Annotated in this window: 164 protein-coding genes, 2 tRNA genes, 1 pseudogene and 1 riboswitch (1 of these 168 only partly in view); of the genes and pseudogenes, 56 read left to right on the top strand and 111 right to left on the bottom strand. The window is 64.2% G+C overall.

Annotated elements, in window-relative coordinates; translation table 11 throughout:
• Window positions 1-154: 154 nt before the first annotated feature.
• Window positions 155-505 (top strand): translation initiation factor Sui1, encoded by a 351-nt coding sequence (locus tag ABWW33_RS17180; protein WP_353402971.1) that lies wholly within the window; start codon window positions 155-157, stop codon window positions 503-505.
• Here the strand turns inward: ABWW33_RS17180 and ABWW33_RS17175 are convergent.
• On the bottom strand, window positions 502-1122 hold the full coding sequence (locus tag ABWW33_RS17175) for a cysteine hydrolase family protein (protein WP_353402970.1): 621 nt from the start codon (window positions 1120-1122) through the stop codon (window positions 502-504). The two genes, ABWW33_RS17180 and ABWW33_RS17175, sit on opposite strands and share 4 nt — an antisense overlap.
• Before the next feature lie 108 nt (window positions 1123-1230).
• Between ABWW33_RS17175 and ABWW33_RS17170 the strand changes: the two genes are divergently transcribed.
• A complete protein-coding gene (locus tag ABWW33_RS17170; RefSeq protein ID WP_353402969.1) occupies window positions 1231-2220 on the top strand; it encodes a GlxA family transcriptional regulator in 990 nt (329 codons plus the stop codon).
• A 12-nt stretch (window positions 2221-2232) separates the two neighbouring features.
• Here ABWW33_RS17170 and ABWW33_RS17165 read toward each other — a convergent pair whose 3' ends face one another.
• Window positions 2233-3483: a DEAD/DEAH box helicase gene (locus tag ABWW33_RS17165; RefSeq protein WP_353402968.1), complete on the bottom strand. Its 1251-nt coding sequence runs from the start codon at window positions 3481-3483 to the stop codon at window positions 2233-2235.
• Window positions 3484-3593: 110 nt separating this feature from the next.
• Between ABWW33_RS17165 and ABWW33_RS17160 the strand changes: the two genes are divergently transcribed.
• Window positions 3594-4583, top strand: a complete 990-nt coding sequence (locus tag ABWW33_RS17160; RefSeq protein WP_353402967.1) for a dipeptidase — start codon at window positions 3594-3596, stop codon at window positions 4581-4583.
• Window positions 4584-4594: 11 nt separating this feature from the next.
• Here ABWW33_RS17160 and ABWW33_RS17155 read toward each other — a convergent pair whose 3' ends face one another.
• Entirely contained in the window at window positions 4595-5206 is a 612-nt protein-coding gene (locus ABWW33_RS17155; protein ID WP_353402966.1) for a TetR/AcrR family transcriptional regulator, read from the bottom strand.
• Window positions 5207-5271: 65 nt separating this feature from the next.
• On the opposite strand from ABWW33_RS17155, the gene ABWW33_RS17150 reads away from it, so the two are divergent.
• Window positions 5272-5838: an isochorismatase family protein gene (locus ABWW33_RS17150; protein WP_176651727.1), complete on the top strand. Its 567-nt coding sequence runs from the start codon at window positions 5272-5274 to the stop codon at window positions 5836-5838.
• Here ABWW33_RS17150 and ABWW33_RS17145 read toward each other — a convergent pair whose 3' ends face one another.
• The gene (locus ABWW33_RS17145) at window positions 5839-7005 is read right to left on the bottom strand and encodes a mandelate racemase/muconate lactonizing enzyme family protein (protein ID WP_353402965.1); all 1167 of its coding nucleotides are present in this window, start codon (window positions 7003-7005) and stop codon (window positions 5839-5841) included.
• Between the two features lie 93 nt (window positions 7006-7098).
• On the opposite strand from ABWW33_RS17145, the gene ABWW33_RS17140 reads away from it, so the two are divergent.
• Window positions 7099-8022: a LysR family transcriptional regulator gene (locus ABWW33_RS17140; RefSeq protein WP_353402964.1), complete on the top strand. Its 924-nt coding sequence runs from the start codon at window positions 7099-7101 to the stop codon at window positions 8020-8022.
• Window positions 8023-8160: 138 nt separating this feature from the next.
• Window positions 8161-9216: pseudogene (locus ABWW33_RS17135) on the top strand (hypothetical protein); the annotation flags it as partial.
• Here the strand turns inward: ABWW33_RS17135 and ABWW33_RS17130 are convergent.
• Window positions 9170-9634 (bottom strand): hypothetical protein, encoded by a 465-nt coding sequence (locus ABWW33_RS17130; RefSeq protein ID WP_353402963.1) that lies wholly within the window; start codon window positions 9632-9634, stop codon window positions 9170-9172. The pseudogene ABWW33_RS17135 and the gene ABWW33_RS17130 overlap by 47 nt on opposite strands.
• Before the next feature lie 78 nt (window positions 9635-9712).
• On the opposite strand from ABWW33_RS17130, the gene ABWW33_RS17125 reads away from it, so the two are divergent.
• Window positions 9713-10084, top strand: coding sequence for a MerR family transcriptional regulator (locus ABWW33_RS17125; protein WP_176651731.1), 372 nt, complete (start codon window positions 9713-9715; stop codon window positions 10082-10084).
• A gap of 12 nt (window positions 10085-10096) precedes the next feature.
• Here the strand turns inward: ABWW33_RS17125 and ABWW33_RS17120 are convergent, their stop codons facing one another.
• Window positions 10097-11935 (bottom strand): DUF4153 domain-containing protein, encoded by a 1839-nt coding sequence (locus ABWW33_RS17120; protein WP_353402962.1) that lies wholly within the window; start codon window positions 11933-11935, stop codon window positions 10097-10099.
• A 142-nt stretch (window positions 11936-12077) separates the two neighbouring features.
• Between ABWW33_RS17120 and dapC the strand changes: the two genes are divergently transcribed.
• From dapC to ABWW33_RS17105, 3 genes are read left to right on the top strand one after another with little or no spacing between them, the layout of a single operon-like run.
• Window positions 12078-13292: a succinyldiaminopimelate transaminase gene (gene dapC, locus ABWW33_RS17115; protein WP_353402979.1), complete on the top strand. Its 1215-nt coding sequence runs from the start codon at window positions 12078-12080 to the stop codon at window positions 13290-13292.
• Window positions 13293-13306: 14 nt separating this feature from the next.
• The gene (gene dapD, locus ABWW33_RS17110) at window positions 13307-14134 is read left to right on the top strand and encodes a 2,3,4,5-tetrahydropyridine-2,6-dicarboxylate N-succinyltransferase (RefSeq protein ID WP_176651732.1); all 828 of its coding nucleotides are present in this window, start codon (window positions 13307-13309) and stop codon (window positions 14132-14134) included.
• Between the two features lie 59 nt (window positions 14135-14193).
• Window positions 14194-15336, top strand: coding sequence for a PilT/PilU family type 4a pilus ATPase (locus ABWW33_RS17105; RefSeq protein WP_176651733.1), 1143 nt, complete (start codon window positions 14194-14196; stop codon window positions 15334-15336).
• Here ABWW33_RS17105 and ABWW33_RS17100 read toward each other — a convergent pair.
• Complete coding sequence (locus ABWW33_RS17100) at window positions 15333-15494, bottom strand: hypothetical protein (protein WP_176651734.1); 162 nt, start codon at window positions 15492-15494, stop codon at window positions 15333-15335. The two genes, ABWW33_RS17105 and ABWW33_RS17100, sit on opposite strands and share 4 nt — an antisense overlap.
• Window positions 15495-15726: 232 nt before the next feature.
• Here ABWW33_RS17100 and ABWW33_RS17095 point away from each other — a divergent pair, with 232 nt between their 5' ends.
• The 4 genes from ABWW33_RS17095 to ABWW33_RS17080 all read left to right on the top strand — a co-directional run bounded on the left by ABWW33_RS17095 (window position 15727) and on the right by ABWW33_RS17080 (window position 20191).
• The gene (locus ABWW33_RS17095) at window positions 15727-16080 is read left to right on the top strand and encodes an arsenate reductase (protein WP_353402961.1); all 354 of its coding nucleotides are present in this window, start codon (window positions 15727-15729) and stop codon (window positions 16078-16080) included.
• Window positions 16081-16083: 3 nt separating this feature from the next.
• Entirely contained in the window at window positions 16084-17217 is a 1134-nt protein-coding gene (gene dapE / locus ABWW33_RS17090; RefSeq protein ID WP_176651736.1) for a succinyl-diaminopimelate desuccinylase, read from the top strand.
• A gap of 61 nt (window positions 17218-17278) precedes the next feature.
• On the top strand, window positions 17279-18166 hold the full coding sequence (prmB, locus tag ABWW33_RS17085) for a 50S ribosomal protein L3 N(5)-glutamine methyltransferase (protein ID WP_176651737.1): 888 nt from the start codon (window positions 17279-17281) through the stop codon (window positions 18164-18166).
• A gap of 51 nt (window positions 18167-18217) precedes the next feature.
• Window positions 18218-20191 carry an ATP-binding cassette domain-containing protein gene (locus ABWW33_RS17080; protein ID WP_353402960.1) on the top strand — a complete coding sequence of 658 codons (1974 nt, stop codon included), beginning with the start codon at window positions 18218-18220 and terminating at the stop codon, window positions 20189-20191.
• Here the strand turns inward: ABWW33_RS17080 and ABWW33_RS17075 are convergent.
• Window positions 20188-20703 (bottom strand): chemotaxis protein CheW, encoded by a 516-nt coding sequence (locus tag ABWW33_RS17075; protein ID WP_353402959.1) that lies wholly within the window; start codon window positions 20701-20703, stop codon window positions 20188-20190. The two genes, ABWW33_RS17080 and ABWW33_RS17075, sit on opposite strands and share 4 nt — an antisense overlap.
• Before the next feature lie 126 nt (window positions 20704-20829).
• Here ABWW33_RS17075 and ABWW33_RS17070 point away from each other — a divergent pair, with 126 nt between their 5' ends.
• Both ABWW33_RS17070 and arfB read left to right on the top strand, forming a co-directional pair.
• Window positions 20830-21909, top strand: coding sequence for a CaiB/BaiF CoA transferase family protein (locus ABWW33_RS17070; RefSeq protein WP_353402958.1), 1080 nt, complete (start codon window positions 20830-20832; stop codon window positions 21907-21909).
• Complete coding sequence (gene arfB, locus ABWW33_RS17065; protein ID WP_176651740.1) at window positions 21906-22295, top strand: alternative ribosome rescue aminoacyl-tRNA hydrolase ArfB; 390 nt, start codon at window positions 21906-21908, stop codon at window positions 22293-22295. Before ABWW33_RS17070 ends, arfB begins: the two co-directional genes overlap by 4 nt.
• Here arfB and ABWW33_RS17060 read toward each other — a convergent pair.
• Window positions 22285-23031 carry a sulfite exporter TauE/SafE family protein gene (locus ABWW33_RS17060; RefSeq protein WP_444551001.1) on the bottom strand — a complete coding sequence of 249 codons (747 nt, stop codon included), beginning with the start codon at window positions 23029-23031 and terminating at the stop codon, window positions 22285-22287. The two genes, arfB and ABWW33_RS17060, sit on opposite strands and share 11 nt — an antisense overlap.
• 83 nt (window positions 23032-23114) lie before the next feature.
• Between ABWW33_RS17060 and ABWW33_RS17055 the strand changes: the two genes are divergently transcribed.
• Entirely contained in the window at window positions 23115-24017 is a 903-nt protein-coding gene (locus ABWW33_RS17055; RefSeq protein ID WP_176651742.1) for a LysR family transcriptional regulator, read from the top strand.
• On the opposite strand, the gene ABWW33_RS17050 is transcribed toward ABWW33_RS17055, so the two are convergent.
• From ABWW33_RS17050 to ABWW33_RS17040, 3 genes are all read right to left on the bottom strand, one after another.
• Entirely contained in the window at window positions 24014-25879 is a 1866-nt protein-coding gene (locus ABWW33_RS17050; RefSeq protein WP_353402956.1) for a flagellar assembly protein A, read from the bottom strand. The two genes, ABWW33_RS17055 and ABWW33_RS17050, sit on opposite strands and share 4 nt — an antisense overlap.
• Before the next feature lie 121 nt (window positions 25880-26000).
• The gene (locus ABWW33_RS17045; protein WP_353402955.1) at window positions 26001-27833 is read right to left on the bottom strand and encodes a flagellar assembly protein A; all 1833 of its coding nucleotides are present in this window, start codon (window positions 27831-27833) and stop codon (window positions 26001-26003) included.
• Window positions 27834-28048: 215 nt separating this feature from the next.
• The gene (locus ABWW33_RS17040) at window positions 28049-28396 is read right to left on the bottom strand and encodes a hypothetical protein (RefSeq protein WP_353402954.1); all 348 of its coding nucleotides are present in this window, start codon (window positions 28394-28396) and stop codon (window positions 28049-28051) included.
• A 299-nt stretch (window positions 28397-28695) separates the two neighbouring features.
• On the opposite strand from ABWW33_RS17040, the gene ompR reads away from it, so the two are divergent.
• The 3 genes from ompR to ABWW33_RS17025 are packed head-to-tail and all read left to right on the top strand — an operon-like array spanning window position 28696 to window position 31490.
• A complete protein-coding gene (ompR, locus tag ABWW33_RS17035) occupies window positions 28696-29397 on the top strand; it encodes an osmolarity response regulator transcription factor OmpR (RefSeq protein WP_353402978.1) in 702 nt (233 codons plus the stop codon).
• A 15-nt stretch (window positions 29398-29412) separates the two neighbouring features.
• On the top strand, window positions 29413-30780 hold the full coding sequence (locus ABWW33_RS17030; protein ID WP_176651745.1) for an ATP-binding protein: 1368 nt from the start codon (window positions 29413-29415) through the stop codon (window positions 30778-30780).
• Entirely contained in the window at window positions 30777-31490 is a 714-nt protein-coding gene (locus ABWW33_RS17025; protein ID WP_353402953.1) for a hypothetical protein, read from the top strand. The genes ABWW33_RS17030 and ABWW33_RS17025 overlap by 4 nt, the downstream gene beginning before the upstream one ends.
• Here ABWW33_RS17025 and ABWW33_RS17020 read toward each other — a convergent pair.
• Window positions 31477-31974, bottom strand: a complete 498-nt coding sequence (locus ABWW33_RS17020; protein WP_176651746.1) for an Imm26 family immunity protein — start codon at window positions 31972-31974, stop codon at window positions 31477-31479. The genes ABWW33_RS17025 and ABWW33_RS17020 overlap by 14 nt on opposite strands.
• 188 nt (window positions 31975-32162) lie before the next feature.
• Window positions 32163-32261, top strand: a riboswitch (TPP riboswitch).
• Between the two features lie 55 nt (window positions 32262-32316).
• Between ABWW33_RS17020 and ABWW33_RS17015 the strand changes: the two genes are divergently transcribed.
• On the top strand, window positions 32317-34452 hold the full coding sequence (locus tag ABWW33_RS17015; RefSeq protein WP_353402952.1) for a TonB-dependent siderophore receptor: 2136 nt from the start codon (window positions 32317-32319) through the stop codon (window positions 34450-34452).
• Here the strand turns inward: ABWW33_RS17015 and ABWW33_RS17010 are convergent.
• The 10 genes from ABWW33_RS17010 to ABWW33_RS16965 form a co-directional block, all read right to left on the bottom strand.
• A complete protein-coding gene (locus ABWW33_RS17010) occupies window positions 34449-35171 on the bottom strand; it encodes a hypothetical protein (RefSeq protein ID WP_353402951.1) in 723 nt (240 codons plus the stop codon). The two genes, ABWW33_RS17015 and ABWW33_RS17010, sit on opposite strands and share 4 nt — an antisense overlap.
• Entirely contained in the window at window positions 35168-35692 is a 525-nt protein-coding gene (locus tag ABWW33_RS17005) for an AAA family ATPase (protein ID WP_353402950.1), read from the bottom strand. Before ABWW33_RS17005 ends, ABWW33_RS17010 begins: the two co-directional genes overlap by 4 nt.
• Complete coding sequence (pnuC, locus tag ABWW33_RS17000; RefSeq protein WP_176651750.1) at window positions 35689-36345, bottom strand: nicotinamide riboside transporter PnuC; 657 nt, start codon at window positions 36343-36345, stop codon at window positions 35689-35691. The genes ABWW33_RS17005 and pnuC overlap by 4 nt, the downstream gene beginning before the upstream one ends.
• Window positions 36345-38486, bottom strand: a complete 2142-nt coding sequence (locus ABWW33_RS16995) for a S46 family peptidase (RefSeq protein ID WP_353402949.1) — start codon at window positions 38484-38486, stop codon at window positions 36345-36347. Before ABWW33_RS16995 ends, pnuC begins: the two co-directional genes overlap by 1 nt.
• A gap of 38 nt (window positions 38487-38524) precedes the next feature.
• A complete protein-coding gene (locus tag ABWW33_RS16990) occupies window positions 38525-40276 on the bottom strand; it encodes a sensor histidine kinase (protein ID WP_353402948.1) in 1752 nt (583 codons plus the stop codon).
• 1 nt (window position 40277) lies between these two features.
• Window positions 40278-42830 (bottom strand): chemotaxis protein CheB, encoded by a 2553-nt coding sequence (locus ABWW33_RS16985; RefSeq protein ID WP_353402947.1) that lies wholly within the window; start codon window positions 42828-42830, stop codon window positions 40278-40280.
• 124 nt (window positions 42831-42954) lie between these two features.
• The gene (locus tag ABWW33_RS16980) at window positions 42955-44391 is read right to left on the bottom strand and encodes an efflux transporter outer membrane subunit (RefSeq protein WP_353402946.1); all 1437 of its coding nucleotides are present in this window, start codon (window positions 44389-44391) and stop codon (window positions 42955-42957) included.
• Window positions 44388-47708: an efflux RND transporter permease subunit gene (locus ABWW33_RS16975; protein WP_353402945.1), complete on the bottom strand. Its 3321-nt coding sequence runs from the start codon at window positions 47706-47708 to the stop codon at window positions 44388-44390. The genes ABWW33_RS16980 and ABWW33_RS16975 overlap by 4 nt, the downstream gene beginning before the upstream one ends.
• The gene (locus tag ABWW33_RS16970) at window positions 47705-50824 is read right to left on the bottom strand and encodes an efflux RND transporter permease subunit (protein WP_353402944.1); all 3120 of its coding nucleotides are present in this window, start codon (window positions 50822-50824) and stop codon (window positions 47705-47707) included. Before ABWW33_RS16970 ends, ABWW33_RS16975 begins: the two co-directional genes overlap by 4 nt.
• Window positions 50821-52161 (bottom strand): efflux RND transporter periplasmic adaptor subunit, encoded by a 1341-nt coding sequence (locus ABWW33_RS16965; protein WP_353402943.1) that lies wholly within the window; start codon window positions 52159-52161, stop codon window positions 50821-50823. Before ABWW33_RS16965 ends, ABWW33_RS16970 begins: the two co-directional genes overlap by 4 nt.
• 250 nt (window positions 52162-52411) lie before the next feature.
• Here ABWW33_RS16965 and ABWW33_RS16960 point away from each other — a divergent pair, with 250 nt between their 5' ends.
• Genes ABWW33_RS16960 through ABWW33_RS16950 form a run of 3 tightly spaced genes read left to right on the top strand, consistent with a single transcriptional unit; the run spans window position 52412 to window position 54942 of the window.
• On the top strand, window positions 52412-52870 hold the full coding sequence (locus ABWW33_RS16960) for a Spy/CpxP family protein refolding chaperone (RefSeq protein WP_176651758.1): 459 nt from the start codon (window positions 52412-52414) through the stop codon (window positions 52868-52870).
• A gap of 30 nt (window positions 52871-52900) precedes the next feature.
• Window positions 52901-53647 (top strand): response regulator, encoded by a 747-nt coding sequence (locus ABWW33_RS16955; RefSeq protein WP_176651759.1) that lies wholly within the window; start codon window positions 52901-52903, stop codon window positions 53645-53647.
• A complete protein-coding gene (locus ABWW33_RS16950; protein WP_353402942.1) occupies window positions 53644-54942 on the top strand; it encodes a sensor histidine kinase in 1299 nt (432 codons plus the stop codon). The genes ABWW33_RS16955 and ABWW33_RS16950 overlap by 4 nt, the downstream gene beginning before the upstream one ends.
• Here ABWW33_RS16950 and ABWW33_RS16945 read toward each other — a convergent pair.
• The 7 genes from ABWW33_RS16945 to ABWW33_RS16915 form a co-directional block, all read right to left on the bottom strand.
• The gene (locus ABWW33_RS16945) at window positions 54899-55447 is read right to left on the bottom strand and encodes a GNAT family N-acetyltransferase (protein WP_353402941.1); all 549 of its coding nucleotides are present in this window, start codon (window positions 55445-55447) and stop codon (window positions 54899-54901) included. The genes ABWW33_RS16950 and ABWW33_RS16945 overlap by 44 nt on opposite strands.
• Window positions 55447-57333 (bottom strand): signal peptide peptidase SppA, encoded by a 1887-nt coding sequence (gene sppA / locus ABWW33_RS16940; protein ID WP_353402940.1) that lies wholly within the window; start codon window positions 57331-57333, stop codon window positions 55447-55449. Before sppA ends, ABWW33_RS16945 begins: the two co-directional genes overlap by 1 nt.
• Window positions 57334-57384: 51 nt before the next feature.
• On the bottom strand, window positions 57385-58836 hold the full coding sequence (locus tag ABWW33_RS16935; protein ID WP_176651762.1) for a sodium:solute symporter: 1452 nt from the start codon (window positions 58834-58836) through the stop codon (window positions 57385-57387).
• A 50-nt stretch (window positions 58837-58886) separates the two neighbouring features.
• The gene (locus ABWW33_RS16930; protein ID WP_176651763.1) at window positions 58887-60098 is read right to left on the bottom strand and encodes an MFS transporter; all 1212 of its coding nucleotides are present in this window, start codon (window positions 60096-60098) and stop codon (window positions 58887-58889) included.
• Between the two features lie 110 nt (window positions 60099-60208).
• Window positions 60209-61666 (bottom strand): NAD-dependent succinate-semialdehyde dehydrogenase, encoded by a 1458-nt coding sequence (locus tag ABWW33_RS16925; RefSeq protein ID WP_353402939.1) that lies wholly within the window; start codon window positions 61664-61666, stop codon window positions 60209-60211.
• Between the two features lie 42 nt (window positions 61667-61708).
• Window positions 61709-62389 (bottom strand): type 1 glutamine amidotransferase domain-containing protein, encoded by a 681-nt coding sequence (locus ABWW33_RS16920; protein ID WP_353402938.1) that lies wholly within the window; start codon window positions 62387-62389, stop codon window positions 61709-61711.
• Window positions 62390-62493: 104 nt separating this feature from the next.
• Entirely contained in the window at window positions 62494-63102 is a 609-nt protein-coding gene (locus ABWW33_RS16915; protein WP_353402937.1) for a TetR/AcrR family transcriptional regulator, read from the bottom strand.
• Between the two features lie 115 nt (window positions 63103-63217).
• On the opposite strand from ABWW33_RS16915, the gene ABWW33_RS16910 reads away from it, so the two are divergent.
• The 3 genes from ABWW33_RS16910 (at window position 63218) to ABWW33_RS16900 (ending at window position 64954) form a co-directional block, all read left to right on the top strand.
• On the top strand, window positions 63218-63433 hold the full coding sequence (locus ABWW33_RS16910; protein ID WP_353402936.1) for a DUF3820 family protein: 216 nt from the start codon (window positions 63218-63220) through the stop codon (window positions 63431-63433).
• Between the two features lie 179 nt (window positions 63434-63612).
• Window positions 63613-64638: a M4 family metallopeptidase gene (locus ABWW33_RS16905; protein ID WP_176651779.1), complete on the top strand. Its 1026-nt coding sequence runs from the start codon at window positions 63613-63615 to the stop codon at window positions 64636-64638.
• A gap of 10 nt (window positions 64639-64648) precedes the next feature.
• Window positions 64649-64954, top strand: a complete 306-nt coding sequence (locus tag ABWW33_RS16900; protein ID WP_353402935.1) for a protealysin inhibitor emfourin — start codon at window positions 64649-64651, stop codon at window positions 64952-64954.
• Here ABWW33_RS16900 and ABWW33_RS16895 read toward each other — a convergent pair.
• The 8 genes from ABWW33_RS16895 to ABWW33_RS16860 all read right to left on the bottom strand — a co-directional run bounded on the left by ABWW33_RS16895 (window position 64951) and on the right by ABWW33_RS16860 (window position 72714).
• On the bottom strand, window positions 64951-65340 hold the full coding sequence (locus ABWW33_RS16895; RefSeq protein WP_353402977.1) for a PPC domain-containing DNA-binding protein: 390 nt from the start codon (window positions 65338-65340) through the stop codon (window positions 64951-64953). The two genes, ABWW33_RS16900 and ABWW33_RS16895, sit on opposite strands and share 4 nt — an antisense overlap.
• Entirely contained in the window at window positions 65340-65705 is a 366-nt protein-coding gene (locus ABWW33_RS16890; RefSeq protein ID WP_176651781.1) for a glutaredoxin, read from the bottom strand. The genes ABWW33_RS16895 and ABWW33_RS16890 overlap by 1 nt, the downstream gene beginning before the upstream one ends.
• 81 nt (window positions 65706-65786) lie before the next feature.
• Window positions 65787-66365 carry a BPSL1445 family SYLF domain-containing lipoprotein gene (locus tag ABWW33_RS16885; protein ID WP_176651782.1) on the bottom strand — a complete coding sequence of 193 codons (579 nt, stop codon included), beginning with the start codon at window positions 66363-66365 and terminating at the stop codon, window positions 65787-65789.
• A 42-nt stretch (window positions 66366-66407) separates the two neighbouring features.
• On the bottom strand, window positions 66408-67181 hold the full coding sequence (locus ABWW33_RS16880; protein ID WP_353402934.1) for a hypothetical protein: 774 nt from the start codon (window positions 67179-67181) through the stop codon (window positions 66408-66410).
• Complete coding sequence (locus tag ABWW33_RS16875) at window positions 67141-68427, bottom strand: hypothetical protein (RefSeq protein ID WP_353402933.1); 1287 nt, start codon at window positions 68425-68427, stop codon at window positions 67141-67143. Before ABWW33_RS16875 ends, ABWW33_RS16880 begins: the two co-directional genes overlap by 41 nt.
• 96 nt (window positions 68428-68523) lie before the next feature.
• Window positions 68524-70689: a putative bifunctional diguanylate cyclase/phosphodiesterase gene (locus ABWW33_RS16870; RefSeq protein ID WP_176651784.1), complete on the bottom strand. Its 2166-nt coding sequence runs from the start codon at window positions 70687-70689 to the stop codon at window positions 68524-68526.
• A complete protein-coding gene (locus ABWW33_RS16865; RefSeq protein WP_353402932.1) occupies window positions 70682-71665 on the bottom strand; it encodes an EAL and HDOD domain-containing protein in 984 nt (327 codons plus the stop codon). The genes ABWW33_RS16870 and ABWW33_RS16865 overlap by 8 nt, the downstream gene beginning before the upstream one ends.
• A 116-nt stretch (window positions 71666-71781) precedes the next feature.
• A complete protein-coding gene (locus tag ABWW33_RS16860; protein WP_353402931.1) occupies window positions 71782-72714 on the bottom strand; it encodes a LysR family transcriptional regulator in 933 nt (310 codons plus the stop codon).
• Between the two features lie 121 nt (window positions 72715-72835).
• On the opposite strand from ABWW33_RS16860, the gene ABWW33_RS16855 reads away from it, so the two are divergent.
• The 4 genes from ABWW33_RS16855 (at window position 72836) to ABWW33_RS16840 (ending at window position 76788) form a co-directional block, all read left to right on the top strand.
• Window positions 72836-73537: a pirin family protein gene (locus tag ABWW33_RS16855; protein WP_353402930.1), complete on the top strand. Its 702-nt coding sequence runs from the start codon at window positions 72836-72838 to the stop codon at window positions 73535-73537.
• 136 nt (window positions 73538-73673) lie between these two features.
• Window positions 73674-74327: a GTP cyclohydrolase II gene (ribA, locus tag ABWW33_RS16850; protein WP_176651788.1), complete on the top strand. Its 654-nt coding sequence runs from the start codon at window positions 73674-73676 to the stop codon at window positions 74325-74327.
• A 20-nt stretch (window positions 74328-74347) separates the two neighbouring features.
• Window positions 74348-75799 (top strand): S1 family peptidase, encoded by a 1452-nt coding sequence (locus ABWW33_RS16845; protein WP_353402929.1) that lies wholly within the window; start codon window positions 74348-74350, stop codon window positions 75797-75799.
• Window positions 75796-76788, top strand: coding sequence for an FHA domain-containing protein (locus ABWW33_RS16840; protein WP_176651790.1), 993 nt, complete (start codon window positions 75796-75798; stop codon window positions 76786-76788). The genes ABWW33_RS16845 and ABWW33_RS16840 overlap by 4 nt, the downstream gene beginning before the upstream one ends.
• A gap of 90 nt (window positions 76789-76878) precedes the next feature.
• On the opposite strand, the gene ABWW33_RS16835 is transcribed toward ABWW33_RS16840, so the two are convergent.
• Both ABWW33_RS16835 and ABWW33_RS16830 read right to left on the bottom strand, forming a co-directional pair.
• A complete protein-coding gene (locus tag ABWW33_RS16835) occupies window positions 76879-77499 on the bottom strand; it encodes an FxDxF family PEP-CTERM protein (protein WP_353402928.1) in 621 nt (206 codons plus the stop codon).
• Between the two features lie 120 nt (window positions 77500-77619).
• A complete protein-coding gene (locus tag ABWW33_RS16830) occupies window positions 77620-78222 on the bottom strand; it encodes a TetR/AcrR family transcriptional regulator (protein ID WP_353402927.1) in 603 nt (200 codons plus the stop codon).
• 100 nt (window positions 78223-78322) lie between these two features.
• Between ABWW33_RS16830 and ABWW33_RS16825 the strand changes: the two genes are divergently transcribed.
• On the top strand, window positions 78323-79561 hold the full coding sequence (locus ABWW33_RS16825) for an MFS transporter (protein ID WP_353402926.1): 1239 nt from the start codon (window positions 78323-78325) through the stop codon (window positions 79559-79561).
• A 15-nt stretch (window positions 79562-79576) separates the two neighbouring features.
• Here ABWW33_RS16825 and ABWW33_RS16820 read toward each other — a convergent pair whose 3' ends face one another.
• A complete protein-coding gene (locus tag ABWW33_RS16820; protein WP_353402925.1) occupies window positions 79577-79879 on the bottom strand; it encodes a hypothetical protein in 303 nt (100 codons plus the stop codon).
• A 42-nt stretch (window positions 79880-79921) separates the two neighbouring features.
• Window positions 79922-80833 carry a LysR family transcriptional regulator gene (locus ABWW33_RS16815; protein ID WP_353402924.1) on the bottom strand — a complete coding sequence of 304 codons (912 nt, stop codon included), beginning with the start codon at window positions 80831-80833 and terminating at the stop codon, window positions 79922-79924.
• Window positions 80834-80945: 112 nt separating this feature from the next.
• Here ABWW33_RS16815 and ABWW33_RS16810 point away from each other — a divergent pair, with 112 nt between their 5' ends.
• A complete protein-coding gene (locus ABWW33_RS16810; RefSeq protein WP_353402923.1) occupies window positions 80946-81815 on the top strand; it encodes an NmrA family NAD(P)-binding protein in 870 nt (289 codons plus the stop codon).
• Window positions 81812-82537 carry an SDR family oxidoreductase gene (locus tag ABWW33_RS16805; protein ID WP_353402922.1) on the top strand — a complete coding sequence of 242 codons (726 nt, stop codon included), beginning with the start codon at window positions 81812-81814 and terminating at the stop codon, window positions 82535-82537. Before ABWW33_RS16810 ends, ABWW33_RS16805 begins: the two co-directional genes overlap by 4 nt.
• Window positions 82538-82578: 41 nt before the next feature.
• Here the strand turns inward: ABWW33_RS16805 and ABWW33_RS16800 are convergent, their stop codons facing one another.
• The 37 genes from ABWW33_RS16800 to ABWW33_RS16620 all read right to left on the bottom strand — a co-directional run bounded on the left by ABWW33_RS16800 (window position 82579) and on the right by ABWW33_RS16620 (window position 120515).
• Window positions 82579-83697 carry a glycosyl hydrolase gene (locus tag ABWW33_RS16800; RefSeq protein WP_353402921.1) on the bottom strand — a complete coding sequence of 373 codons (1119 nt, stop codon included), beginning with the start codon at window positions 83695-83697 and terminating at the stop codon, window positions 82579-82581.
• A 7-nt stretch (window positions 83698-83704) separates the two neighbouring features.
• Window positions 83705-84193, bottom strand: a complete 489-nt coding sequence (gene ispF / locus ABWW33_RS16795; protein ID WP_353402920.1) for a 2-C-methyl-D-erythritol 2,4-cyclodiphosphate synthase — start codon at window positions 84191-84193, stop codon at window positions 83705-83707.
• A gap of 6 nt (window positions 84194-84199) precedes the next feature.
• Window positions 84200-84922, bottom strand: a complete 723-nt coding sequence (gene ispD / locus ABWW33_RS16790; protein ID WP_176651800.1) for a 2-C-methyl-D-erythritol 4-phosphate cytidylyltransferase — start codon at window positions 84920-84922, stop codon at window positions 84200-84202.
• Window positions 84923-84927: 5 nt separating this feature from the next.
• Window positions 84928-85632, bottom strand: a complete 705-nt coding sequence (locus tag ABWW33_RS16785; RefSeq protein ID WP_353402919.1) for a hypothetical protein — start codon at window positions 85630-85632, stop codon at window positions 84928-84930.
• Complete coding sequence (locus ABWW33_RS16780) at window positions 85632-86186, bottom strand: NUDIX domain-containing protein (protein ID WP_353402918.1); 555 nt, start codon at window positions 86184-86186, stop codon at window positions 85632-85634. Before ABWW33_RS16780 ends, ABWW33_RS16785 begins: the two co-directional genes overlap by 1 nt.
• 33 nt (window positions 86187-86219) lie before the next feature.
• Entirely contained in the window at window positions 86220-86525 is a 306-nt protein-coding gene (locus ABWW33_RS16775; protein ID WP_176651802.1) for a DUF2818 family protein, read from the bottom strand.
• A complete protein-coding gene (gene nuoN / locus ABWW33_RS16770) occupies window positions 86525-88030 on the bottom strand; it encodes an NADH-quinone oxidoreductase subunit NuoN (protein WP_176651803.1) in 1506 nt (501 codons plus the stop codon). Before nuoN ends, ABWW33_RS16775 begins: the two co-directional genes overlap by 1 nt.
• 16 nt (window positions 88031-88046) lie before the next feature.
• Entirely contained in the window at window positions 88047-89549 is a 1503-nt protein-coding gene (locus ABWW33_RS16765; RefSeq protein WP_353402917.1) for an NADH-quinone oxidoreductase subunit M, read from the bottom strand.
• A 31-nt stretch (window positions 89550-89580) separates the two neighbouring features.
• The gene (gene nuoL, locus ABWW33_RS16760; protein ID WP_176651805.1) at window positions 89581-91674 is read right to left on the bottom strand and encodes an NADH-quinone oxidoreductase subunit L; all 2094 of its coding nucleotides are present in this window, start codon (window positions 91672-91674) and stop codon (window positions 89581-89583) included.
• 34 nt (window positions 91675-91708) lie between these two features.
• Window positions 91709-92017 carry an NADH-quinone oxidoreductase subunit NuoK gene (gene nuoK / locus ABWW33_RS16755; RefSeq protein WP_008450334.1) on the bottom strand — a complete coding sequence of 103 codons (309 nt, stop codon included), beginning with the start codon at window positions 92015-92017 and terminating at the stop codon, window positions 91709-91711.
• Complete coding sequence (locus ABWW33_RS16750) at window positions 92014-92652, bottom strand: NADH-quinone oxidoreductase subunit J (protein ID WP_176651806.1); 639 nt, start codon at window positions 92650-92652, stop codon at window positions 92014-92016. The genes nuoK and ABWW33_RS16750 overlap by 4 nt, the downstream gene beginning before the upstream one ends.
• A gap of 97 nt (window positions 92653-92749) precedes the next feature.
• Entirely contained in the window at window positions 92750-93238 is a 489-nt protein-coding gene (gene nuoI, locus ABWW33_RS16745; RefSeq protein ID WP_020702142.1) for an NADH-quinone oxidoreductase subunit NuoI, read from the bottom strand.
• A 12-nt stretch (window positions 93239-93250) separates the two neighbouring features.
• Entirely contained in the window at window positions 93251-94336 is a 1086-nt protein-coding gene (nuoH, locus tag ABWW33_RS16740; protein ID WP_176651807.1) for an NADH-quinone oxidoreductase subunit NuoH, read from the bottom strand.
• On the bottom strand, window positions 94336-96657 hold the full coding sequence (gene nuoG / locus ABWW33_RS16735) for an NADH-quinone oxidoreductase subunit NuoG (protein ID WP_353402916.1): 2322 nt from the start codon (window positions 96655-96657) through the stop codon (window positions 94336-94338). The genes nuoH and nuoG overlap by 1 nt, the downstream gene beginning before the upstream one ends.
• Before the next feature lie 22 nt (window positions 96658-96679).
• On the bottom strand, window positions 96680-97975 hold the full coding sequence (nuoF, locus tag ABWW33_RS16730; protein ID WP_176651809.1) for an NADH-quinone oxidoreductase subunit NuoF: 1296 nt from the start codon (window positions 97973-97975) through the stop codon (window positions 96680-96682).
• A complete protein-coding gene (nuoE, locus tag ABWW33_RS16725) occupies window positions 97972-98451 on the bottom strand; it encodes an NADH-quinone oxidoreductase subunit NuoE (RefSeq protein ID WP_176651810.1) in 480 nt (159 codons plus the stop codon). Before nuoE ends, nuoF begins: the two co-directional genes overlap by 4 nt.
• Window positions 98452-98471: 20 nt before the next feature.
• The gene (locus ABWW33_RS16720; protein ID WP_176651811.1) at window positions 98472-99725 is read right to left on the bottom strand and encodes an NADH-quinone oxidoreductase subunit D; all 1254 of its coding nucleotides are present in this window, start codon (window positions 99723-99725) and stop codon (window positions 98472-98474) included.
• Window positions 99726-99728: 3 nt separating this feature from the next.
• Entirely contained in the window at window positions 99729-100319 is a 591-nt protein-coding gene (locus tag ABWW33_RS16715; RefSeq protein ID WP_176651812.1) for an NADH-quinone oxidoreductase subunit C, read from the bottom strand.
• Between the two features lie 18 nt (window positions 100320-100337).
• Window positions 100338-100814: a NuoB/complex I 20 kDa subunit family protein gene (locus tag ABWW33_RS16710; RefSeq protein WP_008450353.1), complete on the bottom strand. Its 477-nt coding sequence runs from the start codon at window positions 100812-100814 to the stop codon at window positions 100338-100340.
• 3 nt (window positions 100815-100817) lie between these two features.
• The gene (locus ABWW33_RS16705; protein WP_116988038.1) at window positions 100818-101177 is read right to left on the bottom strand and encodes an NADH-quinone oxidoreductase subunit A; all 360 of its coding nucleotides are present in this window, start codon (window positions 101175-101177) and stop codon (window positions 100818-100820) included.
• 173 nt (window positions 101178-101350) lie between these two features.
• Window positions 101351-101435, bottom strand: a tRNA-Leu gene (locus ABWW33_RS16700).
• Window positions 101436-101650: 215 nt separating this feature from the next.
• Window positions 101651-102067, bottom strand: a complete 417-nt coding sequence (gene secG, locus ABWW33_RS16695) for a preprotein translocase subunit SecG (protein WP_176651813.1) — start codon at window positions 102065-102067, stop codon at window positions 101651-101653.
• Window positions 102068-102115: 48 nt separating this feature from the next.
• Entirely contained in the window at window positions 102116-102862 is a 747-nt protein-coding gene (tpiA, locus tag ABWW33_RS16690) for a triose-phosphate isomerase (protein WP_353402915.1), read from the bottom strand.
• A gap of 120 nt (window positions 102863-102982) precedes the next feature.
• Complete coding sequence (locus ABWW33_RS16685; protein WP_176651815.1) at window positions 102983-103963, bottom strand: NAD(P)H-quinone oxidoreductase; 981 nt, start codon at window positions 103961-103963, stop codon at window positions 102983-102985.
• Between the two features lie 59 nt (window positions 103964-104022).
• Window positions 104023-106704 carry a nidogen-like domain-containing protein gene (locus tag ABWW33_RS16680; RefSeq protein ID WP_353402914.1) on the bottom strand — a complete coding sequence of 894 codons (2682 nt, stop codon included), beginning with the start codon at window positions 106702-106704 and terminating at the stop codon, window positions 104023-104025.
• A gap of 108 nt (window positions 106705-106812) precedes the next feature.
• Window positions 106813-107421 carry a tetratricopeptide repeat protein gene (locus tag ABWW33_RS16675; RefSeq protein ID WP_176651817.1) on the bottom strand — a complete coding sequence of 203 codons (609 nt, stop codon included), beginning with the start codon at window positions 107419-107421 and terminating at the stop codon, window positions 106813-106815.
• A gap of 33 nt (window positions 107422-107454) precedes the next feature.
• The gene (locus ABWW33_RS16670; protein ID WP_176651818.1) at window positions 107455-108222 is read right to left on the bottom strand and encodes a GIN domain-containing protein; all 768 of its coding nucleotides are present in this window, start codon (window positions 108220-108222) and stop codon (window positions 107455-107457) included.
• 88 nt (window positions 108223-108310) lie between these two features.
• Entirely contained in the window at window positions 108311-108487 is a 177-nt protein-coding gene (locus ABWW33_RS16665; protein WP_176651819.1) for a hypothetical protein, read from the bottom strand.
• 142 nt (window positions 108488-108629) lie between these two features.
• Window positions 108630-110093, bottom strand: coding sequence for an ATP-binding protein (locus ABWW33_RS16660; RefSeq protein ID WP_176651820.1), 1464 nt, complete (start codon window positions 110091-110093; stop codon window positions 108630-108632).
• Window positions 110086-110793 carry a response regulator gene (locus ABWW33_RS16655; protein ID WP_176651821.1) on the bottom strand — a complete coding sequence of 236 codons (708 nt, stop codon included), beginning with the start codon at window positions 110791-110793 and terminating at the stop codon, window positions 110086-110088. The genes ABWW33_RS16660 and ABWW33_RS16655 overlap by 8 nt, the downstream gene beginning before the upstream one ends.
• Window positions 110765-112165, bottom strand: coding sequence for an ABC transporter substrate-binding protein (locus tag ABWW33_RS16650; RefSeq protein WP_353402913.1), 1401 nt, complete (start codon window positions 112163-112165; stop codon window positions 110765-110767). The genes ABWW33_RS16655 and ABWW33_RS16650 overlap by 29 nt, the downstream gene beginning before the upstream one ends.
• 172 nt (window positions 112166-112337) lie before the next feature.
• A complete protein-coding gene (locus tag ABWW33_RS16645; protein ID WP_353402912.1) occupies window positions 112338-114965 on the bottom strand; it encodes a TonB-dependent receptor in 2628 nt (875 codons plus the stop codon).
• A 51-nt stretch (window positions 114966-115016) separates the two neighbouring features.
• Complete coding sequence (locus ABWW33_RS16640) at window positions 115017-116156, bottom strand: ABC transporter ATP-binding protein (RefSeq protein WP_353402911.1); 1140 nt, start codon at window positions 116154-116156, stop codon at window positions 115017-115019.
• A 16-nt stretch (window positions 116157-116172) separates the two neighbouring features.
• On the bottom strand, window positions 116173-117039 hold the full coding sequence (locus ABWW33_RS16635) for a carbohydrate ABC transporter permease (RefSeq protein WP_353402910.1): 867 nt from the start codon (window positions 117037-117039) through the stop codon (window positions 116173-116175).
• 10 nt (window positions 117040-117049) lie between these two features.
• On the bottom strand, window positions 117050-117964 hold the full coding sequence (locus ABWW33_RS16630; protein WP_353402976.1) for a carbohydrate ABC transporter permease: 915 nt from the start codon (window positions 117962-117964) through the stop codon (window positions 117050-117052).
• Between the two features lie 107 nt (window positions 117965-118071).
• On the bottom strand, window positions 118072-119322 hold the full coding sequence (locus ABWW33_RS16625; protein WP_353402909.1) for an ABC transporter substrate-binding protein: 1251 nt from the start codon (window positions 119320-119322) through the stop codon (window positions 118072-118074).
• Window positions 119323-119627: 305 nt separating this feature from the next.
• On the bottom strand, window positions 119628-120515 hold the full coding sequence (locus ABWW33_RS16620; RefSeq protein WP_353402908.1) for a LysR substrate-binding domain-containing protein: 888 nt from the start codon (window positions 120513-120515) through the stop codon (window positions 119628-119630).
• A 77-nt stretch (window positions 120516-120592) separates the two neighbouring features.
• Here ABWW33_RS16620 and ABWW33_RS16615 point away from each other — a divergent pair, with 77 nt between their 5' ends.
• Complete coding sequence (locus tag ABWW33_RS16615; RefSeq protein WP_353402907.1) at window positions 120593-120997, top strand: CidA/LrgA family protein; 405 nt, start codon at window positions 120593-120595, stop codon at window positions 120995-120997.
• A complete protein-coding gene (locus tag ABWW33_RS16610; RefSeq protein ID WP_353402906.1) occupies window positions 120994-121677 on the top strand; it encodes an LrgB family protein in 684 nt (227 codons plus the stop codon). Before ABWW33_RS16615 ends, ABWW33_RS16610 begins: the two co-directional genes overlap by 4 nt.
• Here ABWW33_RS16610 and axe2C read toward each other — a convergent pair.
• From axe2C to ABWW33_RS16585, 5 genes are read right to left on the bottom strand one after another with little or no spacing between them, the layout of a single operon-like run.
• On the bottom strand, window positions 121664-122710 hold the full coding sequence (gene axe2C, locus ABWW33_RS16605; RefSeq protein ID WP_353402905.1) for a bifunctional acetylxylan esterase/glucomannan deacetylase AxeC2: 1047 nt from the start codon (window positions 122708-122710) through the stop codon (window positions 121664-121666). The genes ABWW33_RS16610 and axe2C overlap by 14 nt on opposite strands.
• An 8-nt stretch (window positions 122711-122718) precedes the next feature.
• Window positions 122719-123921 (bottom strand): glycoside hydrolase family 27 protein, encoded by a 1203-nt coding sequence (locus ABWW33_RS16600; RefSeq protein WP_353402904.1) that lies wholly within the window; start codon window positions 123919-123921, stop codon window positions 122719-122721.
• Window positions 123918-125240 carry a glycoside hydrolase 5 family protein gene (locus tag ABWW33_RS16595; protein ID WP_353402903.1) on the bottom strand — a complete coding sequence of 441 codons (1323 nt, stop codon included), beginning with the start codon at window positions 125238-125240 and terminating at the stop codon, window positions 123918-123920. The genes ABWW33_RS16600 and ABWW33_RS16595 overlap by 4 nt, the downstream gene beginning before the upstream one ends.
• 20 nt (window positions 125241-125260) lie before the next feature.
• A complete protein-coding gene (locus ABWW33_RS16590) occupies window positions 125261-127504 on the bottom strand; it encodes a glycoside hydrolase family 3 C-terminal domain-containing protein (protein WP_353402902.1) in 2244 nt (747 codons plus the stop codon).
• A complete protein-coding gene (locus ABWW33_RS16585; RefSeq protein ID WP_353402901.1) occupies window positions 127501-128784 on the bottom strand; it encodes a sugar MFS transporter in 1284 nt (427 codons plus the stop codon). The genes ABWW33_RS16590 and ABWW33_RS16585 overlap by 4 nt, the downstream gene beginning before the upstream one ends.
• 271 nt (window positions 128785-129055) lie before the next feature.
• Here ABWW33_RS16585 and ABWW33_RS16580 point away from each other — a divergent pair, with 271 nt between their 5' ends.
• The 12 genes from ABWW33_RS16580 to ABWW33_RS16525 all read left to right on the top strand — a co-directional run bounded on the left by ABWW33_RS16580 (window position 129056) and on the right by ABWW33_RS16525 (window position 145239).
• Complete coding sequence (locus tag ABWW33_RS16580) at window positions 129056-130084, top strand: LacI family DNA-binding transcriptional regulator (RefSeq protein ID WP_176651834.1); 1029 nt, start codon at window positions 129056-129058, stop codon at window positions 130082-130084.
• 2 nt (window positions 130085-130086) lie between these two features.
• Window positions 130087-131295, top strand: coding sequence for an AGE family epimerase/isomerase (locus ABWW33_RS16575; RefSeq protein WP_353402900.1), 1209 nt, complete (start codon window positions 130087-130089; stop codon window positions 131293-131295).
• A gap of 1 nt (window position 131296) precedes the next feature.
• Window positions 131297-132205: a carbohydrate kinase family protein gene (locus ABWW33_RS16570; RefSeq protein ID WP_353402899.1), complete on the top strand. Its 909-nt coding sequence runs from the start codon at window positions 131297-131299 to the stop codon at window positions 132203-132205.
• Window positions 132206-132276: 71 nt separating this feature from the next.
• A complete protein-coding gene (locus ABWW33_RS16565) occupies window positions 132277-134385 on the top strand; it encodes a TonB-dependent siderophore receptor (RefSeq protein WP_353402898.1) in 2109 nt (702 codons plus the stop codon).
• Between the two features lie 3 nt (window positions 134386-134388).
• Complete coding sequence (locus tag ABWW33_RS16560) at window positions 134389-135936, top strand: histidine-type phosphatase (protein ID WP_353402897.1); 1548 nt, start codon at window positions 134389-134391, stop codon at window positions 135934-135936.
• Between the two features lie 119 nt (window positions 135937-136055).
• Window positions 136056-139127 (top strand): formate dehydrogenase-N subunit alpha, encoded by a 3072-nt coding sequence (gene fdnG, locus ABWW33_RS16555; protein WP_353402896.1) that lies wholly within the window; start codon window positions 136056-136058, stop codon window positions 139125-139127.
• Window positions 139128-139147: 20 nt separating this feature from the next.
• The gene (gene fdxH, locus ABWW33_RS16550; RefSeq protein WP_176651840.1) at window positions 139148-140062 is read left to right on the top strand and encodes a formate dehydrogenase subunit beta; all 915 of its coding nucleotides are present in this window, start codon (window positions 139148-139150) and stop codon (window positions 140060-140062) included.
• Window positions 140059-140709, top strand: coding sequence for a formate dehydrogenase subunit gamma (locus ABWW33_RS16545; protein WP_176651841.1), 651 nt, complete (start codon window positions 140059-140061; stop codon window positions 140707-140709). Before fdxH ends, ABWW33_RS16545 begins: the two co-directional genes overlap by 4 nt.
• Before the next feature lie 71 nt (window positions 140710-140780).
• A complete protein-coding gene (gene fdhE, locus ABWW33_RS16540) occupies window positions 140781-141782 on the top strand; it encodes a formate dehydrogenase accessory protein FdhE (RefSeq protein WP_353402895.1) in 1002 nt (333 codons plus the stop codon).
• The gene (gene selA, locus ABWW33_RS16535) at window positions 141779-143239 is read left to right on the top strand and encodes an L-seryl-tRNA(Sec) selenium transferase (RefSeq protein WP_353402894.1); all 1461 of its coding nucleotides are present in this window, start codon (window positions 141779-141781) and stop codon (window positions 143237-143239) included. The genes fdhE and selA overlap by 4 nt, the downstream gene beginning before the upstream one ends.
• Entirely contained in the window at window positions 143236-145137 is a 1902-nt protein-coding gene (selB, locus tag ABWW33_RS16530) for a selenocysteine-specific translation elongation factor (RefSeq protein WP_353402893.1), read from the top strand. Before selA ends, selB begins: the two co-directional genes overlap by 4 nt.
• Window positions 145138-145143: 6 nt before the next feature.
• Window positions 145144-145239 (top strand) — tRNA-Sec (locus ABWW33_RS16525).
• Between the two features lies 1 nt (window position 145240).
• Here ABWW33_RS16525 and ABWW33_RS16520 read toward each other — a convergent pair.
• From ABWW33_RS16520 to ABWW33_RS16510, 3 genes are all read right to left on the bottom strand, one after another.
• On the bottom strand, window positions 145241-145504 hold the full coding sequence (locus ABWW33_RS16520; protein ID WP_176651845.1) for a HigA family addiction module antitoxin: 264 nt from the start codon (window positions 145502-145504) through the stop codon (window positions 145241-145243).
• Between the two features lie 9 nt (window positions 145505-145513).
• Window positions 145514-145792 carry a type II toxin-antitoxin system RelE/ParE family toxin gene (locus ABWW33_RS16515; RefSeq protein ID WP_353402892.1) on the bottom strand — a complete coding sequence of 93 codons (279 nt, stop codon included), beginning with the start codon at window positions 145790-145792 and terminating at the stop codon, window positions 145514-145516.
• A gap of 80 nt (window positions 145793-145872) precedes the next feature.
• Window positions 145873-146568 (bottom strand): alpha/beta fold hydrolase, encoded by a 696-nt coding sequence (locus ABWW33_RS16510; RefSeq protein ID WP_353402891.1) that lies wholly within the window; start codon window positions 146566-146568, stop codon window positions 145873-145875.
• A gap of 189 nt (window positions 146569-146757) precedes the next feature.
• Between ABWW33_RS16510 and ABWW33_RS16505 the strand changes: the two genes are divergently transcribed.
• Together ABWW33_RS16505 and ABWW33_RS16500 are read left to right on the top strand one after the other, a co-directional pair.
• Window positions 146758-148419, top strand: a complete 1662-nt coding sequence (locus ABWW33_RS16505) for a methyl-accepting chemotaxis protein (protein ID WP_353402890.1) — start codon at window positions 146758-146760, stop codon at window positions 148417-148419.
• Between the two features lie 200 nt (window positions 148420-148619).
• Entirely contained in the window at window positions 148620-150047 is a 1428-nt protein-coding gene (locus ABWW33_RS16500) for a PQQ-dependent sugar dehydrogenase (protein ID WP_353402889.1), read from the top strand.
• 194 nt (window positions 150048-150241) lie between these two features.
• On the opposite strand, the gene pnp is transcribed toward ABWW33_RS16500, so the two are convergent.
• On the bottom strand, window positions 150242-152365 hold the full coding sequence (gene pnp / locus ABWW33_RS16495) for a polyribonucleotide nucleotidyltransferase (protein ID WP_353402888.1): 2124 nt from the start codon (window positions 152363-152365) through the stop codon (window positions 150242-150244).
• Window positions 152366-152571: 206 nt separating this feature from the next.
• Window positions 152572-152841, bottom strand: coding sequence for a 30S ribosomal protein S15 (gene rpsO / locus ABWW33_RS16490; protein ID WP_008450438.1), 270 nt, complete (start codon window positions 152839-152841; stop codon window positions 152572-152574).
• Between the two features lie 186 nt (window positions 152842-153027).
• Between rpsO and ABWW33_RS16485 the strand changes: the two genes are divergently transcribed.
• Both ABWW33_RS16485 and ABWW33_RS16480 read left to right on the top strand, forming a co-directional pair.
• Window positions 153028-153498, top strand: coding sequence for a hypothetical protein (locus tag ABWW33_RS16485; RefSeq protein ID WP_353402887.1), 471 nt, complete (start codon window positions 153028-153030; stop codon window positions 153496-153498).
• A 103-nt stretch (window positions 153499-153601) separates the two neighbouring features.
• Complete coding sequence (locus ABWW33_RS16480) at window positions 153602-154414, top strand: hypothetical protein (protein ID WP_353402886.1); 813 nt, start codon at window positions 153602-153604, stop codon at window positions 154412-154414.
• Window positions 154415-154426: 12 nt separating this feature from the next.
• On the opposite strand, the gene ABWW33_RS16475 is transcribed toward ABWW33_RS16480, so the two are convergent.
• From ABWW33_RS16475 to ABWW33_RS16425, 11 genes are all read right to left on the bottom strand, one after another.
• Entirely contained in the window at window positions 154427-155350 is a 924-nt protein-coding gene (locus tag ABWW33_RS16475; RefSeq protein ID WP_176651853.1) for a sugar kinase, read from the bottom strand.
• Between the two features lie 2 nt (window positions 155351-155352).
• On the bottom strand, window positions 155353-156057 hold the full coding sequence (locus tag ABWW33_RS16470) for an ArsR/SmtB family transcription factor (protein ID WP_176651854.1): 705 nt from the start codon (window positions 156055-156057) through the stop codon (window positions 155353-155355).
• Window positions 156054-156410 (bottom strand): antibiotic biosynthesis monooxygenase family protein, encoded by a 357-nt coding sequence (locus tag ABWW33_RS16465; protein WP_176651855.1) that lies wholly within the window; start codon window positions 156408-156410, stop codon window positions 156054-156056. The genes ABWW33_RS16470 and ABWW33_RS16465 overlap by 4 nt, the downstream gene beginning before the upstream one ends.
• Window positions 156407-157315, bottom strand: coding sequence for an alpha/beta fold hydrolase (locus ABWW33_RS16460; protein WP_353402885.1), 909 nt, complete (start codon window positions 157313-157315; stop codon window positions 156407-156409). The genes ABWW33_RS16465 and ABWW33_RS16460 overlap by 4 nt, the downstream gene beginning before the upstream one ends.
• An 86-nt stretch (window positions 157316-157401) precedes the next feature.
• Window positions 157402-158949: a 2-isopropylmalate synthase gene (locus ABWW33_RS16455; RefSeq protein WP_176651857.1), complete on the bottom strand. Its 1548-nt coding sequence runs from the start codon at window positions 158947-158949 to the stop codon at window positions 157402-157404.
• 28 nt (window positions 158950-158977) lie between these two features.
• Complete coding sequence (gene pssA, locus ABWW33_RS16450; protein WP_176651858.1) at window positions 158978-159850, bottom strand: CDP-diacylglycerol--serine O-phosphatidyltransferase; 873 nt, start codon at window positions 159848-159850, stop codon at window positions 158978-158980.
• Window positions 159851-159917: 67 nt separating this feature from the next.
• A complete protein-coding gene (locus ABWW33_RS16445; protein ID WP_176651859.1) occupies window positions 159918-160682 on the bottom strand; it encodes an SIMPL domain-containing protein in 765 nt (254 codons plus the stop codon).
• 66 nt (window positions 160683-160748) lie between these two features.
• A complete protein-coding gene (locus ABWW33_RS16440; protein WP_353402884.1) occupies window positions 160749-161513 on the bottom strand; it encodes an SIMPL domain-containing protein in 765 nt (254 codons plus the stop codon).
• A gap of 620 nt (window positions 161514-162133) precedes the next feature.
• Complete coding sequence (ilvC, locus tag ABWW33_RS16435; RefSeq protein WP_176651861.1) at window positions 162134-163150, bottom strand: ketol-acid reductoisomerase; 1017 nt, start codon at window positions 163148-163150, stop codon at window positions 162134-162136.
• 31 nt (window positions 163151-163181) lie between these two features.
• The gene (gene ilvN, locus ABWW33_RS16430) at window positions 163182-163673 is read right to left on the bottom strand and encodes an acetolactate synthase small subunit (protein ID WP_176651862.1); all 492 of its coding nucleotides are present in this window, start codon (window positions 163671-163673) and stop codon (window positions 163182-163184) included.
• Between the two features lies 1 nt (window position 163674).
• Window positions 163675-165402 (bottom strand): acetolactate synthase 3 catalytic subunit, encoded by a 1728-nt coding sequence (locus ABWW33_RS16425; RefSeq protein WP_176651863.1) that lies wholly within the window; start codon window positions 165400-165402, stop codon window positions 163675-163677.
• 510 nt (window positions 165403-165912) lie between these two features.
• On the opposite strand from ABWW33_RS16425, the gene ABWW33_RS16420 reads away from it, so the two are divergent.
• From ABWW33_RS16420 to ABWW33_RS16405, 4 genes are read left to right on the top strand one after another with little or no spacing between them, the layout of a single operon-like run.
• The gene (locus tag ABWW33_RS16420) at window positions 165913-166482 is read left to right on the top strand and encodes an RNA polymerase sigma factor (protein WP_176651864.1); all 570 of its coding nucleotides are present in this window, start codon (window positions 165913-165915) and stop codon (window positions 166480-166482) included.
• Window positions 166479-166874: a DUF3619 family protein gene (locus ABWW33_RS16415; RefSeq protein ID WP_353402883.1), complete on the top strand. Its 396-nt coding sequence runs from the start codon at window positions 166479-166481 to the stop codon at window positions 166872-166874. Before ABWW33_RS16420 ends, ABWW33_RS16415 begins: the two co-directional genes overlap by 4 nt.
• Before the next feature lie 47 nt (window positions 166875-166921).
• Complete coding sequence (locus ABWW33_RS16410; RefSeq protein ID WP_353402882.1) at window positions 166922-167677, top strand: DUF3106 domain-containing protein; 756 nt, start codon at window positions 166922-166924, stop codon at window positions 167675-167677.
• Window positions 167667-168194, top strand: a complete 528-nt coding sequence (locus ABWW33_RS16405) for an RDD family protein (protein WP_353402881.1) — start codon at window positions 167667-167669, stop codon at window positions 168192-168194. Before ABWW33_RS16410 ends, ABWW33_RS16405 begins: the two co-directional genes overlap by 11 nt.
• On the opposite strand, the gene ABWW33_RS16400 is transcribed toward ABWW33_RS16405, so the two are convergent.
• The 11 genes in view from ABWW33_RS16400 to iscR are tightly spaced (at most 54 nt apart) and all read right to left on the bottom strand, a layout consistent with a single transcriptional unit that may run on beyond the window.
• The gene (locus tag ABWW33_RS16400) at window positions 168191-168934 is read right to left on the bottom strand and encodes an rRNA pseudouridine synthase (RefSeq protein WP_176651868.1); all 744 of its coding nucleotides are present in this window, start codon (window positions 168932-168934) and stop codon (window positions 168191-168193) included. The genes ABWW33_RS16405 and ABWW33_RS16400 overlap by 4 nt on opposite strands.
• Window positions 168931-169953 (bottom strand): low-specificity L-threonine aldolase, encoded by a 1023-nt coding sequence (gene ltaE, locus ABWW33_RS16395; protein WP_353402880.1) that lies wholly within the window; start codon window positions 169951-169953, stop codon window positions 168931-168933. The genes ABWW33_RS16400 and ltaE overlap by 4 nt, the downstream gene beginning before the upstream one ends.
• A 20-nt stretch (window positions 169954-169973) precedes the next feature.
• Complete coding sequence (locus ABWW33_RS16390) at window positions 169974-170864, bottom strand: class I SAM-dependent methyltransferase (RefSeq protein WP_353402879.1); 891 nt, start codon at window positions 170862-170864, stop codon at window positions 169974-169976.
• Window positions 170851-171045 (bottom strand): Fe-S cluster assembly protein IscX, encoded by a 195-nt coding sequence (iscX, locus tag ABWW33_RS16385; RefSeq protein WP_176651871.1) that lies wholly within the window; start codon window positions 171043-171045, stop codon window positions 170851-170853. The genes ABWW33_RS16390 and iscX overlap by 14 nt, the downstream gene beginning before the upstream one ends.
• A 1-nt stretch (window position 171046) precedes the next feature.
• Window positions 171047-171388, bottom strand: a complete 342-nt coding sequence (gene fdx / locus ABWW33_RS16380; protein ID WP_176651872.1) for an ISC system 2Fe-2S type ferredoxin — start codon at window positions 171386-171388, stop codon at window positions 171047-171049.
• A 23-nt stretch (window positions 171389-171411) separates the two neighbouring features.
• Window positions 171412-173292: a Fe-S protein assembly chaperone HscA gene (gene hscA, locus ABWW33_RS16375; protein WP_353402878.1), complete on the bottom strand. Its 1881-nt coding sequence runs from the start codon at window positions 173290-173292 to the stop codon at window positions 171412-171414.
• A gap of 54 nt (window positions 173293-173346) precedes the next feature.
• Entirely contained in the window at window positions 173347-173862 is a 516-nt protein-coding gene (gene hscB / locus ABWW33_RS16370) for a Fe-S protein assembly co-chaperone HscB (protein WP_176651874.1), read from the bottom strand.
• Between the two features lie 6 nt (window positions 173863-173868).
• The gene (gene iscA, locus ABWW33_RS16365) at window positions 173869-174192 is read right to left on the bottom strand and encodes an iron-sulfur cluster assembly protein IscA (RefSeq protein WP_209715847.1); all 324 of its coding nucleotides are present in this window, start codon (window positions 174190-174192) and stop codon (window positions 173869-173871) included.
• Between the two features lie 48 nt (window positions 174193-174240).
• Window positions 174241-174630: a Fe-S cluster assembly scaffold IscU gene (gene iscU / locus ABWW33_RS16360; protein ID WP_353402877.1), complete on the bottom strand. Its 390-nt coding sequence runs from the start codon at window positions 174628-174630 to the stop codon at window positions 174241-174243.
• A 24-nt stretch (window positions 174631-174654) separates the two neighbouring features.
• The gene (locus ABWW33_RS16355; RefSeq protein WP_176651876.1) at window positions 174655-175911 is read right to left on the bottom strand and encodes an IscS subfamily cysteine desulfurase; all 1257 of its coding nucleotides are present in this window, start codon (window positions 175909-175911) and stop codon (window positions 174655-174657) included.
• Window positions 175912-175939: 28 nt separating this feature from the next.
• A protein-coding gene (gene iscR / locus ABWW33_RS16350; RefSeq protein ID WP_176651877.1) for a Fe-S cluster assembly transcriptional regulator IscR crosses the window boundary here: on the bottom strand, window positions 175940-176264 show its 3' portion. The gene runs 152 nt beyond the window's last position; the window shows 325 of its 477 coding nt (coding positions 153-477); the start codon falls outside the window, past its right edge; the stop codon is at window positions 175940-175942.

Below are 176264 nucleotides of genomic sequence, written 5' to 3'. Positions count from 1 at the left end.
CCTCGAACTCAATGTCTATCGACCCGACCGGAAATTCGATCGGGTCACCAAAGCAAAACCGCAACGCTATCCTGAACGGAGGCTCAGGAAATCCTTAACTTAACGGCATTAAGATCTGACCCCGGATTTGCTTCTGCTAGAATCTCGCCTCACTATGAAAACACGCCTCGTCTATTCCACCGAAACCGGCCGTATGTGCCCTGACTGCGGCCTGCCGGTCGCCGATTGCGGCTGCAAGGCCGCAGCCAGGACCAAGCCTGTCGGCGATGGCGTGGTGAAGGTCTCGCGCGAGTCGAAGGGGCGTGGCGGCAAAACCGTCACGCTGGTGAAAGGCCTGGCGCTCGACGCGACCGCCCTCGCCCTGCTGGGCAAGCAGCTGCGCAGCGCCTGCGGTTCCGGCGGCACCGTCAAGGACGGCGTCGTCGAAATCCAGGGCGACCACTGCGACCTGGTGATGGAAGCCCTGAAGAAACAGGGCCACCAGCCCAAGCGCACGGGCGGCTAGCGGCGGGTCCGCTGGTTCGACAGGTAGATATTGTCGCGCTCGAGCTTGCGGCCATCGCGTACAGCAGACTGCCATTCTTCGGTGCTCGCCACCGCGCCAAAGTTGGAATGGAATACCGTGTTGAAAACGCGGTGAATCTCTTCCGCGCTGACCTTGCCGGCGGCGTTTTCATACGGCAGCGCGCCGGTGGCATCCTGCAGTACCTCCACTTGCAAACCGCGGTGCATCGCTTCGTAGATGGTCGAAGCATTGCAGTTGTGCGTCATGTAGCCGACGATGGTCAACGTGTCGATGGCGTTCGCCGCCAGCCACTCGGCCAGATCGGTCCCGGCAAACACGCTGGCCATCTTTTTGTTGATGCGATGGTCGGCCGCCCGCTGCGCGACCAGCGCGTGCAGTTGCCAGCCATCCGACCCGACAGCAAATATCGGCGAGCTCTCCGGCGCATCGTGCCGCACCACCACCACGGGGATGCCGGCCTCGCGCGCGGCATCCATGGCACGGCCGATATTCGGCAACGAGGTCTCCACCGGCGGATATTCAATCTTCATCTGGCCGGTGAAATACTCATTTTGTACGTCGATGACGATCAGGGCACGGCGTGGGGTTGCGGTCATGGTTTTCTCCTGTGGGATGAAGGCGTAAGCGCCCGGTGATGGATATTGTCCGTCGCCGTGCCGTTATCCAAAAGTGGCCCGAAGGCCACCATGCGATATAATCAGGCCATGTCTACGCGCGCATCTCCCATCCAGAAATACCGCATCGCCGTCATCGCCTTCGACGGCATCAACCCTTTTCATTTGTCGGTACCGTGCCAGGTATTCGGCGCCCAGCGCGCCGACTGCGGCAGCGCCACCTTCGACGTCAAAGTGTGCGCGGAAGATCCAGCAACATCGCTGAGTACCACCGCCGGCTTCGACATCGTCGCCACCCACAGCCTGGCGGCGCTTGGCCGCGCCGACATCGTCATCATGCCGTCCTGGCATGCCGACTGCCGACCTGCGCCACCTACGCTGTTGCAAGCGCTGCGGCGCGCGCATCAGCGCGGAGCGCAAGTGGTGGGGCTCTGCATAGGCGCATTTCCACTCGCCGAAGCCGGCCTGCTCGACGGCCGCACCGCCACCACGCACTGGGCCTGCGCCGACACGATGTCCACCCGCTATCCGGAGGTCAAGGTAGACCGCGAAGTCCTGTATGTCGATGAAGGGAAAGTGGTCACCTCGGCCGGCGTGGCGGCGGGGCTTGATTGCTGCCTGCACCTGCTGCGCCAGCTGTGCGGCGCGGAGATCGCCAACCGCGTGGCCCGGCAGCTGGTGGTCGCGCCGCACCGGCAGGGAGGACAGGCGCAGTTCATTGAACGCCCACTGCCGGTGACCGGCAGCGACGACCGCTTCGCGCAGGTGCTGGGCTGGGTCGGCGAGGATTTGACGCAAAACCACAGCATCGACGCGCTGGCCGAACGCGCGCTGATGAGCCGCCGGAATTTCACCCGCCACTTCCGCAACGCTACCGGCACCTCGTTCAAGCAATGGCTGCTCAATCAGCGGCTGACGCACGCGCAGCATCTGCTGGAGGGCACCGAGGTATCGATCGAGATGGTGGCGCAGCAGGCTGGATTTGGATCGGCGCTGTCGCTGCGACAGCATTTCCGCGCCGCGCTGCGGACCTCGCCGTCGGAGTACCGCAAGCTGTACCGGTCCGCCGCGCCGGGTTGACGGCGCGGCGCCTTATTTTCCGGCTGCCGCCGCTTCGCGCAGCTTGTCCTTCTTGCTCTTGCGCTTGCCCTTGATGCCGCCGTTGACGGTATCGGTGACTGAATTGGCCGGCGCCGGCGGCAGCGTCTCCACCGCTTCAAAGCCGGCGATCTGCTCGCGCGGCAGCAGCATGTCCTGGCGCTTCTCGATCAGGCGGAAATGCTGCTCCGTCTCCGCGCTGACGAAGCTGATCGCCACTCCGCTCTCGCCGGCCCGGCCGGTGCGGCCGATGCGGTGCGTGTAGTCGACCGCCGAACGCGGCAAATCATAATTGACCACCGCCGGCAAACGGGCGATATCGATGCCGCGCGCGGCGATGTCGGTCGACACCAGCACCTGCAGGCGGCTGGCCTTGAAGTCGCCCAGCACCTCGGTGCGCGCCCCCTGGCTGAACTCTCCATGGAAGGCGCCGGCGCGGATGCCGTTGCGGTTCAGCTTATCAGCCACATGCTCGGCCGCATACTTGGTCGCCACGAACACCAGCACCCTGCTCCACTTGTGCTCCTGGATCAGGTGCTTGAGCAGCATGGTCCGGCGCGGCACGTCGACCATGATCGCACGCTGCGCGATGTCCGGCTTGCTGACCGGCTCAGACAGTACCTCGATGCGCGCAGGCTGGTGCAGCATGCCGTCCGCCAGCGCCTGCACCTCCGGCGGGAAGGTCGCCGAGAAGAACAGGTTCTGGCGCTGCTTGGGCAGCAGCTCGAGGATGCGGTTGAGTTCTTCGCTGAAGCCCAGGTCCAGCAGGCGGTCCGCCTCGTCCAGCACCAGTATCGCGGTGCGCGAAATCTTCAGCGCGTTGTGGTCGATCAGGTCCAGCAGCCGTCCCGGCGTGGCGATCACGATATCGGCGCCGCCGCGCAGGGCCATCATCTGCGGATTGATCGACACGCCGCCAAATACGATGGACACCTTGACCTGCATCGGCAGATGGGCCACCAGCTTGCGGATCGACTCGCCCACCTGCGCCGCCAGTTCGCGCGTCGGCACCAGGATCAGGCCGTGCAGCTGGCGCGGGCCGTTGCGGTTGTCCAGCAGCGATTGCAGCAGCGGCAGCGCGAAGGCGGCCGTCTTGCCGGAGCCGGTCTGCGCCGCGCCCAGCACATCCTCTCCGCGCAAAATGGCGGGAATGGCGGCGCTCTGGATGGCGGTCGGCTCCTGGTAACCGATTTCGGTCACGGCGTTGATCAGTGAGGGAGCAAGGCCCAGCGAAGAAAAAGACATGTCGGCCTTAAATAGTATGAATTTGCCGACAGTATAAAGCATGCACCGAACGGGATTTGCCCTGGACAGCCATTCGTGGGAACATAGCTTTTTTGATAAAGAAAAATGACATGATCAATTGGGACGCCCACGCCTGCCTGCCGCAACACCCGCAGGCCGATTTCACGCCGGTCCGGCGCCTGCATGCCGCCGGGGTGAACTACGTTTCGCTCAACGTCGGCGCCGACATGAATCCCATTTCACAGGTGATGTCGGTGATCGCCGGCTACCGCGCCACCATCGAATCGGACCCGGACAGCTATGTGCTGGTCTCCACGGTAGACGACATCATCCAGGCCGCCGCCGATGGCCGCATCGCCATCACTTTCGACCTCGAGGGTTCGATGCCCCTGCTGGACCAGCCTGAAATGGTGGCGCTGTACGCGCAGCTGGGCGTGCGCCAGATCCACTTCGCCTACAACCGCAACAACAGCGTCGCAGGCGGCTGCCACGACGTGCCGCGCGGCCTGACGCCGCTGGGCCACAGCATGGTGGCGGCGGTGAACGATGCCGGCATCCTGATGGACTGTTCGCACACGGGCCGGCTGTGCAGCCTCGAGATCATGGCCGCCTCCACGCAGCCGGTGATCTTCAGCCACGCCAATCCCTACACGCTGGTGGAGCACGGCCGCAACGTCACCGACGAGCAAATCCGCGCCTGCGCCGCCACCGGCGGCGTGGTGTGCGTATCGGGCCTGTCCTGGTTCCTCGGCAAGGAAAATCCCGGCGCCGATGACGTGGCGCGCCATGCCGCCTACATCGCCGACCTGGTCGGCGTATCGCACGCCGGCATCGGCCTCGACATCTGCTTCCAGCAGCCGGCCCTGGACGACACGCCGCCCGGCGACTTCGATCCCGGCCACTGGTGGCCGGCCTCCGCCGGCTATAGCGCGGACCGGCCGCCGACCTTCACGCCGCCGGAAGTCTGGCGCCAGCTGGCCGCCGCGCTGCGCAAGGTGGGCATGACCGACTCCGAGGCGGAGCTGGTCATGGGCCGCAACATGATGCGCGTGGCGCAGCAGGTGTGGAGCCGGCCGCTGGCCCTGCAAAAAGCCGCCTGATGTTGCTGCGGCTATCTGTGCAACCGGAGCTTCAGGTAGCTGGCCAGCGCCAGCTTGAATTCGGCCACCAGTTCCCGCCGTTCGGCGGGGCTGGCCTGTTCGTAAAGAGGATTGAGCCCCTTGACGATCTGCAGCGACACGTTCGCCAGTCGCAGCGCCTCCGCCTCGTCCAGTTCGGGCTTCTTCTCCCTTAACACAGCGCCCAGTTTAGCCCGCAGGCGCTGGCGCGCGCCGGCATCGCGCTGATAGCCCAGTGTGGCGTTCAACAGCGTGAAATAGGCCGGGTGCTCGTCGAAAAAGCCGATCATCAAATCAAAGATGCGATCCACTAGCGCCACGATACTCAATTGCGCCGCATCGGCCACCAGGCCGGTCCAGCGTCGCGACATCTCGTCACCGTAGCGTTCCCGCAGCGCACGCGCCAGTGTCAGCTTGTTCGGAAAATACTGGTACAGCGCACCGATGGACGAGCCGGAACGCTCGGCGATGGCCGTCATGGTGGCGGCGTCGAATCCCGATTCGGCAAAGACGCCGGCCGCAGCATCCAGCATGGCGGCCATGCGCTGCTCGCCGCGCAGTTGCTGCGGCTTGCGCCTTGAGGTTTTTTCAATATCTGAGGGCATCCTCACATTATATCCGAATTCGATTTATAATTATCTGAGGGCATCCTCACATTAGGAGTAATACCATGTTGACCATACACCCATCCAGCACCGCGCTGGTGTTGATCGATCTGCAAAACAGCAACGTCGGCCGCGAACTGGCGCCGCATTCATCTCAGGTAGTCGTGGAAAATAGCGCCAGGCTGGCGGAAGCGCTGCGCGCCAAGGGCGGCACGGTGGTGTACGTGCGGGTGCTGGTGAACGAGCTACTGCGCCTGCCGGCCGATATCTCGGTGGCCCGCGATCCAAACGCCCCGCCATTGCCACCGGAAGCCTCGGAACTGGTGGCGCAGGCCGGCGCGCAACTGGGAGACATCGTGATCGCCAAACGCCAATGGGGTGCGTTTCATGGAACGGATCTGGATCTACAATTGCGCCGCCGTGGCATCCGCACCATCATCATGGGCGGCATCGCCACCAACTTCGGCGTCGAATCGACGGCGCGCGCGGCGTCCGATCAGGGCTATGCGCTGGTGTTCGCGCACGACGCGATGTCCAGCATCAAAGCGGAGATGCACCAATTTTCGGTGCAAGGCATATTCCCCATCCTCGGCCATGTACGCAGTACGGCCGAGGTACTGGCGGCGCTGTGATCAGGCGCTGAGCGCCTTCATTTCGGCGTACAGGTTGGCCTTGCCTTCGAAACCGATGCCGATCAGGTCCGGCATCGTGATATAGCCGTTGTCGACCTTCACGCCGTCCGGGAAGCCGCCGAACGGCTGAAACAGGTCCGGATACGACTCGTTGCCGCCCAGGCCCAGGCCGGCCGCGATATTCAGCGACATCTGGTGGCCGCCATGCGGGATGCAGCGCTTGCGCGACCAGCCATGCTCGTGCAGCATGTCCAGCGTGCGCAGGTACTCGACCAGTCCGTAGCTCAGCGCGCAGTCGAACTGCAGCCAGTCGCGGTCGGCGCGCATGCCGCCGTAGCGGATCAGGTTGCGCGCGTCCTGCATCGAGAACAGGTTCTCGCCAGTGGCCATCGGCTTGTCGTAGTAGTTGCGCAGCGTGGCCTGCAGCTCGAAGTCCAGCGGATCGCCCGCCTCCTCGTACCAGAACAGATCGTACTTCGACAGCGCCTTGGCGTAGGCGATGGCGGTGTCCAGATCGAAACGGCCGTTGGCATCCACCGCCAGCTTCTGGCCGTCGCCCAGCACGCTGAGGATGGAGTCGATGCGGCGCAAATCCTCGTCCAGCGAGGCGCCGCCGATCTTTTTCTTCACCACCGTGTAGCCGCGGTCGATATAGCTGCGCATTTCATCCTTCAGCGCGTCGTGACTCTGGCCGGGATAGTAGTAGCCGCCGGCGGCGTAGACGAAGATTTTCTTGTCCGGCGTGCCGTTGCCGTAGCGGTCCGCCAGCAACTGGAACAGCGGCTTGCCTTCGATCTTGGCCGCCGCATCCCAGATCGCCATGTCGATGGTGCCGATGGCGACCGAGCGTTCGCCATGGCCACCGGGCTTTTCGTTGGTGTACATGCAGTTCCACACCTTGTGCGGATCGAGGTTGGTGCCGGCGTCGTTCATCAGCGAGACCGGATCGGCGTCCAGGATGCGCGGGATGAAGCGTTCGCGCATCAGCATGCCCTGGCCATAGCGGCCGTTCGAGTTGAAACCGTAACCCACCACAGGCTTGCCGTCGCGGATCACGTCCGTGATCACCGCCACCAGGCTTAGCGTCATTTTGCTGAAGTCGATGTAGGCGTTGCGGATAGGGGAACTGATCGGAATGGTCTTTTCGCGAATTTCGACGATTTTCATGCTGCTGTCTCCGGTGGGCTAAGAATGAACCCAAGCTTACTCTTGAAATACAATCGTATAATTCACCGATATTAATTCCTTTATATACTTCAAGTGAATAATGACATCGTCTCCGAATTGTCCTTCTTCGTGCTGCTGGCGAAGCTGGGCAGCCTGGCCGCCACCGCGCGCGAGCTGGGCATCACGCCGCCCGCCGTCACCAAGCGCCTGATGCTGATGGAGCAACGCCTCGGTGTGCGACTGCTGAACCGCACCACGCGGCGCGTCAGCCTGACCAGCGAAGGCGAGACCTATCTGTCGCAGGCGGCGCGCATCCTGGGCGACATCCGCGACATGGAGGAATCGGTATCGAGCAGCCGCGCCGCGCCCAAGGGACTGCTGCGCGTGAACGCCACGCTGGGATTCGGCCGCACGACCATCGCGCCGCTGGTCTCCGCCTTCGCACGGCGCTATCCGGATGTGGAGGTGCAGCTGCAGCTGACCGACCGCGCCATCAACCTGGTGGAAGACGCCTACGATCTCGGCATCCGCTTCGGCGAGCTGCCGGATACGCGGCTGGGCGCGCGCAAGATCATGTCGAACCAGCGCTTCCTGTGCGCCTCGCCGGCCTACCTGAAGCGCCACGGCGTGCCGCGCCTGCCGCAGGATCTGCTGCAGCACCGCTGCATCCTGCACCGCCAGAACAACGACACCCACAGCACGTGGAAGCTGGAGAAAGGCCGCAAGGCCGAAACGGTCAAGGTGCACGGAGGCCTGTCCAGCAACGACGGCGACGTGGTGCTGGGCTGGGCGCTGGACGGCCACGGCATCCTGCTGCGCTCCGAGTGGGACGCGGCCAAGTACCTCGACAGCGGCCGCCTGCAGGTGGTGCTGGGCGACTATACCCTCCCCCCGGCCGACCTGTACGCCTACTATCCGAGCCGCCAGCAACAGCCGGCCCGCGTGCGCGCCTTCATCGACTTCCTGGCGGCGAGCATACCGGCCGACGTCGGCAGCCGGCGCCGCCGCAACTATTGATAGTTGGCCGCACGATAGCCAATTTGATGAGCAAAATTATAAATTTATCTTTAAGATATCATCAATGGCGGCGCACGCTCACCGTCAGGCATTCATCTATCCCGACCGTCATCGACCACCGAACCGACAGGAGATACCGTGCCTCACTCATACCTGCGCTCTTGCGCCGGCTGGCTTCTGGCGTGCACTTCCTGCCTGGCCAGCGCCACCAACGGCTATACCTACGCAGACCTCGGCGCCTGGGGCGGCACCTATTCCGTCGCCACCGGGATCAACAACAATGGCCAGATCGCCGGCTATGCCGCCCGCGCGGAAGACAACACCTACCGCGCCACAATTTGGGACGGCAATAACAAGACCAGCTTTGGCACGCTCGGCGGCGCCTGGAGCCAGGGCTTCGGCTTGAACGACGTCGGCCAGATGGTCGGCTATTCGGCCAATGCTGCCGGCGCGTTCCGTCCGGTGCGATGGGCTGGCGGCACGGCGGTGGACCTGGGCACGCTGGGCGGCAGCGGTGGAGCGGCCTTCGCGATCAACCATACCGGGCTGATGGCCGGCGAGGCCTTGGGTCCCGGCGACAACGCGGTCCATGCCGTGATGTGGACCGCCCATTCCATTACTGACCTGGGTACGCTGGGAGGCAGTACCAGCTACGCCCGCGGCATCAATGACGCCGGCATGATCGTCGGCGCCGCCAGCGACGCCGACGGACAATTGCGCGCCACGTTATGGAACAACGGCTCAGTAGTCAACCTGGACACCCTGGGTGGAAGCTACAGCGTCGCCAACGCGATTAACCAGGCGGGCATCGTTGCCGGCTTTTCCGGATTGCCGGGCACCGACAACAGCCGTGCGGTTGTCTGGGACCACGGAACCGCTACGGTTCTTGGCGCGCTGGGCAATTTCAGCGGCGCCTACGCGCTGAACAACAGCGGCCAGGTCGTCGGCTATTCCAGCACCGCCGGGGACAGCAATATACACGCCACGCTGTGGGACGGCGGTGCGACGATCGACCTGAACGCCTTGCTGCCTTCCCCCCTGGCCGCTGAGGGATGGGTATTGAACTACGCTTACGGCGTCAACGACCAGGGGCAGATCGTCGGCTCGGCCATCAACACCGGGACCGGGATATTGCACGGATTCCTGCTCAGTCCCGTGCCGGAACCGGCAACAACGGCGATGCTGCTGGCAGGTCTGCTGGTGCTGGCGGCATCGCGCCGCAAGAACGTACCGGCAGCCACTGCGCCACGCAAAAAGCCATCTCCGGCACGATAAACAGCCAAAGCAGCGGCGCGCCGGTGACGGTCAGCGTCCAGATCATCCAGGTGGAGAACAGCAGCCGCGCGGCGCCGTCGAATCGGCCAAAGCGCTGCTGCGGATCGGTGATGCGCAGCAGCGCCCACACCAGCACTACGCTGCCCAGCAGGCAGGCGAACAGCACGTGGAACGGCGCGAACGCGGGCAGCGCCGCGCCACCGAGCTGCCGGTTGATGTCGTCCAGCTGGGCGTGGGCGTAGGCGAAACTCCACGGCGTGGCAAACGGCGCCGTCACGACCAGGTCGTAGATGGCGCTGCCGAGGACGATTTTGCGGAAGGTGGTCGCTGCAAGCATGGTGGCTCCTGTGATAAGGTACCGCCATGCTAAAGCCTGGAGTACACTCCAGGGTCAAACGATATTTGGAGCCGGAGCATGCAAATCGGGGAAATCGCCAGCGCCACCGGGCTGAGCCGCGACACTTTGCGCTTTTACGAGAAGCGCGGCCTGCTGCGCGCACGGCGCAGCGCCAACGGCTATCGCGACTATCCGCCCGAGGCGGTGGACTGGCTGCGCTACATCCGCCTGGCGCAGACGCTGGGCTTCAGCCTGGCCGAAATCGAGGCCGACCTGCCGCTGCTGGCAGAGCCGGAATCCTCCGCGCCCCAGCTGCGGGCGGCGCTGGAGCGCAAGCTGGAGGACATTGACCAGCGCATCGAGGGCCTGCACGCGCTGCGCGGCGAACTGGCGCGCCGCCTTGGCGAGAACATGCAGGACTGTCCGCTGCAGGCCGCGCCGGCTGCTTGATGCTGCTTGATGCTACTTGATCGACTCGCAGGCATCCTTCATGGAGAACTTCGGCACAAAAGCCACCCGGCGCCCGCCTATGTCCAATTCCCTCAGGCGCGGCTCGGCGATCTTGAATTCGCCCTGCCTCAACTTGTCCATCAAGGATTTGCAGCTCGGATCGTGAGGCGCCATGGTCGCGATCGCGCCCCATTTGCCATCGGCGCTTTCCGAAAACAGCACGCCGTCGCTATAGGAGGGCTGCAACTCCACCACCAGGATTTCCGGCTTGCCGTCGCCGTCCACGTCGACGATGAACGCGTCGCATTTGCCTTCCTTCCTGGTCAGGCAGTCCGGTTTTTCATTGTCCGCCACGGCATCCCATTTCTGCTCCAGGAAGCTGGCCGGCAATTGCGCCCCGGCCGGCCAGACTTTCAGATTGTCGGCGATCGAGACCGGCGCGGTAAAGCGTTCCGGCTTGCGCCAGCGATCTTTCGGCTCCAGGGCCAGCGCCGCCGCGGCCTCGCGCTGCAGAAGTTCGGCATCCGGCCCGGTGGTGCGCTGCTTCAGCTCTTCCAGCGCGGCCTGGCCATAACGCCCGCCTTCAAACCGCAGGTAGCGGAAATCGAATTCGCCGGCCTTGGTCTTGCCCTTCGCCAGCCGCGCCATCTGGCTGCTGACGGCGATGCGCGCCGGATCGGCAATCGGCGTAAAGAGCGCCAGCAGCACGGCCAGCACCAGGAATGCTGCGATGACATTGACCATGGCGATCGGCTGCAGCCAGGTATCGTACTTATAGGCCGCCCAGGCGTAGCCGACCGCGTAGCACGACGCCACCAGCAGGCAGGCGGCGGCGATCACGCGGTCCGAGGTCCAGCCGTACTGCCCCACGCGCAGGCCCAGCGCGTATATGCCGATCAGCGTGATGGGCAAGATCAGGATCGCCGCCGTGCGCGCGCTCACCCGCAAAGGCAGGGGCACGGTGGCGTCGCCGTTCTGGAACGCCGCGTTGATCAGCGCCACCAGCACTGCGGCTGCGGCCAGCAGCACCGAGGTGGCATGACGGGTCTCCCACAACGCGGTCAGCCCGGTAAAGGGCAGGCTGCAAAGGAAGCCGGCCACCATCAGCACCGCCACCGGCAATATCCACGACATCAGCACCAGCACCAGACTGCGGATGCCGCGCACGATGGCAGGCTTCACGTCGGTGATGTGCATCGCACAGGAGAAGGCCGAGCAAGCCACCGGCACCACGAACCACGATTCCCGCAGCAGCTTGCGCAGGAAATCGAGCTTGACCAGCATGAACAGTTCCGCCCCCATGGACAGCACCATGAACATCGCGCCGACGAAGAACACCGAGAACATCAGCTGGATGCCGAGCTTCCACGCGGTCTCGAAATAGGTGCCGTAGCTCGCCACGCGCCGGCGATCCTGCACGCCGGACAGCACCAGCGCGTGCGCGATGAAGAAGAACACCACGCTGAAAAACACCAGTATCTCGGACGGCGAGTACACCGCCTTGCCGTCCAGGTTGCCGAGGAAGGGACGGGCATACTGCCCGCGCCAAGCGTCGTGCAACGACATCACCAGCAGCACGGCCAGCGCCGCCAACAGCCATGTTCCCGCCTTGCGGGGCGCCAGATGGCCCAGGCTGGAGATCAGCAGCACCGGCAGGATCAGGGCCAGCAGCGTCAACGGCACCATCACGTACGGCGCCGTGGCCGGCCACAGCACGCTCTTGCTGGCGTTGTACAGCCAATAGAGCAGCAGGCCCTGCACCAGGCCGGTCGCCAGCCGCGCGGCCATCACCCGACGGCTCACGCCCGGCGCCAGTTCGTCCTTGTCCACGTCCGATGCTTGCATGGTCATCCTTACTCTATATAGGGTCAATTATCAATCAGGTTACTTTGATAATTTGACATTGTCCACTACCTGCCCTTCCCCGGGCCGAGGCGCTATAATGACAGGCTATACCGTCATTTTTTCCAACGATCCGCCTCCGGTCCGCCACGTGAATCCACATCTCGACAAGCTGCAACCCTATCCGTTCGAAAAACTGCGCCTGTTGTTCGCGCAGGTCACCGCCAGTCCGCGACACAAGGCGATCAGCCTTGGCATGGGCGAACCGAAGCATCCTACGCCGAAATTCATCCAGCAGGCGCTGATCGACAACGTCGACGGCCTGGCCAGCTATCCGACCACCATCGGCTCGGACGCGCTGCGCGGCGCCATCGCCGGCTGGCTGGAACGCCGCTACGGCATCCCCAAGCTGGATCCGGCCACCCAGGTGCTGCCGGTGAACGGCTCGCGCGAGGCCTTGTTCGCGCTGGCCCAGACCGTGATCGACCCGGCGGCCAAGTCGCTGGTGATCAGCCCGAATCCGTTTTACCAGATTTATGAAGGCGCGGCCTATCTGGCCGGCGCCGAGCCGTATTTCGTCAATTCCGACCCAGCCCGCAATTTCGGCTGCGACTACGACAGCATCCCGGCCTCGGTGTGGGAACGCGTATCGCTGCTGTTCCTGTGCTCCCCGGGCAATCCGACCGGCGCCGTGCTGACGCTGACCGACTGGGAGAACCTGTTCGCCCTGTCCGAGCGCTACAACTTCGTCATCGCCGCCGACGAGTGCTACTCCGAGATCTACCACGGCGACCAGGCCCCGCTGGGCGCGATGGAAGCGGCCCACACGCTGGGCCTGTCCACGGTCGACAAGCCTTACGCGCGCCTGGTGGTGTTCAGCAGCCTGTCGAAGCGTTCCAACGTGCCGGGCATGCGCTCGGGTTTTGTGGCCGGCGACGCCGACGTCCTGAAAAAATTCCTGTTGTACCGCACCTATCACGGCGGAGCCATGAGCCCTTCCGTGCAAGCTGCCTCGATCGCGGCCTGGAACGACGAAACCCACGTCGAACAGAACCGCGAAAAATACCGCGCCAAATTCAACGCCATCACGCCGTTGCTGCAAGAGGTGCTGCAAGTGGAACTGCCGGACGCCGGCTTCTACCTGTGGGCCGACGTCAGCCAGACCGGCCTGTCGGACACCGAATTCGCCCAGCGCCTCTACGCCGAATATAATGTCACGGTACTGCCGGGCAGCTATCTGGCGCGCGACGCCCACGGCGCCAATCCGGGCCGCAACCGCATCCGCATGGCGCTGGTCGCCGAGACGGAAGAAGGCCTGGAAGCTGCGCAGCGCATCGTCCAATTCTGCAAGTCCCTTAACAAATAAATAGATCGAACATCATGAGCCAACAACTTCAGAACATCATCGACCAGGCATGGGAAGACCGCGCCAACATCAACCCGGGCAACGGCACCGCCGAACTGCGTGACGCGGTTTCGCACGTGATCGCGGGTCTGGATGCCGGCAGCATCCGCGTGGCCGAAAAAACCAGCGGCGACTGGGTTGTGAACCAGTGGGTCAAGAAAGCCGTGCTGCTGTCGTTCCGCCTGGAGAACAACGTGCAGATGCCTTCCGACGGCACCATGCAGTTCTACGACAAGGTACCGACCAAGTTCGCCAACTACACCGCCGAAGATTTCGCCAAGGGCGGCTTCCGCGTGGTGCCGCCAGCAGTCGCGCGCCGCGGCTCCTTCATCGCCAAAAACGTGGTGCTGATGCCTTCCTACGTCAACATCGGCGCCTACGTCGATGAAGGCGCGATGGTCGATACCTGGGCCACCGTCGGTTCGTGCGCGCAGATCGGCAAGAACGTCCACCTGTCGGGCGGCGTCGGCATCGGCGGCGTGCTGGAACCGATGCAGGCCAATCCGACCATCATCGAAGACAACTGCTTCATCGGCGCCCGTTCGGAGATCGTCGAAGGCGTCATCGTCGAAGAAAACTCGGTGATCTCGATGGGCGTGTACATCGGCCAGTCGACCAAGATCTACGACCGTGCCACCGGCGAAGTAACCTACGGCCGCGTGCCTGCCGGTTCGGTGGTCGTGTCGGGCAACCTGCCTTCGGAAGACGGCAAGTACTCGCTGTACTGCGCGGTCATCGTCAAGCGCGTGGATGCCAAGACCCGCGCCAAGACCGGCATCAACGAACTGCTGCGCGGTATCTAAGCGGCGGGAACCGGGGACTGGCCGCAGTCCCCGTTTTTTTTGATTTTGAGGAGAGTGCCATGGCCATGGATCGCCTGTTCCAGCTGATGAAGGAAAAAAACGCGTCGGACATGTTCTTCGCGGTGAATTCGCCGGTACACATCAAAATCAACGGCAACCTGATCCCCATCAACCAGCAAAAGCTCGAACCGGAAAACATCCACTCGCTGCTGGCGGAAATCGCCTCGCCCGAGCAGATGGAAGAACTGGCCACGACCAATGAGCTGAACATGGGCGTATCGGTGCCGAACATGGGCCGCTTCCGCCTGTCGGCGTTCAAGCAGCGCGGCACCATCTCCGCCGTATTCCGCTTCGTGCCGGCCACCATCCCCGCGCTGACCGACCTGCAGCTGCCGCCGGTGCTGGCGGACCTGATCATGGAAAAGCGCGGCCTGCTGCTGCTGGTCGGCTCGACAGGCTCCGGCAAGTCGACCACCATCGCCTCGATGCTGGACCACCGCAACGAACTGCGCTCCGGCCACATCCTGACGCTGGAAGACCCGATCGAGTATCTGTTCAAGAACAAGAAATCCATCGTCAACCAGCGCGAGATCGGCAGCGATGCCAAGGACTTCTACACCGCGCTGCGCAACTCGATGCGCCAGGCGCCGGACTGCATCCTGATCGGCGAGATCCGCGACAAGGAAACCATGGCCGCCGCGCTGGCCTACGCGCAGTCGGGCCACCTGGTGCTGGCGACCCTGCACGCCAACAACAGCTACAACGCGCTAAACCGTATCATCAGTTTCTATCCGATCGAGAACCGCGCCGCGCTGCTGCAGGATCTGTCGTCGACGGTCAAGGCCATCGTGTCGCAGCGGCTGGTCCGCTCGATCAACGGCGGCACCCGCACGGCTGCGGTGGAAATCATGGTCAACACCCGCTACATCTCGGACCTGATCGAAAAAGGCGAAATCGGCCAGATCAAGGAAGCGATGGAGAAGAGCATGTCGCCCGGCTCGCAATCGTTCGAGCTGGCGTTATTGAAGCTGGTGCAGGACGGCTTGATCAGCCAGGACGAGGCCTTGGCCAACGCCGATTCCGCCACTAACCTGCTGTGGCTCCTCAATAATGGCCCGGACAGCAAGAACGCCCAGGCCGAGCCGGAAACCAAGGCCTCGCCGGACGAAGCCTCGTTCACCGAGTTCACGTTAAATACCTAGCCAGGAATCTCGCGCCGCTCCTCCTCCACTGTTTGTACCAATCCCCAACCCAGCTGCCGACGGATATCGACAGTGGACGGCGGCGGGCAGTGTTGCGCCTGTCGCTCGCCCAGGTAGTTACGGATCTGTTCCTTGGTCGGTTTCTTCTGCAATTCCATCCTGCGGCTCCTGATCATGGTAAATGTCTTGTAAGGCTGCCATCAGTCCCTTGCAAGGATCAAGCCGCCCAATCCATAGTAGGCAATGGAGACGGCAGCCACCAATGCCATTTCGATCAGCAGAGATATCAAATCGACATAGCTGGAGGCCGTTATGGGGCTGCCGGCGGGATTTCGGGACGCAGACATGGTATTCTGTCGGCCTTCCGCCGTCTCATCCGAATTCAAGCACATGACTACCACCCTCTATGGCATCCCGAACTGCGACACCGTCAAAAAGGCCCGCGTCTGGCTGGCCGGCGCGCAGCAGGATTTTGTGTTCCACGATTTTAAAAAACAGGGCCTGACGCGCGAGATCGTCGCCGGCTGGCTCCAGCACCTGTCGCGCGATGTGCTGGTCAATAAAAAAGGCACGACCTGGCGCGCGCTGTCCGACGAGCGCAAGGCTTCCATCGTCGATGACGAATCGGCCATCGCGCTGATGCTGGAAAATCCGTCCGTGATCAAGCGCCCGGTGCTGGACAAGGACGGCGCCTTCGCCGTTTCCTTCTCCGACGCCCAGTACAAACAAATCTTCGACCTCTGAACAATGACTCCTTCCAAGACCCTGGCGCTGACCGAAAAGCTGATCGCCCTCTCCTCTGTCACCCCGGACGATAAAGGCTGCCAGCAGCACCTGATCGATTTGCTGTCGCCGCTGGGCTTCGCCTGCGAAACCATCGAATCGAACGGCGTGACCAACCTGTGGGCGCGCAAAGGCACGACCTCGCCGGTGCTGGTATTCGCCGGCCACACCGACGTGGTGCCTACCGGCCCGGTCGACCAATGGCGCTCGGAGCCTTTCAATCCGACCCACCGCGACGGCAAGCTGTATGGCCGCGGCGCCGCCGACATGAAGACCTCGATCGCCGCCTTCGTCGTCGCCTGCGAAGAGTTCATCGCCGCGCACGCCGACCACAAGGGCTCGATCGCCTTCCTGATCACCAGCGATGAAGAAGGCCCGGCCACCGACGGCACAGTCATCGTCTGCAATATGCTCAAGGAACGCGGCGAAACGCTGGACTACTGCATCGTCGGCGAGCCGACCTCGGACGAAACCCTGGGCGACATGATCAAGAACGGCCGCCGCGGCTCGCTGTCCGGCAAATTGACGATCAAGGGCGTGCAAGGCCACATCGCCTATCCACAGCTGGCCAAGAACCCGATCCACCTGGCCGCGCCCGCGCTGGCCGAGCTGGTGGCCGAACGCTGGGACGAAGGCAACGAGTACTACCTGCCGACTTCCTGGCAGATGTCGAACATTAACGGCGGCACCGGCGCGAACAACGTCATCCCCGGCGAGATGATCATCGACTTCAACTTCCGCTTCTCGACCGCCAGCACCCACGAGGGCTTGAAGAAGCGCGTGCACGCCATCCTGGACAAGCACAACCTGCACTACGACCTGAAATGGGCGCTGAGCGGCCTGCCGTTCCTGACGCCGCGCGGTGCGTTGAGCGATGCGCTGTCGGCCGCGATCAAGTCCGAAACCGGCGTCGATACCGAACTTTCCACCACCGGCGGCACCTCGGATGGGCGCTTTATCGCTCAGATCTGCCCTCAAGTGATAGAATTCGGGCCTCCCAACGCAAGTATCCACAAGATCGACGAGCATATCGAGCTGCGTTTTGTCGATCCGCTGAAGAATATCTATCGCCGAACGCTGGAAAACCTGCTGGCCTAAGCCCGGCGGCGGTCCAGCGGCGCGGCGTGCGCACACCGATTACTGTTTTACCGAGATAGCCATGAACACGACTCCTTTCACCACGCCGCGCGACCTGTTGCGCTACGCCGTCACCCGCTTCAACACCGCCAAGCTGTTCTTCGGCCACGGCAGTGTCGAAGCCTTCGACGAAGCGGCCTACCTGATCCTGCACACGCTCAAGCTGCCGCTGGACCGCCTGGATCCGTTCCTGGACGCCACCCTGCTGCCCGAGGAAGTCGCGTCCATCCTGGCCGTGATCGACCGCCGCACCAACGAACGCGTGCCGGCCGCCTACATCACCAACGAGGCGTGGCTGGGGACTTACAACTTCTACGTCGACGAGCGCACCATCGTGCCGCGCTCCTTCATCGCGGAGCTGATCCCGGAATACTTCGCGCCGTGGGTCAACGAGCCTGAAAACGTCGGCAACATCCTGGAGCTGTGCACGGGTTCCGGCTGCCTGGCCATCATGCTGGCCGACGCCTTCCCCGACGCCCATGTCGACGCGGTCGACCTGTCGGCCGACGCGCTGGAAGTGGCGAAGAAGAACGTCGCCACCTACAAGCTGGAAGACCGTTTGACGCTGATCCAGTCCGACCTGTACGCCAACGTGCCGGACAAGAAGTACGACCTGATCATCACCAACCCGCCGTATGTGAACTCGGCGTCGATGAGCAAGCTGCCGATGGAATACCGCGCCGAGCCTGAAATGGCACTCGACGGCGGCAAGGACGGCATGGACCTGGTGCGCAAGATCGTCGCCGGCGCCGCCGAACGCCTGACCGACGACGGCATCCTGATCGTCGAAATCGGCAACGAGCGCGAATATGCCGAAGCCGCCTTCGGTGAACTGGGCCTGACCTGGCTCACCACCAGCAATGGCGACGACATGGTCTTCCTGCTGACCGCCGACCAGCTGAAGCTGTAACCCCTCTGTAAAGAACAAGAACAAATGATTCGCTTTATTCAAGTAAGCCTGATGCGCGGTATTAAGCCGCTGCTGGAACAGGTCGATGTCACTCTCAACCCCGGCGACAAGATCGGCCTGATCGGCGCCAACGGCGCCGGCAAATCCAGCCTGTTCGCGATGATGCGCGGCGAGCTGCACCCGGACCAGGGCGAGATCGATTTCCCGGCCAAGTGGCGCGTCGCTTACGTAGCGCAGGAAACCCCGCCGCTCGACCGCGCGGCGCTCGACTACGCCATCGACGGCGACGTCACGCTGCGCAAGCTGGAAGCGGAACTGGCGCGCCTGGAAGCGGAGCCCGAATCGTCCGAGAACGGCATCGCCATCGGCGAGATCTACAGCGCGCTGGCCGACGCCGACGCCTACACCGTGCAGTCGCGCGGCGAACAGCTGCTGCTGGGCCTTGGCTTCTCGATCGACCAGATGCAGCAACCCGTCGCCAGCTTCTCCGGCGGCTGGCGCATGCGCCTGAACCTGGCGCAGGCGCTGATGTGCCCTTCCGACCTGCTGCTGCTCGATGAACCGACCAACCACCTGGACCTGGACGCGATCATCTGGCTGGAAGACTGGCTGAAACGCTATGCCGGCACGCTGCTGATCATTTCCCACGATCGCGACTTCCTCGATGAAGTGGTGAACGTGGTGGTGCACATCGACGAGCGCAAGCTGAAACGCTACTCGGGCAACTACTCGTCCTTCGAACGTCAACGCGCGGCGCAGATGATCCTGGCCGCCGGCGCGCTGGAAAAGCAGCAGCGCAAGCGCGCCCACCTGGAATCGTTCGTCAACCGCTTCAAGGCGCAGGCCTCCAAGGCCCGCCAGGCGCAGAGCCGCATGAAGGCGCTGGCCAAGATGGAAGAGCTGGCGCCGCTGCGCGCCGCTGCCGAATTCTCGTTTGAATTCCGCGAGCCGCTCAGCGCTCCTAATCCGCTGCTGGTGATGGAGAACGTCGACGCCGGCTACAAGATCGAAGACGACGCGACCGGCGAAATCACCCACAAGACCATCGTCAACAAAATCAAGTTCTCGCTGCAGATCGGCCAGCGTATCGGCCTGCTGGGCGTGAACGGCGCCGGCAAATCGACGCTGATCAAGACCATCGCCGGCGAACTGTCGCCGCTGACCGGCGACGCCACCATGGGCAAGGGCCTGAACATCGGCTACTTCGCCCAGCACCAGGTGGAGATGCTGCGTCACGACGAATCGCCGCTGTGGCACCTGGCGAAGATCGCCCCGACCGTGCGCGAGCAGGAGCTGCGCAACTTCCTCGGCGGCTTCAACTTCCCCGGCACCATGGTCACCAGCTCGATCGCGCCGTTCTCCGGCGGCGAGAAGGCCCGTCTGGCGCTGGCGTTGATCGTTTGGCAGCGCCCCAACCTGCTGCTGCTCGATGAACCGACCAATCACCTGGACCTGGAAACCCGCGAGGCGCTGACCGAGGCGCTGGCGCAGTTCGAGGGCACGCTGGTCGTCGTGTCCCACGATCGCCACTTGCTGCGCGCCACCACCGACGAGTTCATCATCGTCGCCGACGGCAAGCTGCAGCCGTTCGACGGCGATCTGGATGACTACAAGGATTGGCTGTTCAAGACCAAGCTGGGGAAAGGCACCGACGTGCTGCCGGCTGCGGGCAAGGCCAACAAGACCGATTTCCCGGTGACTTCGCCGGTCGCGCCGCCGACCGTCGCGGCGCCGGTCGCGGTCAGCAAGGACCAGAAGCGCCAGCAGGCGGAAGACCGCCAGCGCCTGGCCACGCTGCGCAAGCCGCTGGAGCAGAAGATCAAGCGCCTGGACGATCAGATCGCCAAGCGCAGCGCGCAGAAAGCCGACGTGGATGCCCAACTGGGCGAGTCTTCCATCTACGAAGCGGCCAACAAGGCCAAGCTGAAGCAGCTGCTGGCCGACCAGTCCTTCTTCACCAAGGACCTGGGCCAGCTGGAAGCGGAATGGCTGGAATTGCAGGAACAGCTGGAAGCACTGGCTTAAGCTGCCTGACGGGCGCCGAATTGCACCTTTCGGATCGACATCAGCTTATCGATGTCGACCACGATCAAACGGCGTCCGTCCACCTCCCCGATGCCGAGCAGGTAATCCACCGCGCCGGCGCCGGGTATCGGCTGGATCTGCCCCAGCGACAGCGAGACGATGTCGGTCACGCCATCCACCACCATCCCCATCACGCAACTGGTCAGCTTGAGGATGATCACGTCCGTCAGCGGATCGTGCTGCGGCGGCCTCGGTCCGAAGGCGATACGCATGTCGACGATCGGCATGATGACGCCGCGCGACACCACCACCCCTTCGACGATCTCGCCTTCCGACGAGAAGCGCTCCAATGCCTTCAACGGCCGCAGCTCCTGCACCTTGCCGAAGTCCAGCGCATAATCGAGACCGCCGAGCCGGAACACCAGATACTGGCCTGGCGCGCACAGGCCGGTGCTGCTGACGGCGTTGGTGGCGAAATCCGCGCTGGCGCATTGGTTTTTCGATGACGGCATGATGATCCTTTCGTCCAGGACGTGCGGTAACAGGCATGTGCCATCCTACCTTCGCCCCCTTTGCCCAGCGTTGACCCTTATCAACAATCACCGGGAGCGCGGTTGCAGGTTTGCTACAATCAGCACATGAACCCTCAACTCCCCCTCAGCGGCATACGCGTGCTTGATCTGACACGGCTGCTGCCCGGTCCCGTCGCCACCATGCACCTTGCGGACATGGGCGCGGAGGTGATCAAGATCGAAGATCCCGGCGCCGGCGACTACGCGCGCGTCATGGGGCCGGTGCGCAACGAGGTGTCGCAGTTCTTCGTCGCCGTCAATCGCGGCAAGCGGATGATGCGGCTGGACCTGAAGGACGGGGCCGATCGCGAGCAGCTGCTGGCGATGGTGGAAACCGCCGACGTGCTGGTCGAGAGCTTCCGCCCCGGCGTGATGGACAAGCTGGGCCTGGGCTGGCGGACACTCAAACAGCGCAACCCGAAGCTGGTGATGTGCGCGATTTCCGGCTACGGCCAGGACGGCCCCTTTGCCCAGCTGGCGGGACACGACATCAACTACATCGGCTATGCCGGCATGCTGGACCAGAACGCCGGCGCGGACGGCGTGCCGGTGCTGCCGAACCTGCAGGTGGGCGATCTGCTGGGCGGCGCGCAGTCGGCGCTGCAGGGCATCCTGGCGGCGCTGGTGGCGGTGAAGATGGGCGGCGCCGGACGCTTCGTCGATGTCTCGATGACCGACGCGGTGCTGGCGCACAACCTGATGCCGCTGGTGGCGGTGAACAATGGCGCCGCGGCGCAACCCGGAAGCGACCTGCTGAGCGGCGGCGTCCCCTGCTACAACGTCTACCGCACCGCCGACGGCCGCTACATGGCCGTTGGCGCGCTGGAGCTGAAATTCTGGCAGGGTTGCTGCGATGTGCTGGGCCGGCCGGATTTGAAAACGCGCCACTGGCAACTGGGCCAGCAGGTCGGCGGCGAGGATGCGATGGCGCTCAAGGATGAATTGTCGGCGATCTTCGCCACCCGCACGCTGGCGCAGTGGACCGAGGCGTTCGCGCCGGCCGATTGCTGCGTGTCGCCGGTGCTGCGCACGGAAGAAGCCTTGCGGCATCCGCTGTTCGCCGCGCGCGGCATGGTGGCGCGCCATCGCCACGAGACCGAGGGCGAATCGTGGGCGCTGGCGCAGCCGGTGAGGTTCCAGCCGTGATCGACGTGAATGAAGTGGAGTTCACCGCGATCCGCGCACAGGGTCCCGGCGGTCAGAACGTCAACAAGGTGTCGAACGCGGTGCACGTGCGCTTCGATATCGCGGCGTCTTCGCTGCCCGAGCATATCAAGGAACGCCTGCTGGCCTTGCGCGACAGCCGTATCACCAAGGATGGCGTGGTGGTGCTGAAGGCGCAGCAGTCGCGCAGCCAGGAAGCCAACAAGGAAGATGCGCTGCGCCGCCTGCAGGAGCTGGTCGACAGCGTGGCCGTGCTGCCAACCGTGCGCCGCGCCACCAGGCCGACCCGCAGCTCGCAGCGCAAGCGGCTCGACGGCAAGACCAAGGACGGCGAGCGCAAACAGCTGCGCGGCAAAGTCAGTTTGTAAAAGTCCGCAGGCACTGATGGGCGCCCAGCGCCAGCAGGCTGACGAAGAAACAGCGGCGGAACAAGGCGGGAGGCATGCGCTCGCGCAACCACTGCCCCAGCAGCATGCCGCCGCCCGCCGGCAGCAGCGCCAGGAGGGAACTGCCCGCCACCGACGCGTGCCACTCGCCGCGGCAAGCCAGCATGACGGCCAGTGCCAGCGTCGAGACGGTGAAGGCCAATCCCATCGCCTGCACCAGCTCATCCTTTTCCAGCGCCAGCGCCTGCAGATACGGCGCCGCCGGCATGACGAACACCCCGGTGACGCCGGCCATCACACCCGTCGCCGCGCCCGCTAGCGGCCCGGCCCACGCTTCCGCGCGCGGCGCCACATGCCAGCGCCAGCCGGTCAAACCCAGCACGCCGTAGCCCACCAGCGCCAGCCCCAGCACCGCCCCGCTCCATGCCTCCGCAGCCGGGACCGCTGTGGCGATCCATGCCGCGGCGGCGGTGCCCGCGCACACCGCCAGCAGCAGGGTCCGCATGCGCAGCCACAACGGATATAGCGCCGGCCCCGCAGCCAGCTGCCAGACATTTGTAATCGACGAAGGCACAATCAGCAGGCCGGCGGCCTCCAGCGGCGACATCTTCAGCGTCAGCAAGGCCACGGCGACCGTCGGCAAGCCCATGCCGGTCACGCCTTTGACCATGCCGGCCAACACAAACACCAGTGCGACAAATATAAGCGAAGTATCCATGCGCACCATTCTGCCCTTGCGCGCGGCGCCTGAAAATCTGGAATATACTCAGTCAGACTTAGGTAAAACCATAGGCTGACATCATGCGCTTCGACCTGACCGACCTGAAGCTGTTCGTCCATATCGCTGAAAGCGGCAGCATCACCGCCGGCGCCCGGCTGGCGCATCTGGCGCTGCCCTCGGCCAGCGCCCGCATACGCGGCATGGAGGAAGCGCTGGCAGTGCCGCTGCTGCGGCGTGGACGGCGCGGCGCCGAACCGACCGAAGCCGGCCGCGCGCTGCTGCACCACGCCCGCGCCATCGCCCGCCAGGTGGACGGCATGCAGGCCGACCTGGCGGAATTCGCGTCGGGCCTGAAGGGCCGCATCCGGCTCCTGTGCAACACCTCGGCGATGACCGAATTCCTGCCGGACGCGCTGGCCGCCTTCCTCGCCGCGCATCCGCAACTCGGCATCGACCTGGAAGAACGCCTCAGCCGCGACATCGTGCAGGCCGTCACCGATGGCGAAGCCGACATCGGCATCGTCAGCGACGCGGTCGACGCCTCGGCGCTGCAAACCTTCGCTTTCCGCGACGATGCGCTGGCGCTGGTGATGGCGCGCAGCCATCCGCTGGCAAAGCAGAACAGGAACCGGCGCAGCATCAACTACGCCGACGCGCTGGCGCACGACTTCATCGGCCTAGCCGGCGACAGCGCCTTCCAGCGCTACGCGGCGGAACAGGCCTCCCGGCTGGGATTGCGCATGCATTGCAAAATCAGGCTGCGCAGCTTCGAGGCGGTATGCCGCATGGCGGCCAGCGGCGTTGGCCTGGCATTGATGCCGGAGACGGCCGCGCGCAGGAACGCCGCCGCCGACAAGCTGCTGGTGTTGAAAGTAAGCGATGATTGGGCAAAGCGCAAACTGCTGGTCTGCGTGCGCGACCTGGCCGCGCTGCCACGCCATGCGCGCGAGCTGGTCTCGGCGCTGCGGCAGGCCACCCCTTAGTCAGTCTCCGGCGCCCACTCGATCGGACCGGTGCTGCCGGAGAAGATCGTCGTCATGCCCGCCGCCGTGGTGCGCACCTTGGCCTTGACCTCCTTGGCGGGCCGGTCGTGCGCCGCCGGGCCTTCCGGCACGAAGGCCATGGTCCGCAGCAGCACGTCGCCGGTCAGCATATGCACCACGCAGCGCGAACCGCGCATCACGGACGTCTTCTGCCGCTGCACCTGGTTGACCTCTTCCTGCGCCTGCTCCTGCTGTACCTGCGCCGCCTTCATCGCCAGCGAAATCTTCGCCACCGCCTTCAGCGAAGGCCCCACGGCCGCCGCCATCTTCTGGAACAGAGGCTCCTGCTCCGGCGTCAGCGTGACCTCGCGCTTGCGCACGCGCGTGGCCAGCGTCAGGTAGTTGCGCACCTCGGTCTGGCCTGTGATCGCGTCGATCTCCGCCTTGCGCAGATTGGCCTCGCGCTCCGCCTGCTGCACCCTGGGCTGCAGCTCGGCGATCTTCTTGTCGAACTTGGACGTATCGGGCACCAGCGTATAGAGCAGCATCTCGTGCTGCTTGCGCGGCCCCGCGCTGGTGATCTCGATCTTGCGCGCGGCGATGGCGCAGCCCTCGGCCACCTTGATGATCACCTCCTCGGCCATGATCTCGCAGTTGCTCGCTTCGCCTATGACCACCCGTGTGCCGGAGATGATGCAGCTTTCCGCGCGCGCCAGCGTCACCTCGCCCCGCTTCGTCTGCAGCACGGCGCCGGAGGCCACGCCCTGCACCCGTATGCCGCCGTCGACGTTGGTGCAGGTGCCGCCCATCAGGTTGCGGCTCAGGACGATATCGCCGCCGCGTGAATTGATGATGCCGAACACGTCGCCGTGAATGGTGATGTTGCCGCCGTCGACGGAGCGCTGCTCCTGCACGTCGCCGAACTCCTCGTACTCGCCAGTCAGCAGCAGGTTGCCGGTGGTGCGCGCGCTCACGCCTTCGCGGCTGATGATCTTGGGGCCGATGGAAATGCGCTTGGTGCCCGGATCCACGCTGAGGAAGCCCTCCACCGCCGACACCAGGAACTCGCCGTCGCGCAGGTTCTCGATCACCGTTCCCTCGCCGGCCACCGAACTCAGTTCGATGTCCCTGGAGACCGGCGGTTCCAGCACGATACCCGACAGCTCGAAGCCGCGCACGCCGGCCGTGCGCGGCACCTTGCGCAACAGCTTGACGTTGGGCCTGACCTGCGGGAAGCGGTTCTGGAAAGCCTGCAGATCGAGCTTGCCGTCCGATTTCTCGCGCGGCGCGTTGCTGCGATGGATGTCCTGCGACACCTCGACGATGGTGGCGTCGCGCCCCGGCGTGGCGTTCAGCCGCCGCGCCACGATGACGCGGGCCACGCGGCCGGTGACGATAACGTCGCGCACCACCGGCGCGTCGATGCCGAAGCGTATGCCCTTGACCCACATGTCGGAAACGAATTCGTCGAAGTTGAGCCGGGCCGGCTGCGACGGCATGTCCGGCACCTCGAAGAACACCGGTTCGAAATAGTATTCGGCCTCGCCGTTGATGATCTTGACGGACTTGTACAGCCCCCGGCGCTGCGGATAGAACGGCTCGATGCTGCTGGCGAAGCGTATCAGCGGCTTGTTGACCACGTGTTCCGGCAGGTCGGGTCCGCAGTTGTACAGCAGCTTGGTGAAGACCGCGTAGTCCAGGTTGGAGAAATAGGCGCTGCTGAGAAAAATCTGGCTCACCGCCGACAGGCAGGATACCGCCGAAGCGCCGGTCTCGAAATACACTCCGTCCGCACGCTTGACGATGGCCGACGGAAGCTCGCCATCAGCAATTTGTTCCAGCGCCGTAGCGTCGTCTGACACAGTAGTCCCCAGGATAATGTACGTCGGCGCATTGCACGCTCATTGCATGAACAAGCAGGCGCGCCTTCACTTTTTTAATGTTAATTCTAGATTAGCATGAACCATGAAACTTGTGCGCGCCTCATTGCGGACGCGCGCTCAAGTGCCAGTCCAGCGAGCCGTCGCTGTCGCAGAACAGCACCTCGCCGCCGTTGGGCGTGCCGCGCAGGCGCTGCTTGATGTCCTTGGGCGGCAGCAGCGCCAGCGAGGCGCTGTCGGCCAGATAAGGCATGGTGCGCACGGTGGTCTCGCCGCTGACCATGTGCAGGCCGCAGCGCGCATGGCCGGACGCCTCCTGCTTCTGTTCGATCACGCGGGCCAGGCGGTCGGTCAACAACTTTTGCTGCGTCTGGCCGGCCTGCAGATCCTCGCGCAGCTTGGCGATGGCCTGCAGCTCGGCCGCAACCGCCGCCGCGATCTTGCGCAGATGCAGTCCCTGTTCCGGCGTCAGCTGCAGTTCCTGGTTGCGCAGCTTGGCCGCCAGCGCCAGGTAGCGGCGCACGTCCGGCACGGCGGCGATGCGGTCGATCTCATCCTGGAAGCCCTGGTTGGCCTGCACAAAAGCGGCGACCCGCTGATCCAGCTCGGCGATCTCCTCGTCGAATTTGCTGACGTCGCGTACCAGCACGTAGACCACCATCTCGGTGCGGCGGCGCGGTCCGGCATTTTCGATTTCGACATTGCGGCCGGCCACCGCGCAGCCCTCGGCCACCTCGATGTGGATCTCGTCGGCGACGATCTCGCAGTTGGAGGCCTCGCCCACCGTCACGCTGGTGCCGGAGATGACGCAGTTCTCGGCGCGGCCGATGACGATCTTGCCGCTGCGGGTGTGGATCACCGAATTGGAGGCGACGCCGGTCACGGTCACGTCGCCGGCCACGTTGTTGACGCTGCCGCTGACCAGGTTCTGGTCCAGCACCACGGTGCCGCCGCGCGAATTGATATGGCCGTAGACGTTGCCGTGCACCGTGATGTCGCTGCCGGTGACTTCCTTCTGCTCCTGTACGTCGCCGTATTCCTCGTAGGCGCCGGCCAGCTGCAGGTTGCCGGTGGTGCGCCCGCTGACGCCTTCCGTGCTGACGATCTTGTCGGTGATGGAGATGCGGCTGGACTTCGGATCGACGCTCAGGAAACCCTCGCGGGTCGACACCAGGTACTCGCCGTCCTCCAGCATCTTGGCCTCGGTGCCGTCGCCGGCGTAGAAGCGCAGTGTCAGGTCCTTGGGCGGCTCCGGCGCGGTGACCTTGCCGGCCAGGTCGAAGCCCGGCTGGCCCGGCACCGGCGGCAGCTTTTTCAGCAGCCGCACATTGGGCTTGATCTGCGGGAAGCGGTTCTGGAAGCTCTGCAGGTCGATGCGGCCGTCGGCCTTGGCCTTGGGCGCGTCGCTGCGGTGCAGGTCGGACGACACCTCGACCACGGTCGCGTCCTGGCCGGCCGCCGGTTCCAGGTCGGTGGCGAAGGTGATGCGGTCGGCCTTGGTGGAGGCGATCGCCGCCGCCACCGCCGCCACCTCGATGCCGAACAGGATGCCCTTGTTCCACATCTCGGCGACAAACTCGTCGACGTCGAGCCGGGTCTGGCGCTCCGGTATCACGGTGCCGTCGGGCAGCACCATCTCGTCCAGGAAAAGCGGCTCGAAATAGTATTCGGCGTAGCCCCGTCCCATCTTGGGATTCTTGTACAGCGGGATGCGCTGCTCGTCGATCGCGCGCATCTCGGCCGCCAGCCGCACCACCTTGGCGTTGCCGAAGTCGGGGCCGACGCCATACAGCGCCTTGATCAGCACCGGATAGTTCAGGCCGACAAAATAATAGTGCGAGTGGAAGACTTCGTTGATGGCCGCCGTCAGCGTCAGCGGCGACAGCGTCAGGTCGATGTAGATGCCGTCCGGCCGGCTCAGCAAACCGACGGGCAAGCCGCGTCCCGGAGCCGGGGACTCCTGTCCAGGTACTGGGACGGCAGGTACCGCATCGTGAGCCACTCTTATCCTCCGGACAACAGGAATGCCAAAAGGCAATTACGTGTAATTAATTAATATTACACGCAGAGTGGCCGAATGGAAGCGAAATTCGTGTCGTGAACGGGGTGAGTGTGAACTTATTGCTACAGATCAATATTGAATCAATAACATTAATGACGCGGCGGGTTGGCGTAGATGTCCTGGCCCACTTCATTGATCTGGCGGCGCAGGTCGCGGCGCTCGTCGGGAGTCAGGCGGCCGACGCGGCGGCTCATCTCCGCATTGCGGCCGGCTTCCTGCATCGCGCGGCGCTGCTCTTCGGCGCGCGCCTCGTAGCTGCGCGGATCGAGCTGGCGCGGGTCGGCCTGGCGCTCGGCCTGCTGGCGAGGTTGTGCCTGCTGCTGTACATGCTCCCGGACCGGGGCATTGCGCTGCTCTTCACGGCGCGGCCCCTCACCGGAATCGGCCTGGGCCAGCGTGGCGCCCAGCAGTCCGCAGCACAACAGCGCGGCGCCCATGGAGGATCGAACGCAAAAAGATGCGCTTGCTGCCGCGTGTATTTTTTTGTGATCGATGCCCATGGCGTTCCTAAAAAGCTGAATCTATGCCCAGAGTGTATGATGCTTTACCTGAGGGGGTAAGACGAATTGGGTAAAGTTTGTAACACTTTGTAATGGGTGGTCACAGACGTTTTCGCAAGACGATTATGACGTTACCATAGCAACATGAATATGACAAATCTGGCAGGCAAATGACTAGCACAACGACAGAATCCGGCAACACCCCGGTGAATCAAAATGGCCACCAGGCCAAGATTATGGTAGTGGACGACGACGTCCGCCTGCGCGACCTGCTGCGCCGCTACCTGACCGAACAGGGCTTCAATGTCTTCACCGCCGAGAGCGCCACGGCGATGAACAAGCTGTGGCTGCGCGAGCGCTACGACCTGCTGGTACTGGACCTGATGCTGCCCGGCGAGGACGGCCTGTCGATCTGCCGCCGCCTGCGCGGCGCCGGCGACCAGACGCCGATCATCATGCTCACCGCCAAGGGCGAGGACGTGGACCGCATCGTCGGCCTGGAAATGGGCGCCGACGACTACCTGCCCAAGCCGTTCAACCCGCGCGAGCTGGTGGCCCGCATCGGCGCCGTGCTGCGCCGCCGCGGTCCGGACGAGATTCCCGGCGCGCCGTCGGAAACCCCGCAATCGTTCGAGTTCGGCCAGTTCGTGCTGGACCTGGGCACGCGCACGCTGAAGAAGAACGGCGAAACCGTGCCGCTGACCACGGGCGAGTTTTCGGTACTGAAAGTATTCGCCCGCCACGCGCGCCAGCCGCTGTCGCGCGAGAAGCTGATGGAACTGGCGCGCGGCCGCGAATACGAAGTGTTCGACCGCAGCCTGGACGTGCAGATCTCGCGCCTGCGCAAGCTGATCGAGCCCGATCCGTCGAGCCCGCTGTACATCCAGACCGTCTGGGGCCTGGGCTATGTGTTCATTCCGGAGGGGCAGCCGCGCTAAGGCGCGGAAGCGCACATGAAGTTTCCATCGAAGTTCCCCTTCACGTTTCGCGTGGCCAGCCTGAAAAGCGGCCTGTTCTGGCGTACCTTCTTCCTGCTGGGGGCGCTGACCACCACCAGCATGACGGCCTGGGTCGGCATGATCAGCGTGGTGCAGCACGAGCCGCAGGTGCAGCAGATCTCCTCGCAGGTGATCTCGGTGGTCACCATCACCCACGCCGCCCTGACCCACTCCGCGCCCGAACTGCGGCGCGAGTTGCTGTTCGACCTGGTGTCGAACGAAGGCATCCGCGTGTTCCCGCTGGAGGAAGACGACAAGGTCGAGCCGCCGCCCGATAACGCGCTGATGCCCGACATCCAGAAGCTGGTCAAGGCCAAGCTGGGCGAGGATACGCGCTTCTCGGCCCAGGTCAACGGCGTGTCCGGTTTCTGGGTCAGCTTCAAGATCGACGACGACGCCTACTGGCTGATGCTCGAGCGCGAACGCATCCGCGGCCTGACCGGCATCCAGTGGCTGGGCTGGGCCAGCGTGGTGTCGGTGGTGTCGCTGCTGGGCGCGGCCTTCATCTCCAGCCTGATCAACCTGCCGCTGCGCCGGCTGACGCAGGCCACGCGCGCCTTCGCCCAGGGCAAGCGCCCCGATCCGCTGCCGGAAAAAGGCCCGCTGGAAATCATGGAGGCCAACCGCAGCTTCAACCAGATGGTCGACCAGCTGCAGCAGGTGGAGTCGGACCGCGCCGTGATCCTGGCCGGCATTTCGCACGACCTGCGCACGCCGCTGGCGCGCATGCAGCTGGAAGTGGAGATGGCCAACCTGTCCAACGACGCGCGCGAGGGCATCCAGTCCGACATCGGCCAGATGGACGCCATCATCGGCCAGTTCCTCGACTATGCCAAGCCGACCGAGGCGTCGAGCTTCACCAACGTCGACATCAGCGAACTGCTGAGCGACACCGCGCGCGAAGCGGAGCGCCTGCCCGACGTGCACATCCGCACCGACATCGCCGCCAACGCCCACGTGATGGGCAATCCCACCGACCTCAAGCGCGTCATCAACAACCTGATCGAAAACGCCCGCCGCTACGGCAGGACGCCCGACGCCGAGTTCACCGAAATCGACATCAAGTGCAGCGTCAAAGGCATGCACACGTCGAAGCGCGTGACCATCGAAGTGCAAGACCACGGCGCCGGCGTGCCGGACGACCAGATCGAGCAGTTGCTCAAGCCCTTCACGCGGCTGGACACGGCGCGCGGCCAGGCCAACGGCGCCGGCCTCGGGCTGGCCATTGTCGACCGCGTGCTGCTGCGCCACGGCGCCGAGCTCCATGTGCGCAACCGCGAAGGCGGCGGCCTGCAGATCCAGATCGTGATGAAGGCGGCATGATGCGTGCAGCTTTATCGATGGCCGCAGCGCTGCTGGTCGTCGCGCAGGCAGGCTCAGCAGCAGCAACAAGCGCAGCCGCGCAGCCGCGCATCGAACAGCGCCAGCCCACCGCCGAGGAGCGCGATTCCTTCGACGACTATTTCCGCGAAAAAACCGCCGCCGAAGCCCAGGGCGCGCAGCCGGTGCTGCCGCTGTTCGCGCCCGCCTTCGACATCGAACGCCAGCGCGGCAAGCCGTGGCAGGTGATCGCCCGCGTCGATTCGGCGCCGCGCCACTCGGCCGTCGACCTGTGCCGGCAGATACGCTCCAGTTTCATCTATGACGCCGGCGCGCCCAAGGGACGGCGCTGGACCGAGTCGGCCCAGCCGCCGGAATGGTATGTGTGGCTGGCGAAACCGGCCACCGCCTGCACCGCCGCCCGCTACACCGTGCTGATGGATAAGACCTTGCCGCCGGCGGACGTGGTGGCGCTGCTGCGCCAGCACCGCGAGTTGCTGCTGCGCGCACGCCTGCTGTTTGCCGGCAACTCGCAATGCGCCCGCCAGCGCGCGCTGACCTTCCGCCTCAGCGCGCTGGAACCGGCGGCGCCGACGCCCGGTGCGCCGGTGATGTTCGGCCTGGTGTTCAGCAGCGACCGCGACACCGTGGCCCGCGTCGCCGTGCGCAAGAGCCGCGGCGAATACACGGCCTGGAACGTCAGCTGCGGTTGACGCTGCGGTTGATCGGATGGTCGGCCGGCTCGAGCAGCTTGGTCAGCAATAACTCCGCCGAACCGTAGCCGTACAGCGAATCCGTTTCCAGCCCTTGTGTATCGTAGGGTACGGACTCCTCGCGTTCCGACCGGCTCGGGTCGGCATCCGAATATGTCACGCGCCAGGCGCGCTTGAGGGCGTCGGCGCGGCGCAGGAACTGCGGCACCGGCCAGCGCGCGGGATCCCAGTCGGGCGCGTCGCCCAGCACGCGCCAGTGGCCGCTGGCCAGCGCCATGTCGCCCACCCGCAATATCTTCACCGCGTCCTGCGGCTGCAGGGTGCCCAGCTCCTCCAGCGTCGGCAGGCGCGTCAGCTTGGGGCCGAACAGATACGCCAGCATAATCTTACTTCCCGGCGACAAACGCGCCACCAGTCCCCAGCCATACCCGCCATCCAGCAGCGGCACCGCAAACCAGCTTCCCTCTTGATACGACTGCCTCATTCCTACCCTTTCACTTGCACGATGCAGTAACGATTCACCAAAATGCACTGACATGATGGCGCCTCCGCTATTGGCTGTGACTGCTTCGTTGGCGCCCTGGGGCGCAAATCGCAAGTGTAGCGGCGCGGCGCGGAATACGTCGCACGCCATCGCTACGGCCGGGGTCGCGCCAGGTTTGTGCTAAACTACCGCTTCGCTAGGGGTCCTGGGACATTGTTTCCGGGTGAGAGATACCCTTCGTACCTGATCTGGATAATGCCAGCGAAGGAAAGCGCAAAGTGGTTCTCCCCTCCTTTGATGGCTCTCTTCCGCGGCCCCAGCCGAACAAGAAGAGAGCAGACAATGTACAACCCAAAATTCGCAGTATCCACCATCGCCCTCGCGGTGTTGCAGGCTTTTCCTGGCGCCGCCATCGCCGAAACCGCCGCCGACCAGCCCATGACGGAAGTGGTGATCACCGCCGCCAAGGCGCAGGCCACGCGCGCCTCCGTCGCCGGCTTCTCCAACGCGCCGCTGCTGGAAACGCCGGCCTCGGTCAGCGTGCTGACCGCCGAGCAGATGCTGGACCTGCAGATCCGCTCCACCACCGACGCCGCCAGATACGACGCCAGCATCAGCGACGCCTACAACGCGGTCGGCTACTCGGAACAGTTCTCGATCCGCGGCTTCAAGCTCGACAACGCCTCCAGCTACCGCAAGGACGGCATGGCCATCCCCGGCGACACCCAGATCCCGCTGGAAAACAAGGAGCGTCTGGAAGTGCTCAAAGGCCTGTCCGGCCTGCAGGCAGGCGTGGCCGCGCCCGGCGGCATCGTCAACTACGTCACCAAGCGCCCGACCGATACGCCGCTGCGCACGGTGGTGCTGGAAGAGCGCGAGCGCGGCACCGTCTATGGCGCCGTCGACCTGGGCGGCCGTTTCGAGGACACCCGCTTCGGCTACCGCATCAACGCCGCCGCCGAGCGCCTGCGCTCCTACATCAAGGGCGCCGACGGCAACCGCAAGTTCGTCTCGGCCGCCTTCGACTGGCGCATCTCGCCGCAGGCGCTGCTGCAGGTCGATGCCGACTACCAGAAAAAATCGCAGACCACCGCTCCCGGCTTCCAGCTGCTGAACAACCTGACCCTGCCCAATATCGAGGCGGACAACATGCTGAACAACCAGCCGTGGAGCCGTCCGGTGGAGACCACCAGCAGCAACGTCGGCGCGCGCTTCGAATACAAGTTCACGCCCGACTGGAGCACCACGCTCAGCGCCAACCAGCACACCTTCAAGCGCGACGACTACACCGCCTTCCCTTACGGCTGCGGCGCCCAGGACCTGTATCCCGGCTTCTGCGGCAACGGCGACTACGACGTCTACAACTACATCAGCCTGGGCGAGAAAAAATCGCCGCTGACGGTGCAGGCGCTGGTCCAGGGACGTTTCGCCACCGGCTCGCTGAAGCATGAGTTCACCGGCGGCGCATCGCTGTTCAAGAACAGCGAAAAATGGGGCGACTACCTGTACGACCTGTCGGGCACCAGCAATATCTACCATCCTGTGGTGGTCGCGCCGGCGCCCGGCACCAGCGGTCCGGTTTCCGAACGCCGCCGCGACAACGAACGGGCCGTGTTCGCACAAGACATCCTGAGCCTGACCGGGCAGCTCAAACTGCACGCGGGCGCGCGCTACGTGCAGGTCAAGCGCGACGAATACGTCGGCACCGACGACAACGGCGTGGTGCTGCCGTACGCGCACACCGACGTCGGCTTCTGGCTGCCGAACGTGGCGCTGGTATACAGCGTGCGTCCCAACGTCTCCGTCTACGCATCGTATGCGCAAGGCCTGGAGCATGGCGGCGTGGCGCCTATCGGCACCGGCAACGAACGCCGCGCGCTCGATCCGGGCAAATCCAGGCAGGTGGAGCTGGGCATCAAGGCCGACATCCGCCAGGACCTGAGCGCCACCGTGGCGTTGTTCCAGATCCGCAAAGGCCTGGAATACACCGACGCGCAGAACTTCTATGTGCGTAACGGCCAGGCGCAGAACCGTGGCCTGGAGGCGGCGTTGAACGGACGAGTGACGCGCGACCTGACGGTGGGCGTATCGGCCACCGCGCTCAACACGCAGCAGCGCGACACCGGCAACGCAGACATGGACGGCAAGCGGGTGACCGACGTCGCCGCCTTCAAGTCGTCCGTGTACGCGGATTATGCCGTACCGCAAGTGGCGGGCCTGAAGCTGGGCGCCAACTGGCAGTACTCGGGCAAGAAGGCGTTCGACGCGGCCAACACGGTGTTCGTGCCGGCCTACCATGTGCTGAACCTGAGCGGTTCGTATGCGACGCGCGTGGCCGGCATGGCCACCACCTTCCGCGCCGGCATCGACAATGCGCTGGACAAGTTCTACTGGCGCGACGTCACGCCGGACCTGGGCGGCTACCTGATGCCGGGTGCATCGCGCACCTTCCGCGTCTCGGCGCAGCTGGACTTCTAGAAAATGAGCTGCGCGCGCATCGAGAAGCTCTTCGCTGCGCGCGCCGAATTCCTGCCGATCAGGTAGGCGAATTCATACTTCAGTTCCTGCTTGCCGATATCCACATGGCCCAGCACCGCCGGTCCCGCGCGGTGCGACTGCTGCCGGTAAGGCAGCCAGTCATTCCATTTCCCCACTTCGCCGAAGGCCTGCACGCCGGGCTGGAACCACGGCTTCCAGTGATGCTTGACCTGCAGCTGGTAAGTCAGCTCCAGCGGATGCTCGCCGCCGCCCTCGACCCGGACGTCGCGCTGGAAGAACAGGTTGGCGTTGAATTGCGTGCGGCCGATTTCCGTCTGCAGCACCGGCCCCGCTTCCAGCGCATAACCGTCGGCGCTGTCGCGTGCCTTGGTGACCTTGGTGTGCAGCGCCAGGTCGAAATCGTACTGGCCTTGCGTCAGCATGAAGTCGTTCTGCCAGGCGGTTTCCGCCCATTTTTTACCGCCGCCGTTGAACTGGAACCACTGCGCGTACAGCTCCGTGTACCAGCGCGACGTCACGCCGTAGCCGAAACCGATTTCCGGCGCTGCGGTGGTAAATCCCTTGTAGTGGGCGTTCCAGTATTTGTAGTCGATGGACGCCTGGCCTTCCACATCGTAGGTGGAAACCAGGTAGTAGCCGGTATCGGCCAGCGCCAGCGGGGACGCCAGCATCAATAACGCCGCCAGCCGCCTTTTCATAAATGTTTTTCCACCCAGGATAAGCGTTGATCGAGTTCACCCGACACCAGCAGATAGGGTATCCCACGCGCGGCCAGTTCGTCCAGCAGCATGCGATAGATGATGGCGGTGACTTCCTCGCTGTCGCGCTGCAGGCCGTCGGCCACCCAGGGAATATCCGGCGAGGCCACCAGCGTCATGGCGTAATCCTGCGGATGGCGGTCCGCCAGCGGCGCCAGCTGGTCGTCGATGCCGCCGAAATAGTGGCGGCTGTAGACCGCCGTCATCAGCGGCGCGGTGTCGCAGAAAAGATATTTGTTGGTTCCGCCACTGGCTGCGGCCGCGTCCTCGCGGTCGCGCTGGGTGGCGGCGATGTGGAACTGGTCGGCGGCCACCGGCACCCTGCCCTCGGTGTCGACAAACTCGCGCAGGTATTCGGGCACCCACAGCGTCTGGTGACGCATGGCCAGCGTCTCGGCCAGCGTCGATTTGCCCGACGACTCGGGGCCGAGTATCGCCACGCGCAGCGGCGGCGCGTTCATTCCAGCGCCATGCGCCGGCCGGCGCCGCCGTCCGCACCCTGGCCGTCTTCGCTCCAGGCGCGCAGGCCGATCACCGCCATGCCGACGAAGACCGCGTACAGCACCGCTGTCAGCATCAGGTGCTTGTGCAGGTATAGCGCCACGTACAGCACGTCGACGATGATCCATACATGCCAGTTCTCGATCTTTTTACGCGACAGCAGCAGCTGTCCGACCAGGCTGCCGGCGGTCAGGAAACCATCGGCGTTCGGCACGTCGGTATCGGTGTACGACTTGAGGAACCACGCCAGCAGCGCGAAGCCCACCAGCCAGCCGGCGGCGGCGCTCCAGCGGCCGCGCGCATTGAGCGCGGTGACGGGCAGCCGGTCATGGCTGTCGTCGCCGTGCAGCCACTGGTACCAGCCATAGAAGGACACCGTGATGAACACCAGTTGCAGGCCCATGTCGCCATACAGGCGCGAGCCGAAAAACACCAGGCCGTAGGTGACCGACGAGATGATGGCGAACAGCCAGCCCCAATGGCTCTGGCGGATGTTCAGCCACACCGTGGCCACCGACAGGATGAAGGAGACCAGTTCCAGCGGAGTCGTGACGAAGCCCGCCAGGTGCCAGGGCGTATTCGCGTAACCTAATAGAACCGATAGCTCGTTCATTATTTTTTTTGCGCCGGGTATTTGATGGTCATCTCCTTGAGCACGTTATCAGCGTGATCCACTTCGCTCATGATCCACAACATATAACGGATATCCATGTGTATGGCGCGGGTGATATCGCGGTCGAAGTACCAGTCCTTGGTGATGGACTCGTAGGTCGAATCGAAATTCAGGCCGATCAACTCGCCGTTCCTGTTCATCACCGCCGAGCCGGAGTTGCCGCCGGTGGTATCGGCGCTGGTCAGGAAATCGACCGGCACGGTACCCAGCACCGGATCCTTGAACTGCCCATAGCGCTTGGCCTTGATCGCATCGAGCAGCTTTTGCGGCGCGTTGAACGGGTCCTTGCCGGTATGCTTCTCGACGATGCCTTCGACCGTGGTGAACGGGCCCTTGGTGATGCCGTCCTTCGGCGAGTACGGCGACACGGTGCCATAGGTCACGCGCAGCGTCGAATTCGCATCAGGATACACCGGTTTGCCCTGCGACTTCTTCCACGCGATCACAGCCTGCATGTATTGCGGGATCACGCGCTCCAGATTGCCGTCCAGTTCCTTGCGGCGCTCCTTCAGCGACTCGGTCACATCGTCCAGCTTGACGGCCAGCTGCAGGAAGGCGTCGTCCGAAGCGGCGATGGCGGCGGCATCCTTGCCCACCCACGCCAGGCGCCTGGCGGTATCGCCCAGTTCCGTCTTGCCGTACATCGCCGGCACCGCGTCAACCGCCGGCAGCAATGCGTCCATGCCGGCTACGTGCATGGACTTCGGCAGCCTGGCGTAGCGCTGCAGCGCGGCCGCGAAGCGCGCCTGGTCGACGCTGCCCACGTAAGACTGCTCCAGACGGTTCAGGCGGGCCTTGATAAAGGTCAGGTCGCGCTGCTGGTAGCCGCTTTCCCGTTCCGCGTCCGGCTTGGCGTTTTCGCGCGCCAGGCGGTACAGCGTGGCGGCGCTTTTCAGCAGGTCGCCGGTGGTGGCCACGCTGTAGCCGAATTCCTCGTCGGCCAGCGCGATGTCGGCGGCGATCGCCGCGTCCAGTTCCGCCAGCAGCGTTTTCGACACGCCCGGCTGCTTCGCATACCACGCGCGGAACTCGGCGTCCTGCACGTCCTTGATGGCGGCGATGTCCTTGCGCGCAAAGCCGTCCAGCAGGCCCTGGGTTTTCTTCATCACGTTGTTCATGCTCTTGTCGACGCTGGCATAGCGCACGGCGGCGGCGGCATTGCCCTTGACCGCGGCGGCGATCACGTCCAGGTCGGCCTGGATCTCGGCCACCTTGGCCGGATAGGCGCTGTCGCGCGCGGCGCGGATTTCCGATGGCAGCTTGTAGCGGCTGGTGCGCCCCGGATAGCCGGCCAGCAGCACCGGATCGCCGTTCTTCAAGCCGGCGGCCGACACCACCAGGAAGTCCTTCGAGTGGTAAGGCACGTTGTCCGGCGACGGGTCGGCCGGACGGCCGTCCTTGCCCACGTAGGCGCGCAGGAAGGAATAGTCGCCGCCCTGGCGTGGCCACTCGTAGTTGTCGATGTCGCCGCCGAAGTTGCCGATCATGTCGGCCGGCGCGTACACCAGGCGCACGTCGCGTATCATCATCTGGCGGATGCGGTAGTACTCCAGGCCGCGATGGAAGGCCGGCACCGAGCAGCGGTAGCTCTTGTCGGCCTCGCATTCGGCGATCAGCGCCTTGACAGCTTTTTCCACCGCGTCGTGGCGCTGCTTGCCGCTCATCGAGGCGGTCACGCCCTTGAGCACGCGGTCGGTGACGTTTTCCACCTTGTCGGTCACGTAGACCAGCGTGTTCGGGCCGCCCGGCAGCTCTTCGGCGCGGGTCCTGGCCAGGTAACCGTCGACGATGTAGTTATGTTCGGGGGTCGAGTTGCGCTGGATCGCGCCGTAGGCGCAGTGGTGGTTGGACACCACCAGCCCGTCGGGCGAGACGAAGGAGGCCGAGCAGCCGGGCAGCGCGACGATGGCGCTCATCGGGTGCTTGGACAGGTCCGCCAGTTTTTCGGCCGGGATCGCGATGCCGACGCGTTTCAGTTCGGATTTCAGTTGCGGCAGCTGGTACGGCTGCCACTGGCCTTCGTCGGCCTGTGCCGCTGCGGCGCTGATCAGCGCCATCGGCAGTACTAGATATTTTAACAAGAGCGCCCCCAGGATAAATGCTGGCGGCAGTATATGCCTTATGCGAGGTCCAAGTCTATTGTCAGCGTACAACCTCCGCCCGGCACGTAGAGGCCCAGGTCCAGGCTCCCGCCCAGCGCGGCCACCCGCTGCGCCATGCCGATCAGGCCGAAGGACTCGCTCTTGCCGCGATGCTGGGGCGCGAGGCCGATACCGTTGTCGGCGATGGTGAGGCGCAGGCGGCCGCCCTGCTCCGCCAGCGCGATGTCGACCCGGCTGGCGCCGGCGTGACGGCGCACATTGCTCAGCGCCTCCTGCAGCGCGCGGAACAGCACGATCTCCATCTCGGGCTTGATGGCGACGAACACCGGCTCGGAGGGAAGCATCAGCGTGCACGCCAGGCCGCTGCGCTTGCGGAACTCGCCGGCCTGCCATTCCAGGGCCGCCTGCAGGCCCAGGTCCAGCACCGCCGGCCGCAGCTCGTTCATGATGCCGCGCACGTTGCGGATGGTGGTGTCGACGTTCTCCAGCACCGCTTCGACGCGGTTGTGCAGCCGCACATGGCGCTCGCCGGTGCGCGCGCTGAGCATCGAGACGTCGATGCGCAGCGCCATCAGGTTCTGTCCCAGCTCGTCATGGATGTCGCGGGCGATGCGCGTGCGCTCGTCTTCCTTGACCGTTTCCAGATGCTCGGCCAGCTTGCGCAGCTGCTCGCGCGATTCCTGCAGGTCGGCCTCGGCGCGCTTGCGCTCCGCCACCTCCTGCGTCAGGCGCAGGTTGGCCTCGGTCAGCGCGGCGGTCCGCTCGACCACGCGCGCATCGAGTTCGCGCGACAATTGCAGCAGCGCCGCCTCCGCCTGCTGGCGCGCGGTGATATCCGAGAACACGCCGATGAACGCATTGATGCCGCCATGCTCGTCGCGTATCACCGTCAGCGACATGTGCGCCACGTACGGCGTGCCGTCGCGCCGCTGGTTGTACACCTCGCCCTGCCATTTTCCGTAGGCGCGAAGGCAGCGCATCGCCTCCGCATGGTAGCCGGCCGCATGGGCGCCCGGGCGCCCGAGGAAGCGTGGATTGCGGCCCAGCACCTCCTCCACCGGGTAGCCGGTCAGGGCGGTGAAGGCGGGATTGACGGAGACGATGTTGTTGTCGGCGTCGCACACCAGCACGCCCTCGCCTATGCTGTCGAGCACCTGGAAGGCGCGCCTCCGCGCCGCCTCGCGCCGGTCGGCCGTGCCCATGTCGGTCAGGATCACCCGGCACCTGCGGGCCTCGGCATCGAGGTTGGCTTCGATGTGGACCTGGCGCGGCTCGGCCGGCGCGCCTGTGACAGCGCCGGCATGGCGGTCGAACAGCGGCACCTCCAGCACCGCGCGCGCGCCATGCTCGAACAACTGCCGCAGGAACAGCCGCAAGGCCGCCTGCGCTTCCGGCGCGACGAATTGTTCGAAGCGCTTGCCCGGCAATTCCTCGCGCGGGCAAGCCAGCAGCTCGCTGGCCGCATGGTTGGCACGCAGCACGCGGCCCTCGACATCGAGCGACAGGTAGCCGGCCGGCGCCTGGTCGTACAGCATGGCGTAGCGGTCGCGTCCCGCTTCGGCCTGGTCGCGCTCGGCCTGCAGTTCGAGCAGCGCAGTGTTCTGCATGTCCAGCTCGATCTGGCTGACCTGCAGTTCATGCCAGCGCCTCAGCTCATCGCTGTCGGCGTCCGCCGACGTCAGCTGGGCGGTCGGCAGCGCCGATACCGTCAGCTCGGCGATGCGCCGCAGCTGGACCGGATCGAGTTCGGGACGCGGTCGCCTTGGCATGCTAGTCCTCGCCCTTTTGCATCGACCGCAGCTGCGCCTCCAGCTGTTTCGATTCGGTGATGTTGATGAAGGTGACCACCACGCCGTCGATGACATTCTCCACCGTCCGGTAGGGCATGATGCGCACGGTGTACCAGCCGCCGTTGCGGGTCGGGATCTGGCGCTCGCGGAACACCAGCGTGCGCAGCACCTCCCGCGCGTCCGCCTCCAGGTCCGGGTACTGCAGGTCGTTGACGATGTCGCTCAACGGGCGGTTTACATCGCCGGGGATCAGCTTGTAGATCTGGGTGCTCTGGTCGGTGAAGCGGCGGATGCGCAGCGCGCTGTCGAGGAAGATGGTGGCGACGTCGGTGCTGTTGAGCAGATTCTTCATGTCGCCGTTGACCAGCGACAGGTCGTCGACCTTCGATTGCAGCTCGGCGTTGACGGTGTACAGCTCCTCGTTCAGCGACTGCATCTCCTCCTTGGAGGTGGTCAGTTCCTCGTTGGTCGACTGCAGCTCCTCGTTGGTCGACTGCAGTTCCTCGTTGGCGGACTTGAGTTCTTCGCGCGAGGCCTGCATCTCGTCGCGCACCGCCTGGATCTCCAGCCGCGCCTGCGCCAGCTGCTGCTCCAGCTCCAGCACCTGCGGATTGCTGGAGCGCGGACGGCGCTTCGCCGGCGGCAGCGGCACGGTGGCAAGGGTCAGCAGCACGGTGCCGGCCAGGGAGCCGCCTTCCGTCATGGACTCGGCGGTCAGGTCCACCGCCTGCGAGGGCTTGCCCTTCTCGTCGCGCTGGATCAGACCGCGCACCGCGATCATGTCGCTGGACTGCGAGGCCCGCTTCAGCAGGTCGGCCAGCTCGTGCCGCAGGCTGTCGCGCGCCATCGCGTGGATGTTCCAGTTGGCCTTGCCGGCGGCCGGCTCCAGATAGGCGCCGGTGCGGCCGTGGATGTACAGGATGTCGCCATTCACGTTGAGCAGCACGGCGGCCGGCGCATGCTTCTTGAGCAGCATCTGCTCGACCTGGGTTTGAAGATTACCGTTCATGGAAGGATCACTGGGTTCGCTGGCTGGAGGAATCGACACGCTGCTGACGCGCGTAGGAAAATAATTGGCGACACGATGAATCGAGGCGTCGAGCCGCCGGTAGATGCGGCCCGCGCCGCTGGTCGGCGCGAACAACTCGTTGAAATGGCCGGGAGTATCGGCGCTGCCCAGCATCAGCAGCCCACCGGTCTTCAAGGCGTAATGGAACAGCGGTATCAACTGTTCCTGCAGCTTGGCCGTGAAATAGATCAGCAGGTTGCGGCAGCACAGTATATCGAGCTTGGTGAACGGCGGGTCGGAAATGATGTTCTGGCGCGCGAAGATGATGGTGTTGCGCACGTCCTTGCGGACGCGGTAGCCGCCCTTCTCGGCCGGCATGAAGTAGCGCTGCAGCAGCGCCGGGCCGACGTGCTCCTCGATGCCGGCGCCGAACACCCCCTGGCGTGCCCGCTCGATGGCGTCGTCGTCGAGATCCGTGGCGAAGATCTGCAGCGTGTACTGCGCCGCCGGGCGCAGCTGCTCCAACACCTCGTTGAAGGCGATCGCCAGCGAATACGCCTCCTCTCCGGTCGAGCAGGCAGGCACCCAGGCCTTGAAGGCGGCGCCGTTCGGATGATCCGCCAGCAGTTGAGGCAATGCCGTCGCCATCAGGTAGTCCCACACCTTGGGATCGCGGAAGAAGTTGGTGACGCCGATCAGCAGCTCCTTGAACAGCAGCTCGACCTCGATCGGGTTGTTGTGCATGAAGCCGACATATTCGGGCAGCGAGGCGCACTGGCACAGCTTCATGCGGCGGTCGATGCGGCGCAAGACGGTACTGAGCTTGTAGTCGGAAAAATTGGCGCCGGTCTGCTGGAGCAACAACTGGAACAGCTGTTGCAGCGCGTCGCGCTGCGCGGTGGCCTGGGCCGGCAGGCCCGCGTTCTGCGTGTCGCGCCAGGAAACCACATGCAGCGCCATGTCTGTCGGCAGGGCCACGACATCGACCACGCCGGCTGCGATGGCGTTGGCAGGCATCGGATCGAAGCGCGCCGACGACGGCAGCTGGGCCAGCGTCAGCCCGCCGGCATCGCGGATCGCGGCCAGGCCCAGCGTGCCGTCCGAGCCCATGCCGGAAAAAACGATGCCGACCGCCTTCTCGCCGCAGCGCGCCGCCAGCGCCAGGAAGAAGTTATCGATCGGCAGGCGGTGACCGCGATCGCCCGCCGGCGGCAGCACGGCGAAACGCTCGCCGTCGAACCCCAGATCGCGGTTGGGCGGGATCACGTAGACGTGATTGGCTTCGACCGCCATGCCGTCTTCGACTTCGCATACCTTCATGCGGGTGACACGCTGCAGCAACTCGGGCAGCATGCCTTTGTGGAGCGGATCGAGGTGCTGCACGACGACATAGGCACAAGCGCTGGCCGGCGGCACGCTGGCGAGGAATTCGCAGATCGGATCGAGCCCGCCGGCGGACGCGCCGACGCCGACGACCGCGATCGTCTCATCGGCAGCAGCAATGGGGGCGGCTTGTTTTGTCATCGTGGCGCGGCAACCTACCGGAGCGACCCCGCACTGGCGACCAGGCGTTTCGGGAAAGTAGTCTTTGTTTACATCTTGCCAGAAGATTATACAAAGGTCACGCCCAAAAACCAAGCGTACTCGGCTATTCGCCCGCAGCGCGCCAGCCACCGCCCAGCGACTGGATCAGCGCAACCGCCGTGGTCTGCCGGTCGGCCTGTGCCTGTACCAGCGCGCGGCGCGCGGCCAGCGCGGTGTTTTGCGCCGTCACCACGTCGCTGTAGCTGACCTGGCCGGCGCGGTAGCGGTTGAGCATCTGCGCCTCGACCTGGTCGGACGCCTCGGAGGCCAGCTTGCGCAGGTCCTGCTGCTGGGCCAGCGCGCGGGTGGCGGCCAGCTGGTTTTCGACGTCGGCAAACGCCGCCAGCACGGTCTGGCGGTACTGGGCGATGGTGGCGTCGCGCTGCGCCACGGCGCCGCTGACGCGGGCCTTGGTGGCGCCGGCGTCGAACAGTGTCTGCGCGGCCGACAAGCCCAGCGACCACAGGTTGTTGGAGGCGTTGAACAAGCCGCCGGTCGAGCTGGAACCGTAGCCGAAGGAGCCGGTCAGGTTCAGGCTGGGGAAGTAGGCGCTGCGGGCGACGCCGATTTGCTCGTTGGCGGCGGCCACGCGGCGCTCGGCCGAGGCGATGTCCGGACGGCGCTGCAGCAGCGTCGACGGCACGCCGGTCGGCACGTCGGGCACCACCACTTTCCACGGCGCCGGCGGCAGGCTGAAATCGCTGGCGGCCTTGCCCAGCAGGACGGCGATCGCGTGTTCCAGCGTGGCGCGCTGGCGGACCAGCGTCACCTGGTCGATGCGGGCGTTGGCCAGCTGGGTTTGCGCCTGCAGCAGGTCCGACTTGGCGGCGATGCCGGCGTCGAAGCGGTTCTGCGTGATCTGCAGCACGCGCTCGTAGCCTTCGGTGGTGGCGTCCAGCAGCGCCTTCTGGGCGTCGGTCTGGCGCAGCGAGAAGTAATTGGTGGCCAGCTCGCCCTGCGCCGACAGGCGCGCGGCGGCCAGGTCGGCGGCGCTGGCCTGCAGGCCGGCCTTGGCGCCGCTGGCGCCGGCGCGCAGCTTGCCCCAGACATCCGGCTCCCAGCTGCCGCCGATGTTGGCGCGGTAGGCGTTGCCGGTCGGCGTGTTGCCGCCACCGCCGGAGCGGTTGGCGCTGGCGTTCAGGTCGAAGGTCGGGAACAGCGCGGCGCGCTGCTGCTCGACCAGCGCGCGTGCTTGCGCGTAGTTGGCGACGGCGGCGGCGACGTTCTGGTTCGACACTTCGATGCTGTCGGCCATCTGGTTCAGCAGCGGATCGCCGAACAGCTGCCACCAGGGACCGCGTTCCAGCGTGTCGGCCGGCGCGGCGGCGGTCCAGCCGGCGGCGGCCTTCTCGGCGTCGGTGGCGGTTTCCTTGTAGGCCGCCGGCTGCGGCGTGGACGGCAGCTGGTAGGCCGGGCCGACCGCGCAGCCGCTGGCCAACAGCGCGGCCAGCACGGACAGCGCGATCGGTTGATAACGTGGGGATGGTGCGTATTTGCTCATGGTGTGCTCGGCGATTCGCTGTGAATGCGGCTTAAATGTTGTTCGGACGGGCTGCGGCGGCGCAGCTTGTCCATCAGGATGTAGACCACCGGCGTGGTCAGCAGGGTCAATACCTGGCTGGCGATCAGGCCGCCGATGATGGCGACGCCCAGCGGCTGGCGCAACTCCGAGCCTTCGCCGAAGCCGATCGCCAGCGGCAGCGCACCCAGCGCCGCGGCCAGTGTCGTCATCAGGATCGGGCGGAAGCGCAGCAGGCAGGCCTCGCGCACCGCCTCGACGGGAGACAAGCCACGCGAGCGTTCCGCCTCCAGCGCGAAGTCGATGATCAGGATGGCGTTCTTCTTGACGATACCGATCAGCAGGAAGATGCCGATCAGCGAAATGGTGGAGAACTCCATCTTGAAGATCAGCAGCGCCAGCACCGCGCCCACGCCCGCAGACGGCAGCGTGGTCAGCACCGTCACCGGATGCACCAGGCTTTCATACAGGATGCCGAGCACGATGTAGATCACGACGATGGCGGCCAGGATCAGCAGCGGCAGCGACTTGTTGCTGTCCTGCGCGGCCTTGGCCGAGCCCTGGAAGCTGCCGCGCACATTGTTCGGCATGCCGATTTGCGCTTCGGCCTCCTTGATCTGCTGGGCCGCGTCGGACAGGCTCTTGCCCTCCTGCAGATTGAAGGCGATGGTGGTCGCCAGTTCGCCGTCCTGGTGGTTGATCGAGGTCGGCGCCGAGCTTTCTGCGAACGACGCCAACGTCGACAAGGGCACCATCGTCGTGGCCTGGGTGCTCAGCGCCGAACCGGACGACGCATCCCTGACCGCCGGCGCGGCGACGTTGGCCGGCGTGGCGTTGGCGGTGTTGGTGCTCGTGCCGCTGGTCGTGCCGGTGGTGCTGCCGGTCGTACCGGTGGTGCCGGTGGCCGCCACAGTCACCGCCACCGGGGCGCCGTTGGGATTGCTGGCGCTAGGAGCAGGCAGGCCTTTCGACGGCACGTACACGTCCTTCAGCGCTTCCGGGCTCTTGGCGAACTCGCGCGGCACTTCCATGATGACGTGATACTGGTTCAGCTCATCGTAGATGGTGGCGACCTGGCGCTGGCCAAAGCTGTCGTACAAGGCGTTGTCGACGTCGCGCGCCGACAGGCCCAGGCGCGAGGCGCTGCTCTTGTCGATGGTGACGAAGGTTTCGACGCCGTTGTCCGCCTGGTCGGTATCGACGTCGGTCATCGCGGGCTGCCCCTTCATCGCCTCGGCCAGACGGCTGGCCCACTTCTTCAAGTCGGCCTGGTTGTCGCTCTTCAGCGTGTACTGATAGTTGGAATTGGCCTGGCGGCCGCCGGCCCGCAAATCCTGCACGGGACTGAGGAACAGGCTCACGCCGGTCACCCTGGCCAGCTTGGGCCGCAGGCGCGCGATCACGGCCTGCCCCGCCACCGTGCGCTGGTTGGCCGGCTTCAGGTTGATGAACATGAAACCACCGCCGGCGCGGCGGCCGCCGGTAAAGCCGACCACCGTGGCCACGTCCGGATCGTCCTTGATGATATTGACCAGCTGGCGCAACTTGCCTTGCATGGCCTGGAACGAGATACTCTGGTCGGCGCGGATGCCGCCGTTGATCTGGCCCGTATCCTGCTGCGGGAAGCCGCCCTTCGGTATCGCCGCGAACAGGTAGAAGTTCAGGCCGATCACGAACACAAGGCTCAGCATCACCAGCCACACGCTCGACAGCGCCCAGTCCAGGCTATGTTCGTAAGTCTTCAGCACCATGTCGAAGCCGCGCTCGAAGAAGCGGGCAATGCGGCCCGGCGGCTTGGCATGGGTGTGGCCCGGCGTCAGCAGCCAGGCGCACATCATCGGCGTGGTGGTCAGCGAGACCACCAGCGAAATCATCACCGCGGCCGACAGCGTGACGGCGAATTCCTTGAACAGCGCGCCGAACTGGCCGCCCATGAACAGCAGCGGAATGAACACGGCGATCAGCGACAGGCTGATCGACAGCACGGTGAAGCCCACCTCGCGCGCGCCCAGCAGCGCCGCCTCGAAGCGGTCCATGCCGGCCTCGATGTGGCGGGTGGTATTTTCCAGCACCACAATCGCATCGTCGACGACGAAGCCGGTGGCCACCGTCAGCGCCATCAGCGACAGGTTGTTCAGGCTGAAACCCAGCAGATACATGGCGCCAAAAGTACCCAGCAGCGACACCACGGTCGCCACCGCCGGCACGATGGTGGCGCGCACGCTGCGCAGGAAGGCGCTTACCACCAGCACCACCAGCAGGATGGAGATGATCAGCGTGATCTCGATTTCGTGCAGCGAGGAGCGGATCGAATTGGTGCTGTCGCTGGCGACGTCGATCTTGATGTCGGACGGCAGTTGCGCCTGCAGCTGCGGCAGCTGCGCGCGCACGCTGTTGACGGTTTCGATGACGTTGGCGCCGGCCTGCGACCGCAACACGACGATGATCGCCGGCTGGCCGTTGAACAGGCCCAGGTTGTTCTGATCTTCGACGCCATCGACCACTTCCGCCACATCCTGCAGGCGGATCGCGCTGTTGTTGCGCCAACCGACCACCAGCTTGCGGTAGTCGGCTGCGCTGCGGCCGCCGCTGGCGTTGGCCGATACGGAATAAATCTGCAGCCGGCGTCCGTTGCCCTGCAAGGCGCCGCGCGGACGATTGGCGTTGGTGGCCTGGACCGCCGCGCGCACGTCTTCCATCGACAGGCCGTAGCGGTTCAGCGCATATGGATTGAGCTCCACGCGCACGGCCGGCAGCGAGCTGCCTCCCAGCTCGACGTCGCCGACGCCGGTCACTTGCGACAGGCGTTGCAGCACCGTGTTGGAGACGGCGTCGAAGATCTGGCCCGGCGTGCGGGTGTGCGACGTCAGCGCCAGGATCATGACCGGGATGCCGGAGGTGTTGGCCTTGCGGTAGGTCGGGTTGCTGCGCAGCGTGGCCGGCAGGTCGACGCGGCTGGCATTGATCGCCGCCTGCACCTCGCGCGCGACCGAGTCGACGTTGCGGTTCAAGTCGAACTGCAAGGTGACGCTGGACGAACCGGTGTTCGATTGCGACGTCATCTCGTTGACGCCGGCGATCACGCCGAGGTGGCGCTCCAGCGGCGTCGATACGCTGGTCGCCATCGTCGACGGGCTGGCGCCCGGCAGGTTGGCGTTGACCGAGATCACCGGGAAGTCCACCTGCGGCAGCGGCGCCACCGGCAGCACGAAGAACGCGCCGATGCCGGCCAGCGCCAGGCCGCAGGTCAGCAGGACCGTGGCGATCGGGCGTTTGACGAATGGCGACGACAGATTCACAGCGCACCACCTTCAGGCTGCATCGGCGGCTGGGCCGGCGGATTGGCGGTCTTGCGGCCGAAGCGCCGCGCCAGGCTGTCGAAGCCGAGGTAGATCACCGGCGTGGTGAACAGGGTCAGCATCTGGCTGACGATCAAGCCGCCGAAGATGGCCAGGCCCAGCGGGCGGCGCAATTCGGCGCCCTCGCCCCAGCCCAACATCAGCGGCACGGCGGCAAACAGCGCGGCCAGCGTCGTCATCAGGATCGGACGGAAGCGCAGCAGCGCCGCCTGGTGGATCGCCTCGCGCGGCGGCTTGCCCTGCTCCCGCTCCGCCTCGATGGCGAAGTCGATCATCATGATGGCGTTTTTCTTGACGATACCGATCAGCAGGATGATGCCGATGATGCCGATCACGCCCAGGTCCTGGCCGCTGACAAGCAGCGCCAGCAAGGCGCCGACGCCGGCCGACGGCAGCGTCGACAGGATCGTCAGCGGGTGGATATAGCTTTCATACAGCACGCCCAGCACGATGTAGACGCAGATCACGGCGGCCAGGATCAGCCACAACTGGTTCGACAGCGACGCCTGGTAGGCGCCGGAAGCGCCGAGGAAGGTCATCGTCACCGAGGCCGGGAACTTGATCTCGGCGGCGGCCTGCTTGATGCTGTCGACCGCGGTGCCGAGCGAGACGCCCGGCGAGGTGTCGAAGCCCAGCGTGGTGGCGGGATACTGCGCCACGTGGGTAACCTGCAGCGGCGCCGCGCGCTCGGTGATGGTGGCCACCGCCGACAGCGGCGTCGCCTTGCCGGAGCCGGTGCGTATCTGCAGGTTGCCCAGGTCGGACGGCGTGGTGATGTCGTCGCGGCGCGCTTCCAGGATCACGCGGTACTGGTTGGTCTCGGTGAAGATGGTCGAGACGATGCGCTGGCCGAAGGCGCTGTACAGCGCGTCGTCGATGGAGGCGGCGGTGATCGACATGCGCGAGGCGCTGTCGCGGTCGACGCTGACGTAGGCCGCGTTGGCGCTGGCGCCGACGTCGGACACCACGTTGCGCAGCTCATGCTTGGTGCGCATCTGCTCCGCCAGTTTGTTCGCCCACAGGTTGACGGTGGCGTTGTCCGCCCCTTCGATCGACACGCGGAACTGGGTCGGGCCGGATTCGGCGTCGATGGTCAAGTCCTGCGTCGGCTGCAGGTACAGCGTCAGGCCGGCGATCGTGGACACGCGCTGGCGCAGGCGGTCCATGGTTTCCTGCTGGCTGCCGATGCGCTTGTGCTTCAGGTTGATCAGCATGCTGCCGGTATGAAGCATGGTGTTGTTGGCGGCGTCCACGCCGACCACGGAGCTCAGCGTGCCGACGTCCGGATCTTCCAGGATCAGGCGCGCGGCCTGCTGCTGCAGGTCCGCCATCTTGGCGTAGGAAACGGCCTTGCCGGTTTCCAGGCGGGCTTGCAGCTGGCCCGTGTCCTGCGTCGGGAACAGCCCTTTCGGGATCACCACGTACAGCAGCACCGTCAGCGCCAGCGTGGCCAGCGCCACCAGCAAGGTCAGGCCGCTATGGTTCAGCACCCAGGTCAGCGAACGGTCGTAGTGGCCGATCACCCAGTCGAAGAACTGCTGGAAGCGTTTGGCGAAGCGGCTCGGCTTTTCCTCGGCATGGCTCTTGAGCCAGCGCGCCGACATCATCGGCACCAGCGTCAGCGAGACCACGGCGGAGATCAGGATGGTGATCGCCAGCGAGATCGCGAATTCGCGGAACAGGCGGCCGACCACGTCGCCCATGAACAGCAGCGGAATCAGCACGGCGATCAGCGACACCGTCAGCGAGATGATGGTGAAGCCGATCTGCGTGGCGCCTTTCAGCGCGGCGGCCATCGGCTCTTCGCCTTCTTCGATGTAGCGGGCGATGTTCTCGATCATGACGATCGCGTCGTCGACCACGAAACCGGTGGCGATGGTCAGCGCCATCAGCGACAGGTTGTTCAGGCTGTAGCCCAGCAAATACATGACGCCGCAGGTGCCGATCAGCGAGATCGGCACCGACAGGCTGGCGATGACGGTGGCGCGCAGGCTGTGCAGGAAGGCGAAGATCACCAGCACCACCAGCACCACGGCCAGCATCAGTTCCATCTCCACGTGTTCGACCGAGGCGCGGATGCCGGTGGTGCGGTCGCTCAGCACCTCGACGTGCATCGCGCCGGGCAGGCCCGCTTGCAGTTCCGGCAGGCGGGCCTTGATCGCGTCCACCGTGGCGATGACGTTGGCGCCGGGCTGGCGCTGCACGTTGAGGATGATCGCCTGCTTGTTGCCGGACCATGCGCCCAGCTCGACGTTTTCGGCGCTGTCCTTGACGACGGCGACGTCGGTCAGGCGCACCGGGGCGCCGTTCTTGTAGGCCAGGATCAGTTCCTTGTAATCCTTGGCCGTCACCAGCTGGTCGTTGGCGTTGATGCTGTAGGCGCGGGTCGGGCCGTCGAAACTGCCCTTGGCGCCGTTGGCATTGGCGGCGGTGATCGCGGTGCGCAGCGTGTCCAGGCCCAGGCCGTAGGACGCCAGCGCGTTGGTGTCCGCCTGGATCCGCACGGCGGGGCGCTGGCCGCCGCTGAGCGTGACCAGGCCGACGCCGGAGACCTGGCTGATCTTCAGCGCCAGGCGGGTGTTGACCACGTTCTGCACCTCGGTCAGCGGCATCGTGTCCGAGGTGATGGCCAGCGTCAGCACCGGCGCGTCGGCCGGGTTGACCTTGGCGTAGACCGGCGGCGCCGGCAGGTCGGTCGGCAGCAGCGAGGCTCCGGCGTTGATGGCGGCCTGCACTTCCTGCTCGGCCACGTCCAGCGTCTGGCCCAGGCCGAACTGCAGCGTGATGATGGAGACGCCGGCGGCGCTGGTGGAGCTCATGCGCTGCAGGCCGGCCATCTGGCCGAACTGGCGCTCCAGCGGCGCGGTCACGGTCTGGCCCATCACCTCAGGACTGCCGCCGGGGTACAGCGTCTGCACCTGGATGGTGGGGAAATCCACCTGCGGCAGCGCCGACAGCGGCAGGAACTTGAAGCCGACGATACCGGCAAGGACGATCGCCAGCATCAGCAGCGATGTCGCTACCGGACGCTGGATGAATGGTGCTGATGGACTCATTGTTGTGCCGCGCCTTGTTCTTTGCGGTGACGACGTTCGCCCGGGGCCGGCGCGGAAGCGCCATCGGCCGCGGCGCCACCGTTGGCGCCGTGGCGGCCGCCGCCAGCGCCGGGCAGCGTGACTTTCGAACCTTCCTTCAGGCGGTCCGCGCCTTCGGTGATCACCTGCTCGCCCGCCTGCACGCCGGTGGCGATCTGCACCTTGTCTACCGTGGCCTGGCCGCGCGTGATCGGGCGGATAGTGACGGTCTTGTCGGCCTTGAGGATGTAGACGAAATCGCCATTCGTGCCGTGACGCACCGCCGTCACCGGCACCATGATCGCATCCTTGATGGTGCGCAGTTCCAGCCGCACGTTGACGAACTGGCTCGGGAACAGCGAGAACTTGGCGTTGGCGAAGCGCGCCTTGGCTTTCACCGTGCCAGTCTGCACGTCGACCTGGTTGTCCATCGCCGAGAATTTGCCGTTATCCAGCGCATTGGTGCGGGTGCGGTCGAGCGCGATCGCGTTCAGCGACGCGCCGTCGTTCACCTGGCGCATCACGCCCGGTACGCTGTCCTGCGGGACCGAGAATTCCACGTCGATGGGCGACAGCTGGGTAATCACCGCGATGCCGTTGGCGTCGCCGGAACCCACCAGGTTGCCGATGTCGACCACGCGCAGACCCACGCGACCGGTGATCGGCGCGATGACCTTGGTGTAGCCCAGATTCAGCTTGGCCGTGCCTTCCTGCGCGCGGTCGGTCATGACGGTGCCTTCCAGCTGCTTGACCAGGGCCGCCTGCGTATCCACGTCCTGGCGGGCGATCGAGTCCTGGCCCAGCAGCGTGCGATAGCGGTTCAGCGTCAGCTTGGCGTTTTCCAGCTGTGCCTCGTCGCGCTGGCGTTGGCCTGAAGCCTGCAGCAGCGCCATTTCGAACTGGCGCGGATCGATCTGCGCCAGCACCTGGCCAGCCTTGACCATCTGGCCTTCCTTGAACAATACGCTCTGCAGGATGCCCGACACCTGCGGACGCACGGTGGTGGTGGCTGCTGCCGTCACGGTGCCCAGCGCTTCCAGCGTGACCGGGATGTCGGCCTTTTCCGCCGTCGCCACGCCGACCGTGGTGGTAGGGCCGCCGCCGCGGCGACCGGCGCCGCCAGGACCGCCAGGCCCACCGGGGCCGCCCGCGCCGGGAGGGCCGCCGGCACCGGTGCTTGCCGGCTGGTGTGTCAGATACCAAGCCAGCCCACCCAGTCCCGCCATGGCGGCGACGGCGATGACGCTGCCGACGATCCTGGAACGGCGGCTGCGCTTCGGTGGGGTGGCAGTCTGGGCCGGCTTGACTTGTGTGTCCATCTTTGTCCTTTTTAGGCGTGCGTGCCCATGGCAAAAACACCATGGCGATCAATCCGTGGACTCTAGCACAGGGCCCGCGCCGCTGTCAGTTAACCCGCCCACGCCGATACAAACTCGCTACAAATCAAGGACTTTGCGTACCTTTCGTTAAACTGCCTTTACATATCTTTACCTCGCCCACATCCTTGCTTCATGATTGCGGCGCACACTGGCCTCGTTGTCTCCCAAATCAACCAAACGAGGACCGAACATGAGTATCTTCAACCGCCAGACCACCGCCGCCTTCCTGCTGGGCGCAGCCATCTTTGCCGGCGCCGGCGCCTTCGCCGTCGAGCGCCACATGGACGGCGCCCATGCAGGGCATATGCTCAAGCACCTGTACGTGGAAGTGGACGCCACCGACGCGCAAAAGGCCAAGATCGAACCGCTGGTGAAAGCCGCCATGGACGATATCAAGCCGCTGCATGAGCAGCTGGGGCAACTCCACAAACAGCTGGCGCAGCAGATGGGCGCGCCAACCATCGACCGCGCCGCGCTGGAAACCACCCGCGCCCAAGGCATCGCGCTGGCCGACCAGGCTTCCAAACGGCTGGTGCAGCTGATGGCCGACGTAGGGGATACCCTTACGCCAGCCCAGCGCCAGAAGCTGGCCGATCACCTGTCGAAGATGCACGGACGCGGCATGCACGGCGGTCCGGGCGCCTTGTGAAGCGGGCAGCCTGACCGTAGAATGGGCCGCATGAATACTGCAGCCGACCGCACCAACGACCGCATTCTGTTGGTCGAAGACGATCCGCGCCTGGCCGAGATGCTCGTAGAGTATCTCGGCCAGGCGTCGTTCCACGTGACCCACGCGCCCAACGGCCGCGAGGCGCTGACGCACATCGCCACCGGCCAGATCGACGCCGTGGTGCTCGACCTGATGCTGCCCGATATGGACGGCCTCGATGTCTGCCGCCAGTTGCGCGCCGTGTCCGACATTCCGGTGCTGATGCTGACCGCGCGCGGCGATGCCATCGACCGCATCATCGGCCTGGAAATCGGCGCCGACGACTATCTGCCCAAACCGTTCGAACCACGCGAGCTGCTGGCGCGGCTGCGCGCCATCCTGCGCCGCCGCGTCGAGCATCGCCCGCAGCCGGAGAACGCCCAGCACGGCGCCATGCATCACCACGCCGACTTCCTGCGCTTCGGCCGCCTGGAGATCGACACGGCGGCCCACGCCGCCCGGCTCGACGGCACGCCCTGCGAACTGACCGCCTACCAGTTCGACCTGCTGCTGGTGCTGGCGCGTCACGCCGGCCGCGTACTGTCGCGCGACAGCCTGATGGAGCTGCTGAAGGGTGAACCGCTGGAAGCCTTCGACCGCTCGATCGACGTCCACATGTCGCGCATCCGCGCCGCCGTCGAAGACGATCCGAAAAAACCGCGCCGCATCATCACCGTGCGCGGCGCCGGCTACCTGTTCGCCAAGGTGCAGGATTGAAGGCCCGTCCACGCTGGCTGGCAAGGCTGGACTTTGGCCTGCCCCGTCTTTACTTCAGCTTTTACGTGGCGCTGCTGCTGAGCCTTGCGCTGTTCGCGATGGCCGTGCTGATGCTGTGGCACCGAACCGGCGGCCCGCTGGAACGCTCCAACGCCACGCTGGCGGTGGTCATGCAGAACATGCTGGCGCCGGCCGACGCGCCGCCTGCGGAGCAGCAGGCCGCGCTGGAACGCGTGGTCGGCAGGCTGGATGCGCACATGACCTTGTACAGCCGCGACTGGACGCCGCTGGCGGTGGTCGGCGAGCAGATCCCGGCGCGTCACTGGCGTCATCAGGACGTAGCCGGTCCGCCGCCCGAATCGTATGTGCGGCTGCCGGACGGCCGGCGCCTGCTGTCGAGCGAACCGCTGGGCTTCACCCGACCCAAGGCCATGCTGCACAACGCCCTGCTGCTGCTTGCGCTGGGCATCGGCATGGCCGCCTTCCCGCTGGTGCGGCGCCTGACCAAGCGGCTGGAGCGGCTGCAGACAGGCGTGGAATCGCTGGGCGCCGGCGACTTGAAGGCGCGCGTACAGATCGAGGGCAAGGACGAGGTGGCGCGGCTGGCGCGCAGCTTCAACCGCGCCGCCGACCAGATCGAGGAACTGGTCGGCGCGCACAAGACGCTGCTGGCCAACGCCTCGCACGAATTGCGCACGCCGCTGGCGCGCATCCGCCTGGCGCTGGAGCTGATCAAGGACGGCATCGATCCGAAACGCCGCGCCGGGTTGGAACAGGACATCGCCGAACTGAATGACCTGCTCGACGAGATCCTGCTGGCCAGCCGGCTGGACGCGGTGGCCGACGACACCGAGCTGGAAGAAGTGGACCTGCTGGCGCTGGCCGCGGAGGAATGCGCGCGCTACGACGGCGCCGTGCTGGAAGGCGAATCGGCCGTCGTCAACGGCGATCCGCGCCTGCTGCGCCGGCTGCTGCGCAACCTGCTGGAAAACGCGCACCGCCACGGCATACCGCCGGCGCAGGTACGCATCGCCAACCAGGACGGCATGGCGAAACTGACCGTATGGGATCTGGGCCACGGCATACCGGAGACGGAATACGAGCGGGTGTTCGAGCCGTTTTACCGCCGGCGTTCGACGCGCGACAACAGCGGCGCGGGACTGGGCCTGGCGCTGGTGCGCCAGATCGCCCGCCGCCACGGCGGCGAAGCGCGCTGCGCCATGATGAACGATGGCCGCAGCAGCTTCGAGATTACGCTGCCGCTGTTGCAGGCCCCAGCTCCAGGGCCAAAATGACGTCGTCGTAATCGGTGTCGCCGACGCGGAAGGTGCGCTGGCCGATTTGCGCAAAGCCGCAGCGCCGGTAAAACGCCAGCGCATTGACATTCCCCGCATAGACGCCCAGCAGCACGCGGCCCGCGCCGCGTGCGCGCGCATGGTCCACCGCCGCATCCATCAGCCGCTTGCCGACGCGCTGTCCGTGAAAGCGGTGCAGCAGGTAGATGCGCTTGATCTCAAGGTCATCCGCGCGCGGTTCGGCCACCGGCAGCTTGGCCGGCGCCAGCACCAGGTAGCCTATCGGCGCCCTGCCCGGCGTGGCTTCCGCCAGCCAGATGCGCATGCCGGCGTCGGCCAGCCAGTCGCGATAGACGGTCGGCGCGTGCTGGCGCTCGCAGTGGGCGATGATGTCGCCGCCATCGAGGATGCCGGCAAACGCTTCGAGGAAGCTGGCCTTGCCCACCGCGGACAAGGCCTCCTCGTCCCCGCGCGCGGCGGCGCGGATGCCGATTTCGCCGTTCATCAAGGCGATTCGCACAGGCAGTGCGTGATCGCGGTGAACGGCTTGTGCGCCACCGTGATATCCGACAGCCAGCCAAGGTCGTTGACGATGCCGCTCGCCACGCTAGGCGGCAGGCCGGTGCTGGCGACGGCGCCGAGACGCAATTGGGCGCCGATCTGCGCGCCTATGCCCTGCGCCACAGCCTGCGCCGTCGATCCGCCTATCATCTCGATGAAGCGGTCGAACTTGCTGGTCTCGCGTTCGATGTAGACCACGCGGTAGTCGTCGCCCAGCTTGGCGCGCTTGGCGGCCGACTTGAGCGCGTCGCGATAGCCGCCCAGCGTGTCGACCAGGCCGCGATCCTTCGCTTGCGCGCCGGTCCACACGCGGCCCTGCGCCACCGCGTCGATTTTTTCCGGCGTGGTCTTGCGGGCTTTGGCGGCGCGCGTGGTGAACTCGGCGTAGACGTGGTTGATGCTGCCCTGGATCACCTGGCCGAAGCGCGGGTCCAGCGGGCGCAGCGGATTGGTGGCGTCGCCCAGCCAGGTGGTCGGCTGGCCGGCGGTGTGGATGCCCAGCTTGTCGATCACCTTGTCGGCGGTCGGCAGGATGGCGAACACGCCGATCGAACCGGTGATGGTGTTCGGGTCGGCGATCACTTCGTCGGACGACATGGAGATCCAGTAGCCGCCGGAAGCGGCCACATTGCCCATCGAGACCACCACCGGCTTGCCGGCGGAGCGCGTCAGTTCCAGTTCGCGACGGATCAGCTCCGAGGCGAAGGCGCTGCCGCCGGGCGAATCGACGCGCAGCACGATGGCCTTGATGCGGTCGTCCTCGCGCGCGGCGCGTATCAGCTTGGAGGTCGAGTCGCCGCCGATGGAGCCCGGACCGGCGGTGCCGTCGCTGATCTCGCCCTGCGCCACCACCACGCCGATGGCATCGCCGGTCAGCTTCGGATGAACGCGGGCCAGGTAGTCGTCGAAATTAATCTGGCGGAAGGTCTTGCCGTCGGTGTCGCGGGCGCCGCGCGCGATCATCATCTGGCGGATTTCATCCTTGGTCTTCAGGCCGTCGACCTGCCTGGCCGACAGCGCCACCTTGGCCAGGTCGCCATTGGCCTCGGCCACCTTGGCCGGCAGGTCGTTGATGGTCTTCATGATCTGACCTTCCGGCAGCTTGCGCGCCTTCTCGACGTCGCCGGTGTAGGACGTCCACAGCGCGTTGTTCAGATACGATTCCGCCTCGGTGGCGGCCTGCGACGGGCCGTTGGCGATGTACGGTTCGCCGAAGCTCTTGTAGGTGCCCACGCGCAGCAGGTTGACCGTCACGCCCAGCTTGTCGAGCGCGTCGCGGTAGTAGTTGCGGTAGCGGCCGAAGCCTTCCAGCAGCACCATGCCCATCGGATGCAGATAGACCTCGCTGGCGTGCGCGGCCAGCAGGTACTGGCGCTGGTCGTAGCTGGAACCCCAGGCCACCACCGGCTTGCCGGCGGCCTTGAAGCGGTCGATGCCGGCCGCCACTTCGCGCAGCATGGCCTGGCCGCCGCCCTCCATCTCGTCGGTCAGCAACACGGCGCCGCTGATGTCGGGATCCTTGGCGGCCGTTTCCAGCACGGCCAGCACGTCGCGCAGCTGCATCATCTTGTGGGTCTCGCCGCCGCGCACGCTGTTGACCAGCGCGTCGCGCGCGTTGGCGCTCGACTGCTCGACCAGTTGGCCTTTCAGGTCCAGCACCAGCGTGGTCTTGGACGACAGCGGCTTGGCGCCGCCGCCGAAGATCGCGTAAGCGAGCACGATCAACAGCGCCAGGAACAGCAGGTTCAGTATCGTGCGGCGGCCGGCGTCCAGCGCCCGCCAGAAGAAAGCAAAACCGCTGCGGATATAGGAAAACGGGGATCTGCTCATCAATACTCCAGGTGATTGCGTAATTTGCAAGAATAATAGCGCATGGCGAGCTTACCGTGCTGGCCTTGGGTGCGAAATCAGCAGCAGGCCGGCAAACACCAGCAAGCCATTCATGATAAGCAGCTCCAGGCCCAGCCGGTAGCTGCCGAAAAGCAATTTCTGATTGATATCAATGACATAGCACAAGCAAGGGCCAGCCAGCGCCACCAGCGGTACCCAGCGGTCGCGCAGCGCGCGGCGGGTCAGGATGCCGAAGGCGAACAGGCCAAGCAATGGCCCATAGGTATAGCCGGTCAGCTTCAATACAAGGCCTATCATGCTGGCGTTGTCCACCCATTTGAACAGCAGCACCAGCAGCAGGAACAGCAGGCAGAAGCCCAGGTGCACGCGATGGCGCAGGCGCACCTGGGCCTCGGCCGCCAGGTCGGCGCGGCGCTGCATGCCGAGGATGTCGATGCAGAAAGTGGACGTCAGCGCGGTCATGGCGCCGTCAGCGCTCGGGAACAGCGCCGACACCAGGCCGATGAAGAACACCAGTTGCACGGCGGCCGGCATATGGCCCATGACGACGGCCGGGAACAGCTTGTCGCCCGTCGCGGCCAGGCCGACGGTGGGCGCGTACAGGGTCAGCAGGCCGCCGAGGAACATGAACAGCACCAGCACCGCCGTCAGCACGACGGTCAGCAGCAGCATGTTCTTTTGCGAATCCCGCAGCGTCCGCACCGAGATATTTTTCTGCATGATTTCCTGGTCCATGCCGGTCATCGCCAGCACGATGAAGAAGCCGGCCAGCACCTGCTTCCAGAAATAGGCGGGACTGTCGACCGAACTGGTGACGACCCGGGCCAGTCCCTGCGCCTGCATTTGCGCCAGGCTGGCGGGCAGGCTCAGGTCCAGCTGCGACAGCAGCCAGCCGGCGCAGATCACCAGGCCCAGCAGCATGCCGGCGGTTTGCAGCGTGTCGGTCCAGACGATGGTCTTGACGCCGCCTTCGTAGGTGTACAGCAGGATCATGGCCAGGATCGCCAGCGTGGTCAGCCAGAACGGCACGCCGAAGCTGTCGAGGATGGTGGCCTGCAGGATGTTGACGACGAGGTACAGCCGCGCCGACGCGCTCAGCGTGCGCGACAGGATGAAGAAGGCGGCGCCGCTCTGGTACGAGCGGCGGCCCAGCCGGATGTCGAGATAGTGGTAGATCGAGGTGAGCTTGAGGCGGTAGTACAGCGGCAGCAGGATGGCGGCGACGGCGATGTAGCCGAGCACGTAGCCGAGGATCACCTGCAGGTAGCCGAAGCCGTCGCGGCCTACGGCGCCGGGCACGCTGATGAAGGTGACACCGCTCAGCGTGGTGCCGACCATGCCGAACGCCACCAGCATCCAGTTGCTGCTCTTGTTACCGATGAAGAAACTGTCGTTGGTGGCGTTGCGGGAAGTGCGCCAGGCCACGGCCAGCAGCAAGGCGAAATAAGCGAAGACGAGGCAGAACAGGGAAACAGCAGACATGAAGGGTATTCCGGCGGCGAGTGATTCAATTCGCCGCCAATATACACTGCTCAGTGCGCCACGGCATGAATCGACTTTTCGCCGCCGGCGCTGGCCGGACGCGGGCTCAAACGGTCGAGGCGGCCGCTCAGCGCGGTCAGGCCCAGCGCGCCCAGCACCACCAGGCCGCCGATCCAGCCGGTGTGCAGCAGGCCCAGGCGTTCGACGATCAGGCCGCCGCCCCAGGCGCCGCCGGCGATGCCGAGGTTGAAGGCGGCGATGTTCAGGCCCGAGGCCACGTCGACGGCGCGCGGTGTGTAGTGCTCGGCCTGCTGCACCACATACACTTGCAGGCCGGCCACGTTGCCGAAGGCCACGGCGCCCCATGCCAGCACGGTCGCCACCATCAGCCACTTGTACGGCGCGGCGAAGGTCACCACCAGCAGCACCGCGGCCAGGCCGAGGAAGATGATTTTCAGCGCCCCGATCGGACCGCGCCGGTCCGCCAGCTTGCCGCCCCAGATATTGCCGACCGCGACGGACACGCCGTACACCAGCATCACCAGGCCGACCGTGTTGGCGCTGAAGCCGGAAATGTCGGTCAGGATCGGCGCCAGGAAAGTGAAGGCGGTGAACGAACCGCCGTAGCCCAGCGCCGTGATCGCATACACCAGCAGCAGGCGCGGCTCGCCCAGCACCTTGACCTGCTGCAGCAGCGAGGCCGGCTTGTTGTGCTTGATCGACGACGGCACGAACAGCAGGCTGCCGACGAAGGCCAGCACGCCCAGCGCGGACACGGCCAGGAACGTCTCGCGCCAGCCGAAGTGCTGGCCGATGAAGGTGCCCAGCGGCACACCGGTCACCAGCGCCACGGTCAGGCCGGTGAACATGATGGCGATCGCGCTGGCCGCCTTTTCCTTCGGCACCAGCGAGGTGGCGATGGTCGAGCCGATCGAGAAGAACACGCCGTGCGCCAGCCCGGTCAGGATGCGGGCGATCACCAGCGATTCATAGCTGGGCGCTTTCCAGGCCAGCAGGTTGCCGAGGGTGAACAGCACCATCAGCGATACCAGCAGCGCCTTGCGCGGCACCTTGCCGGTCAGCGCGGTCAGCACCGGCGCGCCGATGGCCACGCCCAGCGCGTACAGGCTGACCAGCAGGCCGGCCGACGGCAGGTTCACGCCCAGATCGGCGGCGATGGTCGGCAGCAGGCCGACGATGACAAACTCGGTGGTCCCGATGGCAAACGCGCTGATGGTCAGCGCCAGCAAGGCAATAGGCATGACTTAACTCCTGAAAAGTTGATGTCATGCAGTATCGGTACTTTCTTTACTGAGAAAAAGACACGAAAATCGCAAATATATTTGCTGTCAGATCAACAAACTTGAGATGATTACAGACCGCCGAGGCTGACGTACTTCAGGCTCAGGTATTCGTCGATGCCGTGGCTCGATCCTTCGCGGCCTATGCCGCTGTCCTTGACGCCGCCAAACGGCGCCACCTCGGTCGTTACCAGGCCTTCGTTGACGCCGACCATGCCGCTGTCCAGCGCGCGGGCGACGCGGAAGGCGCGGGCCAGCTCGCGGCTGTAGAAATAGGCGGCAAGGCCGAACGGTTCCGCATTGGCAGCGTCGATGACCTGCTGTTCGTCATGGAAGCGGAACAAGGCGGCGACGGGGCCGAAGGTTTCCTCGTGCGCAATCAACATGCCGGCCGTGGCATCGGCGATGACGGTCGGTTCGAAGAAGGTGCCGCCCAGTGCATGGCGCCGGCCGCCGGCCAGGATCCGCCCGCCCTTGGCCTGTGCGTCGGCGACGTGCGCCTCGACTTTTTCCACGGCGGCCGCGTTGATCAACGGCCCCTGCTGGACGCCGGCAACGAAACCGTTGCCCACCTTCAGCGCCGCCACGCGCTCGCTCAGCCTCCGCGCAAATTCGTCGTAGATGCCGTCCTGCACGTAGATGCGGTTGGCGCAGATGCAGGTCTGCCCGCTGTTGCGGAATTTGGCGGCGACGGCGCCTTCGACCGCCTGCTCGATGTCGGCGTCGTCAAACACGATGAACGGCGCGTTGCCGCCCAATTCCAGCGACAGTTTTTTCATCGTCGCCGCCGACTGTGCGTACAGCAGCTTGCCGACGCGGGTCGAGCCGGTGAAGGTGAGCTTGCGCACCCTGGCATCCGCCACCAGCGCGCCGCCGATCGCCGCAGCGTCGCCCGTCACCACGTTGACGACGCCGGCGGGCAAGCCGGCCTTTTCGGCCAGCACGCCCCACACCAGGCCGCAATACGGCGTGAACTCCGACGGCTTGGCGACCACGGTGCAGCCTGCCGCCAGCGCCGGGGCGATCTTGCGCGCCAACATGGAGAACGGGAAATTCCAGGGCGAGATGGCGCCGACGACGCCGACCGGCTCGCGCGTCACCAGGATTTGCCGGCCCTTCCATGGCGACGGGATGATTTCACCATTGATGCGGCGGGCTTCCTCGGCAAACCACTGGATGTAGTCGGCACCGAGCTTCATCTCGGCGCGCGCCTCCGCCAGCGGCTTGCCCTGTTCAAGGGTCAGCAGGCCAGCCAGGTCATCCAGGTTCTCGCGGACGATGGCGGCGATCTTCAGCAGGAAACCGGCCCGCTCGGCGGCGGTCGTCATCGACCAATCGGCGAACGCGGCTTGCGCGGCGTCGATGGCGCGCCGCGTTTCAGCAGCGCCCGACCAGGCGATCGATCCCAGCGACTTGCCGCTGGCCGGATCATCCACGCCATGGACGCGGCGATCGTCGGCCGCCACCCAGGCGCCGTTGATGAAGTTTGCATCCCGCAACCAACCTGAGGACTTGATATGTTCCAGCATGGCACTGCCCTTTCCTTGTTCGTTAGCGTGACGGGCCGTCGCTCAGGCGATCCGTTGCATCAGCAGGCTTGCCGCGGCGGCCGACGATGCCGGGTTTTGGCCGGTGATCAGCAGACCGTCGCGAACCACGTACGAACCCCAGTCCTCGCCCTTGGAATACACGCCGCCGCTGGCCTTGAGTTCGTCTTCGACCAGGAACGGCACCACGTTCGTCAGGCCGACGGCTTCCTCCTCGGTGTTGGTAAAGCCGGTCACTTTCTTGCCTTCGACCAGCGGGCGGCCCGCCGGCGTCTTGACGTGGCGCAGCACGCCAGGCGCGTGGCACACCAGCGCGACGGGCTTGTCGGCGGCGATGAAGGATTCGATCAGCGCGATCGAGTTCTTGTCTTCGGCCAGGTCCCACAGCGGGCCGTGGCCGCCCGGGTAGAACACGGTGTCGAAATCGGCCTGCGTCACGCTGTCCAGGCGCACGGTGGCGGCCAGTTGCGCGGTCGCCGCCGCATCCGCTTCGAAGCGGCGCGTCAGCTCGGTCTGGAACGACGGCTCGTTGCTCTTCGGGTCCAGCGGAGGCTGTCCACCCAGCGGCGAGGCCAGCACCACCTGCAAGCCGGCATCCTTGAAAGCGTAATACGGCGCGGCCAGCTCTTCGAGCCAGAAGCCGGTCTTGCGGCCGGTGTCACCCAGTTCGCTGTGCGAAGTCAGAACCATCAGAACTTTTTTCATGTTGTTTCTCCTTGAATGATTAAAAATAAGTATTACTAGTAGACCAGTCGTCTAGATGACTGGCAAAAAAAAGCATCTCTACAGAAATGCCATGATCCCCCTCCTTAATCAGGGGGAAGATGAAGAATCCTGCGGGTAGTCGACAAGGCCGTCTCGAACGGTTCCATAGTGCGCCCTATCTTCACCATCACGCTGGCGCCCAACCACAGCTGATACAGGCTGTGCGCCGTGCTGTCCGCGTCATCGTCGATGGACAGCGATCCCTCGGCCACCCCGGCCTCGATCGCCCGCGCCAGACGGGTGACGATGCCCGAAGTCCCCCGCTTGAGCGCCAGCCGCATTGCCTCCGACAAGTCCGCCACTTCGGCCGCCAGTTTCACGGCCAGGCATTTGCCCTGGCAATCGAAAAACGATTGCGCCTGCTGCCACGCCTGCCAGTAGTTCATCAGCCGTTGCGCCATCGTCAGGCCGGGTTGCGCCAGCGTGGCGTCGATCTCGGCCAGGTAGTCATCGAAGTAGCTATCCAGCAGCGCCTCGCCAAACGCATCCTTCGACCCGAAATAATGGTAGAAGGAACCCTTGGGCACTCCGGCACCCGTCAATATCTCGTTCAGGCCGACGGCCGAGAACCCCTTGCCAGCCATGATGCGCTGGCCGGTGGCAATGATGTTCTCCCGGACATCTACGGGTTGGGATGCAGTCGCTGTACTCATGGACTGCAATATATCAACGATTAGACCAGTCGTCTAGAGAATTTTGTAAATATTTTTGATGTGGCGAAAGGTAAGATAGCTGCATCAGTAATCCGATTGTGTGCACTCCTATCCCATGAATTCCGAAAAACTTGCCCTGCTGCTGACCCGCGAAATGCCTTACGGTAAATACAAGGGCCGCCTCATCGCCGACCTGCCCGGCCACTACCTGGGCTGGTTTGCGCGCGAGGGTTTTCCCTCCGGCGAGCTGGGCGGCCTGATCGCGCTGATGTACGAGCTCGACCACAACAACCTGCGCGCCCTGCTCGATCCCCTGCGGCCACGTAATTGAATCAGACCGAAATGCGCACAACTCAATAGTCTCCAAAATAAAAATCCATAGCCGAGATATGGCCCTCCTCCGCCATTTCGACGAACCCTGCAGAGATTTTTCCGCGCTGAGCAATCGTGACATCCCAGCAATGGAAACAAGTGTATAAAGACACTATTGCTTTCGCGAAGGAGATCGCCATGTCGTCACAGCCGCTCAACTGCACCTGCTTCATTATCCCGTCGAAAATGTTGCGCAAGCTGGCCGAGTCTGCGGCCGTGACGCCTGCCGAACGTCAGTTGCTGCTGGATCAGTGCGAAATATCGGCCCACCTGCGCGGCCAGCGCTCGGTGACGCCGGTCGCGATGGGTATCGCCTCCGCCGGCGAGAAGCGCCGCACCGTCTACGACGCCAGGCACAAGTCCACGCTGCCCGGCAAGCTGGTGCGCGGCGAAGGCGCGGCGGCCGTGGCCGACGTCGCCGTCAACCAGGCGTATGACGGCGCCGGCGCCACCTACGACTTCTACCGCGAAGTACTGAAGCGCAACTCCATCGACAACAAGGGCTTGCGCATCGATTCCACTGTGCATTACCAGAACAAGTTCAACAACGCCTTCTGGAACGGCCAGCAGATGGTCTACGGCGACGGTGACGGCAAGCTGTTCCTCGGCTTCACCGGCGCCATCGACGTTATCGGCCACGAGCTGACCCACGGCGTCACCCAGTATGCGGTGCCCGGCGGCCTGGTCTACGAAAACCAGAGCGGCGCGCTGAATGAATCGATCTCCGACGTGTTCGGCAGCGTGGTCAAGCAGTGGGCGCTGAAACAGAGCGTCGAACAGGCCGACTGGCTGATCGGCGCCGGCCTGATGGCTCCCGGCGTCGGCAAGGCGCTGCGCTCGATGGCCGATCCGGGCAACCGGGAACTAACCTGGTCCGGCGACGATCAACCCAAGACCATGGCGGGATATGTGGAAGGCGGCGACGTCCACACCAACTCCGGCATACCCAACCACGCGTTTTACGCGGCGGCCGTCGCGCTCAAGGGCAACTCCTGGGACAAGGCGGCGCCGATCTGGTACAAGGCGCTGGGATTGCTGACGTCGAACGCCACGTTTGCCGACATGGCCAAGGCCACCACCCAGGCCGCCACGTTGCTGTACGGCGCCGATTCGGCCGAGCAGCACGCGATACAGGCCGCATGGAAAGTGGTGGGCGTCGTTTAAGGAGAATGAGATGCTGTTGAAGTTACGATGTACCGGCGGATTTACCGGCCCCGCCGGCGCGCAGACGCGCACGCTGGACCTGGCCCGGCTGCCGAAAGACCAGGCGGCCGAGCTGCAAAACCTGATCCATGCGACGGATTTTTTCGCGCTGCCGCCTGCGCTGACCAAGTCGGCGCCGAAGTCCTGGGATTTTCAATACGACCTGGAAGTCTGCGAAGACGGCAAGCAGCCGCACTGCGTGCGCTATCACCTGGACGAAGCGCCGGCGCCGCTGAAGGAGCTGACGGAAAAGATCAACGAAACCGATCCGGACTAGGCTATCTTCAATTCCGGATAACCGGTGCGCGGGTCCAGCTCGCGCGTGAAGCGCTGGCCGGGCAGCAGCGCCAGCAGCAGCTCCGCCGTGGTGCGCACCAGGCAGCCGGCGCAGACGTGGCCGCCCAGCACCCGCCCCTGCGCATCCGACACCGACATGTGCAGGTGCGCGCCGTCGGCCGAGATCGATCCGGCCACGGTCAGGATTTCCAGGTCGCCGCGCAGTTCGTCGGGCTGCGGCACGCCCGCATAGCGCAGCTGCGCCACGTTCAGGCTGCCGATTCCCTGCAGCACGAAGCCGGCCTCGTGGCCGCTGGCCAGCAAGGCCGCCACCACCGAGGCGCGCAGGTCGTCGCCGGGATTGAGCCGCAGCGCCAGCGTTTGCATCACGCCACCATGCGCGCGAATTCGCCCTGGTCGACCAGCTTCTGCAGGTCGGTGGCGCCGCCGATCAGCGTGCCTTTTACAAAGATCATCGGGAAGGTCGGCCAGCCTGTCCACATTTTCAGCGCGATGCGCGGACGCCATTCGGTGAAGTAGTTGCCGTAGTCGAGGTAAGCGTAAGGCGTGCCCAAGCCGTCGAGGATTTTGCGGGCCTTGCGCGGAAACGGATTGAGTCCCATGCCGACCACGACGACGGTGTTGGCCGCCACGGCCGCCTGCACTTCCGCCACCAGGTCGCGGTGGTAGCCGCTGACATAGTCGCGTACGGCCGGGTGGATATGTGCTTCGTCGAGGATGTTACGGCTCATCGGGGTATCCCTGTGGTCAAAAACCATAGGTTAGCCGCAACCAGCGCGGCGGCAAAGCCTTTTCCGCGCCGGCCGCCGGGATTACAGCTCCAGCTTGGAGATCTTGGTGCCTTCGAGATTCAGGTTGGCCATCAGGCCGGCGTTGGTCAGCACCAGCGCCTGCACCGGATTGTTGGCGGTGGTGGTGTCGATCTCGCCGTTGGCACCCACTTTCAGCAGCGCCACCGAGCCGTCGACGCCGGCGGTCCAGCCTTTGCTGTTGCGGAATTTATCCAGCGCATCCTTGGTCATGAACAACAGCACCACGGCCTTCGACTGCGCGCCGGCCTGGAAGCCGACCGACACCGACGCCACGCTGTAGTAATCCACCGTCTGGCTGCCGCTATGCAGCACGCCCTTGCCGTACTCGCCGCCCACCACCAGGCCGGCCGCCAGCACGCGCGGGAACACCAGCACGCCGTTGGCCTTGCGCACCAGCTCGCGCGAACCCTTCACTTCCGAATACAGCCGCTCCAGCGTGCTGTGGGCGCCCTGCTCGATCTCCGTGCGGACCGCCGCGGAATCGGCCTTGCCGGACGTGGTGGTGGTAGTGCAGGCGCCCAGGCCCAGGCCAAGCGCCAGGGCGATCGTGGAACGAAGCAGGAAAGTACGTTTTTGCATGGCAGTCTCCAAAATGTGCCGCAGTTGCGGCGTGGCAAACTATTAATTGATTATAAACTCGAGTCGCCCTTCCTCAGCGCACGCCTGACTGCTCTGCCCGGCTTGTTCGAACGCCGAGCACAGGCGATTGCCCTGCGGATCTTCCAGCCTCGGGTGCACGCGCAACAGATAAGTACCGGGACGCCAGGCCGGCGCCGGCGTAAAGCGCCACTCGCGCTCGCCGGACAGCAGCCGGGCCGCACCGGCCACGCGCCGGCCATCCGGTCCCTGCAGCGCGATCAGCGGCGCCGCATCGCCATCGAGCGCGGTGGGAAACGCGACCCGCAGCGGCTGCCTGCTACCCCGTTTGACAGCATGCACCGTCCAGCGCTGGGGATCGATGAGCTGCCGCAAAGGTGGCGCCACACGCCACTGTTTTTCCACCACCCGGCCCAGTTGCGCGTCGGCTATGCGCAGGCGCACGGCCTGGCCGGCGTGCAGCGCCGTCCCCAGCGCCAGGTTCGGGCCGACGCCGGTCTTGATGCGTCCGGGATGCAGCAGCAGCGCCACCGCCCTGCCGTCCGGGTCGGCCAGCGGCAGGTCGAGGAAGGCGCCGTCGATGGGGACGCCGGCGCTGTCGAGCAGGACCACGCGCCGGATGTCCAGCGGCGCGGACAACGGCGTGTCGAGATGCAGCTCGATGCGCAGCAGGTTTTCCGGCACTTCCGGCCCCGACGGCGTGACCAGCACGCCGGCTATCACCAGTCCCGGCAGCAGCAGCGCCAGCACCCCGGCGCTAGCGCGCCAGTTCAGGATAGCCCTCCAGGCCGCGCGCATATTTGTGGAAATCGCGGAACTTGTCGCCGTCCGGATATTTGTAGTCGGGGAAGTCGTATTCGTTGACGAAGTCGCTCAAGCGCAGATAGGCACCCTTGGGGATAGAGACCAGCTGCATATTGCCGCCGGCATCCTCGCGCCGCAGCGCCAGCAGCAGCCCGGCGTTCAGGTTATCGATGCGCATCACCGGCGCCAGCGGCGTCATCATCCCTTTCACGCCGAGATAAGGCTTGGCCGGCCAGTCGATCGGCGTGGTCACGCCGGGCGCGCCGGCGGCAGCGCCCAGGTCGGACGCCGTCATCAGGTCGGCCGAGCGGCTGGAATTGGCCAGCAGCGCATACTCGACGTCGCCCTGCCTGAAGGTGACCAGGCCGTTCGGCGCGCTGCCCCAGCCCATCTCCCCCACCGTCTTGGCGACGATGTGGGCGCCGTCCTTCAGGTCCTTGAGCGGGATGATCACCAGCGGCGTGCAGGTGTAGGCGGCCAGCAGCGACGGCTCGCCTGCGATGGTCATCACCGCCATGCTGCGGATCGGCGCCCGCGTCTCGATCTCGTTGTGCACCGGATGGTACATCTCGATGGTGGTGGCCTGGGCCTTGCCGCTGAACGGGTAGTCGTACACCCGCAGGGTCGAGGCGAAGCTGCGGTTGGACAGGCCAGCCACGTAGAGCTTGTTCTGGTGGAAGCGCATGTCCGTGACGGTCAGCGTTTGCGCCGGCAGGTCGCGCCAGAAGGCCAGGTCGGCCGAGGGCGCGTCGGTGATCGCGGCCGAGCTGGCGCTACTGACCGCCTTGGCCAGGTCGAGCCGCGCCACCTTGCCGCTAGCGTCGATGCTGACGATGGCCGGCGACGACTTGCCCTTCCCTGCCCGTACCGTCAGCGCGACAAAGGCCAGTTCGCTGTCGGGCTGCACCACCAGGTCCTCGAAGCGCAGTGCCGACGGGGCCACGCCGAGCGCCCTGGCGATTGGCGCCTGCACGTCCATCAGGTTGAAGGTCTTGCCGGCCGCCTTGGCCGGCGCCGCGACCGGCAGCGCGTAGATGCGCGCACCCTTCCAGTCGGCCACGAACAGGGTGCCGGCGTCGCCGAAGGCGAGCTTGGTGGCGGACTGCATGGCGGCAGGCGCCGCATGGCCGGCGGCCGCCACGCAGCCCGCCAGCAGCACGGCCGCCGCACGGGCCGCTATCGGGCGCCGGATGAACCGCGATACGAAAAGAAAAACGGGAGTGCGAGCCAGCTGCTGCATGTGAGCCTCCGATGGTGGTCGCCGAAAAATCAGCTTGACCAGCCTAGCACCCGCTCCGCTCAGCGTCCATCCGCCTTAGGGAGGGCCGCACAACGCTCAGCGGCCGCCGAACGCCAGCCGTTTGCCTTCGCGCAGCATGCCGGCGAAGTCGGCCGCCGGTATCGGCTGGCTGAACAGATAGCCTTGCAGCTGGTCACAACCGAGCTCGCGCAGGAAGCTCATCTGCTCGGCCGTCTCCACGCCCTCGGCCACGATTTCCTGGCGCAGCTGCTGCGCCATGGTGACGATGGCGCGCGCGATCGCGCAATCGTTTTCTTCGTAAGGCAAGCCGATGACGAAGGAACGGTCGATCTTCAGCGTGCTGATCGGGAACTTCTTCAGATAAGCCAAGCTTGAATAGCCGGTGCCGAAGTCGTCCAGCGCCAGCGCCATCCCCATCGCCACCAGCTCGTTCATGATGGCGATCACATTGTCGGTGCCGCGCACCAGCAGGCTCTCGGTGATTTCCAGGTTGATCTGGTCCGGCTGCACGCCGTGCCGCTCCAGCACCGCCGCGATGCGCTTGGGCAGCTGGCTGTCGAACTGCCGCGCCGACAGGTTGACGGCGATGGGCGGCATGATCAGGTTGGCGTCCTTCCACTCGCGCACCTGGCGGCAGGCTTCCTCCAGCACCCAGGTGCCGAGGTCGAGTATCAGCCCGGTCTCTTCCGCCACCGGGATGAACACGCCCGGCGACACCAGCCCGCGCACCGGATGGCGCCAGCGCAGCAGCGCCTCGGCGCCGACGATGCGGCCGCTGCGCAGGCTGACCTTGGGCTGGTAGTACAGCATCAGCTCGTTGTTGAGCAACGCCTGCCGCAGCTCGCTCTCGATGCGCAGGTGCTCCTTGGCGCGCTGGTTCATTTCCTCGCTGTAGAACAGGAAGCCGGACTCGATGTTCTGCGCGGCCTTGCTCATCGCCACGTCGGAGTAGCGTATCAGGGTCGGCACGTCGGTGCCGTCTTCGGTGTACACGGTGATGCCGATGTGCGCGCCCACCTGCAGGCTGTGCGAGGCCAGCACGATCGGCTGCGCCAGCGCGGCCAGCAGCTTTTGCGCGACGATGGCGGCGTGCTCGCGCTTCTCGATATGCAGCAGCGCCACGGCGAACTTGTGGCCGTCGAGCCGCGCCAGCACGTCGGCCTCGCGCAGCGACAGGCGGAACAGGCGGCCGATCTCGCACAGCAGGTCGTTGCCGATGTCGTGGCCCAGCGTGTCGCTGATGGCGCCGATGCGGGTGATGTCGATGACCAGCAGCGCGCCGTGTTCCTTCGAGCGCTTGGTCTCGGTCAGCGCCTGGCTGACCAGCTGGTTCAGCAGGCACAGGTTGGGCAGGCCGGTCAGCGAGTCGTAGTTGGCCATGCGCTGCATGCGCGCCTCGGCGTCCTTGTGCACGCTGATGTCGGAAAACAGCGAGAAGGTATGGCTGATCTTGCCCTGCTCGTCGCGCACCACGCTGATGGTCACCGACTGCGGGAACAACTCGCCGTTCTTGCGCTTGCCGATGATCTCGCCGCGCCACGGACCCTCGCCCTGCATCGCCGAGCGCACCTTGGCGCGGAACTCGGCGTCGTGCACGCCGGAGCGCAGCAGGTCGGGCGTCTTGCCTATCGATTCTTCCGGCGTGTAGCCGGTGATGCGGGTGAACGAGGAATTGATCGAGACGATGCGTTCATGCGCGTCGGTGATCAGCACGCCCTGGTCGCTGTCTTCGATGATGCGGGCGTGCAGGTGGATCTTGTCCGCATCGGACAGCGCCTCGTCCACCTGCGCCAGCCGCACGAGCATGCCGACCGGATCGCCGGCCTCGTCGTGGCGCAGCGTGATGTGCAGCTGGACCCAGATGATTTCGCCGCTCTTCTTGCGACGCCGCACTTCGGTGTGGGCGCCGCCGTATCCACCTTCCTTGCCGTCGTCCTCGAAAAACAGTTCGGCGATATTGCCGTCGTCGTCGTCCTCGGCGTACAGGAACAGGATGTGCTGGCCCAGCGCCTCGGCGGCCGCGTAGCCGAACATCTGCTGCGCGCCAAGGCTCCATGCGGTCAGGTAGCCGGTCAAGTCCAGCTCCAGCACGGCGTCGCCTGCATCGGCATCCGGCTCGGCCAGCCCGCGCGCCTCGGCCAGCGCGGCGTCCAGCGCGGCCAGCGTGCGTGTCAGCGCCTCGCCCGATTCGCTGCGGGCTTGCTGGCTCAGTGCGAGGCAACGCTCGATCGCGTCACGCATGGGCGGATCCCGTCTTGCCGGCCGCCACGCCCTGCATCCACAGGTAGGAGTCGGCAAGTATCTGGTTGAAGCTGTCGGGCTCGATCTGCAGCGCCTGCAGGCATTCGGTCAGGCAGGCGGCGTCGCCGCGTTCGGCAGCCTCCACCACGCACAGCAGCTGGCCCAGTTCGCCGTCGCGCATCAGCAGCGCCTGCTGCACCGCCTCACTGATGGTCAGCGGCTGCAGCACCTCGGCCAGCGGGATGCCGAACAACACGCCCAGCAGCGAGAACATGCCGGTCATGAAAGCCTGCTCCTGATGCGATTTGTCCTGCCCGGCTGCCTTGGCCAGCAGCTCCATGGCGCGCGCCCGCACCGACACCCGCGCCAGCAGCATGGCCGAGCGCTGGTCCGCTTCGCGCGACGAGAACAGCATCAGGTTGAGCCAGCGCCGCAGCTGCGAACGCCCGAGTATCAGGATGGCCTGCGAAAAACTGGTGACGCGGCGGCCGGTGCCCATGCCCAGCGAATTAACCAGCCGCAGCAGGTGGTAGGACAGCGTCGGATCCTGGCGCAGCAGCGCTTCGATTTCGTGGGTGTCGGCGTCGGCCGAGACCAGTTGCACCAGCTTCATCGCCAGCGCGCGCGAGGCGGCCTGGTTGCCGACCGGCTTGGGCGGGGGCGCCAGGAACCAGTCGCCCTCGACCCAGGCGACCGCCGCCGGCAGGTCGGCGCTCCAGGCGCTGTCGACGCGTTGGATCTTGTCGGCGGTCAGCGGTTTCCAGCCGGCCTCGTCAAGCACCTGGTGGACGGCGTCGGCCTGGCCGGCGCGGTAGTAGCAGCCCATGCTGCCGCCCGCCAGCTCCTGCAGGGCGGCCAAAGGCACCGCTTCCGGCTGCTCCAGGCCTGCGACATCGAACAGCAGCGCCGCCGGAGTACCGTGACGGTCGGCCAGGGGATGCAAGAACACAGGTGGCATGGCGGTCGAGGCGGTCATGATATTGTTCCAGCGAAAGCAATCTGCGATCCCGCTATGGTACTCCGAAATTATTGGCATTTGCCAACATTATGCCGCGTAAGCCCGCAATTCAAGCGCCCGATCCGTGTTCTGTATCAAACGGATAGCTGGTGATGGGGCAAATGCCCCACCAGCCGCTCGAACAGGCCGGGCCGGGCCATGCGATCTATCCACCACTTCAGCGCGGCGCCGTTTTCGCCGCTGCGCCACGCCAGGTAGAAGGTTTCCGCCGGTTTCGGCTCGTCCACCTGCTTTTCCACCAGCAAGCCGGCGGCGATGGCGGCGCGGGCGCAGGGCTCGGGCAGGAAGCCGAAGCCCATGCCGGCCAGTTGGTACTGGAACTTGGTTCGCATGTCGGGCACGGTCAGCGTGTCCTGGCCCAGCAGCAGGCCGACGGTGCGCGGCGCCATCTGTCGCGCCGAATCGGCCACGCTGACGGCGCGGTATTGCTGCAGCTGGACCCGGTCGAGGCTGCCTTCGACGGCGGCCAGCGGGTGCCCGGGCGCCACCGCGAACACGAAACCGATCTTGCCGATGGCCTGAGATACGTAGCCGCCGCCGGCCGGACCGTCGCCGGCCACGCCGACCAGCAGATCGGCGCGCCGGTCCAGCAGCGCCTCCCAGGTGCCGGACAGCGCCTCCTGCACGATGCGCAGCCGGGTCTGCTGGGCGACGTCGTAGAAGGCCTTGATATCGTCGTGGAACATGCAGGCCGAGAACATCGAATCCATGCCGACCGCCAACTCGGTCTCCCAGCCGGAGGCCACGCGGCGCACCCTGTGTTCCAGGTCCTGCGCCGCCTTCAGCAGGTAGCGCCCCTCTTTCAGCAGCTCGACGCCGGCCGGCGTCAGCACGACGCGCGGGCCGTTGCGCTCGAACACCTGCACGCCGAGGTCGTCCTCCAGCTTGCTGACGGTGTAGGAAATCGTCGACGGCACGCGGTGCAACTCCTTGCCGGCCGCCGAGAACGATCCGCGGCGGTCGATCGCATCGACAATCTGCAGCGCTTCCAGGCTCAGTCTTAGCATTCGATTTTTTCGATAGTAAAAGGGTAAATTTTCCGTTTTTTCATTCCGAATCACAGGCGTACACTGTGATTCATGGATGCGAAATTATCGCACATTAACAAACTAGAAACGGAGCCCCATCATGTTGCAAATTCGTAAAAGTGAAGCACGCGGCGTCGCCAACCACGGCTGGCTGCAGTCGCGCCACACCTTCTCGTTCGGCAGCTATCACGATCCGGAACATGTCGGCTTCGGTCCGCTGCTGGTGATCAACGAAGACCAGGTGCAGGCCGGCCAGGGCTTCGGCACCCACGGCCACCGCGACATGGAAATCATCTCCTACGTGCTGAGCGGCGCGCTGGAGCACAAGGACAGCATGGGCACCGGCTCGGTGCTGCAGTACGGCGACGTCCAGCGCATGAGCGCCGGCAACGGCGTGCGTCACAGCGAGTTTAACCATTCGCGCAGCGAGCAAGTGCATTTCCTGCAAATCTGGATCCAGCCCAACGTGACCGGCATTCCTCCGAGCTACGAGGAAAAGAACTTCACGCCTGAGAGCAAACTGGGCCAGTTGCGCCTGATCGCCTCCAGCGACGGCCGCGAAGGCTCGGTGCTGATCCACCAGGATGCGGCGATCTACGCCACCATCATGACCGCGGGCGACAGCCTGAAGCATGAGCTGGCCGCCGGGCGCAATGCGTATGTCCACGTGATCCGTGGCGAGGTCAGCGTCAACGGCGTGGCGCTGCAAGGCGGCGATGCGCTGAAGATCACCGCGGAGACGCTGGTGACCTTGCAGGACGCCAAAGCGGCCGAAGTGCTGGTGTTTGACTTGCCAAACTGAGGTTCCGTCCCAAGCTAGAGGCTGGCCTAAAATAAATTTCCGCCAGTTTTGGTATCATGAAGGGCGCGCCGGGTCTGTTCGAACAGCCCGGCGCGCCTTTTTTACCTTGAATTTCAATACACTGAAGAGCATAGCTATGTCGCAGAGCGCAGAAACCCCGGCAAAAGACGAACTGGATTACATGACTTCCTGCGCCCTGCCGACCCCTTGGGCGCAGTTCCAGTTGCACGCTTTTGTCGAAAAGGCAACCGGCAAGGAACATCTGGCCATGGTGCTGGGCAATATCGGCGACGGCGAGCCGGTGCTGGCGCGCGTCCATTCGGAGTGCCTGACCGGCGACGTGCTGTTCTCGCAGCGCTGCGACTGCGGCGCCCAGCTCGAAGGCGCGCTGAAGAAGATCGCCGCCGAAGGCCGCGGCGTGCTGCTGTACCTGCGCCAGGAAGGCCGCGGCATCGGCCTGATCAACAAGATCCGCGCCTACCGCCTGCAGGAAGCCGGCGCCGACACGGTGCAGGCCAATGAACAGCTGGGCTTCAAGCCGGACCAGCGCACCTACGGCCTGGTCCAGCCGATGCTGGCCCAGTTTGGCGTAAAAAGCCTGCGCCTGATGACCAATAATCCGCGTAAGATCGATGCCATGACCAAACTGGGCATCGAGGTGGCCGAGCGAGTGCCGCTGCTGGTCAACCGCAATGCCTTCAACCAGCATTACCTGAACACCAAGGCCGCCAAGCTGGGCCACATGATGACGCCGCTGACGCCGGCTCCAGTGGAGGACGGCGCGCTGTAAGTGTTAAACACAAGGACTGCATGAAATTCACCGCGTTTGCGACTTCAGTTGCTACTTCAATTGTCCTGAGCGGGGCCTGCGCCGGCGCCTTGGCAGCCTCGACCGCCAATACTCCCCCCGCGCCACCCGCAGCGGCCGCCCCGGTTGCCGCCCGGCCCGCAGCCTCCGCCAGCGCCGGCAGCGCCGACGCCAATGCCGACACCGCCCCGCTGCCGCCGCCATCGAGCGCGGCGCAACACCTGTACGGCTCCGCCAAGAACGACATCCTGCAAGTGCGCTCGCTGCTGAAAAGCGGCCGCACGCAGTCGTCGGTCGGCTCCGGCTTCCTGATCGGCACCAGCAACCTGGTGGTGACCAACTACCACGTGGTGTCGCAGTTCGCGCTCGATCCCGACACCTACGTCGGCGAATGGGTGGACACCGGCGGCCAGCGCGGCAATGTGGAGCTGCTGGCGGTGGACGTGCTGCATGACCTGGCGGTGCTGCGCGTCAGCCGCAACGGCACCGGCTTCTTCAAGATTCCCGAGCAGCTGGCCAAACTGACGCAGGGCCAGTACCTGTACTCGCTGGGCAATCCGCTGGACCTGGGCTTCGCCATTTCCGAAGGCGCCTACAACGGCGTGATCGCGCGCAGCTTCTACGACCAGCTGATGTTCACCGGCCCGATCAACTCCGGCATGAGCGGCGGCCCCAGCGTGACGGTCGACGGCGCGGTGGCCGGTGTCAATGTCTCCAAGCGCCTCGACGGCGAGCTGGTCAGCTTCCTGGTGCCGGCGCGGTATGCGCAGGCACTGCTCAAGCGCGTCGAGGACCAGAAAAAACCGCCGACCGATTTCACCGGCGTGGTGGCCGCGCAGCTGCTGACGCACCAGCGCGCGATGGTCGATCAGCTGCTGGCCAGCCCGCTGACCCTGAAGCCCATGGGCCCGTACCAGGTGCCGGTGCGCGAGTCCGAGCAGATGCGCTGCTGGGGCCGTTCCACGGTCAAGGCCGACAAGCCGTTCACGGTGGACGACGCCAGCTGCGCGATGGAATCGGCGATCTTCGTCAGCGGCTCGCTGCAGACCGGGCAGCTCAGCATCCGCCACCAGTACCTGCGCAGCACCAGCCTGGACAAGGCGCGCTTCGCGCAACTGGCCAGCTCGTCGTTCAAGAACGAACATTTCGGCAACAACAAGGACACCCGCCTGACCGGCCCGCAGTGCACCGAGGACTTCGTCAAGAGCAAGAACCTGCCGCTGCGCGCCGTGCTGTGCGTGCGCGCCTACCGCAAGTTCGCCGGCCTGTACGATTTCGCGCTGCTGACCGCCACCACCGACCAGGGCTTGATGAGCCTGCAAAGCCGGCTCGACGCGCGCGGCGTGTCGTATGAAAACGGCCTGCGGCTGTCGCGGGTGTTCCTCGATTCGCTGTCGCTGGCGCCGAAGAAAACCGCGGCCGCGGCCAAGCCGGCCAAGGGAGGCGCGCAATGAAAGCCCCCTACTTCATCGAGATCCTGGCCCGCAACGGCGACGTGCTGCACCGTCACAAGATAGCCGGGCTGCCGATCCGCCTGGGCCGCAGCTACGACAACGACGTCATCCTTGACGACCACCACAGCGCCGCCAGCCACGCCATCGTCGACGCCGACGAGCAAGGCCAGCTGGTGCTGCGCGACCTCGGCAGCAAGAACGGCACCTACCTCAAGGGCAAGCGCCAGACCAGCGTGGTGCTGGGCGGCGACAGCGTGGTGCGCCTCGGCCACACGCGCCTGCGGGTGCGCGCGGCCGACTTCCCCGTTCCCGCCGAAGTGGCGGACACCACCATGCACGGCTGGGAAGGCGCGGTGCCGGCCACCATCGGCCTGGTGCTGATCGCCGTGTTCTCCTGCATGGAAACATGGCTGTCCGACGTCGAGCCGTTCGCGCTGATCCGCTACCTGCTGGTGCTGGCCTCCAGCCTCGCGGCCGGCCTGCTGTGGAGCGGCGTGTGGGCGCTGGCCAACCGGCTGTTCGGCAGCCACGCACGCATGGGACGGCATTTGTTCATCCTCGGCTGCGGCCTGGCGGTGGTGGGCATCTGGCGCGCCGGCAGCATCATCATGGCCTATGCCTGGTCGGCCGAAGTGCTGACGCGCTACGGCAACCTGGCCACGCTGGCCATCGTCTGCGGCATGCTGTTCTTCCACCTGATCACCATCAAGCCGCACCATCCGCGCCGCTTCGCCGTGACCGGCCTGGTGATGCTGCTGGCCGGCGCGGGCCTGATGCTGATGGCCAACCTGCAAGGCACGGGCCGCGCTTCGGACGAACTGTACATGTCGGTGCTGCTGCCGCCGGAAGTGCGGCGCAGCGAAGACCGCAGCATCGACCAGTTCATGGCCGACGCCGCCAAGCTGAAGTCCGGCGCCGACGCCGCCCGCGCCCGCGCGGTCAAGGACGGCACGCCGGAGATTGACGACGACGACGACGGTTCCGACTGAATCGGCAGGCGTTAAAAAACCCCCATCAGCCAGAACGCGCTCAAGCTCGCGCTCCGGCTGATGGGGGTTTTTTATATGCGGGAAGACTGCTTATGCAGCTTTCTTGGCCTTGCGGCGGGCCATGAAGCCGACCATGCCCAGGCCGGCCAGCAGCATGGCGTAGGTTTCAGGCTCAGGTACCGCTGCGGTCAGCGAGACGTTGTCCAGCACTGCGCCGGAATAGTTGTCGCCGCCAACGCTGCTGAAGGTCAGCAGTTGCGAACCGGCTACGCTGCCGGTGGTGAAGTTGAAGCTGTAGTTGGTGGTGAGGCTGGTGCCTTCGTAGCTGTGATGGTCGCCGTTCACAAACACGTCCAGGCCCGCGCCATGCGAGTTCGGATTGCGGTTCAGGTCGAACGACAGCGTGTAGGTGGTGTTCGCGGCAAAGCTGAACGACTGCGACAGCGAACCTGGACCCGGAGTGCCCAGCATGTCGATGCTGTTGCCGCTGATCGAGTTGTAGCTGTTGTTGATGATGTCGACCGAATTGCCGCCGACGGTCCAGTCGGCGATCGTGCCCTGAGCAGCGCCGACCACCAGGTAGTCGTAGGCGTGGAAGTTGCTGACGGTTTCAAAGTCGCCGTTGAGGATGATGTTTCCGGAAGCCGAAGCGGCGCCAGACGCGAACATTGCTGCAATGGTTGCTGCCTGGATCAGTTTGGTCATTTTCATGGGTGTGCTTTCGGAAAAAAGGAGACAACGGCGCCTCAATAACGCCATTCTACCTATCAATTCCTAAAACACAACATAAATTTCACTATGGACATGTATTGTGTCGGAGTGACAACAACCCTACATAGGCCAGCCGCGCAACACCTGGTCCACCACTTCCTGCAATTGCTTGCGGCTGGCACCCGCCGCCGCCTGCACCGCCATGCCGTTGGATACCGTCATCACATAGCGCGCCATCTGGCCGGAGCAACTGTCGGCGGGTAGATCGCCCTCGGCCTTGGCGCGTTCGAAGCGGTCGCGCAGACGCGCCTCATTGACGGCGCGGCGTTCGATCAGCGAATTGCGGATCGGCAGCGCGTCGTCGCTGCAGGCTAACGCGCCGTTGATCACCAGGCAGCCATGCGGATTTTCGGACTCGGTCTGCGCGTCGGCATTGCCGCGCAGGAAATGCTCGACCACCGCGCGCGCCGTCGGCCGCTCCAGCGCCGCGTTGAACAGCGGATCGTGGGTGGCGCTGTAGCGCTCCAGCGCCATGCGGAACAGGTTTTCCTTGTTGCCGAAGACGGCGTACAGGCTGGGCCGGTTCATGCCCATCGCCTCGGTCAGTTCCGGCAGCGAGGAACCCTCGTAACCCTTCTCCCAGAACACCTTCATGGCCTTGTCCAGCGCCGTGTCGGCGTCGAAAGTACGTGGACGGCCGGTCTTGCGTGCGGATTCTTTCATACCGATCGGTTAAAAATTCGTTGACATAGTTCGCTCATGCGGTCATTATGAACCGATCAGTAAAAAACTCAAGTGTTTTTACCGCCTCCAAGGACTACTCATGCAAACCAACAACATTCAAACCGTCCTGCGGGACGAACTTCCCATCCCCGATCCCGCGCCCACCCGGGCCGCCTGGCTGGCCGTGCTGTCGGTCGCCGTCGGCTCGTTCGCGCTGGTGACGACGGAATTCCTGCCGGTCGGTCTGCTGCCGTCCATCGCCGCCGAATTGGGCGTCACCGAAGGCATCGCCGGCATGATGGTGACCATCCCCGGCCTGGTGGCCGCCTTCGCCGCCATCCTGGTGACCATCGGCGTCGGCAAGACCGACCGCCGCTACGTGATCTGGGGCCTGACCGCGACGCTGATCGTCTCCAACCTGATCGTCGCGCTGTCGCACTCGTTCCCGCTGGTGCTGGCCGGCCGCGCCCTGCTGGGCATAGGCGTCGGCGGCTTCTGGGCCATCGGCGGCGCGCTGGGCAACCGGCTGGTGCCGGAAGCGCATGCGGCGCGGGCCACCTCGATCATCTTTGCCGGCATTTCGCTGGGCACCGTGGCCGGGGTGCCGGCCGGCGCCATGATCGGTGAACTGGTCGGCTGGCGCATGGCCTTCTTCGCCGCCAGCGCCGTCGCCACGCTGGTGCTGCTGGCGCAGATGTGGCTGCTGCCACGCCTGCCGACGGCGACGTCGCTGACTTTCGGCCAGCTGCCTGCGCTGCTGCGCGTGAAGAAAGCGCGCCTGGGCATGCTGGTCACGCTGCTGATCTTCATCGGCCAGTTCGCCGCCTACACCTATGTGACACCGTTCCTGAGCCAGGTCGCCGGCCTGGGCGCCAAGACCATCAGCGCGCTGTTGCTGATCTATGGCGCGGCCGGTTTTGTCGGCAACCTGGCCGGCGGCTGGGCCGTCGCCAGGAGCGTGAGGAAGTCGCTGATCGCCACCGGCGTCATCATGGGCCTGTCGGCCGCCGCGATGCCGCTGTTCGGCGCCACCGCGGCGGGCGCCACGGTGCTGATCATCATTTGGGGCCTGGCCTTCGGCCTGATGCCGATCTCGGTGCAGACCTGGATGTTCAAGGCCGCGCCGGATGCGATGGAAAGCGGCGGCGCGGTGTTCGTCGCCACCGCCCAGATCTCGCTGGCCAGCGGCGCGCTGGTGGGCGGCGTGTCGGTGGACTACCTGGGCGTATCGAGCGCGATGGTGGTCGGCGGCCTGTTCGCTTTGGCGATGGCGGCGGTCATTGCGCTGTGGGCCAAGGAAGACGACAAGGCGCAGGGCAAGCTGCACGCCGTTCATTGACCGGATACGTGCCCATCAAATTCGTCCGCGTTTGAACTCAGCCAGGAAGGCCTTGGTCTCCCTGGCTGACAGCACCTTGACGTCGTCGCCGTGCCAGGCGTAGAGATAAGGCGTGCCGCCCAGGCGGTCGGTCAGTTTGGCGTCCAGCAGGAAGCAGGTGCCCAGCGGGTACAAGGACGTATCGCTCATCTTGCGCGAACACTGCACCGCCAGCTCCGGCGAAAACGCCTGCCCCGGCACCGGATGGATTTCCACTCCGCTCCCACGCTGCACCGAATGCACCGCCACCTGCCGGTATGCGTAGATATCACGCGCCATCGCTCATCCCTTGCCGTCAAAAGCGCCATGTTAGCAGATCGCTTATGGCTGGTTTATCACTCCCGCAACGAACTCCAGGAAGGCCTGCGTCTTCGCCGGCGGATGGTGGCGCGACGGATAATAGGCGTACATCGGAAAGCGTTCGTCCGGCCATGCGCTCAACACCGGCGTCAATGCGCCGGAACGCAGCAGCGGCTCTACCGCGAGATCGATCACCTGCGCCAGGCCGTAACCGGCCAGTAGCACGCTTTCCATGGTGGCGGCGTCGTTCAGCGTCAACTGGCCGCGCGGCTTGACGATCGTGGTCTTGCCGCCGCGATGAAACTCCCACTCGTACGGCCGGCCGGTCGCCGGATCGCGGAAATGGATGCACACATGCTCTTCGCCCTCCAGGTCGGAGGGCTTTTTCGGCACGCCGTGGCGGCGCAGATAAGCCGGCGTGGCGACCGTCAGCACGCGCGTGTCCATCAGCTTGCGGGCGATCAGCGATGATGACTGCGGATGGCCGAAGCGTATCGCCAGGTCGAAGCCGTCGCCGACCATGTCGCCCAGATGGTCGCGCGATACCAGGTCGAGATCCAGCTCCGGGTGCCGCTTCAGGAAGCCGCCCAGCTTGGGGCCCACCAGCAAGCGTCCCAGCAACGGCTCGATATTGACGCGCAATCGTCCACGCACCGTGACGGCGCCCTCGCCCGCCGAGGCCACGGCCTCCTCCAGTCCCGCCAGCAACGGCCCGATCTGCGCGTAGAAGCGGCGGCCTTCATCCGTCAGCGACACCTTGCGCGTGGTACGGTCGAACAGCCGGATATTGAGTCGCGCCTCCAGCTTGGCGATGGCGCGGCTGACGCCCGACTGCGACATGTCCAGCACTTCGCCGGCACGCACGAAGCTGCCGGTGTCCACGATCGCCGCCAGCACGCGCATGCCGTTCACCACCCGTTCGTCGAATGCCATGATGTATGCCAATTAGTCATTAATGATATGAGTTCCATGCTATCGGAGTATCAGTCGTTTTGCATCAAAATTCTTGCATGCGGACTTTCCGCCTTCATTCAAGGAGATCATCATGTATGCAATTACCGGTATCACTGGTCAGGTAGGTTCGGAACTGGGCAAGCTGCTGCTGGAGGCCGGCCTGCCGGTTCGCGCGGTGGTGCGCGACGCAGCCAAGGGCGCCGCATGGTCGGCACGCGGCGCGCAGGTGGCGCTGGCCGAGATGAGCGATGCGGATGCGCTGGCCAAGGCCTTTGCCGGCGCCGAAGCCGTGTTCGTACTGCTGCCGCCGACCTTCGACCCGACCGACGGCTTCCCCGAAGCCCTTGCGCAGATCAACGCGCTGCACAAGGCACTGTCGGTGGCGAAACCGTCGCGCGTGGTGGCGCTGTCGACCGTCGGAGCCCAGGCGACGCAGCCCAACCTGCTGAATCAACTTGGCCAGATGGAGCGTCAGCTGCGCACGCTGGACATGCCTGTCACCTTCCTGCGCGCTGCGTGGTTCATGGAGAACAGCCTGTGGGACGTGGCGGCGGCGCGCGCGAGCGGCACCATCCCGAGTTTCCTGCAGCCGCTGGACCGCGCGGTGCCGATGATCGCCTGCCGGGACATTTCCACCGTGGCGGCTGAGCTGCTGCAGCAGACCTGGAGCGGCGTGCGCGTGGTGGAACTGGAAGCCGCAGCGCGCGTCAGCCCGAACGATATCGCCGCCTCGTTCAGCCGCCTGCTGGGCAAGGACGTGAGCGCGGCCGCGGTGCCGCGCGATACGTGGGCAGACCTGTTCACGTCGCACGGCATGAAGAATCCAACGCCGCGCATCCAGATGCTGAACGGCTTCAACGAAGGCTGGATCGAGTTTGAAGGCGGCCGCGAAGGTTCGCGCAAAGGATCGGTGACGCTGGACCAGGCCATCGCCGCATTGCTCGAACGGGTGCCGGCATGAGCGGCCGCCTTCTCGGCCAGCGCGTGATCGTGCTCGGCGCTTCGTCCGGCATCGGGTTGGCGGTGGCGCGCGAGGCCTTGCGCGAGGATGCCGAGGTGCTGGTCGTCTCCAGCCAGATGTCGCGGGTGGAGAAGGCGCTGGAGTACCTGGGCAGCAAGGCGCAAGGCTGCGCGCTTGATCTGCTGGATGAACGGGCGGTTGAGCGCTTCTTCGGCACCGCCGGTGAATTCGATCACCTGGTTTATACGGCGGGCGATACGCTGAAGATCGGCGCGCTGTCCGAGGCCAATCTGGGCACGTCGCGGTCGGCGTTCGACGTGCGCTACTGGGGCGCGCTGGCGGCCGCGAAGCATGGGGCGCGGCATATCCGGCCGGGCGGCTCGATCACCTTCACGACTGGCGTCGCGGCGGCGCGTCCGCAAGCCGGATGGACGCTGGTGGCGAGTGTGTGCGGCGCGGTCGAGGCACTGACCCGCGCACTGGCGGTGGAGCTGGCGCCGATGCGGGTCAACGCCGTGTCGCCGGGATTGATCGCGACGAACCTGTGGCAGGACATGACGCAGGCGCAGCGCGGGCAGATGTTCGACGACGCCAGCGACGAACTGCTGGTGGGCCGCGTAGGCTCGGCCGAAGACGTCGCCGCCGCCTACCTGTTCCTGATGACCAGTGGCTTCGCCACCGGCCAGACCCACATCGTCGACGGCGGCGCACTGTTGATCTAGTCGAGAGACGGCAACCGCCGGGCTGGGGGAACAAGCCGGCGTCAGAATTTCGGCAGCCGCTCCAGGGTGATCACGTTCGGATGGTGGTAGACCTTGTTCTTGTGCGCCTTGGTGTTGTAGTACTCGCCGGTCCAGAAGTTGTTCGGACCGGTGACACCGGGCGCGCTGTCGCCATCGTTCCAGACCATGAACCACAGCCACCAGGCGCCATCCTCAGCGATCCGGTCCGGATCGGGGATGTAGCTGTTTTCGCTCAGCGCGATCGGCTTGCGGTCCGCCGTGATGCGCTGCGCCTGCCGGTAGGTGGCGATTTGCGAGCGGTAATTCTGCTTGTCGGTGTCGTCGTAGATGTCATAGCCGGTGATGTCCACCACGTCGTCGCCCGGATACCACGCCTGGTTCTGGCCGTTCCAGACCCAGATCAGGTTATGGAGGCCGTGCAGGTTCACCAGCCGGTCGTACATGTGGCGCCACAACTGGATGTAGGCCTGGGCCTGCGACGCGCCGTCGCTGCGCGCGCGGCCCCACCAGAACCAGCCATCGCCGTTGTTACCCGAGGCCTCGTGCAGCGGACGCCATAGCACAGTGACGCCCGCGTCGGACAGTTTCTTCAGCTCGGCCGCGACCAGATCGATGCCGTCATCGATCTGACGGTAGGCCGGGCTGTTGCGGTCCAGCGCACCGTTGGCCATCGGGATCGTGAAAGCGGTGGATCTGGAGGCATCGCTGTCATGGGCATAGAACTGGGCCTGGTTCACCTGGGCCGTCTTCAGCAGGGCGGGATCGCGCCAGTGCCAGGCGAATGCCACCAGGCCGCCCCGGTTGGCAAAGGCGATCGCCTCCTCGGTCTGGTGCTGCCCGCTGGTGCCGCTGGCGGTCATCCCATAGTTCATGAAATCGTAGCCCATCAGCGCTGGATATTTGCCGGTGTCGGCGTGAACTCGTTCAGCCATGTCGACCGAGTCCTTCCAGGTCAGGTCCTGTTGTCCCGCAATGACGCTCTTGCCCCAGATGCCGCACAGGTAGGCGTAGATGGCCCGGGTTTTCTGATTGGCTCCGGCATCCACCAGCGCGCCGCAGGGCGGCTTGGCGTTGGCGCAGAGCGGCAGCGCCAGCGTGGCGGCCAGCGCAAGCAGTCGTAGTCCGCGTGCAGGAAGCATCCTTGTCTTACGAAGAAATCAGCAAGGCGATGGATTCGGCGGCGATGCCCTCTTCCCTGCCGAGGTAACCCAGCTTCTCGTTGGTCTTGGCCTTGATGTTGACCTGGCCGACGGCTACGCCCAGATCTTCGGCGATGTTGGCGCACATGACGGCGATGTGCGGCGCCATCTTCGGCCGCTGCGCGATGATCGTGGCGTCGATGTTGCCGATGCTGTAGCCGGTGGCGACCACGCGGCGCGCCGCCTCCTTCAACAGCGTGCGCGAGTCGGCACCCTTGAATTGCGGATCGGTGTCCGGAAAGTGCTTGCCGATGTCGCCCAGCGCGGCGGCGCCCAGGATGGCATCGGTGATCGCGTGCAGCAGCACGTCGGCGTCCGAGTGCCCCAGCAGGCCGACATGGTGCGGGATGTCGACGCCGCCGATGATCAGCTTGCGGCCTTCAACCAGCGCGTGGCAATCGTAGCCCTGGCCGATGCGGAATGGAAGTTTGGTCATAGTGTTTTATCCTTGTTCACCTGCCGCCAGGTACATCTCCGCGATGCGGATGTCGGCCGGCAGCGTTACTTTCAAATTTCGTGGATGGCCTTCGATCAGTCGCGGCGACAGGCCGAGCATCTCGACGGCGCTGGCGTCGTCGGTGATGGCGTTGGCGTCCGGCGCGCTGCCGAGGGCCCGCAGCAACAGCTCGTAGCTGAACATCTGCGGCGTTTGCGCCAGCCACATGCCGTCGCGCGGGATGGTGGCGCCGGAACGCGCCTCGCCAGCCGCGGCAACGCGCTTCACGGTATCGACCACCGGCAGCGCCAGCAACCCGCCGGCGGCATCGTCGCCCACGCCGTGTATCAGTTTGGCGATCAGCGACGGCGTCAGGCCGGGACGCGCGGCGTCGTGCACCATGATCATGTCGTGATCGGCCACCACGCCATGCAGCGCGCGCAAGGCATTCAGCACCGTGTCCATGCGGGTGGCGCCGCCGCAGCGCAGTACCGTCACGCCTTCCAGGTCCGGCGGCAGCACGGCGTCGATCTGGCCGTCGGCGGCGCTGACCACCACGTAGGTGTGGGCGACCAGGTCGCTGGCGCGGAACGCGTCGACCGCGTGGCGCAGCATCGGCTTGCCGCCGACCGTCAGGTATTGTTTCGGTCCGTCCGCCGCCATGCGCGCGCCGACGCCGGCGGCTGGCAGCAATGCAAAGTAGCGGAGAGTAGTGGTCGATGCAGTCATAGTCTTCAGTTATTTTTCCGGCGCTTCAGCAGGATGTCGGCGATCTCGCCGTCGCAGGTCTTGCCGAGGCGCGCATATTCTTCCGGCGTATCGATCGCGTCCTGCTTCGCCTTGCCTTTTTCAAATTCGTCGCGGATGAAGGGGAACCAGGTGCCGTTGATCTCGTGTTCCAGCGCCGACATCGCGGTGCCGGACGGCGCATACAGCGGCTTGCCTTCAAAGCGTTTGTTCAATGCCTCGCGTACCACGTTTTCGACCCGCGCCAGGTTTTCCATGTATGCCTGCAAATGCCGCTGCTCGTGCTCCAGGATCGCCTTGTACGAGCAGGTGCCCGGCGCGAACTCGCTACCGACATAGATCAGCACCGGCGAGTAATTCAGCTTGACGTCCACCTGCGGCGCGATGCACTCGTAGCCGCTCGCAGGGTCCTGCAATATCGGGCCGCCCAAGCTTGCGGAGTACTGGCCTCTTGTCACCGTCAGCCCCAGGGTCGCCATCCTGTTGTCCATGTTGCCGGCCTTCGCGGTGATCGCGCGGTACGGCAGCTGGTTGTTGATGGTGTAGCCGTTCTGTTTCGAGGACAGCACGGAAACCGTCTTCGCGATCGTATCCTCGCAACGGACCTGGAATGGCGTGCGCTCCGCCGCCCATGCCATGCCGCAGCTGGCCAGCAGACCAGTGGAGATGACGATGGCGGCGCGCGGCATCATTACAGCTTCCAGTCGCCCGAGCGCAGCTTGTCGAGCCAGAAGATGCCAATGACGGTCTTGACGTCGGTGATCGTCCCTTCGCGTACGCCTTGCAGCAGTTCGTCGATGGTGGTGGTGTAAATTTCGAGGAACTCGCCGTCGTCCAGCTTTTGCGGGCCGGCTCTGAGGCCGCGCGCCAGGTACAGGTCCAGATGCTCGTCCGAATAAGCGATGGCGTTGTGGATACGGGTGACGAATTGCCATTCGCCGGCGGTATAGCCGGTTTCCTCTTCCAGTTCGCGCTGCGCGCTGTGCAGCGGATCCTCGCCGGCATCGATTTTCCCAGCCGGGAATTCGATGAAGACCTGATGCAGCGGATAGCGGTATTGGCGCTCCATCAGCACGGTGCCGTCGTCGAGCAGTGGCAGGATCACAACTGCGCCGGGATGCAGCACGTATTCGCGTGCGGTGCGCTTGCCGTCGGGGAGCGCTATCGTGTCGCGCTGGACTTTGAGGAAGTGGCCGTCGTAGACCAATTCGCCGTCGATGCGGGTTTCTGTCAAATGTTCGTCCATAGCTGCTCCACGTCGTTGAAGAACGATAGTGTATCAGCCGTGGCGCTTGCGCAGGTAGCGAACGATGAATCCCGGGAATCCGAGAACGATGAAGAGGCAGGCGGAGATTGCGTAGAACTCCCACGTCTGCGGGAAGCGGTTGCCGATCTGGCCTTCGAGTCCGAAGCCGATGGCGCCAACGACAAAGTACAGCACCGCCATTTCCAGCAGCCGCACGATCAGCGGCTTGCGCGGCCATTTGGTGGCCAGCAGCGCGAATACCTTGTCATTGAAAAAAGGCAGGTTGGCGGCCGCGATTGCAACCGCGATCACCAACCAGCTTGCGACGGAAACATCCATCAGGTGTTCAGCGTCAGGGTCATGGCTTTCAGGCAGGCCGCCAGCAGCGGGCCTGGCAGAAGGCCCAGCAGCACGATGGCGACGCCGTTCAGGCTCAGGGCGAAGCTCATGTCGGCCTTCATGACGATAGGCGAATTATCCGCCGGCTCGTCGAACCACATCATCTTGACGACGCGCAGGTAGTAGAACGCGCCGATCAGCGAGAACATCACCGCGACCACGGTCAGCCAGATCTGGCCGGTGCCCAGCACGGCGGTCAGCACCGAGAACTTGGCGGCAAAGCCCATCATCGGCGGCACGCCGGCCAGCGAGAACATCAGCAGCGACATCACCAGCGCGAACCAGCCGTTACGCTTGCTCAGGCCCTTGAAGTCGGACAGTTCTTCCGCTTCGAAGCCGGAACGCGCCAGCAGCATGATCAGGCCGAAGCTGCCCAGCGTGGTCATCACGTAGGTGAGCGTGTAGTACATCGCGGCGCTGTAGGCAGCGGCAGCGCCGGTGCGGTCGGTGGTGCCCGCGACGCCGGCCAGCAGGCCAAGCAGCACGAAGCCCATTTGCGCGATGGTCGAGTAGGCCAGCATGCGCTTCAGGTTGGTCTGCGCGATCGCGGTCACGTTGCCGATGACCAGCGACATCACAGCCAGCACCATCAGCATCTGTTGCCAATCCACCGCCAGCGGCAGCAGGCCTTCCACCAGCAGGCGGATGCAGATGGCGAAGGTGGCGATCTTCGGCGCGCCGCCCAGCAGCAGCGTCACTGCCGTTGGCGAACCTTGATAGACGTCCGGTACCCACATGTGGAACGGTACGGCGCCCAGCTTGAACGCCAGGCCGGCGACCAGGAACACGATGCCGAACACCAGGATGGTCGGTTTGATGGTGCCCGCGGCGACGGCGGCCGACACCTTGGCGATGTCCAGCGTGCCGGTCGCGCCGTACAGCATCGAGATACCGTACAACAGGAAACCGGAAGCCAGCGCGCCCAGGATGAAGTACTTCATCGCGGCTTCGGTGGCCTTGTGGTTGTCGCGGCGGATCGCCACCAGCGCGTACAGCGACAGCGACATCAGCTCGACGCCCAGGTAGATCGACAGGAAGTTCGAACCCGAGATCATGACCATCTGGCCCAGCATGGCGAACAGCGCCAGCACGTAGAACTCGCCGCCCAGGTTACCGCTCAACATGCCGCGGTCTTCGGCGTACTGGCGCGAATACACCAGCGTCAGGCCGACGGCCAGGTAGGTGAACAGCTTGAGCAGGTTCGCCATCGGATCGGAGACGAACATGCCGTTGAAGGTGTAGACCGTGGTGCCGGCGGTGTAGTCGTGGTAGCTCAGCGCGCCGCAGATCAGCAGCGTCACCAGCGACAGCACGTAGGTCACCGAGCGCTTACCCTGCGACAGGAACATATCGATCAACAGGATCGCACAGGCGCCGATCAGCAGAGCGATTTCTGCGTACAGCGGCACCATGTCGATAACCGCTTGTGGAAGTGGAGTAGTCATTTATGTGTTTCCGTTTTCAGTAAGGCAGCTTGCTGTGCGCAACGTGAGCCAGCAGGTCCGCAACCGAGGTTTGCATCGTGTCGGTGAATGGCGCTGGGTACAGGCCCATGTACAGCACGGCGACAGCCAGAATGCCCAGCATCAGGAATTCGCGGCCGTTGATGTCGACCAGTTCAGCCACATGGTGGTTGGCGACCTTGCCGAAGATGACGCGCTTGGCCATCCACAGCGAGTAGGCTGCGCCCAGGATCAGCGCGGTCGCGGCCAGCAGGCCAATCCAGAAGTTGTACTGCGTGGCGCCCAGGATCACCATGAACTCGCCGACGAAGCCGGAGGTCGCAGGCAGACCGCAGTTAGCCATCGAGAAGAAGATGAACAGCGCGGCAAACTTCGGCATCTTGTTGACGACGCCACCGTAGTCGGCGATCTGGCGCGAGTGCGCCTGGTCGTACAGCACGCCGATGCACAGGAACATCGCGCCGGAAATGAAACCGTGCGAGATCATTTGTGCGATGGCGCCCTGCACGCCGATGTTATTGAAGATGAAGAAGCCCAGCGTGACGAAGCCCATGTGGGCGATCGACGAGTAGGCGACCAGCTTTTTCATGTCCTTCTGTACCAGCGCGACCAGGCCGACATAGATCACGGCGATCAGCGACAGGGTGATGACGAACGGCGCCATGTAGTGCGACGCATCGGGAACGATAGGCAGCGAGAAACGCAGGAAACCGTAGGCGCCCAGCTTCAGCATGATCGCGGCCAGCACGGCCGAACCGCCGGTAGGCGCTTCGACGTGGACGTCCGGCAGCCAGGTGTGGACCGGGAACATCGGCACTTTAACGGCGAAGGCCATGAAGAAGGCGATGAAGATGAAGATCTGCTCTTTCATCGTCAGGGCGATCTTGTGCCACATCAGGATGTCGAAGCTGCCGCCCGATACCTTGTACAGGTAGATGATGGCGATCAGCGTCAGCAGCGAGCCGAAGAAGGTGTAGAGGAAGAACTTGAACGACGCGTACACGCGGTTCTCGCCGCCCCAGATACCGATGATGATGTACATCGGGATCAGCGTGGCTTCGAAGAAGAAGTAGAACAGCAGGCCGTCCATGGCGCAGAACACGCCGATCATCAGGCCGGACAGGATCAGGAACGCGCCCATGTACTGGGCCACGCGCTTCTGGATCACCTGCCAGGCCGAGATCACGACGATCACGGTGATGAACGCCGTCAGCGGCACGAACCACAGCGACAGGCCGTCGATGCCCAGCGAGTAGTAGATGTTGAAGCGCTCGATCCACGGCGACTTCTCGACGAACTGCATGCCGTGGGCCGCGTTGTTGAAGTGGACGATCAGCGGCAGCGTGGCGGCGAAGCTGACGATGGAAGCGATCAGCGATCCAACGCGGACCAGGCCCGCATTGGAGTCGCGGCCCAGGGCCAGCACGATCAGACCGAATATGATCGGGAGCCAGATCGCCAGGCTCAGGAACGGAGGATAAGTTGTAATTGACTGCATCATGGTTATCGTTATCTCTATGCGTATCAGCTAATTAAGCGTGCCAAAACGGCAGGAAGTAGACCAGGAACCCCAGAATGCCGAGGATCATGACGAACGCGTAGTGGTAGATATAACCAGTCTGCGCCAAACGGGTCAGCGTCGAGAACCAGCCCACCAGCCTGGCGCTGCCGTTCACCACAAAGCCGTCGATCAGGGTCTTGTCGCCGATGTTCCACAGGCCGTTGCCCAGCAGGCGTGCGCCGCCGGCGAACACCACCTCGTTGAACTTGTCCATGTAGTACTTGTTGTCCAGCAGCGTGTGCAGGAACTTGAACTTCTCGTAGAACCAGGCCGGTACGCGAGGATTGATCATGTAGCAGTAGTACGCGGTGGCGACGCCGGAGATCGCCAGCCACAGCGGCAGCGACGTCAGCGAGTGCATCGCCATGGCCATCGGGCCGTGGTATTCCTCTTTCAGCAGTTCCATCGCCTTGTGGTTTTCGCCGAAGGCGATCACGCCGGTGAAGAAGTCGCCGAACAGCATGGGACCGATGGTCAGGTAGCCGATGATGACCGAAGGGATGGCCAGCATCGCCAGCGGGAACCAGACCACGAATGGCGATTCATGCGGCTTCTGGCCAGGCTCCAGGCCGTGATGGCCGTGGTCGTCCTCTTCCTCGTGATGCGCGTCGGAGTCGTGAGCGTGGTCGTCGTGCGCGCCGTGGGCGGCAGCCGGAGCATGATGATCGTCATGCGCGTGGGCCTTGCCGAAACGCTCTTCGCCATGGAACACCAGGAAGTACATGCGGAACGAGTAGAACGCGGTCACGAACACGCCTGCCAGCACGGCGAAGTTGGCGAAGCCAGCGCCCCAGATGTGGGTCTCGGCGACGGCTTCGATGATCGAATCCTTCGAGTAGAAGCCGGAGAAGAACGGGGTGCCGATCAGCGCCAGGGAACCCAGCAAGGAAGTGATCCAGGTGATCGGCATGTACTTGCGCAGGCCGCCCATGTTGCGGATGTCCTGGTCGTGGTGCATGCCGATGATGACCGAGCCGGCGCCGAGGAACAGCAGCGCCTTGAAGAATGCGTGGGTCATCAGGTGGAACACGGCCACCGAGTAAGCGGACGAACCCAGCGCCACGGTCATGTAGCCCAGCTGCGACAAGGTCGAGTAAGCGACCACGCGCTTGATGTCGTTCTGGATGATGCCCAGGAAGCCCATGAACAGCGCGGTGATCGAGCCGATGACCAGGATGAAGGACAGCGCGGTGTCCGACAGTTCGAACAGCGGCGACATGCGGGTCACCATGAAGATACCCGCGGTAACCATGGTCGCGGCGTGGATCAGTGCAGAGATCGGGGTCGGGCCTTCCATCGAGTCGGGCAGCCAGACGTGCAGCGGGAACTGCGCCGACTTGCCCATCGCGCCGATGAACAGGCAGATGCAGGCGACGGTCAGCAGCGCCCAGTCGGTGCCCGGCAGGTGCAGCGCAGCCAGCGCTTCCTTCTTGGCGAAGACTTCCTGGTAGTCCATCGAACCGGCGTAGGCCAGCAGCAGGCCGATACCCAGGATGAAGCCGAAGTCGCCGACGCGGTTGACCAGGAACGCCTTCATGTTGGCCACGATCGCCGTTGGGCGGGTGTACCAGAAGCCGATCAGCAGGTACGACACCAGGCCCACCGCTTCCCAGCCGAAGAACAGCTGCAGGAAGTTGTTGGCCATGACCAGCATCAGCATCGAGAAGGTGAACAGCGAGATGTAGGCGAAGAAGCGGTTGTAGCCTTCATCTTCCGCCATGTAGCCGATGGTGTAGATGTGCACCATCAGCGACACGAAGGTCACCACGCACATCATCATCGCCGACAGCGCGTCGATCTGGAAGCCGACCTGCAGCTTCAGCCCGGCCACGGTCATCCAGTTGTAGACGGTGCCGTTGTAGCTGGCGCCGTTGACGACATCGTTCAGCGTCATCGCCGACAGGATGAACGCCACCAGCACGCCCAGGATGGTCGCCGTGTGCGAGGTCTTGCGACCTACCACGTTGCCGAAGAATTTAGTTCCTAACAAGCCCGCAATCGCGGCGCCGGCCAGCGGCGCCAAGGGTACGGCTAGCAGGAGATTAGGGTTAAGAGTAACCGCCATGATGAACCTTAATCGTTATTATTCGAGTGAGAACTTAGCCCTTGAGGCTATCCAGGTCTTCCACATTGATGGTGTCCAGGTTACGGAACATCACCACCAGAATCGCGAGGCCGATTGCCGATTCAGCAGCCGCCACGGTCAGGATGAAGAAAACGAAGATCTGCCCGGCCGCGTCGCCCAGGTAATGCGAGAACGCGATGAAGTTCATGTTCACCGCCAGCAGCATCAGTTCGATGGCCATCAGCAGGACAATGATGTTCTTGCGGTTCAGGAAAATACCGACGATCGAGATCGCGAACAATATCGCGCCGAGAACGAGGTAGTGAGCGAGCGATAAAGTCATGGTGCCTCCTTAACTTCTGCCGAACCAGCAGCATTCTGGCCGCGTGTGGTCACCGGATCGATCTTGATGATCTTCAGGCGGTCGTTGCGCTTGACGCGTACCGCGTCGGCTGGGTCGAAATGTTTGGTGTCCTTGCGCTTGCGCAGGGTCAGCGCCACGGCGGCGATGATCGCCACCAGCAGGATCACCCCGGCGATTTCAAAGCCGTAGATGTATTTGGTGTAGATCAGGATGCCTAGTTCCTTGGTGCCGCCGATGTTGCCGGTGTTGGGCACCTGCTGGTCGAACGACAGGAAGGAGCGCCACAGCACGGCGGCCATTTCCAGCACGATGATCACGCCGACGAAGGAAGCGACCGGCAGGTAGCCCCAGAAGCCTTCACGCATCTTGTCCGTGTCGATGTCGAGCATCATGACCACGAACAGGAACAGCACCATGACGGCGCCGACGTAGACCAGCACCAGCACGATGGCCAGGAACTCGGCCTCGAGCAGCATCCAGATGCCGGCAGCCGAGAAGAACGCCAGCACCAGGAACAGCGCGGCGTGCACCGGATTGCGGGCCGTGATAACGCGCGTCGCAGCCAATATCATGATGGCTGAGAAGGCGTAGAACAAAGCAGTTTTAAATTCCATAACTAACCCAAGAGACGTACATTATTGATCGACACGCTATTGATATGCGGCGCGCCTTGGCCTCGCCTTGGCGAGGTTAAGGACCAGCCGCATGTCATCAGCGGTAAGGAGCGTCCGCTGCGCGGGCTGCGGCGATCTCGTTTTCATAGCGATCGCCTACGGCCAGCAGCATCTCTTTCGTGTAGTACAGATCGCCGCGTTTCTCGCCGTGGTATTCCAGCACGTGCGTCTCGACGATCGAGTCGACCGGGCAGGACTCTTCGCAGAAGCCGCAGAAGATGCACTTGGTCAGATCGATGTCGTAACGCGTGGTGCGGCGCGAGCCGTCGTCGCGCTGCTCGGATTCGATGGTGATCGCCATCGCAGGGCACACCGCTTCGCACAGTTTGCAGGCGATGCAGCGCTCTTCGCCGTTGGGATAACGGCGCAGCGCGTGCAGTCCGCGGAAGCGCGGCGACATCGGCGTCTTCTCTTCCGGGTACTGCACGGTGATTTTGCGCGAGAACATGTACTTGCCCGTCAGCGCCATCCCTTTGATCAATTCGGTCAGCATGAAGCTGCCGATGAAGTCTTTTAAACGTTCCATTTTTTCCAGTCCTTACTTCCAGATATTCCAGGATGTCTGCATCCAGCCGGCCACGAACACCAGGTACACCAGCGTCAGAGGGATAAACACTTTCCAGCCCAGACGCATGATCTGGTCGTAACGGTAGCGTGGGAAAGTACCGCGCACCCAGATGAAGACGGACACCAGGAAGAACGCCTTGGCGAACAACCAGAAGAAGCCGCCGAAACCGCCCCAGAATTCGAGGAAGGCAAACGGTGCGGACCAGCCGCCCAGGAACATGATCGAACCCAGGGTCGCGATCAGGATCATGTTGGCGTATTCGGCCAGCATGAACATGGCGTAGGCCATGCCCGAGTATTCGACCATGTGGCCGGCGACGATCTCGGACTCGCCTTCGACCACGTCGAACGGGTGACGGTTACATTCGGCCAGGCCCGAGGTCAGGTAGACCACGAACAGCGGCAGCAGCGGCAGCCAGTTCCACGACAGGAAGTTCAGGCCGTGCTCGACGAACATGCCCTTCTGCTGGCCGGCGACGATGTCGCCGAAGTTCAGCGAACCGGACACCATCAGCACGACCACCAGCACGAAGCCCATCGGGATTTCGTAGGAGATCATCTGCGCCGAGGCGCGCATCGCGCCCATGAACGAATACTTCGAGTTCGAGGCCCAGCCGGCGATGATGATGCCGTAGACTTCCATCGAGGTGATCGCCATCAGCAGCAGCAGGCCGGCGTTGACGTTGGCCAGCACGGCTTCGGCGCCGAACGGCACCACCGCCCATGCGGCCAGCGCCGGCATGATGGTCATGATAGGACCGATGACGAACAGGCCGCGGTTGGCCTTGGCCGGGGTGATGATTTCCTTGAACAGCAGTTTCAGCGCATCGGCGATCGGCTGCAGCAGGCCCATGGGGCCGACGCGGTTAGGGCCGACGCGGATCTGGATCCAGCCGATGAACTTACGTTCCCACAGCGTCAGATAGGCGACCAGGCCCATCAGCGGCAGCAGCACGACGATGACGCGGATCAGCGCCCAGATCAGCGGCCAGGCCGGAGCCAGCACGCTGTTTGCGCCCATGGCGTTAATGGTAGTGACGAATTCAGGCAGAGCCATTATTTACCCTCCCCTGCTTTTTCAACGGTGATGGAACCGAACATGCCGCCCAGTGCGGCGGTCGACGCGTGAGCGGCGGCCACGCGGACTGCGTTGGCTGGCAGTTTGGCGTCGACAGCGGCGACCAGGATCGCGCTGCCGGAACCTTGCGTTACCTTGACGGTGTCGCCGGCGGCGACGCCCAGCTGCTGCGCCAGCGCGGACGACAGGTGCGCTTTCGGCGCAGCCGCATCGGCCATCTTCTGCAGCGACTCGGCGCGGCGCACCACCGCGTCGGCGAAGTAGATAGGCACGTCGGCGATACGTTCGGTACCGGTCGAAGCGGCGGAGGCAGCAACGACAGCTTGCCTGGTGATGTTGTTCAGCTTGGCCGACAAATCGGTCACGCCGGCGCCCAGCACTTCGTCGCGGATCGCTTCGGACGTGTCGTAGTCGAAACCGGACAGGCCGAGGATGTTGCCCAGCACGCGCAGCACTTTCCACGCAGGGCGGGTTTCCAGCAGCGGCTTGACGGTGCCGTTGAAGCTTTGCGCGCGGCCTTCGCAGTTGACGAAGGTGCCCGACGTTTCGCTGAACGGCGAAACCGGCAGCAGCACGTCGGCGTAGTCCATGCCGTGCTTGTAGGCCGACATGACGACGACCATCTCGGCGTGCTTCAGCGCGGCGGCGGCGGCTTGCGGGTCGTGTGCATCCAGCTCTGGCTCGGCGTTCAGCAGCACGTAGGCTTGCTTCTGCTCGGAGAACGCAGGCACCTTGGCGCCGTTGGCGTTGACGATGTAAGCGCCGACGGTGTTGGCGGCTTCGGTCAGGTAGCCCAGCTTGGCGCCGGTCTGTTCGGCGATCCATTGTGCGGCGGCGTGCAGCGCGGCGGCTTGCGGGTGCTGCGTCGCCGCGTTACCCAGGAAGACACCCTTGTTTTCGCCGGAGATCAGCGAAGCGGCAATCGCGTTGGCTGCGTCGGAAGCGGTGACGCCTTCGAAGCCGGCTGGAGCAGAAACTTCCTTGGCCTTGGCCACGGCCACCACCACTTGCGACAGCGCCGACAGCCACTCCGAAGGAGCGACGATCATCTTGTTGGCGACGTTCATCAGCAGGTCGTCGTCGGTCGCGTGCAGGATCGACAGCTTGGCGCCGCCCTTCACCGCCGTGCGCAGGCGGGTGGCCAGCAGCGGATGATCCTTGCGCAGGAACGAGCCGATGACGAAGGCGCGGTTCAGCTGGCCGAACTCCGCGATCGACATGCCCAGCCAAGGGGTGACGTCGCTCAGCGAGAAGTCGCTGTGGCGCAGGCGCGTGTCCACGCTGTCCGAGCCCATGGCGCGGGTCAGCTTTTGCAGCAGGTGCAGCTCTTCCAGCGTCGAATGCGGCGTGGCCACAGCGGCCAGCGCGTTGGCGCCGTGTTCGTGCTTGATGTTCTTCAGGCCGTGCGCCACGTATTCCAGCGCGGTTTGCCAGTCGACTTCCTTCCACTCGCCGCCCTGCTTCAGCATCGGCTGGGTCAGGCGGTCGGCGGCGTCCAGGCCTTCGTACGAGAAGCGGTCCTTGTCGGAAATCCAGCACTCGTTGACGGCGTCGTTTTCCAGCGGCAGCACGCGCTTGACCTTGCCGCCCTTGACCTGAACGATCAGGTTGGCGCCCAGGCCGTCGTGCGGCGAGACCGATTTGCGGCGCGACAGTTCCCAGGTGCGGGCGCTGTAGCGGAAAGGCTTAGACGTCAGCGCGCCGACCGGGCACAGGTCGATCATGTTGCCGGACATTTCCGAGTTGACGGTCTGGCCGACAAACGCGGTGATTTCCGAGTGTTCGCCGCGGCCGATCATGCCCAGCTCCATGACGCCGGCCACTTCCTGGCCGAAACGCACGCAACGGGTGCACTGGATGCAGCGCGCCATCTCCTGCATGGAGACCAGCGGGCCGGCATCTTTCGGCACGACGACGCGCTTGTCTTCTTCGTAGCGCGATTCGCCCTTGCCGTAGCCGACCGCCAGATCCTGCAACTGGCACTCGCCGCCCTGATCGCAGATCGGGCAGTCCAGCGGGTGGTTAATCAGCAGGAATTCCATCACGGACTTCTGAGCCTGCACGGCCTTGTCCGAAGCGGAGCGCACAATCATGCCTGCCGAAACCGGCGTTGCGCATGCTGGCAAAGGCTTGGGGGCCTTTTCCACTTCGACGAGGCACATACGGCAGTTCGCGGCGATCGACAATTTCTTGTGATAGCAGAAGTGCGGAATGTAGGTTCCCAATTTGTTGGCGGCGTCCATCACCATGCTACCAGCAGGGACTTCGACTTTTTTGCCGTCTATTTCGATTTCAACCATGGTGATCGTTACCTGACGCAGCTTAGATGTAAGCGGGCACTAAGCAATGCTTGTGCTCGACGTGATATTCAAATTCTTCGCGGAATTGCTTGATGAACGCGCGCATCGGCATCGCCGCGGCATCGCCCAGCGCGCAAATGGTGCGGCCCTGGATGTTGTCGCAGATCGAGTTCAGCACGTCCAGGTCCGAAGGACGTCCCTGGCCGTTTTCGATGCGGTGGATCATGCGGTACATCCAGCCCGTGCCTTCGCGGCATGGGGTGCACTGGCCGCACGATTCTTCAAAGTAGAAGTAAGCCAGGCGCTCCATGGCCTTGACCATGCAACGCGTTTCATCCATGACGATGACGGCGCCCGAACCGAGCATCGAGCCCGCCTTGGCGATCGAGTCGTAGTCCAGGTCGGTGTTCATCATCACTTCGCCGCGGATCACCGGAGCGGACGAGCCGCCAGGGATCACAGCCTTGATCTTTTTGCCGCCGCGCATGCCGCCTGCCAGTTCCAGCAGCTTGGCGAACGGGGTGCCCAGTGGCACCTCGTAGTTGCCCGGCAGTTCAACGTCGCCCGAGATCGAGAAGATCTTCGAGCCGCCGTTGTTCGGACGTCCCATGCCCAGGTACTTTTCAGGACCCATGTTCAGGATGAACGGAACAGCCGCGAACGTCTCGGTGTTGTTGATGGTGGTCGGCTTGCCGTACAGGCCGAACGACGCAGGGAAAGGCGGCTTGAAGCGCGGCTGGCCTTTCTTGCCCTCCAGCGATTCCAGCAGCGCGGTTTCCTCGCCGCAGATGTAGGCGCCATAGCCATGGTGCGCGTGCAGCTGGAAGCTGAACTCGCTGCCCATGATCTTGTCGCCCAGGAAGCCGGCGGCGCGCGCCTCTTCCAGCGCATCTTCAAACTGGGTGTAGACCTCGAAGATCTCGCCGTGGATGTAGTTGTAGCCCACGGTGATGCCCATGGCGTAGGCGCCGATGGCCATGCCCTCGATCAGCGCATGCGGGTTGTAGCGCATGATGTCGCGGTCCTTGAAAGTGCCCGGCTCGCCCTCATCTGAGTTGCATACCAGGTACTTCTGGCCCGGGAACTGGCGTGGCATGAAGCTCCACTTCAGGCCGGTCGGGAAACCCGCGCCGCCACGGCCGCGCAGCGACGACGCTTTCAGGTCGGCGATGATTTGTTCCGGGGTGATTTTCTCTTCGAGGATCTTGCGCAGGGCGCTGTAGCCGCCGCGCTTGACGTAATCTTCCAGGTGCCAGTTCTTGCCGTCGAGGCCGGCCAGAATGACCGGGTCGATGTGACGATTGTGGAGTGACGTCATTTCTTCAATTCCTCCACCAGGGTATCGATTTTGTCGTTGGACATGAAGCTGCACATGCGCTGGTCGTTCACCAGCATCACCGGCGCGTCGCCGCAGGCGCCCATGCACTCGCCTTCCACCAGCGTGAAAGCGCCGTCGTCCGTGGTGTCACGGAAGTCGATGCCCAGCTTTTCTTTCAGGTGGTTGGCCGCGCGCACGCCGCCCGACAAGGCGCATGGCAGGTTGGTGCACACGGAAATCTTGTGCTTGCCGACCGGCTTCAGGTTGTACATATTGTAGAAGGTGGCGACTTCCTGCACGGCGATGGCCGGCATGCGGATGTAGTCGGCCAGTTCGGCCATCACGTCCGGCGAGATCCAACCCAGTTCAACCTGGGCGTGGGCCAGCGCGGCCATCACGGCCGACTGGCGCTGGTCGGCCGGGTACTTGGCCAACTCGCGGTCGATTTTTTTGTAGCACTGCTCTGATAACAACATAACTTTTCTGCCTCTCGGACTTAGCGGTCAATACTGCCGAACACGATATCTTGCGTACCGATGATGGTCACGGCGTCGGCAATCATGTGGCCGCGCGCCATTTCATCCAGCGATTGCAAGTGCGCGTAATCGGGAGCGCGCAGCTTCATGCGGTACGGCTTGTTGGCGCCATCGGAAATCAGATAGATGCCGAACTCGCCCTTCGGATGCTCCACCGCGCTGTACGCTTCGCCCGGCGGCACGTGGAAGCCCTCGGTGAACAGCTTGAAGTGGTGAATCAGCGATTCCATATTGGTCTTCATGTCGACGCGGCCCGGAGGCGCCACCTTGCGGTTGTCGGTCATGACCGGACCCGGATTGTTGCGCAGCCATTCGACGCACTGCTTGATGATCTTGTTCGACTGGCGCAGCTCTTCCACGCGCACCAGGTAGCGGTCGTAGCAGTCGCCGTTGGTGCCGATCGGCACGTCGAAGTCCATCAGGTCGTACACTTCGTACGGCTGGTGCTTGCGCAGGTCCCACTGGATGCCCGAGCCGCGCAGCATGGCGCCGGTGAAGCCCATGGCCAGCGCATCTTCCGGCGCCACCACGCCGATGCCGACGGTACGCTGTTTCCAGATACGGTTGTCGGTCAGCAGCGTTTCGTATTCGTCGACGTAGGTCGGGAAACGGTTGGTGAACGCTTCGATGAAGTCCAGCAGCGAGCCCTGGCGATGTTCGTTCAGGCCGGCCACGGCCTTGGCCGAGCGGATGATCGACGGCTTGTGCTGCGGCATCGCGTCCGGCAGGTCGCGGTAGACGCCGCCCGGACGGTAGTAGGCCGCGTGCATGCGCGCGCCCGACACCGCCTCGTAGCAGTCGAACAGGTCTTCGCGGTCGCGGAAGCAGTACAGGAACGGGCCCATGGCGCCGACGTCGAGCGCGTGCGCGCCCAGCCACATCAGGTGGTTCAGGATGCGGGTGATCTCGTCGAACATGACGCGGATGTATTGCGCGCGCAGCGGCACTTCCAGGCCCAGCAGCTTCTCGATCGCCATCACGTAGGCGTGCTCGTTGCACATCATCGACACGTAGTCGAGGCGGTCCATATACGGCACCGACTGCAGGTAGGTCTTCTGCTCGGCCAGCTTCTCGGTGCCGCGGTGCAGCAGGCCGATGTGCGGGTCGGCGCGCTGTATCACTTCGCCGTCCAGCTCCAGCACCAGGCGCAGCACGCCGTGCGCGGCCGGGTGTTGCGGGCCAAAGTTCAGGGTGTAGTTCTTAATTTCAGCCATTGTTTACTTCCCGTAGTTTTCTTCGCGGATCACGCGCGGCACGTTTTCACGCGGCTCGATGGTGACCGGCTGGTAGATCACGCGCTTCTGCTCGGGGTCGTAGCGCATTTCGACATAGCCCGATACCGGGAAGTCCTTGCGGAACGGATGGCCGATGAAACCGTAGTCGGTCAGGATGCGGCGCAGGTCGTTGTGGCCTTCGAACAGGATGCCGAACATGTCGAACGCTTCGCGCTCGTACCAGTTGACGGCGCGCCACAGCGGCACCAGCGACGGCAGCAGCGGCATGTCGTCGTCGGCGCAGAACGCGCGCACGCGCACGCGCCAGTTGTTCTTCACGGACAGCAAATGGACGACCACTGCGAAACGCAGGCCGTCCCAGGTGCCTTCACCGTAGTTCAGGTAGTCGACGCCGGCCAGGTCGATCAGCTGATCGAAGCCCAGCGACTTGTCGTCGCGCAGCGTTTGCATCACGCCGTAGTAGTCGGCGGCTTTCACGACCAGCGTGATCTCGCCCAACGCCACGGTCGTAGTAACGCGATCGCCCAGGGCGGTGCCGAGGGCGGTTTGCAGTTGTTCCAGATGTGTAGTCATATTCTTGAAGCGGCCCCGTTAGCGTGCGATCGTGTTGGTGCGCTTGATCTTGTTTTGCAGCTGCATGATGCCGTACAGCAGAGCCTCAGCCGTCGGCGGGCAGCCCGGCACATAGACGTCCACCGGTACGATGCGGTCGCAACCGCGCACCACGGAGTAGGAGTAGTGATAGTAGCCGCCGCCGTTGGCGCAGGAGCCCATCGAGATGACCCAGCGCGGTTCCGGCATCTGGTCGTAGACCTTGCGCAGCGCGGGGGCCATCTTGTTGCACAGCGTGCCGGCCACGATCATCACGTCGGACTGACGCGGCGACGGACGGAACACCACGCCGAAGCGGTCCATGTCGTAACGGGCCGCGCCCACGTGCATCATTTCGACCGCGCAGCAGGCCAGACCGAACGTCATCGGGAACATCGAACCCGTGCGCGCCCAGTTGATCAGCTTGTCGGCCGAGGTGGTGATGAAACCTTCGTTTAATACGCCTTCAATAGCCATGGCTTATTCCCAATCAAGGGCACCTTTCTTCCAGATATACCAAAAACCGACGACGAATTCAGCGATGAAGCTCATCATCACCAGGAACCCGTTCCAGCCCAGTTCGCGCATGGAGACGCCCCACGGGAAGAAGAATGCCGTTTCCAGATCGAACAAAATAAAGAGGATTGCGACGAGGTAGTAACGCACGTCGAATTTCATGCGCGCGTCTTCGAACGCTTCGAAGCCGCATTCATACGGGGACAGTTTTGCTGCGTCAGGCTTGTTAGGCCCGAGAATGTGGCCCAGGACTTGGGGAGCGATGCCTACGCCGAGACCGACGAGGATGAACAACAGGACGGGGAGATAATTTTCGAGGTTCACGATTGATGAGCTTATATTGAACGGTCGGTTAAAAGGACACACTGCGGTGTTATGCGGTGCTCTTAACGTTCGCCCCAATCGTAAAACTACTTAGACCAGGATCGAACGACACATCCTCGTAAAAAAGCCAGCTCAGGTACTTTGTAGGTACTCCCTTGCTGGCCTCTGATTTCTGGTGCCGACGACGAGACTCGAACTCGTACAGCTTGCGCCACTACCCCCTCAAGATAGCGTGTCTACCAATTTCACCACGTCGGCGTAAGGCCGCTATTCTACTTCGTTTTCACGCGGTTGTTAATCCGTATTGCGCCAAAACAAGAAGAAAAACGATAAATCTTTACTTCCTTCTACTCTGAATTGTTTTTCTAGCTTGCAGCGCTAATGTACTGCCAAAACAATGAGCAAACAACTTAAAAAATTGCCAATGAACCTGCTTTACTTCGCAACTTTTCACAACTTAGTTCATTATTATATTACTTTGGGATCGAAGCTGCAGAGCCTGCCGCAGTCGGCGCTGGCGCCGAGGCTGCCGGGGCCGCTGGCGCCGCCGCCGGAGCGGTAGGAATCGCTGCCGCGCCGGTGGCTGGCGCCGGGGCCGGGGCCGCCGGCAGCGCCTTGTCCATCACGCCGCCGCTGACGGCGCCGCTGCCGTGCTGGGTCGAGATGTACGACAGGGCCAGCGTGGCGCTGAAGAAAATCGCGGCGGCAACGCCGGTCGATTTCGACATGAAGTTCGACGAACCGGTCGCGCCGAACAGGCTGCCCGAGGCGCCCGAACCGAAGGCCGCGCCCATGTCGGCGCCTTTGCCATGCTGCAGCAATACCAGGCCGATAATGGCGATTGCGGAAATGACCTGCACTACGATAACCAGATTGAACAAGGAGTTCATGTTATTCCATTCAAAAATAAAAGTTTTGTATCGTTTTGTTTCTAAAACTTAGACGGCCTGGATAATCCCGAGGAAATCAGTCGCCTTTAATGCGGCGCCACCGATCAAGCCGCCGTCGATATCCGGCTGGGCCATCAATTCTCTTGCATTGTCCGGCTTCATGCTGCCGCCGTACAAAATCTGCACGCCGGCAGCGGCCGGCGCATTCTTCTGCGCCAGGCGCGCGCGCAGGAAGCTGTGGGCGTCCTGGGCAATTTGCGGCGTCGCCGTCTTGCCGGTGCCGATCGCCCATACCGGCTCGTAAGCCACCACCAGCCTGGCCACGTCGTCGGCGGAAATCACATCCAGCACCGCCTGCAGCTGGCCGCAGATGATGGCTTCGGTCTCCCCTGCCTCGCGCTGCGCCAGCGTTTCGCCGCAGCAGACCACCGGCGTCAGGCCGGCGGCCAATGCCGCGACGGTCTTTTGCGCCACCAGCTCGCTGCTTTCCTTGTGATAGGCGCGGCGCTCGGAGTGGCCGCACAGCACGTATCGGGAATCGAAGTCGACCAGCATGCCGGCCGACACTTCGCCCGTGTAGGCGCCGCTGGCGTGGGCCGACACATCCTGCCCGCCCCAGGCGACCGGGGTGCCTTGCAGCTCGGCCTGGCATTGAGCCAGGTAGGGCGCCGGCACGCAGACGGCGCAGTCGGCTCCGAAGTCGTTCAATCCGGCGACGATCCCGGACAACAACGCCGTATTGCCGGCGCGGTTGCCGTTCATTTTCCAATTGCCGATGACGAGTTTGCGACGCATAGTAGCCTAAAATTCAATAACCCGCTATTTTAACGCGAGGCTGTAACCCCGGTCAAACCAGCGGGCGGCCGCACCGCCCTTAAAATGGCAAAAATACTACGGTTCTGCCCGGATCTTGACCTAAATCACCTGCAACATGATCTTGCCGACGTGGTTGCTGCTCTCCATCAGCGCATGCGCGGCGGCGGCCTGCTCCAGCGGAAACACCTCGTAAATCACCGGCTTGAGCTTTTGCGCGGCCATCATCGGCCACACCTTGTCCAGCAGCTTCTTGGCGACCGCGCCCTTGAAGGCGGCCGAACGGGGGCGCAGCGTGGAACCGGTGATGGTCAGCCGGCGGCGCAACACCTGGCCCAGGTCCACCGTGGCCTTGCCGCCGCCCAGCGTGGCGATCAGCGCGATGCGGCCGTCGTCGGCCAGGCAGCTGATTTCGCGGGGAATATAGTCGCCGCCCACCATGTCGAGGATGACGTCGACGCCCCGGTCGTTGGTCAGCGATTTGACGATGAGGCCGAAATCCTCGGTCTTGTAGTTGATGCCGCGCTCGGCGCCCAGCGCCATGCAGGCGGCCACCTTGTCGTCGCTGCCGGCGGTGGCGAACACGCGGTGGCCCATGGCCGTGGCCAGCTGTATCGCCGTCACGCCGATGCCCGAGCTGCCGCCCTGCACCAGCAGCGTTTCGCCGGCGCTCAGGTGGGCGCGGTCGAACACATTGCTCCAGACGGTGAAATAGTTTTCCGGGATCGTGGCCGCCTCGAGCATGCTCCAGCCCTTGGGCACCGGCAGCACCTGCTCGACCGGCGCCACGCAGTATTCGGCATAGCCGCCGCCCTGCACCAGCGCGCAGACCTTGTCGCCGATATCGAAGGTGGTGTAGTCGAGGTCGCCGTCGACGATCTCGCCGGCCACCTCCAGTCCCGGCAGGTCGGAGGCGCCCGGCGGCGGCGCATAGTTGCCCATGCGCTGGAACACGTCCGGACGGTTGACGCCGGCCGCATGCACCTTGATCAGCACCTCGCCCGCCTTGACGACGGGCATGGGGCGCTCGCACAGTTTCAGAACATCGGCCGGGCCGGGATGGGTGATTTCAATCGCGCGCATGGTCTCGCCTTTCAGGGAAAATGCGATTTTACCCCGCACGGCGATCCGCTGCGGGGCGCTTACGTTTGGGTGTTCCGGCGCCGCCGCGCAGCCCCGCCCGCCAGCGCCAGCCCTCCCAGCAGCATGGCGTAGCTGGCCGGTTCCGGCACCGCCGCCGCAGTGAAGCTCAGCCGCAGGTCATTGCCGGCCAGCGAGAGCGACCAGGCGCCATCGTTCAACGCATTGCTGAATCCGCTGGCGTCGAGCAGGAAGCGATCGCTCGCATAACCACTGATGCCGCCGGTGGTGCTGATCAAGGTGTAGCTGTAACTATGCCTGCCATCGAAGTTATAGACGTCGCCGGCACTGTTGCCGGCCATCAGCGAACGCAGGCTGATCGTCACCGGCGACGCGCCCGCCGCGATGCCAAGCACGCCATTCACCTGCAAGGTGTCGTAGGCAACGCCGGCGGCGCCGGTGGCGCTGTTAAGTTCCCACAGATATGTGCTGCCGGCCGCAAAGGTGGTGTCGCCGGCCGTCAGCTTGCCCGGCGAATTGCCCGGCGCCAGCGTGCCGGACAGGTTCAGCGCGCCGATGCCGCCATTGCCGCTCAGCGTAGCCCCCGCAGCCACATTGAAGGCACTGCCGACCGCACTGCCGTTGATCCTGACCTCGCCGGCATTGACATTGGTGGCGCCGCCGTAGCTGTTCACGCCGGACAATGTCAGTACGCCGGCGCCGTTCTTGGTCAGGCCGCCGCTGCCGGAGATCACGCCCGCATACGCATTGGCGCCGCTGTTATTGACGGTCAGCCGCGCCGCGCCGAGCGCGACAGTGCCGCTGCCCGACAAGCCCTGCACCGTTTGCGCGAAGCCGTTCATGGCAAAGCCGGCGCCCGCGGCCACCGACAGCGTGGTGCTGGACGACAGCGCATTGGCGCGGCCCAGCGCCAGCGCGCCGCCGTTGATGGTGGTCGCGCCGCTGTAGGTGTTGACGGCATTGAGCGTCAGCGTGCCGGCGCCGGACTTGGTCAGCGAACCGCCGCTGCTGCTCAGCGCCGTGCCGACGGCGACATCGCGGCCGTTGGTGTCGAGCTTGTATGCCTGGCCCGCAGCCGTGCTGAAGCGGCTGGAATAATCGGCGGCGTTGCCGGCGCTGTATTGCAAGGTGCCGCCGCTGAACTTGATGGTGCCGCTGCTGCCCAGCGCCGCCGCGCTGCCCAGGCCCAGCGTGCCGCCGGCCAGCGTGGTGCCGCCGGTATAGGTGTTGGCGCCGGAAAGAACCTGCGTGCCGTTGCCGGCCTTGGTCAGGCTCAGGTTGCCCTGGATCGCGCCGCTGAAGTTTTGCGAGCCGCTATCGAAGTCCAGCGTCAGGCCGCCGGCCGCCGCCAGCGAATTCTTGATCAGGCCGGCGCCGGCGCCGACCGAGCTGACGCCGCCCAGCGCCGTGCTCAGGCCGCGCAAGTCCAGCGTGCCGCCGGTGGCGCCCGCCGTGTTGTCGAACACCAGCGTGCTGTTGCGGGTGGTGGCGTTGAGCGTGTAGATTTGCAGCTGGGCGTTTTTCTTCAGGAGGATACTGGCGCCATCCACCGAATTGGCGTACTGCGCGCCGAGAATGGAGCTGTCGGTAAAGGTCAGCCGGCCGCTGCGCAGCGCGCCATTGCCGTTGCCGTCTTCCTGCGCCACCAGGATCAGCGTGCCGCCGAAAGTGATGGCGGTGTCGGCCGCAGCGGTCGACAGCGTGCCGACGGTCAGCGAATTGGCGCCCGTGGTCAGCGCCGAGGTGAAGGTGTAGCCGTTGCTGTTGACGCTCATCTTGCGCACATTGCGCAGCGCATCCAGCGTGACCGTGCCGCCGCTGCCGCCGAACACCGCCTCGGCCAGATTGCTGGCGCCGCCAGGCGCGCTGCCGCCACGCCAGTTGGCCGCCGCCGACCAGGTGCCGCTACCGGTGGCGGCGTTCCAGGTAAACACGGGCACCGTCGCGGTCGGCGTGCTCGAATCGAGCTTGAACTGGAAGATGCCACTGCCGCTGGTCAGGGTCTGCGAGACGCCGCTGACGGTTTGTGAAGCGCCAGGCAAGATATTGTAGTTGTGCCCATCGATCCCGTAGCCGGCAGAGGCAATGCTCTGCGAATCGTTCGCGCTGCCTCTCAGCCATTTGATCGCGCCATCGGGATATTTAAATACGGTGTAAGTTTGCGTGCCGTCCGACACCAGCACCATTTGGTAGGTGTTTTTCACCGTGCCAAGGGAATAGGCCCCGACCTGATCCCAGGTCACAACCTGGGCAAAGGTCGGCGTGAAGTTGACGACACCGGGAATGCCAGCCTTGACGTCCTGCGAGAGCGACTTCAGGAAGGCGCCGTCGGTGGATATGCGATACCACACATTCCCGCTCGCGCGAGTATCCGCATCCGCCCAGAACGGCGCGATTATGTCTATCCCGGGGAAGCTTGCCGGGAAACGCTGCGGCGTGTAGGCGTACACAGCATCGCCAAATGACATCAAGCCGTTGGTGTTGACATACAGGCCGCCATAGGTTTTGCTGAACAACGGAAGTTGCACGCTGGCGCCGCCGACGCCCGCCCTGGTCAGATCGACATATTGCGAAGCGTCGTCCCCCTTCGCAAGCGAGGCGTCGCCGACGGCGGTGCCAAAGGCATACAGTGTGGCGCCGCCATGCGCCGGACCGGCGAAAACCAGCGCCAGCAACACACACAAACGGCTCAACGGGGGAATGCGGGTCGATGGCGAGGTCATTATGGGAGTCTTCACAGGAGTAAAGGACCATTATCAACCTTGCTATACAAATTAGCAATTAACCTTTCCGTAGATTTGTAACAACCTTGTACCCCGGACAAATCCCGCTTACCCGCCGCCGGTGCGCGACTGGCGCGGCAGCGGCGTGTTCGGCTTCCACGCGGCCGACAGCGCCTGCCCTTCCTCGATCTGCTCCGGCGTCATGCTCTTGACCACGGCCGAGCGCTGCTCGGCCGCGTTCATCGAGCCGTTGGCGGCGGCCAGGTTCCACAGCATGTAGGCAATCACGTTGTCCTGCGGCATGCCCGCCATGTGATAGCGGTACATCAGCCCCAGCACTTGCTGCGCATCCGGATGGCCCTGCTCGGCGGCCTTGCGGAACCACGTCACCGCCTGCTTGTGATCCTGGATCACGGCATTGCCGGTGTAATACATGGCGCCGACCACATACTGCGCGTCGGCCTTGCCCTGCAGCGCGGCCTTGCGGTGCCATTCCAGCGCCTGCTTGTAGTCCTGCGCGACGCCGCGTCCCATGTAATACATCAAGCCCAGCAAATGCTGGGCATCGGCGTTGCCGGCTCGGGCAAGTGGCGCTATCTCTTTCAAAGCCACCGCATAGTTCTTGTTGTTGTAGGCGGTGGCGCCTTCGGCGAATCCGGCTGTCGCGGCCTGTTGCAGGCCCAGTGCGATAGCGATCGCTAGTATGAATTTTTTCATATCCCGTTATTTATACATAGGTGTGTATTGGTTTTACTTCCAACTTACCTTGCCCAGGCCGTCAACGCTGACGTTGCGGTTCAGGGGCTTGCCATAGACAGTGACCGATCCCAGGCCGCTCAAGTTCAATGTCGCATTGGTCTTGGCGTTGACGGTGGCGTTGCCCAGCCCGCTCAGCTCGACGTTGACCGAGTCCGCCTGGAACTGCTGGGCATTGAGCCCGCCCAGGCCTCCCAGCGTCGCGTGCAGCATCTTGCTGCGCCCGCCGAGGGTGATGTAGCCGGCGCCGCGCAGGTCCAGGTCGACATTCTCGTTCTCGCTGACCCACAGGTGCATGCTGCCGACCCCGCCCAGGTTGGCCTTCAGGCTCTTGTAGTCACAGACCACCTTCATCGTACCGGCGCCGTCCATCGTCAATTCCAGTTCGTCCCCGCTGAAGCCGCTGATCTCGGTCGTGCCCACACCCTCGGACACCACTTCCCGCAACATCGGCAGCACCAGCTCGGCGCGGGCGCTGGAGCGGCCGATCTTGATGCCGCGGCCTTCGGTCTCCAGGTGCAGCGTGTCGCCGGTGGCCGACGCGGTCACCTTGTCCATGTAGCGCTTTTCCGCAATGATCGTCAGCGACGGCGTCGTGCCTTGTCGCAGCTTCAGGTCGATTACGCCGTCGAGCTTGACTCGCACCACGCGGGCATCGATGGCGATGACCCGTGTCTCATTGCCCTCGTCGGCAGCCTCGGCGCGGCCAAACAGCGCACAGAAAGCGGCAAACAGCAGGCCAAATTGGAAAAGCTTGTTCATTGTCTGGGTTCCTCTGATGTTGTTCTCAGTCCTAATGTAGCAGCGGACTAAGCTTTCTAGCAATCTTTGCGGTGCTACCAATAGTCGATCAAGACTGGCGCTTGCCCTTGATTACCACAACTTGCATCGGAGCCTGGACGGCGGCAGCCTGGATGGTCGGCTGCAGGGCCACGGTCGCCTGGGCGGCCGCGCCGGCATAGGCGGAAGCGCCCAGCAGGACGGCGGCGGTGACGAAGATGGCTTCCATGTTTTTTGCGATGTTCATTTTGCTCTCCTTGAATGCGTTTCGGTATGTGATCACTATATCGATCACCTCCCTGACGATCATGCGGATTGCGACGAACTGCACAATTTGGCGACTGGGCGACAAAAAACCGGGAATGGAGGCGCTGCGCGAGATGTCTTGCTCAGGCCGGCAGGCGGATGGTGGCGTTCAATCCGCCCTCGGGATGGTTTTCCAGCACCAGCTGTCCGCCGTGGGCCTCGATCACGCTGCGGGCGATGCCCAGGCCCAGGCCCATGCCGCCGTCGTTCTGCTCGCGGCCGTGCTCCAGCCGGACATAGGGGTCGAACAGGCTGGCGAAGGCGTCTTCCGGCACGCCGGGGCCGTGGTCGCGCACGGCGATGGTGACGGCTCCCGGCTCGCTGCCGACGCTGATCTCGGCGCGGTCGCCGTAGAACAGCGCGTTGTCCAGCAGGTTGCCGATGGCGCGCTTCAGCGCCAGCGGCTTGGCGCGCACCGTCACCCCGCTGTCCTGGTAGCCCACCTCGTGCCCGGCCAGGCGCGCGCTGCGCACCAGCCGACCCAGCAGCGCATCGAGCTTGACCTCGGCCGGGTTCTCGTGGATGTCGCTGTCCTTCACGCATTGCAGCGCGCCCTTGACCATCATGTCCAGCTCATCCAGGTCTTCCTCGAACTCGTTGCGCAGCGCCTCGTCGTCGAGCAGCTCGGAGCGCAGCTTGAGGCGCGTGATCGGCGTGCGCAGGTCGTGCGAGATCGAGATGAACAGCCGCTCGCGGTCCTCGATATAGCGCTGTATGCGTTCGCGCATCGCGCTGAAGGCGCGCGCGGTGTTGATGAATTCGCGGCTGCCCGTCTCCGGTAGCGGCGGCGCGCGGTCGTCCTGGCCCTGGCCGAAAGCGGCGGCGGCGTCGGACAAGGCGGCCAGCGGACGCGTGATCCAGCGCACCACCAGCAGGCAAAGCAGCAGCACCGCCGCCAGCGACAGCCCTTGCAGCGCCAGCCGGTCCCACGCCAGCGGATCGTTGCTGCTCAAGAAGTAAGGATTGGGCATCAGCGCCGCCATGTACAGCCAGTTGCCCGGTTCGATCTCGGTCTGGATCACCAGTATCGGCGCCGGATCCGGCTGCAGCAGCAGGATGTGCTGGACCCACGAGTCCGGCAGGTCGCTCAGGTGGATGTCGTTTTCGGACACCACCAGCTGGTCCGGCCAGGCGAAGGCCAGGTGGATGGCGGGCGAATGCGGCAGGTCGCTTTTCAGCGTGGCCCCGACGCTGGCGATGACGCTGCGCGCCAGCGGATGCGGGGCGATCTCCTTGACCGGCACGTAGGCCTGGTTCAGGTTGACGAAGAAGCGCGTGCCGCCCATTTCGCGCAGCTGCTGGATCAGCAGCAGGCGGTAGTTCGGCGGCAGGCTGCGGAAGAAGCGGATCGCGCCGGACGCGCTGTGCGCCACGTACAGCGACGCCGACTGCGCCTCCACCTGCGCCTTGGCGCGCAGCTGGCCGGCCCAGATGGCGCTGGCCGCAAGCTGCGTCACCAGCAGCCCCGCCACCATCACCAGCGACAAACGCCCCAGCAGCGACTGCGGCCAGATCCTGCTCAATCGCGCCAGCAGCCGCCTAGGCATGGGAAGTACTGACGTCGGCCGAGAACACATACCCCGCGCCGCGCACCGTCTTGATCAGGGCCGGCTGCTTGCCGTCGTCGTTGAGGCGCACGCGCAGACGGCTGATCTGCACGTCCAGCGAACGGTCCAGCGGGCCCGCGTCGCGGCCGCGCGTTTCCTCGCACAGCACGCTGCGGTCCAGGATCACGCCCGGATGCTCGACAAAATACTTCAGCAGCTGGAAGTCCAGGCCGGTCAGCGCGACCACGTTGCCGTCGCTGTCCAGCACCTTGCGCTCCATCAGGTCCAGCGTGAAGCCGACAAAGCGGTAGTAGCGCGTGGACGGCGTTTCCAGCGCGGTGCGGCGCAGGATGGCCTTGATGCGGGCCAGCAGTTCGCGCGGGCTGTATGGCTTGGCGATGTAGTCGTCGGCACCCAGTTCCAGGCCGACGATGCGGTCGGTCTCGTCCGAGCTGGCCGTCAGCATGATGATCGGAACGTTGGAGCGCTGGCGCACCTGCTTGCACAGCGCGAAGCCGTCGGTATCGGGCAGCATCACGTCGAGTATCACCAGCGACAGCTGCTCGGCGTGCGAGTGCAGCTCGGCCAGGAAGCTTTCGCCGTTGTGCGACAAGATCACCTCGTACTGGTTTTTCTCCAGGTAGGTCTTGAGCAGCACCCGGGTCTTTTGGTCATCGTCTACGATCAGTATCTTGCGCACCGGGTGCTCCTTGGCTTCTGAGGTTAAACAGTCGGAACAACGCGCCAAGGCGGCGCTGCGCCTCGGCCGGCGTGGCCCTGTCGTCTAGAAAGTAACGGTGGATCTCGGCGATGATGGCATCGCGGCTCGCCTCGTCGGTGGCCATGCGGTGCACCAGGCTGGGCGCCTGCACCGCCGCGCCCTGCCCGAAGGTAGTCCACGAGGCGCGCGCGCAGCTGTCCATCTTCGACGGGTCGGCGTCGCGCCGCACCGGCACCGCGCCCTTCTGCGCGTTGAATTCCGCCTGCACCGGCTGCGACACCAGCAGCCGCGCCATCTTCTCCTGCGCGGGCATATGGCGGTAGTCGCCGGCGAACATGGTCAGCGTGTCGACGCTGTAGAGGTGGTACTTGCCGGTGCCGGGCGCCGTGCCGCAGGAATAATCGTCGTCCAGCGACATACCGCGCTCCGCCAGTTCGGGCTTGGCCCAGTCGCCCATGATCATCATGCCGGCTTCGCGGCGCGAGAACTGGCGCACCACTTCCGGCCACGGACGCTCGTCCAGCTGCCCGCCTATCCATCCCTTGACGATGCGCAGCCGCTCCAGCGCCTCGGCGGTGCGGCGGTCGGCGGCGGCGGCGGGACTGCGGCGCACAAACAGCTCGCGGTAGAACTCGGGACCGCTTTCGGCCAGCACCAGGTTCTCGAACAGCGCCGCGACCTGCCACGCTTCGCTGCTTTGCGCCAGCGGCTGGATGCCGGCCGCCTTGAGTTTGAGCGCGACGTTCTGGAAGTCCGCCCAGGTTTGCGGCGGCGTCAATTTGAGCTGAGCGAACAGCGCGCGGTTGTAGTACAGCGTGTTGACGCGGTGGATGCCGAGCGGCGCCGCCACCGTGTGCTTGCGGTGCTGGATCAGCGTTTGTATGGTCGGGAACAGGATGCTGCTCCAGTTGCCGGCGCTGGCCACGTTGTCGATCTCCAGCAGCAGGCCAAGTTCGGCCCATTCGGCGACGGAGACGCCGATGATCTGCGTGACTTCCGGCGCGTCGCCGGCCAGCACGCGGCTTTTCAGCACCTTGCCGGCGCCCAGCCCCGCCCCGCCGGGTATGGCGGCGTCCTTCCATTCGAGGCCCTCGTCGGCCATGCGTGTCGCCAGCACGTTGGCGGCCTTGCGTTCGCTGGTGGAGGTCCACCAGTGCAGTACCTGCAGCGTGGTGAGGGGCGCTTGCGGCGCGGCTGCGCCTTGCTGGGGGGATGGCGCCTGGGACACGGGCGAGGTCGTGGCCGACAATGCGCCGCAATTGAAGGCGCAAGCCGCCGCCAGCAGGCCGAAGGACCAGGCGCGTGCCGTTGGCGGGCGGCGGGCTGTCGAACGAAAGGGTAACCAATCCAACAGCGGCCAGGCTACTTTTTCTATCGACGCAATCACTCAATATCCCGGAGAAAACAGTGACATGATTATAACGGAGAAGGCCGCATCCGTCACCGCGACACTCAAGGGTTCTCGATCCGTGCCCCGCCTCCGCAGGGGCAGACTTCGCACGAAGTCCGCCCCTCGTGGCGCATCAGAACTTGGCTTTTACCCCAACACTGTAGCGGGCACCGTTTTCATACACGCCAACCGGCAAGCCATCCGTGGTATTGGTGCGGATGACTTCATTCCCGATATTCACGGCGGTGAAGTAGACGCTGACCTTCGGCGTCACGTCCCAGCTGGCCGACGCATCCCACTGGCCGTAGGCGCTGGTCACGTCCTGGCCGCCCTCATCCAGCGCACCGTAGGACTTGGAGCGGTAGTTGTACGACAGTCGCACACTGTAGCCGTTCTTCTCGAAGAAGCCGGTCAGGTTGGCCTGGTTGCGCGAATTGCCGATCACGTTCAGCTTCTGGCCGTTGGCGTTGGCGCCGGTCTTCGCATCGGTGTAAGTGTAGTTGACGATGGCGCCGAAGCCGCTGCTGAACGCCTGCTGCCACTGCAGTTCCAGGCCGTTGACGGTCTCGCCGTTGTTGGCGTTGTACGGACGGGTGACCGGACGCATCACGCCCGCCACGTTCTCCAGCTGCGTTTGCGTGTAGATGAAGGTATCGAGCTTCTTCGCAAACACGGTGGCCGACAACAGCGACGCATCGGCGTAGTACCACTCGGCGCCGAGTTCGGCCTGGTTGGCGTGGTAAGGCTTCAGCAGCGGATTGCCCGCCGTGGCGGCATTGGTGGTGCCGCTGACTTCCGTACTGGCGCTCAAATCGCTGTAGGTGTTGCGGGCCATCACCCGCGCCACGGCGCCGCGCACCAGCAGATCCTTGTTGACGGAGTAGACCGCGTTCAGGTTGGGCAGCACGTCGGTATAGCTGCGCGAAACGCTGCCCAGCACGTAGTTGCCGTTGCCGCTCAGGTCCTGGTAGGCTTCCGAGGTCTGGTCGGTCTTGACGATGCGGGCACCGAAGTCGCCGCGCCATGGACCGGTGGCGAAGTCCGCGCGGGCATAGGTCGCGTAGATCTTCTCCTTGATCTTGTAGTACTCGCCCTTCGCTTCCGCGTAGACCATGCCCTTGTCGTACATCGGGAAGCCCTTCGAGTAGGCCAGGCCGTCGTTCACCCATGCATACTGGGTCAGCGAGCCCGCCGTTGCGGCCTCCTGGCTCAGCAGCGGCGAAGGACCGGTCGACAGCTCGGCCAGCGAGAACGACTGCCAACCCGGATTGCCCGGGCCATCGGTGCCGATGATGCGGCGGTTCTGCACCGTGGTGTCGCGCACCTTGGCGCCGACCTTGACCGCCTTGAAGAAGTTGTTGTTGATGTCGATGGTCAGGTCGCCCTGGGCGTAGTTCTCCTTGGTCTCCATGCGGCGGATCCAGTCGCGCGAACTTTGCAGCGTCAGCGCCTTCGGATCGAGCGGATTGATGTCCAGGTATTTGACCTCGTAGGTGTCCGGCGCGATGTTGAACGTGGTGCGGGTGTTCCCGACGAACCAGAAGTTGCGGTCATGGTCGCTGCCGCCCGAACCCTTGGTGGTGCCGGCCTGGCCGTGGAACTTCCAGGTGTCCGCATCGTAGGTGCCTTCCAGGTCCAGCACTTCCGACTTGATGTAGGACTGGCGGAAGATAGGCTCGAACGACACGCCGCCCGTCGGGCCTACGGTGCCGCCGACCAGCGCCTTGGTGCCGTCCGAGGTGGTGATGAACTTCGGATTGGTCACCTGGATATTGCCCTTCGCATCCGCCAGCCCCCCCGCTTCCCACAGGTAGTTCTGGTTGCTGTTGTCCATGCTCATATCGGAGTTCATGTAGTTCAGCGAGATGTCGGTATTGGCGTTCGGGCGCGCCTGCAAGGTCAGGTTGCCGGTGGTGCGCTCGCGGTCCTGGCGGAAGATCGCCGAGCCGCCGCCCCAGGATGCATAGGCACCCGGCGTCACCGCGCCGTTCTGGTCGACGATGTTGTACTTGGTCGCGTCGGTGAAGTTCTCCAGGCCGTCGCGGCGCATCGTGCGTTTCTGCTTGCTGACGGCGAGCAGCGCGCCGAAGGTTTTCTGGTCGTTGGTCCAGCTCAGCAGGCCGGAGAACTGCGGGTCCGTCTTCTTCGGCAGTTCGCTGTAGGTCTCTTCCACCGATCCCTGTATCACCAGCGGCTTCAGTTGGAACGGCTTGCGGGTCTTGACGTTGACCAGGCCGCCGATGCTGCCCTCGTCCAGGTCCGCCGACGGGCTCTTGTAGACGTCGATGCTGCCGACCAGTTCCGAAGCCAGGATGTCGTAGTTGAAGCCGCGGCTTTGCGAGTCGTTCTTCCACCAGTAGCCGGAGGCCACGGCCTGGCCGTTCAGCTGCGTCAGGTTCAGGTTCTTGTCGGTGCCGCGCACGAAGATGTCGCGGCCCTCGCCCCAGGTGCGGTCCACCGAAATGCCCGGCACGCGCTGCAGCGAATCGGCCACGTTCTTGTCCGGGAACTTGCCGACTTCCTCGGCGGTGACGGTGTCGATGACGTTGCCGGCATCGCGCTTCTCCGCCAGGTTGCGCTTGAGGCGCTCGCGGATGCCGCGCACTTCAACGGTTGCGGTGTCTCCAGCCGGTACAGCTTCGCTGGTCTGTGCGTCGGCCGTCGCCGGATCCGCCGCATACAGGTGCGGAGCAATCGCTCCACCCAGCGCCAGCGCGATCAGGTTAGGTAGTATTTTTTTCTTAAGTACCGGCTTGTTCATTCAATTCCCCCTGTTTTAAAAAGTAAAGAACCGCGTGTTGTCCAACTCGTGTCAAACGCTGCGCATCATGCCGCGCGCCGCCGACACCATATTTCCGGGGCGCAGGCGCCGCAGCGCCTGGCCCTTTTCATCAAACACGTGGAAAGCCGTGCTGTCGGCCGAGAAGACGATGGACTGTCCGATCCCGACATGACGTTCGCCGTCCCCGCGTATTACGACGTCTTCGCCACCCTTGCGGCTGACGTAGATGTAATTGGCTTCGCCCAGGTGTTCGACCACACTGACCTCGCCGTGAAAAACTTCCGAACCATCGCGCGATTCGCTGATGTGCTCCGCCCGCAGACCCAGCGTGACCTTGCTGCCGACTCGCAGCGCGCTGCCGTCCACCGCCGCGCGCACGGACTCGCCGCCAGGCAGCAGCACCTTCACGCCGTTGGCATGGGCTTCGGCGACAGTGCCTGCCATCAGATTCATTTTTGGCGAGCCGATAAACCCCGCCACGAACAGGTTGCGCGGCTGCTGATACAAATCCAGCGGCGTTCCGGACTGCTGGACTTTCCCTTCGTGCATGACGACGATCTTGTCGCCCAGCGTCATCGCCTCGACCTGGTCGTGCGTGACGTAGACGATGGTCGCGTCCAGCTGACGATGCAGCTTGGCGATCTCCAGGCGGGTCTGCACGCGCAGCGCCGCGTCCAGGTTGGACAAGGGCTCGTCGAACAGGAACAGGCGCGGCTCTCGCACGATGGCGCGGCCGATCGCCACGCGCTGCCGCTGGCCGCCGGACAGCTCGCGCGGCAGGCGCTCCAGCAGATGTTCGATCTTCAGCGTGGCGGCGGCATGGTTGATGCGCGCCCTGATCGCCACCTTGTCCTTGCCCGCCACCTTCAGGCCGAACGCCATGTTCTGGTACACCGTCATGTGCGGATACAGCGCATAGCTCTGGAACACCATGGCGATGCCGCGCTCCGCCGGCGGCAGGTGGTTGACCACGTCGCCGCCGATTTCCATCGTGCCGCCGGTGATGCTCTCCAGGCCGCACAGCATGCGCAGCAGCGTGGACTTGCCGCAGCCGGACGGTCCGACCAGGACTACGAATTCGCCATGCGCGATATCCAGGTCGATGCCGTCCAGGACGTCGGTCTTGCCATCGTAGGACTTGCGCAGTTGCTTCAGGCTGACACTTGCCATTACTTTTCCTCTTTCTCTATTTGACCGCGCCGGCGGTCAGACCACGAATCAGTTGACGCGAGAAGACCGCATACAGGATCAGCATCGGTATCACCGCCAGCGACAGCGCCGCCAGCACGGAATTCCAGTCGGTGACGTACTGGCCGATGAACTGCTGCACACCCAGCGTGACGGTCTTGGTGCGTTCGGAAGGCGCCAGGATCAGCGGGAACCACAGGTCGTTCCACGCCGGGATCATGGTGAACACGGCCACCGTCGCAATCGCCGGGCGGATCAGCGGCAGGATCACCTGGAAGAAGATGCGTACTTCGCCGACGCCATCGCAGCGGGCCGCGTCCTTCAGTTCCGCCGGCACCTGGCGCATGAATTCGGACAGGATCATCACCGCCAGCGGCAGGCCCTGCGCCGTGTACACCAGGATCAGCGCGGACAGCGTGTTGACCAGGTCCAGCCGCACCATCATTTCCAGGATCGACACGGTGCCGAGGCGGATCGGGATCATGATGCCGAGCGCGAGGAACAGCGTCAGCACGCGGTTGCCCATGAAGCTGTACTCGGACAGCGCCCACGCCGCCATCGCGCCGAACAGCACGATGCACAGCAGCGCCACCAGCGTCACGGTCAGGCTGTTGCCGAAGTAGAGCAGGAAGTTGGTGCTGGCCAGGACCTTCTGGAAACCGACAAAGGTCAGCGATTCCATCGTCGGCAGCGCCAGCGGATCGTCGAAGATGGCGGCGCGGCTCTTGACCGAGTTAATCAGGATCAGCGCGATCGGGAACAGGGCCAGCACCGCATAGGCGATCAGCGTGGCGTGCACCATCAGGCGGCCCAAGTCGAAGCGCTGCGGCAGCGTGGCGGGAGGATACAGGGCGATAGCGGTCATGGCGCGGTCCTCACAGTGCGAAGCGGGTCAGCCTGCGCTGGACACCGACAAAATAGACGCCCACGCCGGCCAGGATCACCAGGAACATCAGCGTGGCGACGGCGGAGCCCAGATACGCGTTGCCTACCTGCGCCTGGTAGCCGAAGAAGGTGCGGTAGAACAGCGTGCCCAGGATGTCGGTCGAATAGTTAGGGCCGGCCAGCGCGCCCTTGATCGAATAAATCAGGTCAAACGCGTTGAAGTTGGCGACGAAGGTCAGGATGGTGACCAGGCCCAGCGTCGGATAGATCAACGGCAGCTTGATCTGCCAGAAGATGCGCAGCGCGCCGGCGCCCTCCACGTGCGCCGCCTCGACGATTTCTTCCGGCACCGCCAGCAGCGCGGCGTAGATCAGCATCATCGGCATGCCGATGTACTGCCATACTGAGATCATCGACAGCGTGGTCAGCGCGGTTTCCTCCTGCCCCATCCAGGGCGCGAAGAAATCGGCCAGGCCGGCAAAGCCCATCAATTTCTCGCCCACGCCCCACAGCGGCGACAGGATCAACTGCCAGATAAAGCCGATGATCACCACCGACAGCAGCGTCGGCAGGAAGATCAGCGTGCGGTAGGTACGGGCGCCGCGCAGGCCCTTGAGGCTGAACAGGGTCGCCAGCAGCAGCCCGATGGGGTTCTGCAGCAGCATGTGGATGCAGAAGAATTTGGCGTTGTTGGCCATCGCATTCCAGAAGCCGGCCGACCAGTCGGGATCGAGCAATATCGTGCGGAAGTTCTCCAGGCCGACAAAGACGGCCTTGCCGCCGTCGTCGGCGCTGAAGAATCCCTGCCCCAGCGTCTGCAGCAGCGGCAGCGCGCTGAACAGCGAGTAGACCAGCACCGCTGGCGCCAGGAACAGCATCAACTGCCAGGGCCGCACCGTATTCACTACATGTTTCAAGACTGCCTCCAGATTCGGGCTAAAAAAAGGGCCGGCACCGCGCCCGGCGCCGGCCAAAAAGAATCACACAATCAAGGGGAGGGATTAGTGTGATGCTACTTTTGCGGTGGCTTGTACCACTTCGCAAAACCGTTCTGCAGCTTGGCCGCCGCATCCTTCGGGGCCAGCTTGCCGTTCAATACCTGGGCATTGACATTCCAAAGTTCGCTCTCCATGCTCGGCCGGCCGCGGTTGAGCACCTGTGCGTTGAAACGTATCGTCGAGGCGCAACTGCCGCGCCATTCCGCCATCTGCTTGGCCACCGGATCGCGCACCGAGATCAAGTGATTCGACAGCGAAAAGAATCCGGTCACACGGTTGGTGTAAATGTCCGCGAACTCCTGCGAGCCGACCCAGGCCAGGAACTTGTAGGCGTCGTCCTTGTTCTTCGATTTCTTGTTGATGCCGATGCCGATGTCCATATGGTCGGAGATGAAGCAGGGGTCACCCGCCTTGCGCACCGGCGGCGGGAACGCGCCCAGTTCCAGGCCCGGCGTCTGGCTGAAGTAGGAGATGTCCCAGGAGCCGGTCGGATAGATGGCGGCGCGGCCCAGCGCGAACTGGTTCTGGCTGTCGCCGTAGGTCTGGGCGCTGGCGCCCTTGCTCAAATAGGTGCCCATCCTCTGCTCGAACTGTAGTGCTTCGACGAACGGCGCGTCGGTCAGCTTGGCCTTGCCGGCGATGAGCGCCTTGCGCCCTTCCTCGCCGCGCCAGAAGTTCGGGCCAATATTGGTATAAACCATTTGGCTCGATTCCCATTGATCTGCGGTGCCCAGCGCCAGAGGAGTGATCCCGCCCTGCTTCAGCGCATCGAGCACGCCGAAGAATTCATCGACCGTTTTCGGCGGCTGCAAATTGAGCTTCTTGAAGATCTTCTTGTTGTACAAAAAACCGTGGATCACGGAGGCGACCGGCATGCAGAAGGTCTCCTTCGCGTCGTCGGTCTGCCAGGCGACAGTGGCCGTCGGCGCGAAGTTCTGCATGCCCGGCTTGCCGTCCAATCTTTCGAGGTGGCCTTTCTTGTACAGCGAGAGCGAGACGTCGAATGGGCGGCAGGCGATCAAGTCCCCGGCCGTGCCGCCGGCCAGCCGCGCGGCCAGGCTCGAGTCGTATTCGGTGGGCGCGGTCGGTGCGAACTTGACCTCGATGCCGGGATGGTTTTTCTCGAATGCCGGCAGCAGCACCTTTTCCCACAGCGTTTTGTCGTCGACCCGCCAGCTTTCGATCACCAGCGTACCGGCCTGCGCAGCCTGGTCGGAAAACATGGCCATCAACAGGGCGTGGCGAACAATCCGGCGTACTTGCATGTGTAGTCCTTATGGCTATATTTACAACGATGAAATGATTCTAGCACCGGGTTTTTTGTGACAGACAAGCAAGTTACCCAATAGAAACTATCATCCAAGCCATTGATTTTATTCAGATAAGTTTTTACCTCCATCGTGAGATGTTACATTTCCTAACCCCGTTCGGGCTGCGCCGGGGCACGCGGCCGCGCGCGGCGAAGACACTCTGCAACGCTTCGCAAGAAATGCTTACAAAACTTAACAAAAAGGTCCGGCCGTTGTTGTTGGCAGACACGGAAGCGCAGCATGCAGGGCATGTGCCGCTACTAAACCACAGTACGGACCAGCTCCAGCCACGCGCGTGCGGCGAAGGAAAGATGTCCGCCGCGCCGCCAGGCCAGCATCAGGTTCCAGTCCAATGCCGGTTGCTCCAGCGTGGCCACGGAAAACTGCCCCTTGGGCAGGGTGTCGCAAAAGATCTTCGGCAGCAGTGCGATACCCACGCCCAGCCTCACCAGCGAAGCGACGAAATCCCATTGGCCGCTGCGGCTGCTGATACGCGGAGTGAAGCCTTCGCGCAGGCAGGCATCGGTGACGATCTCGTTCAGCGCGAACGATTCCCCATAGAAGATGAAGGAGCTCTCCGCCAGTTCGCGCAGCGCCACGCTGCGGCGGCCGCGCCATGCAGAATCCTTGGGCGCCAGCAGGCATAGGGGCGAACGCACCAGCGGGAAGGAATCGAATTCCTGCCAGATGCCGGCATTGGCCGGGTGATCGAGCATGGTGCCCATTTCCAGCGTGCCGTTGCGCAGGTCGGTCTCGATCGATTGCGATCCGCCTTCAAACAGTTTGAGTTCGATCTGCGAATGGCGGCGGTGGTAGGCCGCCAGCAGCGGCGCCAGCGGAGCATGCGCCTGCTGGGTGACGCCGATGCGCAAGTCGCCGCGCCGCAGCTGCTGCAAATCCGCCAGCTCCACGCCCATGTCCTCGTGCATCGCCAGCAAGGCGCGCCCGCGCTGCAGCACCACGTTGCCGGCGTCGGTCAGCGTGAAGCGCTTGCCGACGCGGTCCAGCAGCACCAGGTCGAGCGACTGTTCCAGCTGCTGGATCATCTTGCTGACGGTGGGCTGCGTGACATGCAGGCTCCCGGCGGCGCGGCTGAAGCTCTGCTGCTCGACGACAGCGACGAAATAACGCAAGGCGCGGATATCCATGATCTATTCCAAATTCGAATGATTTTCATAATTTTAATTCATTTTATCTTTTATCCACCGCAGCCTAGAATGGTCCCATGAAACGCATTCTTTACACTCTGATGCAGGTGCTGGGGCTGATCGCAACCTGGTACGCTGCCGACCGCGCGGCCGCCTGGCTGCACCTGCCCTTCTCCGGCGGTGTGGTCGGCCTGCTGGTGATGGTCGCCTTGCTGCTGGGCGGAGTGCTGCGTCCGGCCGCCATCGAGCATGGCGCCGACTGGCTGCTGTCGAACATGCTGCTGTTCTTCGTGCCGCTGGTGGTGTCGGTGGTGCAGTTCACCGGCCTGTTGAAGAGCGACGGCCTGCGGCTGTGCGCCGCGATAGGGCTGGGCTTCATCTGCGTGCTGATGGCGACGGCATTCACTGTCGAGTGGGTATGCCGCCTGGAGCGCGGCCTGCGGTTGCGCCGTCTGCGCGCGTTGCGCGGAGCCGCGCTGTGAAGCCGCTGCTTTTCCTGTTGCTGACACTGGGCCTGTTCTATGCCAACCAGGCCTTGTACAAGCGCTTTCCGTATTTCTGGCTGACGCCGGCGATCGCCACCTCGGCGCTGTTGATCGCCGTGGTGCAGCTGTCCTCCACGCCGTTTCCGCAGTATTTCGGCGATACGCGCTGGCTGTCCTGGCTACTGGGCCCGGCGACGGTGGCCTTCGCGCTGCCGATCTACCAATACCGGGAACTGGTGCGCAAGCACTGGCTGGCGCTCGGCATAGGCAGCTGCGCGGGTATCGCGGCGTCGCTGGCCAGCACGCTGGTGCTGGACCGGCTGCTGGGTCTCCACGGCAGCACGGCGCAAAGCCTGCTGGCGCGCTCGGTGTCCACGCCCTTCGCGCTGGAGGCGACGCAGCATCTGGGCGGCTCGACGCAGCTGACCGGCCTGTTTGTCATCATCACGGGAATATTCGGCATCCTGCTCGGCCAGCTGCTGCTTGGCCTGCTGCCGCTGCGGATGCGCATCGCCAAGGGTGCGCCGCTCGGTGCGGCGGCCCACGGTTTCGGCTTGAGCAAGGCGCGCCTGATCGGCCCGCAGGAAGGCGCGGTCGCCAGCCTGACGATGATCTTCAGCGGCATCCTGATGGTGCTGCTGGCGCCCCTGCTTGGAACCCTGCTTACCAGTGCATGATGGCGCGGATCTGCGGCAGCAGGTCGTTGGCCATCCTGACGTTCTGCTCCCTGGTCGGATGCGCGTCGGTGGCGTCGCCCGGATAGCCGGTTGAGGCGATGGCGTGCACGCGCGGGTCGCCGACGCGGCGCACCGTCTCGGCGATGTAGCCGGTGAGCGCGGCCTGCTTCTCACCGCTCAGGATGCCGCCCTCGGTCAGCATGATCTGCGCGTGCGGATGATCCTTCAACAGCGTTTGCACCAGCTTGACGTACGCCGCCACGTAAGGTTCGCGCTCGGGAACGCCGGGCGCCATGTCGTTGGTGCCGATGGCGCTGACGATCGCGTCGGGTTGGTAGTCCTTTTGATCCCATCGCACCGGATGCTGCCTGTCCGCGATCGCCAGCTGGTAATAGTCGATCAGGTTGAGATCATCGGTCTTGTTCTCCCAGGTGCGAACCAGCCCGCGACCGCCGTAGCAGACCAGCTGCACTTGCGACTTCAACTCGCGCGCCATCAGCATGCCGTAGGAGGCGCGGGGATTCCACCACGACGGTTCCTTCTTCGCGCCCGGAACACGGTCGATGGCTTCGCCGCAGGTGACGGAGTCGCCCAGCACCAGCAGCTTGCGCTGCGGTAGCATGGGTGCTGGCCGCCATGAGCCATCCGTATCGAAGCTGCGCAGCGCGGCGGTGCCGTGCCAGGTCTCGGAACGGTTGACGATTTCCACACGGTGTCCTCCCGGCTTGCCCGCTTCGAGCAAAACCAGCGTCTGCGGGCCTTTTGCCAGATGCAGCTTGCGCGGCTCGCCGCCATCGACGATCACATCGAAGTAGCTGTTGTCGCCGCTTGCGTCGGCCTGTGCGCTCAGGCGCGAGCCGTCGAAATCCACGAAGAAGCTCACGCCCGGATAGCCGAATCGCACGCTGCCATCGGCGGCAAGCTCACCACGCCCCATGCGGGCGACGTGCGCGTCGGCCGCCGTAATCGGCACCGCCACCGCCGGCAATGCGGCGACGAACAAAGCGCCCGCAGCCCACAATCGACAATCCATATGCCCACTCATCCACGCGCCTTCAGGCGCAACAACAGTACGCTATGCGGCGCGAGTTTGGCATCGAGCTTTCTACTGGTATCGCCGGACTTGCCGCCCCAGATCTCGCGCCAGTTGTAGACCGCCTTCTTGAAATCCACCTCCCGCTTGCTCAGGTCATCGCTGATGGAGTGCGCCTTCCAGTCGTAGTTCAGCGTCACCGCCTGCTCGCCGCGATTCAGCACCAGCAGCGCCCACTCGCCGTCCGCCATCGGCCGGGCCCAATACTCCAGCTGCCCCGTCGCCAGGAAACGCCAGGCCGGGATACCCAGCTTGTCCTGGCTGACGGCGATGACATCTCTGTTGCTCAGAATACGACGCGTGGCATCCGGCATATTGCGCAGGTCATTGCCCAGTATGAGCGGCGACGCCAGCATCGCCCACAAGGAAAAGTGGGCGCGGTCCTCGTCCTCCGTCATGCCATTGCCGACTTCCAGCATGTCCATGTCGTTCCAGTGCCCCGGTCCGGCGTACTTGCGCAGGCCGGCCTGCCTGTCGACGATACGCATCACGCCAAGACGCGAGAACGAATCGTGACTCAGCTCGCAATCCCAGCACGGATAGATGTCGGCCGTGGTGCGCCACGAGTGGCCGATATCGCCCGCCCATTCCCAAGGTTTGTTGTCGCCCCACTCGCACATGCTGAACAACATTGGCCGCCCGGCGCTGCGGATGGCATCGCGCATGGTGGTGTAGGCGCCGACCGCACTCAGGCCCTTGCTGTCGCACCAGTCGTACTTGACATAGTCGATGCCCCATCCCGCATAGGTAATGGCGTCCTGGTACTCATGGCCACGGCTGCCCGGATGGCCGCCGCAAGTGGTCGCGCCGACGTCGGAATAGATACCCAGCTTGAGGCCCTTGCCGTGCACATAGTCGGCCAGCGCCTTCATCCCGGACGGGAAGCGCACGGGGTCGGGATGGATCACACCCTGCCCATCGCGCTTGCCGTGCCAGCAGTCGTCGATGTTGACGTATTCGTAGCCGGCGTCCTTCAGGCCCAGCCTCACCATCGCATCCGCCGTATCGCGGATCAGTTGCTCGTTGATGTCGCAGGCGAAGGTGTTCCAGCTGTTCCAGCCCATCTGCGGCGTGGCGGCCAGGCCGCCGAACTTCTGCGCGTGCGCGCCGGCGCAGGCCAGCAGCGCAATCAGGGCAAGCAGGCGTTTCATCGTTTGATCTCCTGCAGACGGTGGGCATATTCCTTGATCAGCAACAGCGAGCTGACGTCGGAGTCAAACACCGAGTAAAGGCCCTGCTCTTCCTGCGGCGGATCGCCGACGAAGTCGTTACCCGGCTTCCACCAGTAGTCCGCGTTGGCGGCGCGGCCGGCGCCACCCCATGCCCAGAAATTGAAGCCGGCGACAGGATCACCCTTGGCGGCGCGGGTGACGACGATGTCGAACACTTCGCGATAGAAGCGGTCGCGGATCTTGGTGGTGGCCTTGATACTGAAGGAAGGTCCGTCGCGGTCAAGGCCGAACTCCTCCAGCACGATGGGTTTGCCCAGTTTCTTGGCCAGCTCGATGTGCGAGTTCAGATAGTCGCGGCTCTTGGCGACGGCGCCATCCCAACTGCCGGTCGGATTGTTGGAGTCGAACCAACCCCAGTTCTTCGGCCACAGATGATAGGTCAGGTAGTCGATATTCTTGCTGCGGTGCGCGTCCAGATACAGTTGCGCGTCCTGCGCGGAACCGGCCAGCCCTTCGCTGCCGCTGCTGACCAGGTGGTTCTTGTCCAGGCTATGGATATAGCCAGCCACTTCGTCCACCCACTTGACGTATACCGCCTTTTCTTCAGGCGTAGCCTTGCCGTTGCCAGGACGCGGCTCGTTGGCCAGTTGCCACGACATGATGTTGGGGTCCTCGAAGTACGGCTTGCCGGTGATGGTGTTCACGCGCTTGACGATCTTGGCGATGACGTTGCGGTACTCGGTTTGCGCCGCGGCGTTGCGGTAGAAGCCGGCGGTCTTTTGCATATAAGTGTCGTAGTCGCCGGTGACGTTCGGGTCCAGCGCAGGCGTTCCTTCAAACCAGTTCAGGTACTGCGTCATGCCACCCGACCACTGCCAGAAGTTGTTCAGGTAGAGCACCACGGTCATGTCGCGCTTGGCCACTTCCGCCAACAGGAAGTCCAGGCCGGCCAGCAGATCCTCATCGTACTGGCCCGGCGCGGCCGTGGTCGCGGGGCGCACGGCGCTCTTCATCTCGGTCTTTTCCGATACCGCCAGCACGCGCAGGTTGTTGATGCCCAGCGCATGCATATTGTCCAGTTCCTTCAGCAGGCGGGCGCGTTCGCCAACACCGCTGGCGGCGCCCAGGTAGCCGCCGTACCAGAAGTTGGCGCCGGCGATGTAATAGGCCTGCCCCTTGCGGGCGAAGTGGGTATGCTTGACGGTGACGAAATCGCTGCCGGCGGCAGGCGCCGCCTCGACGATGCCACAGGCGCCTATCATCAGGGCGGCGGCGCAGAATTTGTACAGTTGCTTCATTTGTCTCGTTCCTTTTCTATTTATTTTCCGTTGACGTCCAGGGTGCGCGCCGGCAGCTGTACCGTGATGCTGGCGGCCTTGGCATCCGCCGCGTCGTGCGCCAGCATCACCTTGTAGCCGCCCTTGGCGATGCGCCAGGTCTTGCTGCGGCTGTCGAACATCGCCAGCAGGCGCGGATCGACGGTCACGCTGACATCCTTGCTTTCCCCCGGCGCCAGCTCGACCTTATCCCAGCCGGCCAGGCGCTTGGGCGCCTCCCACCTTGCGCCTTGCGGTGCAACGTACAACTGTGGCACGTCCTTGCCTTTGACGGCGCCCGTATTGGTGACCTTGAAGCTCAGGCGCAGCTTGCCATCCTTCTGGTCGGCCGCCAGTCCGGAATACGAGAACTGCGTGTACGACAGGCCGTGGCCGAACGGGAACAGCGGCTTGAGGCCCTTCAGGTCGAACCACTTGTAACCGACGGCCGCACCTTCGTGATAGTTGACGTCGAAGCGCACCGCCTCGTTCTTAGGATCGCCATCCAGCTTGGGACGCGGCAGCTGGCTTTCCGACACGGGGAAAGTGGTTGGCAGGTGGCCGGATGGATTGACTTCGCCAAACAGCACGCGGGCGATTGCCTCGCCGCCGCCGCTACCGGCATACCAGGCCTGCAGGATGGCGGCGCTCTGCTCCACCCACGGCATCAATACGGGACCGGCGGTTTCCAGCACCACCACCGTCTTCGGATTGGCCTTGGCCACTGCAGCGATCAGCGCGTCCTGCTGGTCCGGCAGCGTCAGGGACACCGCATCCAGCGCTTCACCCACCCACTGCTGCGCGAACACCACTACCACGTCGGCACCGGCGGCGAGCTTCGCCGCGGCAGCTGGATCGGCGCCGTCGTTGTAGACCACGGTGGCGCCAGGCGCGCGCGCGCGGATCGCCTTCATCGGCGAGGATGGATGGTAGACCACAGGACCCGGCCAACTGGTTGGCGCGATGCCCGGCACCGCGTTGCCGCCGATCGGATACACCAGCGACGAGCCGCCGCCGGCCAGCACGCCGACGTCCGCGTGGGCACCGATGACGACGATCTTTTTCGCGCCGGCCTTCAGCGGCAGCACGTTGCCGGCATTCTTCAGCAGCACGATGCCCTCCTCGGCATCGGCGCGGCTGACCAGCGTATGCGCGACGAAATCGATGGCGCCGCCTTCGGCCACCGGATGATCGACCACTCCCTTGTCGAACATGGCACGCAGCACGCGGAACGCCATGTTGTCCAGACGCGCCTGCGACACGTGGCCGTTGGCGACAGCCTCCTCCAGCGCGCCGCCGAAGTACTGCGACTTGTCGAACTCCCAGCCTGATTGCTGATCGAGGCCGCCGTTGGCCGCTTCGACGGTGCTGTGCGTTGCGCCCCAGTCGGACATCACAAAGCCCTTGAAGCCCCAGTCCTTCTTCAGCACCTGGTTGAGCAGGTAGTCGTTCTCGCAGGCGTAGACCCCGTTCAGGCGGTTGTAGGAGCACATGACGGAGCCGGGATTGGCCTGCTCCAGCAGGAACTGGAAGGCCAGCAGATCCGACATGCGATTGCTGGCGTCGTCGATACGGCTGTCGAGCACAAAGCGCCCCGTCTCCTGGTCGTTGACGGCGAAGTGCTTCATCGTCGCGATGACGTTATTGGACTGGATGCCCTTGACCTGCTGCGCCACCATGGTGCCGGCCAACAGGGGATCTTCACCGGCGTATTCGAAATTGCGGCCGTTGCGCGGTTCGCGCAACAGGTTGACGCCGCCGGCCAGCATCACGTTGAAGCCGGAAGCGCGCGCTTCCGCACCGATCATGGCGCCGCCCTTCCAGGCCAGGTCGCGGTTCCAGGTGGCGGCGGTGGCCAGGCCGGATGGCAGCGATGTCCGCTCGCGCGGCGTCTTCGTGGCCTGCGTCGCGACGCCCAAGCCGGCATCGGTCTCGAACAGGGCAGGCAGGCCGAGACGCGGCACGCCGGCAACGTAACCCGCAGATGACGGCAGCGCGGCGGGATGCTTCTTCGTCTTGGTGCCGAAGTCGGTGCCGAAGTGCCCCAGCACCCAGGTCAGCTTTTCCTGCTGCGTCATCGCTTGCAGCGCCAGTTCGGCGCGCTTGTCGGCGCTCAGCGAGGTATTCATCCAGGTGCGGGCAGCAAGCGGCACGGGCGCGGCCTCGGTTTCAGCCGCGTGCGATGGCAATGCCGTGGCCAGTGCCAGCGCGATCGCCAGCGGGCGCATTTTCAAACCGGTATTCATACTGAGCCCTTTTCTGTGGTTGCATACATGCCGGCATACTTCACGCCGAAGTAAAGAATGAAGGTGTAGCAGGCGGCCGGCACGAAGAACGACCACTGCAACCCGATGGTATCGGCCAACAGTCCTTGCGCGAAAGGCACCAGCGCGCCGCCGACGATGGCCATGCACAGGATGCCGGAGCCCTGGCCGGTCTGTTTGCCCAGCTTGTGCAGCGCCATGCTGAAGATGGTCGGGAACATGATGGAATTGAACAGGCCGACCGCAATGATGGACCACATCGCCAGCGGACCGCTGCCGAAGATCGCCGTCAGTATCAGGACGATGGAAGCGGCCGAATTGAAGGCCAGCGCCTTGCCCGGGCTGACATAGCGCATCACGCCGAAGCCGATGAAGCGGCCGATCATGGCGCCGCCCCAGTAATAGCTGACGTAGTGGGCGGCGGTACTTGCCGGCAGGCTGGCGACATTGGCGTCGCCGAGGAAGTTGATCAGGAAGCTGCCGATGCTGACTTCACCGCCGACGTACACGAAGATGCCGATGGCGCCCAGCACCAGGTGGCGGTGCGCCAGGACGGACTTGCCGACGGCCGTGGCGACATCGCCTTCCTCGTCCGCGTGGACGATCTTCGGCAAGCGCACCAGTGCGAACAGGATCGCCAGCGCCAGCAGCGCGGCGGCCAGTGCCAGATACGGCCCCTGTACCGCGGCGGCTTCCTCGGCCTTGGTCTTGACCAGGTTGGCGACGGCTGGCGCGCCCTCCGACAGGATCAGCATGCCGCCCAGCGCCGGCGCGATGGTGGTGCCCAGCGAGTTGAAGGCCTGTGTCAGCGTCAGCCGGCTGGACGCGGTGGCCGGCGCGCCGAGCACCGTCACGTAGGGATTGGCCGCTACCTGCAGAATCGTGATGCCGCTGGCGAGCACGAAGAACGCCAGCAGGAACAGGGCATAGCCGTTCATCGACGCCGGGTAGAACAGCGCGCAGCCGCCCGCCGCCAGTACCAGGCCGCTGACCGCGCCGCGCTGGTAGCCGATCCGCTTGATCAGCATACCAGCCGGCAGCGAGACGATGAAATAGGCGCCGAAGAAGCAGAACTGCACCAGCATCGCCTGCACGTAGTTAAGGGTGTAAATCGATTTAAGATGGGGAATCAGCACGTCGTTTAGCGACGTTAGCAGGCCCCACATGAAGAACAGCAGCGTAATGATGACCAGCGGGACGGTATTGCTGCCCCGTTCCGCATGGTCGTGGGGGCGCAAAGCTGCCGATGCAACGTGTTCCATAGGTCTGTCTCCTGTATGGATGGTTTTATATTAATGAAAAGATTCTGCATGGCCGGCGCCAACGGGTCAAACAACAAGCGTTTTTGGACCTCAGTTTAGCCATCTTCACTAAACAAGCCGATACAGGTATGCAACCACCCGGGCGGGTTTACCGTCCGCTAAAACTAGCATGTTTAGTAAATTGCGCTAAACTTTTCAGGAAAGTCGCCAGGTCGTTTGACCATGGCTGGACGTCTATGCAAGACTGCATTCATAACAAAAGGAGACTGGAATGGGCACGAATGTCACGATAAGGGATATCGCCCGCGTCGCAGGCGTATCGGCCGGGACCATTTCGCGCGCACTGAAAAACGAGCCCGGACTGACCGAAGCGACGCGCCAGATGGTGCTGGGGACGGCACGGGAACTGGGCTACGATTTTTGCAAACTGCGGCCGAAGCGGCTGCGCCGCCTCACGTTCCTGCTCCATCGCCAGCACAACACCGCGTCCAGCAGCCCGTTCTTCTCGCCGGTGCTGCATGGCGCCGAGGAGGCTTGCCGCAAGCAAGGCATCGTGCTGTCGTTCATGGCTGTGGGACCGGCGGACGGATTGATCGACCAGATTCGCATGCATGCGCCGGACGGCATCGTCTGCGCCGGCTTTTTCGAACCGGAGACGCTGAGCGCACTGCGCTCGACCGGCAAGCAGCTGGTGCTGATCGATATGCAGCTGCGCGGCTACAGCTCGGTCAACCCGGACAATATGATGGGCGGCTACCTGGCGACCAAACACCTGATCGACACCGGCCGCACGCGGGTGGGATTCATCTCCGGCCCGCTGTCTCACTACAGCATCCGCGAACGCGCGCGCGGCTACCGGCAGGCGCTGTTCGAGGAGGGCATCCTCGCCGATCCACGCCTGGAGGCCGGTCTGCCGGACGGCGTCGACCTGGAGACCGGCGCGTGGGAAGCGATGGAGCAGTTGCTGGCCCTGCCCCATCCGCCGGACGCGGTGTTCTGCTACAACGACAGCGCGGCGCTGGTGGCCATGCGCTGCTGCCTCGCCAAGGGGCTGAAGGTACCGCACGATATCGCGATCGTCGGCTTCGACGACATCTCGACCGCCGTGCTGGGACACCGGCCGCTGACGACGCTGCGCATCGATAAAAAGGCGCTGGGCGCGCTGGGCGTGGAACTGCTGCTCAACGGCCCGCACGAAGAACCGGTCGAGAAAATCGCACCGGTGGAATTAATCATACGCGCCAGCACCGTGTTTGACGGCTGGCGCCCCAAGAACCCCGCAACTTATAAACGGACCTGACAATGGCCCCAGATTTTCAATCGCGCAGCACCCTGCTGGATCACATCCGCCACACCAAACAGTTCTACGACAGCCGCTGCACGGATCCCAGCGGCGGCCTGTATCACTTCTACAAGGACGATGGCACAATCTATGACACGCATACCCGCCACCTGGTCAGCAGCACCCGCTTCGTGTTCAACTACGCGATGGCATGGCGCCAGTTCGGCGACGCCGCGGACCAGCAGCGCCTGCGCCACGCGCTGACCTTCCTGCGCGATGCGCACCGCAATCCGGACACCGGCGGCTACGCCTGGCAACTGGACTGGAACAACGGCGCAGGCAGCGTCACCGATGGCACCAACCACTGCTACGGCCTGGCGTTCGTGCTGCTGGCCTACAGCCACGCCGTGATGGCCGGCGAAATCCAGGCCCGCGAGTGGATCGCCGAAACCTTCGCGCTGATGGAGCGCCGCTTCTGGCAGCCGGATTACGGCCTGTACGCCGACGAAGCCAGCTCCGACTGGTCGTACCTGGCGCCGTATCGCGGCCAGAACGCCAACATGCACGCCTGCGAAGCGCTGATCGCCGCATTCGAGGCGACCGGCGAGCGTGCCTACCTGCTGCGCGCCGAAACGCTGGCGCGCAATATCACGCAGCGCCAGGCCGCGCTGTCCGGCAACCTGATTTGGGAGCACTACCATGCCGACTGGTCGGTGGACACCGAATACAACCGCCACGACAAGAGCAATATCTTCCGTCCCTGGGGCTATCAGCCGGGCCACCTGACCGAATGGGCCAAGCTGTTGCTGCTGCTGGAACGCCACGGCGCGCAGCTGGAGGGTGGCACCAACTGGCTGCTGCCGCGCGCCGCCGAACTGTTCGACGCGGCGCTGGCCAAGGCATGGGATCATGAACACGGCGGCATCTACTACGGCTTCGCGCCGGACGGCAGCATCTGCGACGACCTCAAATACTTCTGGGTACAGGCAGAGAGCCTGGCCACCGCCGCGCTGCTGGCCGCCCGCACCGGCGAAGCGCGCTACTGGACCTGGTACGACAAGATCTGGGCTTACAGCTGGGAGCATTTCGTCGACCATCGGCATGGCGCGTGGTACCGCATCCTCGGCGCCGACAACAGCAAGCTGACCGACGAGAAAAGCCCGGCCGGCAAGGTGGACTACCACACCATGGGCGCCTGCTATGAAGTGCTCAACGTTTTGAAGGACTGAGATGGCTGCCTTTCCACTATTCGTCGCGGCAGGCGAAGCGCTGACCGACATGATCGTGCGGGACGCGGCGCAGACCCAGTGGCTCAGCCAGGTCGGCGGCTCGACCTGGAACGTGGCGCGCACGATGGCGAAGCTGGACGTGCCGACCGCCTTCGCCGGCGCCATCAGCAACGACGTCTTCGGCGACGCGCTGTGGCAGGCCAGCGAGGCCGCGCGCCTGGACCTGCGCTTCCTGCAGCGTTCCGACAAGTCGCCGCTGCTGGCGATCGTGCACCGCACCGATCCGCCGGCCTACTTCTTCGTCGGCGACGACAGCGCGGACCTGCAGTTCGATGCGGCGGCCCTGCCTCAAGGCTGGCGCGCGCATTGCAAGTGGGTGCACTTTGGCGGCATCAGCCTGGCGCGCCGGCCGTTGGCGGACAAGCTGGTAGCGCTGGCGGAACAACTCAAGCAGGACGGCGTGCATATCAGCTACGACCCCAATTACCGGCTGCTGATGGATGAGCGCTACGACGCCACGCTGCGCCGCATGACCGAACTAGCCGACGTGATCAAGGTGTCCGAAGAGGATCTGGTAGGCCTGTTCCGCACCGACGACATCGAGTCCGCCTTTGCCACGCTGCGCGGCTGGAATCCGTCGGCGGTCTACTTGTACACCAAGGGCGGCGATGGCGCGTCGCTGCATATTGGCGATGACGAATGGCACCTGGCTGCGCCGGAGATCGCCGTCGTCGACACCGTCGGCGCGGGCGACGCCAGCATCGCCGCACTGGCGTGGAGCATGATGCATCGCCCGCAGCACCAGCCTTTGCAGCATCTGCAGTTTGCCGTGGCGGCCGGCGCCGCCGCCTGCCTCGCGCCTGGCGCATCGCCGCCATCGCTTGAGAAAATCGAAGCGCTGCTGCCGTAGCAACGTCATACCCTTGTCATATCAAGCCGATAAGATTGCGGGTTTTATACCGCACTCTTACTCAGGCTCACATGTCCAAGACCACTCCTTTCGTCAAATCCCGTTTGCACCTGGCCCTCGCAGCCGCCGGCCTGTGCGCGTTGCACGGCGCCGCCTTCGCTGAAGATGCCGCCGAAGGCGCGCTGTCCAAGGTCGTCATCAAGGCCACGGTCGAAAAGAAGAAGCTCGGCGACAGCGTCAGCGGCGGCGCTTTGGGCCGCAAGTCGGAACTGGATACGCCTTTCTCCACCAAGGCCGTCAGCAGCGACGAAATCGAGGACCGGCTGGCCACCAGCATCTCCGAAGTATTGAAATACGACGCATCGGTGACCTCCATCAGCCCGCCGATCAGCACCCATCCGGCCACCATCCAGATGCGCGGCCTGCGTCTCGACGACCTTAACGGCTACAAGGTCAACGGCCTGGCCAACATTAACCGCGGCACAGAAATGCCGCTGGAGATGTTCGAGAGCGTCGAGGTATTGAAAGGCTTGAGCGGCTTTATGTACGGCTTCGGTTCGCCGGGCGGCGTCGTCAACTACGTCAGCAAGCGTCCGACCACGGACAAGAGCTTCAGCGCTGCACTGGGCTACCAGGAAGGCGGCGCGATCAAGGAGCACATCGACATGGGCGGCCGTATGGGCGACGAAGGCGGCTTCGGCTACCGCTTGAACCTGCTGCACGAAGATGGAGGCGTGAAGGAGGAAAGCGGCTCGATCAAGCGCAACGCCGCAGGCCTGAACCTGGAATGGCGCATCACCAACGACGTGGCGCTGACCTACGACGCGATCTACCAGCGCCGCCGCAGCGTGGGCGGCACCGACGTGGTGATTGCACCGTCGTTCGCTATTCCCGCGCCGATAGCGGGCGATAGCAAGCTCAATAGCATCGGCGCCGGCAGCGACGTGGAATACACGCTGTCCACGCTCGGCATGGAGATCCGCCTGAACCCGGAATGGATCGCCAACCTGTCCTACCGCACTTCGGACTCGACACGCGTCTACAAGAAAGACCAGTACTACATCACCAACAACAAGGCCGACTACAAGGACCGCGTGACGTCCGAGCTGCACGGCTATCATTTCGACCAGGTGCAGGCCAGCTTCGAGGGCAATCTCAAGGCGTTCGGCCTGGAGCACGATGTGGTCGCAGGCGTGATGTCGCAGAACCTGGTATCGACTTCGTCGGTTGTCACACCGAAGGTCTACCTGGGCACCGGCAACCTGTATGCGCCGACCATCATCAACGTCTGGACCACCAACTGGAGCGGTGGCACCTACCGCGACGAAGCCACGCGCCAGGAAGCGGCCTTCGCCAGCGATACCGTCAAGCTGAGCGACAGCTGGTCGGTGCTGGCCGGCGCGCGCTACAACCGTTACAACGACAACGCCTACTCGGCCAAGGGCGTGATCACCGCCAACTGGCCTGCACAGAAAACCACGCCGACCGTGGCGCTGATGTTCAAGCCGGCCGCCGACACCACCATCTACGGCAGCTACGTGGAAGCGATGGAGCAGGCGGCAACCGCGCCCACGTCGACATCCAACGCCAACCAGACCTTCGCGCCGATCAAGAGCAAGCAGGCCGAGATCGGCATCAAGACCGAACGCAGCTTCTGGAACGCCAGCGCGGCGCTGTTCAACATCAAGCGCGGCGCCCAATACACCAATGCCGCCAACGTCTTCGTGGAAGACGGCGAGACCAAGTACCAGGGCTTCGAATTCAACACCGTGGTGCAGGCGGCGAAAAACCTGTCGATCGAAGGTGGCCTCATGCTGCTGGACGCGACGCTGGAAAACGCGGCTGCGGGATACAGCGGCAAGCGCGCCGTGGGTGCGCCGCGCCGCCAGATGTCGGTGCAGGCGACCTGGCGCGAAGTGTTGCCAGGCCTGGCGCTGCATGCCGGCAGCCAGTACCTGGGCGAGCTGCCGATGGATGCGGCCAACGTCAACACGCTGGCGGGCGCCACGCTGTTCGACGCCGGTTTCAACTACCGCCACCGCTACTTCGGCAAGATGGTCAGCGTACGCGCCAACATCTCGAACATCGCCAACCGCAAATACTGGACCTACTACCAGGAGAACTACCTGAACGTCGGTTCGCCGCGCACCGCGAGCGTCAATGTTCGGGTAGACTTCTAAGGTATGAAACCACCACGCCTTGCGGCTGGCGCCGCGCTGTCCCTGCTGTTGTTGAACGCTTTCGGCGAGCAGTTTTACCAGACCAAGACGCCGTATCAACCGCAGCAAACCAGCGCCAGCTATGAAGCGCCGCCGCAAGGCTACCATGCGATCCATACCCAGCTACTGGCGCGGCACGGCTCGCGCGGCCTGAGCAGCATGAAGACCGATCTGGCGCTGTATAAGCTGTGGCAGATGGCCGACAAGGAAGGCGCGCTGACGCCGCTCGGCACGCAGCTGGGTGCCGACATCCTGCAGATGATGAAGGCCAACGCGCTGCTCGGCTACGGCGTGGCCGGCATCGGCAAACCTGGATACGGCAACGAGACCATGCAGGGCGTGGCCGAGCACCAGCAGCTAGCCGAGCGCATGATACGTCGGCTGCCCGAGTTGTTCCGCGACGCCCCCGGCGGCCCGGCGAGTCCACCGCGCCGGATCGTCCTCGTCACGTCAGGCAAGGACCGCGCGGTCGACAGCGGCGACTACTTCGCCGGCGCATTGATGGCGCGGCAGCCCAACCTGCAGCCACTGATAATCCGCCCTCCTTCAAAGGCGCCACGCGCCGAAACGATCCATGACAGCCGTCCCGCCGGCACCGACCGCTTCCTGCTCTACTTCCACAAGCTGGGCGCCAGGCAGGATCTGGTGGCGGACCGTGGCGACCCGTTGTACGGCACCTACCAGGCCAGCCAGGCCTACCAAGCCTGGGCCAAAAGCGATGAGCTGAGCAAGCGCGAGGCCGTCGTGCTGGCGCAGCCGAAAGTCGCGGCGGCCGCCAGGTCAGTAATGGAGCGCTTGTTTACGCCGGCCTTCATCGCCGGACTGGATCAAGGCCGCTACCGCGCAGCCAACAGCGGCACATACAGCTATACCAGCGCCGACGGCAAATTCAGCAACAAGCTGACCGGCGACGGCGACACCGTCATCCAGTCCTCCGTCGATGCGGCGCAAGCGCTGTATGAACTGTACGCGGCGGCCGCCGACATGCGCGTGGAGCTGCAAGCCGACTTCGCCGCGTACATGCCTGCACCGCAGGCGGCGGTATTCGCCGCCACCGAAGACGCCATCGCCTTCTACACCAAGGGCCCCGGCATTCGCGAGAACGGCGACGTCAATTACCGTATGGCGCAAACCCTGCTCGAGGATTTCTTCAGCGAGGTGGACGCCGTCGCCAAAGGCGATCTGTCCCACGCCGCCAAGCTGCGCTTCGCCCACGCTGAAATCGTCATTCCGATGGCCGCCATCCTCGGCCTGCGCGGCATGTCCGAACAGCTGCCGCGCGCCACAGCCTACAGCTATGAAAACAGCCCATGGCGCGGCGCGGCCGTCGCACCGATGGCTGCCAACATCCAGTGGGACGTTTATACAAACGGCCAACGCACGCTGCTCCGCATGCTCTATAACGAGAAGGAAACCGACTTCAAGCCGGCATGCGACCACGCGAAAGTCGCTCCAGGCAGCCATTTCTATGACTACGCCCGCCTGCGCAGTTGCTACAACATTGCCAATTGATCTATACCGTAGGTATTGCACTGGCTGTAAACACAACGTTTAATTCAATTCGTTACGGAACTTCGGTTTTTATAGTGATAGACTTGGTAGGTCTTTTCATATGATGAGAGGCTTATCCCATGAACCAGATGTCCAGGCGACAGTTCCTTCGGGTGACTGGCGCAACCATCGCGGGTTCGAGCATCGCGCTCCTCGGCTTTGCGCCGGCATCGGCCCTGGCCGAAGTCCGTCAGTACAAGCTGGCGCGCAGCACCGAAACCCGCAACACCTGCCCCTACTGCTCCGTCGGCTGCGGTATTCTCATGTACGGTCTGGGCGACGGCGCGAAAAACGCCAAGGCCAGCATCATCCACATCGAGGGCGATGCCGACCATCCGGTCAATCGCGGCACGCTGTGCCCGAAAGGCGCCAGCCTGATCGACTTCATCCACTCCGAAAATCGCTTGATGGTGCCGGAATACCGCGCGCCCGGCGCCACGGAATGGAGCCCCATGTCGTGGGACGACGCGCTCACCCGCATCGCCAAGTTGATGAAGGCCGACCGCGACGCCAATTTCATCGACAAGACGGCGGACGGAAAAACCGTCAACCGATGGACCACGACCGGCATGCTGTGCGCGTCGGCGTCCACCAACGAGGTAGGCTACTTAACCCATAAAACCATGCGCAGTCTGGGCATGCTGGCATTCGACAATCAAGCGCGTGTATGACACGGTCCGACGGTGGCAGGTCTTGCCTCGACATTTGGACGTGGTGCGATGACGAATCACTGGGTGGACATCAAGAACGCTGATGTCATCCTGGTCATGGGCGGTAACGCGGCGGAAGCACACCCCTGCGGATTCAAATGGGTGACGGAAGCGAAGGCGCATCGCGGCGCCAAGCTGATTGTGGTCGACCCGCGCTTTACCCGGACCGCTTCGGTGGCGGACTATTACGTCCCTACCCGCACCGGTGCGGACATCGTCTTCCTCGGCGGGATCATCAACTACCTGCTCACGAACGACAAGATACAGCACGAGTACGTCCGCAATTACACGGATATGCCGTTCATCGTCCGCGAGGACTTCGCCTTTAACGACGGCCTGTATTCGGGCTGGGACGACAAGGCCGGCAAGTACGCGGACAAGAGCAGCTGGAACTACGAGATGGGCGATGACGGCTTTGCCAAGATCGACGCCACGCTCGAACATCCGCGCTGCGTGTACCAGCTGATGAAGAAGCACTACTCGCGCTACACGCCGGAGATGGTGGAGAAAGCCTGCGGCGTGCCGCCGGAGAAATTCCACAAGGTCGCCGAGATGCTGGCATCGACCGCCGTGCCGGGCCGCGCAGCCACCATCCTGTATGCGCTGGGCTGGACGCAGCACTCCACCGGCGCGGAAACGCTGCGCACCGGCGCCATGGTGCAGCTCCTGCTGGGGAACATCGGCATCGCCGGCGGCGGCATGAACGCGCTGCGCGGCCACTCCAACATCCAGGGCCTGACCGACCTGGGGCTGCTGACCAATATGCTGCCGGGCTATCTGACCTTGCCGGGCGAAGCGGAACAGGACTTCGAGGCTTATGCGGCCAAGCGCGCGCTGAAACCCTTGCGTCCGAACCAGCTGAGCTACTACAGCAATGCGAAGAAGTTCCTGGTCAGCTTCATGAAGTGCTGGTGGGGCGACGCAGCCACGGAGGAAAACAACTGGGCCTTCGACTACCTGCCCAAGCTGGACAAGCCGTACGACATGATGCAGGCCTTCGAGCTTATGCATCAGGGGAAAATGAACGGCTACATCTGCCAGGGCTTCAACATCCTGGCGTCGGCGCCGGACAAGCAGAAGATCACGGAAGCCTTGTCCAAGCTGAAGTTCCTGGTGGTGATGGACCCGCTGGCGGTGGAAACCGCCGAGTTCTGGCGGCCGTTCGGCGAGTTCCACCAGGTCGACCCGACCAAGATCCAGACCGAGGTGTTCCGCCTGCCGACCACCTGCTTTGCAGAGGAGCGCGGCTCGCTGGTCAGCTCCTCGCGCGTGCTGCAGTGGCACTGGCAAGGGGCCGACGGTCCGGGCCAGACCAGGAGCGACCTGGAGATCATGTCCGGCATCTTCCTGCGCATCAAAAAGATGTACCAGACCGACGGCGGCAAGTTCCCCGATCCGATCGTCAACCTGACCTGGCCCTACGCCAAGCCGTTCAGCCCTACGCCGGAAGAACTGGCGATGGAGTACAACGGCAAGGCGCTGAAGGAGCTCGCCGATCCAAAGGATGCGACGAAGATCATCCTGAAGAAGAACGAGCAGGTGGCCGGCTTCGCGCAGCTGCGCGACGACGGCAGCACGTCCTGCGGCTGCTGGATCTTCGCCGGTTGCTGGACCGCGGCGGGCAACCAGATGGGAAGGCGCGACAACAGCGATCCGACTGGCATCGGCCAGACGCTGAACTGGGCCTGGGCCTGGCCGGCCAACCGTCGCGTGCTGTACAACCGCGCCTCGTGCGACCCGAAAGGCAAGCCGTGGGACCCGACCCGCAAGCTGGTGAGCTGGAACGGCACCACCTGGGGCGGCGCGGACGTCCCCGACTTCAAGGCGGACGAGCCGCCGGAAAACGGCATGGGCCCCTTCATCATGCTGGCCGAGGGGGTGGCGCGCTTCTTCTCGCGCGACGCCATGGCCGAGGGCCCCTTCCCCGAGCACTACGAGCCGTTCGAGACGCCGATCGGCCATAACCCGCTGCACCCGTCCAATCCGCGCGCCACCAGCAATCCGGCCGGCCGCATGTTCCCCAACGATCGGGCCAAGCTGGGCAAGGCGGCGGACTTCCCGCACGTGGCGACCAGCTACCGCCTGACGGAACACTTCCACTACTGGACCAAGCACGCGCGCCTGAACGCCATTATCCAGCCGGAGCAATTCGTCGAGATCGGCGAGGAACTGGGCAAGGAAATCGGCGTGGCGCACGGCGACCGGGTCAAGGTCAGCTCCAAGCGCGGCGTCATCGTGGCGAAAGCAGTGGTGACCAAGCGTATCAAGGCATTGACCATCGACGGGAAGAAGACCCACCAGGTCGGGCTGCCGATTCACTTCGGGTTCAAGGGAGTCACCAAACCGGGCTACCTGATCAACACCCTCACGCCGACGGTTGGTGATGGCAATTCGCAGACACCGGAATTCAAGTCCTTCCTAGTGAAAGTGGAAAAAGCATGACGGCCCGGGGAGAATAAAACATGGCACTGCAATCACTTGATATCAAGCGCATGTCGGCCACCACGGTGCAGGAACCGGTGGCGCGCACGCCGGTCACCGGTACCGTGGCCAAGCTGATCGACGTTTCGAAGTGCATCGGCTGCAAGGCATGCCAGACGGCCTGCATGGAATGGAACGACCTGCGCGACGACGTAGGCGAGACCACCGGCGTGTACGACAATCCGATCGACCTGTCGCCGCAGTCGTGGACCGTGATGCGCTTCTCGGAGCACGAGACCAACGACGGCAACCTGGAATGGCTGATCCGCAAGGACGGCTGCATGCACTGCGAGGATCCGGGCTGCCTGAAGGCCTGTCCCTCGCCGGGTGCCATCGTCCAGTACACCAACGGCATCGTCGATTTCCACCAGGAGAACTGCATCGGCTGCGGCTACTGCGTGGCGGGCTGTCCGTTCGACGTGCCGCGCATCTCCAAGAAGGACGACCGCGCCTACAAGTGCACCTTGTGCTCGGACCGCGTCGCCGTGGGCCAGGAACCGGCCTGCGTCAAGACCTGCCCGACCGGCGCGATCGTCTTCGGCACCAAGGAGGACATGAAGGAACACGCGGCGGAACGTATCGAAGACCTGAAGTCGCGCGGTTATGCGAACGCGGGCCTGTACGATCCGGCCGGCGTCGGCGGCACCCACGTCATGTATGTGCTGCACCACGCGGACCAGCCGGGCCTGTACCACGGGCTGAAAGCGAATCCGAGCATCAGTCCTATGGTCGGACTGTGGAAGGGCTTGACCAAACCCTTGGCGCTGGCCGGCATCGCCGTCACCGCCCTGGCCGGATGGTTCCACTATTCCCGCGTCGGCCCGAATGAGGTCAGCAAGGAAGAGGAAGCCGAGGCGCTGCATGAGGCCAACCGGATCAGGGAGGGCGAAAAATGAACCATCTTCGCGACAAGGACGGCAACCCGCTCATCGAACGCTACACGCCCAATGAGCGCAGCAACCACTGGATCACCGCCATCTGCTTCGTCCTGCTGGCGGTGTCCGGGCTGGCGATGTTCCATCCGGCGACCGCCTGGCTGGCCGTATTCCTGGGCGGCGGCCAGTGGACCCGCATCCTTCATCCTTTTATCGGGCTGGTGATGTTTGTGTCGTTCGCCTTGTTGGTGCTGCGCTTCTGGCATCACAACAAGTTCGAACCGGGCGACAAGCAGTGGCTGGAGCAGATCGGCGACGTCGTCAACAACCGCGAAGACAAGCTGCCGAAAGTGGGCCGCTACAACGCGGGGCAGAAGGTGCTGTTCTTCGTGCTGATCTTCTGCATGTGCGGCCTGCTGCTGTCCGGCGTGGTGATCTGGCGCGCCTATTTCTCGTTCTACTTCCCGATCGAGATCGTGCGCTTCGCCGCGCTGCTGCACGCGTTCTGCGCGTTCGTCATCATCTGCTCCATCGTGGTTCACATCTATGCGGGCCTGTGGGTCAAGGGCTCGATCGGCGCGATGGTGCGCGGCACGGTGACGTATGGCTGGGCGCGCAAACATCATCAGCGGTGGTTCGAGGAAGTGGCGCGTAAATCGCGTGATTGACTCAGCCATTTAGGATTAAAATAGCTCCCGAGCCGGCGGCCCTCCCGCCGCCGGTACTCTGGGAGACATTTTTGGTACAACGCCTGCTTGCCCCCGGCGAGATCGAATCGCTCGATCACAACGCCATTCCCCGCCTGCTGCTGCCGCAAGCGCACAGTCTTTTCCCCGCGCGCGCCGCGCGCCTGCGTCAGCTTGCCAAGAACGAAATCCAGGGAATTCCCGTCGGCGAAACGCTGAGCGGCTATCTGCTGCTGATGGCGGCATTGGTCGACGCGCAGGCTGCCGCCACCCGCTCGCTGCCGGAGCAGACGTTCGCGCTGCCGGACGATGCCGACATCGCGCTGTCGCTCGAACACAATATGCCGCCGCTGCCGGTCAGCGGTGCGCGTCCGCCGTCGTGGCGCTCGGTGTTCGCGGCGCTGCTCGATCATCTGGAGCCGGTGGTGGAGAACCAGCCGCAGATCGCCGCCGTGCTGGCCGAACTGCGCGGGCTCGAAAGCGCGCAGCTGGAAGGCTGCGCCGACGCCGTGCTGTCGGAACTGACCGATGGCGTCAATCCATTGCATGCACCGTTTGTGGCCGCGGCGCTGCAGGTGGTCTGGACCATGCGCGCCAGCCAGCTGGATGCGCAACGCGTGCAGCCGCTGGTGACCAATACCCTGTGCCCGGTGTGCGGCGCGCATCCGGTGGCGAGCGTGATCCGCATCGGCGGGCAGTCGCAAGGCTATCGCTATCTGCAATGCAGCTGCTGCGCCAGCGAGTGGCATATGGTGCGGGTGAAGTGTTCGTGCTGCGAGCATACGTCGAAGATCGCCTACCAGAGCCTGACGCCATCCGACGATACGACCACCGCGCCCGAGGTGGTTAACAAGGCCAACGATCCGAGCAAGGTCGCGCGCGCCGAAACCTGCGACGACTGCCATACCTATCGCAAGATATTCAACCAGGAGCATGACTACAACGTCGAACCGCTGGCCGACGACCTGGCCAGCCTGGCGCTGGACCTGCTGGTCGGCGAAGCCGGCTATTCCCGCGCCAGCGGCAATCCCCTGTTGTGGTTCAACGCCGAATGAGCACCCAGCCAGCCGATGCGGGAGTCGCGGCTGCCGGTGCAGGCGCCATCCACCTCCCCGCCGTCCACCTGATCTTGTCCGCTCCCGCCTGCGAGCCGCTGATCGCCGAATACGGCCGCGTGCAAACGCTGGAAGCGGCCCGCGTCCTGCTGGCCGAACTACGCGGCATCATGCTGGCAAGCCGCCGCGACGGCGTGCCAGTCGCCCCGGCGATCGACACCGGCATCCCCGCCTTGCTGGCCATGCTGCACGACCGTCTGCGCGACCGCAACCGTTCACCGCTGCGGCCCGTCTTCAACCTGACCGGCACCGTCCTCCACACCAACCTTGGCCGCGCCCTGCTGCCCGACAGCGCCGTACAAGCCGTGGCCGAAGCCCTGCGCTGGCCGATGAACCTGGAGTGGGACATCGACACCGGCAAGCGCGGCGACCGTGACAACCTGATCGAGGAACTGCTGCTGGAACTGACCGGCGCCGAAGCGGCCACCATCGTCAACAACAACGCCGCCGCCGTGCTGCTGATGCTGAACACCGTCGCGCAAGGCAAGGAGGTGATCGTCTCGCGCGGCGAGCTGGTGGAAATCGGCGGCGCCTTCCGCATTCCGGACATCATGACCCGTGCCGGCGCGGTGCTACGCGAAGTGGGCAGCACCAACCGCACCCACCTGAAGGACTACGCCGAAGCGGCTGGCCCGCAGACCGCGCTGATGATGAAGGTCCATTGCTCCAACTACGCCATCACCGGCTTCACCAAAAGCGTCGAGCTGCCGGAGCTCGGCCCGCTGTCGAAGAAGCATGGCATCCCGCTGGCCGTCGATCTGGGCAGCGGCACGCTGGTCGACCTTGAACAATACGGCCTGCCTCACGAAACCACGGTGCGCGAAACCATCGCCGGCGGCGCCGACCTGGTCACCTTCAGCGGCGACAAGCTGCTCGGCGGCCCGCAATGCGGCATCATCGTCGGCCGTGCGGACCTGATCGCGCAGATCAAGAAAAACCCGCTGAAGCGCGCACTGCGCGTCGGCAAACTGACGTTGGCCGCTCTGGAGCCCGTGCTCGCCCTATACCGCGCACCGGACCTGTTGCCGGAACGCCTGACCACCCTGAAACTGCTGACTCGTCCCGCCGCCGCCATGCGCGAGCTGGCACAGGCGTTGCAGCCGCAGCTGCAAGCGGTGCTCGGCACCGGCTACGAAGTCGCCTCCGAACCGATGATGAGCCAGATCGGCAGCGGCGCCCTGCCCGTCGACCAATTGCCCAGCCACGGACTGGTGATACGCGCCGCAGCCACTGGCCGCATCAGCAACGCACTGGGCGTTCTTGAGCAGCGCCTGCGCGCGTTGCCGCTGCCGGTGATAGGCCGCGTTGCGCAGGATGCGCTGTGGCTGGACCTGCGCTGCCTGGACGACCACCAGCGCCAGCGCTTCACCGATCAACTGGCGCTACTGGCCATATGATCGTCGGAACCGCAGGCCACATCGACCACGGCAAGACCACGCTCACGCGCGCGCTCACCGGCGTCGACACCGACAGGCTCAAGGAAGAAAAAGCGCGCGGCATCTCGATCGAACTGGGCTACGCTTACGCGCCTTTGGAAAATGGCGACATTCTCGGCGTGATCGATGTTCCCGGCCACGAAAAATTCATCCGCACGATGGCCGCCGGCGTCACCGGCATCGACGCCGCGCTGCTGGTGATCGCCGCCGACGACGGCATCATGCCGCAGACGCTGGAGCATCTGGCCATTCTGCGCCTGCTGGGCGTGCGGCGCGGCGCGGTGGCGCTGACCAAGATAGACCGCGTCGATACGCCGCGCATCGAACAGGTGGAGCAGGACATCCGCGCGCTGCTGGCGCCTACCGATTTCCACAGTGCGCAGATCTTCCGCACCAACGCCAGCGACGAAGGCGATGCCGGCGTGAAGGCACTTCTGCGTCATCTATCGCAGATGGCCGCCGCGCTGCCGTCCAGCGCCGAGCGGCGCCTGTTCCGGCTGGGCGTGGACCGCGTATTCACGCTATCCGGCCAGGGCACCATCGTGACCGGTACCGCGCTGGCGGGCAGCGTGCACGTCGGCGACATGCTGCAGTTGGCGCCGGGCGGTCAGCAGGTACGGGTGCGCAGCATCCACGCCCAGAACCGCAACGCCGACAGCGGCCGCGCCGGACAGCGCCTGGCGCTCAACCTGGGCGGCGCCGCAAAAGAAGAGATCGAGCGCGGTACATGGGTGGTCGCTCCCGCCCTCGTCGCGTGCTCCGAGCGTTTCGACGCCGAATTGACCCTGATGCCGGACTGCGGCCAGACGCTCAAGCCCTGGTCGCCGCTGCACGTCCATCTGGGGGCCGCGCACCATACCGCCAACGTCGTGATGCTGGACGGTGACGTGCTGACGCCGGGTCAGACCGGCCGCGTGCAACTGGTGCTCGATGCGCCGGTGCACGCCGTGCCGGGCGACCGCTTCGTCATCCGCAACGCGCAAGCGACGGCCACCATCGGCGGCGGCATGGTGATCGATCCGTTCGGCCCGGCGCGCAAGCGGCGCAGCGCGGCGCGGCTGGCATGGCTGCAGGCGCTATCCGAATACATCGCCAGCGGCGACATCGCGTCCCTGCTGGCAAGCAGTCCGCTGGGCTTGCGCATGTCGGCGCTGGTGCGCTTGTCGCAGCTGCCGGCGGAACAAATCACCTTGCCGGCGGAGACCATCGAAGTCGCGCTGCAAGGCGGCGACGCGCTGCTGATCGCCGCCGCCGAAGTGCGGGTACTGGAAACACGCATCCTCGGCGGACTGGCCGAATTCCACGCCCGCGCGCCGGACGACGCCGGCCCGGAACTGTGGCGACTGAAGCGCATCGTCGCGCCGGAGATGGAAGACCGCCTGTGGAGCCGCCTGATCGAAACGCTGATCGCCGCCGGGCAGGTGAAGCAACGCGGACGCAGCCTGCATCTGCCGTCGCACAGCGTGGAGCTGAGCGAAACAGAAAAGGCGCAGGTCGCGCCATTGCTGGCCGCCCTGCTCGCGGGCGCCTTCGATCCGCCGTGGGTACGCGACCTGTCGCGCGACCATGGCATAGCGGAAGCCGAGGTGCGGCGCCTGCTGCTCAAGCTCTCCAAGACGGGAGAGATCAGCCAGCTGGTGCCGGACCTGTTTTATCATCCACAGCCGCTGGATCAGCTGGCGCGGCTGGTGGCGACGCTGCCCGAAGTACAGGCGCCATCGTTCCGCGACGCCACCGGGCTGGGTCGAAAGCGGGCTATACAGATATTGGAGTTCTTCGATCGCGTCGGCTATACTCGGCGCGTGGGTAACATCCACTTGATACGACCGAACGCCGTGTGGTCGTACAGTGGCGACTAGTTCCAGGGAAGGCATACCCATCCGGTGATGGGGCCGGGCTTCAAACCCGGTGGGGGGCGTCAGACGCTCCCCTGTAAGTTCGACTCCTACTGCCTTCCGCCATTTATCTCGATGCAGACTTAGCCGCCATCCGGGCGTCATACTCGGTTTGCAGATTCAACCAGAACTGAGCGCTGACTTTGAAATAAGCAGCCATTCGGCTTGCCAGATTCATGGTGATCGGTGCACGTCCTTCGATGACTGCGCTAATCTGCAGCAGTGGAATCCCAAGGCCGACCGCCAGTTCCGCATCGGACAACGCCAGCGGGCGCATGAATTCCTCGCGCAGCACTTCACCGGGATGAATTTCTTGAGGCTGCGAATCCATGTCAACCTCCTAGTGATGGTCGACGATTTCGACGTCGTAGGCGTCATCATCTACCCAATGAAAACAAATCCGCCATTGGTCGTTAACTCTGATGCTGAACTGCCCAATCCGGTCACCCGACAACGTCTCCAGCCTGCTCCCTGGCAGGACACGCAACTCCTCCAGCCTGCTGGAGGCATGTAGCATCTGAAGTTTTCGACGAGCCACCCGCTCTATATTCTTGAAGCGCGGAACTTGGCGGCTGAAAAACAGCATTTCAGTCTCTCGGCTCGCAAACGAACGTATCATGGTAAAAATAGCCTATCCAGCGAGGTTTTACAAACGAATTCCCTCGACAATAGAGCGGCTTCCCGACCAGCGGATTGATCTTACGTAAGCATAGCGGCCACCATATCGACGGCGCTCTCGAAGCGGGAAGGCTCTTCCGCCAGCAGCGACCACAGTCGATTGTGCTCGGCGCCCTGCACCACGTGCAGCTGGCGCGATTGCGCGCGCGTGGCGGCGGCGACCAGGCGTTCGGGAATCTCGAGCGGGATGGTGGCGTCGTTCTCGGCGGCGATAACCAGTAGCCGGCCTTCGAAGCGCGACAGGATGTCCCACGCGTCGCTGTCGGCCCAGCTGCGCTCGCGCCGTATCACCGCCGAGAATGCGGGACCGAACGGCACCTCGTACGCATCCGGCGTGTAGACGCCTGGGACGATCAGCACCAGCGCATCGATACGATGGCTTTGCGTCATGCGGATCGCGTTGTAGGCGCCCATGCTGGCGCCGAACACCGCCAGCGGTTGCGGCAGGCCGCGCGCATCGGCCACCGCCTGCGCCTGGCGCGTGCGGCTGGCCACCGACGATTGCGCCAGCGCGCCGCCGGTCTCGCCGTGGCCGATGCAGTCGAAGCAGGTGCTGCCCAGGCCTCGCTGCTGCAATGCCCCGCGCAACAGGCGATGGCCGTGGCGGCTGCTCGCGCCCGCGCCGTGCAGGTACAGGATGCGATTGCTGCCGCTGCCGACAAACTGGTCGCCCTTCAGCACATGGTCTTCAAACGCCACATCAAAATCAACGATCACTTCTTCTCCTCCGCCAGACGCTGGCACGGCATTGTACATCCGCAAAATCAAAAAACTGGCGGCCCCCAACGCATTTTCATCAAAGAGATTAAAATGCATTAACGAAACTAATATTGCTTACAATCCAATCCAACGTTCTCGCGCATTACCCGCCTTCCCGGCCTGTCCCGTTTAAAGCAAGGATGAACTATGAAATTTTCTGATATGAAGGTCGGCACGCGGCTGGCTATCGGCTTCGGCGCCACCTTGCTGCTGCTGCTGGCGATAGCGCTCACCAGCTGGCTCAGCATCAGCAGCACCGCCGCCGACACCGACAACCTGCTGACCCGGCGCCTGCAGGTCGAACGCTTGATCACCCATTGGAAATCCATCGTCGAGGCCAACCTGCAGCGCGGGCTGGCGGCGGCCAAGGCGGGCGATCCGGCCGTGCAGCGTTTTTTTGAGGACGGCATCGCCCGCAGCGCCAAACAGGCCGAGGCGGACCAGCGGCAAATCGGCGAATTGTTGACGGACCCGACGGCCAAGACGCTGTTCGCCGCCGCCCTGGAAAAACGGCTGCAATACCAGGCGGTGCGCAAACGCGTGCTGGCGGAAAAAGCCGGCGGCGACGCCGACAAGACCCGCCAGATCATCGAACAGGAATTCATGCCCGCCAGCGAAGCCTACCTGGCCGGCATGACGGCGCTGATCGAGCGCCAGAAGGCTGTGATCGATGAGATCGGCACCGGCATCCATGTCCGCAGCACCGGTTCGGCATGGACCATCCTGGTGCTGAGCACGGCTTCTGTGCTGCTGGCGCTGGGCCTGGGCTGGCTGTTCAGCCGTTCGCTGCTGAAACAGCTGGGCGGCGAGCCGGCCTATGCCGCCGGCATCACCGACCGCATCGCCGCCGGCGACCTGACCGTGCAGGTCGACCTGCTGCCTGGCGACCGCTCCAGCCTGCTGCACAGCATCGCCGCGATGCGCGAACGGCTGGCGGCCATCGTCAGCGAGGTGCGCACCGGTACCGAGGCCGTCGCCACCGCGTCGGACGAAATTGCCAGCGGCAATATGGACCTGTCCTCCCGCACCGAGCAGCAGGCCGGTTCTCTGGAGGAGACGGCGTCGTCGATGGAGGAATTGACCGCCACCGTCAAGCAGAACGCCGAGTTCGCGCGGCAGGCCAACCAGCTGGCGTCGGCCGCCTCCGGCGTGGCCGCGCGCGGCGGCGACGTGGTGGCGGAAGTGGTGACGACGATGGAATCGATCACCGCTTCGTCGAAGCAGATCGTCGACATCATCGGCGTCATCGACGGGATCGCGTTCCAGACCAATATCCTGGCGCTGAACGCGGCGGTGGAAGCAGCCCGCGCCGGCGAACAGGGACGCGGCTTTGCAGTGGTCGCCACCGAGGTGCGCAACCTGGCGCAGCGTTCGGCCAGTGCCGCCAAGGACATCAAGCACCTGATCGGCGTGTCGGTCGACACCATCGCCAACGGCGCCATGCTGGTGGACGAGGCCGGCCTGACGATGACCGACATGGTCTCCAGCGTCAAGCGCGTCAGCGACATCATGCAGCAGATCATGCACGCCGGCGCCGAGCAGGAAGCCGGCATCGAGCAGATCAACCGGGCCATCATCGAAATGGACGGCGTGACGCAGCAAAACGCGGCCCTGGTGGAACAGGCCGCGGCGGCGGCGGAATCGCTGCAGGGCCAGTCCAGCCACCTGGCCGAACTGGTCAGCGTGTTCAAGGTCGACGGTCCGGTCCACACGGCTGGTGTGCGTTCCATCACTACGGCGCGGCAGCGCCCGGCTGCGGCGCAGCGCACCACAGGGTCCGAACCGCGCCTGCGGATAGGGGCGCGCTAAGCTTTTTTCATGGATAGTGCCTGGCAACGTGGCCATCCACGGCAGAGACTGGCACAATACCAGTGGACTGTAACGTTTAAATTGGGAGCGAAGGACGCGCAGGCGGCGTGCAGGGCAAGGCGCCTGCGCGTTGCCTGCGCGGCAGGCGCTACCGATTTAAGCGTTACAGTCCACTAATTCGCCACCAAAAGGAAACGTCCATGAAACATCCTGCCCTTCGCATCGCCGCCCTGGCGTGCCTGGCCATCGCGTCGCTGGCCGCCCAGGCGGCCGAGCCTGCGCTGTCCGCCGCTGAAAAACTCTACCAGGCCAACTGCGCCGTCTGCCATGGCGCCAAGATGGAAGGCGCCGTCGGTCCGCCCCTCGGCGCGCACAACTGGCTGCACGGTGCGCCGACCAAGGCCAACCTGATCAAGGTCATCAGCAAGGGCGTGCCGGAAAAGGACATGCCGGCCTGGTCGCCGACCCTGAGCGCGGCGCAGATCGCGTCGCTGGCTGAACTGATCGCGACCAACGCCGGCAAGCCCGCCGCCCCCGCCCTGACGCCGGCGGCAGCCGCCGCGGCGGCCGCGGCCAAGGCGCAGCAGAACGTGCCGGACCTGAGCGGCTTCAAGCTGCCGAAGGGCTTCCACATCAGCGTCTACGCCAACCAGGTCACGACCGCGCGCAGCATGGTGGTGTCGGACAGCGGCATCGTCTATGTCGGCTCGCGCAAGGCCGGCAAGGTCTACGCGCTGGTGCCGCGCGCCGACAAGCAGACGGCCGACGTGGTCACCATCGTCGAAGGCCTGGAAAACCCGATCGGCGTGACGCTGCTGAACGGCGCGCTGTATGTGGGCGAGATCGGCCGCGTGATCCGCTTCGACAATATCGACAAGCGCTATGCGCAAAAACCGTCGTATGAAGTGGTCAAGGTCAGCCTGCCGAACGACAAGTGGCATGGCGAGAAGGTCATCAAGGCCGGGCCGGACGGCAAGCTGTACATCCCGGTCGGCGCGCCGTGCAATGTCTGCGATACCGAGGACACCAAGAGCTCGAAGATCTACCGCATGAACGCCGACGGCAGCCAGCTGGAAGAGTATGCGCGCGGCGTGCGCAACACGGTGGGCTTCGCCTTCCATCCGACCACCAAGGTCTTGTGGTTCACCGATAACGGCCGCGACGAGATGGGCGACAACACGCCGTCATGCGAGCTGAACGTGGCGCCCAAAGCCGGCATGCATTTCGGCTTCCCTTACTGCCACGGCGGCGTGGTGCCGGATCCGGATTTTGCCAAGGGCCGCACCTGCGAGGAATTTGAACCGCCGGTCGCCAAGCTGGGCCCGCACGTGGCGCCGCTGGGACTGACGTTCTACACCGGCAAGCAGTTCCCTGAAGCGTATCGCAACAACGTCTACATCGCCGAGCATGGTTCGTGGAACCGCAGCACCAAGAGCGGCTACAGCGTGCGTCTGATTACGCTGTACAACAGCAAGGTCGTCACCGACACCGCCTTCATCGACGGCTTCCTGCGCGGCGAGGAAGTGGTGGGCCGCCCGGTCGACGTGGCCACGCTGGCCGACGGGTCGATGCTGGTGTCGGACGACTACGGCGGACGTGTTTATCGCGTCACTTACGACGGAAAATAATTCGTCGATATAACTGCTCAAAGCCCGTTCGCGCGCTTTGGGCAGTGGTCAATCGTCTTCGTATAGGGTGCCCATGATGTGGTTGGACCGGGCACAGCGCGGAAAGCTCAGGCGAAAAAAAGCCGCCCTGTGGCAATGCGATGGCCTTGGCCATCGCATGCACACAGTGCGGCTTCGATCAGACTAGTCCGAGATTACTGTACGGCGGCGGCTGCGGCTTCTTCAGCGGCGGCTTTCATCGACAGTTTCAGGCGACCGCGGTCGTCGGTTTCCAGAACCTTGACGCGCACTGCCTGACCTTCTTTCAGGTAGTCGGCAACGGCGTTCACGCGCTCGTTGGCGATCTGCGAGATGTGCAGCAGGCCATCCTTGCCCGGCATGACCTGGACGATCGCGCCGAAGTCCAGCAGCTTCAGCACCACGCCGTCGTAGGTCTTGCCTACTTCGACCGATGCGGTCAGCTCTTCGATGCGGCGCTTGGCTTCCTGGCCGGCGGCAGCGTCGACGGAAGCGATGGTGACCACGCCTTCGTCGCTGATATCGATCTGGGTGCCGGTCTCTTCGGTCAGCGCGCGAATGACTGCGCCGCCCTTGCCGATCACGTCACGGATTTTCTCAGGATTGATCTTGATGGTGATCAGGCGCGGTGCGAAGTCCGACAGTTCGGTCTTCACGTGCGGCATGGCTTTTTGCATTTCGCCCAGGATGTGCTCGCGGCCTTCCTTGGCTTGCGCCAGCGCCACTTGCATGATTTCCTTGGTGATGCCCATGATCTTGATGTCCATCTGCAGCGCGGTGATACCGTTGCGGGTACCGGCAACCTTGAAGTCCATGTCGCCCAGGTGATCTTCATCGCCCAGGATGTCCGACAGCACGGCGAACTTGCCGCCTTCCTTGATCAGGCCCATCGCGATACCGGCGACGTGCTCTTTCATTGGAACGCCGGCGTCCATCAGCGCCAGGCAGCCGCCGCAGACCGAAGCCATCGACGACGAACCGTTCGATTCGGTGATTTCCGACACCAGGCGCACGGCGTAGCTGAACTCGTCAGCCGATGGCAGCGCGGCGATCAGCGCGCGCTTGGCCAGACGGCCGTGGCCGATTTCGCGGCGCTTAGGCGTGCCGACGCGGCCGGTTTCGCCGGTGGCGAACGGTGGCATGTTGTAGTGCAGCATGAAGGAGTCGGTGAACTCGCCCATCAGCGCGTCGATCTTCTGGCTGTCGCGTGCGGTGCCCAGGGTGGCAACCACCAGCGCCTGCGTTTCGCCGCGGGTGAACAGCGCCGAACCGTGGGTGCGTGGCAGCACCGAGGTGCGGATCGAGATCGGACGCACGGTGCGGGTGTCGCGGCCGTCGATGCGTGGCTCGCCGTCCAGGATCTGGGTACGGACGATCTTGGCTTCGATGTCGAACAGGATGTTGTTCACTTCGGCTGCATCGACCGGCGCGGCGCCGGATGCCGCCGCTTCAGCGGACAGGTCGGCCAGCACTTCGCTGGTGGCGGCCTTCAGCTTGGCGGTACGTTCCTGCTTGTCTTTGGTCTGATACGCTTCGTTGATCTTGCTGGCGGCGAAATGCGCCACGCGGCCGATCAGCGCTTCGTTCTTCGCCGGTGGAACCCACTCGACTTCCGGCTTGCCGCCGTCGCGCACCAGGTCGTGGATCGCGTCGATGACTGCTTTCATTTCGGTATGGCCAAACACCACGGCGCCCAGCATGATTTCTTCGGACAGCTGCTGCGCTTCCGATTCCACCATCAGCACGGCGGTTTCGGTACCGGCGACAACCAGGTCCATCTGCGAGGTTTTCAGTTGTTCGACGGTAGGATTCAGGATGTACTGGCCGTTGGCGTAGCCGACGCGTGCCGCGCCGACCGGGCCGTTGAACGGCACGCCCGACACGCACAGGGCGGCCGATGCGCCGATCATGGCGGCGATGTCTGGATCGATTTCCGGGTTGACCGACAACACGTGAATGATCACTTGCACTTCATTCAGGTAGCCTTCTGGGAACAGAGGGCGGATAGGACGGTCGATCAGGCGGGATGTCAGTGTTTCTTTTTCCGAAGGACGACCTTCACGCTTGAAGAAACCGCCCGGGATTTTACCGGCAGCATAGGTTTTTTCAACGTAGTCGACGGTCAGCGGGAAGAAGTCCTGGCCTGGCTTGGCGTCTTTGCGCGCCACGACAGTTGCCAGCACCACGGTATCTTCAATCGATACCATGACTGCACCGGAGGCCTGGCGAGCGATTTCGCCGGTTTCCAGCGTCACGGTGTGTTGACCGTACTGGAAGGTTTTCGTAACTTTATTAAACATGGGTAATCCCTTTCTATTTGCCGACAGATTTTCAGGGGCTGTCGTTCACCTCACCACAGGCAGCCGTGCGGCCACCTTTACTACGCTTGCTTCTTACTGCTGAAAAACCAGGAATTCCATGCTGCAACTAACACCGGCAAAATGACAAAATGCCCGCGTCAGCAAACTGGCGCAGGCATTTCGATTAAGCTGGATGACGCAAAAAATTACTTACGCAGGCCCAGTTTGGCGATCAGATCGCGATAACGGGTAGCGTCTTTGCCCTTCAGGTAGGACAGCAGGCTCTTACGACGGTTAACCATCATGATCAGACCACGACGGGAGTGGTGATCCTTGCTGTGTGCCTTGAAGTGGCCGTTCAATTCGTTGATGCGTGCGGTCAGCAGCGCAACTTGAACTTCTGGCGAGCCGGTGTCTTTTTGACCACGGGCGTTGTCCGCGATGATCGCGGCTTTGTTGATGTTTTCTACGGTCATGATATTTACCTTTAACATGCGGTGCGCGGAGTCGTAACCCTGCACATCGTGAACTTCAAAAAAAACTGATCCGAAGACCAGACCCGGAAGTATAGCGGAAAAAGCGCCGGATGTATCCTGTGTTGGCTACAATTCTTCCACCAACCGGACCAATTTCAAGGGTTTGCGATGAAAAAAATGATATTTATGGCAATTTTTCCCATATTGCTGGGCGCTTGCGCCAGCCTCGGCGCCCCACCCGTGACGCCCGGCGAGCCGGTGGAAACCGTCAAGGCCAGGCTGGGCCAGCCCACCGGCACCTATGCCAGCGGTACCGACACGATGCTGGAATACGCCAGGGGGCCGTTCGGCCAATACACGTATATGGCGCGCATCGGTCCCGACGGCAAGCTGGTCTCGTTCGAACAGGTGCTCAGCAGCGAGAAGTTCGCCACCGTGCGGCCGCGCAAGGACAACAAGCAAACCATCCTCAGCACCTTCGGCAGGCCGGCGGCGCAGGTGCGTTATGCCAGCGTGGACGGCGACGTCTGGGTCTACCGCTACAAGGAACAGAACGTCTGGGACTCGGTGATGAGCGTGGAGTTCGACCGCAACGGCGTTGTCCAGGCCATGGTCAACGGCCCCGACCCGGAGCGCGAGGGGCGCCGGGGGCGATAAAGGTAGGATCAATCCCACGATACATATGGGAGTGCGCCGACGCAGATTCCGTAGCGTGATTGATAAGATTCCGCCATTCAATCGCCACCCTACGGAGCACCCCATGCCTTTATGCACTCCTCCCGCACGCCACGCCATTTACACGGCAACCCTGATCGCCCTCAGTACCGCCACCGCGATGGCATGGGCCGATCCATCGCCGGCGCTGGACCGCGCCAGCGTCTCGGTTGGCGCCTTCTACACCGACCCGCGCGTCAACTACGAAGGCGACACCAACTACGGCCATATCGACAGCGGCACCTACAAGACCGATCGCGTCACGCTGCCGCGCGTGAAGGCGCAACTGCTGCTGGGCGATACGCAGGGGCTGGACTTCGACTACTACAACTACGACAAGACCTACAACCCGAGCCTGAGCGGCGCCACCAACCGCGACGGCATTCCGCTGGTTGGCAACGGCCGGCTCAACGCCAAGCTGAAAATGGACCTGGCCAACCTGGCCTATAAATGGTGGCTGGGCAGCGGCAACGACGTGTTCGGCATCGGCGTGGGCGCCGCCTACTATCACGCGCGGGTGGACGGCACGGCCAGCGGCATCCTGAACGGCATCAGCGGCAACTCGCGCTATTCGGAAAGCGAAAGCGCCTATGCGCCGCTGCTGGAACTGGGCTGGCGCCACGCGTTCTCGCCGACGCTGCGCATGTTCGCCGACGCCAACGGCATCAAGAAAAACGGCGGCAGCATCCAGGGCCATATCTACGGCGGCGCCTTGGGGCTGGAATGGTATGCCACGCCGAATGTCGGCGTGGTGGCGGAATACAGCTCGTCCAAAATCAGCCTGACCCGGGAACGCGATGCGACCGACTTCAACATTCGCCTGAGCGGCCCGGCTGCCTACGTCAAGTTCCGCTTCTGATGCGTTGATCCATCAGCCCAGCGCCGCGCGCACCTGCGCCGCAAAGGGGATAGGCGCCACGGCGCCATGACCCAGCGTCGACAAGCCGGCGCTCGCATTCGCATAGCGTACCGCGTCGGCCAGCGTATCGCCGGCGGCGAGGCGCGCCAGCAGGCTGCCGTCGAAGCAGTCGCCGGCGCCGGTGGCGTCCACCGCCTGCACCGGATTGCCTTGCGCCAGTTGCGGCGCGTCGCCCTCGGCGGCGTACCAAGCGCCCGCCGGGCCGCACTTCAGCACCACGGCGCGCGCGCCCTGCTGGCGGCACCAGGCAAAGATCGTCGGCACGTCGTCGGTGCCGGCCAGCGCCACCGCTTCATCAAGGCTGGGCAGGAACAGATCCGTGAGCGCGATGGTCGCCGTGATGACGGCGCGTGCGCGCGCCAGCGGCCACAAGGACAGACGCAGGTTCGGATCGAAGCTGACCCGCGCGCCGGCCGCGCGCGCGGTCTCGATCGCGGCAAAGACGGTGTCGCAGGCGCTGGCGGAAATCGCCTGCGAAATCGCCGACACATGCAGCCAGCGCGTGGCCGACAATACGCGCAGATCCATCGTCCGCGGCTGCATGCGGCTGGCCGCCGAGCCGGCGCGCAGGTAGCTGAACGAATGGCCTTGCGCGCCGTGATGGACGAAATACAAACCCGTCGGCGCGCCGGCATCCAGTTCCACGAAGCTGGCGTCGACGCCCTCCTGCTTCCACAGGGCCATCAACATGCGGCCGAACTGGTCGTCGCCGAGGCGGCTCAGGTAGGCCGTGGCGGCGCCCTGGCGGCTGGCGGCGATCACCGAGTTGGAGGTATCGCCGCCGTAGCCCTGGCGGTAGTTCGGATCACCCGGCGTGGTCTGGTTGAACTCCACCATTGCTTCACCGAGTGCGACGATGTCGAATTGCTTGGTCATGTTTAATTTTCAGGTTCGGGGTTGAGCCATGCGGCCAGTTCAAGCTTGCCTTGTGCGGATACTTCCAAAGCGCGGCTGTCGTCGCTGCGGCGCAGCCAGCCGCGCTCGACGAAACTGTCGAGCAGCGCGACCGCCAGCGGGCCGGCAAAATGGTCGCGCCGTTCGGACCAGTCCACGCAGCCGTACAACTGGCGCCGCGCCGGCGCGCCTTCCGCCAGCACGATGCCCAATGCCCGCAGCTGCGCCTCGCCTTCCGCTGTCAGCGGGTAGTCGTGTCCATCGCCTTCGCCAGCCTGGACCCAGCCATTATCGACGAAACAGCGGCACAGGTCCACGCCCAGCACGCCCGCCAGATGGCCGTAACAGCTGCGTGCGTGGCGCAGGCCGCGCATGGCGGGCGCCTGCCAGCGGGTGGTTTCCGGCAGCGAGCCGTCGGCTACGCGCAGCAAGGCTTCCAGCGCGTGCGCGACGTTGCCGTCGGCGAGCATGTAGTAGCGATGGCGGCCTTGCGCGCGCACCCGCGCGAGGCCTTCGTCCACCAGCAGTTTCAGGTGCTGCGAGGCGGTCGGCGCGGCGACGCCGGCGTGCTGCGCGAGATCGGTGGCCGTGTAAAAGCGGCCATCCAGCAGGCGAGACAACATCAGCGCGCGGGTCGGATCGCCGATGGCGGCGGCCACGCGGGCGAAGCGCGGTTGCGGCGTCGTCATGGCGTGTCCGGTGCGGCGACGGGCGGATGGAACGGCGGCGCTTCGTCGCGCTCCAGCAGGCCGTAGTCGCGGATCACGCTGGCCACGCGCAGGCGGTAGTTTTCGAACACTCCCGAACGCCCGGCCGTTTGCGCCGCGCGATGCTGCTCCTGCTCGCGCCAGGCGCGCACCGCCTCTTCGTCGCGCCAGAACGACAGCGACAACAGCTTGCCCGGCGATTTCATGCTCTCGAAGCGCTCGATGGAAATGAAGCCGTCCATCTTTTCCAGCAACGGCGCCAACTGGGCCGCGCGGTCGAGATACTCGGCATAACCGCCGGTGCTGGGTATCACTTCAAAGATCACGGCTATCATGTGGCGCTCCTGAGTAAAAACGCGTTGACAGCATTGTAGAGCAGCCCGCGCGCGGATTCCAGATGCATCAGGTGCGTGGCGCCTTCGATGGTGGCGAGCTCCTTGTGCACGCTGCCCAGGGCCGCCATCAGGTGGTCGGCATCGGCCCCGCTGCATGCGCCGTCCCATGCGCCGCGCACCAGCAGAGTGGGCACGGTGATGCTCGCAGCATTGTAGAGCGCCTGCCCGGCCCGCAACGCGCGCACATCGGCTTGCGGGCCGGCGGGCGTCATCACGGCCGGCGGCATGCGGCCGGCGGCGTCGGGATCGGTGGCCAGGAAAGCCTCGCTCCAGGCCTGGAAATGCGCTTCCGCGAAGACCTGCTCGCCGCCGCGCGGGACATCGTCGATGAAGCGGCGATATTGCGCCCACGCGGTCAGCGGGTAATGCGATGCCGAGCCTGCGGCGGCGGGCACGTAATTGCCGGGTTCGGAGCCGCTGCCGCGCGCTGTGATCGGCGCGAACAGCACCAGCGCCGCGAGGCCGTCCGGATGGTCGCCCGCGTAGCGCGCCGCCACCGTGCCGCCCCACGAATGGGCCAGCAACATGACGGGACGACCGCCGTTGCGCTCGCGGACGGCGCAGACCACGCGGCGCAGTTGCGCTTGCACGTCTTCCAGGCCGCCAGCGGGCGTGCCGTCATGCCGCGGGTATCGCTCCGACGCGCCATAGCCGGCGAAGTCGAAGCCCCACACGTTGAAGCCGGCCGTGTTCAGCTCATCGGCCCACCTGCGGCCATCCAGTTGGAAGAATATGGAAAGATCGGCGCCGAACGTCGAGCCGTGGACGTAGATCACGTCGCCCAGATCGGCGGCGGCGCGGCGGACTTGCAGCGCCAGCATGGGCTGTTCCATTAAATTGATCATTGAAGCCTCCTGTCATCGAATCGACAAGATAGCTGTTTGAATCGGCGCATGCTTCGGCGTGGACCGAAGCATGCGCCAGGCGCCGCTCAGGGCTGCGGATTGACGCGCTCGATCTTCGAGTGCAGCTTGTTCAGCGCCGACAGATAGGCCTTGGCCGAAGCGACGATGATGTCCGGATCGGCGCCGACGCCGTTGACGATGCGGCCTTCCTTCGACAGGCGCATGGTCACCTCGCCCTGCGATTGCGTGCCGGTGCTGATCGCGTTGACCGAGAACAGCACCAGTTCAGCGCCGCTGCCCACTTCGGATTCAATGGCGTTGACGGTGGCGTCGACCGGACCATCGCCCTTGCCTTCCGATACATGCTCTTCGCCGCCGATGGAGAACACGATCTTCGCGCTCGGCGTCTCGCCGGTATTGGAGCGCTGCGCCAGCGACGTGAAGCGGTAGTATTCGCTATCCTGCGACTGCTGCTCGTCCGACACCAGCGCCAGGATATCCTCGTCGAAGATATCGGATTTGCGGTCGGCCAGCTCCTTGAAGCGGACGAAGGCGGCGTTGATTTCCGCTTCCGATTCCAGGTCGATGCCCAGCTCCAGCAGGCGCTGCTTGAAGGCGTTGCGGCCGGACAGCTTGCCCAGCACGATCTTGGTGGCGGTCCAGCCCACGTCCTCGGCGCGCATGATCTCGTAGGTCTCGCGCGATTTCAGCATGCCGTCCTGGTGGATGCCGGAAGCGTGCGCGAACGCGTTCGCGCCGACCACAGCCTTGTTCGGCTGCACCGCGAAGCCGGTGATCTGCGACACCATCTTCGAGGCCGCGACGATCTGCGTGGTGTCGACGCCGCACTCCAGGTTGTAGTAGCCGCCGCGCGTGCGCAGCGCCATCACCACTTCTTCCAGCGCCGTGTTGCCGGCCCGTTCGCCGAGGCCGTTGATGGTGCATTCGATCTGCCGCGCGCCGCCTATCATCACGCCGGCCAGCGAGTTCGCCACCGCCAGTCCCAGGTCGTTATGGCAGTGCACCGACCAGATGGCCTTGTCGGAATTGGGAATGCGCTCGCGCAGGCGGCGGATGGTCTCGCCGAAAATCTCCGGCACCGCGTAGCCCACCGTATCGGGGAAATTGATCGTGGTGGCGCCCTCGGCGATCACGCCTTCCAGCACGCGGCAGAGGAAATCCTCGTCCGAGCGGCTGCCGTCTTCCGGGCTGAATTCGATATCGTCGGTGAACTGGCGGGCGAAGCGCACCGCGTTCTTCGCCTGCAGCAGCACCTGGTCCGGCAGCATGCGCAGCTTCATCTCCATGTGCAGCTTGGAGGTGGCGATGAAGGTGTGGATGCGTTTGCGTTCGGCCGGCGCCAGCGCCTCGGCCGCGCGGGAGATGTCGCGGTCATTGGCGCGCGACAGCGAACAGATGGTCGACTCGCGCACCACCGAGGCGATGGCCTTGATCGATTCAAAGTCGCCCTGCGAGGCGGCGGCGAAGCCGGCTTCGATGACGTCCACGCGCAGGCGTTCGAGTTGCTTGGCGATGCGGACTTTCTCGTCCTTGGTCATCGACGCGCCGGGAGATTGCTCGCCGTCGCGCAGCGTGGTGTCGAAAATGATGAGGCGGTTGGATGAGTTGCTCATGATGGCTCCGTGACTGATGCTTCGTTGCTTAAAGACGCTCGCTCGGATCGTCCGATTCCTGGTCGGTCTGGATCAGGCTGACCTTCTTGCCCTTGGCCAGCCGCCACGCCGACACCGCGTAGCCCGACAGGCCGTAGGCGATGAAGATCGGGAACAGCACCTTGGGCGGATCGATGGATACCAGCGCGAACACCAGCGCGATCAGGAACACCGCGATGAACGGCACCGACTTGCGGAAGTTCACGTCCTTGAAACTGTAGAACGGCACATTGGTCACCATCGTCAGGCCGGCGAATACGGCGATGCCCCACGATACCCAGCGCAGCTCGATGCCGGAGACTTCCTGGTCGACCATCAGCAGGATGAAGCCGGCCACCAGCGCGGCGGCCGACGGCGACGGCAAGCCCTGGAAGAAGCGCTTGTCGACCACTTCGATATTCGTGTTGAAACGGGCCAGGCGCAAGGCGGCGCCGGCGCAATAGACAAAGGCGGCGATCCAACCGAGCTTGCCCAGGCCGCGCAGCGACCACTCGTACATCACCAGCGCCGGCGCGGCGCCGAAGGACACCATGTCCGACAGCGAATCGTACTGGGCGCCGAACTCGCTCTGGGTATTGGTCAGGCGGGCGACGCGGCCGTCCAGGCCGTCCAACACCATGGCGATGAAGATGGCCCAGGCCGAGTGCTCGAACTTCTGGTTCATCGCCATGACGATGGCGTAGAAACCGCAGAACAGCGCGGCGGTGGTGAAGGCGTTGGGCAGCAGGTAGATGCCGCGATGGCGCGGCCGGTCGAGATCCTCGCCCCTGGCGCGGCGGGCGAAGCGGCTGAAGCGCGAGGTCTTCGGCAGTTTGGCTTGGGCTACGCCATTTTTTGCTCGGCGGCGGGGGAATTTGGCCATGGGGTTCCGTTTATGGTTATCTGGTCTTGCTGCGCCATCATTATAGAGGAGCCGAACCCAAATCCGCCTATTTGAAGCGCACTTTGCCGACTAGGCGCATTTGCAGCGTGGTTTCGCCCGGTTCGAAGCTGGGCTCCTCGACGGCGGTGTCGGCCGCTCTCATCAACATCGGCGAGGACGCCCGCGCCCCGGTCACGTTGACACGGTCGGTATAGTTGCCCGAGCCTTCGAAATCGACCGTGTCGAGCACCGCGTCGCCGACTTTCCGGCCCATGGCGTTGGCGATCGAGTTGATGCGCTCGTTCAGGTTCTTGTAGGTCGCGGCGATGCGCTGGTCGTCCAGCTGCCGGGTGGTTTCCGGCGTCAGGCCGAAGTGCAGGTTGTTCAGCGTCATGATGCGCTGCGCGGCGGCGACGGTTTTCGGCAGGCCCGCGATGTTGGTGGTGGTGACCTGCAGCGACTGGCCCACGCGCCAGGAGGTCGGCACGCGTGGCTTGCGCGGCTGGCCCGGCGGCGGCGCCACCTCGTCCGGGTAGACCGGATAGGTATAGTAGCCCTGGGTTTTCAGGCTGGCCTGCGGGTCTTCCTTCTTGACGATGTCCAGACCCTGCTTCATTTTCTGGTTGACGCGGGAGGCGGCGGCCGCCTTGTCCTTGTCCACTTCCTCGACGGCCAGCGTGATGACTGCCTGGTCGTTGACGTGTTTGACTTCGCCGAAAGCGGGCACCACCACCAGCGTGCCGGCGGTGGGCAGGGATTCCAGCGGCGCCGACTGCGTGGATAGCACGAAGGAAGCGATCGCGGCGGCGGCGAGTTGTTTCATGACAGTCATTGCGGTCTCCAGAGTTGATATAACAGCAATCAACTGTACCCGAACAATGGCCGCCTTGCAGCACGCTTATTTGAAGCGGACCTTCCCGACCAGTTGCATCTGCAGCGTGGTTTCGCCCGGCTCGAAGCTGGGCTCGGCCACTTCGGCGCTGTCCATGGACTTGGCCATGCGCATCGCCATCGGCGCCGGGGCGGCGGCGAACTCGCGCTGGGCGTAATTGCCTGAGCCTTCGAAGTCGACCGTGTCCAGCGTGGCGTCGCTGACTTTGCGGCCCATCGCGCTGGCGATCGAGTTGATGCGCTCGTTCAGGTTTTTATAAGTCGCGGCGATGCGCTGATCGTCCAGCTGTTTGGTGGTCGCCGGCGTCAGGCCGAATTGCAGGCCGTTCAAGGCCAGGACTTTTTGCGCGGCGGCCACGGTTTTCGGCAGGTTGGCCAGATTGGTGGTGGTGACCTGCAGATATTGGCCGACGCGCCAGGCGGTCGGCACGCGCGGTTTCGGCTGCTGGCCATTCAGCAGCGGGCGCTCTTCCGGATAGACCGGATAGGTGTAATAGCCTTGGGTTTTCTGGCTGGCCTGGGGGTCCTCCTTCTTGACGATCTCCATGCCCTGCTTCATTTTCTGGTTGACGCGCGAGGCGGCGGCGGCCTTGTCCTTATCCTGCTCTTCGACGGCGAGGGTGGCGACGGCCTGGTCGTTGACGTGGGTGACTTCGCCAAAGGCCGGCACCACGACCAGCGTGCCGGTGGTCGGCAGCGATTCCGGCGCGGCATGCGCGGCCAGCGCGAAGGAGACAGCAGCGGCTGCGGCGATATGTTTCATGACGGTCATTGCGGGCTCCAAGGTTAAATTTACGGCAAGAGGAACTGTACCCGAAATTACCGTGCGTACCTGTAAGACATGGTGAGTGTTTGTAACATTCTCCATTCCCGAACCAAGCGTTTTCGGCGGCATCGTGCTCGAATCTTCTTACACGCTAGTCCGAAGCGACGGCTACCTGCCCAGTTTCAAACTACCAGCGCCTGCGCTGGGGTGCGCAGAAGGCTGGCCATTGGCCCGCTCCGTGACATAGCGGCGCATGTCGGCCCACCGTATGGTTTTCCCAGTCCCAACTATCTTGGCAAACCGGGCGTCAGCTTCAGCAACAAAGTCGGCATACCGCTCTTCCATCTTGGCTTTAGCAAAGCCGATGTGCGCCCTCGACTCTTCCCGCAAGCGTAGCGTCGTCCTTGACATAAAAGACTCCTTTGAAAACGCAATGTAGCATATCGGCGCTATGAATCCAGGCGTATCAAACCAATGAGCCGACAGCTTACTGAAGCTTCCTCAAAACCAGAATCCGGCCCCCAAGTACAGTCCTGAGGCAACTAGAAGAACGTTGTTCGGATCGACTGCCGGTAGGGACGAAAAAAAGCCGGCGTGAGCCGGCTTTTTGCTGAAGAAGATACAGCTTAGTTCTTCGACTGGTCGACCATCTTGTTCTTGGCGATCCAAGGCATCATCGCGCGCAGTTTCGCGCCGACTTCTTCGATCTGGTGCTCGGCGGTCAGGCGACGGCGCGAGATCAGGGTCGGAGCGCCGGCCTTGTTTTCCAGGATGAAGGACTTGGCATATTCGCCGGTCTGGATGTCCTTCAGGCACTGGCGCATCGCATCCTTGGTGGCTTCGGTCACGACCTTAGGACCGGTCACGTACTCGCCATATTCGGCGTTGTTCGAGATCGAGTAGTTCATGTTGGCGATGCCGCCTTCATAGATCAGGTCGACGATCAGCTTCAGCTCGTGCAGGCATTCGAAGTAGGCCATTTCCGGAGCATAGCCCGCTTCGGTCAGGGTTTCGAAGCCGGCCTTGATCAGCTCGACCGCGCCGCCGCACAGGACTGCCTGCTCGCCGAACAGATCGGTTTCGGTCTCTTCGCGGAAGTTGGTTTCGATGATGCCGGCACGGCCGCCGCCGTTGGCCGAGGCGTACGACAGCGCGATGTCACGGGCGATGCCGGACTTGTCCTGGTACACGGCGATCAGGTGCGGCACGCCGCCACCCTGGGTGTAGGTGGCGCGCACGGTGTGGCCCGGGGCCTTCGGTGCGACCATGATCACGTCCAGGTCGGCGCGCGGCACGACTTGGCCGTAGTGCACGTTGAAGCCGTGGGCGAAGGCCAGCACGGCGCCTTGCTTGGCGTGCGGCGCGACGTTTTCGTTGTAGACCTGGGCGATGTTTTCGTCCGGCAGCAGGATCATGATGACGTCGGCAGCCTTGACCGCATCGTTCACTTCCGCCACTTTCAGGCCGGCTTTCTCAACCTTGTTCCACGAAGAACCACCTTTGCGCAGGCCGACGGTCACGTTGACGCCGGAGTCGCTCAGGTTTTGCGCGTGGGCGTGGCCCTGCGAACCGTAACCGATGATGGCGACGTTTTTGCCCTTGATCAGGGAGAGGTCAGCGTCTTTGTCGTAGAAAACTTTCATGGTATTTCCTTAGTAGTATTTTTGAATTTGCTTAAACTTTGAGGATGCGTTCGCCGCGTCCGATGCCGGAACCGCCGGTACGTACCGTCTCCAGGATGGAAGCGCGGTCGATCGAATCGATGAACGCGTCGAGCTTGCTCTTGGCGCCGGTCAGTTCGATCGTGTAGCTCTTCTCGGTGACGTCGATGATGCGGCCGCGGAAGATGTCCGCGGTGCGCTTCATCTCTTCACGCTCCTTGCCCACCGCGCGCACCTTGATCAACATCAGTTCGCGCTCGATGTGCTGGCCTTCGGTCAGATCGACCACCTTGACCACCTCGATCAGGCGGTTCAGGTGCTTGGTGATCTGTTCGATGATGTCGTCCGAGCCGCTGGTGACGATGGTCATGCGCGACAGGGTCGGATCTTCGGTCGGTGCGACCGTCAGCGTTTCAATGTTGTAGCCGCGGGCCGAGAACAGGCCCACCACGCGGGACAACGCGCCGGCTTCGTTTTCCAGCAAGACAGAGATAATGTGTCGCATCTTATAAGTCCTCCGAACCCAACAGCATTTCAGAGAGCCCTTTGCCCGCTTTCACCATCGGCCAGACGTTTTCCGATTGATCGGTAATGAAGTTCATGAAGACCAGCTTGTCTTTCATGCCGAAGGCATCGCGCAGCGCGCCGTCGACGTCGCCCGGTTTCTCGATGCGCATGCCGACGTGGCCGTAGGCTTCCGCCAGCTTCTCGAAGTTCGGCAGCGAATCCATGTAGGACTCGGAATAGCGCGAACCGTAATCGATCTGCTGCCACTGGCGCACCATGCCCAGGAAGCGGTTGTTCAACATGATGATCTTCGGCGTCAGATGATATTGCTTGCAGGTCGCCAGCTCCTGGATGCACATCTGGATCGAGCCTTCGCCGGTGATGCAGGCGACGGTCGCGTCCGGGTTGGCCATCTGCACGCCCATGGCGTACGGCAGGCCCACGCCCATCGTGCCCAGGCCGCCCGAGTTGACCCAGCGCTTGGGCTTGTCGAACGGGTAGTACTGCGCGGCCCACATCTGGTGCTGGCCGACGTCGGAGGTGATGAAGGCGTCGCCCTTGGTCACTTCCCACAGCTTCTGCACCACGGCTTGCGGCTTGATCACCAGGTCCGAGGTCGGATACTTCAGGCAATCCTTGCCGCGCCATTCGGCGATCTGCTTCCACCAGTCCTTGAGCGCGGGCGCGTTCGGCTTGGCGTCCGCAGCGTCGAGCTGGGCCAGGAATTCGATCAGCACGTCCTTGACGTTGCCGACGATGGGGATGTCCACTTTCACGCGCTTGGAGATCGACGATGGATCGATGTCCACGTGGATGATCTTGCGCGGGTTGGAGGCGAAGTGTTTCGGGTTGCCGATCACGCGGTCGTCGAAGCGGGCGCCGATGGCGATCAGCACGTCGCAATTCTGCATCGCCATGTTCGCTTCGTAGGTGCCGTGCATGCCGGGCATGCCGACGAATTTCTCGTCGCTGGCGCGGTAGGCGCCCAGGCCCATCAGCGTGTTGGTGACCGGGAAGCCCAGCTTGTCGACCAGCTTGTTCAGCTCGGGCGCCGCATTGGCCAGGATCACGCCGCCGCCGGTGTAGATCATCGGACGCTCGGCCTGCAGCAGCAGCTGGACCGCCTTGCGGATCTGGCCGGAGTGGCCCTTGTCGACCGGTTTGTACGAACGCATCTCGATCTCTTTCGGATACGAGTACGTCGTCTTGTGCATCGAGATATCCTTCGGAATATCGACCAGCACGGGGCCTGGACGGCCGGTGCGGGCGATGAAGAAGGCTTTCTTGACGGTTTCCGCCAAATCCTTGACGTCTTTGACGAGGAAATTGTGCTTGACCACGGGACGGGTAATGCCGACCGTGTCGCATTCCTGGAAGGCATCCTGGCCGATGGCGTGGCTAGGCACCTGGCCCGAGATCACGACCATGGGGATGGAATCCATGTAAGCGGTGGAAAGACCTGTGACCGCATTGGTGACACCCGGACCGGACGTGACCAGCGCGACCCCAACCTTGTTCGAGCTGCGCGAGTACGCATCGGCGGCATGCACTGCGGCCTGTTCGTGACGCACGAGGACGTGTTGGAATTTGTCTTGCTTGAAGATGGCGTCGTAGATATACAGCACGGCTCCGCCGGGATAGCCAAAGACGTGTTCCACGCCCTCTTCCGCCAGGCAGCGCACCAGTATTTCCGCGCCAGTGATTTGTGTTGATGCTTCGGTATTCATGAAACATTCCTTTCAAGGTCCATAGGAGATTGATCGGATGCTCTTTCCTAGCGAAGTAGGCCTGCCTCTACAGCTTTGCCCTGCGTCCCTTTTTTTCTGCGGTTACGCCAGCCTCTTCCGTCAACCGTAGTGACGTGCAAAGCGGCGCTCAACGCAAACTCTCGTTCAGCCGGATCTGTCTGTAGCGGTTGTGCGTACCTCTCGCGCTTGTGGCACGGGTTAGAGCAAACTGCTGACATATGAAAGCGCGTCCCGTCGATTGCGGCGTTGTGTGCCTGCTGCGGCGAGACCATAGAGCTTCGGGGTGTTCAAAGCGTCCCATACGGTACACCGTGGCACCCTGTTTGGGCAAGTGAAATATCGAAAATATCCCCTTGCCGGTGCATTTTCGATCGATTGTGCGTCAAAAACCATGCAGAAATGGCTAATTTTTGCTAGCATGCGCTCAGTTCACGGGTCGCCGCCAGGCATCCCAGCGCCGGCTTTTCCGGCAGTACCCTCACCCGACGCATGGCCACAGACAAAGAATTATCCGACTTCCTCGAAAACGTCGAGCGGCGTGCCTTTAAACAAGCCGTCTACGCAGTGCGCAAGGACGAATCCGCCCTGGACATCGTGCAGGACGCGATGATCAAGCTCGCCGAAAAATACGGCGACAAGCCGGCCGCCGAGCTGCCGATGCTGTTCCAGCGCATCCTGCAGACCACCATCCTCGATTATTTCCGCAGGGAAAAGGTGCGCAACACCTGGGTCAGCCTGTTTTCGGGCATGGGGCCCTCGGGCGACGAGCATGAGGACTTTGATATACTCGAATCCTACGCCGCCGAGGAAGGCACCGAGGCCTCCGAGTCCAGCGCGGACAAGGTCGAGCGCCAGCAAATGCTCGAACTCATCGATGCCGAAGTACAAAAGCTTCCGGCACGTCAACGAGAAGCCTTCCTACTGCGTTATTGGCAGGATATGGACGTGGCTGAAACAGCCGAAGCGATGGGGTGTTCCGAGGGAAGCGTGAAAACGCATTGCTCTCGTGCAACACATACACTTGCGGAGTCGCTAAAAGCCTTGGGAATAAAACTATGAATACCGACGATCTGAATTTCGCTTACAAAGTGCGCCACGCGCTCAATGAGAAGCTGGACGATCTGCCCGCATCGACCACAGACCGCCTGGCACAGGCGCGCAAGATGGCGCTCGCCCGCAAGAAAGCCGATGCGCCGATGCAGGTGCGCGTCAGCAAGACCGAGTTGGCCTCGGCTGGCGGCTTCTTCTCGTTCTCGTGGATGACCCGCATGAGCGTGGCGCTGCCGCTGCTGGTACTGGTCGGCGGCCTGGCCGGCATCTACCGCTATGAGCAGGAACAGCGCGTGGCCGATCTGGCCGAGCTGGACGCCGCCGTGCTGTCCGACGAATTGCCGCTGTCCGCCTACCTGGACCACGGTTTTAACGCCTATCTGACCCAGAGCGAGCAATAAGCATGGCATTGAGCGGTCGCGCAAAATGGGGCGCTGGAGCGGTAGCTGTGTTAGCGGTAGCAGCGGCGGGCACGGCCTATGTTGCCAGCCGGCCGGATGCGCCGGCCATCGTTTCCGCGCCCATGGCCGCCGCCACCTCGGCGGCATCCGCCCTGCTGCCCGGCGCCAAGACCGGCAAGACCGCGTCGGCCAAGGCGCCCGAAAAAACCATGTGGAAGGACTTGACGCCTGTGCAACAGCAGGCGCTGGAGCCGCTGTCCGCCGAGTGGGACCAGATGGAGCCCATCCGCAAGCAAAAATGGCTGGGCATCGTCAAACGCTATGCGTCGATGAAGCCGGATGAACAGGCCCGCGTGCAGGAACGCATGCGCGAATGGGTCAAGATGACGCCGGAAGAGCGCCGCCAGGTGCGCCAGAACTTCGCCCGCGCGCAGAAAATCGATCCGTCGCAAAAGACCACGCAGTGGGAGTCCTACCAGCAGTTGCCGGAAGAACAGAAGAAGGAACTGGCCGCCAAGGCTGCGATCAAGAAGCAGGTCGCCAACCTGCCGACGCCGACGCAAAGCAAGATCAAGACGGTGGCGCCGATCAAGCCGGCCGTGCCGACCACCGGCGGCCCTGCCGTGGCGCCGGCCGCCGCGCCAACCGCGGCGGCGGTTACCCCGGTAGCGCCGGGCATCGATCCGGCCACCGGCGCGCCGATTCCCAATGCATCGAATATAGCGCCGGCCGTGGCGCCCGCCGCACCGGCCGCGCCGGGCACCGTCCAGCCCGCCCCACCCGCCAGCAGCAATGTCAAATAATCCGCCTGTTACCAACCCCACCGTCAAACGCCGCCTGATTTCAATGGTGTATGAAACCCTGCTGGGTTTCGCGGTGTTGTTCCTGCCCTTCCTGATCTTTGAAGTCGCCACCCACGCCAGCCATACGCCGACGGTGGAGCACATGCGCCAGGCGCTGGCCTTCCTGGTGCTGGGCGCCTATTTCATCCACCAGTGGAGCCGCGACGGCCAGACGCTGGCGATGAAGACCTGGCGCCTGAAGCTGGTGCGCCCCGGCCATCAGCACCTGTCGCTGCAGACGGCCGCCGTGCGCTACCTGCTGAGCTGGATGTGGGTGCTGCCGGCGCTGCTGGTGTCGCTGGTGTTCGGCCTGCACAAGTGGCAGGCGCTGGGCGCTGTCGGCGTTGGCATTTTGCTGTGGTCGCTGACGGCCTTCTTCGACAAGGACCGCCAGTTCCTGCACGACAAACTGACCGGCACCCGCCTGGTCCAGTTGCCGCCGCCGGAAAAGAAAAAGAAGGCCGCTCCCGCCGCTTAAAACTTCTCGTGGTTCTGCAGGTAGCGCCACTCGCCCAGCGGCAGGCTGGCCATCGCGAGGCGTCCAATGCGGATGCGCTTCATCGACACCACGCTCAGGCCGACCAGCTTGCAGACATGCTCGATCTGGCCCGGCTTCGGATTCTTCACCGCGAAGCGCAGGCGGTTCTCGTTCTGCCAGCTCACCTTGTTCGGCGGCAGCGGCTTGCCGTTGAACGGCAGGCCGTGGTTCAGCAGCGCCAGACCATTTTCCATGATGTCGCCCGTTACCTCGACGATGATTTCGTGCTCGATCTTGGCGGCGTCGTCGACCAGCTTGCGGCTGACGCGGAAATCCTGCGTGAAGATCAGCAGGCCGCTGGCCTTGGTCTCCAGCGGCGTGGTCAGGGTCAGGCCGGCCAGGTGGCGCTTGAGGAAGCGCTGGCCCGGCGCGGAGCGCGTCAGCGTGGCCGCGTTCAGCAGATGCAGCGCCGGCGCGCCATCCTTGCCGATGCCGCCGTTGGCGCCCACCGGCTTATGCAGCAGGATCGTCACCGGCACGATCTCCAGCAGCGTGGCGTCGGCGGCCACGTCGATCTGCTGCTCCATCGTCACGCGCGCCCCCGCCTCCTCCACCACGACGCCGTCGACGCTGACGTAACCGCCCTCGATATAGAGTTCGGCTTCGCGGCGCGAGCATGGGCGCATCTCCGACAGGCGCTTGGCCAGGCGGACGGTGTTATCAGTGGTGGTGTCGGTCATCCGAAGAAATCTCCAAAAACGGTAATGGCGCGGTCGATGTCCTCGCGCGACGCATCCATGTGCGTGACGATGCGCAGGTGCGGCGACATCGACACGCGTATGCGGGTCAGTTGCAACACGTCGTTCAAGCCGCGGCAGGCATCGGCCGGGATATCGACGTAAAAGATATTGGTCTGCGGCGTGCTGACCTTGACGCCTTTGAGCTTGGCCAGCTCGCCGGCGAAGTAGGTGGCGTTGTCGTGGTCTTCCGCCAGCCGCGCGAAGTTGTGCTGCAGCGCGTACAGGCCGCCGGCGGCGATCATGCCGGCCTGGCGCATGCCGCCGCCCAGCATCTTGCGCCAGCGCTTGGCCTCGGCGATCAGCGGCTTGCTGCCGCACAGGACGGAGCCGATCGGCGCGCCCAGCCCCTTGGACAAACAGACGGAGACCGAATCGAAGCCCGCCACCGCCGCGCGCGCGCTCACGCCGAGCTTGACGGCGGCGTTGCAGACGCGGGCGCCGTCAAGGTGCGTGGCCAGGCCGCGCCCGTGCGCCAGCGTGGTCGCCTGCTTCAGATAGTCGAGGCCCAGCACGCGGCCGCCGATGGTGTTTTCCAGCGCCAGCAATTTGGTGCGCGCAAAGTGGAAATCGTCCGGCTTGATATAGGATTCGATGTCGGCCAGCGCGATGCTGCCGTCGGGCTGGTTGATGATGGGCTGCGGCTGGATACTGCCCAGCACCGCCGCACCGCCGCCCTCATAGCGGTAGGTATGGGCTTCCTGCCCGACCAGGTATTCGTCGCCGCGGCCGCAGTGGGCCAGCAGCGCCAGCAGATTGCTCTGTGTGCCGGACGGCGCGAACAGCGCGTCCTCGTAGCCGAACAAATCGGCGGTGTATTCCTGCAGCCGATTGACGGTCGGATCATCGCCGTAGACGTCGTCGCCGACGTCCGCCGCATTCATCGCCGCGCGCATCGCCGCACTTGGGCGGGTGACGGTGTCGCTGCGCAGATCCAACCATTTTTCGTTCAGCTCACTCATCGTTCCGTCGCCCTTTCAGTTTATTGTTTCGCTACCTGTTCAGTGAAGAAGCGGTTGCCCATCTCCTCCAGCCCCAATGTTTCCAGCACTTCCTGCAGCCGCTCCGATGGACGCTGGCGCGGCAGGTTTTTATACGTGGCGATGATCAGCTCATTCTTCATCGAGTGCTCCCAGCCAACCAGTTCGGTCACGTTGACCTGGTACCCATGCGCCTCCAGCTGCAGGCAGCGCAGCACGTTGGTGATCTGGCTGCCGAATTCGCGCGTGTGGATAGGGTGGCGCCAGATTTCGGTCAGCGCGGACTTGGCCAGCGACTTGCCCTTGTTCTTCTTCAGCACCGACGCGACTTCCGCCTGGCAGCAAGGCACCAGCACCATGTACCTGGCCTTCTTCTTCAGCGCGAAGTGAATGGCGTCGTCGGTCGCCGTGTTGCAGGCGTGGAGCGCGGTGACGATGTCGATCTGCTCCGGCAGCAGTTTCGATTCGGTGGACTCGGCCACCGACAGCGGCAGGAAGGACATGCCGGGGAAGTTGAACTGCCTGGCCAGCTCCTGCGAACGCGCCACCAGCTCTTCGCGGGTTTCGATGCCGTAGATGTGGGAAGTATCGCCCAGGGCCTTGAAGAACAGGTCGTAGATGATGAAGCCGAGATAGGACTTGCCGGCGCCGTGGTCGACCAGCGACACGCTGTCCTTCCCGGCCAGCACGTCCTTCAACAGCGGCTCGATGAACTGGTACAGGTGATAGACCTGCTTCAGCTTGCGGCGGCTGTCCTGGTTCATCTTGCCGTCGCGGGTCAGGATGTGCAGCTCCTGCAGCAGCGCGACGGTCTGGCCTTCGCGGATTTCCGGCATGTTGTCGGCGCCGGTGACGGTGGCGCCGATCTTGTTCGCTTGCTTATTGGGCTTCATCGATCCACGCCTGCTGAATCGCTTCGAGGACCTTCTCACCGCCGCGCGTGTGGTCGTCGTCGAACTCTTCGAGGTCGACGATCCAGTTGTGCAGATCGGTGAAGCGGATAGTCAGCGGATCGACGTCCGGGTGTTTATCGTAAAGCGCTTCCGCAATCGCGGTGATGTCGGTCCACTTCATATCAGTGCCCGCCTTCGCTTGCGTGATTGATGGTGTACTTCGGAATTTCAACGACGAGGTCTTCGTCGGCCACAACCGCCTGGCACGACAGGCGCGACACGGCTTCCAGGCCCCAGGCCTTGTCCAGCAGGTCTTCCTCGGTTTCGCTGGCTTCGCTCAGCGAATTGAAGCCTTCGCGCACCAGCACGTGGCAGGTGGTGCAGGCGCAGGATTTTTCGCAGGCGTGCTCGATGTGGATGTCATTTTCAAGCATGACGTCGCACAGCGTCTTGCCGGCGGGAGCTTCGACAACGGCGCCGTCCGGGCACAGTTTTGCGTGGGGCAGGAATACGATTTGTGGCACTTGATACCTCTAGGTTTTGATTTTTATACGACCTGGTCCAGCGTCTTGCCGGCCAGCGCACTGCGCACGCTGCGATCCATGCGGCGCGATGCGAATTCTTCGGTGCCGTTGGCCAGCGCTTCGACGGCGGACTTCACCGCCGCATGATCGGCCGCGCCGGTCTGCGACTGGGCGATCACGTCGCGCACCTTGTTCATCAACACATCGACCGATGCGCGTTCCTCGCCGCTCAGCAGCTCGGCGTCTTCGTCCAGCGCGGACTGCGTCGCCAGCAGGATGCGCTCGGCCTCGACCTGCTCTTCGCGCAATGCGCGCGCGACCATGTCGACGTCGGCCGACTTGTACGAATCCTGCAGCATGCGCGCGACGTCGTCGTCGCCCAGGCCGTAGGCCGGCTTGACGGTGATCGACGCTTCCACGCCGGAGCGCAGCTCGCGCGCGGAAACCGACAGCAGGCCATCCGCGTCGACCTGGTAGGTGATGCGGATGCGTGCCGCGCCGGCCACCATCGGCGGAATGCCGCGCAGCTCGAAGCGCGCCAGCGAACGGCAGTCGGACACCAGTTCGCGCTCGCCCTGCAGCACATGCACCGCCAGCGCGGTCTGGCCATCCTTGAAGGTGGTGAACTCCTGCGCGCGGGCGCAAGGAATCGTCGAGTTGCGCGGAATGATCTTCTCGACCAGACCGCCCATGGTCTCGATGCCCAGCGACAGCGGGATCACGTCCAGCAGCAGCCAGTCGTCGCCGGGCGCGCGGTTACCGGCCAGCAGATTGGCCTGGATCGCCGCGCCCAGCGCCACGACCTTGTCCGGATCGATGTTCGCGTGCGGGATGGTGTGGAAGTATTCGCTGACCGCGCGCTGCACATGCGGCATGCGCGTCGCGCCGCCGACCATGACCACGCCGTCGACGTCGTCCGCATCGACGTTCGCGTCGCGCAGCGCCTTCTTGATCGCCTTCATGGTCTTCTCGATCAGGTGCTTGGTGATCTCCTGGAAGGTCGCGGCGGTGACCTTCAGGTGCACCTCCTCGCCCGAGCCGAGGATGGCGTCCACGGTCACTTCGGCCTTGGTCGACAGCAGTTCCTTCGCTTCGCGCGCCTTGACCATCAGCACGGCGGTGTCTTCGTCCGACAGCGGCGCCAGCTTTTCCTGCTGGTGGATGTAGCAGAACAGGCGATGGTCGAAGTCGTCGCCGCCCAGCGCGGAATCGCCGCCGGTGGACAGCACTTCGAACACGCCCTTGCTCAGCTTGAGGATGGAGATGTCGAAGGTGCCGCCGCCCAGGTCATAGACGGCGTAGATGCCTTCCGAGCCGTTATCCAGGCCGTAGGCGATGGCGGCGGCGGTAGGCTCGCTCAGCAGGCGCAGCACGTTGATGCCGGCCAGCTGCGCGGCGTCCTTGGTGGCCTGGCGCTGGGCGTCGTCGAAGTAAGCCGGCACGGTGATGACGGCGCCGACCAGGTCGTCGCCCAGCGAATCTTCCGCGCGCTGGCGCAGCGTGGCCAGGATCTGCGCCGAGACCTCGACCGGGCTCTTGATGCCGGCGATGGTCTTCAGCTGCACCATGCCGGGCGTGTCCTGGAAATCGTAGGGCATGTTTTCCGCGTAGGCGATATCGGCCAGGCCGCGGCCCATGAAACGCTTGACGGAGACGATGGTGTTCTTCGGATCGGTGGTCTGCGCGGCCTGCGCCTTGTAGCCGATGTTGGCATGGCCGTTCGGCAGGTAGCGCACCACGGACGGCAGCAGCGGACGGCCATCCTCATCGCTCAGCACTTCTGGAATGCTGTTGCGCACGGTGGCGACCAGCGAATTGGTGGTGCCCAGGTCGATACCGACCGCCAGGCGGTGCTGGTGCGGTGCGGTGGACATGCCGGGTTCGGAAATTTGCAGAAGTGCCATGGATGAGACCTGTATTTTTTGTATTGCCCAAGCACGCGCGGCCGGCGCGTGCGGTCAGGCTTCGATTGCTTCAAATGCGAAGCGGACTTCTTCGCCGAATTTTTCGAGGAACATCAGCGCGCGCACGCCCTGGGCCGCCGCGTGGAAGTCGCCGGCGTCGATCTGCTGCCCGATCTCGGCCAGGCGCGCCTTGCGTTCGTTGCGCAGCTGCTTGTCCAGTGCCTCCAGCGCTTCGCCGTCCTTGCTCGCGCGGGCGTCGCCCAGCTCTTCGCGCCACTCCATCTGCTGCATCAGGAAGGCCATCGGCATCGCGGTGTTCGACTCGGTCTGCAAGTCGACGCCATTGAGCTCGCACATGTACTGCGCGCGCTTCTGCGGATTTTTCAGGGTCTGATAGGCTTCGTTGGCGCGGGTGGCCCACTGCATGGCGACGCGCTTTTCGGCGTCGGTGGCATTGACGAACTTGTCGGGATGGACGCGGCCCTGCACGTCGCGGTAGGCGCTGTCCAGCGCTCCCGCGTCCACGGCAAACTGCTGCGGCAGATTGAACAGCTCAAAGTGATTTTGCATGGCTTATCAGATGCGGAAGCTTTCGCCGCAACCGCAAGCGTCTTTCTCGTTCGGGTTATGGAACTTGAAGCCTTCGTTCAAGCCCTCGCGCGCGAAATCGAGCTCGGTGCCGTCGATGTACGGCAGGCTTTTCGGATCGACGAACACCTTGACGCCGTGCGACTCGAAGACGCTGTCCTCGGCCGCCACTTCGTCCACGTATTCCAGCTTGTAGGCCAGGCCCGAGCAGCCGGTGGTGCGCACGCCGAAACGCAAACCGACGCCCTTGCCGCGGCGTTCGATGTAGCGGTTGATATGCTTGGCTGCTTTTTCGGTCAGGGTGATTGCCATTTGATTCTCCGTGCCGGCGACGACGATCGTCGCCGGTGTAAAACAGACTTAGGCCGCGACTGCGTGCTTGGTCTGGTAGTCCAGCACTGCCGCCTTGATGGCGTCTTCCGCCAGGATCGAGCAGTGGATCTTCACCGGCGGCAGCGCCAGTTCTTCGGCGATCTGGGTGTTCTTGATGGCCAGCGCCTGATCCAGCGTCTTGCCCTTGACCCATTCGGTCACCAGCGAGCTGGAGGCGATGGCCGAACCGCAGCCGTAGGTCTTGAACTTCGCGTCCTCGATCAGGCCATCGGCGCCGACCTTGATCTGCAGTTTCATGACGTCGCCGCAGGCCGGCGCGCCGACCATGCCGGTGCCGACGGTTTCATCGCCCTTTTCGAAAGCGCCAACGTTGCGTGGGTTTTCGTAGTGGTCCAGTACTTTTTCCGAGTAAGCCATTTTAGTGCTCCTGTAACTTTAAAATTAGTGGGCTGCCCATTGGATCGAGCTGATGTCGATGCCTTCTTTGAACATGTCCCACAGCGGCGACAGTTCACGCAGTTTGTGTACCTTGGACTTCATCAGGTCGATGGCGAAGTCGATATCCTCTTCCGTCGTGAAACGGCCGATGGTGAAACGGATCGAGCTGTGCGCCAGCTCGTCGCTGCGGCCCAGCGCGCGCAACACATAAGATGGTTCCAGCGAGGCCGAAGTACAAGCGGAGCCGGACGACACGGCCAGGTCTTTCACGGCCATGATCAGCGACTCGCCTTCGACGTAGTTGAAGCTGACGTTCAGGTTGTGCGGCACGCGGTGTTCCATGTCGCCGTTGATATAGGTTTCCTCGATCTCCTGCAGGCCCTTGGCCAGGCGGTCGCGCAGGCCCTTGATGCGGGTGATCTCGCTGTCCATTTCCACCTTCGCCAGGCGGAAGGCTTCGCCCATGCCGACGATCTGGTGGGTAGGCAGGGTGCCGGAGCGCAGGCCGCGCTCGTGGCCGCCGCCGTGCATTTGCGCTTCGATGCGCACGCGCGGCTTGCGGCAGACGTACAACGCGCCGATGCCTTTCGGGCCGTAGGTCTTGTGCGCGGTAAAGGTCATCAGGTCGACCTTGGTCTTTTGCAGGTCGATCACCACCTTGCCGGTCGCCTGGGCGGCGTCGCAGTGGAAGATGATGCCTTTCGAGCGGCACAGCGCGCCGATCTCGTCGATCGGCTGGATCACGCCGATCTCGTTATTGACCAGCATGACGGAGACCAGGATGGTGTCCGGACGGATGGCGGCGGTCAGCTGCTCGATGGTGATCAGGCCGTTGTCCTGCGGTTCCAGGTAGGTCGCCTCGAAGCCGACGCGTTCCAGCTCGCGCACCGTGTCCAGCACCGCCTTGTGCTCGGTCTTGACGGTGATGATGTGCTTGCCCTTGGTCTTGTAGAACTGCGCCGCGCCCTTGATGGCCAGGTTGTTCGACTCGGTGGCGCCAGAGGTCCAGATGATTTCGCGCGGGTCGGCATTGACCAGGGCGGCGACGTGGGCGCGCGCCTCTTCCACCGCTTTTTCCGCCGTCCAGCCGTACATGTGGCTGCGCGACGCGGGATTGCCGAACTGCTCGCGCAGGTAGGGAATCATCATGTCGGCGACGCGTGGATCGATCGGCGTGGTGGCCGAGTAGTCCATGTAGATCGGGAAATGCGGGGCGGTCTGGAACTTCACTGGCGCGATGTTTTTTTCAGGGGCGTTCATCTGGGTTACTCCGATTTAACTTATTCTCTTAACCAAGCGCGGCGTGGTTACGGTGCATCACGACCACGTTTTGTTCAGCATTCTTTTGCTTCTGTTGATCGACCAGATCCTGCAGCGACACCGAATCCAGGTAGTCGACCATCTTTTCATTCAGCGTGGCCCACAGTTCGTGGGTCATGCAGCGCGCGCCGCTGGTGGCGTCGGCGCCATGACAATTTTCCTTGCCGCCGCACTGGGTCGCATCCAGCGGCTCGTCGACGGCGATAATGATGTCGGCCACGGTGACCTTGTCGGCGCGGCGCGCCAGACTGTAGCCGCCGCCCGGACCACGGATCGACTCGACGATCTCATGG

Source organism: Duganella hordei (assembly GCF_040369125.1).
Taxonomy (GTDB): Bacteria; Pseudomonadota; Gammaproteobacteria; order Burkholderiales; family Burkholderiaceae_D; genus Rugamonas; species Rugamonas hordei.
This window is presented reverse-complemented; position numbering and strand designations above follow the sequence as displayed.

Excerpts from the sequence above, each read along its gene's own strand:
- ilvC (WP_176651861.1), bottom strand. The coding sequence starts at position 163,150 with ATGAAAGTTTTCTACGACAAAGACGCTGACCTCTCCCTGATCAAGGGC.
- ABWW33_RS16805 (WP_353402922.1), top strand. The coding sequence starts at position 81,812 with ATGAGCGGCCGCCTTCTCGGCCAGCGCGTGATCGTGCTCGGCGCTTCG.
- pnuC (WP_176651750.1), bottom strand. The coding sequence starts at position 36,345 with ATGAACGAGCTATCGGTTCTATTAGGTTACGCGAATACGCCCTGGCAC.
- ABWW33_RS16635 (WP_353402910.1), bottom strand. The coding sequence starts at position 117,039 with ATGACCGCTATCGCCCTGTATCCTCCCGCCACGCTGCCGCAGCGCTTC.
- ABWW33_RS16860 (WP_353402931.1), bottom strand. The coding sequence starts at position 72,714 with ATGCTAAGACTGAGCCTGGAAGCGCTGCAGATTGTCGATGCGATCGAC.
- ABWW33_RS16560 (WP_353402897.1), top strand. The coding sequence starts at position 134,389 with ATGAAACCACCACGCCTTGCGGCTGGCGCCGCGCTGTCCCTGCTGTTG.
- ABWW33_RS16445 (WP_176651859.1), bottom strand. The coding sequence starts at position 160,682 with ATGACTGTCATGAAACAACTCGCCGCCGCCGCGATCGCTTCCTTCGTG.
- nuoE (WP_176651810.1), bottom strand. The coding sequence starts at position 98,451 with ATGTTGTTATCAGAGCAGTGCTACAAAAAAATCGACCGCGAGTTGGCC.
- ABWW33_RS16895 (WP_353402977.1), bottom strand. The coding sequence starts at position 65,340 with ATGCAAACGCTGGCGCTGCGGCTCAATCCCGGCGACGACCTGCGCGCC.
- ABWW33_RS16800 (WP_353402921.1), bottom strand. The coding sequence starts at position 83,697 with ATGCTTCCTGCACGCGGACTACGACTGCTTGCGCTGGCCGCCACGCTG.
- ABWW33_RS16485 (WP_353402887.1), top strand. The coding sequence starts at position 153,028 with ATGGCAATTTTTCCCATATTGCTGGGCGCTTGCGCCAGCCTCGGCGCC.
- ABWW33_RS16780 (WP_353402918.1), bottom strand. The coding sequence starts at position 86,186 with ATGGACGAACATTTGACAGAAACCCGCATCGACGGCGAATTGGTCTAC.
- ABWW33_RS17125 (WP_176651731.1), top strand. The coding sequence starts at position 9,713 with ATGCAAATCGGGGAAATCGCCAGCGCCACCGGGCTGAGCCGCGACACT.
- ABWW33_RS17080 (WP_353402960.1), top strand. The coding sequence starts at position 18,218 with ATGCGCGGTATTAAGCCGCTGCTGGAACAGGTCGATGTCACTCTCAAC.
- ABWW33_RS16440 (WP_353402884.1), bottom strand. The coding sequence starts at position 161,513 with ATGACCGTCATGAAACATATCGCCGCAGCCGCTGCTGTCTCCTTCGCG.
- ABWW33_RS16580 (WP_176651834.1), top strand. The coding sequence starts at position 129,056 with ATGGGCACGAATGTCACGATAAGGGATATCGCCCGCGTCGCAGGCGTA.
- ABWW33_RS16545 (WP_176651841.1), top strand. The coding sequence starts at position 140,059 with ATGAACCATCTTCGCGACAAGGACGGCAACCCGCTCATCGAACGCTAC.
- ABWW33_RS17055 (WP_176651742.1), top strand. The coding sequence starts at position 23,115 with ATGCGCTTCGACCTGACCGACCTGAAGCTGTTCGTCCATATCGCTGAA.
- ABWW33_RS16875 (WP_353402933.1), bottom strand. The coding sequence starts at position 68,427 with ATGCAGCAGCTGGCTCGCACTCCCGTTTTTCTTTTCGTATCGCGGTTC.
- ABWW33_RS16475 (WP_176651853.1), bottom strand. The coding sequence starts at position 155,350 with ATGACCAAGCAATTCGACATCGTCGCACTCGGTGAAGCAATGGTGGAG.
- dapE (WP_176651736.1), top strand. The coding sequence starts at position 16,084 with ATGACTCCTTCCAAGACCCTGGCGCTGACCGAAAAGCTGATCGCCCTC.
- ABWW33_RS16930 (WP_176651763.1), bottom strand. The coding sequence starts at position 60,098 with ATGCCTATTGCCTTGCTGGCGCTGACCATCAGCGCGTTTGCCATCGGG.
- ABWW33_RS16810 (WP_353402923.1), top strand. The coding sequence starts at position 80,946 with ATGTATGCAATTACCGGTATCACTGGTCAGGTAGGTTCGGAACTGGGC.
- ABWW33_RS16835 (WP_353402928.1), bottom strand. The coding sequence starts at position 77,499 with ATGAAAATGACCAAACTGATCCAGGCAGCAACCATTGCAGCAATGTTC.
- nuoG (WP_353402916.1), bottom strand. The coding sequence starts at position 96,657 with ATGGTTGAAATCGAAATAGACGGCAAAAAAGTCGAAGTCCCTGCTGGT.
- ABWW33_RS16955 (WP_176651759.1), top strand. The coding sequence starts at position 52,901 with ATGAATACTGCAGCCGACCGCACCAACGACCGCATTCTGTTGGTCGAA.
- ABWW33_RS16680 (WP_353402914.1), bottom strand. The coding sequence starts at position 106,704 with ATGACCTCGCCATCGACCCGCATTCCCCCGTTGAGCCGTTTGTGTGTG.
- ABWW33_RS16710 (WP_008450353.1), bottom strand. The coding sequence starts at position 100,814 with ATGGCTATTGAAGGCGTATTAAACGAAGGTTTCATCACCACCTCGGCC.
- ABWW33_RS16455 (WP_176651857.1), bottom strand. The coding sequence starts at position 158,949 with ATGAGCAACTCATCCAACCGCCTCATCATTTTCGACACCACGCTGCGC.
- ABWW33_RS17165 (WP_353402968.1), bottom strand. The coding sequence starts at position 3,483 with ATGTCTTTTTCTTCGCTGGGCCTTGCTCCCTCACTGATCAACGCCGTG.
- ispD (WP_176651800.1), bottom strand. The coding sequence starts at position 84,922 with ATGACTGCATCGACCACTACTCTCCGCTACTTTGCATTGCTGCCAGCC.
- ABWW33_RS17025 (WP_353402953.1), top strand. The coding sequence starts at position 30,777 with ATGATGCGTGCAGCTTTATCGATGGCCGCAGCGCTGCTGGTCGTCGCG.
- ABWW33_RS17180 (WP_353402971.1), top strand. The coding sequence starts at position 155 with ATGAAAACACGCCTCGTCTATTCCACCGAAACCGGCCGTATGTGCCCT.
- ABWW33_RS17120 (WP_353402962.1), bottom strand. The coding sequence starts at position 11,935 with ATGACCATGCAAGCATCGGACGTGGACAAGGACGAACTGGCGCCGGGC.
- ABWW33_RS16890 (WP_176651781.1), bottom strand. The coding sequence starts at position 65,705 with ATGAGCCGTAACATCCTCGACGAAGCACATATCCACCCGGCCGTACGC.
- ABWW33_RS16870 (WP_176651784.1), bottom strand. The coding sequence starts at position 70,689 with ATGCGTGACGCGATCGAGCGTTGCCTCGCACTGAGCCAGCAAGCCCGC.
- ABWW33_RS17040 (WP_353402954.1), bottom strand. The coding sequence starts at position 28,396 with ATGGGCGCCGCGCTGTTGTGCTGCGGACTGCTGGGCGCCACGCTGGCC.
- prmB (WP_176651737.1), top strand. The coding sequence starts at position 17,279 with ATGAACACGACTCCTTTCACCACGCCGCGCGACCTGTTGCGCTACGCC.
- ABWW33_RS16480 (WP_353402886.1), top strand. The coding sequence starts at position 153,602 with ATGCCTTTATGCACTCCTCCCGCACGCCACGCCATTTACACGGCAACC.
- ABWW33_RS16915 (WP_353402937.1), bottom strand. The coding sequence starts at position 63,102 with ATGAGTACAGCGACTGCATCCCAACCCGTAGATGTCCGGGAGAACATC.
- ABWW33_RS16620 (WP_353402908.1), bottom strand. The coding sequence starts at position 120,515 with ATGGATATCCGCGCCTTGCGTTATTTCGTCGCTGTCGTCGAGCAGCAG.
- ABWW33_RS16425 (WP_176651863.1), bottom strand. The coding sequence starts at position 165,402 with ATGAATACCGAAGCATCAACACAAATCACTGGCGCGGAAATACTGGTG.
- ABWW33_RS16590 (WP_353402902.1), bottom strand. The coding sequence starts at position 127,504 with ATGAATACCGGTTTGAAAATGCGCCCGCTGGCGATCGCGCTGGCACTG.
- nuoI (WP_020702142.1), bottom strand. The coding sequence starts at position 93,238 with ATGGAACGTTTAAAAGACTTCATCGGCAGCTTCATGCTGACCGAATTG.
- ispF (WP_353402920.1), bottom strand. The coding sequence starts at position 84,193 with ATGACCAAACTTCCATTCCGCATCGGCCAGGGCTACGATTGCCACGCG.
- ilvN (WP_176651862.1), bottom strand. The coding sequence starts at position 163,673 with ATGCGACACATTATCTCTGTCTTGCTGGAAAACGAAGCCGGCGCGTTG.
- ABWW33_RS16660 (WP_176651820.1), bottom strand. The coding sequence starts at position 110,093 with ATGCCTAGGCGGCTGCTGGCGCGATTGAGCAGGATCTGGCCGCAGTCG.
- ABWW33_RS16830 (WP_353402927.1), bottom strand. The coding sequence starts at position 78,222 with ATGAAAGAATCCGCACGCAAGACCGGCCGTCCACGTACTTTCGACGCC.
- ABWW33_RS16415 (WP_353402883.1), top strand. The coding sequence starts at position 166,479 with ATGAATACCGACGATCTGAATTTCGCTTACAAAGTGCGCCACGCGCTC.
- ABWW33_RS16625 (WP_353402909.1), bottom strand. The coding sequence starts at position 119,322 with ATGCAAGTACGCCGGATTGTTCGCCACGCCCTGTTGATGGCCATGTTT.
- ABWW33_RS16400 (WP_176651868.1), bottom strand. The coding sequence starts at position 168,934 with ATGACCGACACCACCACTGATAACACCGTCCGCCTGGCCAAGCGCCTG.
- iscX (WP_176651871.1), bottom strand. The coding sequence starts at position 171,045 with ATGAAGTGGACCGACATCACCGCGATTGCGGAAGCGCTTTACGATAAA.
- ABWW33_RS17150 (WP_176651727.1), top strand. The coding sequence starts at position 5,272 with ATGTTGACCATACACCCATCCAGCACCGCGCTGGTGTTGATCGATCTG.
- ABWW33_RS16980 (WP_353402946.1), bottom strand. The coding sequence starts at position 44,391 with ATGAGCAAATACGCACCATCCCCACGTTATCAACCGATCGCGCTGTCC.
- ABWW33_RS16575 (WP_353402900.1), top strand. The coding sequence starts at position 130,087 with ATGGCCCCAGATTTTCAATCGCGCAGCACCCTGCTGGATCACATCCGC.
- ABWW33_RS16670 (WP_176651818.1), bottom strand. The coding sequence starts at position 108,222 with ATGAACAAGCTTTTCCAATTTGGCCTGCTGTTTGCCGCTTTCTGTGCG.
- ABWW33_RS17020 (WP_176651746.1), bottom strand. The coding sequence starts at position 31,974 with ATGAGGCAGTCGTATCAAGAGGGAAGCTGGTTTGCGGTGCCGCTGCTG.
- ABWW33_RS16505 (WP_353402890.1), top strand. The coding sequence starts at position 146,758 with ATGAAATTTTCTGATATGAAGGTCGGCACGCGGCTGGCTATCGGCTTC.
- ABWW33_RS16765 (WP_353402917.1), bottom strand. The coding sequence starts at position 89,549 with ATGATGCAGTCAATTACAACTTATCCTCCGTTCCTGAGCCTGGCGATC.
- nuoK (WP_008450334.1), bottom strand. The coding sequence starts at position 92,017 with ATGACTTTATCGCTCGCTCACTACCTCGTTCTCGGCGCGATATTGTTC.
- ribA (WP_176651788.1), top strand. The coding sequence starts at position 73,674 with ATGTCGCAGAGCGCAGAAACCCCGGCAAAAGACGAACTGGATTACATG.
- sppA (WP_353402940.1), bottom strand. The coding sequence starts at position 57,333 with ATGAGCAGATCCCCGTTTTCCTATATCCGCAGCGGTTTTGCTTTCTTC.
- ABWW33_RS17075 (WP_353402959.1), bottom strand. The coding sequence starts at position 20,703 with ATGCCGTCATCGAAAAACCAATGCGCCAGCGCGGATTTCGCCACCAAC.
- ompR (WP_353402978.1), top strand. The coding sequence starts at position 28,696 with ATGGTAGTGGACGACGACGTCCGCCTGCGCGACCTGCTGCGCCGCTAC.
- ABWW33_RS16515 (WP_353402892.1), bottom strand. The coding sequence starts at position 145,792 with ATGATACGTTCGTTTGCGAGCCGAGAGACTGAAATGCTGTTTTTCAGC.
- ABWW33_RS16645 (WP_353402912.1), bottom strand. The coding sequence starts at position 114,965 with ATGAACAAGCCGGTACTTAAGAAAAAAATACTACCTAACCTGATCGCG.
- hscA (WP_353402878.1), bottom strand. The coding sequence starts at position 173,292 with ATGGCACTTCTGCAAATTTCCGAACCCGGCATGTCCACCGCACCGCAC.
- tpiA (WP_353402915.1), bottom strand. The coding sequence starts at position 102,862 with ATGCGTCGCAAACTCGTCATCGGCAATTGGAAAATGAACGGCAACCGC.
- secG (WP_176651813.1), bottom strand. The coding sequence starts at position 102,067 with ATGAACTCCTTGTTCAATCTGGTTATCGTAGTGCAGGTCATTTCCGCA.
- ABWW33_RS16775 (WP_176651802.1), bottom strand. The coding sequence starts at position 86,525 with ATGGATGTTTCCGTCGCAAGCTGGTTGGTGATCGCGGTTGCAATCGCG.
- ABWW33_RS16685 (WP_176651815.1), bottom strand. The coding sequence starts at position 103,963 with ATGCGCGCGATTGAAATCACCCATCCCGGCCCGGCCGATGTTCTGAAA.
- fdxH (WP_176651840.1), top strand. The coding sequence starts at position 139,148 with ATGGCACTGCAATCACTTGATATCAAGCGCATGTCGGCCACCACGGTG.
- ABWW33_RS16785 (WP_353402919.1), bottom strand. The coding sequence starts at position 85,632 with ATGATGCCGCGCGCCGCCATCGTCATCTCCACTGGTCTGCTGGCCAGC.
- ABWW33_RS17145 (WP_353402965.1), bottom strand. The coding sequence starts at position 7,005 with ATGAAAATCGTCGAAATTCGCGAAAAGACCATTCCGATCAGTTCCCCT.
- ABWW33_RS16595 (WP_353402903.1), bottom strand. The coding sequence starts at position 125,240 with ATGAAGCAACTGTACAAATTCTGCGCCGCCGCCCTGATGATAGGCGCC.
- ABWW33_RS16985 (WP_353402947.1), bottom strand. The coding sequence starts at position 42,830 with ATGACAAAACAAGCCGCCCCCATTGCTGCTGCCGATGAGACGATCGCG.
- ABWW33_RS16640 (WP_353402911.1), bottom strand. The coding sequence starts at position 116,156 with ATGGCAAGTGTCAGCCTGAAGCAACTGCGCAAGTCCTACGATGGCAAG.
- ABWW33_RS17160 (WP_353402967.1), top strand. The coding sequence starts at position 3,594 with ATGATCAATTGGGACGCCCACGCCTGCCTGCCGCAACACCCGCAGGCC.
- ABWW33_RS16905 (WP_176651779.1), top strand. The coding sequence starts at position 63,613 with ATGTCGTCACAGCCGCTCAACTGCACCTGCTTCATTATCCCGTCGAAA.
- ABWW33_RS16465 (WP_176651855.1), bottom strand. The coding sequence starts at position 156,410 with ATGATAGCCGTGATCTTTGAAGTGATACCCAGCACCGGCGGTTATGCC.
- ABWW33_RS16470 (WP_176651854.1), bottom strand. The coding sequence starts at position 156,057 with ATGACGACGCCGCAACCGCGCTTCGCCCGCGTGGCCGCCGCCATCGGC.
- pnp (WP_353402888.1), bottom strand. The coding sequence starts at position 152,365 with ATGTTTAATAAAGTTACGAAAACCTTCCAGTACGGTCAACACACCGTG.
- nuoH (WP_176651807.1), bottom strand. The coding sequence starts at position 94,336 with ATGGCTCTGCCTGAATTCGTCACTACCATTAACGCCATGGGCGCAAAC.
- ABWW33_RS16845 (WP_353402929.1), top strand. The coding sequence starts at position 74,348 with ATGAAATTCACCGCGTTTGCGACTTCAGTTGCTACTTCAATTGTCCTG.
- ABWW33_RS17060 (WP_444551001.1), bottom strand. The coding sequence starts at position 23,031 with ATGGATACTTCGCTTATATTTGTCGCACTGGTGTTTGTGTTGGCCGGC.
- ABWW33_RS16935 (WP_176651762.1), bottom strand. The coding sequence starts at position 58,836 with ATGTCTGCTGTTTCCCTGTTCTGCCTCGTCTTCGCTTATTTCGCCTTG.
- ABWW33_RS16355 (WP_176651876.1), bottom strand. The coding sequence starts at position 175,911 with ATGAACGCCCCTGAAAAAAACATCGCGCCAGTGAAGTTCCAGACCGCC.
- ABWW33_RS16970 (WP_353402944.1), bottom strand. The coding sequence starts at position 50,824 with ATGAGTCCATCAGCACCATTCATCCAGCGTCCGGTAGCGACATCGCTG.
- ABWW33_RS16865 (WP_353402932.1), bottom strand. The coding sequence starts at position 71,665 with ATGACCGCCTCGACCGCCATGCCACCTGTGTTCTTGCATCCCCTGGCC.
- ABWW33_RS17015 (WP_353402952.1), top strand. The coding sequence starts at position 32,317 with ATGTACAACCCAAAATTCGCAGTATCCACCATCGCCCTCGCGGTGTTG.
- iscU (WP_353402877.1), bottom strand. The coding sequence starts at position 174,630 with ATGGCTTACTCGGAAAAAGTACTGGACCACTACGAAAACCCACGCAAC.
- ABWW33_RS17005 (WP_353402950.1), bottom strand. The coding sequence starts at position 35,692 with ATGAACGCGCCGCCGCTGCGCGTGGCGATACTCGGCCCCGAGTCGTCG.
- ABWW33_RS16880 (WP_353402934.1), bottom strand. The coding sequence starts at position 67,181 with ATGCGCGCGGCCTGGAGGGCTATCCTGAACTGGCGCGCTAGCGCCGGG.
- ABWW33_RS16855 (WP_353402930.1), top strand. The coding sequence starts at position 72,836 with ATGTTGCAAATTCGTAAAAGTGAAGCACGCGGCGTCGCCAACCACGGC.
- ABWW33_RS16990 (WP_353402948.1), bottom strand. The coding sequence starts at position 40,276 with ATGCCAAGGCGACCGCGTCCCGAACTCGATCCGGTCCAGCTGCGGCGC.
- ABWW33_RS16945 (WP_353402941.1), bottom strand. The coding sequence starts at position 55,447 with ATGAACGGCGAAATCGGCATCCGCGCCGCCGCGCGCGGGGACGAGGAG.
- ABWW33_RS16460 (WP_353402885.1), bottom strand. The coding sequence starts at position 157,315 with ATGATCAATTTAATGGAACAGCCCATGCTGGCGCTGCAAGTCCGCCGC.
- nuoF (WP_176651809.1), bottom strand. The coding sequence starts at position 97,975 with ATGACGTCACTCCACAATCGTCACATCGACCCGGTCATTCTGGCCGGC.
- ABWW33_RS16390 (WP_353402879.1), bottom strand. The coding sequence starts at position 170,864 with ATGAAGCCCAATAAGCAAGCGAACAAGATCGGCGCCACCGTCACCGGC.
- axe2C (WP_353402905.1), bottom strand. The coding sequence starts at position 122,710 with ATGGATTGTCGATTGTGGGCTGCGGGCGCTTTGTTCGTCGCCGCATTG.
- rpsO (WP_008450438.1), bottom strand. The coding sequence starts at position 152,841 with ATGACCGTAGAAAACATCAACAAAGCCGCGATCATCGCGGACAACGCC.
- nuoL (WP_176651805.1), bottom strand. The coding sequence starts at position 91,674 with ATGGCGGTTACTCTTAACCCTAATCTCCTGCTAGCCGTACCCTTGGCG.
- ABWW33_RS16405 (WP_353402881.1), top strand. The coding sequence starts at position 167,667 with ATGTCAAATAATCCGCCTGTTACCAACCCCACCGTCAAACGCCGCCTG.
- ABWW33_RS16910 (WP_353402936.1), top strand. The coding sequence starts at position 63,218 with ATGAATTCCGAAAAACTTGCCCTGCTGCTGACCCGCGAAATGCCTTAC.
- ABWW33_RS16500 (WP_353402889.1), top strand. The coding sequence starts at position 148,620 with ATGAAACATCCTGCCCTTCGCATCGCCGCCCTGGCGTGCCTGGCCATC.
- ABWW33_RS16885 (WP_176651782.1), bottom strand. The coding sequence starts at position 66,365 with ATGCAAAAACGTACTTTCCTGCTTCGTTCCACGATCGCCCTGGCGCTT.
- ABWW33_RS17130 (WP_353402963.1), bottom strand. The coding sequence starts at position 9,634 with ATGCTTGCAGCGACCACCTTCCGCAAAATCGTCCTCGGCAGCGCCATC.
- pssA (WP_176651858.1), bottom strand. The coding sequence starts at position 159,850 with ATGGCCAAATTCCCCCGCCGCCGAGCAAAAAATGGCGTAGCCCAAGCC.
- ABWW33_RS17070 (WP_353402958.1), top strand. The coding sequence starts at position 20,830 with ATGAACCCTCAACTCCCCCTCAGCGGCATACGCGTGCTTGATCTGACA.
- ABWW33_RS17175 (WP_353402970.1), bottom strand. The coding sequence starts at position 1,122 with ATGACCGCAACCCCACGCCGTGCCCTGATCGTCATCGACGTACAAAAT.
- ABWW33_RS16615 (WP_353402907.1), top strand. The coding sequence starts at position 120,593 with ATGAAACGCATTCTTTACACTCTGATGCAGGTGCTGGGGCTGATCGCA.
- selB (WP_353402893.1), top strand. The coding sequence starts at position 143,236 with ATGATCGTCGGAACCGCAGGCCACATCGACCACGGCAAGACCACGCTC.
- iscA (WP_209715847.1), bottom strand. The coding sequence starts at position 174,192 with ATGGCAATCACCCTGACCGAAAAAGCAGCCAAGCATATCAACCGCTAC.
- ABWW33_RS16815 (WP_353402924.1), bottom strand. The coding sequence starts at position 80,833 with ATGGCATTCGACGAACGGGTGGTGAACGGCATGCGCGTGCTGGCGGCG.
- ABWW33_RS17170 (WP_353402969.1), top strand. The coding sequence starts at position 1,231 with ATGTCTACGCGCGCATCTCCCATCCAGAAATACCGCATCGCCGTCATC.
- ABWW33_RS16715 (WP_176651812.1), bottom strand. The coding sequence starts at position 100,319 with ATGACTACACATCTGGAACAACTGCAAACCGCCCTCGGCACCGCCCTG.
- ABWW33_RS16565 (WP_353402898.1), top strand. The coding sequence starts at position 132,277 with ATGTCCAAGACCACTCCTTTCGTCAAATCCCGTTTGCACCTGGCCCTC.
- ABWW33_RS16665 (WP_176651819.1), bottom strand. The coding sequence starts at position 108,487 with ATGAACATCGCAAAAAACATGGAAGCCATCTTCGTCACCGCCGCCGTC.
- ABWW33_RS16520 (WP_176651845.1), bottom strand. The coding sequence starts at position 145,504 with ATGGATTCGCAGCCTCAAGAAATTCATCCCGGTGAAGTGCTGCGCGAG.
- dapD (WP_176651732.1), top strand. The coding sequence starts at position 13,307 with ATGAGCCAACAACTTCAGAACATCATCGACCAGGCATGGGAAGACCGC.
- ABWW33_RS16720 (WP_176651811.1), bottom strand. The coding sequence starts at position 99,725 with ATGGCTGAAATTAAGAACTACACCCTGAACTTTGGCCCGCAACACCCG.
- nuoN (WP_176651803.1), bottom strand. The coding sequence starts at position 88,030 with ATGACTACTCCACTTCCACAAGCGGTTATCGACATGGTGCCGCTGTAC.
- ABWW33_RS16420 (WP_176651864.1), top strand. The coding sequence starts at position 165,913 with ATGGCCACAGACAAAGAATTATCCGACTTCCTCGAAAACGTCGAGCGG.
- ABWW33_RS17095 (WP_353402961.1), top strand. The coding sequence starts at position 15,727 with ATGACTACCACCCTCTATGGCATCCCGAACTGCGACACCGTCAAAAAG.
- ABWW33_RS16675 (WP_176651817.1), bottom strand. The coding sequence starts at position 107,421 with ATGAAAAAATTCATACTAGCGATCGCTATCGCACTGGGCCTGCAACAG.
- ABWW33_RS17010 (WP_353402951.1), bottom strand. The coding sequence starts at position 35,171 with ATGAAAAGGCGGCTGGCGGCGTTATTGATGCTGGCGTCCCCGCTGGCG.
- ABWW33_RS16820 (WP_353402925.1), bottom strand. The coding sequence starts at position 79,879 with ATGGCGCGTGATATCTACGCATACCGGCAGGTGGCGGTGCATTCGGTG.
- ABWW33_RS17155 (WP_353402966.1), bottom strand. The coding sequence starts at position 5,206 with ATGCCCTCAGATATTGAAAAAACCTCAAGGCGCAAGCCGCAGCAACTG.
- ABWW33_RS16960 (WP_176651758.1), top strand. The coding sequence starts at position 52,412 with ATGAGTATCTTCAACCGCCAGACCACCGCCGCCTTCCTGCTGGGCGCA.
- ABWW33_RS16825 (WP_353402926.1), top strand. The coding sequence starts at position 78,323 with ATGCAAACCAACAACATTCAAACCGTCCTGCGGGACGAACTTCCCATC.
- ABWW33_RS16600 (WP_353402904.1), bottom strand. The coding sequence starts at position 123,921 with ATGAAACGCCTGCTTGCCCTGATTGCGCTGCTGGCCTGCGCCGGCGCG.
- ABWW33_RS16840 (WP_176651790.1), top strand. The coding sequence starts at position 75,796 with ATGAAAGCCCCCTACTTCATCGAGATCCTGGCCCGCAACGGCGACGTG.
- ABWW33_RS16570 (WP_353402899.1), top strand. The coding sequence starts at position 131,297 with ATGGCTGCCTTTCCACTATTCGTCGCGGCAGGCGAAGCGCTGACCGAC.
- ABWW33_RS16925 (WP_353402939.1), bottom strand. The coding sequence starts at position 61,666 with ATGCTGGAACATATCAAGTCCTCAGGTTGGTTGCGGGATGCAAACTTC.
- ABWW33_RS16750 (WP_176651806.1), bottom strand. The coding sequence starts at position 92,652 with ATGGAATTTAAAACTGCTTTGTTCTACGCCTTCTCAGCCATCATGATA.
- ABWW33_RS17030 (WP_176651745.1), top strand. The coding sequence starts at position 29,413 with ATGAAGTTTCCATCGAAGTTCCCCTTCACGTTTCGCGTGGCCAGCCTG.
- selA (WP_353402894.1), top strand. The coding sequence starts at position 141,779 with ATGAGCACCCAGCCAGCCGATGCGGGAGTCGCGGCTGCCGGTGCAGGC.
- ABWW33_RS17105 (WP_176651733.1), top strand. The coding sequence starts at position 14,194 with ATGGCCATGGATCGCCTGTTCCAGCTGATGAAGGAAAAAAACGCGTCG.
- ABWW33_RS16965 (WP_353402943.1), bottom strand. The coding sequence starts at position 52,161 with ATGGACACACAAGTCAAGCCGGCCCAGACTGCCACCCCACCGAAGCGC.
- hscB (WP_176651874.1), bottom strand. The coding sequence starts at position 173,862 with ATGCAAAATCACTTTGAGCTGTTCAATCTGCCGCAGCAGTTTGCCGTG.
- ABWW33_RS17100 (WP_176651734.1), bottom strand. The coding sequence starts at position 15,494 with ATGGAATTGCAGAAGAAACCGACCAAGGAACAGATCCGTAACTACCTG.
- ABWW33_RS16585 (WP_353402901.1), bottom strand. The coding sequence starts at position 128,784 with ATGGAACACGTTGCATCGGCAGCTTTGCGCCCCCACGACCATGCGGAA.
- ltaE (WP_353402880.1), bottom strand. The coding sequence starts at position 169,953 with ATGAGTGAGCTGAACGAAAAATGGTTGGATCTGCGCAGCGACACCGTC.
- ABWW33_RS16900 (WP_353402935.1), top strand. The coding sequence starts at position 64,649 with ATGCTGTTGAAGTTACGATGTACCGGCGGATTTACCGGCCCCGCCGGC.
- ABWW33_RS16920 (WP_353402938.1), bottom strand. The coding sequence starts at position 62,389 with ATGAAAAAAGTTCTGATGGTTCTGACTTCGCACAGCGAACTGGGTGAC.